The sequence below is a fragment of the Streptomyces sp. NPDC051740 genome (assembly GCF_044453165.1).
Taxonomy (GTDB): Bacteria; Actinomycetota; Actinomycetes; order Streptomycetales; family Streptomycetaceae; genus Streptomyces; species Streptomyces atrovirens.
Map to the genome: position 1 here is coordinate 115344 of NZ_JBITCL010000006.1, position 219249 is coordinate 334592.

The 219249-nt window shown below is 71.7% G+C and carries 184 protein-coding genes, 5 tRNA genes, 1 pseudogene and 1 riboswitch; of the genes and pseudogenes, 128 read left to right on the top strand and 62 right to left on the bottom strand.

All coding sequences use genetic code 11. The annotated features are described in order from the left end of the window. Nucleotides 1-59 precede the first annotated feature (59 nt). The 4 genes from ACIA6T_RS12485 to ACIA6T_RS12500 all read left to right on the top strand — a co-directional run bounded on the left by ACIA6T_RS12485 (nt 60) and on the right by ACIA6T_RS12500 (nt 3927). A complete protein-coding gene (locus ACIA6T_RS12485; RefSeq protein WP_399446498.1) occupies nt 60-395 on the top strand; it encodes a hypothetical protein in 336 nt (111 codons plus the stop codon). A gap of 172 nt (nt 396-567) precedes the next feature. Next, on the top strand, nt 568-2814 hold the full coding sequence (locus ACIA6T_RS12490) for an MMPL family transporter (RefSeq protein WP_399446499.1): 2247 nt from the start codon (nt 568-570) through the stop codon (nt 2812-2814). Continuing rightward, nucleotides 2792-3352, top strand: coding sequence for a GNAT family N-acetyltransferase (locus ACIA6T_RS12495; RefSeq protein ID WP_399446500.1), 561 nt, complete (start codon nt 2792-2794; stop codon nt 3350-3352). Before ACIA6T_RS12490 ends, ACIA6T_RS12495 begins: the two co-directional genes overlap by 23 nt. Before the next feature lie 35 nt (nt 3353-3387). Continuing rightward, the gene (locus tag ACIA6T_RS12500) at nt 3388-3927 is read left to right on the top strand and encodes a hypothetical protein (RefSeq protein ID WP_399446501.1); all 540 of its coding nucleotides are present in this window, start codon (nt 3388-3390) and stop codon (nt 3925-3927) included. 50 nt (nt 3928-3977) lie between these two features. On the opposite strand, the gene ACIA6T_RS12505 is transcribed toward ACIA6T_RS12500, so the two are convergent. The 4 genes from ACIA6T_RS12505 to ACIA6T_RS12520 are packed head-to-tail and all read right to left on the bottom strand — an operon-like array spanning nt 3978 to nt 8235. Beyond that, on the bottom strand, nt 3978-4889 hold the full coding sequence (locus ACIA6T_RS12505) for a 5-dehydro-4-deoxyglucarate dehydratase (protein WP_399446502.1): 912 nt from the start codon (nt 4887-4889) through the stop codon (nt 3978-3980). Nucleotides 4890-4935: 46 nt separating this feature from the next. Next, nucleotides 4936-5919: a 2-hydroxyacid dehydrogenase gene (locus ACIA6T_RS12510; protein WP_399446503.1), complete on the bottom strand. Its 984-nt coding sequence runs from the start codon at nt 5917-5919 to the stop codon at nt 4936-4938. Nucleotides 5920-5926: 7 nt separating this feature from the next. Next, entirely contained in the window at nt 5927-7201 is a 1275-nt protein-coding gene (locus tag ACIA6T_RS12515) for a glucarate dehydratase family protein (protein WP_399446504.1), read from the bottom strand. Between the two features lie 59 nt (nt 7202-7260). Then, on the bottom strand, nt 7261-8235 hold the full coding sequence (locus ACIA6T_RS12520; RefSeq protein ID WP_399446505.1) for a 2-hydroxyacid dehydrogenase: 975 nt from the start codon (nt 8233-8235) through the stop codon (nt 7261-7263). A 389-nt stretch (nt 8236-8624) separates the two neighbouring features. Here ACIA6T_RS12520 and ACIA6T_RS12525 point away from each other — a divergent pair, with 389 nt between their 5' ends. The 9 genes from ACIA6T_RS12525 to ACIA6T_RS12565 all read left to right on the top strand — a co-directional run bounded on the left by ACIA6T_RS12525 (nt 8625) and on the right by ACIA6T_RS12565 (nt 18811). Next, nucleotides 8625-10217: an ABC transporter substrate-binding protein gene (locus tag ACIA6T_RS12525; RefSeq protein ID WP_399446506.1), complete on the top strand. Its 1593-nt coding sequence runs from the start codon at nt 8625-8627 to the stop codon at nt 10215-10217. A 1-nt stretch (nt 10218) separates the two neighbouring features. Beyond that, the gene (locus tag ACIA6T_RS12530) at nt 10219-11148 is read left to right on the top strand and encodes an ABC transporter permease (protein WP_399446507.1); all 930 of its coding nucleotides are present in this window, start codon (nt 10219-10221) and stop codon (nt 11146-11148) included. A gap of 14 nt (nt 11149-11162) precedes the next feature. After that, nucleotides 11163-12122, top strand: coding sequence for an ABC transporter permease (locus ACIA6T_RS12535; RefSeq protein ID WP_399446508.1), 960 nt, complete (start codon nt 11163-11165; stop codon nt 12120-12122). Continuing rightward, on the top strand, nt 12119-13123 hold the full coding sequence (locus tag ACIA6T_RS12540; RefSeq protein ID WP_385052308.1) for an ABC transporter ATP-binding protein: 1005 nt from the start codon (nt 12119-12121) through the stop codon (nt 13121-13123). Before ACIA6T_RS12535 ends, ACIA6T_RS12540 begins: the two co-directional genes overlap by 4 nt. After that, nucleotides 13116-14159 (top strand): ABC transporter ATP-binding protein, encoded by a 1044-nt coding sequence (locus ACIA6T_RS12545; RefSeq protein WP_399446509.1) that lies wholly within the window; start codon nt 13116-13118, stop codon nt 14157-14159. The genes ACIA6T_RS12540 and ACIA6T_RS12545 overlap by 8 nt, the downstream gene beginning before the upstream one ends. Then, on the top strand, nt 14156-14884 hold the full coding sequence (locus tag ACIA6T_RS12550) for a sulfite exporter TauE/SafE family protein (protein ID WP_399446658.1): 729 nt from the start codon (nt 14156-14158) through the stop codon (nt 14882-14884). The genes ACIA6T_RS12545 and ACIA6T_RS12550 overlap by 4 nt, the downstream gene beginning before the upstream one ends. A 96-nt stretch (nt 14885-14980) precedes the next feature. Beyond that, nucleotides 14981-15178, top strand: coding sequence for a hypothetical protein (locus ACIA6T_RS12555; protein WP_399446510.1), 198 nt, complete (start codon nt 14981-14983; stop codon nt 15176-15178). A 362-nt stretch (nt 15179-15540) separates the two neighbouring features. Beyond that, complete coding sequence (locus ACIA6T_RS12560; RefSeq protein ID WP_399446512.1) at nt 15541-18588, top strand: AAA family ATPase; 3048 nt, start codon at nt 15541-15543, stop codon at nt 18586-18588. Between the two features lie 34 nt (nt 18589-18622). Beyond that, nucleotides 18623-18811 carry a DUF6191 domain-containing protein gene (locus ACIA6T_RS12565; protein ID WP_385052299.1) on the top strand — a complete coding sequence of 63 codons (189 nt, stop codon included), beginning with the start codon at nt 18623-18625 and terminating at the stop codon, nt 18809-18811. Nucleotides 18812-18818: 7 nt separating this feature from the next. On the opposite strand, the gene ACIA6T_RS12570 is transcribed toward ACIA6T_RS12565, so the two are convergent. After that, on the bottom strand, nt 18819-19985 hold the full coding sequence (locus ACIA6T_RS12570; protein WP_399446513.1) for a PQQ-dependent sugar dehydrogenase: 1167 nt from the start codon (nt 19983-19985) through the stop codon (nt 18819-18821). 110 nt (nt 19986-20095) lie between these two features. Continuing rightward, nucleotides 20096-21094: an aldo/keto reductase gene (locus tag ACIA6T_RS12575; protein WP_399446514.1), complete on the bottom strand. Its 999-nt coding sequence runs from the start codon at nt 21092-21094 to the stop codon at nt 20096-20098. Nucleotides 21095-21389: 295 nt separating this feature from the next. Between ACIA6T_RS12575 and ACIA6T_RS12580 the strand changes: the two genes are divergently transcribed. The 6 genes from ACIA6T_RS12580 (at nt 21390) to serA (ending at nt 31420) form a co-directional block, all read left to right on the top strand. After that, nucleotides 21390-22343: a 2-hydroxyacid dehydrogenase gene (locus ACIA6T_RS12580; protein WP_399446515.1), complete on the top strand. Its 954-nt coding sequence runs from the start codon at nt 21390-21392 to the stop codon at nt 22341-22343. A gap of 492 nt (nt 22344-22835) precedes the next feature. Continuing rightward, nucleotides 22836-25832 (top strand): putative bifunctional diguanylate cyclase/phosphodiesterase, encoded by a 2997-nt coding sequence (locus ACIA6T_RS12585; protein ID WP_399446516.1) that lies wholly within the window; start codon nt 22836-22838, stop codon nt 25830-25832. Between the two features lie 230 nt (nt 25833-26062). Then, nucleotides 26063-27913 (top strand): acetolactate synthase large subunit, encoded by a 1851-nt coding sequence (locus ACIA6T_RS12590; RefSeq protein WP_399446517.1) that lies wholly within the window; start codon nt 26063-26065, stop codon nt 27911-27913. 35 nt (nt 27914-27948) lie between these two features. Further along, complete coding sequence (gene ilvN, locus ACIA6T_RS12595; protein WP_030866294.1) at nt 27949-28473, top strand: acetolactate synthase small subunit; 525 nt, start codon at nt 27949-27951, stop codon at nt 28471-28473. Nucleotides 28474-28591: 118 nt separating this feature from the next. Next, nucleotides 28592-29590 carry a ketol-acid reductoisomerase gene (gene ilvC, locus ACIA6T_RS12600; RefSeq protein WP_085571218.1) on the top strand — a complete coding sequence of 333 codons (999 nt, stop codon included), beginning with the start codon at nt 28592-28594 and terminating at the stop codon, nt 29588-29590. A gap of 240 nt (nt 29591-29830) precedes the next feature. After that, entirely contained in the window at nt 29831-31420 is a 1590-nt protein-coding gene (gene serA / locus ACIA6T_RS12605; protein ID WP_399446518.1) for a phosphoglycerate dehydrogenase, read from the top strand. Between the two features lie 50 nt (nt 31421-31470). On the opposite strand, the gene ACIA6T_RS12610 is transcribed toward serA, so the two are convergent. Continuing rightward, nucleotides 31471-33015 carry an MFS transporter gene (locus ACIA6T_RS12610; protein ID WP_399446519.1) on the bottom strand — a complete coding sequence of 515 codons (1545 nt, stop codon included), beginning with the start codon at nt 33013-33015 and terminating at the stop codon, nt 31471-31473. Between the two features lie 84 nt (nt 33016-33099). Here ACIA6T_RS12610 and ACIA6T_RS12615 point away from each other — a divergent pair, with 84 nt between their 5' ends. Next, nucleotides 33100-33690: a TetR/AcrR family transcriptional regulator gene (locus ACIA6T_RS12615; protein ID WP_399446520.1), complete on the top strand. Its 591-nt coding sequence runs from the start codon at nt 33100-33102 to the stop codon at nt 33688-33690. Here ACIA6T_RS12615 and ACIA6T_RS12620 read toward each other — a convergent pair. Continuing rightward, on the bottom strand, nt 33671-34921 hold the full coding sequence (locus ACIA6T_RS12620) for a PucR family transcriptional regulator (protein WP_399446521.1): 1251 nt from the start codon (nt 34919-34921) through the stop codon (nt 33671-33673). The genes ACIA6T_RS12615 and ACIA6T_RS12620 overlap by 20 nt on opposite strands. A gap of 138 nt (nt 34922-35059) precedes the next feature. Between ACIA6T_RS12620 and ACIA6T_RS12625 the strand changes: the two genes are divergently transcribed. From ACIA6T_RS12625 to ACIA6T_RS12655, 7 genes are all read left to right on the top strand, one after another. After that, nucleotides 35060-35986, top strand: coding sequence for a proline dehydrogenase family protein (locus tag ACIA6T_RS12625; protein ID WP_399446522.1), 927 nt, complete (start codon nt 35060-35062; stop codon nt 35984-35986). Nucleotides 35987-36154: 168 nt separating this feature from the next. Next, nucleotides 36155-37786 (top strand): L-glutamate gamma-semialdehyde dehydrogenase, encoded by a 1632-nt coding sequence (gene pruA, locus ACIA6T_RS12630; protein WP_399446523.1) that lies wholly within the window; start codon nt 36155-36157, stop codon nt 37784-37786. A gap of 333 nt (nt 37787-38119) precedes the next feature. Beyond that, nucleotides 38120-38251: a hypothetical protein gene (locus tag ACIA6T_RS12635; protein WP_106979167.1), complete on the top strand. Its 132-nt coding sequence runs from the start codon at nt 38120-38122 to the stop codon at nt 38249-38251. 67 nt (nt 38252-38318) lie between these two features. Then, complete coding sequence (locus tag ACIA6T_RS12640) at nt 38319-39362, top strand: 3-isopropylmalate dehydrogenase (protein WP_399446524.1); 1044 nt, start codon at nt 38319-38321, stop codon at nt 39360-39362. Between the two features lie 424 nt (nt 39363-39786). Beyond that, complete coding sequence (locus ACIA6T_RS12645) at nt 39787-40875, top strand: branched-chain amino acid aminotransferase (protein ID WP_399446525.1); 1089 nt, start codon at nt 39787-39789, stop codon at nt 40873-40875. Between the two features lie 320 nt (nt 40876-41195). Continuing rightward, nucleotides 41196-42800, top strand: a complete 1605-nt coding sequence (gene cimA / locus ACIA6T_RS12650; RefSeq protein ID WP_399446526.1) for a citramalate synthase — start codon at nt 41196-41198, stop codon at nt 42798-42800. A 102-nt stretch (nt 42801-42902) separates the two neighbouring features. Beyond that, nucleotides 42903-44264 (top strand): hypothetical protein, encoded by a 1362-nt coding sequence (locus tag ACIA6T_RS12655; RefSeq protein ID WP_399446527.1) that lies wholly within the window; start codon nt 42903-42905, stop codon nt 44262-44264. Between the two features lie 541 nt (nt 44265-44805). On the opposite strand, the gene ACIA6T_RS12660 is transcribed toward ACIA6T_RS12655, so the two are convergent. After that, the gene (locus ACIA6T_RS12660) at nt 44806-45414 is read right to left on the bottom strand and encodes a YceI family protein (RefSeq protein ID WP_399446528.1); all 609 of its coding nucleotides are present in this window, start codon (nt 45412-45414) and stop codon (nt 44806-44808) included. A gap of 138 nt (nt 45415-45552) precedes the next feature. Here ACIA6T_RS12660 and ACIA6T_RS12665 point away from each other — a divergent pair, with 138 nt between their 5' ends. Then, nucleotides 45553-46857: a glycosyltransferase gene (locus tag ACIA6T_RS12665; protein WP_399446529.1), complete on the top strand. Its 1305-nt coding sequence runs from the start codon at nt 45553-45555 to the stop codon at nt 46855-46857. A gap of 52 nt (nt 46858-46909) precedes the next feature. Here ACIA6T_RS12665 and ACIA6T_RS12670 read toward each other — a convergent pair whose 3' ends face one another. Both ACIA6T_RS12670 and hpnR read right to left on the bottom strand, forming a co-directional pair. Beyond that, a complete protein-coding gene (locus tag ACIA6T_RS12670) occupies nt 46910-47788 on the bottom strand; it encodes a DMT family transporter (RefSeq protein ID WP_399446530.1) in 879 nt (292 codons plus the stop codon). Between the two features lie 24 nt (nt 47789-47812). Continuing rightward, nucleotides 47813-49312 (bottom strand): hopanoid C-3 methylase HpnR, encoded by a 1500-nt coding sequence (hpnR, locus tag ACIA6T_RS12675; RefSeq protein WP_399446531.1) that lies wholly within the window; start codon nt 49310-49312, stop codon nt 47813-47815. A 285-nt stretch (nt 49313-49597) separates the two neighbouring features. Here hpnR and ACIA6T_RS12680 point away from each other — a divergent pair, with 285 nt between their 5' ends. The 3 genes from ACIA6T_RS12680 to ACIA6T_RS12690 all read left to right on the top strand — a co-directional run bounded on the left by ACIA6T_RS12680 (nt 49598) and on the right by ACIA6T_RS12690 (nt 52507). After that, complete coding sequence (locus ACIA6T_RS12680; protein WP_399446660.1) at nt 49598-50461, top strand: SDR family NAD(P)-dependent oxidoreductase; 864 nt, start codon at nt 49598-49600, stop codon at nt 50459-50461. A gap of 259 nt (nt 50462-50720) precedes the next feature. Continuing rightward, complete coding sequence (locus ACIA6T_RS12685) at nt 50721-52304, top strand: acyl-CoA carboxylase subunit beta (RefSeq protein WP_399446532.1); 1584 nt, start codon at nt 50721-50723, stop codon at nt 52302-52304. 14 nt (nt 52305-52318) lie between these two features. Next, nucleotides 52319-52507 carry an acyl-CoA carboxylase subunit epsilon gene (locus tag ACIA6T_RS12690; protein WP_399446533.1) on the top strand — a complete coding sequence of 63 codons (189 nt, stop codon included), beginning with the start codon at nt 52319-52321 and terminating at the stop codon, nt 52505-52507. Between the two features lie 384 nt (nt 52508-52891). Here ACIA6T_RS12690 and ACIA6T_RS12695 read toward each other — a convergent pair whose 3' ends face one another. The 8 genes from ACIA6T_RS12695 to ACIA6T_RS12730 all read right to left on the bottom strand — a co-directional run bounded on the left by ACIA6T_RS12695 (nt 52892) and on the right by ACIA6T_RS12730 (nt 63465). Further along, the gene (locus ACIA6T_RS12695) at nt 52892-53473 is read right to left on the bottom strand and encodes an ATP/GTP-binding protein (RefSeq protein ID WP_391793890.1); all 582 of its coding nucleotides are present in this window, start codon (nt 53471-53473) and stop codon (nt 52892-52894) included. Then, the gene (locus ACIA6T_RS12700) at nt 53454-54026 is read right to left on the bottom strand and encodes a DUF742 domain-containing protein (protein ID WP_399446534.1); all 573 of its coding nucleotides are present in this window, start codon (nt 54024-54026) and stop codon (nt 53454-53456) included. The genes ACIA6T_RS12695 and ACIA6T_RS12700 overlap by 20 nt, the downstream gene beginning before the upstream one ends. 94 nt (nt 54027-54120) lie before the next feature. After that, on the bottom strand, nt 54121-54534 hold the full coding sequence (locus ACIA6T_RS12705; RefSeq protein WP_004983065.1) for a roadblock/LC7 domain-containing protein: 414 nt from the start codon (nt 54532-54534) through the stop codon (nt 54121-54123). Nucleotides 54535-54544: 10 nt separating this feature from the next. Further along, complete coding sequence (locus ACIA6T_RS12710; RefSeq protein ID WP_399446535.1) at nt 54545-57757, bottom strand: nitrate- and nitrite sensing domain-containing protein; 3213 nt, start codon at nt 57755-57757, stop codon at nt 54545-54547. A gap of 376 nt (nt 57758-58133) precedes the next feature. Next, nucleotides 58134-58724, bottom strand: coding sequence for a GTP-binding protein (locus tag ACIA6T_RS12715; RefSeq protein WP_399446536.1), 591 nt, complete (start codon nt 58722-58724; stop codon nt 58134-58136). Further along, complete coding sequence (locus tag ACIA6T_RS12720; protein WP_004924977.1) at nt 58705-59100, bottom strand: DUF742 domain-containing protein; 396 nt, start codon at nt 59098-59100, stop codon at nt 58705-58707. The genes ACIA6T_RS12715 and ACIA6T_RS12720 overlap by 20 nt, the downstream gene beginning before the upstream one ends. Before the next feature lie 111 nt (nt 59101-59211). Continuing rightward, a complete protein-coding gene (locus ACIA6T_RS12725) occupies nt 59212-59625 on the bottom strand; it encodes a roadblock/LC7 domain-containing protein (protein ID WP_003973453.1) in 414 nt (137 codons plus the stop codon). Nucleotides 59626-59634: 9 nt separating this feature from the next. Continuing rightward, entirely contained in the window at nt 59635-63465 is a 3831-nt protein-coding gene (locus ACIA6T_RS12730) for a nitrate- and nitrite sensing domain-containing protein (RefSeq protein WP_399446537.1), read from the bottom strand. A 617-nt stretch (nt 63466-64082) separates the two neighbouring features. On the opposite strand from ACIA6T_RS12730, the gene ACIA6T_RS12735 reads away from it, so the two are divergent. The 9 genes from ACIA6T_RS12735 (at nt 64083) to ACIA6T_RS12775 (ending at nt 68199) form a co-directional block, all read left to right on the top strand. After that, nucleotides 64083-64259, top strand: a complete 177-nt coding sequence (locus ACIA6T_RS12735; protein ID WP_399446663.1) for a hypothetical protein — start codon at nt 64083-64085, stop codon at nt 64257-64259. A gap of 154 nt (nt 64260-64413) precedes the next feature. Continuing rightward, a complete protein-coding gene (locus ACIA6T_RS12740; RefSeq protein WP_399446538.1) occupies nt 64414-65199 on the top strand; it encodes a fumarylacetoacetate hydrolase family protein in 786 nt (261 codons plus the stop codon). Then, nucleotides 65192-66676 (top strand): glutamate--tRNA ligase, encoded by a 1485-nt coding sequence (gene gltX / locus ACIA6T_RS12745; protein ID WP_399446539.1) that lies wholly within the window; start codon nt 65192-65194, stop codon nt 66674-66676. The genes ACIA6T_RS12740 and gltX overlap by 8 nt, the downstream gene beginning before the upstream one ends. 185 nt (nt 66677-66861) lie before the next feature. Beyond that, nucleotides 66862-67596 (top strand): HAD family hydrolase, encoded by a 735-nt coding sequence (locus tag ACIA6T_RS12750; RefSeq protein ID WP_399446540.1) that lies wholly within the window; start codon nt 66862-66864, stop codon nt 67594-67596. Nucleotides 67597-67687: 91 nt separating this feature from the next. Further along, a tRNA-Gln gene (locus ACIA6T_RS12755) sits at nt 67688-67759 on the top strand. Between the two features lie 39 nt (nt 67760-67798). Beyond that, nucleotides 67799-67871 (top strand) — tRNA-Glu (locus ACIA6T_RS12760). Between the two features lie 62 nt (nt 67872-67933). Further along, nucleotides 67934-68006, top strand: a tRNA-Glu gene (locus tag ACIA6T_RS12765). Nucleotides 68007-68027: 21 nt separating this feature from the next. Continuing rightward, nucleotides 68028-68099: transfer RNA gene (locus ACIA6T_RS12770), tRNA-Gln, on the top strand. Between the two features lie 27 nt (nt 68100-68126). Further along, nucleotides 68127-68199: transfer RNA gene (locus ACIA6T_RS12775), tRNA-Glu, on the top strand. Nucleotides 68200-68326: 127 nt separating this feature from the next. On the opposite strand, the gene ndgR is transcribed toward ACIA6T_RS12775, so the two are convergent. Continuing rightward, on the bottom strand, nt 68327-69040 hold the full coding sequence (ndgR, locus tag ACIA6T_RS12780; protein ID WP_399446541.1) for an IclR family transcriptional regulator NdgR: 714 nt from the start codon (nt 69038-69040) through the stop codon (nt 68327-68329). A 194-nt stretch (nt 69041-69234) separates the two neighbouring features. On the opposite strand from ndgR, the gene leuC reads away from it, so the two are divergent. The 4 genes from leuC to ACIA6T_RS12800 all read left to right on the top strand — a co-directional run bounded on the left by leuC (nt 69235) and on the right by ACIA6T_RS12800 (nt 72551). After that, nucleotides 69235-70662 (top strand): 3-isopropylmalate dehydratase large subunit, encoded by a 1428-nt coding sequence (gene leuC, locus ACIA6T_RS12785; RefSeq protein WP_399446542.1) that lies wholly within the window; start codon nt 69235-69237, stop codon nt 70660-70662. A 6-nt stretch (nt 70663-70668) separates the two neighbouring features. Then, nucleotides 70669-71262, top strand: coding sequence for a 3-isopropylmalate dehydratase small subunit (leuD, locus tag ACIA6T_RS12790; protein ID WP_399446543.1), 594 nt, complete (start codon nt 70669-70671; stop codon nt 71260-71262). Between the two features lie 277 nt (nt 71263-71539). Beyond that, complete coding sequence (locus ACIA6T_RS12795) at nt 71540-71770, top strand: hypothetical protein (RefSeq protein ID WP_399446544.1); 231 nt, start codon at nt 71540-71542, stop codon at nt 71768-71770. Nucleotides 71771-71906: 136 nt separating this feature from the next. Further along, on the top strand, nt 71907-72551 hold the full coding sequence (locus ACIA6T_RS12800) for an HU family DNA-binding protein (RefSeq protein WP_399446545.1): 645 nt from the start codon (nt 71907-71909) through the stop codon (nt 72549-72551). 102 nt (nt 72552-72653) lie between these two features. Here the strand turns inward: ACIA6T_RS12800 and ACIA6T_RS12805 are convergent, their stop codons facing one another. After that, a complete protein-coding gene (locus ACIA6T_RS12805; protein ID WP_030824720.1) occupies nt 72654-72857 on the bottom strand; it encodes a hypothetical protein in 204 nt (67 codons plus the stop codon). Between the two features lie 9 nt (nt 72858-72866). Further along, a complete protein-coding gene (gene cofC, locus ACIA6T_RS12810) occupies nt 72867-73505 on the bottom strand; it encodes a 2-phospho-L-lactate guanylyltransferase (RefSeq protein WP_399446546.1) in 639 nt (212 codons plus the stop codon). Between the two features lie 174 nt (nt 73506-73679). Here cofC and ACIA6T_RS12815 point away from each other — a divergent pair, with 174 nt between their 5' ends. From ACIA6T_RS12815 to ACIA6T_RS12825, 3 genes are all read left to right on the top strand, one after another. Then, a complete protein-coding gene (locus tag ACIA6T_RS12815; protein WP_399446547.1) occupies nt 73680-74477 on the top strand; it encodes a lysophospholipid acyltransferase family protein in 798 nt (265 codons plus the stop codon). Next, nucleotides 74474-75484: an NAD(P)H-dependent glycerol-3-phosphate dehydrogenase gene (locus tag ACIA6T_RS12820; protein ID WP_399446548.1), complete on the top strand. Its 1011-nt coding sequence runs from the start codon at nt 74474-74476 to the stop codon at nt 75482-75484. The genes ACIA6T_RS12815 and ACIA6T_RS12820 overlap by 4 nt, the downstream gene beginning before the upstream one ends. Nucleotides 75485-75566: 82 nt before the next feature. Further along, entirely contained in the window at nt 75567-76724 is a 1158-nt protein-coding gene (locus ACIA6T_RS12825; protein WP_399446549.1) for a D-alanine--D-alanine ligase family protein, read from the top strand. Nucleotides 76725-76743: 19 nt separating this feature from the next. Here the strand turns inward: ACIA6T_RS12825 and ACIA6T_RS12830 are convergent, their stop codons facing one another. Together ACIA6T_RS12830 and ACIA6T_RS12835 are read right to left on the bottom strand one after the other, a co-directional pair. Then, nucleotides 76744-77247, bottom strand: coding sequence for a DUF3515 domain-containing protein (locus tag ACIA6T_RS12830; RefSeq protein WP_399446550.1), 504 nt, complete (start codon nt 77245-77247; stop codon nt 76744-76746). Between the two features lie 20 nt (nt 77248-77267). Next, nucleotides 77268-77501, bottom strand: a complete 234-nt coding sequence (locus ACIA6T_RS12835) for an Lrp/AsnC family transcriptional regulator (RefSeq protein WP_037933238.1) — start codon at nt 77499-77501, stop codon at nt 77268-77270. A 206-nt stretch (nt 77502-77707) separates the two neighbouring features. On the opposite strand from ACIA6T_RS12835, the gene ACIA6T_RS12840 reads away from it, so the two are divergent. Both ACIA6T_RS12840 and thiD read left to right on the top strand, forming a co-directional pair. Beyond that, nucleotides 77708-78673 carry a thiamine-phosphate kinase gene (locus ACIA6T_RS12840; RefSeq protein ID WP_030866190.1) on the top strand — a complete coding sequence of 322 codons (966 nt, stop codon included), beginning with the start codon at nt 77708-77710 and terminating at the stop codon, nt 78671-78673. Next, on the top strand, nt 78670-79467 hold the full coding sequence (thiD, locus tag ACIA6T_RS12845; RefSeq protein ID WP_399446551.1) for a bifunctional hydroxymethylpyrimidine kinase/phosphomethylpyrimidine kinase: 798 nt from the start codon (nt 78670-78672) through the stop codon (nt 79465-79467). The genes ACIA6T_RS12840 and thiD overlap by 4 nt, the downstream gene beginning before the upstream one ends. Nucleotides 79468-79790: 323 nt before the next feature. Here thiD and rpmB read toward each other — a convergent pair whose 3' ends face one another. Further along, nucleotides 79791-79976: a 50S ribosomal protein L28 gene (gene rpmB / locus ACIA6T_RS12850; RefSeq protein ID WP_004924906.1), complete on the bottom strand. Its 186-nt coding sequence runs from the start codon at nt 79974-79976 to the stop codon at nt 79791-79793. 267 nt (nt 79977-80243) lie between these two features. Here rpmB and ACIA6T_RS12855 point away from each other — a divergent pair, with 267 nt between their 5' ends. The 9 genes and pseudogenes from ACIA6T_RS12855 (at nt 80244) to mutM (ending at nt 90642) form a co-directional block, all read left to right on the top strand. Then, the gene (locus ACIA6T_RS12855; RefSeq protein WP_399446552.1) at nt 80244-82061 is read left to right on the top strand and encodes a DAK2 domain-containing protein; all 1818 of its coding nucleotides are present in this window, start codon (nt 80244-80246) and stop codon (nt 82059-82061) included. A gap of 27 nt (nt 82062-82088) precedes the next feature. Next, complete coding sequence (locus ACIA6T_RS12860) at nt 82089-85310, top strand: helicase-related protein (RefSeq protein ID WP_399446553.1); 3222 nt, start codon at nt 82089-82091, stop codon at nt 85308-85310. 156 nt (nt 85311-85466) lie between these two features. Then, nucleotides 85467-86057, top strand: a pseudogene (rsmD, locus tag ACIA6T_RS12865) (16S rRNA (guanine(966)-N(2))-methyltransferase RsmD); the annotation flags it as partial. Nucleotides 86058-86083: 26 nt separating this feature from the next. Further along, nucleotides 86084-86563, top strand: a complete 480-nt coding sequence (coaD, locus tag ACIA6T_RS12870; RefSeq protein WP_385058211.1) for a pantetheine-phosphate adenylyltransferase — start codon at nt 86084-86086, stop codon at nt 86561-86563. Nucleotides 86564-86660: 97 nt separating this feature from the next. Continuing rightward, nucleotides 86661-87767: a cell division initiation protein gene (locus tag ACIA6T_RS12875; protein ID WP_399446554.1), complete on the top strand. Its 1107-nt coding sequence runs from the start codon at nt 86661-86663 to the stop codon at nt 87765-87767. Between the two features lie 128 nt (nt 87768-87895). Beyond that, a complete protein-coding gene (locus ACIA6T_RS12880; protein WP_385058198.1) occupies nt 87896-88540 on the top strand; it encodes a YceD family protein in 645 nt (214 codons plus the stop codon). Nucleotides 88541-88542: 2 nt separating this feature from the next. Beyond that, nucleotides 88543-88716 (top strand): 50S ribosomal protein L32, encoded by a 174-nt coding sequence (gene rpmF / locus ACIA6T_RS12885; protein WP_003951102.1) that lies wholly within the window; start codon nt 88543-88545, stop codon nt 88714-88716. A gap of 19 nt (nt 88717-88735) precedes the next feature. Then, a complete protein-coding gene (gene rnc, locus ACIA6T_RS12890) occupies nt 88736-89554 on the top strand; it encodes a ribonuclease III (protein ID WP_385058213.1) in 819 nt (272 codons plus the stop codon). A gap of 227 nt (nt 89555-89781) precedes the next feature. Continuing rightward, nucleotides 89782-90642, top strand: coding sequence for a bifunctional DNA-formamidopyrimidine glycosylase/DNA-(apurinic or apyrimidinic site) lyase (gene mutM, locus ACIA6T_RS12895; RefSeq protein ID WP_399446555.1), 861 nt, complete (start codon nt 89782-89784; stop codon nt 90640-90642). Here the strand turns inward: mutM and ACIA6T_RS12900 are convergent. Together ACIA6T_RS12900 and ACIA6T_RS12905 are read right to left on the bottom strand one after the other, a co-directional pair. Beyond that, a complete protein-coding gene (locus ACIA6T_RS12900) occupies nt 90615-91013 on the bottom strand; it encodes a winged helix-turn-helix transcriptional regulator (RefSeq protein ID WP_385058202.1) in 399 nt (132 codons plus the stop codon). The genes mutM and ACIA6T_RS12900 overlap by 28 nt on opposite strands. A gap of 54 nt (nt 91014-91067) precedes the next feature. Next, nucleotides 91068-92288 (bottom strand): CAP domain-containing protein, encoded by a 1221-nt coding sequence (locus tag ACIA6T_RS12905; RefSeq protein ID WP_399446556.1) that lies wholly within the window; start codon nt 92286-92288, stop codon nt 91068-91070. Between the two features lie 176 nt (nt 92289-92464). Here ACIA6T_RS12905 and ACIA6T_RS12910 point away from each other — a divergent pair, with 176 nt between their 5' ends. From ACIA6T_RS12910 to ftsY, 5 genes are all read left to right on the top strand, one after another. Beyond that, the gene (locus ACIA6T_RS12910; protein ID WP_399446557.1) at nt 92465-92746 is read left to right on the top strand and encodes an acylphosphatase; all 282 of its coding nucleotides are present in this window, start codon (nt 92465-92467) and stop codon (nt 92744-92746) included. Nucleotides 92747-93124: 378 nt separating this feature from the next. Continuing rightward, nucleotides 93125-93328, top strand: coding sequence for a hypothetical protein (locus ACIA6T_RS12915; protein WP_399446558.1), 204 nt, complete (start codon nt 93125-93127; stop codon nt 93326-93328). Nucleotides 93329-93616: 288 nt separating this feature from the next. Continuing rightward, nucleotides 93617-97240 (top strand): chromosome segregation protein SMC, encoded by a 3624-nt coding sequence (smc, locus tag ACIA6T_RS12920; protein ID WP_399446559.1) that lies wholly within the window; start codon nt 93617-93619, stop codon nt 97238-97240. Between the two features lie 193 nt (nt 97241-97433). Further along, nucleotides 97434-98852, top strand: a complete 1419-nt coding sequence (locus ACIA6T_RS12925; RefSeq protein WP_385058207.1) for a sugar porter family MFS transporter — start codon at nt 97434-97436, stop codon at nt 98850-98852. Nucleotides 98853-99063: 211 nt separating this feature from the next. Then, entirely contained in the window at nt 99064-100269 is a 1206-nt protein-coding gene (gene ftsY, locus ACIA6T_RS12930) for a signal recognition particle-docking protein FtsY (protein WP_399446560.1), read from the top strand. Between the two features lie 328 nt (nt 100270-100597). Here the strand turns inward: ftsY and ACIA6T_RS12935 are convergent, their stop codons facing one another. Continuing rightward, on the bottom strand, nt 100598-101263 hold the full coding sequence (locus ACIA6T_RS12935) for a bifunctional DNA primase/polymerase (RefSeq protein ID WP_399446561.1): 666 nt from the start codon (nt 101261-101263) through the stop codon (nt 100598-100600). Nucleotides 101264-101709: 446 nt separating this feature from the next. On the opposite strand from ACIA6T_RS12935, the gene ACIA6T_RS12940 reads away from it, so the two are divergent. The 5 genes from ACIA6T_RS12940 (at nt 101710) to ffh (ending at nt 109329) form a co-directional block, all read left to right on the top strand. Then, entirely contained in the window at nt 101710-103206 is a 1497-nt protein-coding gene (locus tag ACIA6T_RS12940; RefSeq protein WP_399446562.1) for a hypothetical protein, read from the top strand. A gap of 348 nt (nt 103207-103554) precedes the next feature. Further along, nucleotides 103555-104895 carry an ammonium transporter gene (locus tag ACIA6T_RS12945; protein ID WP_399446563.1) on the top strand — a complete coding sequence of 447 codons (1341 nt, stop codon included), beginning with the start codon at nt 103555-103557 and terminating at the stop codon, nt 104893-104895. Next, complete coding sequence (locus ACIA6T_RS12950) at nt 104892-105230, top strand: P-II family nitrogen regulator (RefSeq protein WP_030231663.1); 339 nt, start codon at nt 104892-104894, stop codon at nt 105228-105230. The genes ACIA6T_RS12945 and ACIA6T_RS12950 overlap by 4 nt, the downstream gene beginning before the upstream one ends. Before the next feature lie 23 nt (nt 105231-105253). Then, nucleotides 105254-107695, top strand: a complete 2442-nt coding sequence (locus tag ACIA6T_RS12955; RefSeq protein ID WP_399446564.1) for a [protein-PII] uridylyltransferase — start codon at nt 105254-105256, stop codon at nt 107693-107695. Nucleotides 107696-107778: 83 nt separating this feature from the next. Beyond that, a complete protein-coding gene (ffh, locus tag ACIA6T_RS12960; protein WP_385055634.1) occupies nt 107779-109329 on the top strand; it encodes a signal recognition particle protein in 1551 nt (516 codons plus the stop codon). Nucleotides 109330-109389: 60 nt separating this feature from the next. Here the strand turns inward: ffh and ACIA6T_RS12965 are convergent, their stop codons facing one another. After that, nucleotides 109390-110241 (bottom strand): methyltransferase domain-containing protein, encoded by an 852-nt coding sequence (locus tag ACIA6T_RS12965; protein ID WP_399446565.1) that lies wholly within the window; start codon nt 110239-110241, stop codon nt 109390-109392. 584 nt (nt 110242-110825) lie between these two features. Here ACIA6T_RS12965 and ACIA6T_RS12970 point away from each other — a divergent pair. The 17 genes from ACIA6T_RS12970 (at nt 110826) to ACIA6T_RS13050 (ending at nt 123956) form a co-directional block, all read left to right on the top strand. Next, nucleotides 110826-111425: a hypothetical protein gene (locus tag ACIA6T_RS12970; protein ID WP_030866134.1), complete on the top strand. Its 600-nt coding sequence runs from the start codon at nt 110826-110828 to the stop codon at nt 111423-111425. A gap of 397 nt (nt 111426-111822) precedes the next feature. Beyond that, on the top strand, nt 111823-112242 hold the full coding sequence (gene rpsP / locus ACIA6T_RS12975; RefSeq protein WP_030866131.1) for a 30S ribosomal protein S16: 420 nt from the start codon (nt 111823-111825) through the stop codon (nt 112240-112242). Nucleotides 112243-112244: 2 nt separating this feature from the next. Further along, nucleotides 112245-112484 carry an RNA-binding protein gene (locus ACIA6T_RS12980; protein ID WP_003973401.1) on the top strand — a complete coding sequence of 80 codons (240 nt, stop codon included), beginning with the start codon at nt 112245-112247 and terminating at the stop codon, nt 112482-112484. A 109-nt stretch (nt 112485-112593) separates the two neighbouring features. Further along, nucleotides 112594-113169, top strand: a complete 576-nt coding sequence (rimM, locus tag ACIA6T_RS12985) for a ribosome maturation factor RimM (RefSeq protein ID WP_399446566.1) — start codon at nt 112594-112596, stop codon at nt 113167-113169. Further along, entirely contained in the window at nt 113169-114002 is an 834-nt protein-coding gene (gene trmD / locus ACIA6T_RS12990; protein ID WP_399446567.1) for a tRNA (guanosine(37)-N1)-methyltransferase TrmD, read from the top strand. Before rimM ends, trmD begins: the two co-directional genes overlap by 1 nt. A gap of 133 nt (nt 114003-114135) precedes the next feature. Next, complete coding sequence (gene rplS, locus ACIA6T_RS12995; protein WP_004924850.1) at nt 114136-114486, top strand: 50S ribosomal protein L19; 351 nt, start codon at nt 114136-114138, stop codon at nt 114484-114486. Between the two features lie 45 nt (nt 114487-114531). Then, nucleotides 114532-115263: a signal peptidase I gene (lepB, locus tag ACIA6T_RS13000; RefSeq protein ID WP_399446568.1), complete on the top strand. Its 732-nt coding sequence runs from the start codon at nt 114532-114534 to the stop codon at nt 115261-115263. Next, a complete protein-coding gene (gene lepB, locus ACIA6T_RS13005) occupies nt 115256-116323 on the top strand; it encodes a signal peptidase I (RefSeq protein WP_399446569.1) in 1068 nt (355 codons plus the stop codon). The genes lepB (ACIA6T_RS13000) and lepB (ACIA6T_RS13005) overlap by 8 nt, the downstream gene beginning before the upstream one ends. Continuing rightward, nucleotides 116235-117224, top strand: coding sequence for a signal peptidase I (gene lepB, locus ACIA6T_RS13010; protein ID WP_399446570.1), 990 nt, complete (start codon nt 116235-116237; stop codon nt 117222-117224). The genes lepB (ACIA6T_RS13005) and lepB (ACIA6T_RS13010) overlap by 89 nt, the downstream gene beginning before the upstream one ends. Nucleotides 117225-117257: 33 nt before the next feature. Beyond that, nucleotides 117258-118019 (top strand): signal peptidase I, encoded by a 762-nt coding sequence (lepB, locus tag ACIA6T_RS13015; RefSeq protein WP_399446571.1) that lies wholly within the window; start codon nt 117258-117260, stop codon nt 118017-118019. Beyond that, a complete protein-coding gene (locus ACIA6T_RS13020; protein ID WP_399446572.1) occupies nt 118009-118536 on the top strand; it encodes an NUDIX hydrolase in 528 nt (175 codons plus the stop codon). The genes lepB (ACIA6T_RS13015) and ACIA6T_RS13020 overlap by 11 nt, the downstream gene beginning before the upstream one ends. 53 nt (nt 118537-118589) lie before the next feature. Continuing rightward, entirely contained in the window at nt 118590-118898 is a 309-nt protein-coding gene (locus ACIA6T_RS13025) for a DUF2469 domain-containing protein (protein ID WP_003965949.1), read from the top strand. 109 nt (nt 118899-119007) lie between these two features. Then, complete coding sequence (locus ACIA6T_RS13030; RefSeq protein ID WP_399446573.1) at nt 119008-119397, top strand: YraN family protein; 390 nt, start codon at nt 119008-119010, stop codon at nt 119395-119397. Nucleotide 119398: 1 nt separating this feature from the next. Next, complete coding sequence (locus ACIA6T_RS13035; protein ID WP_399446574.1) at nt 119399-121024, top strand: YifB family Mg chelatase-like AAA ATPase; 1626 nt, start codon at nt 119399-119401, stop codon at nt 121022-121024. Continuing rightward, entirely contained in the window at nt 121021-122181 is a 1161-nt protein-coding gene (dprA, locus tag ACIA6T_RS13040) for a DNA-processing protein DprA (RefSeq protein ID WP_399446575.1), read from the top strand. The genes ACIA6T_RS13035 and dprA overlap by 4 nt, the downstream gene beginning before the upstream one ends. 283 nt (nt 122182-122464) lie before the next feature. Beyond that, nucleotides 122465-123307 (top strand): RNA polymerase sigma factor WhiG, encoded by an 843-nt coding sequence (gene whiG, locus ACIA6T_RS13045; protein ID WP_399446576.1) that lies wholly within the window; start codon nt 122465-122467, stop codon nt 123305-123307. 91 nt (nt 123308-123398) lie between these two features. Then, on the top strand, nt 123399-123956 hold the full coding sequence (locus tag ACIA6T_RS13050) for a TetR/AcrR family transcriptional regulator (protein ID WP_385055639.1): 558 nt from the start codon (nt 123399-123401) through the stop codon (nt 123954-123956). Between the two features lie 373 nt (nt 123957-124329). On the opposite strand, the gene ACIA6T_RS13055 is transcribed toward ACIA6T_RS13050, so the two are convergent. Continuing rightward, nucleotides 124330-124935, bottom strand: coding sequence for a M23 family metallopeptidase (locus ACIA6T_RS13055; RefSeq protein WP_399446577.1), 606 nt, complete (start codon nt 124933-124935; stop codon nt 124330-124332). A 282-nt stretch (nt 124936-125217) separates the two neighbouring features. Between ACIA6T_RS13055 and rpsB the strand changes: the two genes are divergently transcribed. The 12 genes from rpsB to ACIA6T_RS13115 all read left to right on the top strand — a co-directional run bounded on the left by rpsB (nt 125218) and on the right by ACIA6T_RS13115 (nt 137844). Continuing rightward, a complete protein-coding gene (gene rpsB / locus ACIA6T_RS13060; RefSeq protein ID WP_399446578.1) occupies nt 125218-126135 on the top strand; it encodes a 30S ribosomal protein S2 in 918 nt (305 codons plus the stop codon). Between the two features lie 155 nt (nt 126136-126290). Beyond that, nucleotides 126291-127127: a translation elongation factor Ts gene (tsf, locus tag ACIA6T_RS13065; protein ID WP_385055594.1), complete on the top strand. Its 837-nt coding sequence runs from the start codon at nt 126291-126293 to the stop codon at nt 127125-127127. A gap of 191 nt (nt 127128-127318) precedes the next feature. Beyond that, entirely contained in the window at nt 127319-128077 is a 759-nt protein-coding gene (gene pyrH, locus ACIA6T_RS13070) for a UMP kinase (protein WP_399446579.1), read from the top strand. A 120-nt stretch (nt 128078-128197) separates the two neighbouring features. Beyond that, complete coding sequence (gene frr, locus ACIA6T_RS13075) at nt 128198-128755, top strand: ribosome recycling factor (RefSeq protein WP_030866079.1); 558 nt, start codon at nt 128198-128200, stop codon at nt 128753-128755. After that, nucleotides 128755-129876, top strand: a complete 1122-nt coding sequence (locus tag ACIA6T_RS13080; RefSeq protein WP_399446580.1) for a phosphatidate cytidylyltransferase — start codon at nt 128755-128757, stop codon at nt 129874-129876. Before frr ends, ACIA6T_RS13080 begins: the two co-directional genes overlap by 1 nt. Before the next feature lie 334 nt (nt 129877-130210). Then, complete coding sequence (locus ACIA6T_RS13085) at nt 130211-130651, top strand: peptidase inhibitor family I36 protein (RefSeq protein ID WP_399446581.1); 441 nt, start codon at nt 130211-130213, stop codon at nt 130649-130651. Between the two features lie 133 nt (nt 130652-130784). Beyond that, complete coding sequence (locus tag ACIA6T_RS13090; RefSeq protein ID WP_399446582.1) at nt 130785-131672, top strand: hypothetical protein; 888 nt, start codon at nt 130785-130787, stop codon at nt 131670-131672. Between the two features lie 281 nt (nt 131673-131953). Then, complete coding sequence (gene rlmN / locus ACIA6T_RS13095; RefSeq protein ID WP_399446584.1) at nt 131954-133060, top strand: 23S rRNA (adenine(2503)-C(2))-methyltransferase RlmN; 1107 nt, start codon at nt 131954-131956, stop codon at nt 133058-133060. A gap of 24 nt (nt 133061-133084) precedes the next feature. Then, a riboswitch (TPP riboswitch) is annotated at nt 133085-133190 on the top strand. A gap of 80 nt (nt 133191-133270) precedes the next feature. Next, the gene (locus tag ACIA6T_RS13100; RefSeq protein WP_399446585.1) at nt 133271-134353 is read left to right on the top strand and encodes a thiamine ABC transporter substrate binding subunit; all 1083 of its coding nucleotides are present in this window, start codon (nt 133271-133273) and stop codon (nt 134351-134353) included. Nucleotides 134354-134400: 47 nt separating this feature from the next. Continuing rightward, a complete protein-coding gene (locus ACIA6T_RS13105; RefSeq protein WP_399446586.1) occupies nt 134401-136002 on the top strand; it encodes an ABC transporter permease in 1602 nt (533 codons plus the stop codon). Further along, entirely contained in the window at nt 136003-137022 is a 1020-nt protein-coding gene (locus ACIA6T_RS13110; protein ID WP_399446587.1) for an ABC transporter ATP-binding protein, read from the top strand. Between the two features lie 24 nt (nt 137023-137046). Then, complete coding sequence (locus ACIA6T_RS13115; protein WP_399446588.1) at nt 137047-137844, top strand: maleylpyruvate isomerase family mycothiol-dependent enzyme; 798 nt, start codon at nt 137047-137049, stop codon at nt 137842-137844. Between the two features lie 66 nt (nt 137845-137910). Here ACIA6T_RS13115 and ACIA6T_RS13120 read toward each other — a convergent pair whose 3' ends face one another. The 7 genes from ACIA6T_RS13120 to ACIA6T_RS13150 all read right to left on the bottom strand — a co-directional run bounded on the left by ACIA6T_RS13120 (nt 137911) and on the right by ACIA6T_RS13150 (nt 145008). After that, nucleotides 137911-138594 (bottom strand): LAETG motif-containing sortase-dependent surface protein, encoded by a 684-nt coding sequence (locus ACIA6T_RS13120; protein ID WP_399446589.1) that lies wholly within the window; start codon nt 138592-138594, stop codon nt 137911-137913. 147 nt (nt 138595-138741) lie between these two features. Further along, nucleotides 138742-139863: an LOG family protein gene (locus tag ACIA6T_RS13125; protein ID WP_399446590.1), complete on the bottom strand. Its 1122-nt coding sequence runs from the start codon at nt 139861-139863 to the stop codon at nt 138742-138744. Between the two features lie 271 nt (nt 139864-140134). Next, nucleotides 140135-140542 (bottom strand): VOC family protein, encoded by a 408-nt coding sequence (locus ACIA6T_RS13130; RefSeq protein WP_399446591.1) that lies wholly within the window; start codon nt 140540-140542, stop codon nt 140135-140137. A 111-nt stretch (nt 140543-140653) separates the two neighbouring features. Beyond that, nucleotides 140654-141979 (bottom strand): hypothetical protein, encoded by a 1326-nt coding sequence (locus ACIA6T_RS13135; RefSeq protein ID WP_399446592.1) that lies wholly within the window; start codon nt 141977-141979, stop codon nt 140654-140656. Then, nucleotides 141961-142710, bottom strand: a complete 750-nt coding sequence (locus ACIA6T_RS13140; RefSeq protein ID WP_399446593.1) for an ABC transporter ATP-binding protein — start codon at nt 142708-142710, stop codon at nt 141961-141963. Before ACIA6T_RS13140 ends, ACIA6T_RS13135 begins: the two co-directional genes overlap by 19 nt. Nucleotides 142711-143113: 403 nt before the next feature. After that, entirely contained in the window at nt 143114-144505 is a 1392-nt protein-coding gene (locus ACIA6T_RS13145; protein WP_399446594.1) for an aspartate aminotransferase family protein, read from the bottom strand. Then, on the bottom strand, nt 144490-145008 hold the full coding sequence (locus ACIA6T_RS13150; protein WP_030866046.1) for an Lrp/AsnC family transcriptional regulator: 519 nt from the start codon (nt 145006-145008) through the stop codon (nt 144490-144492). Before ACIA6T_RS13150 ends, ACIA6T_RS13145 begins: the two co-directional genes overlap by 16 nt. Before the next feature lie 207 nt (nt 145009-145215). On the opposite strand from ACIA6T_RS13150, the gene ACIA6T_RS13155 reads away from it, so the two are divergent. Together ACIA6T_RS13155 and ACIA6T_RS13160 are read left to right on the top strand one after the other, a co-directional pair. Further along, the gene (locus ACIA6T_RS13155) at nt 145216-146655 is read left to right on the top strand and encodes a gamma-aminobutyraldehyde dehydrogenase (RefSeq protein ID WP_399446595.1); all 1440 of its coding nucleotides are present in this window, start codon (nt 145216-145218) and stop codon (nt 146653-146655) included. A gap of 107 nt (nt 146656-146762) precedes the next feature. Continuing rightward, nucleotides 146763-147284, top strand: coding sequence for a hypothetical protein (locus tag ACIA6T_RS13160; protein ID WP_399446596.1), 522 nt, complete (start codon nt 146763-146765; stop codon nt 147282-147284). Here ACIA6T_RS13160 and ACIA6T_RS13165 read toward each other — a convergent pair. From ACIA6T_RS13165 to ACIA6T_RS13175, 3 genes are all read right to left on the bottom strand, one after another. Further along, nucleotides 147277-148431, bottom strand: coding sequence for a serine hydrolase domain-containing protein (locus ACIA6T_RS13165; protein WP_399446597.1), 1155 nt, complete (start codon nt 148429-148431; stop codon nt 147277-147279). The genes ACIA6T_RS13160 and ACIA6T_RS13165 overlap by 8 nt on opposite strands. A 149-nt stretch (nt 148432-148580) precedes the next feature. After that, the gene (locus ACIA6T_RS13170) at nt 148581-149291 is read right to left on the bottom strand and encodes a glycerophosphodiester phosphodiesterase (RefSeq protein WP_399446598.1); all 711 of its coding nucleotides are present in this window, start codon (nt 149289-149291) and stop codon (nt 148581-148583) included. 19 nt (nt 149292-149310) lie between these two features. After that, nucleotides 149311-150372: an adenosine deaminase gene (locus tag ACIA6T_RS13175; protein ID WP_399446599.1), complete on the bottom strand. Its 1062-nt coding sequence runs from the start codon at nt 150370-150372 to the stop codon at nt 149311-149313. Nucleotides 150373-150542: 170 nt separating this feature from the next. On the opposite strand from ACIA6T_RS13175, the gene ACIA6T_RS13180 reads away from it, so the two are divergent. Continuing rightward, nucleotides 150543-151259: a DUF4190 domain-containing protein gene (locus tag ACIA6T_RS13180; RefSeq protein WP_399446661.1), complete on the top strand. Its 717-nt coding sequence runs from the start codon at nt 150543-150545 to the stop codon at nt 151257-151259. A 76-nt stretch (nt 151260-151335) separates the two neighbouring features. Here ACIA6T_RS13180 and ACIA6T_RS13185 read toward each other — a convergent pair whose 3' ends face one another. From ACIA6T_RS13185 to ACIA6T_RS13195, 3 genes are all read right to left on the bottom strand, one after another. Continuing rightward, entirely contained in the window at nt 151336-152781 is a 1446-nt protein-coding gene (locus ACIA6T_RS13185) for an aldehyde dehydrogenase family protein (protein WP_399446600.1), read from the bottom strand. 189 nt (nt 152782-152970) lie between these two features. Then, a complete protein-coding gene (locus ACIA6T_RS13190; RefSeq protein ID WP_399446601.1) occupies nt 152971-154527 on the bottom strand; it encodes a PucR family transcriptional regulator in 1557 nt (518 codons plus the stop codon). Nucleotides 154528-154654: 127 nt separating this feature from the next. Next, on the bottom strand, nt 154655-156778 hold the full coding sequence (locus ACIA6T_RS13195; protein ID WP_399446603.1) for an ATP-binding protein: 2124 nt from the start codon (nt 156776-156778) through the stop codon (nt 154655-154657). Between the two features lie 369 nt (nt 156779-157147). On the opposite strand from ACIA6T_RS13195, the gene gabT reads away from it, so the two are divergent. Beyond that, nucleotides 157148-158482, top strand: coding sequence for a 4-aminobutyrate--2-oxoglutarate transaminase (gabT, locus tag ACIA6T_RS13200; protein WP_399446604.1), 1335 nt, complete (start codon nt 157148-157150; stop codon nt 158480-158482). A gap of 433 nt (nt 158483-158915) precedes the next feature. After that, nucleotides 158916-159560 carry a phosphatase PAP2 family protein gene (locus ACIA6T_RS13205; protein WP_399446605.1) on the top strand — a complete coding sequence of 215 codons (645 nt, stop codon included), beginning with the start codon at nt 158916-158918 and terminating at the stop codon, nt 159558-159560. A gap of 83 nt (nt 159561-159643) precedes the next feature. Here the strand turns inward: ACIA6T_RS13205 and ACIA6T_RS13210 are convergent, their stop codons facing one another. Genes ACIA6T_RS13210 through ACIA6T_RS13235 form a run of 6 tightly spaced genes read right to left on the bottom strand, consistent with a single transcriptional unit; the run spans nt 159644 to nt 166835 of the window. After that, nucleotides 159644-161062, bottom strand: a complete 1419-nt coding sequence (locus ACIA6T_RS13210) for an NAD(P)/FAD-dependent oxidoreductase (RefSeq protein WP_399446606.1) — start codon at nt 161060-161062, stop codon at nt 159644-159646. 24 nt (nt 161063-161086) lie between these two features. Further along, nucleotides 161087-161887 (bottom strand): ABC transporter permease, encoded by an 801-nt coding sequence (locus ACIA6T_RS13215; RefSeq protein WP_399446607.1) that lies wholly within the window; start codon nt 161885-161887, stop codon nt 161087-161089. After that, complete coding sequence (locus tag ACIA6T_RS13220; protein WP_399446608.1) at nt 161888-162820, bottom strand: ABC transporter permease; 933 nt, start codon at nt 162818-162820, stop codon at nt 161888-161890. It lies immediately after the preceding gene. Then, nucleotides 162820-163995, bottom strand: coding sequence for an ABC transporter ATP-binding protein (locus ACIA6T_RS13225; RefSeq protein WP_399446609.1), 1176 nt, complete (start codon nt 163993-163995; stop codon nt 162820-162822). The genes ACIA6T_RS13220 and ACIA6T_RS13225 overlap by 1 nt, the downstream gene beginning before the upstream one ends. 4 nt (nt 163996-163999) lie before the next feature. Beyond that, nucleotides 164000-165247 carry a spermidine/putrescine ABC transporter substrate-binding protein gene (locus tag ACIA6T_RS13230; protein ID WP_399446610.1) on the bottom strand — a complete coding sequence of 416 codons (1248 nt, stop codon included), beginning with the start codon at nt 165245-165247 and terminating at the stop codon, nt 164000-164002. A gap of 52 nt (nt 165248-165299) precedes the next feature. Beyond that, nucleotides 165300-166835: a gamma-aminobutyraldehyde dehydrogenase gene (locus tag ACIA6T_RS13235; protein ID WP_399446611.1), complete on the bottom strand. Its 1536-nt coding sequence runs from the start codon at nt 166833-166835 to the stop codon at nt 165300-165302. 377 nt (nt 166836-167212) lie between these two features. Between ACIA6T_RS13235 and ACIA6T_RS13240 the strand changes: the two genes are divergently transcribed. Next, nucleotides 167213-167761, top strand: a complete 549-nt coding sequence (locus tag ACIA6T_RS13240; RefSeq protein ID WP_399446612.1) for an NADAR family protein — start codon at nt 167213-167215, stop codon at nt 167759-167761. Nucleotides 167762-167951: 190 nt separating this feature from the next. Here ACIA6T_RS13240 and ACIA6T_RS13245 read toward each other — a convergent pair whose 3' ends face one another. Beyond that, nucleotides 167952-168410 (bottom strand): DUF4190 domain-containing protein, encoded by a 459-nt coding sequence (locus tag ACIA6T_RS13245; RefSeq protein WP_399446613.1) that lies wholly within the window; start codon nt 168408-168410, stop codon nt 167952-167954. Nucleotides 168411-168609: 199 nt separating this feature from the next. Further along, complete coding sequence (locus ACIA6T_RS13250) at nt 168610-171450, bottom strand: glycoside hydrolase family 3 C-terminal domain-containing protein (RefSeq protein WP_399446614.1); 2841 nt, start codon at nt 171448-171450, stop codon at nt 168610-168612. A gap of 356 nt (nt 171451-171806) precedes the next feature. Here ACIA6T_RS13250 and ACIA6T_RS13255 point away from each other — a divergent pair, with 356 nt between their 5' ends. The 8 genes from ACIA6T_RS13255 (at nt 171807) to ACIA6T_RS13290 (ending at nt 183846) form a co-directional block, all read left to right on the top strand. Beyond that, nucleotides 171807-173501 (top strand): extracellular solute-binding protein, encoded by a 1695-nt coding sequence (locus ACIA6T_RS13255; RefSeq protein ID WP_399446615.1) that lies wholly within the window; start codon nt 171807-171809, stop codon nt 173499-173501. Between the two features lie 27 nt (nt 173502-173528). Continuing rightward, nucleotides 173529-174563: an ABC transporter permease gene (locus ACIA6T_RS13260; protein ID WP_399446616.1), complete on the top strand. Its 1035-nt coding sequence runs from the start codon at nt 173529-173531 to the stop codon at nt 174561-174563. Then, on the top strand, nt 174560-175495 hold the full coding sequence (locus ACIA6T_RS13265) for a carbohydrate ABC transporter permease (RefSeq protein ID WP_399446617.1): 936 nt from the start codon (nt 174560-174562) through the stop codon (nt 175493-175495). The genes ACIA6T_RS13260 and ACIA6T_RS13265 overlap by 4 nt, the downstream gene beginning before the upstream one ends. Nucleotides 175496-175615: 120 nt before the next feature. Next, nucleotides 175616-177814, top strand: coding sequence for a 1,4-beta-glucanase (locus ACIA6T_RS13270; protein ID WP_399446618.1), 2199 nt, complete (start codon nt 175616-175618; stop codon nt 177812-177814). Then, nucleotides 177814-179784, top strand: a complete 1971-nt coding sequence (locus ACIA6T_RS13275; protein ID WP_399446619.1) for a beta-galactosidase — start codon at nt 177814-177816, stop codon at nt 179782-179784. The genes ACIA6T_RS13270 and ACIA6T_RS13275 overlap by 1 nt, the downstream gene beginning before the upstream one ends. After that, the gene (locus ACIA6T_RS13280) at nt 179781-181994 is read left to right on the top strand and encodes a glycosyl hydrolase family 95 catalytic domain-containing protein (RefSeq protein ID WP_399446620.1); all 2214 of its coding nucleotides are present in this window, start codon (nt 179781-179783) and stop codon (nt 181992-181994) included. The genes ACIA6T_RS13275 and ACIA6T_RS13280 overlap by 4 nt, the downstream gene beginning before the upstream one ends. Nucleotides 181995-182032: 38 nt before the next feature. Next, nucleotides 182033-182746, top strand: coding sequence for a hypothetical protein (locus tag ACIA6T_RS13285; protein WP_399446621.1), 714 nt, complete (start codon nt 182033-182035; stop codon nt 182744-182746). 257 nt (nt 182747-183003) lie between these two features. Beyond that, nucleotides 183004-183846, top strand: a complete 843-nt coding sequence (locus ACIA6T_RS13290) for a carbohydrate-binding protein (RefSeq protein ID WP_399446622.1) — start codon at nt 183004-183006, stop codon at nt 183844-183846. Nucleotides 183847-183861: 15 nt separating this feature from the next. Here ACIA6T_RS13290 and ACIA6T_RS13295 read toward each other — a convergent pair whose 3' ends face one another. Further along, nucleotides 183862-184872: a LacI family DNA-binding transcriptional regulator gene (locus ACIA6T_RS13295; RefSeq protein WP_399446623.1), complete on the bottom strand. Its 1011-nt coding sequence runs from the start codon at nt 184870-184872 to the stop codon at nt 183862-183864. Nucleotides 184873-185192: 320 nt separating this feature from the next. Between ACIA6T_RS13295 and ACIA6T_RS13300 the strand changes: the two genes are divergently transcribed. The 8 genes from ACIA6T_RS13300 to ACIA6T_RS13335 all read left to right on the top strand — a co-directional run bounded on the left by ACIA6T_RS13300 (nt 185193) and on the right by ACIA6T_RS13335 (nt 194824). Beyond that, nucleotides 185193-187142: an acyl-CoA dehydrogenase family protein gene (locus ACIA6T_RS13300; protein WP_399446624.1), complete on the top strand. Its 1950-nt coding sequence runs from the start codon at nt 185193-185195 to the stop codon at nt 187140-187142. A 72-nt stretch (nt 187143-187214) separates the two neighbouring features. After that, nucleotides 187215-187436, top strand: coding sequence for a hypothetical protein (locus tag ACIA6T_RS13305; protein WP_399446625.1), 222 nt, complete (start codon nt 187215-187217; stop codon nt 187434-187436). Between the two features lie 101 nt (nt 187437-187537). Next, a complete protein-coding gene (dxr, locus tag ACIA6T_RS13310) occupies nt 187538-188800 on the top strand; it encodes a 1-deoxy-D-xylulose-5-phosphate reductoisomerase (RefSeq protein WP_399446626.1) in 1263 nt (420 codons plus the stop codon). Nucleotides 188801-188808: 8 nt separating this feature from the next. After that, nucleotides 188809-190101 carry a M50 family metallopeptidase gene (locus tag ACIA6T_RS13315; RefSeq protein WP_399446662.1) on the top strand — a complete coding sequence of 431 codons (1293 nt, stop codon included), beginning with the start codon at nt 188809-188811 and terminating at the stop codon, nt 190099-190101. Between the two features lie 184 nt (nt 190102-190285). Beyond that, complete coding sequence (ispG, locus tag ACIA6T_RS13320; RefSeq protein WP_399446627.1) at nt 190286-191443, top strand: flavodoxin-dependent (E)-4-hydroxy-3-methylbut-2-enyl-diphosphate synthase; 1158 nt, start codon at nt 190286-190288, stop codon at nt 191441-191443. A 159-nt stretch (nt 191444-191602) separates the two neighbouring features. Beyond that, complete coding sequence (locus ACIA6T_RS13325; protein ID WP_399446628.1) at nt 191603-192451, top strand: GNAT family N-acetyltransferase; 849 nt, start codon at nt 191603-191605, stop codon at nt 192449-192451. A 27-nt stretch (nt 192452-192478) separates the two neighbouring features. After that, entirely contained in the window at nt 192479-193048 is a 570-nt protein-coding gene (locus ACIA6T_RS13330; RefSeq protein WP_399446629.1) for a GNAT family N-acetyltransferase, read from the top strand. 75 nt (nt 193049-193123) lie between these two features. Then, nucleotides 193124-194824 (top strand): proline--tRNA ligase, encoded by a 1701-nt coding sequence (locus ACIA6T_RS13335; protein ID WP_399446630.1) that lies wholly within the window; start codon nt 193124-193126, stop codon nt 194822-194824. Between the two features lie 63 nt (nt 194825-194887). On the opposite strand, the gene ACIA6T_RS13340 is transcribed toward ACIA6T_RS13335, so the two are convergent. The 4 genes from ACIA6T_RS13340 to ACIA6T_RS13355 all read right to left on the bottom strand — a co-directional run bounded on the left by ACIA6T_RS13340 (nt 194888) and on the right by ACIA6T_RS13355 (nt 197735). Then, on the bottom strand, nt 194888-195394 hold the full coding sequence (locus ACIA6T_RS13340; RefSeq protein ID WP_399446631.1) for a carboxymuconolactone decarboxylase family protein: 507 nt from the start codon (nt 195392-195394) through the stop codon (nt 194888-194890). 363 nt (nt 195395-195757) lie between these two features. Further along, the gene (locus ACIA6T_RS13345; protein ID WP_399446632.1) at nt 195758-196663 is read right to left on the bottom strand and encodes an aminoglycoside phosphotransferase family protein; all 906 of its coding nucleotides are present in this window, start codon (nt 196661-196663) and stop codon (nt 195758-195760) included. Nucleotides 196664-196707: 44 nt separating this feature from the next. Continuing rightward, entirely contained in the window at nt 196708-197187 is a 480-nt protein-coding gene (locus ACIA6T_RS13350; RefSeq protein ID WP_399446633.1) for a ferritin-like domain-containing protein, read from the bottom strand. Beyond that, nucleotides 197184-197735 (bottom strand): hypothetical protein, encoded by a 552-nt coding sequence (locus ACIA6T_RS13355; protein ID WP_399446634.1) that lies wholly within the window; start codon nt 197733-197735, stop codon nt 197184-197186. The genes ACIA6T_RS13350 and ACIA6T_RS13355 overlap by 4 nt, the downstream gene beginning before the upstream one ends. A gap of 207 nt (nt 197736-197942) precedes the next feature. Here ACIA6T_RS13355 and rimP point away from each other — a divergent pair, with 207 nt between their 5' ends. From rimP to ACIA6T_RS13400, 9 genes are all read left to right on the top strand, one after another. Further along, entirely contained in the window at nt 197943-198443 is a 501-nt protein-coding gene (rimP, locus tag ACIA6T_RS13360) for a ribosome maturation factor RimP (RefSeq protein WP_399446635.1), read from the top strand. Between the two features lie 2 nt (nt 198444-198445). Next, a complete protein-coding gene (gene nusA, locus ACIA6T_RS13365) occupies nt 198446-199444 on the top strand; it encodes a transcription termination factor NusA (protein ID WP_399446636.1) in 999 nt (332 codons plus the stop codon). Nucleotides 199445-199546: 102 nt separating this feature from the next. Beyond that, nucleotides 199547-199828 carry a YlxR family protein gene (locus tag ACIA6T_RS13370; RefSeq protein WP_399446637.1) on the top strand — a complete coding sequence of 94 codons (282 nt, stop codon included), beginning with the start codon at nt 199547-199549 and terminating at the stop codon, nt 199826-199828. Between the two features lie 185 nt (nt 199829-200013). Next, entirely contained in the window at nt 200014-203088 is a 3075-nt protein-coding gene (gene infB, locus ACIA6T_RS13375; protein WP_399446638.1) for a translation initiation factor IF-2, read from the top strand. Between the two features lie 191 nt (nt 203089-203279). Further along, nucleotides 203280-203573 (top strand): DUF503 domain-containing protein, encoded by a 294-nt coding sequence (locus tag ACIA6T_RS13380; RefSeq protein ID WP_344564220.1) that lies wholly within the window; start codon nt 203280-203282, stop codon nt 203571-203573. A gap of 49 nt (nt 203574-203622) precedes the next feature. Beyond that, entirely contained in the window at nt 203623-204072 is a 450-nt protein-coding gene (rbfA, locus tag ACIA6T_RS13385; RefSeq protein ID WP_399446639.1) for a 30S ribosome-binding factor RbfA, read from the top strand. Next, a complete protein-coding gene (gene truB, locus ACIA6T_RS13390; protein WP_399446640.1) occupies nt 204069-204974 on the top strand; it encodes a tRNA pseudouridine(55) synthase TruB in 906 nt (301 codons plus the stop codon). Before rbfA ends, truB begins: the two co-directional genes overlap by 4 nt. 246 nt (nt 204975-205220) lie before the next feature. Continuing rightward, nucleotides 205221-209633 carry a serine protease gene (locus tag ACIA6T_RS13395; protein WP_399446641.1) on the top strand — a complete coding sequence of 1471 codons (4413 nt, stop codon included), beginning with the start codon at nt 205221-205223 and terminating at the stop codon, nt 209631-209633. 145 nt (nt 209634-209778) lie between these two features. Next, on the top strand, nt 209779-210732 hold the full coding sequence (locus tag ACIA6T_RS13400; RefSeq protein WP_399446642.1) for a bifunctional riboflavin kinase/FAD synthetase: 954 nt from the start codon (nt 209779-209781) through the stop codon (nt 210730-210732). 4 nt (nt 210733-210736) lie between these two features. Here ACIA6T_RS13400 and ACIA6T_RS13405 read toward each other — a convergent pair whose 3' ends face one another. The 6 genes from ACIA6T_RS13405 to ACIA6T_RS13430 form a co-directional block, all read right to left on the bottom strand. Continuing rightward, entirely contained in the window at nt 210737-211726 is a 990-nt protein-coding gene (locus ACIA6T_RS13405; protein ID WP_399446643.1) for an oligopeptide/dipeptide ABC transporter ATP-binding protein, read from the bottom strand. Next, nucleotides 211723-213093 (bottom strand): oligopeptide/dipeptide ABC transporter ATP-binding protein, encoded by a 1371-nt coding sequence (locus tag ACIA6T_RS13410; RefSeq protein ID WP_399446644.1) that lies wholly within the window; start codon nt 213091-213093, stop codon nt 211723-211725. The genes ACIA6T_RS13405 and ACIA6T_RS13410 overlap by 4 nt, the downstream gene beginning before the upstream one ends. After that, nucleotides 213090-214004 (bottom strand): ABC transporter permease, encoded by a 915-nt coding sequence (locus tag ACIA6T_RS13415; protein ID WP_399446645.1) that lies wholly within the window; start codon nt 214002-214004, stop codon nt 213090-213092. The genes ACIA6T_RS13410 and ACIA6T_RS13415 overlap by 4 nt, the downstream gene beginning before the upstream one ends. After that, nucleotides 214001-215095, bottom strand: coding sequence for an ABC transporter permease (locus ACIA6T_RS13420; RefSeq protein WP_399446647.1), 1095 nt, complete (start codon nt 215093-215095; stop codon nt 214001-214003). The genes ACIA6T_RS13415 and ACIA6T_RS13420 overlap by 4 nt, the downstream gene beginning before the upstream one ends. A gap of 17 nt (nt 215096-215112) precedes the next feature. Further along, a complete protein-coding gene (locus ACIA6T_RS13425) occupies nt 215113-216975 on the bottom strand; it encodes an ABC transporter substrate-binding protein (RefSeq protein ID WP_399446648.1) in 1863 nt (620 codons plus the stop codon). A 253-nt stretch (nt 216976-217228) separates the two neighbouring features. Continuing rightward, a partial coding sequence (locus ACIA6T_RS13430) for an AAA family ATPase (protein WP_399446649.1) occupies nt 217229-219249 on the bottom strand: 2021 nt, incomplete at its 5' end.

The following is a 219249-nucleotide window of genomic DNA, read 5'->3' on the forward strand; positions in this document are numbered from 1 at the left end:
AGCCGGCCCCGCACCCCCGCATCCGGATTTCCGGGCCGCGGACGCTACGCTCCCGCGCCATGAGTGGACGCGCCGATTCCGATGACCAGACCGCGGACGTCCGGGCCGCGGACGCCGGGCAGGACGCCGGGCAGGGTGACGAAGCCTCGCGGGAGGTGCGGCGCGCCCGGTGGGCCGCGGTCGGTGCCGGGGCCGTACTCGCCCTCGCGGGTGTGGCCGCCGCTCTGCTCCGTCTCGCGGGTTCCGCACCGGCCCTCGTCCCCGTCGCGTACGCCTGCGGGGCCGCCGTCTGCGCCCTCGCCGCGGTGCTGGGCTCCCGGGGGCGGACCCGCAGAGCGCTGGGGCCGCTGGTCGCGGGGCTCATGATCATGGCGCTGGGGGACCAGTTCGACTGAGCGGTGCCGCTGCTCGCGGAGATGTGAACAAGGACACGAAAGCGACAAACGATCAGTTATGCCTGCAAGAGTGGTCAGTGCATTGCTCATGCGTTCTTTGCGGGATGTTCGGTCCACCTTCGGCTGTTCCCGGTCAAAGATCCACACCTCAGTCACTCCGGGAGCACGTTTCGTGGCAGCCCTCGCACGCTGGTGTGTCCAACGCCGTCTGATCACCGTTCTGCTCTGGCTCCTCGCCCTCGGCGGGGTCTCCGCCGGCGCCTTCGTCGCCGGCTCCGCCTACTCGAACGACTACCAGGTGCCCGGCACCGAGTCGGGGCGGGCCACCCAACTGCTGAAGGAGGGCTTCCCGGGACTCGACGGCGACAGCGACAACGTGGTCTGGCACACCACGTCCGGCAGCGTCCGGGACACCGGTGTCGAGCAGGCCATGACCCGCACCCTGGACCGGATCGGGGACCTGCCCGGCGTGGCCGCCGTGAGCGGTCCGTACGGCGACCAGGGCGCCGGCCGGATCAGCGCGGACGGCCGCACCGCCTACGCCACGGTCACCTTCGATGACCGGTCCAAGGACATCGACGCGGGCGAGGCCGCCACCGTGGTGGAGACGGCCGAGGCCGCACGGACCGACGGGCTCCAGGTCGAGCTGAGCGGCAGCGCCGTCGAGACCGGCGAGTCCTCCGGCGGGCACACGGCCGAGATCGTCGGCGTGGCCGTCGCCGCCGTCGTCCTCTTCCTCGCCTTCGGCTCGCTCGCCGCCGCGCTGCTGCCCATAGCCACCGCCCTGGTCGGCGTCGGCACCGCCTACGCCGGGACCGTGCTCCTCGGGCACGTCATGACCGTCGCCGACTTCGCCCCCATGCTCGGCATGCTGATCGGGCTCGGCGTCGGCATCGACTACGCGCTGTTCATCGTGACCCGGCACCGGCGCGGACTGAAGCGCGGCCTCACCGTCACCGAGGCCGCCACCAACGCCGTCGCCACCACCGGACGGGCGGTCGTCTTCGCGGGCGCCACCGTCTGCATAGCCCTGCTGGGCATGCTGATCCTCCGGCTGAACTTCCTCAACGGCGTCGCCATCGCGGCCTCGCTCACCGTCGTCCTGACCGTCGCCGCCTCCGTCACCCTGCTGCCCGCCCTGCTGAAGTACATCGGCATACGCGCGCTCAGCCGCCGGGAGCGGCGCCGGCTGGCGGAGCACGGGCCCGAGCCGGAGCTGCCGACCGGGTTCGCCGCCCGCTGGTCGGCGTTGGTCGAGCGCCACCCCAAGCTGCTCGGCGCGGTCGCCGTCGTCGTCATGGCCGTCCTCGCGCTGCCCACCCTCTCCCTCCACCTGGGCACCTCCGACCAGGGCAACGACCCCAAGACGTCCACCACCCGCCAGGCCTACGACCTCCTCGCCGACGGCTTCGGCCCCGGCGTGAACGGCCCCCTCACCCTCGTCACCCACGTCGACGGCGCCGGGGACCGGCTCGCCCTGGACAACCTCGACACCACCCTGCGCGCCACCGAGGGCGTCGCGTCGGTGTCGCCCGCGACCTACGGCGCGGGCGGCGACACCGCGTACCTCACCGTCGTACCGGAGTCGTCCCCGCAGTCGAAGCAGACCAGTGACCTGGTCGACCGGCTGCGCGACGACGTGCTGCCGCGGGCCGAGTCGGGCACCTCGCTCGACGTGCACGTCGGCGGTGTGACGGCCGGGTACGACGACTTCGCCGACGTCATCGTCGACAAGCTGCCCCTCTTCGTCGGTGTCGTGATCGGCCTGGGCTGTCTGCTCCTCCTGCTCGCCTTCCGGTCCATGGCCATCCCGCTGAAGGCCGCCGTGATGAACGTGGCCGCCGTCGCCGCGGCCTTCGGCGTCGTCGTCGCGATCTTCCAGTGGGGCTGGGGCAGCGAACTGCTCGGCCTCGGCAGCGCGGGTCCCATCGAGCCCTTCCTGCCCGTGATCATGGTGTCGGTCCTCTTCGGGCTCTCCATGGACTACCAGGTCTTCCTGGTCAGCCGGATGTACGAGGAGTGGCTGGAGACCGGCGACAACCGGAGGGCCGTCCGCGTCGGCCTCGCGGAGACCAGCCGGGTGATCAACTCCGCCGCCGTGATCATGATCTCGGTCTTCCTCGCCTTCGTCCTCACCGGCGACCGGGTGATAGCCATGTTCGGCATCGCGCTCGCCGCGGCCGTCGCCCTCGACGCCTTCGTCCTGCGCACCCTGCTGGTCCCCGCCCTCATGCACCTCCTCGGCGGCGCCAACTGGTGGCTGCCGCGCTCGCTGGACCGGATCCTGCCGCGCATCAGCATCGAGCCGCCCGAGGCCCGGGCCGCCCATGAGAGGCTGGCCGCCGCCACGGACGCCGAGGTGGCGGACGTGCTGGCCGAGGAGGAGCAGCAGCGGGATGTACGCGATACGACTGGGTGACGACGGAGCCGAACTGCGCCCCCTGGAGCCCTGGCACGCCGAGGAGTTCCTGGCCCATCTGGACCGGGGCCGGGAGTTCATCAACCAGTACGTCCCCTTCGGCTCCAAGGCCACGGACGTGGCCGGGGCGCGGGAGGTGCTCCGGCGGTACGCCGACTGGCGCGCCGCCGACACCGCCTCGCTGCACGGGCTGTGGCTGGACGGCACGCTCGTGGGCGGGGTGCTCACCCTGAACTTCGACGCCGGGAACGGAAGCTGCGAGGTGGGCTGCTGGCTGGAGCCCGCCGCCACCGGTCGCGGGCTCGTCACCCGCGCGATGCGGGTGCTCATCGACTGGGCCGTCGAGCAGCGCGGCATCCACCGGGTCGAATGGGTCGCGGCGGCCGGCAACGAGCCGAGCGTCAACGTCGCCCGCCGGCTCGGCATGACCCGTGACGGTGTGCGCCGCGAGGCCCATCTCCACCACGGGGTACGCCACGACCTGGAGGTGTGGTCCGTGCTGGCCCCGGAGTGGCGCGCGGCGCACAACGATCATTAAGCGGACTCTCAGAGAGCGTCCGTACGGTGCGGGGCATGGGAACCAGGACAGTGGACGAGACCGGAGCCGACACCGAGCGCGACGAGACGGCGGTGGACGCCCCTGAGCCGGACGACGCCACGGACGAGGTGCGGGACGCACCCGAGGCCGGGACCGGGGCCGGCAAGGAGGACGGTCCGTCCGGTGTCGGACAGGGCGCCGCCGCGGTCGTCTCCGCGGCCCTCGGCCTCGTCTCGCTCACCGGCGGCTGGCTGGGCACGGTGGCCGCCGCGCGGGAGACCCTCATGGGCCAGCTGGAGACGGCCGCGGACGCCTCCGTCGCCACCCAGGTCAAGGAGGTGTACGGCGACGCCTGGCACACCAGCGCGCTGTGGGCCGGCCTGTTCGCGCTGACCGCGCTGATCGTGGGCGTGGTGGTGCTGGCGAGGCCCGCGTTCGGGACGCCGGGACGGACCGCCCAGGCGCCCTGGACCAAGTCGGTCGCCTGGGCGGGCGTGTCGCTCGGCGTCATCGGACTGCTGCTGGCGGTCCTCAAGTACACCGACGTGCTGCTGGGCCTGCCGGCGACCGGCTGAGCCGGGCCGCGTGAGGGGTCTCCGGGTGTCCGGAGACCCCTCACGCGCGTTCAGGAGGCGAGTACGGCGCGTGCCTCGGCGATGATGGCCGCCAGTTCCTCGGTCTCGGGCGCGGTGAGGGGGGTCAGCGGCGGGCGGACCGGTCCGGCCGCGAGGCCCTCCAGGGTGACCCCGGCCTTCACCAGCGCCACCGCGTATCCCGGAACCCGCTTGCGCAGCCGGACCAGGGGGTGGAAGAAGGTCCGCTGCAGCGCGTCGATCCGCTTCTGATCACCCTCCTCCACCGCGCGGTGGAAGGCCAGGGAGATGTCGGGCGCGAAGGCGAAGGCCGCCGACGAGTACAGCTCCACGCCCAGCGCCCGGTACGCGAGCTGGCTGGCCTCGGCCGTGGGCATGCCGTTGAAGAACTGGAACTCCTTGCCGGTCCCGTCGAGTGCCTCCTGTACGGCGGGGACGATCCGTGCGAGCAGATCGAGGTCGCCGGTGCCGTCCTTGAAGCCCGTCACGGTGGGCAACTGGGCGATCGCCGCCGCCGAGCGCTCGTCGAAGCGGGCGTTCGCCCGGTTGTAGACGATCAGCGGCAGGGCGGTCTCGCCGGCCACGTCGCGGGTGTAGGCGACGAGCCCGTCGGCGGGGGCCTCGACCAGGTAGGGCGGCATCAGCAGCAGACCGTCCGCACCGGCCTCCGCGGCCACCCGCGCGAGCCGGCGGGCCTGGCCGACGGCGCCGCCGGCCCCGGCGTACACCGGGACGCGTCCCGCCACCGCCTCGACGGCGGTGCGGACGACCGCGGTGTACTCCTCGTGGTCCAGGGCGTGGAACTCGCCGGTGCCGCAGGCGACGAAGACTCCGCCCGGTCCGGCGTCGACCCTGGCCGCGATGTGCCGGCGCAGGGCGTCGAGGTCGACGTCACCGGTCTCGGTGAACGGGGTGACGGGGAAGAACAGAACGCCTTCGAGCATGGGTGGGTTTCCTACTCTGGGTGAGGGACGGGAGTGCCGGCCGGTGTCAACGGCCGGGGGACGGAGCGCGGACCACGTTGGTGAGCGCGTCCCCCCGCTCCAGCCGGCCGATGTTCTCGGCGATCTCGGTCGCGCGGGCGGCGAAGGTGTCGGCCGTGTGGCCCGAGTGGTGCGGGGTCATCAGTACGTTCGGCAGGTCCTGGAAGGGCAGCCGGCTCGGCGCGTCGGGCGGGCCCGACCACCACACGTCCAGTGCGGCGCCCGCGATGGTGCCGGAGCCGAGCGCCTCGTAGAGCGCCTCCTCCTGGACCACCGGCCCCCGCGCCACGTTGACCAGCAGGGCCTCGGGTCCCATGGCCTTCAGTTCGGCGGGGCCGATCAGTCCACGGGTGGCGGGGCCCAGCGGGACGGTGACCACCACGACGTCGGAGTCGGCGAGGAGTTCCGGCAGCCGGTCGTCGCCACCGACCCAGTCGGGCCGCAGGTCCGCGGGGAACGGCGCCGAGGGGTCACGTCGTACGGCGCGGACCCGCAGGCCGACCGCCTGGCACAGCCGGGCGACCTCGGTGCCGGTCTCGCCGAAGCCGATGATGCCGACCCGGCGGCCGTGCAGCGTGGTCCCGAAGGGCAGTCCGGGGTCGACCGCCACGTTGCGCCACCGCCCGGCGCGCAGCGCGCGGTCGGCGCCCAGCACGTCGCGGGAGAGCATCAGCATCGACATCAGCACGTGCTCGGCGATGGAGCGGCCGTGGTGGTGGGTGGTGGCGACCGTGACCCCCGGGTGGAGCGCGTCCAGCGGGATGCCGTCGTAGCCGGCGCCGACGACGTGGACGAGCCGCAGCCGCCGCGCGCGCCGGGCGTCCTCGGGGCTCAGCTTCGAGCCGACGTAGACGTCGACGCCGGCGACGGCCTCGGAGAGCCGTGCGGGATCCAGGTCGAAGGACTCCAGCCAGTCGTGCTCGCCCTGGGTGGACGCCTTGAGCCGGTCGTGGAAGCGGCTCAGGATGCGGTGGTCGAGCATGATGCGCATGATCGGCTCACCACCTGGGGGTCTTGGTCGGGAAGGACGGTTCGAAGCGGCGCATGTAGCCGGTGTCGTCGCGGTCGCGCAGCCCGCAGTCGAGGTACTGCCGGTGCAGCCGGGCCAGGGCGTCCCGGTCCAGTTCCACGCCGAGTCCGGGAGCCGTCGGCACGGCGAGCCGGCCCTCGACGAACCGCAGCGGCGTGGGGTCGACGACGTCCTCGTCGGGCCGCTTCCAGGGCCAGTGCGTGTCGCAGGCGTAGGTCAGCCGCGGTGTCGCGGCGGCCAGGTGGGTCATCGCGGCGAGGCTGATGCCGAGGTGCGAGTTGGAGTGCATCGACAGGCCGAGGCCGAAGGTCCCGCAGATCGCGGCGAGCTGTCCGCAGCGCCGCGGACCGCCCCAGAAGTGGTGGTCGGACAGGACGATGCCGACGGCTCCCTTCGCCACCGCCGGGGCGAGGTCGTCGAAGGAGACCACGCACATGTTGGTCGCCAGCGGCGTGGGCGTCTCGCGGGCCACGGCGGCCATGCCGTCGATGCCCTCGGTCGGGTCCTCCAGGTACTGCAGGACGCCGTCCAGCTCCCGGGCGACGTGCAGGGACGTTTCCGTACTCCAGGCCGCGTTGGGGTCGAGCCGCAGCGGCAGCTCCGGGAACGCCTTGCGCAGCGCCTTGACCGCGGCGATCTCCTCGTCCGGCGGGAAGACACCGCCCTTGAGCTTGATCGAGGTGAAGCCGTACGTGCCGATCATGCGGCGGGCCTGTTCGACCAGTCCCGCCGGGTCGAGGGCGGGGCCCCAGTCGTCGTCCTCCTGGCCCGGGTGGCCGGCCCACTTGTAGAAGAGGTACGCGCTGTAGGGCACCGAGTCGCGGACCGCTCCGCCCAGCAGGTCGCTGACCGGGCGGCCCACGAGCTTGCCCTGGACGTCCAGGCAGGCGACGTCGAACGGGGACATGACCCGGTCCACGGTGCTGCTGCCCGTGACCATGCCGGACATGCCGTCGCCGCCCGTGGTGTCGGCGCCCAGCGCGCGGGTGGTGCGGGCGATCAGCTCGTTCAGACTCCACACGTCCATGCCGGTCAGTCCGTCGGCGGCCCGGCGCAGCCGCTCCAGGTGCACCGTGCCGCCGTAGGTCTCACCGACGCCGCTGACACCGGACTCGGTGGTGATCTCCACGATGGTGCGCAGGGCGTAGGGCTCGTGCACTCCGACCGTGTTCAGCAAGGGGTGGTCCCGGAAGGCCACGGGGGTCACGGTGACGCCGGCGATCCGCTCTGAGGTCCGAACCATGAATGCCATCCTCATATGTAGTCGGCGTTCTCATTTGTAGACAGCCAGGTGCGGCGGTGTCAATGGGCGGATCCCGGTACCGGGGTGAGCAGGACCCCCTCGGTCATGAACCGCTCCACGTTGCGCAGCACCAGATCGCCCATGGCCTCGCGGGTCTCCCGGGTGGCGCTGGCGATATGGGGGAGCAGGACCACCCGGTCCGAGTCCAGGAGCGCCCGCGGCACGTTCGGCTCGTCGGCGAAGACGTCGAGCGCCGCGCCCGCGATCCGCCCCGCCTCCACCGCCGCGACCAGGGCGGATTCATCGACGACGCTGCCCCGCGCGACGTTCACCAGATGGCCCTCGGGGCCGAGCGCGTCCAGCACCGCCGCCGACACCGGGCCCTCCGTTCCCGCGCCGCCGGCGACGGTGACGACGAGCGCGTCGCACGCCTCGGCCAGCGCCCGCGCGGTGGGCGGACGGCGGTACGGGACACCGGGCACCGGGACGCGCGAGCAGTACGACACCTCCACGCCGAACCCCTCGAGCCGTCGCGCCACGGCCCGGCCGATGCGGCCCAGCCCGAGGACACCGACCCGCTTCCCGCTCACCCGCGCGGCCGGCGGGAAGGGCGCGGTGCTCCAGCCGCCGGCCCGTACGTACCGGTCGGCCGCCGACATCCGGCGCATGACGTCGATCAACGCGCCGACGGCGAGGTCGGCCACGCAGTCGGTGAGCACGTCCGGGGTGTTGCTGACGTCGATGCCGCGCGCCCGGGCGCGGACCACGTCCGTGGTCTCGTGTCCGACGCCGAAGTGGACGATCGCGCCCAGCCTCGGCAGCGCGTCCATCAGGGCGTTCCCGACCCCGAACCGCGCGCTGGTGACGGCGGCGACCACGTCCGCGCCGTGGTCGCGCAGGAAGCGGTCGGGGTCGGGCAGCTCGTGCAGACGCACCGTGTGATGGCGCTCGGCAAGGGTCCGCTCCAGGCCGGGGGGCAGCGGGGAAACCTGGAGCACGGTGGCCGGGGCGGTCGTGGTGCCGGGAATGGGCATGTGATCTCCTGCCTGGATCGATGGGGGCGGGGCGCGCGGGTGGAGCAGGCGCGGCCCTGTGGGTGCCGTGAAAGGCGTCCGGGGCCACGCGGTCGTCGCGGCCGGTCGGCTCGGGCGTCGGCGCCTTGGCGTGGCGCCTCGGCATGGCGCCGGACGGTCCGGCCGGTCGCGCCGCCGTGCCGGGCGGGGCGGCCGGCCGTGCCCGGCACGGACCGGCCGCGCGAGGAGCGCGGCGCGGATCCGTTCCCGCACATGTCTTGACGCTGCCACGGTGCCGGTTTAGCTTCGGCGTTCACAGATGCGGACCGGGTACGCAAGTGTAGACAGCCTCTCGCAGTCACCCGTACGTGGAACGCGACACACCAGCACTCACCGGAGACAGGCCGACGATGAAGTTCTCCGTTTCCCCCCTTCCGCCCACCGGACGAAGGCGCCTCCGCGCGCCGACGGCGACACTCCTGGCGGGCACGGTGCTGCTGTCCAGCGGCTGCGCCGTGGCGGGCAGCGCCGCCGGTGACGCCGGCCGTGCCGACGGCCGCACCCTGCGGGTGGTGCTCACCCAGGAACCACCGACCCTGGAACCCTGCGAGGCCTCGCTGACCGGCACCGGCGTCGTCGTCCGGTCCAACATCACCGAGCCCCTCGTCGAACGCGACCCCGACTCCGGCGAACTCCACCCGCTGCTCGCCACCGGCTGGAAACAGACCGGCGACCGCACCTGGACCTTCGACACACGCGAGGGGGTGACCTTCCAGAACGGCGAGCCGTTCACCGCGCGGGACGCCGCCTTCTCCATCGACCGGGCCGTCAACTCCGACCTCGCCTGCAACGTCGAGGGCTATGTCTTCGGCGACGACGACCTGACGGTCGAGGCGGAGAGCGACACCCGGCTGACCGTCACCACCGAGCAGCCCGACCCGATCCTGCCGCTGCGCCTGAGCTTCGTGGAGATCGTGCCGCGCACGACGGACGCCGAGGCCAAGGTCCGTATCCCCGTCGGCACCGGCCCCTACGCCGTCAGCTCCTGGCAGCCCGGAGCGGCGATCGACCTCAGCCGCTACGACGACTACTGGGGCGACGCCCCCGACTTCCCCCGCGCCCGCTACGTCTGGCGCAGCGACGCCAGTGTCCGCGCCGCCATGATCGACAAGGGCGAGGCGGAGATCGCCGTGGCCCTCGACCCCATCGAGGCCGGGAAGGACACCACGGTCGCCTACCCCAACAACGAGACCACCGCGCTGCGGCTGGACGGCCGCGAGGCGCCGCTCGACGACATACGGGTACGTCGCGCCGTGGACCTGGCCGTGGACCGGGACGGCATCATCGACGCCCTGCTCGGCGGACTCGCCGAACCGGCCGGCCAGCTCGTCCCGCCCGGAGTGGTGGGACACGACGAGGAGATCGAACCCACCCGGCAGAACGTGGCACGGGCCAGGGCCCTGATCGAGGAGGCCGAGGCCGACGGCGTACCCGTCGACCGGCAGATCACCCTGGTCGCCCGCAACGGCATGTTCTCCGGGGTGTCGGAGACGGCGGAGGCGCTCCAGTACCAGATGCGGCGGATCGGGCTGAACGTCAAGGTCCGGATGGCGGACACCGCCACCCAGCTCCAGTACCAGCTCCGGCCGCTGCCCGAGAACGTCGGACCCATCGCCCTGCTGATCATGCACGGCAACCAGGCCGGTGACGCGGCCTTCACCACGAGCCAGTACCTGCTGAGCGACGGACCCCAGTCCACCTTCGGCACCGAGGAGCTCGACCGGCGCATCGCCGACGCGGGCGCGCTCTCCGGCGAGCAGCGGCAGAAGGCCTTCGCCGGCCTGCTCGCGGACCAGAACAGGTCGGTCGTCCAGTACGCCCACCTGGCCCACATGAGCGGACTGCTCGGCCTGTCACCGTCCATCCGGTACGAGCCGAACTCCGCCACCGGCGACGAGATGCGGCTGGCAGAGGTCGGCCCGGCGAAGGCGGGACAGCACTGACATGGTCACCTTTCTGCGCAAACGCGTCCTCTCCAGCGCCGTCCCCCTGGTGTGCGTGGTGCTGGGCGTGTTCTTCCTGGCCCGGATGACCGGCAACCCGGTCGACCTCTACCTCCCGCTGAGCGCCACCGCCGAACAGCGCGCGGAGTTCTCCGCCGCCCAGGGCTTCGACCTCTCCGTCCCGGCCCAGCTCTGGAACTACCTCGTCGACGCCGCCCACCTGGACTTCGGCACCTCGCTGCGGACCGGGCAGTCCGCCACCGAGATGGTCTTCGACGCCTTCCCCGTCACCCTCCAGCTCGCCGGCGTCACCATGCTCCTCGCGATCACCGGGGCGGTGCTGATCGGCAGCCTGGCCGCCTACCGGCCCAACTCCCCGGTCGACCGGATCGCCAGCCTGCTGTCGATGACGGCCGCCAGCATCCCCGACTTCTGGTTCGCCGTCATGGGCGTCCTCGTCTTCGGCGTCAGCCTCGACCTGCTGCCCACCTCCGGCACCCTCGGCGGGCCCGAGATCTGGGTGCTGCCCGTCGCGACCCTGCTGATCCGCCCGTTCGGCGTGCTCGTCCAGGTGGTGCGCGGCAGCATGGTCTCCGCGCTCTCCGCGCCCTACGTCAAGATCGCCCGCGCCAAGGGCGCCACACCCCGCCGGGTGATCTTCGGCCACGCCCTGCGCAACGCGGTGACGCCGGTGCTGACCGTCGCCGGCGACCTGACGGTGGGCCTGGTCAACGGCGCCGTCATCGTGGAGACGATCTTCGGCTGGCCCGGCATCGGCAAGCTCATGATCGACTCCATCCTCCAGCGCGACTTCGCGGTCCTCCAGGCGGCCGTCCTGATGACCGCGGTGACGATCTTCGCGCTGAACATCCTCGTCGACGTCTGCCACGCGCTGACCGACCCCCGAGTACGTCAGGCGGTGCCGGCGTGAGCGAAGGAAGCATCATGACCACAGCGGAGACCGCCACCGCGGACGGTGCCGCCCCCGTCCGGAAGAGCCCGCCGCGCTGGTGGCGGCTGCTCGGCCGGGACCGGGCCGCCGCCGTCGGAGCCGTCGTCCTGAGCCTGGTCGTCCTGGTCGCCCTCTTCGGCCGGCTGTTCATCGGCGACCACGCACAACGCCAGGACCTGGACGCCTCCCTGCGGGCGCCCTCCCTGAGCGACGGCTTCTACGGACTGCTCGGCACCGACGTCCTCGGGCGCAGCGTGCTGGCCCGGCTGATCGACGCGGCGGCCACGACCCTGTCCGTGGCCGTCCCCGCGGTGCTCTGCTCCCTGCTGATCGGATCCGCGATCGGCCTGTGGGCCGGCTACCACGGGGGCCGCCGGGAGAGCGTGGCGATGCGCGTCGCCGACGTCATCCTCAGCTTCCCCTCGCTGCTCATCGCGGTCGTCGTGCTGTACGTCTTCTCGCCCTCCGCGATGAACATCGTGCTGATCCTCGCCGTGGCCCGCATCCCGGTCTACCTGCGCACCTCCCGCGCGGAGGCGGCCGAGCTGCGCAGCCGCCTGTTCGTCGACGCGGCCCGCACCTTCGGCACCCCCAGCCGGAACATCATCTACCGGCACATCCTCCCGATCGCCCTGCCGACCCTGCTGACGGTCGCCACCCTCGACTTCTGCTTCGTGATGCTCACCGAGTCCTCGCTGAGCTTCCTGGGCATCGGCATCCAGCCCCCGGACGTCAGCTGGGGCCTGATGGTCGCCCAGGGCCGGCAGTACCTCCAGACCGCCTGGTGGATCACCGTGCTGCCCGGGCTGGCCATCGTGCTCACCACCGTGTCCGCCACGGTGCTCGCCGCCTGGGCCCGCATCGCCACCGACCCCGCCCAGCGCTGGCGTCTGACGCTGCCCCGCAAGCGCCGCGGAGCCTCCGCCGCCGTACCCCCGGAGATGATCCCGTGACGACCACATCCGCCTCGTCCGACACCGGCCCGGCCCTCGACGTCGAAGGGCTGTGCGTGGACCTGAGCACGGCCTCCGGGACGGTGCGCGCCGTGGACGGCGTCAGCTTCAGCGTCCGCCGCGGCCGCACCCTGGCCCTCCTCGGCGAGTCCGGCTGCGGCAAGTCGATGACCGCGCTGTCGGTCGTGGGACTGCTCGACCCCGCCGCTTCCGTGACCGGAGGCGCCGTACGGGTCAGGGGCGAGGACACCCTGCGCCTCAGCCCGGCCGAGCGCCGCAGACTGGCCGGTCCCGTACTGTCGATCGTCTTCCAGGACGCCCTGACCGCCCTCAACCCGGTGCAGCCGGTGGGCCGGCAGATCGGCGAGCCGTTCCGCATCCACCGCGGACTCTCCCGGCGCGAGGCCCAGGAGAAGGCGATCGAGCTGATGACCCGCGTCGGCATCCCCGAACCGAGGCAGCGGGCCAAGTCCTACCCGCACCAGTTCTCCGGCGGCATGCGCCAGCGGCTGCTGATCGCGATGGCCGTCGCCCTCGACCCCGACGTACTCATCGCCGACGAGCCGACCACCGCCCTCGACGTCACCGTGCAGGCCCAGATCATGCGGCTGCTGCGGGACCTCCAGGACGAGCGGGACATGGCCGTCGTACTGATCACCCACGACCTCGCCGTGGTCGCCCAGCGCGCCGACGACGTCGTCGTGATGTACGCCGGCACGGTCGTGGAGCAGGGCACGGTGCGCGAGGTCTTCTCCGCGCCCCGCCACCCCTACACCCGCGGACTGCTCGACTCCGTCCCCGAGGACGCCGAGCGCGGACAGCCGCTGCCCGCCGTCCCCGGCAGCCCGCCCGAGCTGAGCGCGGTGCCGCCCGGCTGTGTCTTCCAGGACCGCTGCCCGCTGGTGCGGGAGCGCTGCGTACGGGAACGGCCGTCCCTGCGCGCCACCGGCGACGGACGTTCGGCCGCCTGTCACTTCTCCGAGGAGCTCGACCGTGACTGAGTCCCGCACCACCACCGAGACCGCCGGGCCCCGGACCGACGGACACCCGCCACTGCTGGAGGTCCGCGGTGTCACCAAGAGCTTCGGCAGCGGACGCCGCCGGCTGACCGCCCTGGACGGAGTGGACGTACGGCTCGGCCGGGGAGAGACCCTCGGGCTCGTCGGCGAGTCCGGCTGCGGCAAGTCCACCCTCGCGCGGGTGCTGCTCGGGCTGGAACGGCCCGACGCGGGCACGGTCCGCTACGACGGTGTCGACCCGTTCGCCCTGCGCGGCAAGGAGCTGCTGAGCTGGCGGCGCCGCGTCCAGATGGTCTTCCAGGACCCCTTCGCCTCGCTCAACGCCCGTATGTCGGCCGCCGATCTGATCGGCGAGCCCTGGCGCACCCACCGGGACGTCGTCCCCGACGCCAGGGCCCGCGAGAAGCGGATCCGCGAACTGCTGTCCCTGGTCGGACTGCGGGAGAGCGACGCCCACCGCTACCCCAACGAGTTCTCCGGCGGACAGCGCCAGCGCATCGGCATCGCCCGCGCGCTCGCCCTGGACCCCGACCTCATCGTGTGCGACGAACCGGTCTCTGCCCTGGACCTGTCGGTGCAGGCCCAGGTCCTCAACGTGCTCTCCGAACTCCAGTCCCGGCTCGGCGTCGCGTACGTGTTCATCTCCCACGACCTGTCCGTGGTGCGGTACATCTCCGACCGGGTGACGGTGATGTACCTGGGCAAGGTCATCGAACACGGTGGGACCGAGGACGTCTTCGACCGGCCGCAGCACCCCTACACCGCCGCGCTGATGTCGGCCGCACCGGTGCTGGACGCCTCCCGCGCCGCCCACGACCAGGAGATCCAGCTCAAGGGCGAGATCCCCTCGCCCTTCGACATCCCCTCCGGCTGCCGCTTCCGCACCCGGTGTTGGCGCGCCGAGGACAAGTGCGCCACCGAGGTGCCCCCGCTCGTCGTCCGTGAGTCCGGGGGCGACGGTGACGACCACACCGTCCTGTGCCACTTCCCCCTGGAGACGCGGCCCGCGTGGGCATGACCGGCGCGGAGTTCGCCCTGCTCTCCCTCACGGTGGGCGTCGGCGCGGTGCTCCAGGTGTCCGTCGGCTTCGGCCTGGGCATGATCGCCGCGCCGGTGTTCGCCGTGGTCGACCCCGCCTTGGCACCTCCGGTGGTGCTGCTGCTCGCCGCCGGGGTGACGGCGGCGGTGCTGGTGCGGGAGCGGGGCCCGGCGGATCTGCGCGGCTGCGGCTGGGCCCTCGCCGGACGGGTCCCGGGAGCGGCCGCGGGCGCGCTGCTCGTGGTGGCGCTGCCGGCGAGGTACCTCGCGCTGCTCATCGCGGGGGTGGTCCTCACCGGCGTCGCGGTGAGCGCGGCGGGGTACGTGCCCCGGGCGCGGCGCTCCTCGGTGTTCCTGGCCGGGATGGCGTCGGGGCTGATGGGCACGGCGACCTCCATCGGGGGCCCGCCGATGGCGATGGTGTGGCAGCGGCTGAGCGGACCACGGCTGCGGGCCACGATGAGCGCGTTCTTCCTGGCCGGCTCGCTGATGAGCCTGGCCGCGCTGGGGGCGGCGGGGGCGGTGGGCGCGCACACGTTCCAGCACACGGTGCTGCTCGCGCCGGCGGCGGTCGCCGGCGTACTGCTCGCCGGTCCGCTGACCCGGCGGCTGAACGCGCGCCACACACGTACGGCCGCCATGGCACTCGCGGTCGCCGGTGCGGCGGGGCTGGTGGTACGGCAACTGGGGGCTCAGGCGGCCTAAGTACCTTCTAAGGCCCCGCGCCGGCCGGAAGATACGGAACCCTCCCGATGTGGCGGACCCGTCTCGGAGACGAAGGTGGAGGCATCGCGGAAAGCGATGGCCGACACCGACTCCTCCGGGGGACACACCATGTTCGAGTACGCACTCCACCGACTCCACCACGACGACCTCGTCCGCCAGGGGGAGGAGCACCGCCTGGTCCGGGAAGCCACCCGCCTCCGCCGCACCGCCGCCCCCCGGAACACCGAGGCGGAAAGCCATGCCCGCCGCCACTGGTTCACCCGAGCCGCATGACCACGGGGCGGCGACCGCACGGGGGCCGGCCGCCGCCCCGCAGTTCCCACTCCCCGCGGGCAGTCGTGCCGCCACCCTCTCTCACAGCGGGCAGTCGTGCCGCCACCCTGCCGTTTCCGCGGGCAGTCGTGCCTCCCCCAGTGCCTTAAGGGCCTGGGAGGTGCCCCCAGGGCGGCACGGGTGGGCGGTGGGGGCACCTCCCGCTCGAGCGGAGTCGAGAGTGGGGGAGGCACCCCGCAAGCGCCGGGCAGCGCGAACACCCCCCGTCCAACCCCCACACCGGATACCACACAAGCGCCGGTCCGCAGGACCACCCCCGCCCCACAACAAAAACCGGTGACCCGTCGCCGGAAGGGCGTGACATGCTCAGAACCGTGGAGACCAAGTCCGTCAGTCCCGTGTTCGTGGGCCGCAGCACCGAGCTCGACACACTGAACACCGCCCTCACCCGCGCCACCACCGAACCCCAGGCCCTCCTCATCGCAGGCGAGGCCGGTGTGGGAAAGACCCGCCTCGTCGAGGAGTTCGCCACCGCGGCCCGCCGCCGAGGCGCGATCGTCGCCCTCGGCGGCTGCGTGGAGATCGGCGCCGACGGACTCCCCTTCGCCCCCTTCTCCACCGCCCTGCGCCAACTCCGCCGCGAACTGCCCGACCAGCTCGCCGCCGCCGCCTCCGGCCAGGAGGAGGAGCTCGCCCGTCTGCTCCCCGAGATCGGCACCGCCGCCCGCGAGGCCCGCCGCGACGAACAGGGCATGGCCCGTCTCTTCGAGCTCACCGCCCGCCTGCTGGAGCGCGTCGCCGCCGACCACACCGTCGTCCTCGCCCTGGAGGACCTGCACTGGGCCGACGCCTCCACCCGCCACCTGCTCGCCTATCTGCTCCGCACCCTGCGCACCGGCCGCCTCGTCGTCCTCGCCACCTACCGCTCCGACGACATCCACCGCCGCCACCCCCTGCGTCCCCTCCTCGCCGAACTCGACCGGCTCCGCACGGTCCAGCGCGTAGAACTCGGCCGCCTCAACCGCGAGGAGGTCGGCCGGCAGATAGCCGGCATCATCGCCCGCGAACCCGACCCCGACCGCGTCGACGACATCTTCGAACGCTCCGACGGCAACGCCTTCTTCGTCGAGGAACTCGCCGTCGCCTCCGACGAGGGCTGCTGCACCGGCCTCACCGACTCCCTGCGCGACCTGCTCCTCGTCAGGGTCGAGGGCCTGCCGGAGAGCGCCCAGCGGGTCGCCCGGATCGTCGCCGAGGGCGGCTCCACCGTCGAGGACCGGCTGCTGGCCGCCGTCGCCCGGCTCACCGAGGACGACCTCATCGAGGCCCTGCGGGCCGGCGTCAACGCCAGCATCCTCACCCCCGCGCCCGACCGCGACGGCTACCGCTTCCGCCACTCCCTGGTCCGCGAGGCGGTCAGCGACGACCTGCTGCCCGGCGAACGCTCCCGTCTCAACCGCCGCTACGCCGAGGCCCTGGAGGCCGACCCCACCCTGGTCCCCGCCGACGAGCGGGCGACCCGCCTGGCCAGCTACTGGTACCACGCCCACGACGCGGCCAAGGCCCTGCCCGCCGTCCTCGACGCCTCCGTGGAAGCCCGCCGGCGCCACGCCTACTCCGAGCAACTGGACCTGCTGGACCGGGCGATGGAGTTGTGGGACGCCGTCCCCGACACCGTACGGGCCACGCTGCGCCCCCTCGACCACGCCGAGGTCTACCCTCCTTGCGGCGGTGACCCCGAGACGACGCCGCTGCGCTACCTCGACCTGATGGCCGAAGCCGCCGTCGCCGGACGCCTCTGCGGGGAACGCGAACGCTCGATGAAGATCACCAAGCGGGCGCTGCGCCTCCTCGACGAGGACCCGGACCCCCTGCGCGCCGCCTGGTTCTGGGTGCAGCGCTCCCGGCTCACCCAGGCCCTCGCCCGCGGCGACGGCTGGGCCGAACTCGGCACCGCCCAGGACCTGGTGCGCGGGCTGCCCCCGTCCGAGGTGCACGCCGAGGTCCTCGCCTCCGCCGCCGGCTGGTCCATGCTGCACGACCCCGGCCCGGACGCCATGGCCGCCGCCGAACGCGCCGTCGAGTACGCCCGCATGGTCGGTGCCCACGACATCGAGCTGAACGCCCGGCTCACCTTCGGCGGCCTCCTGGTCGACGCCGGTGACATCGACACCGGGCTCGCCGAGATGTACGAGGTCAAGGACCGGGCGACCGAACTGGGCATGGACCTGGTGGTGGCTCGCGCCCATGTGAACCTCCCGTCCGTCCTCGAAGGCGTCGGCCGCTCCGAGGAGGCCGCCGGACTCCTCCGCGAAGGCGTCCACCTCACCCGCAGGCTCGGACTGCTGGACTCCGAGGGGTGGGTGTGGGGCAACCTCGCCGAGTCCCTCCACACCCTCGGCCGCTGGGACGAGGCGGCCCGCGCCGCGGCCAACGCCCAGCGTCTCGAACAGAGCGCCAAGCCCCGCGCCGGGGGCTCGATGCGCCTGGCGTACCTCGCGTACGACCGCGGGGACATCGCCGAGGCCGCCCGCCGGCTCGCCGACGCCCGCACCTTCTTCGGCACCCATGACCCGATGCCGCAGTACGCCCTCCCCATGAAGTGGGTCGCCATCGGCATCGCCGCCGCCGAGGACCGCCTCCCTGACGCCCGCGCCGAGTTGCTGGCCGCCCTCGACACCGGCCTCCCGCCCGGCACCCAGCGCTACGGCTGGCCCCTGCTGCTCGCCGCCACCACCGCGGAGGCCGACGCCCACGGCGCCCCGGCGACCGAGCCCGGCCGCCCGGAGATCCTGGACCGGATCCGCGCGGCGGCCAGGACCCTGGCGACCGGCGTGCCCGTATGGCAGGCGTACGACCTGTGGCTGCGCGCCGAGCTGCTGCGCGCCGAGGGCAGGACCTCGCCGGACGCGTGGTCCGCGGCCGTCGCGGCGGTCGAGCCACTGGAGCGGCCCTACGACCTCGCACGCGTCCGGTTCCGGCTCGCCGAGGCGCTGCTCGCCACCGGCGCGGGCGACGACGAGCGCGCCCGCGCCACGGAACTGCTGCGGCTGGTGACCGCCGTCGCCGACCATCTCGGCGCCGCACCGCTGGCCCGGTCCGCCACGCTGCTGGCGCAGCGCGCCCGCCTCGCACTGCCCTCCGCCACCCGCGAGCCGGCCCCCGCCGCCCCGGCCGTTGCGCTCGGCCTCACCAGCCGCGAGCACGACGTCCTGCGCCTGGTGGCCGTCGGCCACACCAACCGCCGTATCGCCGAGGCACTCTTCATCTCCCCGAAGACGGCCAGCGTCCACGTCTCCAACATCCTCGCCAAGCTGGGCGTCTCCGGACGGGGGGAGGCGGCGGCGGTGGCGCATCGGCTCGGTCTGTTCGCGGCGGAGACGGGTGAACGGTCGGCGGCGGGACAATAGGTGTGCGATCCATTCGTCCCTGGGGAGGGGAGCGATGTTCAACGCCTTCGAGGAACTGTTTGCCCCCGGCCGTAAACACACCCGCGACGAGCAGAACCGTCTGGAGCTGACCCGGGAGGACGTCGGCGACGCCGATCCCGGACGCGGGCCGATAGACCTCGCGTCCGGAAAGGTCACCGTGCGCCCGCCGGCCGTCCCGGAGGAGGAACCCGACGAGACGTGAGCGCCGGCTAGCTCACCTCCAGCTCCAGGATCCGGTCGTCGTCCTCCTTCGGGTTGCCGCGGCCGTCCGTGTTGCTGGTGACCAGCCAGAGCTTGTCGCCGCCCGCCGCCGCCACCGTGCGCAGCCGGCCGTACTCGCCCTCCAGGAAGGCCTCCGGGTCCGCCGACGCCTCCGTTCCCTTCAGGGGTATGCGCCACAGCCGCTCGCCGCCCAGGCCGGCCATCCAGACCGAGCCCTCGGCGTAGGCGATACCGCTGGGGGAGGCCTCGTCCGTGGTCCACTGGTCGACCGGGTTGTGGAAGCCGCCGTCGTCCGACTCGCCCTCCGCCTCCGGCCAGCCGTAGTTGTCACCGGGTTTGATCGCGTTCAGCTCGTCCCAGGTGTCCTGGCCGAACTCCGAGGCGAACAGTCGCTGCTTGGCGTCCCAGGCCAGCCCCTGCACATTGCGGTGGCCGTACGAGTACACCGCGGAGTCGGGGAACGGATTGCCCGGGGCCGGCTCGCCCTCCGGGGTCAGCCGCAGGATCTTGCCGCCCAGGGACTCCTTGTCCTGGGACAGACCCGTGTCACCGCTCTCACCCGTGCCCGCGTACAGCATCCTGTCCGGGCCGAAGGCGATCCGGCCGCCGTTGTGGATCTCGCCCTTGGGGATGCCCCGGAAGACCGTGTCCGGCGCGCCCAGCTGCTCACCGGCCGGCTTCTCCTCGTCGTAGATCATGCGGACGATGCGGTTGTCGGAGGCCGAGGTGAAGTACGCGTAGATCATGCGGTCCGAGGCGTACTCGGGGGAGAGGGCGATGCCGAGCAGGCCGCCCTCGCCGGACGGCGACACCCCGGGCACCTCGCCCAGCTCGGTCTTCTCGCCGGTCCTGCCGTCGACCCGGGTGATCGTCGCCTCGTCCCGGGAGGAGACCAGCAGGTCGCCGTCGGCCAGCTGGGCCAGGCCCCAGGGAGTGCTCAGGCCCGTGGTCACCGTGCGGACCACCTTCACCGAGCCCTTCGCGGGCGGCGTCTCCTCCGCGCTCCCCTCCGACGACGACGACCTCGTCGCCGTATCGCTCGGGGAGGCACTGGCGTCCGAGCCGCCCGGCGGTCCCCCGTCGTCGGAGGAGCAGCCGGCGGTCAGCAGGAGCGCGGCGGCGGCCAGTACGGCCGTCACGGCTCGTCGTTGCACGATCTCGTCCCTTCGACGCGGCGGGTCCTACCTGTCATACACCGCTCGTGCCTCCGAAGTTCCCGATCGCGGAACCCCGAACCGCGAGCTCGACGCCGCCGGCCCGTCGATCAGTCCCACGACCCCTGCGCCGCGGGCAGTCCCGCGATCTCCGCGAGGTCGTGTTCCGTCAGGCGCAGGTCCGCCGCGGCCGCGTTCTCCACGACCCACCGCTCCCGCTTGGTGCCGGGGACCGGGATCACCTGGCGGCCCCGGCCCAGCACCCAGGCCAGCGCCACCTGCGCCGGGGTGACGTGCTCGCCGTGCCGGCGGGCGACGCGGCGCAGGCCGGCCACGATCGGCTGGTTCGCGGCCATCATCTCGGCCGTGAAGCGGGGGTGCCGGGCGCGCAGGTCGTCCGCCTCGAAGCCCACGCCGGGCGTCAGCGTCCCGGTCAGGAAGCCGTTGCCCAGCGGCATCGCCGCCAGGAGGCCGATCCCCCGCGACGCGCACCACGGCAGCAGCGCCCGCAGCGCCTCCGGCGACCACACCGACAGCTCCGCCTCCACCGCGCTCACCGGAAAGACCTGCTGCACCCGCTCCAGTTGCCGGATCGTCGCGTCGTGCAGCCGCGCCCCCGGCCGCCGCGCCGAGCGCGCCCCCACCGCGCACAGCCCCAACGCCCGTACCTTTCCCGCCTGTACGAGCTCCGCCATCGCACCCCAGGTCTCCTCGACCGGGACCTCCGGGTCGGCGCGGTGCAGCTGGTAGAGGTCGATGACATCGGTCCGGAGCCGGCGCAGCGACGCGTCACAGGCCCTTCTCACGTAGCCGGGGCGGCCGTTGGCCACGATGTGCTGATCACCCACCAGTAGCCCGACCTTCGTGGACACGAAGGCGTCGGAGCGCCGCTCCTTCAACACCCGCCCGAGCAGCAGCTCGTTGGTGAACGGACCGTACATGTCGGCGGTGTCGAGGAGCGTCGAGCCCGCGTCCAGTGCCCGGTGCACCGCCCTGAGCGACTCCTCGCCGCGCTGCCGGGACGTGCTGTAGCCCCAGCTCATCGGCATGCACCCGAGTCCGACGGCCCCCACCGCGAGCGCCCCCGCACCGATCGTCCTGCGCTCCACCTGGTCGTGACCCTCCCTCTCCGGCTCCCCAACCTAACCTCTGCGCTCCCGCACCCCTGAGTGAGGGGCTGTCCGGCGGATCGTGCCGGAGACGCGAGGTCCGGCACGCACTCCCCCCACTGCCCGAAGGGCGTGGACGGTGCCCCCGGCGGCGTCGTCGCCGGTCGTCAGGGCTCCGCCCCGACGCCCTCCTCCGCCTTGCGGCCGCACGCACCGGGGCCCGCTCCCCGGGGCCCACAAGGCAACCTTGATCCCCCTCGGTCTGATCCGCCGGACAGGCCCTACCCTCCGAACCATGAACGCTGCTGACGTATGGCTTCCCATTCCGCCGGACGAGATCGAGGGCCTTCCCGAGGGGCCGCACTACCGTTTCTGGGACGGGGGTGAGGAGTTCCCCGCCGACCCGGCCGACTGCGTCTTCTACGTCGTGCCCTACATGAAGCCCGCCGGGGTCGGGGTGCGGCCGATGCCCCTGATGCGCTCCGTCCGCGTCGTGCAGACCCTGTCGGCCGGCACCGATCACGTGGAGCCCGGTCTGAAGCACCTGCCCGCCGGCGTACGGCTGTGCAACGCGCGCGGTGTGCACGAGGCCAGCACCGCCGAGCTCACGCTCGCGCTGATCCTGGCCTCCCTGCGGGGCATCCCCGATTTCGTGCGGGCACAGGACGAGGGGGAGTGGCGCGGCGGGTTCCGGCCCGCGCTCGCCGACAAGAACGTGCTCATCGTGGGGTACGGCTCGATCGGCGCGGCCATCGAGGACCGGCTCGTTCCGTTCGAGCTCGCGCGGGTGGCGCGCGTCGCGCGCTCCGCACGCACCACGGAGCGCGGGCCGGTGCACCCGCTCACCGAACTGCCCGCCCTGCTCCCGGAGGCGGACGTCGTCGTCCTCTCCACGCCGCTGACCGAGACCACCCGGCACCTCGTGGACGCCGGGTTCCTGGCCCGGATGAAGGACGGCGCCCTGCTGGTGAACGTGGCCCGCGGCGGCGTCGTCGACACCAAGGCGCTGCTCACCGAGCTGGAGAGCGGCCGCATCACCGCGGCCCTCGACGTCACCGACCCCGAACCGCTGCCCTCGGAACATCCCCTGTGGCGGGCACCGGGCGTCCTCATCACCCCGCACGTCGGCGGACCCACCTCCGCCTTCCGGCCGCGCGCCGAGCGGCTGCTGGTCAATCAGTTGCGCCGTCACCTGAACCGGGAGGAGCCCGGGAACGTGGTCCTGGTGACGGGAGCGGGAGACCTGTAGTCCACTTCGAGTACCGTCCGCGTTTCTCCGGGCGCGGTGGGTACTCGCATATCAGTTGATCGTTACGGAGCGTAGAGAACCTATGTCCCTGAGTGACGATACTGGTGTATCGTCCCGGCAGGGGCCGCGCTGCTGACCATCGGCGCGGGGGGCAGGACACTGCGGACAGTGAGGGGGGCGACGGGCGATGCACGGCCTATGGACGAGCGATCCGACGCGGCGGAGCCGTCGGCGACGACCGTGGCGCACGGCCGCGCGCTGCCGCGGCCACCACATCCGGTACGGCGGCCCTCATGACGGTCCCGGCCGCCACCCTCGCCGGCACGACAGTCGCGGAAGGCATGCCCACCCGATGCGCCGGGGACGGAGGGGGTGCCGTTCGGGTCTCGCCGGAGGCGCGGGGCCCGGCCACGAGGCACTGTTCACCGGGTTCGGCCCGGTCCGGACGACACCTCCCGGGGAGCCGGGAGCGGAGCGGGCCGGGAGGTACCGGTGAGTGCGCCCACCCCCACCTCCACGCTCGACGGAGCGCTGCGGCAGCCGCCCGCGCCGTCGGCCGGTGTGCCGGCGGTCGGCGCACCGGCCGTCGGCCGCCGACCCGGCCCGGCCGCCCAACTCGTCCTCGCCCTGGTCTGCGCGGCCTACGCCGTCGGCGCCGCTTTCGGCTGGGGCTCGGAACAACTCGCTCTGATCATGGGCGACTTCGGGCTGAGCGCTGCGGCCGGTGCCGCCGCCGTGTCCTGTTTCGTCTACGCCCGCAGCCCCCGCACCCGGTTCCGGCCCGCCTGGCTGATGTTCGGCCTCTCCTCGGCCATGGCCTCCCTGGGCAACCTGGTCTGGGGGTGGTACGAGGTCGTCCTCGGGCTTCCCGTGCCCAGCCCCAGCTACGCCGACCTGTTCTTCCTGTGCTTCGCGCCGCCCGCCATCGTGGGACTGCTGGTGCTCGCCAAACGGCCCGCGAACAAGGCCGGCTGGGTCTGTCTCGCCCTGGACGCCTGGCTGATCGGCGGTTCCCTGCTCACCCTCGCGTGGAGCCTCGCGCTCGCCCAGGCCGCGCGGGCCGAGGGGCCCGGCGTCGCGCACACCGCGTTGTCACTGGCGTACCCGCTGCTCGACATCGCCCTGGTCAGCATGGTGCTCGCGCTGCACTTCCGGCGCTCGGCGGTCAACCGGTCCGCGGTCAACACCGCGATCGGCGCGCTCGCGCTGACCGTGATGTGCGACGCCCTGTTCACCTCCCCGCTGCTGCACGCCGACTACCGCTCCGGACAACTGCTCGACGCGGGCTGGTTCGCCGGCTCGCTGCTCCTGGCGTACGCACCCTGGACCGCGCCCCGCGGCGGACGGCCCGAGCGGGAGGGGCACACGCGCGTGGTCCGCGAGCACCTGCCCGGACGGTACGGCGTACCGGACCACCATCACGGCCCGCCGCCCGACGAGCACACCCGGTACCCGCTCTCCCGGCCCATCACCGGCTCCCTCGCCGCGCTCACGCCGTACCTCGCCGCGGCCGTGTGCACCCTGGGGATCCTCTACAACGTCCTCAACGGCCGCAGCGTCGACCGCGTCGTGCTGCTCACCGGGGGCACGGTGGTGCTCGCGCTCGTCGTGCGCCAGGGCATCATGCTGCTCGACAACATCACCCTCACCCAGGAACTGGCGCAGAAGGAGAACCACTTCCGCTCCCTGGTGCAGGGCTCCAGCGACGTCATCATGATCGCCGCCCCCAGCGGCATCCTCCGCTACGTCTCCCCGGCCGCCGCCGGGGTCTACGGCAGGCCCGCGGAGGAGCTGGAGGGGACCGAGCTGGCCGGTCTCATCCACCCGGAGGACCTGGGCTGTGTCGTGCACGAGGTGCGCCGCTTCCTCGCCGCCAGCCCGGTCGAGGAACCCACCACCCGCATCGAGTGCCGCTTCCGCTCCGGCGACGGGGGCTGGCTGAACGTCGAGTCGACCGTCAACCGGCACCACGGCGGCCTGATCTTCAACAGCCGTGACGTGACCGAACGAGTGCGGCTCCAGGCGCAGCTCCAGCACAACGCGGAGCACGACCCGCTCACCGACCTGCCCAACCGCGCCCTGTTCACCCGGCGCGTCCAGCAGGCCCTGTCCGGCCGCCGCGCCTCGGACCGCGGGGCCGCCCTCAGAGGCACGGCGGTGCTCTTCATCGACCTCGACGGCTTCAAGGGCGTCAACGACACCATCGGGCACCAGGCCGGGGACGAGCTCCTCGTCCAGGCCGCCCGCAGACTCCAGGACGCGGTCCGCAAGGGCGACACCGCCTCCCGGCTGGGCGGCGACGAGTTCGCGGCCCTGATCGTCGGCGACGGCGTCCGCGACCGGGACGCCCGCGAGCAGCACATCGTCGAACTCGCCGACCGGCTGAGAGCGACCCTCTCCCAGCCCTACGCCATCGACGGCAACGATGTCCGGGTCAACGCCTCCATCGGCGTGGCCTTCGCCGAACCCGGCCTCGGCGCGGGCGAACTGCTGCGCAACGCCGACCTCGCCATGTACCGGGCCAAGGCCGCCGGCAAGGGCCGGGTGGAGCTGTACAAGCCGCAGATGCAGCAGGACGTGGTGCGCAGGGCGGAGCTGGCCACCCGGCTGCGCGCGGCGCTGCACCACGGCGAGTTCGCCCTGCTGCACCAGCCGGTGGTGTGCCTGGCGGACGGCCGGATCACCTCGGTCTGCGCCCAGGCGCGCTGGCGCTCCTCCCAGGGGGCGCTGTTCACCCCCGCGGAGTTCCTGCGCGTGGCCGAGGACAGCGAGAAGACCGCCGAGCTGGGCCGCTGGGTGCTGGAGGAGGCCGTCGAACAGGCCGCCGAACGGCACGCGACCGGTCTGCCCGTCCCGGTGGCCGTCCGGCTGAGCGCGCACCGTCTCCTCGACCGGTCACTGCCCCTGGGCTCGATCGAGGCCCTGCTGACCCGGCACGGACTGCCGTCCGGCTCCCTGGTCGTCGAGCTGGCCGACACCGACCCCAGGGTGTCGCTCGACGAGCTGGAGCGCCGGCTGACTGTGCTCAAGCGGCTCGGCGTCCGGATCGCGCTCGACGGCTTCGGCAGCGGGCCCGCGGCGATCACGGCCCTCAGGCGGCTCCCCGTCGACGTACTGAAGCTCGACCGGGGCCTGGTCGACGGCGTGGTGGACTCCGCCCGGCTGCACAAGATCACCAGTGGGCTGCTGCGGATCGCCTCCGACCTCGGGATGCAGTCCGTGGCCGTCGGCGTGGACCTGCCCGAGCAGGTCGCGGCCCTGCGCGCGATGGGCTGCACGCACGGGCAGGGCAAGGCCTTCTCCGGGCCGCTGGACGAGTACCGGCTGCGCAGGGCGCTGGCCGCCGGGCACTACCCGGTGCCGCCCGGACCGGCCGAACCCGTGTTCGTCGGCGGGGGCTCCGGGGTGTACTCCACCGGAGTGACCGCCGTACTCCAGGCCGGGACGGCACTGCGCTCACATAATGAGACTCCCGTCCCACCCACTTGACACTGGGTGCACGCCGGGTGGAGGGTCAGTGCCATGCGCACCCGAATTCTCGTACTTGGAAAGCGCGTCGGCTGACGCTGAGCCTCCACCGCTCAGCGACCACCACCCGGCGCGCTCCCCTCGCTTGCCTTACGGCACGAGGGGTTTTTTGTTGCACAGGCACCCGCCGAGCAGCACGCGTGACCCGTACAAACTTCGCAAAAACCCTCAGCATCGAGAAGAGAATGCCGATGACCGAGCAGGCCACCGGGGCCCATCACCCGCAGCCCCGGCCCCGATCCGGAGGACAGTCCGCCCCCGTCGAGCACGTCACGGGCGCACAGTCCCTCATTCGCTCTCTCGAGGAGGTCGGCGCCGACACGGTATTCGGCATTCCCGGGGGCACCATCCTGCCGGCGTACGACCCCCTGATGGACTCCACGCGGGTGCGCCACGTGCTGGTCCGCCACGAGCAGGGCGCCGGCCACGCGGCCACCGGTTACGCCCAGGCCACCGGCAAGGTCGGGGTCTGCATGGCGACGTCCGGTCCGGGCGCCACCAACCTGGTCACCCCGATCGCGGACGCGCACATGGACTCCGTGCCGCTGGTCGCGATCACCGGGCAGGTGGTGTCCAAGGCGATCGGCACGGACGCCTTCCAGGAGGCGGACATCGTCGGCATCACCATGCCGATCACCAAGCACAGCTTCCTGGTCACCAAGGCGGAGGACATCCCCCGGGCGATCGCGCAGGCGTTCCACATCGCCTCCACCGGCCGTCCGGGACCGGTCCTGGTCGACATCCCCAAGGACATCCTCCAGGCGAAGACCACCTTCTCCTGGCCGCCCACCATGGACCTGCCCGGCTACCGGCCCGTCACCAAGCCGCACGCCAAGCAGATCCGCGAGGCCGCCAAGCTGATCACCGCCGCGAAGCGGCCGGTCCTCTACGTCGGCGGCGGTGTCCTCAAGGCCCGTGCCACCGCCGAGCTGAAGGTCCTCGCCGAACTCACCGGAGCTCCCGTCACCACCACCCTGATGGGACTCGGCGCGTTCCCCGACAGCCACGAGCTGCACGTGGGGATGCCGGGCATGCACGGTTCGGTCACCGCCGTCACCGCGCTGCAGAAGGCCGACCTGATCGTCGCCCTCGGAGCCCGCTTCGACGACCGCGTCACCGGCAAGCTGGACAGCTTCGCCCCGTACGCCAAGATCGTCCACGCCGACATCGACCCGGCCGAGATCGGCAAGAACCGCACCGCCGACGTGCCGATCGTCGGTGACGCCCGCGAGGTCCTCGCCGACCTCGTCCAGGCCGTCCAGAAGGAGCACGCCGAGGGCAACCGCGGCGACTACACCGCCTGGTGGAACGACCTGAACCGCTGGCGCGAGACCTACCCGCTCGGCTACGACCAGCCCGAGGACGGCTCGCTCTCCCCGCAAGCGGTCATCGAGCGCATCGGACAGCTGGCGCCCGAAGGCACGATCTTCACGGCCGGCGTCGGCCAGCACCAGATGTGGGCGGCGCACTTCATCCAGTACGACAAGCCCGCCACCTGGCTGAACTCCGGCGGCGCCGGAACCATGGGCTACTCGGTGCCGGCCGCCATGGGGGCCAAGGCCGGCGCCCCCGACCGCGCCGTCTGGGCGATCGACGGCGACGGCTGCTTCCAGATGACCAACCAGGAACTCACCACCTGCGCCCTGAACAACATCCCGATCAAGGTCGCCATCATCAACAACGGCGCCCTCGGGATGGTCCGCCAGTGGCAGACCCTCTTCTACAACCAGCGGTACTCCAACACGGTGCTGCACTCCGGCCCCGGAGCCGGCACCGCCGAGAAGAGCGCCGGCACCCGGGTCCCCGACTTCGTGAAGCTGTCGGAGGCCATGGGCTGCCACGCGATCCGCTGCGAGGACCCGGCCGACCTCGACAAGGTCATCGAGGAGGCGAACTCGATCAACGACCGTCCGGTCGTCGTGGACTTCATCGTCCACGAGGACGCGATGGTGTGGCCGATGGTCGCCGCCGGCACCTCCAACGACGAGATCATGGCCGCCCGGGACGTCCGCCCCGACTTCGGCGACAACGAAGACGACTGAGAGCCGTCAGGACTTTCAAGCAGAGGAAGCAGATCATGTCCAAGCACACGCTCTCCGTCCTGGTGGAGAACACCCCGGGCATCCTGGCCCGGATCGCCGCCCTGTTCTCCCGCCGAGGCTTCAACATCGACTCGCTCGCCGTCGGCGTCACCGAGCACGCCGACATCTCCCGCATCACCATCGTGGTGAGCGTCGAGGAGTTCCCGCTGGAGCAGGTCACCAAGCAGCTCAACAAGCTCGTCAACGTGCTGAAGATCGTCGAGCTCGAACCCGGGCAGGCCGTTCAGCGCGAACTCGTTCTGGTGAAGGTGCGCGCCGACAACGAGACGCGCTCCCAGATCGTCGAGATCGTCCAGCTGTTCCGCGCCAAGACCGTGGACGTCTCCCCGGAGGCCGTGACCATCGAGGCCACCGGCAGCAGCGACAAGCTGTCCGCCATGCTCAAGATGCTGGAGCCGTTCGGCATCAAGGAGCTCGTCCAGTCCGGCACGATCGCGATCGGACGCGGTGGCCGTTCCATCACGGACCGGTCGCTGCGCGCCCTGGACCGGTCGGCGTAGGACCCGTGAGCGGGCGGCCGGGACACGACCGGCCGCCCGTATACCGAGACCGAGAGACTTCCCTTCCCCTCACCGGCATACGGTGGGACGCAACACCTGCACTCAAGGAGATAACCCAGTGGCCGAGCTGTTCTACGACGCCGACGCCGACCTGTCCATCATCCAGGGCCGCAAGGTCGCGGTCATCGGTTACGGCAGCCAGGGCCACGCCCACGCCCTGTCGCTCCGTGACTCGGGTGTCGACGTCCGCGTCGGTCTGCACGAGGGCTCCAAGTCCAAGGCCAAGGCCGAGGAGCAGGGCCTGCGCGTGGTGAGCCCGTCCGAGGCCGCCGCCGAGGCCGACGTCATCATGATCCTGGTCCCGGACCCGATCCAGGCCCAGGTCTACGAGGAGCACATCAAGGACAACCTGAAGGACGGCGACGCGCTGTTCTTCGGTCACGGCCTGAACATCCGCTACGGCTTCATCAAGCCCCCGGCCGGCGTGGACGTCTGCATGGTCGCCCCCAAGGGCCCGGGCCACCTGGTGCGCCGTCAGTACGAGGAGGGCCGCGGCGTTCCCTGCATCGCCGCCGTCGAGCAGGACGCCACCGGCAGCGCCTTCGCGCTGGCCCTGTCGTACGCGAAGGGCATCGGCGGCACCCGCGCCGGCGTCATCAAGACGACCTTCACCGAGGAGACCGAGACCGACCTGTTCGGCGAGCAGGCCGTTCTGTGCGGAGGCACCGCGGCCCTGGTCAAGGCGGGCTTCGAGACGCTGACCGAGGCCGGTTACCAGCCGGAGATCGCGTACTTCGAGTGCCTGCACGAGCTGAAGCTGATCGTGGACCTCATGTACGAGGGCGGCCTGGAGAAGATGCGCTGGTCGATCTCCGAGACCGCCGAGTGGGGCGACTACGTCACCGGCCCGCGGATCATCACCGACGCCACCAAGGCCGAGATGAAGAAGGTCCTCGCCGAGATCCAGGACGGCACGTTCGCCAAGAACTGGATGGACGAGTACCACGGCGGTCTGAAGAAGTACAACGAGTACAAGCAGCAGGACTCCGAGCACCTCCTTGAGACCACCGGCAAGGAGCTGCGCAAGCTCATGAGCTGGGTCGACGAGGAGGCGTAAGTCTTCTCGCCCCGCGACGGTGCCGCCGGTTCCGGGTGCCGTCGCGGGGCTCCGCCCCGGACCCCGCCACTTCCGGGTGATCATTCCGCAGAGGCGCAAGACGACTCGCCCCGCGCCACTAGACTGCTGTACAACAAACGCGTCAGGCCCACAGTGTCGTGCGTCTTCCACGCGGCTAGCACTTCTTCACCGCCTGCGGCCGTCGGGACGGCCGTCCGCATTGGACTTGTGAGGACTCACGTGAGCTCGAAACCCGTCGTACTCATCGCTGAAGAGCTGTCGCCCGCCACCGTCGACGCACTCGGTCCGGACTTCGAGATCCGCCACTGCAACGGCGCGGACCGTGCCGAGCTGCTCCCGGCCATCGCCGAGGTGGACGCGATCCTGATCCGCTCGGCCACCAAGGTCGACGCCGAGGCGATCGCCGCCGCGAACAAGCTCAAGGTCGTCGCCCGTGCCGGCGTCGGCCTGGACAACGTCGACGTCTCCGCCGCCACCAAGGCCGGCGTGATGGTCGTCAACGCCCCCACCTCGAACATCGTGACCGCCGCCGAGCTCGCCTGCGGTCTGATCGTCGCCACCGCCCGCCACATCCCGCAGGCCAACGCCGCGCTGAAGAACGGCGAGTGGAAGCGGAGCAAGTACACGGGCGTCGAGCTGGCCGAGAAGACCCTCGGTGTCGTGGGTCTGGGCCGCATCGGTGCGCTGGTCGCCCAGCGCATGTCCGGCTTCGGAATGAAGGTCGTCGCCTACGACCCCTACATCCAGCCCGCGCGGGCCGCGCAGATGGGCGTCAAGGTCCTGTCGCTGGACGAGCTGCTCGAGGTCTCCGACTTCATCACCGTCCACCTGCCCAAGACCCCCGAGACCGTCGGCCTCATCGGCGACGAGGCGCTGCGCAAGGTCAAGCCGAGCGTGCGCGTCATCAACGCCGCGCGCGGCGGCATCGTCGACGAGGAGGCGCTGTACTCGGCTCTCAAGGAGGGCCGCGTCGCCGGCGCCGGCCTCGACGTGTACGCCAAGGAGCCGTGCACCGACTCCCCGCTGTTCGAGTTCGACCAGGTCGTCTGCACCCCGCACCTCGGTGCCTCCACCGACGAGGCGCAGGAGAAGGCCGGTATCGCCGTCGCCCGCTCGGTGCGCCTCGCCCTCGCCGGTGAGCTGGTCCCGGACGCGGTGAACGTGCAGGGCGGGGTCATCGCCGAGGACGTCAAGCCGGGTCTGCCGCTCGCCGAGCGCCTCGGCCGGATCTTCACCGCGCTCGCCGGTGAGGTCGCGGTCCGCCTCGACGTCGAGGTCTACGGCGAGATCACCCAGCACGACGTGAAGGTGCTGGAACTGTCCGCGCTCAAGGGCGTCTTCGAGGACGTCGTCGACGAGACGGTGTCCTACGTCAACGCCCCGCTGTTCGCCCAGGAGCGCGGTGTCGAGGTCCGGCTGACCACCAGCTCCGAGTCGGCCGACCACCGCAACGTCGTCACCGTGCGCGGCACCCTCTCCGGCGGCGAGGAGATCTCGGTCTCCGGCACGCTGGCCGGTCCCAAGCACGTCCAGAAGATCGTCGCGGTCGGCGAGTACGACGTCGACCTCGCGCTCGCCGACCACATGCTCGTGCTGCGCTACGAGGACCGCCCGGGTGTCGTCGGCACCGTGGGCCGCGTCCTCGGCGAGGCGGGCATCAACATCGCCGGCATGCAGGTCGCCCGCGCGGCGGTCGGCGGCGAGGCGCTCGCCGTGCTGACCGTCGACGACACGGTGGCCGCCGGGGTGCTCGGTGAGCTGGCCGAGGAGATCGGGGCGACGTCCGCCCGGTCGGTCAACCTGGTCTGAGAGTGCCGGGGGCTCTGCCCCCGGACCCCCGTTCGCCCTGAACGGGCTCGTCATCGAACGCCGGACGGGCTGACTCGGTCAGCCCGTCCGGCGTTCTCCGCTCGCCCACGTACCCGGATCCTGCGCAGCCCCACCGCGGCCAGTCCCGCAGCCCCGAGCAGCAGTACCGCCGCCGCGACCGCCGCTCCCCGCATCCCGCTGGTGAACGCCTCCCGTGCCGCCGACGCCAGGGCGTCCCCCGCGCGCCCCGGCAGTTCGGCGGCGACGGCCAGCGCGCTGCCCAGGGTCTCCTGGGCCATCGCGGGGGCCGTGTCCGGGATCTCGTGGCGGTAGACGGCCGTACCGATGGAGCCGAGGGCGGCCATGCCCAGGGCGCCGCCGAACTCCGTGCCGGTCTCCAGCAGGGAGGACGCCGCCCCCGCCTTCTCGACCGGCGCCGAACTCAGGGCCAGGTCGGTGAGCAGGGACATCACGATGACGATCCCCGCGGCCAGCACACCGCACGCGGCCAGCACCAGCCACAGCGAGTCCGTACCGGCCAGGGCCAGCAGCCCGTAGCCGCCCGCCGCGATGACGAAGCCGGCCGTCACGACGTACGCGCGCTCCACGCCCCGCTGGACGAGCCGGCCGGCGACCGGTGCGGCGGCGCCGATCAGCACCGACGGCAGCAGGCTCCACAGCGCGGCCTCCAGCGCGCTCCTGCCGAGGACCGACTGCAGGTACTGGGTGGTGAAGTACGCCGAGCCCATCATCCCGAAGGCCGACAGGGTGTTGAGGACGAGCGCCGGGGTGAAGCCGTGCCCGCGGAAGAGAGCCGGAGAGATCATCGGCGAGGCCGCGGTGCGCTGCCGGTGCACGAACAGCGCCGCGAACAGCAGGCCGACGGTGATCGAGACGACGTAGCGGACGTTCCAGCCCTCGGAGGGCAGTTCCTTCAGGCCGTAGACCACGGGCAGGACCGCCGCCATCGACAGCGGGACGCTCAGCAGGTCGAAGCGGCCGGGGGAGGGGTTCTTCGACTCGGGGAGCAGCACCGGGCCGAGGACCAGCAGCAGGGCCATCGCGGGCAGGTTGACCAGGAAGACCGAGCCCCACCAGAAGTGCTCCACGAGGACGCCGCTCATCACCGAGCCGAGCGCGATCCCGGCCGTCATCACCCCGGACCACAGCCCGATCGCCTTCGCCCGCTGGGCGGGGTCGGTGAACATCGTGCGGACCAGCGCCATCGTGGACGGCATGAGGGTGGCGCCGCCGATGCCGAGGACCGCGCGGGCCGCGATCAGCGTCTCGGCGGTGTGCGCGTAGGCCGCGAGCAGCGAGGCGGCGCCGAAGGCGGCGGCCCCGAAGAGGAGCAGCCTGCGGCGGCCGACGCGGTCGCCCAGCGCGCCCATCGTCATCAGCAGGCCGGCCAGGACGAAGCCGTAGATGTCGAAGATCCACAGCTGCTGGGTGCCGCTCGGTTCCAGGTCGGCGCTGATCTCGGGGATCGCGAAGTAGAGGACGGAGACGTCCATCGAGACCAGCAGCAGCGGGAGCATCAGCACGGTGAGCGCGGTCCACTCGCGGCGGCCGGCGCGGGGCGGGTTCGGTGTCATGCCGGTGACTGTACGCACGTATTATACGCTTGTATAGGACGGTCGTATAAGACGGTCGTATGGAGGGGTGGGTAAGGTGACGCCATGGGACACCGTGAGGATCTGCTGGAGGGCGCCAAGCGCTGCCTGCTCGCCAAGGGCTTCGTGCGCACGACGGCGCGGGACATCGTCAAGGAGTCGGGGACCAACCTGGCGTCCATCGGTTACCACTACGGGTCGAAGGACGCCCTGCTCGCGCAGGCCTACGTGTCGCTCGTCGAGGGGATGGGCGGCGCCTTCGAGGGCGACGGGACCGTGGACGAGACCGCGCCCGGCTCCCTGGAGCGGTTCGAGCGGGTGTGGTCGAACATCATCGGCACCATGAGGGAGCCCGGCTCGGTGTGGCGGCTCAGCATGGAGGTCCTCGCCCTCGGCGACCGGCTCCCCGAGGTCCGCGACCATCTGGCGGCGGCGCAGCGTGAGGCCGGGCGTGGACTGGTCCCGCTGCTGATGGGCGGCCGTGAGGAGGACGTGTCCGACGAGACCGCGGACACGGTCGGCATGTTCTACGTGACCCTCATGACGGGCCTCATCGCCCAGTGGACCTTCGACCCGAAGTCGGCGCCCGACGGCGGGCAGCTCGCCGCCGGTCTGCGCCGGGTGATCGAGGCCGCCGCTAAAGACGCGCGGCCTTGAGCGCCATGTGCAGCAGCAGCCGGTCCTCGCCGTCGTCCAGGTCCAGGCCCGTGAGCTGCTCGATCCGCGACAGCCGGTAGTACAGGGTCTGGCGGTGGACGCCCAGCTCGGCGGCCGTGCGGCCGGCCTGGCCCGCGCGGTCGAGGTAGACCTCCGCGGTGCGGGCGAGTTCGGCCTGGGCGGGGGAGAGCAGGGGGCCGACGACGGGGTCGCGGGCGGCTCCCGGGGGCAGCGCGGTCAGCAGGCGGAACGGGCCGATCGACGTCCACCGGGCGACCGGTCCGAGCCGGGGTTCGGCCAGCGCCGCCCGGGCCGACGCCGACGCCTCGTCCCAGGCCGCGCCCAGTTCGGCGAGACCCGCGCGGGGCGCGGCGATCCCGGCGGCCACCGGGGGTCCGCCCGAGCCCGCCCGCTCCAGCAGCCGTGAGGCCGCCGTCGTCGCCGGGGCCAGTACGTCCGTCGAGCGCAGCCGCAGCAGCAGGGCCAGCGACAGGCCGTCCCCCACCACGTCGAGGGCGGGGGAGGTACCTCCGGCCCCCCACGGCAGGGTGCACAGCGCCGTCGCCCCCGGCACCGTACGCACCGACGGGGCGTCGTCCGGGCCGGCGGAGGGCCAGGGGGCGACACAGACCACCGTGTGCGGACCGTCGGCGCGGCTGCCGAGGGCGGTGCGCAGCTCGGCGACGGCCATCTCCCGCTGCCAGTCCCGCTCCGCCGTCAGCACCGCCCGCAGTTCCCGCGTGAGGTCGGCACCGTGCTGGGCCTCGTCCGCGAGGAGCGCGCCGATCCGGGCCGTCACCCGCATGGCCGCGTCCAGTTGCTGCTCCGAGGGACCGGGGTCGTAGTCGAGCAGCCAGACATAACCGAGGACGACACCCCGATGCCGTACCGGCAGACAGACGCGTCCCCGGTGCACGCCCGCTTCCGGGGTGCGCGGGATGCGGACCGGGCCGGTCGCGCGGGTGATGCCGAAGCCCTCGAACCAGGCGCGGACGGCGGCCGTCGAACGGCGGGTCAGGATCGAGCGGGTGCGCACCGGGTCCAGCGCGGACGGATCGAGGTCGCCCTCGCTGTCGTACGCCCCGAAGGCGATCAGCTCGAAGTCGCGGTTCTCCAGGGTCGCCGGAGCGCCCAGCAGCTCCGAGATCTCGTCCACCAGCTCCTGGTAGTCGTCCCTGTGTTCCGACGTCACCCGGGCATTCTGCCGCAAAATCCCGGAGCCTTCATACATCTGTCTGAGATCTGCGGCACGGATGCGTGACAGCTGTCGATGGCCCACGATCGGGGGCATCCGTAGGTTTCACGGTGGTTCTCCGTGCCGTGCCCGAATCGTCGGGTGACGGCCTCATGCAGCTTGTGGAGGTGCCCCGTGCTGGGTCCCGTGATTCTCGCCGCGTCGCGCAGCGACCGGATGCGACGCCTGATCTCGGCGGCCCCGGTGACCAAGCAGGTCGTCGACCGCTTCATCCCCGGGGAGACCGTCGACGAGGTCCTGCCGATCATCCGGGAGCTCACCGGCAACGGCCTGGAACTCACCATGGACGTGGTCGGCGAGGACATCACCACCCCCGAGCAGGCCGCCGCCGCCCGCGACGCGTACCTGGAGCTGATCGGCCGGCTGGGGCCGCTGGAGCTCGGTACCCGCGCGGAGATGTCCGTGAAGCTGTCGATGTTCGGCCAGGCGCTGGACGGCGGCCACGAGCTGGCCCTCGCCAACGTCCGCCCGGTCGTCGAGGCCGCCGCCGAGATCGGCACCACGGTCACGCTGGACGCCGAGGACCACACCACCCTCGACTCGATGTTCGCCATCCACGAGGAGCTGCGCAAGGACGTCCCGCAGACGGGCTGCGTCATCCAGGCCTATCTCTTCCGCACCGAGGAGGACGCGCGCCGCCTCGCCGCGGCCGGCAGTCGCGTACGGTTGGTGAAGGGCGCCTACAAGGAGCCCGCCGAGGTCGCCTACCAGCAGAAGCACGAGATCGACAAGGCGTACGTGCGCATCCTGCGGACGCTGATGGAGGGCGAGGGCTACCCGATGATCGGGTCCCACGACCCGCGCCTGATCTCCATCACCCAGGAACTGGCCCGCACCGCCGGACGCAAGCTCGACGAGTACGAGTTCCAGATGCTCTACGGCATCCGCGGTGACGAGCACCTGCGACTGGCCGCCGAGGGCCACCGCATGCGCGTCTACACGGCCTACGGCACCGACTGGTACGGCTACTTCATGCGGCGCCTGGCGGAGAAGCCTGCCAACCTGCGCTTCTTCGCGCGGAGCATGATCAGCCGTGGCTGAGACAACTCGGCTGTGCCCCGGCCCCGGCCGGGGGCCCGGGGGGTGTCCCCCGGGAAAGCACAGCATGCGGCGGCTCGCGGAGCAGCCGGCCAACCTCCGGTTCTTCGCCCGCAGCATGATCACCAAGGGCTGACACCACACCGCTCACGACAAGGAGTTACGCCACCCATGGACGCTGTGACCCAGGTCCCCACCCCCGTCAACGAGCCGGTGCACGGCTACGCCCCCGGTACGCCCGAGCGCGCCCGGCTGGAGGCCAAGCTCAAGGAGCTGGCCGACAACCCGATCGACCTGCCCTGCACCATCGGCGGTGAGCAGCGGATGGGCGGCGGCGAGCGTTTCGACGTCGTCCAGCCGCACAACCACAAGGCCCGCCTGGGCACCTACGCCAACGCCACCCGGCAGGACGCCCAGGACGCCGTCGACGCGGCCCTCGCCGCCGCGCCCGCCTGGCGCGCGATGGCCTTCGACGACCGCGCGGCGATCATCCTGCGCGCCGCCGAGCTGCTGGCCGGCCCCTGGCGCGAGACCATCGCCGCCTCCACCATGCTGGGCCAGTCCAAGACCGCCCAGCAGGCCGAGATCGACAGCCCCTGCGAGCTGGTCGACTTCTGGCGCTTCAACGTCCACTACGCGCGCGGCATCCTCGCCGAGCAGCCCCCGGCCAACTCCCCGGGCGTGTGGAACCGCCTCGACCACCGCCCGCTGGAGGGCTTCGTCTACGCGATCACGCCGTTCAACTTCAGCGCGATCGCCGCCAACCTGCCCACCGCGCCGGCCCTCATGGGCAACGTGGTGGTCTGGAAGCCGTCCCCGACGCAGACCCACGCCGCCGTGCTGCTCATGCGGCTCCTGGAGGAGGCCGGGCTGCCCAAGGGCGTCATCAACCTGGTCACCGGTGACGGCCTGGAGGTCTCCGAGGTCGCCCTGAACCACCGCGACCTGGCCGGCATCCACTTCACCGGCTCGACCAAGACCTTCCAGCACCTGTGGAAGACGGTCGGCCAGAACATCGAGAAGTACCGCACCTACCCGCGCCTGGTCGGCGAGACCGGCGGCAAGGACTTCGTCGTCGCCCACCCGAGCGCCGACCCCGCGATCCTCAAGACCGCGCTGACCCGCGGTGCCTTCGAGTACCAGGGCCAGAAGTGCAGCGCCACCTCGCGCGCGTACATCCCGGCGTCGATCTGGAACTCCGGCTTCAAGGAGGAGTTCGCCGCCGAGGTCGACTACATCACCATGGGTGACGTCACCGACCTGTCGAACTTCATCGGCGCCGTCATCGACGAGCGGTCCTTCGCCAAGAACAAGGCCGCCATCGACCGCGCCAAGGAGGACCCGTCCTGCACGATCGTCGCGGGCGGCTCCTACGACGACTCGGTCGGCTACTTCGTCCGCCCGACCGTCATCGAGTGCGACGACCCGGAGAACGAGGTGTTCCGCACCGAGTACTTCGGCCCGATCCTCGCCGTGCACGTCTACGACGACGAGAAGTACGACGAGATGCTGACACAGATGGAGTCGGTGTCCGACTACGCCCTCACCGGCTCGGTCATCGCGAACGACCGCGCGGCGGCGGCGTACACGATGGAGAAGCTGCGCTACGCGGCCGGCAACTTCTACATCAACGACAAGTCGACCGGCGCCGTCGTCGGCCAGCAGCCCTTCGGCGGCGGCCGTGCCTCCGGCACCAACGACAAGGCCGGCGCCCCGCAGAACCTGATGCGCTGGACCCTGACCCGCGCCATCAAGGAGACGCTGGTCCCGCCGACCGACTACGGCTACCCGCACATGGGCTGACGCCCACCCCGACCCCGGACGGGCCAGGTCACCCCCCGACCTGGCCCGTCCGGTGTTTTCGCAGGTGGGGGCGGTGTGACCCGGTCTGCCGTCTCAGATAGTAGGAAGTCCGAGTAATTGTGCAGACAGTCGCGGTCCGCTCCTCTAGTTTTGTAGGAGCCGAACGACTCGCTCGATCGAGCGAACGGCGGTCGTGAGCCGGACCCCGCGCAGGCAACCCCTGCGGTCCGCCGCTCCCCGCCCTCCCGGGGGTCCCTTCCGCGCCCATCAGGCAGTGGGGGAGTCCCGCGCGCCCTTTCCGCGCTCCACGTATGTCGAAGGAGTCGATGACCCATGGCCGAGACGACCGTCCGCCGCCGCGTCCGTCACACCCCCCGCACCAGCGAATCCGACCGCAAGAACGCCGCCGCCGCGCTCCAGCGCGCCCTCGACCGCAGGGACAACGGCGGTTCCACCGGCCACTGACACGCCGGCGGCGTCCGTATGCCGGACACCGCATGTCATCCCGTGGGACGAGGAGTAGGGTGCCCGCATGTCTCGCAGCCTCAATCTCGCAGTGATCCCCGGTGACGGCATCGGCCAGGAGGTCGTGGCCGAAGGTCTCAAGGTCCTCTCCGCCGTCCTCCCGCAGGATGTGAAGCTGGAGACCAAGGAGTACGACTTCGGCGCCAAGCGGTACCACGCCACCGGTGAGACCCTCACCGACGCCGACCTCGACGAGCTGAAGCGGCACGACGCCATCCTGCTCGGCGCCATCGGTGACCCGTCGGTCCCCTCCGGCGTCCTGGAGCGCGGCTTCCTGCTCAAGCTCCGCTTCGCCTTCGACCACCACGTCAACCTGCGTCCGTCGAAGCTCCTCCCGGGTGTCGCCACCCCGCTCGCCGGCCAGCCCGAGATCGACTTCGTCGTCGTACGTGAGGGCACCGAGGGCCCGTACACGGGCAACGGCGGCACCATCCGCAAGGGCACGCCGCACGAGGTCGCCACCGAGGTGTCCGTCAACACGGCCTTCGGCGTCGAGCGCGTGGTCCGCGACGCCTTCGCCCGCGCCCAGGCCCGCCCCCGCAAGAAGCTCACGCTGGTCCACAAGAACAACGTGCTGACCTTCGCCGGCCACCTGTGGACGAACGTCTTCAACAAGGTGGCCGAGGAGTACCCCGAGGTCACCACCGACTACATCCACGTCGACGCCGCGACGATCTACCTCGTCACCGACCCGGCCCGCTTCGACGTCATCGTCACCGACAACCTCTTCGGCGACATCATCACCGACCTCGCCGCGGCCGTCTCCGGCGGCATCGGCGTCGCGGCCTCCGGCAACATCAACCCGGGCCGCGAGTACCCGTCCATGTTCGAGCCCGTGCACGGCTCGGCCCCGGACATCGCCGGTCAGGGCAAGGCCGACCCCAGCGCCACGGTCCTGTCCGTCGCCCTCCTGCTGCGTCACCTCGGCCACGACGCCGAGGCGGCCCGCATCGAGGACGCCGTCTCCGCCGACCTCGCGGAGCGCGGCACTCTGCCCGCCCGCGGCACCTCGGAGATCGGCGACGCGCTCGCCGCACGAGTAGCCGGCTGACCCGGCGCGCTCCCTCGAAAACCGGGGCCCGCCGCCGGACTCCCGCCGGCCCGGCGACGCCTGGCACGCATGCTCGCCGCGTTGCCGAATCGCCCACGTGGCTCCGCCACGAGGGCGCTCCGGCGCCTTGCGATCGCACGCACCAGACGCCGCCGGGCCCGCCCTTCGGGCGGACGACGGGAGTCCGGCGGCAGGCCCCGAAGCCGCCGGGTCGCATCCGCACCCGGCGGCTTCCCCCTGTCCCCGCCGGGTGCCACCATCGACCACCGGGCCGCGTTCACCCTGTTTCCTCCGCCGTCGCCTCCGGGCGATAATCGAACGCGGAGCCGCGGAATGAGGGAATGCTCGGACGTCCTAGTACTGGCCACCGGCCGTACGGGAGTGTGCGCGGCCCGTCACTACAACCGGTGAAGGACAACCACTCATGACGACGCCCACGATCGAGCTCAAGCCCTCGGCGCACCCGCTCTCGGACGCAGAGCGCGAGGCGATCCTGGCCAGCCCCGGGTTCGGCCGCCACTTCACCGATCACATGGTGACGATCAAGTGGACCGAGGGCCGCGGCTGGCACGACGGCCAGCTCGTCCCGTACGCGCCGATCTCCCTCGACCCCGCGACCACCGTCCTGCACTACGCGCAGGAGATCTTCGAGGGCCTGAAGGCCTACCGGCAGCCCGACGGTTCCGTCGCCACCTTCCGCCCCGAGAAGAACGCCGAGCGCTTCCAGCGCTCCGCCAAGCGCCTCGCGATGCCCGAGCTACCGGTCGAGACCTTCATCGAGGCGTGCGACGCCCTCGTCACCCAGGACAAGGCGTGGGTGCCGGCGCACGGCGGCGAGGAGTCCCTCTACCTGCGCCCGTTCATGATCGCGACCGAGGTCGGGCTGGGTGTGAAGCCCGCCAACGAGTACCTGTTCCTGGTCATCGCCTCCCCGGCCGGCGCCTACTTCCCGGGCGGCGTGAAGCCCGTCTCCATCTGGGTCTCGGAGGACCGCGTCCGCGCCGTCCCCGGCGGCATGGGCGACGCCAAGACCGGCGGCAACTACGCGGCCTCCCTGCTCGCCCAGGCCGAGGCCGCCACCAAGGGCTGCGACCAGGTCTGCTACCTCGACGCGGTCGAGCACCAGTGGGTCGAGGAACTGGGCGGCATGAACCTGTACTTCGTGTACGGAGACAAGATCGTCACCCCCACCCTCAGCGGCTCCATCCTGGAGGGCGTCACCCGTGACTCCCTGCTGGGCGTCGCCCGCGACCTCGGCTACGAGGCCGTCGAGGAGCGCGTCTCCGTCGAGCAGTGGCAGCGCGACTCGGAGAACGGCACCCTCACCGAGGTCTTCGCCTGCGGTACGGCGGCCGTGATCACCCCGGTCGGCACGGTCAAGCGGGCGAGCGCCGAGTGGCAGCAGAGCGGTGGCGAGCCCGGCGAGGTCACCATCCGACTGCGCCAGGCCCTCCTCGACATCCAGCGCGGCACCGCCGAGGACAAGCACGGCTGGATGCACCGGCTGGGCTAGGCAGGACCCGTGGGTGAACACATGTCGCCCGCATCCTGAGACGGATCGTGAGCACGGGGGCGGATTGTGCCAGACTGCCCCCGTGCTCTCGTTCGCCACGATTATTGGCAGCAGGCGCGCCGGTCCGCAGTGACCGCACGTACGACACGGTACGGGTGGACACCGTCGTCCTCGACCCGCGCGCAGACCTCTCGCACCCGCGAGAGGTTTTTCTGTTTCCTGGCCCCACCCGCGGCCGGGAACGGGGCGCGAGGGACCATGGGGGAACGGCGGAACCGGTCATTCCGGTAGACCGAGATCAACTCAGGAGCCTTCAGACCATGACCGCAACCAGCGAGCCCGACGACTCGTTCCACGTCTTCGACACCACTCTGCGCGACGGCGCCCAGCGCGAGGGCATCAACCTCACGGTCGCCGACAAGCTCGCCATCGCACGGCACCTGGACGAGTTCGGTGTGGGCTTCATCGAGGGAGGCTGGCCCGGCGCGAACCCGCGGGACACCGAGTTCTTCGCCCGCGCCCAGCAGGAGATCGAGTTCCGGCACGCGACGCTGGTCGCCTTCGGCGCCACCCGCCGCGCCGGCAGCAGCGCCGCGAAGGACCCCCAGGTCAGGGCGCTCCTCGACTCCGGCGCGCAGGTGATCACGCTGGTCGCGAAGTCCCACGACCGCCATGTCGAGCTCGCCCTGCGCACCACCCTCGACGAGAACCTGGAGATGGTCCGCGACACGGTCTCCTTCCTCAAGGGGGAGGGCCGCCGGGTCTTCGTCGACTGCGAGCACTTCTTCGACGGCTACCGCGCCAACCCCGAGTACGCGAAGTCCGTGGTCCGCGCCGCCTCCGAGGCCGGCGCCGACGTGGTCGTCCTGTGCGACACCAACGGCGGCATGCTCCCGGCGCAGATCCAGGCCGTGGTCTCCACCGTGCTCGCCGACACCGGCGCCCGGCTCGGCATCCACGCCCAGGACGACACCGGCTGCGCGGTCGCCAACACCCTCGCCGCCGTCGACGCGGGCGCCACCCACGTCCAGTGCACCGCCAACGGCTACGGCGAGCGGGTCGGCAACGCCAACCTGTTCCCGGTGGTGGCCGCCCTGGAGCTGAAGTACGGCAAGCAGGTCCTGCCCGAGGGCCGGCTGCGCGAGATGACCCGCATCTCGCACGCCATCGCCGAGGTCGTCAACCTCACCCCGTCCACGCACCAGCCGTACGTCGGTGTCTCCGCCTTCGCGCACAAGGCGGGCCTGCACGCCTCCGCGATCAAGGTCGACCCGGACCTCTACCAGCACATCGACCCCGAGCAGGTCGGCAACACCATGCGGATGCTCGTCTCCGACATGGCCGGACGCGCCTCCATCGAGCTCAAGGGCAAGGAGCTCGGCATCGACCTCGGCGGCGACCGCGAACTGGTCGGCCGGGTCGTCGAGCGGGTCAAGGAGCGCGAGCTCAAGGGCTACACGTACGAGGCGGCCGACGCCTCCTTCGAGCTGCTGCTCCGCGCGGAGGCCGAGGGCGGGCCGCTGAAGTACTTCGACGTCGAGTCCTGGCGCGCGATCGTCGAGGACCGCCCCGACGGCACCCACGCCAACGAGGCCACGGTGAAGCTGTGGGCCAAGAGCGAGCGCATCGTCGCCACCGCGGAGGGCAACGGCCCGGTCAACGCCCTGGACCGCGCCCTGCGGGTCGCCCTGGAGAAGATCTACCCGCAGCTCGCCAAGCTGGAGCTGGTCGACTACAAGGTCCGCATCCTGGAGGGCAAGCACGGCACCCAGTCCACCACCCGCGTCCTGATCTCCACGTCCGACGGGGCGGGGGAGTGGTCGACGGTGGGCGTCGCCGACAACGTCATCGCCGCGTCCTGGCAGGCGCTGGAGGACGCGTACGCGTACGGGCTGCTGCGGGCCGGGGTGGAGCCGGCCGCGTAGGAGGCGCCGAGGGCGACGGGTCCGGCGGGTCCGGCGGGGCGGCACCGGAATCCCCGCCGGGCCCGATGTCTGTTTATCGCCCATTTGGGTACTTTTGAACGTATGAAGGCTGCGCCGACGCGTATCCATGTACGTCTGATACGCCTGCTGATCGTGACGGTGGCCGCCGCACTGGCGGTCCTGACGGCCGGCGCGCCCGGGGCGCAGGCGGCCACGGACCTCTCCGAGATCGCCCGCCAACTGCGCGAGAGTCCCGTCTACGTCGACCCCGGGGCCCAGGACATCCTGGCGGAGTCCGACGCCGAGGCCCTCGCCGACAAGATCGAGGACGCGGACGAACCCGTCTTCGTGACGGTCCTCCCGGCGGACTACCCGACGCAGGACCTCTTCCAGAAGCTGCGCACCGAGACCGGCGTCACCGGCCTGTACGGCATCCGCCTAGGCGACCGGTTCGACGCGCGCGCCGACAGCAGCGTGCTCAGCCGCCAGGGCGTGCGGAACCTGGTCCAGTCCGTCCAGGGCACCGGCGACGCCAAGGCCCAGCTGAACGACTTCGTCGACAACGCGCTGCGCAACATCGGCGGCTCCGCGCCGAACTCCTGGAGCGACGGGTCCGGCGGTGGCGTCCCGGTCGGCGGGCTGATCACCGTCGGAGCGCTGGCGGCGGCCGGCGGCGCGGGCATCTACGCCGTGTCCCGCCGCAACCGGCGGCGCCACGAGGAGGAGCGGCGGGCCGCGCTGGAGAAGCTGCGGGTGGTGGTGGACGAGGACATCACCGCGTTCGGCGAGGAACTCGACCGCCTCGACTTCCACCCCGGCGAACGGGGCGCGGACGACGCGATGCGCGCGGACTACGCGCACGCGCTGGACGCCTACGAGAAGTCCAAGTCGTTCATGGCCGCGGCCCGCAAACCGGAGGACGTCCGGGCCGTCACCCAGGCCGTGGAGGACGGCCGCTTCGCCCTCGCCTCCCTCGCCGCCCGGCGTGCGGGGCGCCCGCTGCCGGAGCGCCGCCCGCCCTGCTTCTTCGACCCGCGCCACGGCCCCGCGGTCGCCGACGCCGTCTGGACGCCGCCGGGCGGTGCCGAGCGCGAGGTCCCGGTGTGCGCGGCCGACCGGGCCCGGCTGGCCGACGGACTCGACCCCGCCGTCCGCGAGGTCGACACCGAGTACGGGCGCCGCCCCTACTGGGACGCCGGTCCCGCCTACGGTCCCTGGGCCGGCGGCTACTTCGGCGGCGGTCTGCTGCCCGGCCTGCTCGTCGGCACCATGCTCGGCGGCATGATGGCCGGCCCCGCCTACGCGGCCGACTACGGAGCCGGCTACGGCGACTTCGGCGGCTACGAGGGCGGCGACGTCTCGGGCGCCGACTTCGACGGCGGGGACTTCGGTGGTGACTTCGGCGGAGGCGGCTTCGGCGGCGGGGACTTCGGGGGCGGCGGGGACTTCGGCGGAGGGCTCTGACGCGGACGGGGCGGGGCCGGCCCCTGTCCGGCGCCTTTGCGCCACACGGGTGACGGGATATCCGTCGTCGGGTTCGGGGAGCGCTTTCCAGGGTGACCCGTGATCGCGATCCGCGAGGGCCGGAGCGCCGGGGAACCGCATGGTGATCCGATCGTCGGCCGAACGTTCCGGTTCCCGGTACGAGGCCGACCGGGGCGACGGTACCGGTGTTCGCCTCCCCGTCGACAGGACCGGGAGGTCCGGCGACGGCACCGGACCGGTTCCCGACGCCGGGCGGCCGTCCGCCGCCGACGGTCGCGGGCGAACCGGGTGACCCACCCGCGCAAGGCTTCCTTCCTCCGGCGGGAGGGCCGTCGGCTGCCGGGCGGGTACCGCCTCGCGGCGTCCGCGCTCGTCCCCCCGTCACCCGGAAGCCGCGAGCGCGCGGCGCCGCCGTCCCGCGCCGAGGGGAACGGCGGCCGGACAGGCGTCGGCCCGGACGCCTTGTCGGGCTCCGGGCCGTCGCCGTGGTGGACTCGGGGCCCCGAGGGGCCGGCGAGGCTCACGCCTGCTTGATCGCCGAGATGTCGAAGTTCAGCTTGATCTTGTCGGAGACCAGGACGCCGCCCGTCTCCAGCGCCGCGTTCCAGGTCAGGCCCCACTCGGAGCGCAGGATCTCCGCCTTGCCCTCGAAGCCGACGCGCTCGTTGCCGAAGGGGTCCTTCGCGGCGCCGTTGAACTCCAGGTCGATGGTGAGCGGCTTGGTGGTGCCCAGGATGGTCAGGTCACCGGTGATGCGGTAGTCGTCGCCGCCGAGGGCCTCCGCCTTGGTGGTGCGGAAGGTCATCGTCGGGAACTCGTCCGTCTTGAAGAAGTCGGCGCTCTTCAGGTGGCCGTCGCGGTCGGCGTTGCCGGTCTCGATGCTGTCCATCACCACGTCGATGGTGGCGGTGGAGGCGGCCGGGTCGGTGCCGTCCAGGTGCAGCGTGCCGGTGAAGTCCTGGAAGCTGCCCTTGACGTTGGTGACCATGGCGTGCCGGGCGACGAAGCCGAACGTGGAGTGCGCGGGGTCGATCGTGTACTCGCCGGTCAGCGCGGTCAGGTCCGGGTTCACCGCGGTGGTGGTGGTCGCGGTGGCGGTCTCGTTGTCCTTGCGGCCGAAGATGCCCATGACGTTCCTCCTGAGGAGATGAGGTTTAATGTTCAACTAACCCGACGAGGTCCACCGTAGACCTATTCTCTTTAACTTTCAACATGTTTGGTGAAAGTGGCGGGATTGGGCCGCCGCGACGGGTGGTACCCACCGGTCGTGTCCTCGGTCGCGGTCCTGGTGGAGCTGGTGCGGCACGATACGTCGGGCGGCCAGGTGAAGTGCTGGGAACACTTCGCGCGGAGCGCCGCCCGCCTCACGGAACGCCTGCCCGACGGCTCCGGCGGCACACCCCTCGACCTGACCGTCTACTTCCTCGGCGAACACGAGCGGGTCGAGCCGCTCTCCCCGCACGTCCGGCTCGTCATGCTCCGGCCGGTGCTCAGCTCGGCGGCGACGCGCTCGGCCGACCGCGCGGAGGACGTCTGCGACCTCGCGCCGTACCACCCGCGGCTCGCCGCCCTGCTGCCCCGCCACGACGTCTGGCACCTGACCCACGGCTTCGCCTTCGCCGCCACCGCCGTACGGCTCCACCGCCACGCGGCCCGGCGGCCCGCCCCACGGCCCCGGCTCATCGGCTCCGTGCACACCGACGTACCGCTGCTGGCCTCCGTCTACGCCCGCTATCTGGCCGAACGGTGGCTGCCCGGGAGCCATCCGAGGGTGGAGGACCTGCTCGCGGACCGGGCCGAGAGCGCGCTGCGCCGGCGCCGGGACCGGCTGCTGGCCCCCTGCGAACGCGTACTCGTCCCGACCCCGGAGGGCCGCGCGGAACTCGCCCGCGTCCTCGGGCCGCACCGGGTCGCCCTGCTGCGCCGGGGCGTCGACCACGAACTCTTCCGGCCCGACCCCACCGCACAGGACTGGCTGACGCGCGCGTACGGCATCCCGGACGACCGCCCGCTGGTGCTGTTCGCCGGCCGGCTGGACGCCAGCAAAGGCGTGCCGCTGCTGACCGAGAGCGTCCGGCTGCTGCGCGTCCGGGGCGGCGCCCCGCACCTGGTCATGGCGGGTTCCGGTGCCGAGGAGGACGCCGTGCGCCGCGCGCTCGGCCGGGACGTCACCCTGCTCGGGCCGCTTCCGCAGGACCGGCTGGCACGGGTGTACGCCGGCTGCGACGTCTTCGCCTTCCCGTCCCGTACGGAGACCAGCGGCAACGTCGTCGCCGAGGCGATGGCGTGCGGGCTGGCGGTGGTCCTGCCCGAGGGCGCGCACACCACCCGCTGGCTGGCCGCGCCGGGCCGCGACGGCATCGTCGTCCCGGCCGACTCCCCGTCGGCCTGGGCGGACGCCCTGCACCCGCTGATCGGGCGGCCCGCCGTACGAGAGGCGGTACGGCGCCGGGCCGCGGAGACGTCCAGGACCACCCACCCCACCTGGGACCGCGTACTCGAGGAGGACCTCCTCCCGGTCTGGACCCGGCCGGCCCGTACGCCCCGCCGGGCCGGCTCCCGTACCGCTTGAGCCACCCGGCCCGGGGACACCCGGGCACACGCCGTGGGCGGCCGGGGCCCGGTCACTCGTCAGCGGCTCGGTGCCGGCCGTGTGCCGCCGCGATGACCGGTGACGTGTCCAAGGCCGTGATGCCCGTCGCCACCAGGGCCAGACCCGTCAGCGTCGCCGCCGAGGCCGGCCAGCCCGTGTGGATCGTCTCGTCGAAGAGGAGCATGCCCATGGTCACCGCGACCACCGGTTCCGTCGCGTCCAGGACCGTCATGCTCGCGGCCAGCGGGCCCTGCTGGAAGGCGCTCTGGATGAGCAGCAGGCCGCCCACGCTGGCCGCGACGAGGGCGTAGGTCTGCCAGGTGGCCAGGGCCGTGAGCAGTCCGTGCCGGAGCCGGTCCACCGTCGCGGCCAGCAGGACGGACTGGGTGCCCATCACCGCTCCCGCGGCGAGCGCCGTCGCCGAGGCCCGCCAGGGGCCGGACAGCATCCGCGCGGTCGCGAGCGCACCGCACACCACGGCCGCGACCGCGCCGACGGCCAGCAGCCAGGACAGCGGGCCGGCCGCCCGGGGGTCGCCGCCGTGCGGGCGGGCGGAGAGCAGCGCCAGCGCCAGTCCCGCCGCCACCGCGAGAGTGCCGGACCACTCCCGCCGGCCCAGTCGCAGCCGGTACAGCCGCGCCGACAGCGGGACCGCGAAGACCAGCTCGGCGACGATCAGCGGCTGCACCAGACTCAGCGGCCCGAACGCCAGCGCCAGCGACTGGAATCCGTACGCCACCACGGCCAGCCCGATCCCGCACAGCCACAGGGGATCCCGCGCCAGCCGCCCCAGCAGCCGCGCGGTGAGCGCCTCCGTGTCCGGCCGGGTGGCCGCCGCCCGCTGCTGCAGGACCCCCGCGACGGCGAAACACACACCGGCGGCGAGCGAGGCGAGGACGGCGATCGCCATGACGGAACAGCCCCCGGCGGCGGACTAGTCCGGGGTCCGGCCGGTCTGCGCGCCCCGCGTCGCCCCCCGCGTGTGGACGTACAGCTTGCGCCGGTCGCCGATGTCGAGGCGCTGGGGGAGCGGCAGCTCGTGGCGCACCGGCCGCGCGTGGTCGGCGAGTTGCCGGCGCGGGTTGTAGACCTGGTTGAACTTCCACAGCATGCGGGCGAAGTTGGTCTGCCCGTGCAGCAGGTTGCGGCCGAGCACGCGCGCCGCGCCGAACGCCGTGCGCACCCCCAGGTGTTTGCGGTTGATGACCGCCTGGGTGCGCACCAGTTCCTCGTAGAAGCGCTCCAGCGGCAGCGTGGTCGGCACCACCGCGTGCTGGATGTCGAAGAGGCGGTAGTCGCGGGTGGTGAGCCGGCGCGACTCGGTGTGCCAGATCTCCGTACCCGGATACGGCGTCATCACCGTGAAGTGCACGATCTCCGGAACCGCCAGCGCGAACTCGCGCACCACGCGGAAGCGTTCCTCGTCCCAGGCCGGATCCACGATCAGGTTGACAGCGACCTTGATGCCGAGCCGCCGGGCCGTCTCCAGCGCCTTCAGGTTCTCGTCCGGGCTGACCCGCTTGCGGTACAGGTCGAGCCCCTCGGCGTCGATCGCCTCCATGCCGAGGAACATGTAGCGCAGCCCCAGCCGCGCCCACCGCTCGAACACCTCGGGATGGCGCAGCAGGACGTCCGCGCGCGTCTCCAGGTAGTACTTCTTGCGGATGCCGCGCCGCTCCACCTCGGCGGCGATGGCGTTCCCGTGCTCGGGCCGGATGAAGGCCACGTCGTCCACGATGAACACGTTCGGCTCGCGGATCCTCGCCAGGTCCTCCGCCGCCGCCTCGGGCGAGGCCTTGCGGTAGCTGCGGCCGTAGAACGTCCACGCCGAGCAGAACGAGCAGTCCCAGGGGCAGCCGCGGGTGAACTCGATGGACGCGCACGGGTCGAGCTCACCGATGAAGTAGCGGCGCCGGTTGCGCATCAGATCGCGGGCCGGGAGCGGTCCGTCGATGCTGTGCAGCATCAGCGGCGCGGGGCCGCGTCCGGCCGCCGTGACGACACCCGGCACGCCCTCCACCCCGCCGTCGCGCACCGCCTCCAGCAGCGGCGCGACCGCCGGTTCCCCCTCCCCGCGGACCACCGCGTCGACCGCGCCCTCCGCCTGTTCGACGACCTCCTCGGCGACGAACGAGACACTGTGCCCGCCGAGGAACACGAAGCAGCCCGGCACCTCCCGCTTCACCCGCGCGGCCAGCGCGATCGCCTCCGGGATGTTCGCCAGGTAGTTGAGCGAGATGCCGAGCGCCTCCGGACGGAAGGACCGCACCTCGTCGCGCAGCCGGTTCACGCCCAGCACCTGGAGGTCGACGACCCGGACCTCGTGACCGGCCTCGCGGGCGGCGCCGGCCACCCGCTCCAGGCCCAGCGGTTCGAGCCGGAGGAAGATCTCGGAGTACATCAGGGCGCTGGGGTGGACGAGCAGCAGACGCATGGGGACCTCGCCACGGGGTGGGACGGACCGGGTACGGAAGGGTGTCCCCTTCGTATCCCGGCACACGAGGCCGCGTACCCGCCATACGCCCGCCTGGCCGCACCCCGCGGCCCGCAGGAGTGGTCCTGCGGCGCGGCGCGCCGGCCCCCGTGAGGCCCGGACGCCGCCCGCAGGCAGAGGCGGGAGCGGGCCGGGCGGACGGGATCCAGCGCTGGCGGGGTGCACCGGAGTGGGGGTGTCCTGGATGCCGAGGACCCGCAGCGACAGCGCATGGGAGACCGACTCGTGACCACCACCGGCTCCGGTTCCACCTACGACCCCCCGGCGGACCCCGCACACGGTGCCGCCCGTGCCGCGGCCTCCGCCCCGGCGGCGGTGCGCGGCCACGGGCCGCCGCCGCGCACCGGCCGGCGCGTCGCCCTCGTCACCGGCGCCTCCTCGGGCATCGGCGCGGCCACCGCGCGGCGCTTCGCCGCCGGGGGCTGGCAGCTGCTGCTCAGCGGCCGGGACCGGCGGCGGCTGGAGGAGACGGCGTCCGGCACCTCGGCGGTCCTGCTGCCCGCCGACCTCGCCGCGCCGGACGGGGCGAAGATGCTGGCACAGGCCGCGCTGCGGGAGACCGGACGCATCGACGTGCTGGTCGCCGGGGCCGGCATCGGCTGGGCCGGGCCCTTCCTGACCATGCCGCACACCGACATCGACCGGGTGCTGTTCCTGGACCTCAACGCGACGCTGCACCTCGTACGGGAGGTGCTGCCCGCGATGGTGGCGGCCGGCGGCGGCCGGGTGGTGCTCGTCGGCTCGGTGGCCGGCTCGGTCGGCGTACGGGAGGAGGCGGTGTACTCCGCCGCCAAGGCCGGGCTCGCCACGTTCGCCGAGGCGCTCCGCCAGGAACTGCGCGGTACGGGTGTGGGGGTGACCCTCATCGTGCCCGGCCCCGTGGAGACGGGCTTCTTCGCCCGCCGCGGCACGCCGTACCACCGCTCCCACCCGCGCCCCACCTCGGCCGGCCGGGTCGCGGCCGCCGTCTGGAACGCCGTCTCCCAAGGCCGCGACGACACCTACGTCCCCGCCTGGCTCGCCCTCCCCTCCCGGGTGCGCGCCCTCACCCCCGGCCTCTACCGCAGGCTCCTCGACCGCTTCGGCTGAGACCCCGGCGGGGAGCGGAAAACCGCCACCGTTACGCTCCGGATGAGCGGACCGACCCGAACGGGTGCATGCGCCTCACATGAATGTGAGGTGACTCTCAGAGGAGTTCTTTGTGCGACCCCTACAAGGGGAACGCCCTCTGAGCAGTCGGAACGGCTGCATGCCGCCGGGGTTCTGTTCAGGGGTACCAGGAAAACACCCCGGAGACTGTGAGGAGTCGACGGCTCGCATTTCCGGGTCGGCTTCGTAAGGTCACTACATGACCGTTTTGGATGAGGCGCCGGGTGAGCCGACCGACGCGCGCGGACGCGTGGCCGAACTGCACGGGATCCGTGCCCAGGCACTGGCCGGCCCGAGCGAGAAGGCGACCGCGGCGCAGCACGCCAAGGGCAAGCTGACCGCGCGGGAGCGCATCGAACTGCTGCTGGACCCGGGGTCCTTCCGCGAGGTCGAGCAGTTGCGCCGGCACCGGGCCACCGGCTTCGGTCTGGAGGAGAAGAAGCCGTACACGGACGGTGTGATCACCGGCTGGGGCACGGTGGAAGGCCGTACGGTCTTCGTCTACGCCCATGACTTCCGGATCTTCGGCGGCGCGCTGGGCGAGGCCCACGCCACCAAGATCCACAAGATCATGGACATGGCCATCGCGGCCGGTGCGCCGCTGGTCTCCCTGAACGACGGCGCCGGCGCCCGCATCCAGGAAGGTGTCTCCGCCCTCGCCGGGTACGGCGGCATCTTCCAGCGCAACACCAAGGCGTCCGGCGTCATCCCGCAGATCAGCGTGATGCTCGGCCCCTGCGCGGGCGGCGCGGCCTACAGCCCCGCCCTCACCGACTTCGTCTTCATGGTCCGCGACACCTCGCAGATGTTCATCACCGGGCCGGACGTCGTCAAGGCGGTCACCGGCGAGGAGATCACCCAGAACGGCCTGGGCGGCGCGGACGTGCACGCCGAGACCTCCGGTGTCTGCCACTTCGCCTACGACGACGAGGAGACGTGCATCCACGAGGTGCGCTACCTCCTCTCCCTGCTCCCGCAGAACAACCGGGAGAACCCGCCGCGCGTGGAGTGCGCCGACGACGCGGACCGCCGCAGCGACGTCCTCCTCGACCTGGTCCCCGCCGACGGCAACCGGCCGTACGACATGGCCAAGGTCATCGAGGAGATCGTCGACGACGGTGAGTACCTGGAGGTCCACGAGCGCTGGGCGCGCAACATCATCTGCGCCCTGGCCCGGATGGACGGTCAGGTCGTCGGCATCGTCGCCAACCAGCCGCAGTCGCTGGCGGGCGTGCTGGACATCGAGGCGTCCGAGAAGGCCGCCCGCTTCGTCCAGATGTGCGACGCCTTCAACATCCCGATCCTCACCTTCCTGGACGTCCCCGGCTTCCTCCCGGGCGTCGACCAGGAACACGGCGGCATCATCCGCCACGGCGCGAAGCTGCTGTACGCGTACTGCAACGCCACCGTGCCGCGGATCTCGCTGATCCTGCGCAAGGCGTACGGCGGTGCGTACATCGTCATGGACAGCCAGTCCATCGGCGCCGACCTCACGTACGCCTGGCCGACGAACGAGATCGCCGTGATGGGCGCGGAGGGGGCGGCCAACGTCATCTTCCGGCGTCAGATCGCCGAGGCCGAGGACCCCGACGCCATGCGGGCGCGCATGGTCAAGGAGTACAAGTCCGAGCTGATGCACCCGTACTACGCCGCCGAGCGCGGTCTGGTCGACGACGTGATCGACCCGGCCGAAACCCGTGAGGTGCTGATCCGTTCGCTGGCGATGCTGCAGACCAAGCACGCCGATCTGCCGTCCCGCAAGCACGGCAACCCGCCGCAGTAAGGGAGACGCACGCCATGAGCACACCTGACATCCGCGTCGAGAAGGGGCATGCCGGGCCGGAGGAGGTCGCCGCGATCACGGCGATCCTGCTCGCCAGGGCTGCCGCCCAGCCGGCGGCTCCGGCCCACCTGGGCCGGGCGAGGGCCGGCTGGCGCCGCCTGGAACGCGAACCGGGCTTCCGAGCCCCCCACAGCTGGCGCTGACACCGAGAAGGGCCCCTCCACAAAAGGAGGGGCCCTTCTCGCACTCCGTTCGGGGCGATGCCCCCAGGGGGTGGGGCTGTACCGATATGCGGCTCCGCCGCGCGGGCGCGACAAGCCACGGGCTACTCGCACTCGGCATACGCCAGCAGCCCCCAGGGGCGCGGGGCTGTACCGACATTCGGCTCCGCCGCGCGGGCGCGACAAGCCCCCACCCACCCGCACCCGGCATGCAACAGCCCCCGGCAGCCCAGTGGCCGCAGGGGGCGTTGCGCTGCTCGGCGCTGACGAGGTGCAGCCTGCGCCCACCCGTGCCGCCCTGGGGGTACCTCCCAGGCCCTTTAGGCACTGGGGGAGGCACGACTGCCCGCAGGCTGCGGCGTTCTTCTAGCGGAGGCGGGCCATCAGGGCGTGTTCCACCAGGGTGATCAGGGCCGACTTCGCGTCGGCGCGGTGGCGGGCGTCGGTGGTGATGATCGGGGTGTCGGGCCCGATCTGGAGCGCCTCCCGCACCTCTTCCGGCTGGTACGGCTGCTGGCCGTCGAAGCCGTTGAGGGCGATCACGAAAGGCAGTCCGCTGTTCTCGAAGTAGTCCACCGCGGGGAAGCAGTCGGCGAGCCTCCTCGTGTCAACGAGGACGATCGCGCCGATGGCGCCGCGCACCAGGTCGTCCCACATGAACCAGAAGCGGTCCTGGCCGGGCGTACCGAAGAGGTACAGGATCAGGTCCTGGTCCAGGGTGATGCGGCCGAAGTCCATGGCGACCGTGGTGGTGGTCTTGTCCCCGGTGTGGGTGAGGTCGTCGATGCCTGCCGAAGCAGACGTCATGACGGCCTCCGTGCGCAGCGGGTTGATCTCCGAAACGGCCCCGACGAACGTGGTCTTGCCCACGCCGAAGCCACCCGCCACCACGATCTTCGCCGAGGTGGTGGAGCGGGAAGGACCGCCGCTAGAGCTTGCGAAGTCCACTGAGCACCCTTTCGAGCAGTGTCACGTCTGGCTGGCCGCCGGCGCTCTCGTCGCCGCCGGGCTGATGGATGGCGACCAGTCCCGCCTCCGCCAAGTCGGCGACGAGGATCCTGGCCACACCGAGAGGGATGGTCAGCAGGGCCGAGATCTCGGCCACCGACTTGATCTCCCGGCAGAGGGTGCAGATCCGCTGATGCTCGGGCAGCTGGCCCTGCATCTGGTGCGGCTGCGCGGTGGTGTGCACCAGCGCCTCGATGGCGAGCTGGTACCGCGGCCTGGTGCGGCCGCCCGTCATCGCGTACGGGCGCACCAGGGGATTGTTCGACGCCCCGGCGGGCGCCGGCTCGGGTGCCCGGCGTTGCGGCTGCACCGGCTGGATGTGCGGGGTGTGCGGCTGGTCGTACGGCGAAGGGCCGGGGCCCTGCGGCGCGTACGGCTGGCCGTGGTGTGGCGCGGAGGGGTATCCGTACCGGTTCTGGGAACCGTCGTTCTGGCCCTGGGCAGGACCGTACGACCAGTTGCCCGCGGATGAACCGTCTGGGGGTGTTGCCACTTTCTCCTCCTCCGACTGTGCCTGGCACCCATCACTGTGGAGCCGCGTCCCGAAACCTTAAGGCCCCGGGACGCCAAAACGCACCGTCTGTCCTCTAGTTGAGAAGGCTCCCCTGGAGCTCCGCTCGAAGATCCGGCGTCAGGACCGTACCGGCTCGGTCGACCAGAAGGGCCATCTCGTACCCAATGAGGCCGATGTCCGCCTCGGGATGTGCGAGAACCGCGAGCGACGAACCATCGGAAATGGACATGATGAACAGGAATCCCCGCTCCATCTCCACAACCGTCTGGTTCACGCTGCCGCCCTCGAAGATCCGGGAGGCGCCTGCCGTCAGAGACGTCAGACCGGAGGCGACGGCCGCGAGCTGGTCGGCGCGGTCGCGCGGAAAGCCTTCGGACATCGCCAGAAGGAGTCCGTCGGCGGAGACCACCACCGTGTGGGACACCCCCGGGGTGTTGTCCACGAAGTTGGTGATCAACCAGTTCAGGTTCTGTGCCGCCTGGCTCATCGGGCTCACACTAACGCTCCTGGTTGTAGGTGCTGTCAGAACCGAAGCCCTGACCGTTCGTTTCACTGCCCGCGCTGCGGCCCTTTTGGACACCGCGACGCAGGTTGCTCAGCCTGCCCCGGACGTCTTCCGGGGCGCGGGAGACCTGGGGGCCTCCCTGGGGGGTGGTTTCGGCGGCTCCCTGGACCAGGTTGGCCTTGGGGACTCGCCGCGGCAGACCGGAGGAGGTCACTCCGCCGGCCTTGGGCTTCCGGAGCGACGATGCCTGCTGCCAGCGCTCGTCGTTCGCCGAACGCCAGCCGTTGTCGCCGTCACTCTCCGGAGTGGAAGCCGGCGGCTCCTGGTCCGCACGCCGCGCGCCGCCCGAGCCGTTCGCGCCGCCCGCGGTGGATCCGCGGCGGGGAAGCCCGGCGTCGGTCAACGGGTGGACGTCGGAGACAGCCGGTCCCGGACGGTCGAAGCCTACGCTGTCCTGCTCACGTGCGTCAGCGGCCTGCGTATTTTCCGGTTCCGGGGCCTGAGCAGGGTACTGGTCCGGGTAGCCGTTGTGGTAACCGCCCTGCTGCGGCCAGTCGTCCTGGGCCGGCTCCGCGTAGGAGGCGTCCGGGTAGCCGCCGTTGGACGAGAAGGCGTCGTTCTGCGCCGGCCCGCCGTTCGGCGCGTAGAACCCCTCGCCGTACGCCTGCTGCTGCGGCTCCTCGTACGCCGTCCGCTGCCCGTTGTCGTACGCCTGCTGGTCGTACCCGGCGGTCTGCTGCTCCTGGTAGCCGCCGTCGAAGCCCTGGCCGTTGTCCTGGTAGCCCTGGCCGTTGTCGTAGCCCTGCGGGGCGGCGAATCCGTCCGGGTGGGCGGGCGCCTCGGGGCCCACCTGGGCGTTCGCGGCGGCCGACTCGGGCTGCGCCTGGGACTCCAGGGCCGCCCGGCGCTCCTCGCGCATCAGGGAACGGCCGACCGGGTCCAGGTCGCGGATGTCGTCCGGGACCTCGTAGCGGCTGTCGTCGAAGCCCAGTTCCGCGGCGGTGCGCAGCGGCTGCCGGCCGAAGTCCTCACCCGGGAAGTTCTGCTCCGGGATGATCTGCGAGACCGTGAACTCGTCGCGGTTCGGCTGCTGATCGCCGCCACCACCGTGGGTGATCGCGTCCGGCAGCATGACCAGCGAGGTGGTGCCGGCCTGCTCGCCCGAGGGGCGCAGCTGGACCCGGATGCCGTGCCGGTCGGACAGCCGGCCGACCACGAACAGGCCCATGCGCTGCGAGATCGCGGCGTCCACGGTCGGCGGGTTGGCCAGCTTGTGGTTGATGTCGGCGAAGTCCTCGGCGGTGAGGCCGATGCCCTTGTCGTGGATCTCGACCATCACGCGGCCGTCGGGGAGACGGGTCGCGGTGACGCGGACCTTGGTCTGGGGTGAGGAGAACGTGGTGGCGTTCTCAAGGAGCTCGGCGAGCAGGTGCACGAGGTCGGTCACCGCGCGGCCGTGGATCTCGGCCTCGGGGACACCGGACAGCTCGATGCGCTCGTACTGCTCCACCTCGGAGGAGGCGGCGCGCAACACGTCGACCAGCGGCACCGGCTGGTCCCAGCGGCGGCCGGGCTCCTCGCCGGCGAGGACCAGGAGGTTCTCGCCGTTGCGGCGCATACGGGTCGCGAGGTGGTCCAGGCGGAAGAGGTTCTCCAGCTGGTCCGGGTCGGCCTCGTTGTTCTCCAGGTCGGTGATCAGGGTCAGCTGGCCCTCGATCAGCGACTGGTTGCGGCGCGACAGGTTGGTGAAGATCGCGTTGATGTTGCCCCGCAGCAGGGCCTGCTCGGCGGCGAGCCGGACGGCCTCGCGGTGGACCTGGTCGAAGGCGCGGGCGACCTCGCCGATCTCGTCGGTGGTGGAGATCGGGATCGGCGCGACCTTGGTGTCGACCCGGCCGGGATCGGTACGGGAGAGCTGGTCGACCAGCATCGGCAGGCGCTGCTCGGCGATGCCGAAGGCGGCGTTGCGCAGCTGGCGCATGGAGCGGCTCATCTGGCGGGCCACCATGCCGGCCAGGATGAACGCGGCGAGCAGGGCGATGACGACGGCGGCACCGGTGATGAGGGCGTCGCGCTGGGCGTCGTCGGCGATCTGGGAGGCCTCGCTCACCGCGCTGTCGGTGAGGTCGGACTCGATCTCGCGGTAACCGTCGAACTTGAGGGTGTTCACGGCCCACCAGTTGGCGGGGGTGATGCCCTGGGCGGCGAGTTCGGCACGGTCGGAGGCGTCCGTGGAGGGGAGCCGGCCCAGCTCGGAGATCATCGTCTCCGTCTTCGCGGGCGGCGCCACGTAGTCCGGGTCGCTCTGCTTGGCCTCCCGGGCCATGGTCGTGCCCTCGGCCTGGATCCGCTGCGCCGTCTGCTCCAGCTTCTCCACATCGGCCTCGGTGCCACCGCCCCGGTACTCCTCGATGGCGATGCGCTCGAGGTAGGCGTACGAGGAGAGGGCCACGCGCTGGCTGGCGAGCTGGCTGTCGGTCGGGCCGGGCTTCACCAGCATGTGCATGCCGATGGAACGCTCCAGCGACAGGGCCGACTTGGTCAGCGAGATCGCGTAGACCGTACGTCCGTAGCTGGTGATGTTGCCGGTGCCGAGACCGAGGTCGTTGGCGAACTCCATCAGGGGGTGGGCGACGGCGACGTAGCCCTCCTCGGTCGCGACACCCTTGAGCTTGGAGGTGTACGCCGCGGCGCGCAGCGCGGTCAGCTGGGGCTCGGCCTCGCGGAACAGTTCCATCCGGCGCTTCAGGCCGGGCTTGTCCGGCATGCTCAGCGCGGCCTCGTCGAAGGCGTCGGCGGCCTTGTCGGTCGCGGCGCGTGCCTTGGTGACGTCCGGGTCGTCCTCGCCCTTGCCCTGCAGCAGGGGGACCGCGGTGACGTCCCGCTCGTTGTAGAGGGCGTTGGCGTAGGTGAGGGAGGCCTGCACCAGACGCGCGGTGTTCTCCGCGTCCTCGGCGTCGTTCCAGGTGTCGATCGAGCCCTTCACCTGGAAGCCGCCCATGACCAGACCGACCAGCACGGGTATGAGCAGGATCGCGTTCAGTCGGGTCGTCACGCGCCAGTTGCGCGGGGAAAGGCGGCCTCCGCTCTTGGCGGGCGCGACCGTCGGTTCGGGACCGGGCACGGGGGCGGGCGCCGCTGTGCGCGGCGGCGGCGTGAAGTTGCCCCGGGCCGACGGCTCGGGACTGTTCTTGCTTCGCCTCACTCGACCAACAACCTCTCGGCGGTCGGCACCATCGTTGTGCCGCTGTGTCTCAGAGCCCGGTGTGCCATCGACTGTGGAGTACGTCTTTGACTATTGGGCAGTTCAGGCATTCCAGCATGCCGACCAGGGCTCTTCCAAACACTGGAAGGCGAGGAATCCGAGTGATGTAAGTCCCAGATAAAACGGTCAAACAGAGCGAGCGCCTGCAAAAGGCGGTTCGTTCGTGCGCGCAGCGGTACCGCGCGACCGCGTCGCGTGTCGGCCTCCCTCGATTCCTCTGCCGAAACGTTATGAACACCGAGGCCGGCCGTGTCAAAGGACACAGCCGGCTCCGGGGCGTCTACGACAACTGCCGTATGTCGCTTCTTTTCTGGCTCTACCTGAGACGCGCCATGAGAGCGTGCTCGACCAATGTGATCAGCGCACTCTTCGCATCCGCGCGGTGGCGGGCGTCGGTGGTGATGATCGGGGTGTCGGGCCCGATCTGGAGCGCCTCGCGCACCTCTTCCGGCTGGTAGGGCTGCTGTCCGTCGAACCCGTTGAGGGCGACCACGAAGGGCAGTCCGCTGTTCTCGAAGTAGTCCACCGCGGGGAAGCAGTCCGCCAGCCGGCGGGTGTCCACCAGGACCACCGCGCCGATGGCGCCGCGCACCAGGTCGTCCCACATGAACCAGAAGCGGTCCTGACCGGGCGTACCGAAGAGGTACAGGATCAGGTCCTGGTCCAGGGTGATGCGGCCGAAGTCCATGGCCACCGTGGTGGTGGTCTTGCCCCCGGTGTGGGTGAGGTCGTCGATGCCCGCCGAGGCGGACGTCATGACGGCCTCCGTACGCAGCGGGTTGATCTCCGAGACGGCGCCGACGAACGTGGTCTTGCCCACGCCGAAGCCGCCCGCCACCACGATCTTCGCGGACGTGGTGGCACGGTTGTCGGAGACCGCCCCGCCGTTAGAGCTTGCGAAGTCCACTGAGCACCCTTTCGAGCAGTGTCACATCGGGGGCGCCGGTCGTCTCGTCGCCGCCCGGCTGGTGCACGGCGACGAGACCCGCCTCCGCCAAGTCGGCCACCAGGATCCGGGCAACACCCAGTGGCATGTTGAGCAGCGCCGAGACCTCGGCGACCGACTTCACCTCACGGCACAGATGGCAGATGCGCTGGTGCTCCGGAAGGAGTCCCATGAGCGCTGCCGGATCGGCCGTCGTACTGATCAGTGCCTCGATGGCCAGCTGATAACGCGGCCTGGTCCGGCCGCCTGTCATCGCATACGGACGCACCAGCGGCTGGTCGCCCTCGTCCTCGTACGGCTCCGCGTACGGATCATGAGAGGCGGTGGGCGGGGTCATGGGTCCTCCGGGCGGGACAGCAAGTCGGTCAGTCAAGCCGTCTGACGGGGCCGGTGGGGGGAATGTGGCGGCCGGACGGTGATTTGGTGAGACGGGTGGTGCCGGGGCCGATCAGTGGAGCAGACTTCCTTGTAGCTCGGCGCGGAGGTCCGGGGTGAGGACCGCTCCCGCACGGTCGACCAGGAGCGCCATCTCGTAGCCGACGAGGCCGATGTCGCACTCGGGGTGCGCGAGAACGGCCAGGGACGAGCCGTCCGAGACAGACATGAGGAAGAGGAATCCCCGCTCCATCTCGACGACCGTCTGGGCCACGTTGCCGCCTTCGAAGATCCGGGAGGCGCCGGCCGTCAGGGAGGTCAGTCCCGAAGCGACGGCCGCGAGCTGGTCCGCGCGGTCGCGCGGGAACCCCTCGGACATCGCCAGCAGAAGACCGTCGGCGGACACGACGACGGTGTGGGACACCCCGGGGGTGTTGTCCACGAAGTTGGTGATCAACCAGTTGAGGTTCTGTGCCGCCTGGCTCATCGGGCTCAACTAACGCTCCTGCTGGTGAGTGGGGTTCGGGAAGCTGCCGGTCTGGGTGGTACCGGCCTGACGACCCTGTGCGATACCCCGACGGAGATTGGTCAGCCGGCCGCGCACGTCATCGGGGGCGCGCGAGACCTGAGGACCGCTCTGGTGCTGTTGCTGCTGAGCCGTACCCGGGACGAGGTTCGCCTTGGGTACCCGGCGCGGCAGGCCGGAGGTGGTGACGCCGCCCGCGGCCGGCTGCCGGACGCGTTCGGCCTGCCGGACCAGCTCGTCGTTGGGCGAGCTGCGCCAGGCGGTGGAAGCGGACCGCTGCGGACCGGTGGGGGCCTGCGGCTGCTGGGACTGCTGGTGCTGTTGCGGCTGCTGGGGTGCCGGAGCCGAGCCGTTGCCCTGCTCCTGCCCGCCGCCACCGTGGAACCAGTTGGTCTCCAGCGTGTCGTACAGCGGCGTACGGCCGTCGCCAGGACCGGACGCGGGCGGCAGCGCCCACGCGTCGGACACCGCGCGCCCGTCGGGCCGCTGCGCGGCACCGCCGTTGCCCTGCTGCTCCGGACGCTGCTGCGGGGCCGGCGGACGCGGGGCGACCGGGCCGGCTCCGTGCGCGCCGTTCGGCTGCGGACGCTCGTACTGGCCGGTGACGGCCGGGTCGGCGGCGTTCGGACGCTCCGGGAGGGAGTGACGGCCCGTGGCACCGTTGTCCTGGCCCGGCATCTGGAACTGGCCGGTGGAGCCGTTGTCGTAGCCCTGCGGGACGGGGAACTGGCCCGTCGCGGCCGGGTTCTGCCCGCCCGGACCGCCCTGCGGGGCGCCGAAGATGTCACCGCGGAGGAACGGACCCGTGTTCTGGGCACCGTTCGCGTCGGGCTGGGCGTACTGGCCGGTGCTCTGGCCACCGTTCGCGTCGGGCTGGGCGTACTGGCCGCCGTTCGCGCCGGGCTGGGCGTACTGGCCCGTGTTCTGCGGGGCGTCGGCACCGGGGGTGCCGTAGGCGGGCGCGCCGGGGTTCTGACGCTCGTCGAACCGGGGCATCTCCGCCGTCGCACCCGGGCCCTGCCGGTCGTCGAACCGGGGCATGGCCGAGGTCCGGGCGGCGTCCGGCTCCTCGTGACCGCGCGGGGCGTCCAGCGAGGCGCGCGGCACCGGCGGCTGGGCGTTCTCGTCGCTCCAGCTGGGCACGCGCGGCTGCTGGTCACCGCCGGGCAGCTCCGGGCGCGCACCGCCGCGCGGCGGCAGCTGCGGACGACGGGAGCGCTCGGGCTTTCCGTTGCCGCGCTGCGGCGGCACCTGGCCGCGGCCGCCACCGAAGGCGTCCTGGTCCTGCTGTCCGTTCGGGCCCGCGGCCTGCATGCCCTGCGGGGCACCGGGCGCCTGGCCGCCGAAACCGGCCGGAGCCGGACGGCTCTGCGGAGCCGCACCGGGGGCGCCCCGGTCGAACAGCGACGGCGTGGAGTTGGCCGGCTGGCCCTGCGGCCCCCGCGCTCCGTCGGGCCGGCCCGCGCCGTCCCGTCCGGGCAGCGCGGCCCGCGGGCCCTGACCGGCACCGAGCCGGCCACCGCCGGACGCGCCGGCACCGAGAGCACCGCCCGCGGACTGACCGGCACCGGCGGCACGCCGTGCGGCCGCGGCACCCGCGGCGGCCTGCGCGGCGGCGGGGCCACCGCCGCCCGCGCCCGGCTGACCCGGCTTGCCCTGCGGCTTCTTGCCGCCCTGGGCGACGTCCACGGGCAGCATGACCAGCGCGGTCGTACCACCGGAGTCGGACGGACGGAGCTGGATGCGGATGCCGTGGCGCTGCGACAGCCGGCCGACCACGAACAGACCCATGCGGCGGGAGACGGAGACGTCCACGGTGGGCGGCGCGGCGAGCCGCTCGTTGATCGCCGCCAGGTCCTCCGGCGACAGACCGATACCGGTGTCGTGGATCTCGATCAGCACCCGGCCGTCGGGCAGCGCGTGACCGGTGACCTTGACCTTGGTCTGCGGCGAGGAGAACGAGGTCGCGTTCTCCAGCAGCTCGGCGAGCAGGTGCACGAGGTCGTTGACCACGCGGCCGGCCACTTCGGTGCTCGGCACGGAGGCCAGCTCGATGCGCTCGTACTGCTCCACCTCGGACGCGGCGGCACGGAGCACGTCGACCAGCGGGACCGGACGGGTCCACCGGCGGCCGGGCTCCTCACCCGCGAGGACGAGGAGGTTCTCACCGTTACGGCGCATACGCGTGGCGAGGTGGTCCAGCTTGAACAGCGAGGAGAGCTGGTCCGGGTCGGCCTCGCGGGACTCCAGCTCGGAGATCAGCGACAGCTGGCGCTGGATCAGACCCTGGGAACGGCGCGAGAGGTTGGTGAACATCGCGTTGACGTTGCCCCGCAGCAGGGCCTGCTCGGCGGCGAGGCGGACCGCCTCGCGGTGCACGTCGTCGAAGGCCGCGGCCACCTTGCCGATCTCGTCCCGGGAGTGCACACCGACCGACTCCACGGAGGTGTCGACGTCCTGCGGGTCGGACTCGGAGAGCTGCTTGACCAGCTCGGGCAGGCGTTCCTGGGCGACCTTGGTGGCGGTGTCCTCCAGCCGGCGCAGCGAGCGGATCATGGAGCGGGCCACGACGAAGGCGCCGACCAGCGACACACCGAGCACGAGCAGGATCAGCACACCGGAGACGATCGCGTCGCGCTCGGTGGCGCTGCGCAGCTCACGGGCCTGCTGTTCCATGTCCTCGAGCAGCGTGAGCTCGATGTTCTTCATCTGCTGGATCTTGGTGGAGCTGTCGTCCAGCCAGTCGCGGTAGGACCGCTCGCCCACCGACGTGAGGCCGAACTCCGAGGCCAGGGCACGCCCGGCGTACTCGTCGGTGGCCTTGATCGTGCTGTTGCCCTCCTCGATCGGCAGCAGCAGCTCGGTGGCGGCGACATCGCCGTAGATGCTCTTGAAGCTGCGGAGCTCGGACTTCTGGCTCGCCAGCGCGGACTCGGCGTAGAGCCGGTCGTTGTCGGAGAGCTCGCCCTTGGTGGTGTTGCTGGCGGGCAGCGCCGCGGCGAGGACCGCGCGCTGGATCGACGCGTACTCCTTGGCGGAGGAGAAGGACGCCAGGGCACGGGTGCGCTGGATCATCTCGGGGTTGCTGGTCGCCTCCGCCATGTCCTGCGAGAGCTCGACCAGCTTCTCGATCAGACGGTGGTAACCCTCGACGGTCTGCGTGGAGTTCCGCTCCGACTGGTACGCCGTGTTGCGGATCTTCTCGAGTTCGCCCAGTTCACCGGCGAGCTGCACCAGGTTGTCGCGGACGCCCTTGAGGTTGCCGTCCTTGCTGGCGTCGTCGATCTCCTCGGAGCTGTCGATGAAGAGGTTGCGCGCCCGGTCGGTCTTCTCGCGGTAACCCTTGACCGAGAAGTCGGTGGCCTTGCCGCCGTGCGCCAGCGGGCCGGCCGACTGGTCGCGCTCCTCCTGGAGCGCGTGGGCCAGTTCGGTGGCCTGCTTGGTCATGTCCGTCAGCAGCTTCATGTTGTCGAGCTGCTGGATGTCGTCCAACGACTGGTTGATACGCAGCGCGCCCAGCGAGGTGGCCGCGACCACCGGGAGGGCGAGCAGCGACACCAGACGGGTCGAGATCCGCCAGTTCCGCAGGGCTATTCGCGGCCCCGGGCCGGTCGGACCCTTCGGGGTGGCCGGCGCCGGGCTCGACGCGGCGGCGCCGGTGCCTTCGCCGCCGTTCCCGGCCGCGTCCGGGCCCTGGTTCCGGGCGTGCTGGGGCGTGGAGCCGACGGCCTTGGGGCCGGTCCCGCCCTGCGGCTCCGGCTCTGCCGAAGCGCTGCCATCCCTCTTGAAACGTCCCTGCACTAGCGTCGCAACCTCTGAACCAGGCACCCCTCCGCGTGAACGGCGAGGCACGGTGTCGGCGTCATAGGGGCGCCCTGAATACGCCCCGTGGTGGTCGTGAGTGACCGGCGCTGGTTCCCCCTTCTCGCCCGCCACTCGGCGCGTCTGTGCGCCCCCTGTGCACCGGCTCGATCCTGCGGCGGTTCCGTGGAATTCCAGCACAGTGCAGGATCTCCAACAAGGCCCATCGCCTTACAGGTGAGATACGTGACACCACGTGAGTGACGGGTCACCGGGGGTAGAAAGTGATCTCGTCCATAAGGGGCGTATGCCCACGAGTCGACAGGTCGCTCCGGGTGTCCCAGTCGCCATGATCAGGAGCGGAATGGTGGCTTCAGGTGGTGAATGTCCGATTCCACCTCGTCGGGAGACGGGTCGGAATGGGTGGTTTGTCCAGCGATCCGTGAGCAAACTCACACCCTGATCAAGGGCTCCGGCCGAGGTCGGCGGGGAATCGCATGTTTAGCCTGACGCTTTACAGGGATGGCAAAACCGACAACCCGCGCCCTCACCGGGGTCTCCTACCCCCTCCGGGCGCCCGTGAACAGGACAGGGCCAAATAAACAGTGAAGACGACGATGATGTTCCACAAGATCGCCAACCCGCGGCGCACCACGCTGGCGCACCTCGACGGCGCCGATGAACTGCAGACGCCGGTCCAGCAGGAGCACACCGTCGACCTCCCGGCCCAGACCGCCAACCCCAAGCGCACCGTCCTCATGGAGATCCCGGTCGCGGCCACCGCCGCGAAGTGACACCGGTCCATACGCGCACCGGCCGCGAAACACTCAAGGGGCGTCCCCACGGCGACGGGGACGCCCCTCGTTGTTATTGCGCGGGGCGCGGACCCCTGCCGCGTTAGCCTGGGACGTCAGACTTCAGCCGATCGGTCAAGGGGACAAGCATCCCGTGCGCATCGCCAGATTCTCCATCGACGGGAACGTCGCCTTCGGCGCGGTCGAGGGCGAGAAGCAGGACGAACTCGTCCTGGACATCATCAAGGGCATCCCGTTCGCGGACTTCGAGCTCTCCGGCACCAAGGTCCCGGTGAGCAAGGTCAGGCTGCTGCCCCCGGTGCTCCCCAACAAGGTGGTGGCCTTCGGCCGCAACTACGCCGAACACGCCAGGGAACTCGGCAACGAGGTGCCCGACGCCCCGTTCGCCTTCTTCAAGCCCTCCACCTCGGTGATCGGCCCCGGCGACGAGATCCAGTACCCCTCCTTCTCCCAGGACGTGCACCACGAGGCCGAGCTGGCCGTGGTCATCGGCCGGATGTGCCGCGAGGTCCCGCGCGAGCGCGTCAAGGACGTGATCCTCGGCTACACCTGCGCCAACGACATCACCGCGCGCGACGTCCAGAAGCGCGAGAAGCAGTGGGCCCGGGCCAAGGGCTTCGACACCTCCTGCCCGCTCGGCCCCTGGGTGGAGACGGACATCGACATCGCCGCCGCGGGCGACCTGACCGTCCAGCTCACGGTCAACGGCGCCCAGCGTCAGCTCGGCCGCACCAGCGAGATGATCCACTCCATCGAGGACCTGATCGTCAACATCTCCGAGGCCATGACGCTGCTCCCGGGCGACGTCGTCCTCACGGGCACCCCGGCCGGGGTCGGCCCCCTCAACGTCGGCGACGAGGTCGCCGTCACCATCGAAGGCATCGGCACTCTCACCAACAAGGTTGTCAAGCGTGGCTAGCGCATCCGGCACTCCAGTTCGCGTCCGTTTCTGCCCCTCGCCCACCGGTAACCCCCATGTGGGCCTGGTCCGCACCGCCCTGTTCAACTGGGCGTTCGCCAAGCACCACCAGGGCACCCTGGTCTTCCGCATCGAGGACACCGACGCGGCCCGCGACTCCGAGGAGTCCTACGACCAGCTGCTCGACTCCATGCGCTGGCTGGGCTTCGACTGGGACGAGGGGCCCGAGGTCGGCGGCCCGCACGCGCCGTACCGCCAGTCGCAGCGCATGGACCTCTACAAGGACGTCGCTCAGAAGCTCCTCGACGCCGGCCACGCCTACCGCTGCTACTGCTCCCAGGAGGAGCTGGACAGCCGCCGCGAGGCCGCCCGCGCCGCCGGCAGGCCCTCCGGCTACGACGGCCACTGCCGCGAGCTCACCGACGCCCAGGTCGAGGAGTACAAGTCCCAGGGCCGCGAGCCGATCGTCCGCTTCCGGATGCCCGACGAGACGATCACCTTCACCGACCTGGTCCGCGGCGAACTGACCTTCACCCCGGAGAACGTCCCGGACTACGGCATCGTCCGCGCCAACGGGGCCCCGCTCTACACGCTGGTCAACCCGGTCGACGACGCTCTGATGGAGATCACCCACGTCCTGCGCGGCGAGGACCTGCTCTCCTCCACCCCCCGCCAGATCGCCCTCTACAAGGCGCTGACCGAGCTGGGCATCGCCAAGCGGACCCCCGCCTTCGGCCACCTGCCGTACGTGATGGGCGAGGGCAACAAGAAGCTCTCCAAGCGCGACCCGCAGTCGTCGCTCAACCTCTACCGCGAGCGCGGCTTCCTCCCCGAGGGCCTGCTCAACTACCTCTCCCTGCTCGGCTGGTCGCTCTCCGCCGACCAGGACGTCTTCTCGATCGACGAGATGGTCGCGGCCTTCGACGTCGCGGACGTGCAGCCGAACCCGGCCCGCTTCGACCTCAAGAAGTGCGAGGCGATCAACGGCGACCACATCCGCATGCTCGACGTGAAGGACTTCACCGAGCGCTGCGCGCCCTGGCTCAGGGCCCCCTTCGCCCCCTGGGCCCCGGAGGCCTTCGACGAGGCCAAGTGGGCGGCCGTCGCCCCGCACGCGCAGACCCGCCTGAAGGTGCTGTCGGAGATCACGGACAACGTCGACTTCCTGTTCCTGCCGGAGCCGGTCTTCGACGAGGCGTCCTGGAACAAGGCGATGAAGGAGGGCTCCGACGCCCTGCTCCGCACGGCCAGGGAGAAGCTGGAGTCCGCCGACTGGACGTCCCCGGACTCCCTCAAGGAGGCCGTCCTGGCCGCCGGCGAGGCCCACGGCCTCAAGCTCGGCAAGGCCCAGGCCCCGGTCCGCGTCGCCGTCACCGGCCGCACGGTCGGCCTGCCGCTCTTCGAGTCCCTGGAGGTCCTGGGCAAGGAGAAGACCCTGGCCAGGATCGACGCGGCCCTGACGAAGCTCGCCGCGTAGCCCACAGGCCGTGCAGGGGCGGCGCCCGGAACCATCCGGGCGCCGCCCCTGCACGTTGCCGGGTGCCGCCGGCGGCATGGTGGTCCGAGCGGTCGTCCGGGACGTGGACCACACGCTTCCCGACGCCGCGTCCGTCGGGGGATGTCCCCCGGGGCCCCAGCCGGTCCGGCTGTACCGTCGGTGGCATGGCGATCCGAGCAGTTGTCTGGGACGTGGACGACACCCTCTTCGACTACACCACCGCCGACCGCGAGGGCATGCGGGCGCACCTGCTGGCCGAAGGGCTGATGGACGGGTACGCCTCCGCGGGGGAGGCGCTGGAGCGGTGGCGGGAGGTGACACGGCAGCAGTGGGCGCGGTTCGCCGCGCGGGAGGTGGACTTCGAGACGCAGCGGCGCGACCGCACCCGGATCTTCCTGGGACGGCCGGAGCTGACGGACGCCGAGGCCGACGACTGGTTCCGGCGGTACGTCACGCACTACGAGTCCGCCTGGAGCCTCTTCCCGGACGTGCTGCCCGTCCTCGACGCCCTCGCCGCCAGTCACCGGCACGCGGTGCTCTCCAACTCCAGCCTCCACGTCCAGGACCGCAAGCTGCGCGTCCTCGGCGTCCACGACCGCTTCGAGGTCATCCTGTGCGCCGCCGAACTGGGCGTCTCCAAGCCCGAGGCCGGCGCGTTCCTCGCCGCCTGCGACGCGCTGGCGCTGCCCCCGGACCAGGTGGCGTACGTCGGTGACCACCCGGAGATCGACGGCCGGGGCGCCGCGGAGGCGGGACTGCTGTCGGTGTGGATCGACCGCGGGAAGGCGTGGGTGGCCGTCGAGCCGCCCGTGGGGCCGCGCCGTATCGCCTCCCTCTCCGAACTCCCGGCGATACTCGCCGCCGATACCCGTTTTGGAGCCCCGTCCACCTTCGGGTAATGTTCTTCCTGCGCCGAGGGGAGCGGGCCGGAAGGCCGGAACCTCGAAGCGTCGAACTAGAACAAGAACCCCTCCGGGGCTTGCGTTCCAGTGGCCTATGGTGTAATTGGCAGCACGACTGATTCTGGTTCAGTTAGTCTTGGTTCGAGTCCAGGTAGGCCAGCTCGCAGAGCTCATCTGCACCGCGGATCTCATCCGCAAAGCCCCCGTTGTGTAGCGGCCTAGCACGCTGCCCTCTCAAGGCAGTAGCGCCGGTTCGAATCCGGTCGGGGGTACAGATCCTTCCCGCGAGGATGGTCAGGGTAGCTCCCGCCGTCATCGACGCAGGATCGCTAGGGCCCCCGTTGTGTAGCGGCCTAGCACGCCGCCCTCTCAAGGCGGTAGCGCCGGTTCGAATCCGGTCGGGGGTACTGACTGGTCTAAACCATCATTGGTCTATGGTGTAATTGGCAGCACGACTGATTCTGGTTCAGTTAGTCTTGGTTCGAGTCCAGGTAGACCAGCAGGATCTGCGGCAACGTATGATCCACGCCCCCGTTGTGTAGCGGCCTAGCACGCCGCCCTCTCAAGGCGGTAGCGCCGGTTCGAATCCGGTCGGGGGTACACGAAGAAAGCCCTCCACCTCGGTGGAGGGCTTTCGGCGTTCCGGGACGCGCGCCCGGGAACCGGGGAACGGGCCCGCCGCGGCGTTGGGGCGGGCCCGTTCCCACGGGACGGTACGGACAGGGGTTCAGGAGCGGCGCAGCGCCTCGGAGAGGCGGCCGGCGGCGTCGATGACGGCCTGGGCGTGCATCCGGCCCGGGTGGCGGGACAGGCGCTCGATGGGGCCGGAGACCGAGACGGCGGCCACCACCCGGTTCGACGGCCCGCGCACCGGCGCGGAGACGGACGCCACGCCCGGCTCGCGCTCGCCGATCGACTGGGCCCAGCCCCGGCGTCGTACGCCCGAGAGGGCCGTCGCCGTGAACCGGGCGCCCTGCAGGCCCCGGTGCAGCCGTTCCGGCTCCTCCCAGGCCATCAGGATCTGCGCCGAGGAACCGGCCTTCATCGTGAGCGTGGAGCCCACCGGCACCGTGTCCCGCAGGCCCGAGAGGCGCTCCGCCGCGGCGACGCAGATGCGCATGTCGCCCTGGCGGCGGTAGAGCTGGGCGCTCTCGCCGGTCATGTCGCGCAGATGCGTGAGCACCGGGCCCGCCGTGGCGAGCAGCCGGTCCTCGCCCGCCGCCGCGGCCAGTTCGGCCAGGCGCGGACCGAGGATGAAACGGCCCTGCATGTCACGTGCCACCATGCGGTGGTGCTCCAGCGCCACGGCCAGGCGGTGGGCCGTGGGTCGTGCCAGTCCGGTGGCCCCGACCAACCCCGCGAGGGTGGCCGGACCGGACTCCAGAGCGCTCAGGACGAGGGCCGCCTTGTCCAGAACGCCGACGCCGCTACTGTTGTCCATGCAACGATACTTGCGTCTCACTCTGTGAAACGCAAGTTCAATTTTCCGTGGAACCCGCCACTCTGGAAGCACGGAAGCAACGCGGCCCGTGGACCACCGGGCCTGGCGGCGGACGCCCGGAAGCAGGGGTGCGGGCGCCGTCTCCCCACAGATCTAGTTGGACCGGCGCACCACGGCCGGCCGGAGGGACAGCGATGGGTAGGACACTCGCGGAGAAGGTCTGGGACGACCACGTCGTCCGGCGCGCCGAGGGCGAGCCCGACCTCCTCTTCATCGATCTGCACCTGCTGCACGAGGTGACCAGCCCGCAGGCCTTCGACGGCCTGCGCAAGAACGGCCGCCCGGTGCGCCGTCTCGACCTCACCATCGCCACCGAGGACCACAACACCCCGACCCTGGACATCGACAAGCCGATCGCCGACCCGGTCTCCCGGGTCCAGCTGGAGACGCTGCGCAAGAACTGCGCCGAGTTCGGCGTCCGGCTGCACTCGCTGGGCGACGTCGAGCAGGGCGTCGTGCACGTCGTCGGCCCGCAGCTCGGTCTGACCCAGCCCGGAATGACCGTCGTCTGCGGCGACTCGCACACGTCCACGCACGGCGCCTTCGGCGGACTCGCGTTCGGCATCGGCACCTCCCAGGTCGAGCACGTGCTGGCCACCCAGACGCTGCCGATGGCCCGCCCGAAGACCATGGCGATCACCGTCAACGGCGAACTGCCCGACGGTGTCACGGCCAAGGACCTGATCCTGGCGATCATCGCGAGGATCGGCACCGGCGGCGGCCAGGGCTACGTCCTGGAGTACCGCGGCGAGGCCATCGAGAAGCTCTCGATGGAGGCCCGGATGACCATCTGCAACATGTCGATCGAGGCCGGCGCCCGCGCGGGCATGATCGCCCCCGACGAGACGACGTTCGCCTACCTGGAGGGCCGTCCGCACGCCCCGAAGGGCGAGGACTGGGACGCGGCCGTCGCCTACTGGAAGACGCTGAAGTCCGACGAGGACGCCGAGTTCGACGCCGAGGTGGTGATCGAGGCCGCCGAGCTGTCGCCGTTCGTCACCTGGGGCACCAACCCGGGCCAGGGCGCCCCGCTTTCGACGTCCGTCCCCGACCCGGCTTCGTACGAAGACGCCTCGGAGCGGCTCGCCGCCGAAAAGGCCCTGGAGTACATGGGGTTGGAGGCCGGCCAGACGCTGCGCTCCATCAACGTGGACACCGTCTTCGTAGGTTCCTGCACCAACGGCCGCATCGAGGACCTGCGCGCCGCCGCGGACATCATCAAGGGCCGCAAGGTCGCCGACGGCGTGCGGATGCTGGTCGTCCCGGGCTCCGCGCGGGTGGGCCTGCAGGCCGTCTCCGAGGGCCTGGACGTGGTCTTCAAGGAGGCCGGCGCCGAATGGCGGCACGCGGGCTGTTCCATGTGCCTGGGCATGAACCCCGACCAGCTCGCCCCCGGTGAGCGCTCCGCCTCCACCTCCAACCGCAACTTCGAGGGCCGGCAGGGCAAGGGCGGTCGCACCCACCTGGTGTCCCCGCAGGTCGCCGCCGCCACCGCGGTCCTCGGTCACCTGGCCTCCCCGGCCGACCTCGCCGCCGACGCCCGTACGCCCGCTGGAGTCTGATCAGTCATGGAAGCATTCACCACGCACACCGGCCGGGCCGTCCCGCTGCGCCGCAGCAACGTCGACACCGACCAGATCATCCCCGCCCACTGGCTCAAGAAGGTGACCCGGGACGGGTTCGAGGACGGGCTGTTCGAGGCCTGGCGCAAGGACGCGTCCTTCATCCTCAACCAGCCCGAGCGCGAGGGCGCGACCGTGCTGGTCGCCGGCCCCGACTTCGGCACCGGCTCCTCCCGTGAGCACGCCGTCTGGGCGCTGCAGAACTACGGCTTCAAGGCCGTGATCTCCTCCCGCTTCGCCGACATCTTCCGCGGCAACTCGCTGAAGAACGGCCTGCTGACGGTGGTCCTCGACCAGAAGATCGTCGACGCGCTGTGGGAGCTCACCGAAGCCGACCCCACCATCGAGATCACCGTGGACCTCCAGGCCCGCGAGGTGCGCGCCGAGGGCATCACCGCCTCCTTCGAGCTGGACGAGAACTCCCGCTGGCGGCTGCTGAACGGGCTCGACGACATCTCCATCACGCTGAAGAACGAGGCGGACATCGCCGCGTACGAGGCGAAGCGCCCGTCGTTCAAGCCGAGGACGCTCACGGCCTGACCCGCGCCACGGCCGAAGTCCTCGCCAGAGGTCGACTTTCGGCCACCGGACCACCCCTCCCGTACCCCTGATCGCCCCGATCGGGGGTACGGGCATGTCTGCACCCGTTCGGCCCCGCGTGCCACCTCGACGGTCCTCAACTTGCCACGTTACGAAGGTGGTTGCCGGGGTACACGTGTCATGTGCCCGTGATCTTCGCGTGTGTCCGGACCGCCGTCCGAGGCGGCAGTTACCCCCTGCGCAGGCGACAACTCGCCCCAGATGGCACAATCTGTGCATGGAACACGACGGCCAACTCCAGCTCTATGCGGCGGTCGCGGTCCGGCTCAAGGAAGCGCACGCAAAGGTGCGCGCACTGCAAGTCCCGGAGGGCGTACGGATGGCGCTGACCCGGAAGCTGCTGGTCATTACGGCCGCGGCCAAACATGATCTCGCCGGTGCGGCAAGGCGTCTGGAGCGGTTCACCGAAGACCTCGACGAGGGTCGATTCCCCGAAGGGGAACGCTGAACCGGTCGGGACAACCGAGTTCGTTGCGGCACAAGGGTGATTAGCCCGTTTCGTGTTTGATTTGCGGTATATATCTGCCTAACGTGCGAAAAAGCTTGAACACTTTCGTTCTGGCGATGTCTCCGAAGGGGAAGACGTGAACAAGGCGCAGCTCGTAGAAGCGATTGCCGACAAGGTGGGCGGCCGCCAGCAGGCCGCCGACGCCGTCGACCACGTACTGGACGCCATCGTCCGCGCGGTCGTCTCGGGTGAGCGGGTCTCGGTCACCGGCTTCGGTTCGTTCGAGAAGGTCGACCGTCCGGCCCGCTACGCCCGTAACCCCCAGACGGGCGAGCGGGTTCGGGTCAAGAAGACCTCCGTTCCGCGCTTCCGCGCGGGCCAGGGCTTCAAGGACCTGGTGAGCGGCTCGAAGAAGCTGCCGCGCGGTGGTGAGGTCTCGGTCAAGAAGGCGCCCAAGGGCAGCCTGACCGGGGGTGCTTCGGCCACGGTCAAGAAGGCCGCCGCGAAGAAGACGACGGCGAAGAAGGCCGCCACCGCGAAGAAGACGGCGGCCAAGAAGGCCGCCACCGCGAAGAAGGCCACCACCAAGACGGCGGCGGCCAAGAAGACCACGGCCACGAAGGCGCCCGCCAAGACCGCGGCGACGGCGAAGACCACCGCCGCGAAGAAGACGACCGCCAAGAAGGCCCCGGCGAAGAAGGCGACGGCCACGAAGGCGCCCGCCAAGAAGTCCACCGCGCGCAAGACCACCGCCAAGAAGACCACCACCCGCAAGAAGTAGCGGGCCGGGTCCCGTCCCTTCGGGCAAGCGGCACTCACGCGCCGGGCCGGACTCCCTCGGGAGCCCGGCCCGCGGTGTGTTCCGGGACCGGTGACCGGGTGATCAGAACGTCTGGAGCGTCACCAGTGTGATCCGCCGGGCCCCGCCCTCGCCCTCGGTCTCGATGCGTACCCGCTGCCCGGGACGCAGCAGCAGCAGACCCCCCGCGTCGAACGCCGGGGCGTCGAAGGGCACCGGCGTGCCGTCGTCCAGGAGCACCTGGCCGCTGCGGCTGTCCGGGTCGTAGGTGTACGCGGTGGCCTGCATGCCGGCAGCCTACTGCTCGGTGATGAGCGACCGCGCGGCGACCGCGGCCGTGCGGGGGCCCACGCCCAGCGCCAGCGCCGCCCGCAGATCGTCGCCGGTGTCCACGTCCTGCCGTACCGAGTCCACACCGTCGAGCCCCAGCTCCACGGCTCCGGACTCCCGGTGCCGGGCCCGGGAACCCGGGCCGAAGAACGGACGCAATTCCCGGCCCCGGCTCGCGGCCAGCAATGTCGTGCCGACCCCGGCGGAATCGGCGAGGAACGCGCGCGGGAATTCGGCGGCCGTATCGAGAACACGGGCCAGTTCCGGCGGGCGGAGCGCCGGTAGATCGGCGTTGAGGGCCGCGACACAAGCCGCGCGGCGAGCGGCGCCCGCCACCGCCGCGCCGTGGGCGAGAGCCGCGTTCAGGCCGTCGCGCGGCTCGTCCGGGACGATTCCGGCACCCAGTGCGGCCAGCTCCCGGGAGGCGAGGACGTCGTCCGTGACGACCACCACATCCCGTACCGCCGGGCATTCCAGCGCGGCGGCCACCGTGTCCTGGGCGAAGGCGAGCGCGAGACCCGGGCGCAGGGCGTCGTCCGCGGTGTCCGAGAGCCTGCTCTTGGCCCGGTCCAGCGGCTTCAGGGGTACCACCAGGGTCCACTGCACGAGTGTTGTGTCCCTCTCTTGTCGCGGTCATTGTCACCCGGCACACCGGGCGGCCGGGGGGTCGGGGCGTACGGTGTTCTCGACAGACCGGCGGCCCGGGGCGACACTTGTGCGGCCCGCCTGGCCTCCGGGTCCGGGCCCCGGGCCTGACATTCGGAAGAGGAAGGTGTACTCGTGCCGCGCCGCAGAATCGGCTTCTGGTACCGCTTCGCCGCGGTTCTCTGCAAACCGCCGCTGGTGGTTCTGCTCAAGCGGGACTGGCGCGGAATGGAGAACATTCCGGTTGAGGGTGGATTTATCACCGCGGTGAACCACAATTCGCACATCGATCCCTTCGCCTACGCGCACTTTCAGTACAACACCGGACGCGTTCCGCGATTCCTGGCGAAGAGCGGGCTTTTCAACAAGGGATTCATCGGTGCCGCGATGCGCGGCACCGGGCAGATCCCCGTCTACCGCGAGAGCACGGACGCGCTCAGCGCCTTCCGCGCGGCGATCGACGCCGTGGAGCGCGGTGAATGCGTCGCCTTCTACCCCGAGGGCACCCTCACCCGCGACCCCGACGGCTGGCCCATGACCGGCAAGACCGGTGCCGCGCGCGTCGCCCTGCAGACCAAGTGCCCCGTGATCCCGGTCGCCCAGTGGGGCGCCAACGAACTGCTGCCGCCGTACGCCAAGAAGCTCAGCCTGCTGCCGCGCAAGACGCACCGTGTGCTGGCCGGGCCGCCGGTGGACCTCGACCGCTTCTACGAGCGGGAGATGACCCCGGAGCTGCTCAAGGAGGCGACGGAGGCCATCATGGCGGCCGTGACGCGTCAGCTGGAGCAGATCCGCGGGGAGCGGGCCCCCGAGACGCCGTACGACCCGCGCCGTGAGCGGATCGAGCAGCGCCGCAGGACGCACACGCAGAAGCGGGAGGAGCGGGCGCGGGGCAGCAGGCCCACCGCGCGGGAAGAGGGGCTGGGCACGTGAGCGAGCCGGTCAAGGCGGCCGTCTTCGGTACCGGATCGTGGGGGACGGCCTTCGGCATGGTCCTCGCCGACGCGGGCTGCGACGTCGTGCTGTGGGGGCGGCGCCCCGAACTCGCCGAGGCGGTCAACTCCACCCGCACCAATCCCGACTACCTGCCCGGGATCGAACTCCCGGAGAACCTGCGGGCCACCGCGGACGCCGCCGAGGCCGCGCGCGGAGCCGACTTCACCGTCCTCGCCGTCCCCTCCCAGACCCTGCGCGGCAACCTCGCCGAGTGGGCGCCGCTGCTCGCGCCCGGCACGGTCCTGGTGTCGCTGATGAAGGGCGTCGAACTCGGCTCCGCGATGCGGATGAGCGAGGTGGTCGACGACGTCGCCAAGGTCGGCGCCGACCGCATCGCCGTGGTCACCGGGCCCAACCTGGCCCGGGAGATCGCCGCCCGGATGCCGGCCGCCGCCGTGGTCGCCTGCACCGACGAAGGCGTCGCCCGGCGGCTCCAGACCGCCTGCCACACGCCGTACTTCCGGCCGTACACCAACACCGACGTCATCGGCTGCGAGCTGGGCGGCGCCGTGAAGAACGTCATCGGTCTCGCCGTCGGCATCGCGGACGGCATGGGGCTCGGCGACAACGCCAAGGGCTCGCTCATCACCCGCGGCCTCGCCGAGACCACCCGGCTCGGCGTCGCCCTCGGCGCCGACCCGCTGACCTTCTCCGGACTGGCGGGCCTGGGCGACCTGGTGGCCACCTGCTCCTCGCCGCTGTCGCGCAACCACACCTTCGGCACCAACCTCGGCAAGGGCCTGACCCTCGAGGAGACCATCGCGGTCACCAAGCAGACCGCGGAGGGCGTGAAGTCCTGCGAGTCGGTGCTGGACCTGGCCCGTCGGCACGGCGTCGACATGCCGCTCACCGAGACGGTCGTCTCCATCGTGCACGAGGGCAAGCCCCCGGTGGTCGCCGTCAAGGAGCTGATGTCGCGCAGCGCGAAGCCCGAACGACGCTGAGCGACGGCCCCCTCCGTTCGGCTCACGCACGGCGTTGCGGGCGCTGTGTCCCGGCCCTACGGGCGGGTACGCTCATCGCGATATGAGCACCGAGAACCTCCCCCAGAGCCCCGAGCAGCCGTCCCGCAAACCGCGTGTGGCCGTCGTGTTCGGCGGGCGCAGCTCCGAACACGGGATCTCCGTGGTCACCGCCGGCGCCGTCCTCAAGGCCATCGACCGGACCACGTACGACGTCCTGCCGATCGGCATCACCACGGACGGCCGCTGGGCGCTCACCGCCGACGAGCCGGAACGCATGGCGATCACCGACCGCCGCACGCCCAGCGTCGACCAGCTCGCCGAGTCGACGGAGGGTGGCGTGGTGCTCCCCGTCGACCCCGCCAACCGCGAAGTCGTCTACAGCGAGCCGGGTTCGGTGCCCAAGGCGCTCGGCGAGGTCGACGTGGTCTTCCCGGTGCTGCACGGCCCCTACGGCGAGGACGGCACCCTCCAGGGCCTGCTGGAGCTCTCCGGCGTCCCCTACGTCGGCTCGGGCGTGCTCGCCTCGGCCGTCGGCCAGGACAAGGAGTACATGAAGCGGGTGTTCACCTCCTTCGGGCTGAAGGTCGGCCCGTACGTGGTGATCCGGCCGCGCGAGTGGCGGCGGGACGAGTCCGCCGCCCGGAAGAAGATCGTCGACTTCGCCGGCGAGCACGGCTGGCCGCTGTTCGTGAAGCCCGCCCGCGCGGGCTCGTCGATCGGCATCACCAAGGTCGACGACATCTCCGGCCTGGACGAGGCGATCGCCGAGGCCCAGCGCCACGACCCGAAGATCCTCGTCGAGGCGGCGCTGCGCGGCCGTGAGATCGAGTGCGGTGTGCTGGAGTTCGAGGACGGCCCGCGCGCCTCGCTGCCGGCCGAGATCCCGCCGCCCGACGCGCACGCGTACTACGACTTCGAGGCCAAGTACATCGACTCCACGCCCGGCATCGTGCCCGCGCCGCTGACCGACGAGGAGACGGCCGAGGTACGGCGGCTCGCGGTGGAGGCGTTCGACGCGGCCTCCTGCGAGGGGCTGGTCCGCGCGGACTTCTTCCTCACCGAGGACGGCGAGTTCGTGATCAATGAGATCAACACCATGCCCGGCTTCACGCCCATCTCGATGTACCCGCAGATGTGGCAGGCCACCGGGGTGAGCTACCCGGAGCTGGTCGACCTGCTGGTGCGGGCGGCGCTGCGCCGGTCGACCGGTCTGCGCTGAGCCACCGCGCACGCGCGCTTCAGAAGGCGATCCCCTCGGGGATCGCCTTCTTCAGGGCCGGGGCGAGATCGATCAGTACGCCCGTGCTGTCCCGTCCGTCGACCACCTTCACCTCGACATACGCCTCGCGGTTGGCGGTGGTGAAGCGCCGCACGCCGTCGTCCTGCGTCTCCATGAGCCAGTCGACGCCGTTCACTCCGCCCGGCACCGCGTCGGCGTCGTTCCCGTTGGCCACCTTGGGGTCGGCCATCTTCGGCGGTCGCTCGACACCGCACCGCAGTATGATCGCCACGCCGCCCCAGCCCGCGGTCAGTTCGGACGCGGGTTCGGGATCGTCGCGACTCTCACCGTCCACCTTCGCCGGCAGGGCCTCGTCCAGGTTCTGGCACAGCTTGGTGACCTTCGCGTCCGGGCTGGGAACCGCCGCGGACGCGCTGTCGTCTGCCGAGGAGCAGCCCGCGGCGGCGGTGATCAGCACCGCGAGCGCGGACAGGACGGTGTGCCGGTGACGGAAGGAGTTCACCGGCACAGGGTAGACGGGGGCTACAGATGGACGACCGGGCAGGTCAGGGTACGGGTGATGCCGTCCACTTGCTGGACTTTGGCGACCACCATGCGGCCCAGGTCGTCGACGGTGTCGGCTTGGGCGCGCACGATCACGTCGTACGGTCCGGTCACGTCCTCGGCCTGGATGACTCCAGGGATCTTGCCGATCAGCTCGGCGACGGTCGACGCCTTGCCGACCTCCGTCTGGATCAGGATGTACGCCTGTACCACGGAACCTCCAGGGCGGCCACGAGGATCATGTGGGGAAAAGGAACGCCACGGTATCGCGTCGCCGCTCCTCGCGGGGAGACCTGCGGGAACCGGGCCTTGCGCGCCGGGGTACAGACACGAGAGAAGTTGACGGTCACTTCGACCGTAGCGAGGACTCGAACGCCTCGCGACCGGGCACGGACAGGGATAGAAGGGTCGAAAGGGAAATGAAGGGCACTGTTGGTGAGCTCGGCGAGTTCGGGCTCATCAGGGAGCTCACCTCCCGTCTCACCACCACCCCGGCGGTCCGGGTCGGCCCCGGCGACGACGCCGCGGTGGTCTCCGCGCCCGACCGCAGGGTCGTGGCCAGCACCGACATCCTGCTGGAGGGCCGGCACTTCCGCCGCGACTGGTCCACGGCCTACGACGTCGGCCGTAAGGCCGCCGCGCAGAACCTCGCCGACATCGCCGCCATGGGCGCCGTGCCGACCGCGCTGCTGCTCGGCCTCGTCGTCCCCGCGGAACTGCCGGTGACCTGGCCCAGCGAGCTGATGGACGGCCTGCGCGACGAGTGCCAGGTGGCCGGCGCCGCGGTCGTCGGCGGCGATGTCGTACGCGGCGACACGATCATGGTGTCGATCACCGCGCTCGGCGATCTGCGCAACCAGGAGCCCGTCACCCGGGGCGGAGCGCAGCCCGGCGACCTCGTCGCGGTGACCGGCTGGCTGGGCTGGTCCGCGGCCGGGCACGCGGTGCTCTCCCGCGGGTTCCGCTCGCCGCGCGCCTTCGTCGAGGCCCACCGGCGTCCCGAACCGCCGTACCACGCGGGACCGGCCGCCGCCGGTCTCGGCGCGACCGCGATGTGCGACGTGAGCGACGGGCTGATCGCCGACCTCGGGCACATCGCCGAGGCCAGTAAGGTCCGCATCGACATCCGCTCCGGCGCGATCGACATCCCCTCGCAGATGAACGACATCGGCCAGGCCGTCGGCGTCGACCCCATGCAGTGGGTGCTGACCGGGGGAGAGGACCACGCGATCGTGGCGACCTTCCCGCCGGACGTGAAGCTGCCCGCCCGCTGGAAGGTGATCGGCGAGGTGCTCAACCCGTCGGCGCTGCCCCAGGTGACGGTCGACGGGGCGCCCTGGACGACCCAGGGCGGCTGGGACCACTTCGGGGACATCGAGTCATGAGCGCGCCGCCCAGGGTCCTCACCGTGGCCGGCTCCGACTCGGGCGGCGGCGCCGGCATCCAGGCGGACCTGAAGACGATGCTCGCGCTCGGCGTGCACGGCATGAGCGTGCTCACCGCGGTGACCGCGCAGAACTCCCTGGGCGTGCAGGGCGCCTGGGAGCTGCCCGTGGAGGCGGTGCGGGCCCAGTACCGCAGCGTCGTCGACGACATCGGGGTGCAGGCGGTCAAGACCGGCATGCTGTCCTCCGCCGAACTCGTCGAGGCGGTGGCCGACTTGATCGCCGGCACGGACGCGCCGGCGGTCGTCGACCCGGTGGGGGTCTCCAAGCACGGGGACCCGCTGCTCGCGGCCTCCGCGCTGGACTCCGTACGGACGAGACTGCTGCCGGTGGCGACGGTCGCCACCCCGAACCTGGACGAGGTGGCGCAGCTCACCGGCGTACGGGTCGAGACGGAGGGCGATCTGCGCCGGGCGGCTCGGGCGGTGCTGGAGTTCGGGCCGCGCTGGGTGGTGATCAAGGGCGGCCACCTGTCCGGCGACGCCGTGGACCTGCTCACCGACGGGTCCGGGGAACACTGGCTGCGCGCCCCGAGACACGACAACCGCCACACCCACGGCACGGGCTGCACCCTCGCCTCGGCGATCGCATCGGAACTGGCGAAGGGCCACCCGGTGCCGGAGGCGGTGAAGACAGCCAAGTCCTACGTCACCGGAGCGATATCCTCCGGCTTCGCCCTGGGCGCAGGCATAGGCCCGGTGAACCACGCCTGGAACCTGGCCCCACCCCACTGACGCGACCAGCCACCCCTGCCGTTCCCGCGGGCAGTCGCCCCTGCCGTTTCCGCGGGCAGTCGCCCCTGCCGTTCCCGCGGGCAGTCACCCCCGCCGTTCCCGCAGGCGGCAGCCCCGCCGTTTCCGCGGGCAGTCGTGCCGCAGGGCGGCACGGGTGGGCGCGACGGCACCCCGCAAGCGCCGGGCCGCGCAACCTCACCCCCGGCCCACACCCACACCGGGGCCCCCGCAAACGCGTCGGCCCACAGCAAGAAGCCGGCCCACCCCAAGGTGGACCGGCTGTTGCGGCGAAACCGACTACGGCCGCGCGCTCAGCGAAAGCGTCAGCGCGAGACCTTGCCGGCCTTGATGCACGAGGTGCAGGCATTCACGCGCTTCGGCGTCCCGCCGACCACGGTACGCACACGCTGGATGTTCGGGTTCCAGCGACGAGGCGTACGGCGGTGCGAGTGCGAGATGTTGTTGCCGAAGCCCGGCCCCTTGCCGCAGACGTCGCAGTTGGCAGCCACCGGTCACTCCAAAGACTTCAGATGCACTTACGGTTGATCCCGGCATGCCGGGATCGAGATTCCGAGCTCCAGGAGCCCTGTGGAATCTGAGTGGCGTTGCCAGGTGAGAGGCCCGATCGGATCGGGCAACCGGAGCAGCATACAACGGCTGCTCCCGTAGAACGAAACTACCACGGCAGCTCAGAGGCCCGCCTCCGGCCCTCTTCCGGCGGGCGTCGTCCCACGGTCTACGCTGCCTGCCACGGTCGGCAGCTCAAGGAGGCGCAGGTGGCGCAGGTGCCGCAGACATTCTTCGATGCTCTCGCGGTGCGCTCCTGGTGCGGTCTCGCGCTCGAGGCGCTGGGACGGGCCCGTGAGGAGATCGACGCGATCAACGTCTACCCGGTGGCGGACGGGGACACCGGGACGAATCTCTACCTGACCGTCGAGTCGGCGACCGCGGCGGTGGAAGCGGTGTTCGAGGGGCACGAGGCCGGCGGGGACCGGCGGCCGGCACTGGCCGACGCCGTACGGGCGATGGCGCACGGGGCGCTGATCGGCGCCCGCGGCAACTCCGGGACGATCCTGGCGCAGCTGCTGCGCGGCATGGCCCAGGTGCTGGCCGGTGACGAGGCCCCGGCCCACGCCGACGGGCAGGGGCTGCGGACCGCGCTGCGGCACGCGGCCGACTCCGCGCGCCGGGCGGTCGCGCATCCCGTCGAGGGCACGGTCCTCACCGTCGCCTCGGCCGCCGCCGACGCGGCCGGCCGGGCGGAGGGCGACTGCGGGGCGGTGGCGCGGGCGGCCCACGAGGGAGCCCGCGCGGCACTCGCCGAGACCCCGGCCCGGCTGGCCGTCCTCCAGCGCGCCGGAGTGGTCGACGCGGGCGGCAGGGGTCTGGTGGCGGTGCTCGCGGCACTGGTGGAGACGTTCACGGGGGAGGCACCGCGAGCGATGCCCGCGGTGGGGGGACCGTGGAGCGGCTCCGTACGCACCACCGGTACCGGGCTGCACGCGCGCGTGGAGCATGTGGCCGAGCCGCCCGCCGGAGGCGCGGCGGACCCGGGGGACGGGGAGCGGTGCCACGCGCGCGTGGCGGCACGTGGAGATCTCCCCGAGGGCGCCGCCGAACCCGGTGAGTGCGCCGACGCCGGAGCAGCGCCGGGGGCCGGCGGTCCGGCCTTCGAGGTGATCTACCTCCTGGAGGCCGGGGACGCGGCCGTCGCGCGGCTGCGCGACCGGCTCGACGCGCTGGGCGACTCGCTCGTGGTGGTCGGCGGGGACGGACTGTGGAACGTCCATGTGCACGTCGACGACGCGGGCGCCGCCGTGGAGGCCGGGGTCGAGGCCGGACGGCCGTACCGGATCCGGATCACCCACTTCGGCGCGGGGGACGTCCACACGACCGGGGCCGAGCCGACGGCGACGGCGCCCGGGGAACGCGTTCAGCGGGCCGTCGTGGCCGTGGTGTCCGGCGAGGGCCTGGCGGATCTGTACGCCGGGGCGGGCGCGACCACCGTGCTCGCCTGCCCCGGGGAGCCGCCCGCGAGCGGCGAACTCGTCCAGGCCGTACGGCGCGCGCACGCACGGGAGGTGGTGCTGCTGCCCAACGACGCCGACCTGCGCCACACCGCCGCCGCGGCGGCCGAGCAGGTCCGGGCGGAGGGCGTCCGGGTGGCCCTCATCCCGACCCGCTCCGCGGTCCAGGGCATCGCGGCGCTCGCGGTGCACGAGCCGGAGCGCCGCTTCGACGAGGACGTGGTGTCGATGACGTCGGCGGCGGGTGCGACCCGCTACGCCGAGGTCACCGTCGCCGAGCGCCAGTCCTGGACCATGGCGGGCATCTGCCAGGCCGGGGACGTCCTCGGTCTGGTCGACGGGGACGTGGCCGTGATCGGGCAGGACCTCACGGCCACCGCCGAGGCCGTCCTCGACCGCATGCTCGCGGCCGGCGGCGAACTGGTCACCCTGGTCCTCGGCGACGACGCACCCGGATCCGTCGCCGCCCACCTGGAGACCCGCGTCCGCGAGGGCTACCTCGCCGTCGACACGGTGGTGTACCACGGCGGCAGACAGGGCGCCCTGCTGCTCATCGGGGTGGAGTGACACCCGTTGTCAGTGAGGTGGTGTCCAATGGATGCCGTGCCCGCACTGGAAGAACCACTGAAGAAGGTGCTCGGCCCCGCCACCGCGAAGGTGATGGCCGAGCACCTCGGCCTGCACACCGTAGGCGACCTCCTGCACCACTACCCGCGCAGATACGAGGAGCGCGGCCAGCTCACCCACCTCGCCGACCTCCCCATGGACGAGCACGTCACGGTGGTCGCCCAGGTCGCCGACGCCCGCCTGCACACCTTCGCCTCCGCCAAGGCCCCGCGCGGCAAGGGCCAGCGCCTGGAGGTGACCGTCACGGACGGCAGCGGCCGGCTGCAACTGGTCTTCTTCGGCGCCGGAGTCCACAAACCGCACAAGGAACTCCTGCCGGGCACCCGCGCGATGTTCGCCGGCAAGGTCTCCGTCTTCAACCGCCGCCTCCAACTCGCCCATCCCGCGTACGAGTTGCTGCGCGGTGACGCCGAGGAGACGGTCGATACCTGGGCCGGCGCCCTCATCCCGATCTACCCCGCCACCGCCAAACTGGAGTCCTGGAAGATCGGCAAGGCGCTCCAGACGGTCCTGCCCAGCGCCCAGGAGGCCGTCGACCCGCTCCCGGAGTCCCTCCGCGCGGGCCGCGGACTGGCCGCGCTCCCCGAGGCCCTGCTGAAGATCCACCGCCCGCACACCAAGGCGGACATCGAGGACGCCCGCGCCCGCCTCAAATGGGACGAGGCCTTCGTCCTCCAGGTCGCCCTCGCCCGCCGCCGCCACGCCGACGCGCAACTCCCCGCCGTGGCCCGCCGCCCCAGGCCGGACGGCCTCCTCACCGCCTTCGACGACCGTCTCCCCTTCACCCTCACCGAGGGCCAGCAGAAGGTCTCCGCCGAGATCTTCACCGACCTCGCCACCGAACACCCCATGCACCGCCTGCTCCAGGGCGAAGTGGGGTCGGGCAAGGCACAGCCCCTCGACTCACTGGTTCTCACACCTGACGGCTTCCGCCGCATGGGAGACATGAGGACGGGGGACGAGATCGTCGTCCCGACCGGGGAGCGGGCGCTGATCGACGGTGTCTTTCCGCAAGGGGAGCGGGATGTCTGGCGCCTGGTCCTTTCGGACGGTAGTGCGGTCGAGTGCGACGACGAGCACCTGTGGATCGTCGGGACGAGTTGTGCATGGCACCGAGGCCAGGCTCCCAAGGTCATGACCACCAGGGAGATCCGTCTCGATACCTACAAGGCCAATGGGTCCTCGAAGTGGTATCTCCCGGCTGCTGTGCCTGTTGACCTGGGAGGCGACTCCGGATTGCCGCTCGATCCGTACCTGTTCGGCCTCCTTTTGGGAGATGGGTCATTCCGGCACAACCTGCGTCTGTCCACCGTTGACGACGAGATCCGTGATGCCGTGGCGACCGCAGTGGCGCCCGACTGCCGACTCGTCCCGGTGACAGGTTCTCGCTGTGACTACACGATTCAGCTGACACGTCGTGCGGGCGGCGTGCGTAATCCTGTCATCCAAGCTCTGCGCGACCTGAACCTCTGGGGCCTGACGTCGCACGGGAAATTCGTCCCCGACGCCTTCAAGAACACCTCGATCAAGAACCGTCTTGCCTTGCTGCAGGGCCTTCTGGACACTGACGGAACGGTTCACAAGGACGGCTTGAGCGTCTCGCTCTGTTCGGCCTCATACCGACTGGCGGATGACGTCGCCTGGCTTGTCCGCTCCCTGGGAGGTCGTGCGCGGGTTCTCCCGAAAGGGGCGGCCTTCAACGTGTCGGTGGCCCTGCCTGACGAATACGCCCCATTCAGGCTTTCCCGCAAGGCGGACCGGGTGCGGTCCAGGCCGGAATACAACACCTTTCGGCGTGGCATCCGGGCGGTCGAATACGTCGGTCGCAAGCCGGCCCAGTGCATCAGCGTCGCTCATCCGAGCCGTGCCTATGTCACCGACAACTTCACAGTGACCCACAACACGATGGTCGCCCTGCGCGCGATGCTCGCCGTCGTCGACGCGGGCGGGCAGGCGGCGATGCTCGCGCCCACCGAAGTGCTCGCCCAGCAGCACCACCGGTCGGTCACCGAGATGATGGGGGAGCTCGCCGAGGGAGGGATGCTCGGGGGAGCGGAGGCCGCCACCAAGGTGGTGCTGCTCACCGGGTCCATGGGAGCGGCGGCGCGGCGCCACGCGCTGCTCGACCTGGCCACCGGCGAGGCCGGCGTCGTCATCGGCACGCACGCGCTGATCGAGGACAAGGTGAAGTTCCACGACCTGGGCCTGGTCGTGGTCGACGAACAGCACCGCTTCGGCGTGGAGCAGCGCGACGCCCTGCGCGGCAAGGGCAAACAGCCCCCGCACCTGCTCGTCATGACCGCCACCCCCATCCCGCGCACGGTCGCGATGACGGTCTTCGGCGACCTGGAGACCTCCGTCCTGGACCAGCTCCCGGCCGGCCGCTCGCCCATCGCCAGCCATGTCGTGCCGGCCGCCGACAAGCCGCACTTCCTCGCCCGCGCCTGGGAACGGGTCCGCGAGGAGGTCGCGAACGGCCACCAGGCGTACGTGGTCTGCCCGCGCATCGGTGACGAGGAGGACGACCCGAAGAAGGCCGGCAGGAAGAAGTCCCCCGAGGACGAGGCGGAGAAGCGGCCCCCGCTCGCCGTCCTCGACATCGCGGAGCAGCTCGCGGGAGGGCCGCTGCGGGGGCTCAGGGTCGAGGTCCTGCACGGGCGTATGCAGCCCGACGACAAGGACGCCGTCATGCGCCGCTTCGCCGCGGGCGAGGCCGACGTCCTGGTCGCCACCACCGTCATCGAGGTCGGGGTCAACGTCCCCAACGCCACCGCGATGGTGATCATGGACGCCGACCGCTTCGGCGTCTCCCAGCTCCACCAGCTGCGCGGCCGGGTCGGCCGCGGCTCGGCCCCGGGCCTGTGTCTGCTGGTCACCGAGATGCCCGAGGCGAGCGCGGCCCGGCAGCGGCTGAACGCCGTCGCCGCCACCCTCGACGGCTTCGAACTCTCCCGCATCGACCTGGAGCAGCGCCGCGAGGGCGACGTCCTGGGCCAGGCCCAGTCCGGCACCCGCTCCAGCCTGCGCATGCTCGCCGTCATCGACGACGAGGAGATCATCGCCGAGGCGAGGGAGGAAGCGGCAGCGGTGGTCGCCGCCGACCCGGAACTGGCCGGGCTCCCCGCCCTGCGAACGGCCCTGGACGCCCTCTTGGACGAGGAGAGGGAACAGTACTTGGAGAAAGGCTGAGCGGCAGCGCCCTCCAGGGGCGCGGGGCCGTATCGACATGCGGCTCCGCCGCGTGGGCGCGAGTGACCACGACGAACCCGCAGCCGCTCACAACGCGAGGCGTCCCCCACCCCCGCCTGCCAGACTGGACAAGACACACCCCACGACCAAGGACCCCAGATGACCCGCGTGATCGCCGGCAAGGCCGGCGGACGCCTCCTAGCCGTCCCGCAGGGAAACCGAACCCGCCCCACCTCCGACCGCGCACGCGAAGGCCTCTTCTCCACCTGGCAGTCCCTGCTCGGCGGCCCGTTGGACGGCGAACGCGTCCTCGACCTGTACGCCGGCTCCGGCGCCGTCGGCCTGGAGGCCCTGTCCCGCGGCGCCGGACACGTCCTGCTCGTGGAGGCCGACGCCCGCGCCGTCCGCACGGTCCGGGAGAACGTGAAGTCGCTCGGGCTCCCCGGCGCCGAGGTCGCATCCGGCAAAGCGGAACAGATCATCCGCACCGCGCCCCCGAAAGAGCCGTACGACATCGTCTTCCTCGACCCGCCCTACGCCGTCTCGGACGACGATCTCCGCGAGATCCTGCTCACACTCCGCTCGGGGGGCTGGCTCGCCGAAGAAGCCCTCGTCACCGTGGAGCGCAGCACCCGAGGCGGGGAATTCGCCTGGCCGCCCGGCTTCGAGGCGATCCGGGCCCGTCGCTACGGCGAGGGAACGTTTTGGTACGGTCGCGCCGCCTCTACGTGCGAAGACGCACGATGACCGGACCGGAGAGCGAGGGATCACAAGTGCGCCGCGCCGTATGCCCCGGGTCGTTCGACCCGATCACCAACGGACACCTCGACATCATCGCCCGGGCCTCCCGGCTGTACGACGAGGTCTACGTCGCGGTGATGATCAACCAGTCCAAGAAGGGCCTGTTCGAGATCGAGGAGCGGATCGACCTGATCCGCCGGGTCACCGCCGAGTACGGCAACGTCCGCGTCGAGGCCTTCCACGGCCTGCTCGTCGACTTCTGCAAGCAGCGCGACATCCCCGCCATCGTCAAGGGCCTGCGCGCGGTCAGCGACTTCGACTACGAGCTGCAGATGGCCCAGATGAACAACGGCCTCTCGGGCGTGGAGACCCTCTTCGTCCCCACCAACCCCACCTACAGCTTCCTGTCCTCCTCGCTCGTCAAGGAGGTCGCGGCCTGGGGCGGCGACGTCGCCCACCTGGTGCCGCCGGAGGTCCTGACGGCCCTCACCGAACGCCTGGGCCAGGACTGACCGTCCGCACCGGCCGCCCGGTGTCCACCGGGCGCCCCATGGCCGTACAGTCGTCCCGTCCGTCTCCAACACAGCTGTAGAGAGTGGCGAGCACACGGTGGACGTGCAGAAGAAGCTCGATGAGATCGTCGCCGCGGTCTCCAGTGCCCGGTCGATGCCCATGTCGGCCTCGTGCGTGGTCAACCGCGCCGAACTGCTCTCGATGCTCGAAGAGGTGCGCGCGGCGCTGCCCGACTCCCTCGCGCAGGCCGAGGAACTGATCGGCGGCCGGGAGCAGATGGTCGAGCAGGCCCGCCAGGAGGCCGAGCGGATCATCGAGGGCGCGCACGCCCAGCGCGGTTCCCTGATCTCCGACACGGAGATCGCCCGCCGCTCCCAGTCCGAGGCCGACCGGATCCTCGAGGAGGCCCGCAAGGAGGCCGAGGAGGTCCGCGCGGAGGCCGACGACTACGTCGACTCCAAGCTGGCCAACTTCGAGGTCGTCCTCACCAAGACGCTCGGCTCGGTCGGCCGCGGCCGCGAGAAGCTGCTCGGCACCGGTCCCGGCCTCGACGAGCAGGGCTACGAGGACGAGGACGCCCCCGAGCGCAGCCACGACCCGGAGACCCTGCGCCGCAGCGCCGACGAGTACGTCGACGTCAAGCTCGGCGCCTTCGAGGCGGTCCTCGCCAAGACCCTGGAGGCGGTCGGGAAGGGCCGGCAGAAGCTGCACGGCCGGATCGCCAGCGACGACCTCGGCGCCCTCGCCGACGACCCGACGACCGTCCAGCACTCCAGCGACGCCGACTACCTCGCCGGCCTCGCGTCCCTCGCCGAGCAGGACGCCGCCACGGCCAAGCAGCCCGAGCCGCAGCAGCAGACCTACGCCCAGCCGGAGCCCGCGTACGGCTATCAGCAGCAGCCGGACCCGTACGCCGGCTACCAGCAGCAGTACGGCGGACAGCAGGACGCCTACTCCCCCACCTCCGGCTACGCTCCGGCGGGAGGTGCCCCCATCCAGCAGGCCGACCCGTACGCCGCCGCGTACCAGGGCTACGACGCGCAGGGGCAGGCGTACGACCCGAACCAGGGACAGCAGGCCGGGCACGACCAGCAGGCCCAGCAGGCCCAGCAGGGCTACGCCCTGGACGAGACCAGCCTCTTCGACACCAGCATGATCACGCCCGAGCAGTTGCGCGCCTACGAGCGCGAGCGGGGTCTGTAGGGGCGGATTGGGCCGAGAGCGAAAGGTCCAGTATCCTGGCTCTTCGGTCGCGCTTACGTCCGCGATCCACGCTGCCCGGGAACATCGCACGGCAGTGATATCTCTGAGCTCGAAGACCGAAAGCAGGAATGGCTCTGAACGCCCGCCTCGACCACCGCAACCCCCTCGTGTTCGACACGCACGAGCTGGGGCGGCGGCCCGGTGCGCTGCAGCGCCTGACCCGCACGGTCGACGCTCCCCAGGACTTCGGGATCAAGGACGTCATCGGAGTGCCGGAAGGCGCCCCGGTGGAGCTGGAACTCCGGCTCGAGTCGGTCATGGAAGGTGTGCTCGTCACAGGCACCGCCCGTGCCAAGGCCGAGGGGGAGTGCGTAAGGTGTCTGGAGCCGCTGGAGCAGGAGCTCGAAGCGGACTTCCAGGAGATGTTCTCGTACCCTGACGCCGACGACCGGGGCCGCGTGATCGCGGAGCCGGGCGACGACGCCGAGGATGACGAGGACAGGCTCTTTCTCGAGGACGGCCTGTTCGACCTCGAGCCTGTGCTGCGCGATGCGGTGGTGCTCGCACTGCCGATGCAGCCGGTGTGCCGGGAAGACTGCCCGGGTCTGTGCTCCGAGTGCGGAGCACGGCTCGCTGACGACCCGGACCACCACCACGATGCCGTCGACATCCGTTGGGCGGCTTTGCAGGGACTCGCCGGTTCACTCGGAGACGGCGAGAAGGACGAGATGAGCGGCGCCGAACCTGGCGTCGACGAGAAGCAGGAGAAGTAGCCGTGGCTGTTCCGAAGCGGAAGATGTCGCGCAGCAACACGCGCCACCGCCGGTCGCAGTGGAAGGCTGCGGTCCCCACCCTGGTTGCGTGCGAGCGCTGCCACGAGCCCAAGCAGCAGCACATCGCGTGCCCGTCTTGCGGCACTTACAACAAGCGCCAGGTCCTCGAGGTCTGAGCGGCTGGTGAGAGGCACTGTGTCGACGCCGAAGAAGAACTCAGCGGACCACCAGGCCTCGTCCCACACGCTTCTGGAAGGGCGGCTCGGCTACCGGCTCGAGTCCGCCCTTCTGGTGCGTGCGCTGACCCACCGTTCCTACGCGTACGAGAACGGCGGTCTGCCGACGAACGAGCGGCTGGAGTTCCTCGGGGACTCCGTGCTCGGCCTCGTCGTCACGGACACGCTGTACAACACCCACCCCGACCTGCCCGAAGGCCAGCTGGCCAAGCTGCGGGCCGCGGTGGTCAACTCGCGTGCGCTGGCGGAGGTGGGCCGTGGGCTCGAACTGGGCTCCTTCATCCGGCTCGGCCGCGGTGAAGAGGGCACGGGCGGCCGGGACAAGGCGTCCATCCTCGCCGACACCCTGGAAGCGGTGATCGGCGCCGTCTATCTCGACCAGGGCCTCGACGCGGCCTCCGAACTGGTGCACCGCCTGTTCGACCCGCTGATCGAGAAGTCCTCGAACCTCGGAGCCGGCCTGGACTGGAAGACCAGTCTCCAGGAGCTCACCGCGACCGAAGGACTCGGCGTGCCCGAGTACCTGGTCACGGAGACCGGCCCCGACCACGAGAAGACCTTCACTGCTGCCGCCCGCGTCGGAGGCGTCTCGTACGGCACCGGCACCGGCCGCAGCAAGAAGGAGGCGGAGCAGCAGGCCGCCGAGTCCGCGTGGCGGTCCATCCGGGCCGCGGCGGACGAGCGCGCCAAGGCGGCGGCGGAGGCCGAGGAGGCCGTCCGGACCGCCGAAGCCGATGCCTCCGGGAAGAGCGCCGACGCCCCGTCGGCCTCCGCCTGAAAGAACAGCGCGACCCGAGCGCCCGCCCCCGGACCGGGGGTGGGCGCTCGCGGCGCCAGAGCCTGTCCGGCCGTCCGGGCCGGAGCCGGACGGACGGCCTCGACGCGACGGGGCCCCTCGCGCACGGCGGATCTCCCACGCACGGGGGAGAGGCCGAGCGCGGCGGACCACCGACCGCCGACGCCCTCCGGACAGCTCTCAGTACACCGGTCCTTGGAGGGGACACCATGCCCGAGCTGCCCGAGGTCGAGGTCGTACGGCGCGGACTCGAGCGGTGGGTCGCCCACCGGACCGTCGCCGACGCCGAAGTGCTGCACCCGCGCGCGGTACGCCGTCACCTCGCCGGCGCCGACGACTTCGCGCACCGGCTCAAGGGACACCGCGTCGGCGTCCCCAGCCGCCGCGGCAAGTACCTGTGGCTGCCCCTGGAGGACACCGGCCAGTCGGTCCTGGCCCACCTCGGCATGAGCGGCCAGCTGCTGGTGCAGCCGCACACGGCGCCGGACGAGAAGCACCTGCGCATCCGTGTCCGCTTCACCGACGCCCTGGACACCGAACTCCGCTTCGTCGACCAGCGCACCTTCGGCGGCCTGTCGCTGCACGACACCACCCCCGACGGACTGCCCGACGTCATCGCGCACATCGCCCGGGACCCCCTCGACCCGCTCTTCGACGAGGAGGCGTTCCACCAGGCGCTGCGCCGCAAGCGGACCACCATCAAGCGGGCCCTGCTCGACCAGTCACTGATCAGCGGCGTCGGCAACATCTACGCCGACGAGGCGCTGTGGCGGGCCCGCATCCACTACGAGCGCCCCACGGCAGGCTTCACCCGCCCGCGCACCCTGCTCCTGCTGGGCCACGTCCGGGACGTCATGAACGCGGCGCTCGCGGTGGGCGGCACCAGCTTCGACAGCCTCTACGTCAACGTCAACGGGGAGTCCGGCTACTTCGACCGGTCCCTGGACGCGTACGGCCGTGAGGGCCTGCCCTGCCGCCGCTGCGGTACGCCGATGCGCCGACGGGCGTGGATGAACCGCTCCAGCTACTTCTGCCCGAGGTGTCAGCGGGCGCCGCGCGTTCCGTCGTAGCGCTCACGCGCCCGGAGCACCGCGTCCATGCTGCCCTCGACGCACTGGATGAGGGAGAGCAGACGCCGGGCGACCTCGTGGCCGAGCGGGGTCAGTTCGTAGTCCACACGGGGCGGGTTGGTGGGCTGGGCCTCGCGGTGCACCAGCCCGTCGCGCTCCAGCGCGTGCAGCGTCTGGGAGAGCATCTTCTCGCTCACCCCGTCGACCCGGCGGCGCAGCTCGTTGAACCGCAGCGAGCCCTCGTGGAGCGCGCCGAGGGTCAGCGCGCCCCAGCGCCCGGTCACATGCTCCAGCGTGCCGCGGGACGGACACGCCTTGGCGAACACGTTGAAGGGGAGCTCCTGCTCCTCCGGGCGCCGCACGGTCGTCATGCATGCAAGCCTACGTCAGAGCAGCGCTGACCATCAGATAGCGCTAACCAGGAGTCAGTATCCGAAGTTCTGGGTCCACCACGGGCCGCCCGACCCCATGTGGACGCCCACGCCCAGCGTCTTGAAGTCGCAGTTCAGTATGTTCGCCTTGTGGCCGGGGCTGTCCATCCAGGCCTGCATCACGGCCTCGGCGTCGGCCTGGCCCCGGGCGATGTTCTCGCCGCCCAGGTTGCTTATGCCGGCCGTCTTGGCCCTGTCCCACGGGGTGCCGCCGTCGGGGTCGGTGTGGTCGAAGAAGCCGCGCTCGGCCATGTCGTCGCTGAACGCCGTGGCCAGATCGGTCAGCGCGCTGCTCGCGGTGACCGGGCTGCAACCCACCTTGGCCCGCTCCACGTTGACCAGTCGGAGCACCTCGGCACCGGCGACGGCCTCCGCGGACGAGGGCGCCGGGTCGCTCGTCTTCTTCTCCGGCTCCGGCGTCGCCTCGCGGGACGGCGTCTTCTCCGCGGTCTTCTCGGGGGCCGCCGCGGACTCCTTCTTCTCCGGAGTCTTCTTCTCCGGGGTCTTCGTCGGCGCCGCCGACGTCGAGGCCGACGCGGACGGCTCGGGCGAGGCGGAGCGCTCGGCGTCACGGCTCGCCGGGGTGCCGGCGTCGCGGCTCCGGTTCTCCAGGCTCCCGGACGTGCCGCCCTGCTCGCTGGGCGAGTTGGTCGGCGCGTTCCCGGCCTGCACGCTGTCACCGGAGGTGCTGTCGCCGCCGAGCCTGTAGTTCTCCAGACCGGGCACCGCGCCCGTGGCCACCGCCACCGTGCCGAGGGCCACCGCGGCGGAGACACCGAGCAGGCCGGTACGGACCGGGGTCGCGGCCTTCTTCTTCCGGCGCCGGTGTCCGTCGGGGCGGGGCGCGTCGTCGTCGGGCGCGAGGCCGTCACCGGCGAAGACGTGGCCGATCCGGTCCTGGGTGGAGCCGGTCCGGTCCGGGCCCGTCGAGAAGTCGGTGCCCGGGAAGCCGCCGCGGGTGAAATCGCCGCGGGTGAAGTCGCCGCCCCCGGCGGGGGTTCCGGCGCCGTCCGTCGCGTAGAGATAGGCCTCGCTCCTGGCGTACGTCTCGGCGTACGCCTGCGGGTTCAGATACGGCGCGGTGCCCATCGTGGGCGGGCCGTCCCCCCGGTCATCCCTCGGAAGCGGGCCGCCGTCGTAGGGGCCGTCGTGAGTGACCCCGGTGGCGCGGCCCGTGGCGGCGCGGCCGGCGGCGGAGCGTCGGTGGCGTCCCATGTCCTGGCCTTCCTCGTCCTTGCGGTCGACTCATGCTGGCGACCAACCCGAAACCCGATGATCACGAAACTCACACGAACGAGTGAGTTTCATATGAGATTCATGGCTGGGGACGCTACCGCATGGCGCAAGGGCCAGGTGTGCCCCAAGTGGCTTTGTCCGGTTAGGTTGCAGCCATGAGCGAGGATGTGCGAATGGTCGCCTGGGTGCGCGGGCGTGTCCAAGGTGTGGGTTTCCGCTGGTTCACCCGGGCCAAGGCGCTGGAGATCGGCGGCCTGAGTGGTTTTGCTCTCAATCTGGGCGACGGCAGGGTCCAAGTGGTCGCCGAGGGCGCCCGCGAACACTGCGAGGGACTGCTCGACTGGCTCCAGGCCGGCGACACGCCCGGACAGGTGGACGGAGTCACCGAGATCTGGGACACACCGCGCGGCGGCTACGAGGGCTTCGCCATCCGCTGACCCCGCCCGCTCCGGCAGCCCCCTGGTACCACGGGCGGTCCGCGCGACGAGCACTGTCCGACGAAAAAGTCCTGGTGATTGCCGAGAAGGGCTTGCCGTGGGCGGCGCCGGCCGTCAAGATGATCGCCACGCCCCGAGGACCTGTGAGACTCGCGCCGCCGCCGTCCGTCGGCCGTGCGCGCCCGGTTGTCCGCCGATACGGGGCGTGATCGTGTTGACCCTCAAACTTTTTGGTGAGACGCTGAAAGCCCCGCGCACCTTAGCTGTTTGGCATGGCTGAACGGCAGCACAACTCCAGGCATGTCAAGCATCGCGGGTGCGAATCCCTCACGACCCACACCGCATCGGTCGGTCACTCATTGTGGAGGACCATCCATCATGGCAAAGGCGCTTCTCGGTTACGTCGGCGGCTCCGACCCTCGACTCCTCGCCGAGATGCGACGGCTCCAGCAGCGTGTCCAGGACCTGGAATCCGAGCTCGTACGGATCCAGGCGGAGAAGGACGCGCTTTCGGCTGCCGCTTCTCACGACAGGATCATGGAGAGCGTTGACGCACACCAGGCGGAGCCTGCGCTCACCTGATCACTGCACCGCTGCTCACTTCACCGCTGTACGAACAGCACAGCAGTGGTCGGGCCTGCCCGTCACCACCGCCAAGCAGTCAGAACTGCAAGGGACGCCCCGGCGTCCCTTCTTTCTTTCCCGCCTCCGTGGCCCCGCCCCGGCGCCCGCGCCCCCGCGCACGGCGCTCCGTGCTCGTTGTCCCGCGCATCCTTTCACCCTCTTCAACGTCTGGTCTGCCCTGCGCGTTCACCCGCGAAACCGCGCGTTCATGGAGTGAGATCTGCCCGGCGGGTAAAGTCCGGCGGCGTGCACCTCAAGGCCCTGACCCTCCGCGGCTTCAAGTCGTTCGCTTCCGCGACCACGCTCCGGTTCGAACCGGGGATCACGTGCGTCGTGGGTCCGAACGGCTCGGGCAAGTCCAATGTCGTGGACGCGCTCAGCTGGGTCATGGGCGAGCAGGGCGCCAAGTCGCTGCGCGGCGGCAAGATGGAGGACGTCATCTTCGCCGGCACCACCGGCCGTCCCCCGCTGGGCCGTGCCGAGGTGTCCCTGACCATCGACAACTCCGACGGCGCCCTCCCCATCGAGTACGCCGAGGTCACCATCACGCGGATCATGTTCCGCAACGGCGGCAGCGAGTACCAGATCAACGGCGACACCTGCCGTCTCCTCGACATCCAGGAACTGCTCTCCGACTCCGGCATCGGCCGGGAGATGCACGTCATCGTCGGCCAGGGCCGGCTCGACTCCGTACTGCACGCCGATCCCATGGGCCGCCGCGCCTTCATCGAGGAGGCCGCCGGCGTCCTCAAGCACCGCAAGCGCAAGGAGAAGGCGCTGCGGAAGCTGGACGCGATGCAGGCCAACCTCGCACGGGTCCAGGACCTCACCGACGAGCTGCGGCGCCAGCTCAAGCCGCTCGGCCGCCAGGCCGCCGTCGCGCGGCGGGCCGCCGTCATCCAGGCCGACCTGCGCGACGCGCGGCTCCGCCTCCTCGCCGACGACCTCGTACGGCTGCGGGAGGCGCTGCGGGCCGAGATCGCCGACGAGGCCGCCCTCAAGGAGCGCAAGGAGGCGGCCGAGGCCGAGCTGAGGAAGGCCCTCCAGCACGAGGCCAACCTGGAGGACGAGGTACGCCGGCTCGCCCCGCGGCTGCACAGCGCCCAGCAGACCTGGTACGAGCTCTCCCAGCTCGCCGAACGGGTGCGCGGCACGATCTCGCTGGCCGACGCGCGCGTGCAGAGCGCGACCTCCGCGCCCCCCGAGGAGCGGCGCGGCCGGGACCCGGAGGACATGGAGCGCGAGGCCGCCCGCATCCGTGAGCAGGAGGCCGAACTGGAGGCCGCCCTGGAGGCGGCCGAACGCGCGCTGGAGGACACGGTCGCCCACCGCGCGGAGCTGGAACGCGAACTCGCCCAGGAGGAACGGCGGCTGAAGGACGCCGCGCGGGCCATCGCCGACCGGCGCGAGGGGCTCGCCCGGCTCAAGGGACAGGTGGGCGCGGCCCGTTCGCGCGCCGCCGCCGCCCAGGCGGAGATCGAGCGGCTGGCCGTCGCCCGTGACGAGGCCCAGGAGCGGGCCGTCGCCGCGCAGGAGGAGTACGAGACGCTCAGGGCGGAGGTCGACGGCCTCGACGCCGGCGACGCGGAACTCGCCGAGCTGCACGATGCCGCCAAGCGGCGGCTCGCGGATGCGGAAGCCGCCCTCACCGCCGCCCGCGAGGCGGCCACCGCCGCCGAACGCAGCCGCGCGGCGACCCGGGCCCGCCACGAGGCCCTCGCCCTCGGCCTGCGCCGCAAGGACGGCACCGGCGCCCTGCTGGGGGCGAAGGACCGCCTCACCGGGTTGCTGGGCCCGGCCGCGGAACTGCTGACGGTGACACCCGGCTACGAGGTACCGCTCGCAGCCGCGTTCGGCACGGCGGCAGACGCCCTCGCGATGACCTCACCGTCCGCCGCGGCCGAAGCGATCCGTCTCCTGCGCAAACAGGACGCGGGCCGAGCAACCCTCCTCCTGACAGAAGCAGCCGAAACACCGCCCCAAAGGGGCGCGGGGAACCGCGCGGCCGGCCACAGCACACCCGTAGCCGTCGACGCACCCGCAGTCACCCTCCCCGCAGAGCGCCTCGTCAGCGGCCCCCGCGAGCTCATGCCGGCCGTCCGACGGCTACTGCACCGCATCGTCGTCGTCGGCACCCTGGAGGACGCCGAGGAACTCGTCGGCGCCCACCCCGACCTCACCGCCGTCACCGCCGAAGGCGACCTGCTCGGCGCCCACTTCGCGCAGGGCGGTTCCGCAGGCGCCCCCAGCCTGCTGGAAGTACAGGCATCCGTGGACGAGGCCGCCGCCGAGCTGGCGGAGCTGGCCGTGCGCTGCGCGGAGCTGGCCGAGGCGCAGGAGGCGGCCACCGGCCGGCGCCGGGAGTGCGCGGCCCTCGTCGAGGAACTCGGGGAGCGGCGCCGGGCCGCGGACCGGGAGAAGTCCTCCGTCGCCCAGCAGCTCGGCCGGCTCGCCGGCCAGGCACGCGGCGCCGCCGGGGAGGCCGAGCGGGCCGGCGCCGCCGCGGCCCGGGCACAGGAAGCCCTCGACAAGGCGCTCATCGACGTCGAGGAACTCGCCGAGCGGCTCGCCGTCGCCGAGGAGACGCCGTTCGAGGAGGAGCCCGACACCGCCGTACGCGACCGGCTCGCCGCCGACGGGGCCAACGCCCGCCAGACCGAGATGGAGGCCCGCCTCCAGGCCCGTACGCACGAGGAACGGGTCAAGGGACTCGCCGGACGGGCCGACTCCCTCGACCGGGCCGCCCGCGCGGAACGCGAGGCACGCGCGCGTGCCGAACAGCGCCGGGCCCGGCTGCGCCACGAGGCGGAAGTCGCCCGGGCCGTCGCCGCCGGTGCCCGGACGCTCCTCGCGCACGTCGAGGTCTCCCTCGCCCGCGCCGACCAGGAGCGCACCGCCGCCGACACCGCCAAGGCCCGCCGCGAGCAGGAACTCGCCCGCGCCCGCGCCGAGGGGCGCGACCTCAAGGCGGAACTCGACAAGTTGACGGATTCAGTTCACCGGGGCGAGGTACTCGGCGCCGAGAAACGGCTGCGGATGGAGCAGCTGGAGACCAGGGCGCTGGAGGAACTGGGTGTGGAACCGGCCGGGCTGGTGTCGGAGTACGGCCCGCACCAGCCGGTGCCGCCCTCGCCCCCCGCCGAGGGCGAACGGCTGCCGGAAACTGATTCCCACAGCGGCTCCGCCGCGGGGGAGCACCCGCGCAACAGGCCCCGCCCCTTCGTGCGGGCCGAGCAGGAGAAGCGCCTGAAGGCCGCCGAGCGTGCCTACCAGCAGCTCGGCAAGGTGAATCCGCTCGCCCTGGAGGAGTTCGCGGCGCTCGAGGAACGCCACCAGTTCCTCGGCGAGCAGCTGGAGGACCTGAAGAAGACCCGCGCGGATCTGCTCCAGGTTGTCAAGGAGGTCGACGAACGCGTCGAGCAGGTCTTCACCGAGGCCTACCGGGACACCGCACGCGAGTTCGAGGGCGTCTTCTCCCGGCTGTTCCCGGGCGGTGAGGGGCGGCTGGTGCTGACCGACCCCGACAACATGCTCACCACGGGCGTGGAGGTCGAGGCGCGTCCGCCCGGCAAGAAGGTCAAGCGGCTCTCCCTGCTCTCGGGCGGCGAGCGGTCGCTGACCGCCGTGGCGATGCTCGTGTCGATCTTCAAGGCGCGGCCCAGCCCGTTCTACGTCATGGACGAGGTCGAGGCCGCCCTCGACGACACCAACCTCCAGCGGCTGATCCGGATCATGCAGGAGCTGCAGGAGGCCTCGCAGCTGATCGTGATCACGCACCAGAAGCGCACCATGGAGGTCGCCGACGCGCTCTACGGCGTCTCCATGCAGGGCGACGGCGTGTCCAAGGTCATCAGCCAGCGTCTGCGCTAGACCGGCACACAATATTCAAGTTCTGAACGATCTCCACTCTGTCGCGTCTTAAAACTCACAGCACACGACCTATTGACTTCAAAAGTTGAAGGCATAGTCTCTGCAATGTTGTTTTTACCTTCAGGTACCTTCAGCTGGACCTCGAAGGGCTGACCCCCATCCGGCGATGTTGCCGGTGGCCCGAGGAGTACACGTGACCAGCACCACGCAGGCACAGAAATCAGGAGCCGGGACGGCTCACCCCGAACATCTCGGGCACGTCATCTTCATCGCGGCGGCGGCCGCCATGGGCGGTTTCCTCTTCGGCTACGACAGCTCCGTGATCAACGGCGCCGTCGAGGCCATCCGCGACCGCTACGACATCGGCTCCGCCGCGCTCGCGCAGGTCATCGCCATCGCCCTGATCGGCTGTGCCATCGGCGCCGCGACCGCCGGCCGTATAGCCGACCGCATCGGCCGCATCCGGTGCATGCAGATCGCCGCGGTCCTGTTCACCATCAGCGCCGTCGGCTCCGCGCTGCCCTTCGCGCTGTGGGACCTCGCCTTCTGGCGGGTCGTCGGCGGCTTCGCCATCGGCATGGCCTCCGTCATCGGCCCGGCCTACATCGCCGAGGTCGCCCCGCCCGCCTACCGCGGCCGGCTCGGCTCCTTCCAGCAGGCCGCGATCGTCGTCGGCATCGCCGTCTCGCAGCTGGTCAACTGGGGCATCCTCAACGCCTCCGACGGCGACCAGCGCGGTGAGCTGATGGGCCTGGAGGCCTGGCAGGTCATGCTCGGCGTCATGGTGGTCCCGGCCGTCCTCTACGGCCTGCTCTCCTTCGCCATCCCCGAGTCCCCGCGCTACCTGATCTCCGTCGGCAAGCACGAGCGCGCCCGGCAGATCCTCGAAGAGGTCGAGGGCAAGGACGTCGACCTGACCGCCCGCGTCACCGAGATCGAGTCGGCGATGCACCGTGAGGAGAAGTCCAGCTTCAAGGACCTGCTCGGCGGCAGCTTCTTCTTCAAGCCGATCGTCTGGATCGGTATCGGCCTGTCGGTGTTCCAGCAGTTCGTCGGCATCAACGTCGCGTTCTACTACTCCTCGACGCTGTGGCAGTCGGTCGGCGTCGACCCGACGGACTCGTTCTTCTACTCGTTCACCACGTCGATCATCAACATCGTCGGCACCGTCATCGCGATGATCTTCGTCGACCGCATCGGCCGCAAGCCGCTCGCGATCATCGGCTCCGTCGGCATGGTGATCGGCCTCGCCCTCGAGGCCTGGGCCTTCTCCGCCGACCTCGTCGACGGATCGCTGCCCGCCACCCAGGGCTGGGTCGCCCTGATCGCCGCGCACGTCTTCGTCCTCTTCTTCGCCCTGTCGTGGGGCGTGGTCGTCTGGGTCATGCTCGGCGAGATGTTCCCCAACCGGATCCGCGCCGCCGCCCTCGGTGTCGCCGCCGCCGCGCAGTGGATCGCCAACTGGGCCATCACCGCGAGCTTCCCCTCGCTGGCCGACTGGAACCTGTCGGTCACCTACGTGATCTACACGGTCTTCGCCGCGCTCTCCATCCCGTTCGTCCTGAAGTTCGTGAAGGAGACGAAGGGCAAGGCGCTGGAGGAGATGGGCTGAGCGGCAGCCCCCAAGACCGGGGAGAAGGGTTCAAGTCCCCGCTGCCCCTCTCCTCGTACCTTCACCGCCGCCCCGGCCCGGGTCACCCCCGGGCCGGGGCGGCGGTGTGTCCACCGCGGGAGAAGGGCATCCCGCGACGCGCGGCACGTACCGTCCGGCACGGGTCCGTATCGGCCCCACCGGGGTACCCATGGCCGATACTGGAGCCGTTATGGACATCGTCATCCTTGCTGTAGTCATCGCCGTGGTCGTGCTCGGCGCGCTCAGTGGGCTCATCGTCGGCAGCCGGCGCAAGAAGTCGCTGCCCCCGCCGCCGCCCGCCGCGCCCGACATCACCGCCCCTCCGGCCGAGCCGCACGTCGGCGAAGAGGCCGAGACGCCGCGGGAGGAACCGCGGCGCACCATAGAGGAGGTTGATCTTCCGGCGGGCGCCGGTCCCGTCGTCATCGAGGAACCGCCCGCCGCCGTCGAGGCTCCCGAGATCGAGATCCCGGAGCCCACCGCCGGCCGTCTGGTCCGGCTGCGCGCCCGTCTCTCCCGGTCGCAGAACGCCCTGGGCAAGGGCCTGCTCGTCCTGCTGTCCCGCGAGCACCTCGACGAGGACACCTGGGAGGAGATCGAGGACACCCTGCTCACCGCCGACGTCGGTGTGCAGCCCACCCAGGAGCTGGTCGAGCGGCTGCGCGAGCGTGTGAAGGTGCTCGGCACCCGCACCCCCGAGGAGCTGCGCGGACTGCTCCGCGAGGAGCTGATCACGCTGGTCGGTCCCGAGATGGACCGCACCGTGCACACCGAGAACGCGGCCGGCGGTCCCGGCATCGTGATGGTCGTCGGCGTCAACGGCACCGGCAAGACCACCACCACCGGCAAGCTCGCCCGCGTCCTGGTCGCCGACGGCAACACCGTCGTGCTCGGCGCCGCCGACACCTTCCGTGCCGCCGCCGCCGACCAGCTGCAGACCTGGGGCGAGCGGGTCGGCGCCCACACCGTGCGCGGTCCGGAGGGCGGTGATCCGGCCTCCGTCGCGTTCGACGCGGTCAAGGAGGGCAAGGAGATGACCGCCGACGCCGTACTCATCGACACCGCGGGGCGGCTGCACACCAAGACCGGTCTCATGGACGAGCTCGGCAAGGTCAAGCGGGTCGTGGAGAAGCAGGCTCCGCTGGACGAGGTACTGCTCGTGCTCGACGCCACCACCGGGCAGAACGGTCTGGTCCAGGCGCGGGTGTTCGCCGAGGTCGTCGACATCACCGGCATCGTGCTGACCAAGCTGGACGGTACGGCCAAGGGCGGCATCGTGATCGCCGTGCAGCGTGAGCTGGGTGTGCCGGTCAAGTTGATCGGGCTCGGTGAGGGGGCGGATGATCTGGCGCCGTTCGAGCCGGATGCGTTCGTGGACGCCCTTATCGGGGAGTGAGGCCCTGACTCCGACTCCGTCGGACGGATTCGGCAGACGCGAAGAAGCGCCCGCCCTCGCGGGGGACGGGCGCTTCGCCATGTCCGGGGTGCCCCGGCGTGGGTGTGGGCCGGGGGTGGTTCGCGCGGCCCGGCGCTTGCGGGGTGCCTCCCCCACTCTCGGCTCCGCTCGAGCGGGAGGTGCCCCCACCGCCCACCCGTGCCGCCCTGGGGGTACCTCCCAGGCCCTTAAGGCACTGGGGGAGGCACGACTGCCCGCGGGAGCGGTGGGAGCGGTGGGAGCGGTGGGGGTGGCGGCACGACTGCCCGCGGGGACGGCGGGGCGGCGGTTATGTTCCTGATCGGTGTGCCACGTATGCCAGTGTGCCCAGGAGCAGGCGGGCCTCCGGTGGAGGGGACGCCGAGTCCGGGGCGGGGGAGCGGAGCCAGCGGACCGGGCCCAGGTCGCCCCGGTCGGACGGTGGCGCCGTGATGTGCGTACCGGGTCCGAGGCCGCGCAGGTCCAGGGCGGCCGGGGCGTCCCAGCCCATGCGGTAGAGCAGGTCGGGGAGCGCGGCGGCGGCGCCGGGGGCGACGAAGAAGTGGGCGCGGCCGTCCGGGGTGACGGCGACCGGGCCGACCGGCAGGCCCATGCGCTCCAGCCGGGCCAGGGCGTGGCGTCCGGCGGCCTCCGCGACCTCGATCACGTCGAACGCCCGCCCGACCGGCAGCATCAGCGAGGCCCCCGGGAACTCCGACCAGACCGCGGTCACCTCTTCCAGCGGGGCCCCGGCGCGGATCACCGGCGCGTGGTCCAGCGGATGCGCGCCCGGTGCCCGGCAGCCGACGCGGCCGCAGGAGCAGGCGCCCGCGGCGGCCCGGACGCCCGGCACCACGTCCCAGCCCCACAGTCCGGTGTACTCCGCCACGACGGTGCCGTCCGAGGGGCGGCTCCGGCGACGCGAACCGGACCGGATGTCGCGGATGCCCCGACTGATACCGATCGTGAAGCCCATGCCCCCTCCAACGGGTCCGACGTACCGGTGGTCACGTAGCGAACGCGGAAAGTGACTCTCTGTTTCCGACTTCCCGACGTCGTTCCGCTCAACCAGCGCTTCGAAGCGCCAGGGGTGGTGCGTCCGGTGATGCGCGCCCCTCACTGCATCGCTGCATCCACTCTTGGCTGTCCGGTGTCAAGTGAATCGCGGTATGGCAACGGTGAGTTCATTCGAAGGGGTGGCGAATGGTGGCGATTGCGGTTCCGCCATGGTGAGACGGGTGATCGTAGAGTTACTTTGTGTGCACGGCTTCTTGGGGCACATGCACTCGTGGGTATGCCGGAGGCAACTCGGCTCTCCGTTCGAAGGGTGACAACCGTCGGACGGGCGGCCCCGACAACCGGCATTCTGATAGGGCTTGGCGCAATCGGCGACAAGTGGTCTTCAGGGATGGGGGCGTTCCAGTGAGCGGCAACGGCGGTGGCGGGACGGACGCTACGAGTGCGGAGAAACGCCCGAACGAGCTGCTCGCCTCGTGGTTCGTCCGCAGCGGCTGGTCCAAGGGCGAGCTCGCCCGCCAGGTCAACCGCAGGGCACGCCAGTTGGGCGCCAACCACATCTCCACCGACACCTCGCGCGTACGCCGCTGGCTGGACGGCGAGAACCCGCGCGAGCCGATCCCCAGAATCCTGTCCGAACTGTTCTCCGAACGCTTCGGCGTCGTCGTCTCCGTCGAGGACCTGGGCCTGCGCACCACCCGTCCGGCACCCTCCGCGACCGGCGTCGACCTCCCCTGGACGGGCCCGCAGACCGTGGCCCTGCTCAGCGAGTTCTCGCGCAGCGACCTGATGCTGGCGCGGCGCGGCTTCCTCGGGAGCTCGCTGGCCCTCTCCGCGGGCCCGTCCCTCATCGAGCCCATGCAGCGCTGGCTCGTCCCCTCCCCGTCCGCCACGCCGGCCCGGCCCGAGACCGACCCGGTGTCCTCCGCCGCACGCGCCCGCGGCCGGCTGTCCAAGCCGGAGCTGGACCTGCTGGAGACCACCACCGTGATGTTCCGGCAGTGGGACGCCCAGTGCGGCGGCGGCCTGCGCCGCAAGGCGGTCGTCGGACAGCTGCACGAGGTGACCGACCTCCTCCAGGAACCCCAGCCCGAGTCCACCACCCGGCGCCTGTTCAAGGTCGCCGCCGAACTCGCCGAACTGGCCGGCTGGATGTCGTACGACGTGGGGCTCCAGCCCACCGCGCAGAAGTACTTCGTGCTCGCCCTGCACTCCGCCAAGGAGGCCGGCGACCGGCCGCTCGGCTCGTACGTGCTGTCCAGCATGAGCCGGCAGATGATCCACCTCGGCCGGCCCGAGGACGCCCTGGAGCTGATCCACCTCGCGCAGTACGGCAGCCGGGACTGCGCCAGCCCGCGCACCCAGTCCATGCTGTATGCGATGGAGGCCCGCGCCTACGCCAACATGGGCCAGCCCGGCCGCTGCAAGCGGGCGGTGCGGATGGCCGAGGACACCTTCGCCGAGGCCGACGAGTGGGACGAGCCCGACCCCGACTGGATCCGCTTCTTCTCCGAGGCCGAGCTGTACGCGGAGAACTCCCACTCCTACCGCGACCTCGCCTACGTCGCCGGCCGCAGCCCCACCTACGCCTCGCTCGCCGAGCCGCTGATGCGGCGGGCCGTGGAGCTGTTCGGCCAGGAGGGCGGCGAGCACCAGCGCTCCTACGCCCTCAACCTGATCGGCATGGCCACCGTCCACCTGCTGCAGAGCGAGCCCGAGCAGAGCGCGGTTCTCGCCACCGAAGCCATCAAGGCGGCCAAGAAGGTCCGTTCCGAGCGCGTCAACACTCGTATCCGAAAGACGGTCGACACCGCCGTACGCGACTTCGGGGACCTCGCCGAAGTCGTCGAACTCGGCGAGCGGCTCGCGATCGAGCTGCCCGAGTCCGCGGAGGCGGTCTGACACCTCCGAGGTACCGCTGGGCCCCGGCCGCGGCCGGTCCTCCCGAACTGCCCGACTCGGCTCCCCCACGCCAGGTCATTCGGAGGCCGGCCGCGGCCGGTCGTGTGTCTCCCCGGCCACGGCTCACCGCCGTACACCCAAGGTTGCGCCACGATAACGATCGGCGCGCCCCGGATCCGGCAGTTCATCGACCCGTAACACGCCAGGTGCCTTCGTCACGGCGGCGAAACAACGAGGGGCTTCCACCGAAACGGCGCTGCGCCAATCTCATGGCGCATAACCGGCCCACCCCTCAATCCGCTCAAGGCTTCGCCCGCACGGGGCCGTACCAACGACGAGGAGACGCCGATGGCACCAGCCATCACCCTGGCCGCAGACGCGCCCACGCTGTCCGCCGCCAACACAGGGTTCATGCTCATCTGTTCCGCCCTGGTGATGCTCATGACCCCGGGTCTCGCCTTCTTCTACGGAGGCATGGTCCGCGTCAAGAGCACGCTGAACATGCTGATGATGAGCTTCATCAGCCTGGGGATCGTCACCGTCCTGTGGGTGCTGTACGGCTTCTCCATGGCGTTCGGCACCGACTCCGGAAGCGTCATCGGCTGGAACTCCGACTGGGTCGGCCTGAGCGACATCGGCCTGACGGAACTCTGGGACGGCTACACCATCCCCGTCTTCGTCTTCCTGGTCTTCCAGCTGATGTTCGCCGTCCTCACGCCCGCGCTGATCAGCGGCGCCCTCGCGGACCGCGTGAAGTTCACCGCGTGGGCGCTGTTCATCGCCCTGTGGGCCACCGTCGTCTACTTCCCGGTCGCGCACTGGGTCTGGGGCGCCGGCGGCTGGGCCTTCGAACTGGGCGTCATCGACTTCGCCGGCGGTACGGCGGTCCACATCAACGCCGGTGCCGCCGCGCTCGGTGTGATCCTGGTGATCGGCAAGCGCGTCGGCTTCAAGAAGGACCCGATGCGCCCGCACAGCCTCCCGCTGGTCATGCTCGGCGCCGGTCTGCTGTGGTTCGGCTGGTTCGGCTTCAACGCCGGCTCCTGGCTCGGCAACGACGACGGCGTCGGCGCGCTGATGTTCGTCAACACCCAGGTCGCCACCGGCGCCGCCGTCCTCGGCTGGCTCGCCTACGAGAAGATCCGCCACGGCGCGTTCACCACGCTCGGCGCCGCCTCCGGCGCGGTCGCCGGTCTGGTCGCCATCACCCCGGCCGGCGGCGCGGTCTCCCCGCTCGGCGCGATCGCCGTCGGCGTCATCGCCGGTGTGCTGTGCGCCATGGCCGTCGGTCTGAAGTACAAGTTCGGCTACGACGACTCCCTCGACGTCGTCGGCGTCCACCTCGTCGGCGGCATCCTCGGCTCCCTGCTCATCGGCTTCTTCGCCACCGGCAAGGGCCAGTCCGACGTCGCGGGCCTCTTCTACGGCGGTGGCCTGGACCAGTTCTGGAAGCAGTGCGCCGGTGTCTTCGGCGTCCTCGCCTACTCCCTGGTCGTCTCCGCGGTCCTCGCCTTCCTCCTCGACAAGACCATCGGTATGCGAGTCTCCGAGGACGACGAGGTGGCCGGCATCGACCAGGCCGAGCACGCCGAGACCGCATACGACTTCAGCGGCGCCGGCGGCGGCGCGGCCCGCACCGCGGCCACCGCCCCCGTCGCCCCGGCCGAGAGCAAGAAGGTGGACGCATGAAGCTCATCACCGCCGTCGTGAAGCCGCACCGGCTCGACGAGATCAAGGAGGCCCTGCAGGCCTTCGGAGTACACGGACTGACCGTCACCGAGGCCAGCGGCTACGGCCGCCAGCGCGGCCACACCGAGGTCTACCGCGGTGCCGAGTACACCGTCGACCTGGTGCCCAAGATCCGCATCGAGGTGCTGGTCGAGGACGACGACGCCGAGCAGCTCATCGACGTCGTGGTCAAGGCGGCCCGCACCGGGAAGATCGGTGACGGCAAGGTCTGGTCGATCCCGGTCGAGACGGCCGTACGGGTACGGACCGGCGAACGCGGTCCGGACGCGCTCTGACACACGAGAACGGGAGCCGCCGGGTGACGGGTACGGACGTGACGAAAGAAGCAGAGGACTCGGGACCCGGCGGTTACGCGGCGGCCCGGCTGCGCCTCCTCACCGAGGAGGCGCGGTCCGGGCCGCCGCGCCGTACCGCCCTCGCGGACCTCACCGACGACTGGCTCGGCGGACTGTTCGCGGCGGGTGCGCAGGGGGCGCGCGGGGTGTCCCTGATCGCCGTGGGCGGCTACGGGCGCGCGGAGCTCTCCCCGCGCAGCGACCTCGATCTGCTCCTGCTGCACGACGGCGCCGACCCCGAGGCGGTCGCCGCCCTCGCGGACCGCCTCTGGTACCCCGTCTGGGACCTGGGCCTCGCCCTCGACCACTCCGTCCGCACCCCGGCCGAGGCCCGCAGAACGGCAGGCGAGGACCTCAAGGTGCAGCTCGGCCTGCTGGACGCCCGGCACATCGCCGGTGACCTCGGCCTCACCACCGCGCTGCGCACGGCGGTGCTCGCCGACTGGCGCAACCAGGCGCCGAAACGTCTCCCCGCCCTGCGGGAGCTGTGCGAGGAACGCGCCGAACGCCAGGGCGAACTGCAGTACCTCCTGGAACCCGACCTCAAGGAGGCCCGCGGCGGACTGCGCGACGCCACCGCCCTGCGCGCGGTGGCCGCCTCCTGGCTCGCCGACGCCCCGCGCGAGGGCCTCGCCGACGCCCGCCGCCGGCTCCTCGACGTACGGGACGCCCTGCACCTGACGACCGGGCGTGCCACCGACCGGCTCGCGCTCCAGGAGCAGGACCAGGTCGCGGCCGAACTGGGCGTGCTCGACGCGGACGCGCTGCTGCGGCAGGTCTACGAGGCCGCGCGGGTCATCGCCTACGCCGGTGACGTCACCTGGCGCGAAGTGGGACGCGTCCTGCGTTCCCGCGCGGTGCGGCCCCGGCTGCGCGCCATCCTCGGCGGCGGGAAACCGGCGCCCGAGCGCTCTCCGCTGGCCGAAGGGGTCGTGGAGCAGGACGGCGAGGTGGTACTCGCCCGCGCCGCGCGCCCCGAACGCGACCCCGTGCTTCCACTGCGTGCCGCGGCCGCCGCCGCGCAGGCCGGACTCCCGCTCTCCCTGCACGCCGTACGGCGCATGGCGGCCGGCGCGCGCCCGCTGCCCGCGCCCTGGCCCGCCGAGGCCCGCGAACAGCTCGTCACCCTGCTGGGTTCGGGGCGTCCCACCGTCGAGGTCTGGGAGGCGCTGGAGGCGGAGGGCCTGGTCAGCCTGCTGCTGCCGGACTGGGACCGGGTGCGCTGCCGCCCGCAGCGCAACGCCGTGCACCTGTGGACCGTCGACCGGCACCTCATCGAGACCGCCGTACGCGCCTCCGCGTTCACCCGCCGGGTCAGCCGCCCCGACCTGCTGCTGGTCGCCGCGCTGCTGCACGACATCGGCAAGGGCTGGCCCGGTGACCACTCGGTGGCCGGCGAGGTCATCGCCCGGGACGTGGCCGCCCGCATCGGCTTCGACCAGCACGACGTCACCGTGATCGCCACCCTCGTGCGCCACCATCTGCTGCTCGTCGAGACCGCCACCCGGCGCGACCTGGAGGACCCCGCCACCGTCCGCGCGGTCGCCGACGCCGTCGGCGCCCAGGGCACCCTCGAACTGCTGCACGCCCTCACCGAGGCGGACGCCCTCGCCACCGGTCCTGCCGCCTGGTCGTCCTGGCGCGCCTCGCTCGTCGCCGACCTGGTCAAACGGGTCTCCGCCGTGCTCTCCGGAGACGCCCCGGACGGGCCCGAGGAGGCCGCGCCCACCGCGGAACAGGAGCGCCTCGCGATCGAGGCCGTCGCCACGGGCGCGCCCGTGCTGTCCCTGCGGGCACAGACCGAACCGCCCGCCGAGCCCTCCGGCGACCCCGAACCGCTGGGCGTGGAACTGCGCATCGCCGTACCCGACCAGGCGGGCGTGCTGCCCGCCGTGGCCGGGGTGCTCGCCATGCACCGGCTGACCGTACGGACCGCGGAGCTGCGGGCGGTGGACCTCCCGGACGGCGTGGACGGCTCCGTGCTGCTGCTGGACTGGCGGGTCGCCGCCGAGTACGGCTCCCTGCCCCAGGCCGCCCGGCTCCGCGCGGACCTCGTACGCGCCCTCGACGGCAGCCTGGACATCGCCGCCCGCCTCGCCGAACGGGACGCCGCCTACCCGCGCCGCCGGGGCGTGATCGCCCCGCCGCCGCGCGTGACGGTCGCCCCGGCCGCCTCCCGGCACGCCACCGTGATAGAGGTCCGCGCGCAGGACGCACCGGGCCTGCTGTTCCGGATCGGACGGGCACTGGAGGACGCGGCGGTACGGGTACGCAGCGCCCACGTCTCCACGCTCGGCGCGAACGCCGTGGACGCCTTCTACGTCACCGGCCCCGACGGCACGCCCCTCCCCGCCGAGGAGGCGGTGGCGGTGGCGCGGAAACTGGAGGAGACGTTGCGTGGGTGAGGACACTCCAGGGTTCTGCCGCGCCGGGATACCCTGGAGGGCGATTCCCCAGCCTGTCTCCGACTCCGAGGACCGACGCCGCCGTGTTCGATACTCTTTCCGATCGCCTTTCAGCGACCTTCAAGAACTTGCGCGGCAAGGGGCGCTTGAGCGAAGCGGACATCGACGCCACGGCGCGTGAGATCCGCATCGCACTCCTTGAAGCGGACGTGGCCCTGCCGGTCGTCCGCACGTTCATCAAGAACGTCAAGGAGCGCGCGCTCGGCGCCGAGGTCTCCAAGGCGCTGAACCCGGCGCAGCAGGTGCTCAAGATCGTCAACGACGAGCTGATCACCATCCTCGGCGGCGAGACCCGCCGCCTGCGCTTCGCCAAGCAGCCGCCGACCGTGATCATGCTGGCCGGTCTGCAGGGTGCCGGTAAGACCACCCTCGCCGGCAAGCTCGGCCGCTGGCTGAAGGAGCAGGGCCACTCGCCGGTACTGGTCGCCGCCGACCTCCAGCGCCCCAACGCCGTCAACCAGCTCAGCGTCGTCGCCGAGCGCGCGGGCGTCGCCGTCTACGCGCCCGAGCCGGGCAACGGCGTGGGCGACCCGGTGAAGGTCGCCAAGGACTCCATCGACTTCGCGAAGACCAAGGTCCACGACATCGTGATCGTGGACACCGCCGGCCGCCTGGGCATCGACCAGGAGATGATGCGGCAGGCCGCGGACATCCGGGACGCGGTCTCCCCGGACGAGATCCTGTTCGTCGTCGACGCGATGATCGGTCAGGACGCCGTCAACACCGCCGAGGCGTTCCGCGACGGCGTCGGCTTCGACGGCGTGGTGCTCTCCAAGCTCGACGGTGACGCGCGCGGTGGTGCGGCGCTGTCGATCCGGCAGGTCACCGGCAAGCCGATCATGTTCGCGTCCAACGGTGAGAAGCTCGACGAGTTCGACGCCTTCCACCCGGACCGGATGGCCTCCCGCATCCTCGACATGGGTGACCTGCTCACCCTGATCGAGCAGGCGGAGAAGACGTTCAGTCAGGAAGAGGCCGAGAAGATGGCCTCCAAGCTGGCGTCGAAGAAGGGCCAGGACTTCACCCTGGACGACTTCCTGGCCCAGATGGAGCAGGTCCGGAAGATGGGCAGCATCTCGAAGCTGCTCGGCATGCTCCCCGGCATGGGCCAGATCAAGGACCAGATCAACAACCTGGACGAGCGGGACGTCGACCGCACCGCCGCGATCATCAAGTCGATGACCCCGGCCGAGCGCCAGGAGCCGACGATCATCAACGGCTCGCGCCGTGCCCGTATCGCCAAGGGCTCCGGTGTCGAGGTCAGCGCCGTGAAGGGCCTGGTCGAGCGGTTCTTCGAGGCCCGCAAGATGATGTCCCGCATGGCCCAGGGCGGCGGCATGCCGGGGATGCCCGGGATGCCGGGCATGGGCGGCGGGCCCGGCCGGACGAAGAAGAAGCAGAAGCAGGCCAAGGGCAAGCAGCGCTCCGGCAACCCGATGAAGCGCAAGCAGCAGGAGCAGGAGGAGGCCGCGCGCCGCGCCGCCGCCGCGGAGGGCGCGGGCGCCTTCGGGCTGCCGCAGCAGGGCGGCAAGGACTTCGAGCTGCCCGACGAGTTCAAGAAGTTCATGGGCTGAGACCCACGCCGGTACGCCACTGGGGCGCCCCTCACGCGAAGGGCGCCCCAGTGGCGTGTCTCAGGGCGTGCGCGCGACGAGGTACCGGAACACGTTCGGCATCCACACGGTCCCGTCCTGCCGCTGGTACGGATGCAGGGCCTCCGCCAGCTCCTTGTCGACCTGCGCCTGGTCCGTGGCCGTGACCGCCGGGTCGAACAGCCCGGTCGACTTCAGGCCCCGTACCGCGCTGTCCGCGTCGGCGTAACCGAACGGGCAGGCCACCCGCCCGGAGCCGTCCGGCCTCAGCCCCGCCCGCGCGGCGACCCGCTCCAGGTCGTCGCGGTCCGTGGGGCGCCAGGCGCCCGCGCCGCACAGCGGCTCCGCCAGCTTGGTGGCCACCCGGAGCACGGACGCCGTGGCGCACCGCTCCGGCGGACCCCAGCCGGCCAGCACCACGGCCGCTCCGCGCCCGGCGAGCGGCACCGCCTCGGCGAGCAGATCGGCCAGCCCCTCCGCGTCGCCCGCGAGGCAGCCGATCGGTTCGAAGGCGGTCACGACGGTGTACGCGTCCGTACGAGCGGCCCGGGCGGGTGAGCCGTGCACGATCCGGTTGTCGGCACGCGCGCGTGGCTCCCGCTGCCCGTCGGGCAGCAGCCGCTCCCGCGCGAGGGCCAGCCGGTCGGCACAGGTGTCGACGCCGGTGACCGCGGCACCGCGCGAGGCCGCCATCAGCAGGGCCAGCCCGGAGCCGCAGCCGAGGCCGAGCAGCCGTGTCGCGGACCCCACGTCCAGTCGCTCGTAGACGGCCTCGTAGAGCGGTACGAGCATCCGCTCCTGGATCTCGGACCAGTCACGCGCGCGTGCACGTAGGTCCACACGGGGGACGGCCCCCGTGTGAGGCGGGTGCTGCCGCACGAGCGTAGGTGTCATAGGTAAGCGCCCCAATCAGCCGAGAGTTGCCGCGGTGCCCCATTCCCTGGCCCCCGTGCGGTGCGCCCCGCACACCCCCCGTATGCCAGGAAACTCCGCCCTCGTCGTGTCGTCCAGTGGAATGCGGCGGCGGTTGGCAGTCGGCTTGTGCCAGTGGCAAGAATTCACATTCCGGTAATCCCGGGCCGTCGGGTCCGTCATGACGAAGGCACCCGTACGCCGGTTCCGGCCAAGGTCGACGGAACCGGGAGCGGCTTGTGGCGGGGCGGTGCGCGGTCGCGGGGGCGGACCCGGTAACGTCACGCCCGCGGCGCGCCCGTCGAACCGGGCGCCAGGTCCCCGCGAGAGCGACCGAAACGCCTCTTGCGCACCCGCGGGCCTCACGCGCACCGCTTGCGGAGACCGCTTGCACGTGGGGGCGTACGTCAGCCTACGCACCACCTTGAGGCGAGCTGTGAGGCTTCTCCGCAGATCAGCGCACCCGTACTCGTCAGGACGCATCAGCGGCAACTGACGGGTACGTGCAAATTATTTGGGATGCCCCGGAATCGGAACACAGAGGCACCCAGGCTCGTTGTCATTACGTGAGCACGACACAGACACCACCTGTTCTCGCCGCAGAGCTGGCGCAGGCGTGGGCCGATATTCAGCGGTACCACCCCGAGCTGCCCGATCTTGCCGCGCCCGAGTCCCTGATCGGGGAGTCGTCGTCCGCGTGCGGTCACGAACTCTCCTTCGAACGACTGCTGCACGAGGCAGTCCACGGCGTCGCCGCCGCGCGCGGTGTACGCGACACATCCCGCGCCGGCCGCTACCACAACCGCAGGTTCCTCGCGATCGCCGAGGAACTGGGCCTGGACCACCCCGAGGAACCGCATCCCAGCAGCGGCTTCTCCCTGGTCACGCTCACTCCCGAGGCGAAGCGCCGCTACCGCCCGACGACGGAGCGCCTCCAGCGGGCCCTGAAGGCCCACTCCGCGGCGACCGCGGGCGACACGGCCCGCAGCTTCCGCGGACCGGCCGCGCGGCACGGCTCCTCCGGGGGCGGCGTCCGCGTCAAGGCCGTCTGCGACTGCGGCCGCAACGTCCGCGTCGTCCCCTCGGTCCTCGCCCAGGCCCCCATCGTCTGCGGCGGCTGCGGCAAACCCTTCCGAATCCCGGAAGTGGTAGCGGCAGCAAGCTGACGGCCCCGGCATCTCGTGGATGCCGGGACCACCCCGCCACCCCGCCGCCCCGCGGGCAGTCGTGCCGCTGGGGCGGCACGGGTGGTCGGTGGGGGTACCTCCCGCTCGAGCGAAGCCGAGAGTGGGGGAGGCGCCCTGCAAGCGCCGGGTAGCGCGAACACCCCCCGGCCCGGACCGACGCGGGGGACCCCGTACCGCGCCGGGCGCCCGTCAACCGAGCCCACCCCTCGGTCACCCCCGCCCCACAGGGTGTGGCAGAATGGCTAGCTGTACTCGACAGCCGCACAGGACCCCTCTCTCCTCCGGCTGACGCGTCCATCGGGCACTCGGGTACCGCAACCCCACGCGGCACATCCCGCCGTGCCCAACCACGTCAAAATCAGGAGAGTCCACTCCCGTGGCAGTCAAGATCAAGCTGAAGCGTCTGGGCAAGATCCGTTCGCCTCACTACCGCATCGTCGTCGCCGACTCCCGTACCCGCCGTGACGGCCGGGCCATCGAGGAGATCGGCAAGTACCACCCGACGTACAACCCGTCGGTGATGGAGGTCGACGCCGAGCGCGTGGCGTACTGGCTCGGTGTCGGCGCCCAGCCGACCGAGCCCGTGCTCGCCATCCTGAAGAAGACCGGCGACTGGCAGAAGTTCAAGGGCGAGCCCGCCCCGGCTCCGCTGCTGCAGGCGGCCGAGAAGCCCGCCCGCCCGTCCTTCGAGGCGCTCGGTGGCGAGGACGAGGGCAAGGGTGAGGCGATCACCCAGAAGAAGAAGGCTGAGAAGAAGGACGAGGCCGCCGCCGAGTCCGCGTCGACCGAGGCCTGAGCATGCTCGAGGAGGCTCTCGAGCACCTCGTGAAGGGCATCGTCGACAACCCTGACGATGTGCAGGTCGCCTCGCGCAACCTGCGCCGCGGGCGCGTGCTCGAGGTCCGGGTCCACCCGGACGACCTCGGCAAGGTGATCGGCCGCAACGGCCGCACCGCACGCGCTCTGCGTACCGTCGTGGGCGCCATCGGCGGCCGCGGTGTCCGTGTCGACCTCGTCGACGTGGACCACGTCCGCTGACGCCGAACGCAGTACCGGCTCGGGCCGGGGAGGGCCACTGGGCCGTCCCCGGCCCGCAGTCGTATGAGCCGTGAACGGCTCGTCGCAGTTCGACAGGAGATCAAGCACAGTGCAGCTGGTAGTCGCTCGCATCGGCCGCGCCCATGGCATCAAGGGCGAGGTCACCGTGGAGGTCCGTACCGACGAACCGGAGCTGAGGCTCGGGCCCGGTGCCGTCCTGACCACCGACCCCGCCTCCGTCGGGCCGCTCACCATCGAGACCGGCCGCGTCCACAGCGGCCGGCTCCTGCTGCGCTTCGAGGGCGTCCGCGACCGCAACGGCGCCGAGGCCCTGCGCAACACCCTCCTCATCGCCGAGGTCGACCCGGACGAGCGGCCCGAGGACGAGGACGAGTACTACGACCACCAGCTGATCGACCTCGACGTCGTCACGAAGGACGGCGAGCAGGTCGGCCGGATCACCGAGATCTCGCACCTGCCCACCCAGGACCTCTTCGTGGTCGAGCGCCCCGACGGCACCGAGGTGTACGTGCCGTTCGTCGAGGAGATCGTCACCGAGATCGACCTGGAGGAGCAGCGCGCGGTCATCGACCCGCCGCCGGGTCTGATCGACGACCGCGCGGCCCGCGACGAAGCCGCTGGTGGACACAGTGCCTCGTCCCGGGATTCCGGAGAAGAGGCGTAATGCGGCTCGACGTCGTCACGATCTTCCCCGAGTACCTCGAACCGCTGAACGTCTCCCTCGTGGGCAAGGCACGCGCGCGCGGTCAGCTCGACGTCCACGTGCACGACCTGCGCGACTGGACGTACGACCGGCACAACACCGTCGACGACACCCCGTACGGCGGTGGCCCCGGCATGGTCATGAAGACCGAGCCGTGGGGAGACGCGCTGGACTCGGTCCTGGCGGACGGTTACGAGACCGGCTCCAGCGAGCCGGCCCTGATCGTCCCCACCCCCAGCGGCCGTCCCTTCACCCAGGAACTCGCCGTCCAGCTCTCCGAGCGCCCCTGGCTGGTCTTCACCCCGGCCCGCTACGAGGGCATCGACCGCCGTGTCATCGACGAGTACGCCACCCGGATGCCCGTGTACGAGGTGTCCATCGGCGACTATGTGCTGGCCGGCGGCGAGGCGGCGGTCCTCGTCGTCACGGAGGCCGTCGCACGGCTGCTCCCCGGCGTCCTCGGCAACGCCGAGTCGCACCGCGACGACTCCTTCGCGCCCGGGGCCATGGCGAGCCTTCTGGAGGGCCCCGTCCACACCAAGCCGCCGCAGTGGCGCGGGCGCGGCATCCCGGACGTGCTGCTCAGCGGCCACCACGGGAAGATCGCCCGCTGGCGGCGCGACGAGGCGCTGCGCCGGACCACCGCCAACCGGCCCGACCTCATCGAGCGCTGCGATCCCGGGGCGTTCGACAAGAAGGACCGCGAGATGCTCTCCATCCTGGGCTGGGAACCGGACCCCGCCGGAGAGCCGTACGGCCGATTTTGGCGCAGGACCGACGGCGTGGAAGAATAGGCCGCTGCTGTGCGTCGTCCGGCGTGCGCCCCTGCCGCAGGGGGACACGACGCCCGTCCCGAACCGCACGGCATCGATCCCAGCCTCTAGTTGCCGTTGATGACCTGCGGCATCAGCGAAGAAAGCAGACGAAATGTCTCACCTGCTCGACTCCGTCGACTCCGCGTCGCTGCGCAGCGACGTCCCCGCCTTCCGCCCCGGCGACACCGTGAACGTCCACGTGCGCGTCATCGAGGGCAACCGCTCCCGTGTGCAGCAGTTCAAGGGCGTGGTCATCCGCCGTCAGGGTGCCGGCGTGCGCGAGACCTTCACGGTCCGCAAGGTCTCCTTCTCCGTCGGCGTCGAGCGCACCTTCCCGGTGCACACCCCGATCGTGGAGAAGATCGAGCTCGTCACCCGCGGTGACGTCCGCCGCGCCAAGCTGTACTACCTGCGCGAGCTGCGCGGCAAGGCGGCGAAGATCAAGGAGAAGCGCGAGAACTGAGCGCTTTACCGGCGTCATATCGCGGCCGGATAGCATCTGGCCCCGATGGACACCGAAGCACAGCCGACGGAGCGCGACCGCTCCCTCCCCCCGGCCGGACCCGAGAGCACCTCGGGGACGGCGGGACCGGAGGGGCGGTCGCGTTCCGCGTTGGTGTCGCGCCTCGCGCCATGGCTGCCCGGCGGACGGATTACCCTGACCCTGCTGCTCTGCCTGCTGTTCCTGCTGGCGGTGAACACGTTCGTGGCGCGGCCGTTCCAGATTCCCAGCGGATCGATGGAACACGGATTGAGGGTCGGGGACCGCGTGCTCGTAAACAAGTTGGCATACCGCTTCGGCGCCGGGCCGCAGCGCGGTGACGTGATCGTGTTCGACGGCACCGGGTATTTCGGTGACGCCGACTACGTCAAACGGGTCGTCGGGGTGGGCGGGGACCACGTGGTCTGCTGTGACGCGGAGGGGAGGGTCCGGGTGAACGGCCGGTCGGTCGACGAGTCGGGCTTCCTGTTCCCCGGCGACAGCCCCTCCACGGTGCCCTTCGACGTCGTCGTGCCCGACGGGCGCCTGTTCGTCCTCGGTGACCACCGCAGCGACTCCAGCGACTCCCGCGACCACCTCGGCTCGCCCGGCGGCGGCATGATCCCGGTCGACATGGTGATCGGCCGCGCCGACGGGATCGTATGGCCCTTCGACCACGCCACCCGGCTGCACCGGCCCGACGCCTACGCGCGCGTGCCCGCCCCCGAGACGGACCCGGCGGGGGGCACCCATGGGTAACCGCGGCAAGCCCCGCGGCGTCCCGGACAGCGCCGCGGAGAACCTGCTGCCCACCGGCTCCCGCCGTGCGGCCGGTCCGGGACCCGGACGCAGCCGGGCCGAGCGGCGCAAGCTCCAGCGCAAGGTCAAGCGGCGCCGCAGGCGCAGCGCGGTCAAGGAGATCCCCCTCCTCGTGGGTGTCGCCGTCGTGATAGCGCTGGTGCTGAAGACGTTCCTCGTCCAGGCCTTCGTCATCCCGTCCGGCTCCATGGAGCAGACGATCCGGATCGGCGACCGGGTGCTGGTCGACAAGCTCACCCCGTGGTTCGGCTCCAGGCCGCAGCGCGGGGACGTCGTCGTGTTCAAGGACCCCGGCGGCTGGCTCCAGGACGAGCAGACCACGCCGAAGAAGGACGACCCCGTCGGGATCAAGCAGATCAAGGACGGGCTCACCTTCATCGGACTGCTGCCGTCCGAGAACGAGAAGGACCTCATCAAGCGGGTCGTCGGCGTCGGCGGCGACCGCGTCCAGTGCTGCGACAAGCAGGGCCGGGTCACCGTCAACGGCGTCCCCCTGGACGAGGACTACCTGTACCCCGGCAACGCCCCGTCCACGACTCCGTTCGACGTCACCGTCCCCGAGGGGCGGCTGTGGGTGATGGGCGACCACCGGGCGAACTCCGCCGACTCCCGTTCCCACCAGGACACCGACTACGGCGGCACCGTCTCCGAGGACGAGGTGGTGGGCCGGGCCGTGGTCATCGCCTGGCCGCTCGGCCACTGGAGCACACTGGAGGAACCGACGGCCTACGCGTCCGTGTCGGACTCGGTGCCGGGGTCGACCGCTGCCGCCCCGCTGTCGCATAGGGTTGCCCCGGACGGTCCCGATGGGATGGTCCGGCTCCCGAGCCCTGCGGAACTCCCGCTCGTTATGGGAGTGGTGGGCCTGCGCCGGGCATGGCGCGGGCGGCGGCAGAGAGTGAGGAGTTGGCGTGGGGGATGCGGCGGTTGGCGCACGGTCCGGGCGTGGGGGCGAGGAGCACCGCGGACGTCCCGTGGAAGCGGCGGGTCCGGCGGCTGACGACTTCGTGACCTCCGGGAACGACTCCCCGGCGGGTGACGGCGACGGACCCGGGGACGAGCAGCCACCCACGGCGCAGGGCGGTTCGGGCGACGACACCCCCCAGGCGAAGCAGCCCCGCTCCTTCTGGAAGGAGTTGCCGATCCTGATCGGTATCGCGCTGGTGCTGGCGCTGCTGATCAAGACGTTCCTGGTGCAGGCGTTCTCCATCCCCTCCGACTCGATGCAGAACACCCTCCAGCAGGGTGACCGGGTGCTCGTCGACAAGCTCACCCCCTGGTTCGGCTCCGAGCCCGAGCGCGGTGAGGTCGTCGTCTTCCACGACCCCGACAACTGGCTGGCCGGCGAGCCGACGCCCGACCCGAACCCCCTGCAGAAGGTCCTCAGCTGGATCGGTCTGATGCCGTCCGCGGAGGAGAAGGACCTGATCAAGCGGGTCATCGGGGTCGGCGGTGACACGATCGAGTGCAAGGGCACCGGCCCGCTGGAGGTCAACGGCATGGCGCTGAACGAGCCGTACGTGTACCCCGGCAACACCCCGTGCAGCCAGGACGACCAGGGCGGCCAGTTCAAGGTGAAGGTCCCCGAGGGCCACATCTGGGTCATGGGCGACCACCGGCAGAACTCCCGTGACTCGCGCTACAACCAGGCCGACAAGAACAACGGCATGGTGCCCGTGGACAAGGTCGTCGGCCGCGCCGTCGTCATCGCCTGGCCGGTCAACCGCTGGACCAACCTGCCCGTCCCGGACACCTTCGACCAGCCCGGTCTGGCCGCCGGACCGTCGTCCGCCGCGGTCCTGACGGCCGCGCCCCAGGGACTCGCGCTCGCGGGCGCGGTGCCGCTGGTGCTCTGGCGGCGCCGGCGGTACGGCGTCGGAGAGGGCCGCCGGGAGGGCTGACCCTGTCCGGTACCGCCGGGTAGGGTGCCGCCCATGAGTGGTCAGAGCACGACGCGTACGGTCCCCGGCGACAGGAGCCCGGGCGGCAGGACCGGGCAGCGTCTGTCCGGGCTGGCCGTGGCCCTGGGCCTGGTGCTGTTCCTCGGCGGATTCGTCTGGGGAGCGGTGCTGTACCGGCCGTACACCGTGCCCACCCCGTCGATGGCGCCGACGATCGGTGCCGGTGACCGGGTGCTGGCCGAGCGCATCGACGGTGGTGACGTCCGCCGTGGTGACGTGGTCGTCTTCACGGACACGACGTGGTCGGACCTCCCCATGGTGAAGCGGGTGGTCGCCGTCGGCGGTGACACGGTCTCCTGCTGCCAGGACGGCAAGCTGGAGGTCAACGGCGAGGAGATCGACGAGCCGTATCTCGCCGAGGGCACGGCGGCCGAGTTCGGCGCCATCCCCGAGGTGACCGTGCCGAAGGGGCGCCTGTTCCTGCTCGGTGACGAGCGCTCCGGGTCGCTGGACTCCACGGCCCATCTGACCGACGCCGCCGGCGGCACCGTCTCCCGCGACGCGGTCCAGGCCAGGGTCGACGCCGTGGTCTGGCCGATGAACGGCATGCTCGAGGCGCCCACCGGCTTCGAACAGCTCGGCGCGCTCTCCTCGCCGGGGCCGCTCAGGACCGTCGCCGCGCTGGTGATCGCCGGTGCCGTGCTCATTCTCGGCGGGGCCGCGTACGGTCCCTTCGCCAAGCGGGCGGGCGCGACCGGGGCCCGGGCCGACGCGGGGACCGCCGGTGCCCGCTGAGCCCGTCCCGGCGGCCGAGGACTCCTGCACGGGCGGACTGCGCAGGGTCGCCCGGGTCGTCCTGCTCGACCCGCGGGACCGCATCCTGCTGCTGCACGGCCACGAACCGGACGACCCCGCCGACGACTGGTGGTTCACGCCCGGCGGCGGCGTGGAGGGCGACGAGACCCGTGAGCAGGCCGCCTTGCGGGAACTCGCCGAGGAGACCGGCATCACCGAGGTCGACCTCGGGCCCGTACTGTGGCGGCGGCGGTGCTCCTTCCCGTTCGCCGGCCGCCGCTGGGACCAGGACGAGTGGTACTACCTCGCCCGCACCACCCAGACCGTGACCGCGGCCACGGCGCTGACCGAGCTGGAGCGGCGCAGTGTCGCCGGAGCACGCTGGTGGACGTGCCCGGAACTCGCCCGGGCGCATGAGACGGTGTATCCGACCAGACTTGCCGGGCTGCTGCGCACACTGCTCGACGAAGGTCCCCCGGCCGGACCCGTGACCCTGGACACCGAAATCGTCCAGTGACGCCCGGGACTGGCGCACAATGGTGGGATCGCACGGCTGAAGGGGAACATGCCATGAGCGCCGAGGACCTCGAGAAGTACGAGACCGAGATGGAGCTGAAGCTCTACCGGGAGTACCGCGATGTCGTCGGTCTGTTCAAATACGTGATCGAGACCGAACGGCGCTTCTATCTCACCAACGACTACGAGATGCAGGTGCACTCGGTCCAGGGCGAGGTGTTCTTCGAGGTGTCGATGGCGGATGCCTGGGTCTGGGACATGTACCGGCCGGCCCGGTTCGTGAAGCAGGTGCGCGTGTTGACGTTCAAGGACGTGAACATCGAGGAGCTCAACAAGAGCGACCTGGAGCTGCCGGGCGGGTGACCGGCGTACTCGTGCGGGTGGCGGAGTTGTCCACAGTCGCCGAGTTCCGCACCAAGATCCACTCCGTTGGGCGGGACGCGTGACCGTTGGCGCCGGAGGTGGTGCCGACATGAACGCACAGAACACGCAGAACGCACATCGGGCCCGCAGCGCACTCGGCAGGTACGGCGAGACACTGGCCGCACGGCGGCTGGTCCAGTCCGGGATGACGGTCCTGCAGCGCAACTGGCGCTGCGGCAGGACCGGCGAGATCGACATCGTGGCCCGCGACGGGGACGCCCTGGTCGTCTGCGAGGTGAAGACCCGAAGGGCAGGACCCTTCCAGCACCCCATGGAGGCGGTCACGGCGGCCAAGGCCGACCGCCTGCGGGGCCTCGCCGAACGCTGGCTCCAGGAACACGGGGGAGCGCCGCCCGGCGGGGTCCGCATCGACCTGGTCGGCGTGCTGCTGCCGGCCCGCGGCGCACCCGTCGTCGAGCACGTGCGGGGGGTGGCCTGACATGGGGTTCGCGCGTACGTGCTCGGTGACGCTGGTGGGCGTCGAGGGCGTGGTCGTGGAGGTCCAGGCCGACCTGGAGCCCGGGGTCGCGGCCTTCACCCTGGTGGGGCTGCCGGACAAGAGCCTGACGGAGAGCAGGGACCGGGTCAGGGCGGCCGTGGTGAACTCCGGCGGCGAGTGGCCGCAGAAGAAACTCACCGTGGGGCTCAGCCCCGCGTCGGTCCCGAAGGCCGGCAGCGGTTTCGACCTGGCCGTCGCCTGCGCCGTGCTCGGCGCCGCCGAACGGATCGATCCGCGGGTGCTCGGAGACATCGTCATGATCGGCGAGCTGGGCCTCGACGGCCGGGTGCGGCCGGTGCGCGGCATCCTGCCGGCGGTACTGGCCGCGGCCGACGCGGGATACGAGCAGGTGGTGGTGCCCGAGTGCGCCGCCGCCGAGGCCTCGCTGGTGCCGGGCGTGTCCGTCCTGGGCGTCCGCAGCCTGCGCCAGCTGATCGCGGTGCTCACCGACGAGCCCGTACCGGAGGAGGACGCCGAGGACCGGACGCGGCCCGACCCGCTGCTGGCGGGGCTGCGCGCCCCGGGCACCGGAGCGGACACCGGGATGCACAGCGTCGGCGCGGCATCGCACGACCAGGGCCATGACCTCGCGGACGTCGTGGGCCAGCTCGCGGCGCGGACGGCCGTGGAGGTGGCCGCGGCGGGCGGACACCACCTCTTCCTGGAGGGACCGCCGGGCGCCGGCAAGACCATGCTCGCGGAGCGGCTGCCGTCGATCCTGCCGCCGCTGGACCGGCAGGCCTCACTCGAGGTGACGGCCGTGCACTCGGTGGCGGGGCTGCTCCCCGTGGGCAAACCCCTGATCGGCACGGCCCCCTACTGCGCCCCGCACCACTCGGCCACCATGCAGGCACTCGTCGGCGGCGGCGCCGGTACGGTCCGGCCGGGAGCGGTGTCCCTCTCGCACCGGGGCGTCCTCTTCCTGGACGAGACACCGGAGTTCAGCAGCAAGGCCCTGGACGCCCTGCGGCAGCCGCTGGAGTCCGGACACGTGATCATCGCGCGCAGTGCCGGTGTCGTGCGCTTCCCGGCGCGCTTCCTGATGGTGCTCGCCGCCAACCCGTGCCCCTGCGGGCGCTTCTCCCGGACGAACGAGCAGTGCGAGTGCCCGCCCTCGGCGATCCGCCGCTACCAGGCCAGGCTGTCCGGGCCGCTGCTCGACCGGGTCGACCTGCGGGTCGAGGTCGACCACGTCACGCGTGACGAACTGACGGCGGGCGGCGCCCGGGGCGACACCACCGCCACGGTCGCCGACCGGGTGCGGACGGCCCGGGACCGTGCCGCGGCGCGGCTCGCCGGCACCCCGTGGCGCACCAACAGCGAGGTTCCCGGACGAGAGCTGCGCAGCCGCTGGCACGCCGCGCCCGGCGCCATGGACGACGCCGAACGGAGCCTGGAACGGGGCGTGCTCACCGCCCGGGGACTCGACCGGGTCCTGCGGGTCGCCTGGACCGTCGCCGACCTGGCCGGCCACGAGCGGCCCGGCGCCGCGGACGTCGCCCTCGCCCTGCAACTGCGCACCGGCGTCCCGCGCGGGGTGCCCATGGCCATCGGGGCGGGGGTGTGAGCGCCGTGGACGGACCCGACGGCGAACTGCTCGGCCGGGTCTTCCTCACCCGGGTCGTCGAACCCGGTGACGAGACCGGCGGGCGCTGGGTGCGGGAGCTCGGCGTGGACGCCGTGGTGCGACGGCTGCGGGAGCGGGGGGATCCGCTGCCGGGGGTGAGCGGCAAGCGGTGGGCCGGGTTACTGGCCCGGGCCGAGCGGGCCGAGCCGCGCAGGGACCTCGCCGTCGCGCGGGACGCCGGGGTGCGCTTCGTGGCTCCCGGCACCCCGCGATGGCCCGGGCAGCTCGACGACCTGGGCGACGCCCGGCCGCTCGGGCTGTGGGTGCGCGGGGGAGCGGACCTGCGGATGTGGGCGCTGCGCTCGGTCGCCGTCGTCGGCGCCCGCGCCTGCACCGAGTACGGCGCGCACATGGCCGCCACCCTCTCCGCCGGCCTCGCCGAACGCGGCTGGATCGTGGTCTCCGGCGGCGCCTACGGGGTCGACGGCGCCGCCCACCGCGGCGCCCTCGGCTCGGGCGGCGCCACCATCGCCGTACTCGCCTGCGGAGTCGACCGGCCCTACCCGCGCGGCCACACCGGGCTGATCGGCAGGATCGCCGAACAGGGACTGGTCGTCGGCGAGTTGCCGCCCGGTGATCACCCGACACCGAGCAGGTTCATCCTCCGCAACAGGGTGATCGCCGCGCTCACCCGGGGCACCGTCGTCGTCGAGGCCGCCCACCGCAGCGGCTCCCTGGTGACCGCCCGGGCGGCCCGCCGTCTGGGACGCCACACGATGGGAGTACCGGGGCCGGCCACCAGCGGGCTCTCCGCCGGGGTGCACGAACTGCTGCGGCAGGACGCGGTGCTGGTCACCGACGCCGCCGAGGTCGTCGAACTGGTCGGCGACATGGGTGAACTCGCGCCGGAACGCCGAGGGCCGGTGCTGCCCCGGGACCTGCTCGACCCGGCCGGACGGCAGGTCCTCGCCGCGCTGCCAGGACGCGGAACGGCCCGGCCGGAGGAGATCGCGCTCGCCGCGCAGACCACCCCGGACGACGCGATCGCCAGACTGTACGAACTACGAGCACTTGGTTACGTCGAACGACACGGCGACGGCTGGAAGTTGACGCGCCAGGCGATGATCCCGGTCCCGGACGGCCCCGAGCCTCGCTGACACAGCGTGTTCGGCCGTCCGGGGGAACCCCGACACCCCTTGGAATTTACGTCAGTTGGGCTACCCCGTCGATCACTCAGAGCGACGGGTGTGCCCCGGTGGAACGGCACCCGGAACGAATCTGCGCACGGTTCCACCTCGCTTCTTCGCACACCGCGACGCCGTAGTCACGCTACGCTCACGAGGATCCCGACACGGACAGGCAAGGAACAGGCACCCAGACATCGGACAGACAGCCCACCCAGGCAGCACCAGTCCACGGCAGAACGGCACAAGGCGACGAATGCCCCAGCACACCTCCGGGTCCGACCGGGCGGCGATCCCCCCAGCCGCCCGCGACGGTGGCAGCGTGCGGCCGCCCGCTCCCTCGACGCTCGACGAGCTGTGGCGGTCGTACAAGGCGACGGGGGACGAAGGACTGCGGGAGCAGCTGATCCTGCACTACTCGCCGCTGGTGAAGTACGTCGCCGGCCGGGTCAGCGTGGGGCTGCCGCCCAATGTCGAGCAGGCGGACTTCGTCTCCTCCGGGGTCTTCGGGCTGATCGACGCGATCGAGAAGTTCGACGTCGACCGCGAGATCAAGTTCGAGACCTACGCGATCACCCGCATCCGGGGCGCGATGATCGACGAGCTGCGGGCGCTGGACTGGATCCCGCGTTCGGTGCGGCAGAAGGCGCGGAACGTGGAACGCGCCTACGCCACGCTGGAGGCGCAGCTGCGGCGCACACCCTCCGAGAGCGAGGTCGCGGGCGAGCTGGGTATCGCCGTGGACGAGCTGCGCGCGGTTTTCAGCCAGTTGTGGCTTGCGAACGTCGTCGCCCTGGAGGAGCTGCTGCACGCCGGGGGCGACGGCGGCGATCAGCTCAGCTTCATGGACACCCTGGAGGACACTGCTGCCGACAACCCGGTGGAGGTGGCCGAGGACCGGGAGCTGCGACGGTTCCTCGCGCGGGCCATCAACACGCTGCCGGAGCGGGAGAAGACCGTGGTCACGCTGTACTACTACGAGGGGCTCACCCTCGCCGAGATCGGCAATGTGCTGGGCGTGACCGAGAGCCGGGTCAGCCAGATCCACACCAAGTCCGTGCTGCAGCTGCGCGCGAAACTGGCGGGCTTCGGCCGCTGAGCCCTTCCGGCTCGGAGCAGGCCGGTCCTCTGGCCGCCGGGGACGGGGCGTCCGTAAAGTGGTCGACGTGCCAAGGATTCGAGCGGCCTCCGTGGCCGAGCACCGGTCGATGCAGCGAGCCGCCCTGCTGGACGCGGCACGCTCCCTGCTGTCCGAGGGCGGTACGGAGGCGCTGACCTTCCCGGCCCTCGCCGAGCGCACCGGCCTCGCGCGTTCGTCCGTGTACGAGTACTTCCGCTCGCGGGCCGCCGTGGTCGAGGAGCTGTGCGAGGTCGACTTCCCGGTCTGGGCGGCGGAGGTCGAGGCGGCCATGGCGGTCGCCGGCGGCGCCGAGGCCAAGATCGAGGCGTACGTCCGCAAGCAGCTGGAACTGGTCGGGGACCGGCGGCACCGCGCCGTGGTCGCGATCTCCGCGAGCGAGCTCGACGCCGGCGCCCGGGAGAAGATCCGCGCGGCCCACGGCGGCCTCATCGCGATGATCGTCGAGGCCCTGGCCGACCTGGACCACGCCGAGCCCCGCCTCGCGGCGATGCTCCTCCAGGGCGTCGTCGACGCGGCCGTACGCCGCATCGAGCTGGGCGCGGCGGAACACCCCGAAGCGATCACCGAAGCGGCCGTCTCGATGGCCCTCAGAGGCGTACGCGGCTGACGGCCGCGCCACGGCGGCGTCTTCCCCGACCGCTCCTTCGAAGCCCGCCGGGCAGCCTCCCCCGGCTCCCGCCACCCCGGACCGCCATGGACCACGCCCGGTCCGGCCACACGGTGCTCCGGCATGGGCGCACCCGTCGGCGGTCACCCCTTCGGGACTGCTCGGCGGCGTTGCCCGGCTCCCGTGGCACTGTGCCCGGCTCCCATGGCCCTGTACTGGTGTGGGGCATGTTCAGTTCGACCGTACGGGTCCGGTGTGGCCGTGCCTGTCGGTGGCCGCTTCTTCGGGGCCGTTCGGCGGTGTCGCCCGGCTCCTGCGGTTCTGTACCGGTGTGGGTCGCGCTCGGTCCGGTCTTGGGCCGGGCGTGTGCTTCTCAGGCCGGCATCGGTACCCCGAGCACCGGCAGCAGTCTTGACGGGCCTCGCCGCAGGAGCCACGGGGGGAGCAGGGTGAGCGGATCCAGGTAGGTGTCGTTCCTCAGCAGGCCCCAGTGGACGCACGGGGCGGTGCAGTGGGAGCCCGTGGGCTCCACCGTGCCGATCACCTCGCCCGCCGTCACCTCGTCGTCCTCGGTCACCGACGCGCGGACCGGTTCGTAGGTGGTGCGCAACGGGGGGTCGCCCGTACCGGTCAGTTCCACCGAGACGACGCCCCTTCCGGCCACCCGGCCCGCGAAGGAGACCCGTCCCGCCGCCACCGCCCGTACCGGCGTCCCCGGCGGAGCCGCCAGGTCCACGCCCCGGTGCCCGCGCCCGTACACCGTCGCCGGCGGCTCCCAGCCGCGCAGCACCCGCGGCCGTACCCCCACCGGCCACACCCGCCCGACGGCCGGCGTCCCGGCGTCCTCACCCGCCGGCGCCACCGCTCCCGCCCCCGCCGCCGACAGGCCCGGCGGAGGCGGGGCCAGCAGCGCCGCCAGGGTCAGGACCACCAGAAGGACCAGTCGCGTACACGCCCTCGTGAATGCACTCTTTCGCATGCCGCAGAGCCTTCCGGACATCCGTGACCACCGCCCGGACCCGTGGACCACCGGCCGTTTGTGGACAACGGCGTCACCCGGCGCCTCGCGGGTCCCGTACACTTCTGGTGGCGACCCGGGCCACCGGGTCGACTTCGCACGCCCCGACATCAGGACCGGTCACGGCCGGAACCCGGATGTCAGCGCCCCTCGGTCCTTCGTGGCAACGGCGCGTCGCGGGCGTCAGGCGCGGAAGCCGTCCGGCATCCGCGGCACAACCGAGAAATTCAAGGAGATACGGCCATGGCCGTCGTCACGATGCGGGAGCTGCTGGAGAGCGGCGTCCACTTCGGTCACCAGACCCGTCGTTGGAACCCGAAGATGAAGCGCTTCATCTTCACGGAGCGCAACGGCATCTACATCATCGACCTGCTCCAGTCGCTGTCGTACATCGACCGCGCCTACGAGTTCGTCAAGGAGACCGTCGCCCACGGCGGCACGGTCATGTTCGTCGGCACGAAGAAGCAGGCGCAGGAGGCCATCGCCGAGCAGGCCTCCCGCGTCGGCATGCCCTACGTCAACCAGCGCTGGCTGGGCGGCATGCTCACCAACTTCTCGACCGTCTACAAGCGTCTGCAGCGCCTCAAGGAGCTCGAGCAGATCGACTTCGAGGACGTGGCCGCCTCCGGCCTCACCAAGAAGGAGCTGCTGGTCCTCTCCCGCGAGAAGGCCAAGCTGGAGAAGACCCTCGGCGGTATCCGCGAGATGCAGAAGGTGCCCAGCGCCGTCTGGATCGTGGACACCAAGAAGGAGCACATCGCGGTCGGCGAGGCCCGGAAGCTCAACATCCCGGTCGTCGCCATCCTCGACACCAACTGCGACCCCGACGAGGTCGACTACAAGATCCCGGGCAACGACGACGCGATCCGCTCCGTCACCCTGCTCACCCGCGTGATCGCCGACGCCGTCGCCGAGGGCCTGATGTCCCGCTCCGGTGTCGCCGAGGCCGGCAAGGGCGAGAAGGCTGCCGGTGAGCCGCTGGCCGAGTGGGAGCGCGACCTGCTCGCCGGCGAGAAGAAGGCCGACGAGAAGGCCGACGAGAAGGCTGACGAGGAGGCCGCCCCGGCCGCCGCCGAGGCCGAGCAGCCGGCTGAGGCCCCCGCCGCCGAGGCCGCCCCCGCCGCCGAGGCCGAGCAGGCCGCCGAGGCCGAGCAGGCCTGACCGCCCCGTCAGAGCCGATGACGGCGGGAGTGGTGACAAGTGATCCGCTCCCGCCGTTCACCCGTAGGTCAGCGGCGAGTCGGAGACCTGCCCTCAGGTAGGTCCTGACCCGCAGATCTCCGAACCTCCAGACTTCGAGAAAGATTCACAGACTCATGGCGAACTACACCGCCGCCGACGTCAAGAAGCTCCGGGAGCTCACCGGCGCCGGCATGATGGACTGCAAGAAGGCGCTGGACGAGGCCGAGGGCAACGTCGAGAAGGCCGTCGAGGCGCTCCGCATCAAGGGCCAGAAGGGCGTCGCCAAGCGCGAGGGCCGCTCCGCCGAGAACGGCGCCGTGGTCTCGATCATCGCCGACGACAACTCCTCCGGCGTCCTCGTCGAGCTGAAGTGCGAGACGGACTTCGTCGCCAAGGGCGACAAGTTCCAGGCCGTGGCCACCACCATCGCCGAGCACGTCGTCAAGACCTCCCCGGCCGACCTCGAGGCCCTGCTCGCCTCCGAGATCGAGGCCGGCAAGACCGTCCAGGCGTTCGTGGACGAGGCCAACGCCAACCTGGGCGAGAAGATCGTCCTGGACCGCTTCGCCCAGTTCGCCGACGGCTACGTGACGGCGTACATGCACCGCACGATGCCCGACCTGCCCCCGCAGATCGGTGTGCTCGTCGAGTTCGACAAGCCGAACGCCGAGGTCGCCAAGGGCGTCGCCCAGCACATCGCCGCCTTCGCGCCGAAGTACCTCTCCAAGGAGGACGTGCCGGCCGAGGTCGTCGAGTCCGAGCGCCGTGTCGCCGAGGAGACCACCCGCGCCGAGGGCAAGCCCGAGGCCGCCCTGCCGAAGATCGTCGAGGGTCGCCTCAACGGCTTCTTCAAGGACGCCACGCTGCTCGGCCAGCCCTACGCGCTGGACAACAAGAAGTCCGTCCAGAAGATCCTGGACGAGGCCGGTGTCACCCTGAAGCGCTTCACGCGCATCAAGGTCGGCATCTGAGTCCGTACCGCGACGGGCGCGCGACCCCGATAGGGTCGACAGCAGTCGTTCGGACACGCGTCCACGCACGCGCGCGTGCCGGACGACAGCAGATCTGACGAGGAGGCCATTGCCGCACGGGATGCGAAGCACACCCCACCGGCAATGGCCTTCTTCGTATGTGCAACACGTGAAAGAGGCGGGATCCGACGATGACCACCAAGGCTGAGAAGAGCGACGACGGCAAAGTAAGCGGCCGGTTTCTGCTGAAGCTGTCCGGAGAGGCCTTCTCCGGTGGCGGGGGCCTGGGCGTCGACCCCGACGTGGTGCACGCCATCGCGCGTGAGATCGCGGCCGTCGTACGGGACGGCGCGCAGATCGCGATCGTCATCGGCGGCGGCAACTTCTTCCGCGGCGCCGAACTCCAGGTGCGCGGCATGGACCGCGCCCGCTCCGACTACATGGGCATGCTCGGCACGGTGATGAACTGCCTCGCCCTCCAGGACTTCCTGGAGAAGGAGGGCGTCGACTGCCGCGTGCAGACCGCCATCACCATGGGGCAGGTCGCCGAGCCCTACATTCCGCTGCGCGCCGTACGGCACCTGGAGAAGGGCCGCGTGGTCATCTTCGGCGCCGGAATGGGCATGCCGTACTTCTCCACCGACACCACCGCCGCCCAGCGCGCCCTGGAGATCGACGCCGAGGCGCTGCTCATGGGCAAGAACGGTGTGGACGGCGTCTACGACTCCGACCCGAAGACCAACCCGGACGCCGTGAAGTTCGACGCGCTCGGCTACGGCGAGGTCATCACCCGGGACCTGAAGGTCGCCGACGCCACGGCCGTCACGCTCTGCCGTGACAACAGCCTCCCGATCGTCGTCTTCGAACTCCTGAAGGAGGGCAATATCGCCCGCGCCGTCAAGGGTGAGAAGATCGGCACGCTGGTGGGCGACCAAGCCGGCCGCAGCTGACCGGGGGATGGACAATGTCCTGCCGGTCGGGAACCGTGCAGGAAGAAGACGCGACGCAGCCGGCCGCCGCCCCGACGGGGAACCGCGGCCGGGCCTACTCAAGACACGCAGGAGCAAGTGGTGATCGAAGAGACCCTCCTCGAGGCCGAGGAGAAGATGGAGAAGGCCGTCGTGGTCGCCAAGGAGGACTTCGCCGCGATCCGCACCGGCCGTGCGCACCCGGCGATGTTCAACAAGATCGTGGCCGACTACTACGGCGCGCTGACGCCGATCAACCAGCTGGCCTCGTTCTCCGTGCCCGAGCCGCGCATGGCCGTGGTGACCCCGTTCGACAAGAGCGCCCTGCGCAACATCGAGCAGGCGATCCGCGACTCCGACCTGGGCGTCAACCCGAGCAACGACGGCAACATCATCCGGGTGACGTTCCCCGAGCTCACCGAGGAACGTCGCCGTGACTACATCAAGGTCGCCAAGACCAAGGGCGAGGACGCGAAGGTCTCCATCCGTTCCGTCCGCCGCAAGGCCAAGGACGCCATCGACAAGATGGTCAAGGACGGCGAGGTCGGCGAGGACGAGGGCCGCCGTGCGGAGAAGGAGCTCGACGACACCACCGCGAAGTACGTCGCCCAGGTGGACGAGCTCCTGAAGCACAAGGAAGCGGAGCTGCTCGAGGTCTGATGAACGACTCTTCCTGGGGGACGCCGCAGACCGGGTACTGGGGGCCGTCCGACCACGGGCCCGGCCAGGGAGCTGCCCCGGCGGGTCCCGCGTACGATGCGCACTACGCGCAGCACACCCGCCCCATGCCCGTCGTGCCCGACGTACCCGAACACGGCGGAGACCAGGATGTGGACCGGGGGGCCGCTCGGCTGAGCGGCCCCTTGTTCCGAGACGAACCGACGCGGGCCCGACCCCTTCCGGGGGAGGTGCCGCAGAATCCGGAGCCCATGCCCGACGCCCCGCAGCCGGCACCCGCACCGCAGAAGAAGAGCGCGGGGCGCGATCTCGGTGCCGCGATAGGCGTCGGCGTCGGACTCGGCGTGGTGATCGTCGCGTCGCTGTTCGTCGTCAAGGCCGTCTTCGTCGGCGTGGTCGCCGTCGCCGTGGTGGTGGGCCTGTGGGAGCTGACGTCGCGGCTGCGGGAGCGCAAGGGCATCAAGGCGCCCTTGGTGCCGCTCGCGCTGGGCGGTGCGGCCATGGTCGTCGCCGGGTACGCCCGGGGCGCCGAGGGCGCGTGGGTGGCCACGGCGCTCACCGCGCTGGCGGTGCTGGTCTGGCGCATGGCGGCGCGGCCCGAGGGCTACCTCAAGGACGTCACGGCGGGCGTCTTCGCGGTGTTCTACGTACCCTTCCTGGCGACCTTCGTCGCGATGATGCTCGCCGCCGACGACGGTCCGTGGCGCGTCCTGACCTTCCTGCTGCTGACGGTCGTCAGCGACACCGGCGCGTACGCGGTCGGCTGGCGCTTCGGCAGGACCAAGCTCGCCCCGCGCATCAGCCCCGGCAAGACCCGCGAGGGCCTGCTGGGCGCGGTGGCCTTCGCGATGGTCGTCGGCGCGCTGTGCATGCAGTACCTGATCGACGGCGGCAGCTGGTGGCAGGGCCTGCTGCTCGGCCTCGCGGTCGCGGCCAGCGCCACGCTGGGCGACTTGGGCGAGTCCATGATCAAGCGCGACCTGGGCATCAAGGACATGGGCACCCTGCTCCCGGGTCACGGGGGCATCATGGACCGCCTGGACTCCCTGCTGCCGACGGCGCCGGTGGTGTGGCTGCTGCTCGTCCTCTTCGTCGGCGGCTGACACCTTCGGTTCGAGCGCCTCCGAGCCCCCGTCCCCTGCGGACGGGGGCTCGCTGCTTGTGGCCCGTACACGCTCCATGGCGCTCGGGCGTCCCTCGGCGGCCCCGCCCGGCGTACGGGGAGGTGTGCGCCGGTCCGCGGAACCTCTCCGTCGGTGTCCACCGTCGGGACCGGCATTCATGGTCTCAATGGACGAACGGGATACCAGCCGGCATCCTTTCGAAAAGATCAAGCCAACGCATTGGATCTTGTCTGAAAAATGATTGTTGCCGGCATTGTGCCGCCCTTAGGGTTGGCGGGCCAAGTCGTGGTGAATTGACAAGAGAAGAGGGCACGTGAAGATCGCTCGGAAGTTCATTCCTCTGGCCTTCGTTCTGCCCATCGCGGCCGGATCGATGCTGGGAACCGCTTCGACGGCCCAGGCCTACACGGGCAAGGGTTGTGACCTGACCACCGAATGGTGCGGAGTCTTCTTCTACAACAGCGACTTCGAGGGTTCGCGCACGGCCTTCATGAAGGACAGCGTGCCCAACCTTGCCGGTTACACCTTCCTGGACTACGGTGCGGGCCAGGGCCAGGCCGTGAAGAACAACGCGGCCTCGTTCATCAACGGCGGCGAAGCCAACATGACGGTCTTCTACAACAGCAACTACAGCGGTCCGTGCGACTCCTTCAAGCCGCTGTCCGCCGCGCCCCGACTGCGCAACACCTACAACGAGAACGCCTCGCTGCGATTCGGCTACACGTCGACCGGTTGCTACACCTGGACCGCCTGAGGTATCAGGAAAACCCCTGCACCGGTCCATACGGCCCGTGCAGGGTTTTCTTTTGCATCGAGTACGTTCCGCTTTCGCAGCCATTCGAGAGACGTTCCCCATGGTGAAATCTTCACGGCCCTCGCTCGTCCTGGTGTCACTGCTGTCGGGGGTGGCGCTGGTCGGCTGCACGCAGCAGGACGCGGCGTCTCCGGATCGCGCCCGGGCCTCGACGGCCCCGGCCGCCTCCCCGCCGGCCGGAAGCGAGACGTACACGTATCGGCTGCCCATCGCCGAGTACAGCCTGCCCCAGGACGAGCAGCGCGTGATCCGGTCGGCGCAGGAACTCCTGGCCCGCGAGTGCATGGAGGGCTTCGGTATCGACTACACCCCGGCGGTGATTCCGCCGACCCGGCAGGTGGCGGACCGCCGGTACGGGATATCCGACATGCGGACGGCAATGCAGTACGGATACCGATTTCCGCCGGAGCAGTCGGCCGGGACGGAAAGGAGCAGCCTCTCCCCGGAGGAACGGAAGGTTCTGGTGGGGAACAGCGCCGAAGGTGGAGCGAAAACCGAAACGGCCGCGAAGTACAACGGGAAGAGGATTCCCGACGAGGGATGTCTCGGAGAAGCGATCAAGAGTTTCCGGAAGACCTACAGCTACGAGCCGGGCGTCGCGGCCGCCAGTCGTATATCCGTCGACAGTTACAAGAAATCCTTGCAGGATCCGAAGGTCAAGACGGCCACATCGAAATGGTCGCAGTGCATGGCAGGGAAGGGGTACACGTACGCCACGCCCATGCAGGCACTTGAATCGCAGTCCTTCGAAGGCGATGAGCCCTCCGCGGAGGAGAAGAAGACGGCGGTCGCCGACTTCTCCTGCAAAGAGGAAACCGGCCTGCTGGACACATGGTTCAGCTCCGAAAAAACGATTCAGAAGGAGCTGATAGATGACAGTGCCAAGGTTCTGCGCACGCTGAAGGAGAAGCAGGAACAGCAGGTCGAAGCGGCCCGGAAGATGGTCGCCGAAGCGGAATGACTCGGACCGGGTAAGGCCGGCCGGCAGCTCCCGGGCCACGGAACACCTGCGCGCGGAGCGTCACGTCGTCGACCGGCGCCTCCCCGCGGGATCGCTGCGACCAAGGGGGCGCGGCGGAAGCCCGGTATCCGAAGAAGAGGCGGGACGCGAAGCACCTGGAGGCCGAAGCGGTGGAGCCCTGCTCCTCCGGGGAGGGCCCACGGCGACCGGCGACGACCGTTGTCATCCCCAGAGCTCACGGCTGCAGGCCACACGAATTGATCTGCGACACTGGTAACGCCATGCCTAAACCCGGAGAACTTACTTTCGTCGCCCCCCGCGGAGCCAAGAAGCCGCCGCGGCACCTTGCCGATCTCACGCCCGCCGAGCGGAAGGAGGCGGTCGTCGCGGTCGGTGAGAAGGCGTTTCGTGCCAAGCAGCTCTCGCAGCACTACTTCGCGCGGTACGCGCACGACCCGGAGCAGTGGACCGACGTCCCCGCCGGTTCCCGCGGCAAGCTGCGGGAGGCGCTGCTTCCGGAGCTGATGACGGTCGTACGGCATCTGTCGACCGACCAGGGGACGACCCGCAAGACGCTGTGGAAGCTGTTCGACGGCACGCTCGTCGAGTCGGTGCTGATGCGGTACCCGGACCGGGTGACCATGTGCATCAGCTCCCAGGCCGGGTGCGGCATGAACTGTCCGTTCTGTGCCACCGGGCAGGCCGGGCTGGACCGGAACCTGTCCACCGCCGAGATCGTGCACCAGATCGTGGACGGGATGCGGGCGCTCAGGGACGGCGAGGTGCCCGGCGGCCCGGCGCGGCTGAGCAACATCGTGTTCATGGGCATGGGTGAGCCGCTCGCCAACTACAACCGGGTCGTGGGGGCGATTCGCCGCCTCACCGATCCCGAGCCGGACGGGCTCGGGCTGTCGCAGCGCGGGATCACCGTGTCCACCGTCGGTCTCGTCCCGGCCGTCCACCGGTTCTCCGACGAGGGCTTCAAGTGCCGGCTCGCCATCTCGCTGCACGCCCCCGACGACGAACTGCGCGACACCCTCGTCCCCGTGAACACGCGGTGGAAGGTGCGCGAGGTGCTCGACGCCGGGTTCGAGTACGCGGCCAGGTCGGGCCGGCGGCTGTCCATCGAGTACGCGCTCATCCGGGACATCAACGACCAGGCCTGGCGCGGTGACCGCCTCGGGCGGATGCTCAAGGGTCGCCCCGTACACGTCAACCTCATCCCGCTCAACCCCACCCCCGGCTCCAAGTGGACCGCCTCCCGTCCCGAGGACGAGAAGGCGTTCGTGGAGGCGATCGCCGCGCACGGTGTACCGGTGACGATCCGGGACACCCGTGGTCAGGAGATCGACGGGGCGTGTGGTCAGCTCGCCGCGAGCGAACGGTAATGTGACCCGGGCAATCACATCTACATATTCCGACAGGGGAGCGCCACAGCGCTGAGAGTGCGGCACCGGCCGCAGACCCTCCGAACCTGGCCCAGGTCATTCTGGGTAGGGAGATCGGTCATCACTCGAGCTGTTGCGCCCTGCCCGGGACCCCGCAGCGGGGTCCCGGGCAGGGCCGCGTCTCTTCCTGGTCACCCCAGGAGGAATCAAGTGGACATCACCAAGAAGGTCACGGTCCTGGCCGTCGGGCTGGGGCTGGTCGCGCTGTCCGCGTGCGGGGCGTCCGACGGCGACGACTCGAGCGGCGGCGGGTCCAGGACCGTGACCCTCGTCAGCCACAACTCGTGGGCCGTGTCGAAGGACGTCGTCGCCGCCTTCGAGGAGCAGTCCGGATACAAGCTCAAGGTCCTCGAGGACGGCGACGCCGGGCAGGCCGTGAACAAGGCCATCCTGACCAAGGACAATCCCCAGGGCGACGTCTTCTTCGGTGTCGACAACACCCTGCTGTCCCGCGCCCTCGACAACGGGCTGTTCCAGCCGTACGAGGCCAAGGGCTCCGACCTGATCCTCGACGAGTACCGCGTGGACCAGGACAAGCACCGGGTCACCCCCGTCGACAGCGGTGACGTCTGCGTCAACTACGACAAGGCGTGGTTCGACGAGCACGACCTGACCCCGCCGAAGAGCCTCGACGACCTGGTCAAGCCCGCCTACAAGGACCTCCTCGTCGTCGAGAACGCCTCCACCTCCTCACCCGGCCTCGGCTTCCTGCTCGGGACCGCGGCCAAGTACGGGGACGAGGGCTGGCAGGACTACTGGAAGAAGCTCAAGGCCAACGGCGTCAAGGTGGTCGACGGCTGGGAGCAGGCCTACAACGAGGAGTTCTCCGGCTCGGCCGGCGGCAAGCAGGCCAAGGCCGACCGGCCGCTGGTGGTGTCGTACGCCTCCTCGCCGCCCGCCGAGGTCGTCTACGCCGACCCGAAGCCGGAGACCGCGCCCACCGGTGTCGCCGAGGGCACCTGCTTCCGCCAGGTCGAGTACGCGGGGCTGCTGAGCAACGCGAAGAACCCCGAGGGCGGCAAGGCCCTGCTCGACTTCCTGATCGGCAAGACGTTCCAGGACGACATGCCGCTCAACATGTTCGTCTACCCGGTGCGGGAGGCCGCCCGGGTGCCCCAGGAGTTCGTGAAGTTCGGGCCGCAGGCGAAGGACCCGCAGACCATGGACCCGGAGAAGATCGCCGCCAACCGTGACCAGTGGGTCAAGTCGTGGACCTCGCTCGTACTGAAGTGACGCGGACCGCGGCGAGGCGGCGCGGGAGCGCGGCGCGGCTCGGTCTGATGGCCGTGCCCGTCGCGTTCTTCGCCGTCTTCTTCGCCTACCCCGTCACCGCGATCGTCGCGCGCGGACTGAAGACCGACGGGACCTGGCACCTCGGGCGGATCGGGGACGTACTGGCGCAGTCCGACGTCCGTCAGGTCCTGTGGTTCACCACCTGGCAGGCCCTCGTCTCCACCGCCCTCACCCTGCTGGTCGCCCTGCCCGGCGCGTACGTCCTCGCCCGCTTCGACTTCCCCGGCAAGCAGGTGCTGCGGGCCGTGGTCACCGTGCCGTTCGTGCTGCCGACGGTCGTCGTCGGTACGGCGTTCATGGCGCTCGTCGGCCGCGGCGGACTCCTCGACGAACTGTGGGGCGTACGGCTGGACACCACCGTGTGGGCGATCCTGCTCGCGCACGTCTTCTTCAACTACGCCGTCGTCGTACGCACCGTGGGCGGGCTCTGGTCGCAGCTCGACCCGCGGCAGGAGGAGGCCGCGCGGATGCTCGGCGCCTCGCGGTTCGCGGCCTGGCGGACCGTCACCCTGCCCGCGCTCGCGCCCGCCGTGGCGGCGGCGGCGCTGATGGTCTTCCTGTTCACCTTCACCTCCTTCGGCGTGGTGCAGATCCTGGGCGGGCCGGCCTTCTCCACCCTCGAAGTGGAGATCTACCGGCAGACCTCCGAGATCTTCGACCTGTCCACGGCAGCCGTCCTGACGATGATCCAGTTCGTCGCCGTGGGCACGATCCTCGCCCTGCACGCCTGGACCGTACGGCGCCGGGAGACCGCGCTGCGGCTGGTGGACGCCTCGGTGACCGCGCGCCGTCCGCGCGGCGCCGGACAGTGGGCGCTCCTCGGCGGAGTCGTCGCCACCGTCGCCGTACTGCTCCTGCTGCCGCTCGCCGTACTGGTGGAACGCTCCTTCGGCGCCGCCGGTCTCGGCTACTACCGGGAGCTGACCCAGGACGACGGGGGAGTGTTCCTGGTCGCGCCGATCGAGGCGGTCGGCAACTCGCTCCAGTACGCCGTCGCCGCCACCGTCATCGCCATGGTGATCGGCGGTCTCGCCGCCGTGGCGCTGACCCGGCGGGACGCGGGACGGCTGGTGCGCGGCTTCGACGCGCTGCTGATGCTGCCGCTCGGGGTGTCCGCGGTGACCGTCGGTTTCGGTTTCCTGATCGCCCTCGACGAGCCGCCGCTGGACCTCCGCGCCTCCTGGATCCTGGTCCCGCTCGCGCAGGCGCTGGTCGGCGTCCCCTTCGTCGTACGGACCATGCTGCCGGTGCTGCGGGCCGTGGACGTACGGCTGCGGGAGGCGGCGGCGGTGCTCGGGGCGTCGCCGTGGCGGGCGTGGCGGGAGGTGGACCTGCCGCTGGTGCGGCGGGCGCTGCTGATCGCCGCCGGGTTCGCGTTCGCGGTGTCGCTGGGCGAGTTCGGGGCGACGGTGTTCATCGCGCGGCCGGAGAACCCGACGCTGCCGGTGGCCGTGGCGCGGCTGCTGGGGCGGCCCGGGGACCTCAACTACGGCCAGGCGATGGCCCTGTCGACGATTCTGATGATCGTGTGCGCGGTGGCGCTGCTCGTCCTTGAGCGGCTGCGGACCGACCGGACCGGGGAGTTCTAGATGCTGCTGAGCCTTCAGGACGCGACCGTCCGCTTCGGTGGGCGGCCGGTGCTGGACGCCGTCGACCTGGGGGTCGCGGAGCACGAGATCGTGTGTGTGCTCGGCCCCAGCGGCAGCGGCAAGTCCACGCTGCTGCGGGCGGTGGCCGGACTGCAGCCTCTCGACTCCGGGCGGGTGTCGCTCGACGGACACGACCAGTCGGGCGTGCCCGCGCACAAGCGCGGCGTCGGGCTGATGTTCCAGGACCACCAGCTCTTCCCGCAGCGGGACGTGGGCGGCAATGTCGCCTTCGGCCTGCGCATGCACGGCGCGTCGCGGAGCGAACAGGCGGAACGAGTAAGGGAGTTGCTGGACCTGGTGGGACTGCCGGACGCGGCCGGGCGCGCCGTCGCCGCGTTGTCCGGCGGCGAGCAGCAGCGCGTGGCGCTCGCCCGCGCCCTCGCGCCCAGCCCCCGGCTGCTGATGCTCGACGAGCCGCTCGGACAGCTCGACCGGTCGCTCAGGGAACGGCTGGTCGTCGAACTGCGCGAGCTGTTCGGCCGGTTGGGCACCACGGTGCTCGCCGTGACGCACGACCAGGGTGAGGCGTTCGCGCTGGCCGACCGGGTGGTGGTGATGCGGGACGGGCGGATCGCCCAGTCCGGTACGCCGCTTGAGGTGTGGCAGCGTCCGGCCGACGCGTTCGTGGCCCGCTTCCTCGGCTTCGAGAACGTCGTCGAGGCGACGGTGGGCGACGATGCCGCGGTGACCCCCTGGGGCAAGCTCCCCGTCCCGGAAGGCGCCCCGCAGGGCACGCGGACCCTTCTCGTCCGCCCCGCCGGTGTCCGCCTGGTCCCGGTCGGCGAGGGCCTGCGCTGCACGGTGGCCGCACGCACCTTCCGCGGCACCCATGTCACCGTCCACCTCCAGCCCGAGGACGCGCCCCGCCTGGAGGCGGCCTGCGCGCTCAGGGCCGCGCCGGAGGTCGGGGGTGAGGTCGGCGTGGAGTTCGACGCGGCGGAAATCGCCGTGCTGGGATGAGCGCGACTGCCTAGGGTGTGCGGCATGACACCACTCGCGCATGACCGCTACTGCGAGGAAATCGCACACCAGGTAGGGCAGTTGCGGACGGTCGTGACGTCCGGCGCCGATCTGTCCGGCACCGTGCCCACCACGCCCGACTGGTCCCTGGAGCAGCTCGTACGGCACACCGGCGGTGCCCTGCGCTGGGTGGACGTCATGGTGCGGACCGGGGCCGAGGACGACGTCCCCGAGGACCAGGTGCCGGGGTTCGCCGGGCCCGGGGCGTGGGGCGACCCCGGCGCGCTGGACGCCTGGCTGGCGGAGTCCGGCGAACTGGTCGTCGGCGCGCTGCGCGAGGCCGGTCCGGACGCGAAGGTGTGGAGCTGGGCCGGGATTCACAGCGCCGGGTTCTGGGCCCGCCGTATGACGCACGAGGTGACCGTCCACCGCGCGGACGCCACCCTGGCCGCCGGGCTGCCCTACGAGGTCGCGCCCGAGGTCGCCGCGGACGCGGTCGACGAGTGGCTGGAGATCGTGGAGTGGGCGCAGCGGACGCTGCCGGACGACACGGTGCACGACCTGCGGGGGCCTCGGCGCACCATCCATCTGCACGCCACCGGGACCCGGCCGGAGATCCACTCGGAGTGGCTGATCGAGCTCGGCGAGGAGGGTGTCTCCTGGCGGCGCGGCCACGAGAAGGCCACCGTCGCCCTGCGCGGCCCGCTCACCTCCGTGCTCCTCGCCTTCTACCGCCGGCTGCCGCTGGACGCCCCCGGCCTCGACGTGCTCGGCGACCGGAAGCTGCTGGAGTTGTGGCTGGAGCGGGCGACGTTCGGCTGAGCGGCCGGTAACGGAAGCGGCCCGCCCCCGGGAAAGGGGACGGGCCGCCGATGTGTGCGTGAGGCGTCAGCGCTGGTTGCTCGCCCCGCGGCGGCGCATGCCGAAGAAGACCGCACCACCGCCGACCACGACCAGGGCGGCCGCGATGCCGGCGATCAGACCGGTGTTGGAGTTGGCGCCGGTCTCGGCGAGGTTCGACTCACCGGCCGGGGAGGGCGCGTTGCTCGAGGTGTCCGCCGGAGCGGTGCTCTCGCTCTCCGGCTCCGACGGGGTCGGCTCGGGCTCCTCGGCCGGGGTGGAGGAGGACTTCGACGGGGTCGGCTCCGGCTCCTCCTCGGCCGGGGGCTCCTCCTCCGTCTTGCAGGCCGTCGCCGGGGTGACCAGGTTCGGCTTGATGTCCTCGTCGACGTAGGGCTTCGCGTCGACGTGGATGCGGTACTCGGCGTTCGGCTTCCAGTCCTCCTCGAAGGTGATGACGGTGCCCTCGGCGGTGCCCTTGACCACCTGCTCGCCGACCTGCTTGTCCTGCAGGAACACGGTGATGGTGGCGGGGACGCCGGCCGGGTCCTTGTCGGTGACGGTGATGACGCCCTTGTCGCCGACGCACTTGGCCTCGGCCGAGAACTCGGTGATGTTGCAGGCCGCCGCGCTGCCGGCGACGCCGATCGCGAGGGCGGCGGACGCGGAGACGACACCGAGGGCGCGCACGGAGCGCGCGACGGTACGGCGGGATACGGACAGAACTGCCACGTTTGTCCTTACGGGAGAGCGTAAATGCGGGGGGTGGAGGGAGTGTTGACGGAGCATCAGCACTCCCGTACGGCTCTCAGGTCTATAAGCGCCGCATAAGTAGTGTCAACGCATATGCCTACAGTGGGACGGGGCTTTGCCTTCTTATTAACCGCCCAGACGTTTCAAGGCCTCCGGGGCTTCCTCGATCCGGTCGACCAGGGCGATCCGGGCCTCCATCGAGCGCTCCCGGGCGAGCGACCGCAGCAGCGGCCAGGCCGGCAGCTTCTCCGTCCAGTGCGCCCGGTTCACCAGCACCATGGGCGTGGGCTCACCGCGCGACCCGTAGTAGTTCGGCGTCGCGTTGTCGAAGATCTCCTGTACGGTCCCGGCGGCGCCCGGCAGGAACACCACGCCCGCGTCGCAGCGGGCCAGCAGCCCGTCCTCGCGGGTGGCGTTGGCGAAGTACTTCGCGATGTGCGAGGCGAAGGCGTTCGGCGGCTCGTGGCCGTAGAACCAGGTGGGGATGCCGATCGAGTGGTTGCCCTTCGGCCAGCGGGTGCGCACCTCGAAGGCGGCACGCGCCCAGTCGGTGATCGACGGCGTGAACGAGGGCGCGGAGGCGAGGAGTTCGCAGGCATCGTCCAGCATGGCGTCGTCGTACGGGGCCGCGTAGGCGCCGAGGTTCGCCGCCTCCATCGCGCCCGGACCGCCGCCCGTCGCCACCGTGAACCCGGCGTGGGTCAGCGCCCGCCCGAGCCGGGCGGCACCCCGGAACTCCTCGGTGCCGCGCGCCATCGCGTGACCGCCCATCACGCCCACGACCCGTGCCCCGCGCAGGAGTTCGTCGAGGGTGTCGGACATGGAGTCGTCGTGGACCGCGCGCAGCATGGAGGCGAAGATGTCGCCGTCCGCCTTGGTCCGCTGGAACCAGGTGTAGGCCAGCGCGTCCGGGGTCGCCTCGTAGCCCTTGTCGAGCGAGGCGAACAGGTCGCCGGGCGTGTAGAGACGCCCCCGGTACGGGTCGAAGGGCAGGCCGGGGACGGGCGGGAGCACCAGGGCGCCGTCGGCGCGGAGCTTCTCCGCCGCGTCGGGACGCATCGGGCAGCCGAGGAAGACGGCCCCGGCGGTGTCGTTGGTGAGCAACTCCCGTGTCCGGTCGGTCAGATCGACGGACTGGACACGGAATCCGGAGAGCGTGCCGCGCGACGAGACGATCGCGTCGAACTCCTCGAGCGTCTCTATCTCGCGGTCCCCGTGATGGACGGCATGGGCGGGACTCGTCTGCACCCGCCCATGCTAGGGGGTGCCGTTCGGCTCAGGTCGGCCACCGGCGACGACGCCGCCCGGAGGGGCCCCAGCCGCGTTCTCGTCGGGCGCCAGGGCTCTGCCCTGACGCCCTCCTCCGCCTCGCAACTGCGCGCTCCTCCCGCTCGGCTTCGCTCGAGCGGGGATCTCCACGCGCGGGAGGGGCCCTCATCGTCCCCGCTCGGGGCGGCCACAAGGCGCCGTCACCCGAAGCCGGCCCGAGCCGAACGGCGCCCCCGGACCCGCGTGTGCGTCAGCCCTGCATCGCGGCCGGGTCCATCCAGATGACCTCCCAGGTGTGGCCGTCGAGGTCGTCGAAGGCGCGGCCGTACATGAAGCCGTAGTCCTGGGTCTCGCCGGTGACCGAGCCGCCCGCCGCGACGGCCTTCTCCACCAGCTCGTCGACCTTCTCGCGGCTCTCCGCGCTCAGCCCCAGCAGCACCTCGCTGCTCTTCGTGGCGTCCACGATCTCCTTCTTGGTGAACCCCGCGTACTTCTCCCTGGTCAGCAGCATCGCGACGATCGTGTCGCTGATCACGACCGACGCGGCCGTCTCGTCGCTGAACTGCGGGTTGATCGAGTAGCCGAGCTCCGTGAAGAACTTCTTCGAGGCGTCGAGGTCGTTGACGGCCAGGTTCACGAAGATCATCTGCTGGTACATGGCGGGGCCTTTCCCGTTCGCTTCCATGGTGTTCGTGGGGGTAGACCGGGGGTCCGCGCGGAACTCATCGGCCCGCGGAGATTTTTTTCGAACCGGTTTCCGGACGGCTTCTCAGCGGGCCAGCGGCCACGCCGACAGCTCGGCCACGACCAGGGTCAACGGCCCGAACAGGGCCAGCAGCGCACCCGCGCGGAGCACGGCGGCCCGGCGCAGCGTCCCCGTGGCCGCCCCGAGGCGCCGCAGCGCGGCGGTGGTGCCGGCGCGGGCCTGCTTGGCCTCGACGGCGGCCGTCAGCAGCGTCGCCGTCGTGCAGCCGGCCACCAGCAGCACCCCGAGCACGACGAGCGGGCCGGCTGAGGCGTCCTCGCGGTCGTGCAGCGAGGCCATGGCGTACGCGGCCGACAGCACCGCGCAGACCACGCCCAGCGGGCGCCCGATGCGCGTGGCCTCCGTCATCAGGACCCGCCCGGCCAGCAGCCGCAGCGCGCCGGGCCGCACCGTCTGCAGCAGCCTGCCGCACAGATGGGCGAGGCCGGGACCGGCCAGGGCGAGACCGACGGCGGTCAGGGCCAGACCGAGCAGCGCGGAGGGCCGGTCACCCGGCGCGCCCCCGCCGCCCGCACGGCTCGCGAAGGCCTCCACGGCCAGGCCGACCGCCAGCACCGCGATGCCCCACGGCAGCCCGGACGGTGGCGTGAGCGGCACGGCGGGTCCGCTGCCGGCGGGCTCGGTGCCGACGGCCGTCCCGGGGGCCTCCTCCGCCGTGCCCTCCCGCTCCGGTGCCGCCTCGGCCGTACGCCGGCCGCGGGCCGCCGCCCCCAGGTGCTTGCCGAACCGTCCGTACGCCCCGAACGACTCGCGTACCGCCGTACGCCGGTACGCGCCGAACCTGCCGTACGTCCGCCCCGCGCTGGCCGCGCCCGCCGCCGGCTCACGCGGCCGCAGCGCCACCGCCACGGCCGCCGACGCGCTCAGCGGCACGAGCGCCAGCAGGGTCAGGGCGGCCGGCAGCGGAAGCGGCCGGCCGGTGGCGAGGAAGTCCGTCGCGGTGCCGTCGGAGGGCATGCCGGTGAGGTCGCCGCGCAGCTGGAGGAAGACCAGCAGGGCCAGCAGCGAGCCCAGCGCGCAGGACAGCGCCGTGGTGGCCGCGGAGACCGCCATCAGCCGGGCGGGACCGAGACCGATCGCCGACAGACCGGGCCTGGGCCGGGTGCCCGGATCGGTGCGGGCGACCGCGATCGCGAAGTACACCGTGGCCGCCAGCGGGACCGCGCACCAGGCCAGCCGGAGCGCCGAGGAGGCCGGGTCGGGGTGGCCCAGCGCGTGGCCGAGGGTGCTGAGCAGCAGGAAGCCCGTGCCCGCGGACGCGGCCGTGACCAGGAGCCGGCGCAGCTGGACGGCGGTGCGGGCGCTTCGGGTCAGACGGAGAGCGAGCACGCCGCCCGGCCTTCCGTCTCGGCCGCCCCGGCGACCGGCGGCAGATGTACGGTGCGCACCCGCCGTCCGTCGAGCAGCGACACGGTGCGGTCGGCGAGGGCCGCGGTCTGTGCGTCGTGGGTCGCGAGGACCACGGTGATGCCGTGCGAGCGGGCCGCCGTGGTGAGCGTGCGCAGCACGTGGCCGCGGTCGACGCGGTACAGCGGGGCGGTCGGCTCGTCGGCGAACAGCACCGAGGGCGCCGGGGCGAGGGCGCGGGCGACGCACACCCGCTGCCGCTCCGCCTGTGTCAGCTCCCCGGGGTGCCTGCGGGCCCTGTCGCCGATGTCGAGGCGCTCCAGCCACTCCAGGGCCGCCGTCCTGGCGCGGCGCCGGTCGGTGCCGCGCAGCATCAGCGGCAGGGCGGCGTTCTCCCAGACGTTCAGCTCGGGCACCAGCACCGGTTCCGGGTCGATCCAGCCGAAGCGGTCCCGGCGCAGCCGCTCGCGGACGACGGGGCTCATGGTGTGCACGGGCACGCTGTTGAACCAGACCTCGCCGCTCTTCACGGGCAGCAGGCCGGACAGACAGCGCAGCAGGGTCGTCTTGCCGCTGCCGCGCGGGCCGCCGACGGCGAGGATCTCGCCTTCCCGGACGCCGAGCGAGACCCCGCTCAGTCCGGGCGAGCCGTCGTCGTACCGGTGGTGCAGGGCTCGCGCCCAGAGCACGTCGTTGTCCGGTGGGGCCACCATGGCGTACACCTCGGTTCGGATCGGAAATGCCGTGCTGTGTCCCCCGTATGGGGGAACGAGAGCGCAGGCTGCCGGTCACGCTCTCGGTTCCACGTACCGTCGTGCGCAGTGGACAGCGCGTGGCGAGAACCAAGCACGTGCTGCCTCCTTGGCGCTGTTGCCGCCCGGGCTGGGCTCAACCCGGCTGGTGTCGATCGCGTGAGACTCCGCTCTTCGCTGAGCAGCGGAGCAGCGTGAGCCAGGAAGTCCCGTCGTCCAACGAGGGGCGGAGTCAATGGAACGCTAGGCAGGCCGTGGCAGGTGGCCGGACAGCAACACGGCCCCGTGCCGTCCCTTCTCACTCGAATGGACGGCACGGGGCCGGTGTTGATCATCCAGAAGGAAGATCGGAACCTCGTTTGGCCTACAGCTTGGTCCAGGCCTCGGAGAGGGTCGCGCGCAGGATCTGCTCGATCTCGTCGAAGGTCTCCTGATCGGAGATCAGCGGCGGGGCGAGCTGGACGACCGGGTCGCCGCGGTCGTCGGCCCGGCAGTACAGGCCGTTCTCGAAGAGCTTCTTCGACAGGAAGCCGTACAGCACGCGCTCGGTCTCGTCCGCGTCGAAGGACTCCTTGGTGTTCTTGTCCTTGACCAGCTCGATGCCGTAGAAGAAGCCGTTGCCGCGGACGTCGCCGACGATCGGCAGGTCGTGCAGCTTCTCCAGGGTCGCGCGGAAGGCGCCCTCGTTGTCGAGGACGTGCTGGTTGAGGCCCTCGCGCTCGAACAGGTCGAGGTTGGCGATGCCGACCGCGGCGGAGACCGGGTGGCCGCCGAAGGTGTAGCCGTGCAGGAAGGTGTTGTCACCCTTGTAGAACGGCTCGGCCAGCCGGTCGGAGACGATGCACGCGCCGATGGGGGAGTAGCCCGAGGTCATGCCCTTGGCGCAGGTGATCATGTCGGGGACGTAGCCGAACTTGTCGCAGGCGAAGGTGGTGCCCAGCCGGCCGAAGGCGCAGATGACCTCGTCGGAGACGAGCAGCACGTCGTACTGGTCGCAGATCTCGCGCACCCGCCGGAAGTAGCCGGGCGGGGGCGGGAAGCAGCCGCCGGCGTTCTGCACCGGCTCCAGGAAGACCGCCGCCACCGTGTCCGGGCCCTCGAAGAGGATCTGCTGCTCGATCTGGTCGGCGGCCCAGCGGCCGAACGCCTCCGGGTCGTCACCGTGGATCGGCGCCCGGTAGATGTTGGTGTTGGGCACCTTGTGCGCGCCCGGCACCAGCGGCTCGAACGGGGCCTTCAGGGCCGGCAGTCCGGTGATGGACAGGGCGCCCTGCGGGGTGCCGTGGTAGGCCACCGCGCGGGATATGACCTTGTACTTGGTCGGCTTGCCGGTGAGCTTGAAGTACTGCTTGGCGAGCTTCCAGGCGGTCTCCACCGCCTCGCCGCCGCCGGTGGTGAAGAAGACCTTGTTGAGGTCGCCCGGCGCCTCGTGCGCGAGCCGCTCCGCCAGCTCCACGGCCTTGGGGTGGGCGTAGGACCACACGGGGAAGAAGGCCAGCTCCTGGGCCTGCTTGGAGGCGGTCTCCGCGAGCTCCTGACGGCCGTGGCCCGCCTGTACGACGAACAGGCCGGCGAGGCCGTCGAGGTAGCGCCTGCCCTTGTCGTCGTAGATGTGGGTGCCCTCGCCCCGGACGATGGTGGGGACGGGGGAGTTCTCGTACGAGGACATGCGGGTGAAGTGCATCCACAGGTGGTCGTACGCGGACTTGCTGAGGTCCTCGGTGCTGCCGGTGCTCACGATTATCGGGTTCCCCACATGTAGGTCTGCTTCTTGAGCTTGAGGTAGACGAAACTCTCGGTGGAGCGCACGCCGGGAACGGCCCGGATGCGCCGGTTGATGACCTCCAGGAGGTGGTCGTCGTCCTCGCAGACGATCTCGACCATGAGGTCGAAGGAGCCCGCGGTCATCACCACGTACTCGCACTCGTCCATGGCGGTCAGCGCGTCGGCCACGGACTCCACGTCGCCCTCGACGTTGACCCCGACCATCGCCTGGCGGCGGAAGCCCACGGTGAGCGGGTCCGTGACGGCGACGATCTGCATCACGCCCTGATCGAGCAGCTTCTGCACCCGCTGGCGCACGGCCGCCTCCGACAGGCCCACGGCCTTGCCGATGGCGGCGTACGGCCGGCGGCCGTCCTCCTGGAGCTGCTCGATGATGGCGAGGGAGACGGCGTCCAACTGGGGACCGCCGCCGTTCTTGGACTCGCGGGAGTCCCTCGGGTCTGCGCTTCGACTGGCCACGGTGCCACTGTGCACGACGTATCGACAGTTTCGCAAGGCTCAATCGATGAAATTCGTTGTCTGTGGCGTCTCGACTTGCGGATTTCGCAGGAGTGGAGCGGGTGGGGGTGTCGAAAACGTCGGCCGTCGGTTTAGGGTGGGTGTCTCAGAGGTTGGACACCAGGCATTTCCTGACACCTCAGACACCTCGGACACCCACAAGGAACACCAGGAGGCCCTGCAGTGAGCACCGAGCTGCGTCGTCTGCGCAACTACATCGGCGGTGAGTTCCGGGACGCCGCCGACGGACGGACCACCGAGGTGGTCAACCCCGCGACGGGCGAGGCGTACGCGACCGCTCCGCTGTCCGGGCAGGCGGATGTGGACGCCGCGATGGCGGCCGCCGCCGAGGCGTTCCCCGGCTGGCGCGACACCACCCCGGCCGAGCGCCAGAAGGCCCTGCTGAGGATCGCCGACGCCTTCGAGGAGCGCGCCGAGGAACTCATCGCCGCCGAGGTGGAGAACACGGGCAAGCCCGTCGGGCTGACCCGCACCGAGGAGATCCCGCCGATGGTGGACCAGATCCGCTTCTTCGCGGGCGCGGCGCGGATGCTGGAGGGCAAGGGAGCCGGCGAGTACATGGAGGGGCTGACCTCCTTCGTGCGCCGTGAGCCGATCGGCGTCTGCGCGCAGGTCGCCCCCTGGAACTACCCCATGATGATGGCCGTGTGGAAGTTCGCCCCGGCGATCGCCGCGGGCAACACCGTCGTCCTGAAGCCCTCGGACACCACCCCGGCCTCCACGGTCCTGCTCGCCGGGATCCTCGGCTCGATCCTCCCCAAGGGCGTCTTCAACGTCGTCTGCGGCGACCGCGACACCGGCCGCCTCATGGTCGAGCACCCCACCCCGGCGATGGCGTCCATCACCGGTTCGGTGCGCGCGGGCATGTCCGTCGCCGAGTCCGCGTCCAAGGACCTCAAGCGGGTCCACCTGGAGCTGGGCGGCAAGGCCCCGGTCGTCGTCTTCGAGGACACCGACATCGCCAAGGCCGTCGAGGACATCTCCGTCGCGGGCTTCTTCAACGCCGGCCAGGACTGCACGGCCGCCACGCGCGTGCTCGTCCACGAGTCCATCCACGACGAGTTCGTCTCCGCGCTCGCCAAGGCCGCCGCCGACACGAAGACCGGCATGCCGGACGACGAGGACGTGCTCTACGGCCCGCTCAACAACCCCCACCAGCTCAAGCAGGTCGAGGGCTTCATCGAGCGGCTGCCGGCGCACGCGCGCGTGGTCGCCGGCGGCAAGCGCGTCGGCGACAAGGGCTTCTTCTACGCCCCGACCGTCGTCTCCGGCCTCGACCAGGGCGACGAGATCGTCCAGAAGGAGGTCTTCGGCCCGGTCATCACCGTCCAGCGCTTCACCGACGAGGACCAGGCCGTCGAGTACGCCAACGGCGTCGAGTACGCGCTGGCCTCCTCGGTGTGGACCAAGGACCACTCCCGCGCGATGCGCATGTCCAAGAAGCTGGACTTCGGCTGCGTGTGGATCAACACGCACATCCCGCTGGTCGCGGAGATGCCGCACGGCGGCTTCAAGAAGTCCGGCTACGGCAAGGACCTCTCGGCGTACGGCTTCGACGACTACACGCGCGTCAAGCACGTGATGACGTCGCTCGACGGATAGGCGCCGAAGCCTCGGCCCCGGACGGTGAACCACCGTCCGGGGCCGAGGTGTATCCAGAGGTGAAACCTGTTTTTGAACATGTTCAACTCTCGGCGTACGCTGCTGCCATGAGCGACAGAGCCGCCCTGCTCAAGGGCATCCGCGCCTGGCTGGTCTTCTTCGTCGTCTGCCTGGTGCTCAGCGGCGCCACGGCCTTCCCGCTGGTGCACGAACTGCGCTGGACCGAGGAACTGCTCCGGTCCCTGTCGGCGCCGGAGCACCTCCCCGCCCTCATGGACTGGATCGAGCGCGTACGCCAGGGGCTCGACACCGCCGACGCCGAGTACCCCTTCCTCCTCTACGGCACCGACTGGCTCGCCTTCGCGCACCTCGTGATCGCGGTCGCCTTCTACGGCCCCTACCGCGACCCCGTCCGCAACATATGGGTCATCGAGTTCGGCATGATCGCCTGCGCCGGCGTCATCCCGCTCGCCCTCGTCTGCGGCCCGGTCCGGGGCATCCCCTTCTGGTGGAGCGTCATCGACATGGCGTTCGGGGTGTTCGGCGTGATCCCGCTGTACGCCGTACACCGGAGGATCAAGCGGCTGGAGGCGCTCACGCCGGACACGGTCCCGGCGCTCGCTACATGAGAGCGGCCACGCGGATGCGGTCGGCGACCGGGTTCGACGACGTGTCCTTCGCGTCGGTGTCGGAGAGCGAGTACACGAGGGTGCGGCTCAGGTCCTCGGTCGCGGCGATCGCCGTGCTGTAGCCGGGGCGGGCGCCGGTCTTGAGCCAGTAGACCGTGCCCTCGTGCTCCCAGCGGGTCAGGCCCGCGCTGTAGGCGGCGCCCTCGATGCCCGCCGGGACCGTGAACATCTCCCGCAACTGCGGTTCGGGCACGATCCGCCCGCTGAAGAGGGCGGTGACGAGCCGTTCCAGGTCGGCGGTGGTCGAGATCATGTCCCCGGCCGCCCAGCGGTCGGCCACGTTCCACTCGGTGACGTCGACGAGCCGGGTCGTCCCGTCCGGCTGGGACACCACCTGGTAACCGTGGTGGTGCGGTCCGCGGATGCGGGGGTCGGTGCCGGGGAAGTACGTGTGCCGCATCCCGGCGGGGCGCAGCACGAGCCTGGTCGCCTCGGAGGCGTACGAGTGCCCGGTCACCTTCTCGATCAGCAGGCCGAGGATCGTGTAGTTGATGTTGAGGTACCGCTGCTGCTCACCGGCGTCGAACGCCGGTCCCTTCGCGACCGCCGACTCCACGACCCGCCGCGGGGTGAGCGTGTCGTAGCGGTGCGCGTACTGCTCCTCGAAGGTGTTCCCCCAACTGACGCCCGGCTGGATGCCGCTGGTGTGGTTCAGCAGGTTCCGTACGGTGACGGGCTTCTCGAAGCCGGAGCCGAGCAGGCCGGGCAAGTAGCGCTCGATCGACGCGTCGAGATCGACCTCGCCCTGGGAGGCGAGCCGGAGGACGGCGGCGGCCGTCACCACCTTGGTCGTCGAACCGGCCCTGAACCGCGCGTCCGGGTCGGCCGCCCGGCCGCTCGCCAGGTCCCGCACCCCCGAACCGCCCTGCCAGGAACCCTCGGTGCCGCCCAGCCGGACGAGCGCGGCGGTCGCGTCCCCGTCGGGCAGCCCCTCGATAGCCTCGCACAACGCCTGGTGGGACGGGGTGGTACCGCACACGGGCGCCGCCGGGGCGGGCGAGGCGAACGCGGGCGCGGCGAGCGGGCCCGCGCCCAGGGCGAGGACGAGGGAGGCGGCGAGAAGAGGGGTACGGCGGCGGGTGCGCATCGGTTGCTCCTCGGGGGAGTTCGGCGGAAGGACGTGATCATCCTCCGGCCGTGCGGGCCGCCTCCGGATCGTCGTCAGGGAGGGCGCCCGCCCTGGCACGCCCCCGACCAACTCGCCTGAGGACGCAGGGGAGTTGTCAGGGGTCGCCCCTAGGGTGCCTGCCGCCCCGGCCGGCTCCCGGCCGCACGCAGCGCGCACAGCACGTCGATGCGGTTGGTGGTGATCGAGTCGACGCCCAGGGCCAGCAGGCGGCGCATGGAGCGGCGGGTGTCCGGGGTCCAGACGGACAGCAGATGACCGGCGTGGTGGACACGGTCCGCGAGCGCGCGGTCGACCAGGCCGAAGCGGTAGTTCAGCCAGCGCGGACGGACCGCCTCCAGCAGACCGGCGCGGGCCGGTGCCAGCGTCGTACGCGTGAGCGCGATCTCGGCGGACGGGTCCGCCGCGCGCACGGCGAGCATGGCGGGGGCGCCCGCGCAGTAGTACACGCGGTCCTGGGCGCCCCGCTCGCGTACGGCGTCCACGATCCGGCGCACCGCGCGGACGTCCGGCGCGCCGGGCAGGTCGATCATCACCCGGCCGCCGTCCGTCGCCGCCAGCGCGTCGGAGAGCGTGGGCACCCCGTCGTCCGTGACCTCGCGCACCTCCTCCCACGACAGCGACGGCAGCGGACGGTCGTGTCCCCAGAGCCGCTTCAGCGTGCCGTCGTGCAGCAGCACCGGGACGCCGTCCCGGGTGAGGCGTACGTCGATCTCCACCGCGTCCGCGCCCCGGTGGAGCGCGGACCGCAGCGAGGCGAGGGTGTTCTCGCGGACGCGGTAGGGGTCGCCGCGGTGGGCCACGGCGGTCACGTTCTGCATGGCGGCCCTTCGCGGGTGGTCAGGAGGCGAGCCAGGACGCGGTGTAGGTGTCGATCTCGGTGGCCAGCCGCGCCTTGCCGGCCGGGTCCATGAACGACGCCTCGACCGCGTTCTTCGCCAGGCCGGCCAGTCCCCGCTCGTCGAGCTCCAGCAGCCGCGCGGCGACCGCGTACTCGTTGTCGAGGTCGGTGCCGAACATCGGCGGGTCGTCGGAGTTGACGGTGACGATGACGCCGGCCCGGGTGAACTCCTTGATGGGGTGCTTGTCGAGGTCGGTCACCGCGCGGGTGGCGATGTTGGAGGTGGGGCACACCTCCAGCGGGATGCGCCGCTCGGCCAGGTGCTGGAGCAGCTCGGGGTCGCGGGCGGAACTGGTGCCGTGCCCGATGCGCTCCGCGCCCAGTTCGTTGAGCGCGTCCCACACCGTCTCCGGTCCCGTGGTCTCGCCGGCGTGCGGTACGGAGTGCAGCCCGGCGGCGATCGCGCGGTCGAAGTACGGCTTGAACTGCGGCCGGGGCACGCCGATCTCGGGCCCGCCGAGACCGAAGGAGACCAGGCCCTCCGGGCGCAGCCGGTCGTCGGTGGCGAGCCGCAGGGTCTCCTCGGCGGACTCAAGACCCGCCTCGCCGGGGATGTCGAAGCACCAGCGCAGCACGGTCCCGAACTCGGTCTCGGCCGCCTTGCGGGCGTCCTCGATCGCGTCCATGAAGGCACGTTCGTCGATGCCGCGCCGGGTGGAGGAGAACGGCGTGATGGTCAGCTCGGCGTACCGCACCTGCTGCCGGGCCAGTTCACGGGCCACCTCGTAGGTCAGCAGCCGTACGTCCTCGGGGGTGCGGATCAGGTCGACGACGGACAGGTACACCTCGATGAAGTGGGCGAAGTCCGTGAAGGTGAAGTAGTCGGCCAGGGCCTCGGGGTCGGTGGGGACCTTGGAGTCGGGGTGGCGGGCGGCCAGCTCCGAGACGATGCGGGGGGAGGCGGACCCGACGTGGTGCACATGCAGTTCGGCCTTGGGCAGCCCGGCGATGAAGGCGTGCAGATCGCGTGGGACGCGCGGCTCGACGAGACGGTCGGTCAAGGTTCCTCCCCGGAACGGCGCCCCTTCGACCGCACGAGCGGCGGGACGCGGATGATCGGCTGATCGGTGACTCGGGGTCATCGTAGGCGGTCGTGAAGGGGGCGCGGGGCGGTGCGGGGCGGCGGAGCCGTAGCATGGCCGGACGATCGAGGGCCGAGGGGGAACTCCAGATGACGGACGCGACGCAGCCGGGCGGGGACACGGGCGCCGACGACCCCTGGGCGGCCCCGGAGGACAGGCCCTCACTGGACAAGGACCGCACGTCCGGCACCGGCCGGCCGCCGCAGGCACCGGTCACGCCGACCGTCGCCGACGGGCTGTCCGTGCCGCAGCCGCCGTCCGTGCACAACCAGCCCACCATCGCCGGGATGCCGGGTGCCGGCTTCGTCCCGCCCGCGGGGGGCATGCCCCCGGGCGGCGCCGCGCCCTTCGACACCCAGGGCTCCGCGCTGCCCCCGCCGCCCGTCGCGCCCACCGGCCCCGGCGCACCCGGCGGCTACGGATACCCCGGCTACCCGCCGGGCTACGGCTGGCCCGGCATGCCGGTGCAGCGGCAGAACGGCATGGGCGTCGCGGCCATGGTGCTCGGCATCCTGGCCTGCTGCCTGTTCTGCCTGTACGGCGTGGTCTCCGTCGTCCTCGGCGTCCTCGCCATCGTCTTCGGCATCAAGGGCCGGCAGAAGGCCGAGCAGGGCCTGGCCGACAACCACGGGCAGGCCCAGGCCGGCCTGATCACGGGCATCATCGGTCTCGTCCTCGGCATCGCCGTGATCGTCCTGATAGCCATCGGCGTCGTGGCCGCCATCAACAGCGAGGAGGACAGCTGGGAGGACGAGGACTACTACGGCGCCCACCGCCCGGCCGTCACCGCTCCCGCCTTCCGCTGACCACACCGGTCGTTCAAGGGCCGACGGCCCGAGCCCCCGCACAGCGGGCTCGGGCCGTCGGCCCTTCGCGGGTGGGTCAGAGCGCGAGGCCCGTCAGGACCATCACCCGCTCGTAGGTGTAGTCGTCCATCGCGAACCTCACGCCCTCACGGCCCACACCGGACTGCTTGGCGCCGCCGTACGGCATCTGGTCGGCGCGGTAGGACGGCACGTCACCGATGACCACACCGCCGACCTCCAGGGCCCGGTGGGCCCGGAAGGCGGTCTGCAGGTCGTGCGTGAACACGCCCGCCTGGAGGCCGTACTTGGAGTCGTTGACGGCCGCGAAGGCCGCCTCCTCGCCGTCCACCTTCTGTACGGTCAGCACCGGTCCGAAGACCTCCTCGCAGGAGATCGTCGCGTCGGCCGGTACGTCGGTGAGCACGGTCGGCGCGTAGGAGGCGCCGTCGCGCTTGCCGCCGGTGTGCAGCGTGGCGCCCGCGGCGGTGGCCTCGTCGACCCAGGACTCCACGCGCTGCGCGGCGGCCTCGCTGACCAGCGGGCCGACGTCCGTGGCGTCGTCGTTCGGGTCGCCGGTGACCTGCGCCTCGACGGCGGCGACGATGCGCGGCAGCAGCCGGTCGTACACCGACGCGTCGGCGATCACGCGCTGCACGGAGATGCAGGACTGGCCGCCCTGGTAGTTGGAGAAGGTCGCGATGCGCTGCGCGGCCCGGTCCAGGTCCTCGTCGCTCGCGAAGTCGGCGAGGACGACGGCCGCGCCGTTGCCGCCCAGCTCCAGGGTGCAGTGCTTGCGCGGCACCGAATCCATGATCGCGTAACCGACCGTCTCGGAGCCGGTGAACGAGATGACCGGGAGGCGCTCGTCCTGGACCAGGGCGGGCATACGGTCGTTGGGGACCGGGAGGATGCTCCAGGAACCGGCGGGCAGCTCGGTCTCGGCGAGCAGCTCACCGAGGACCAGGCCGGAGAGGGGCGTGGCGGGGGCCGGCTTGAGGATGATCGGCGCGCCCGCGGCGATCGCGGGAGCGATCTTGTGGGCGCACAGGTTCAGCGGGAAGTTGAACGGCGCGATGCCGAGGACGACGCCCTTGGGGAAGCGGCGGGTGAGGGCGAGCCGGCCCTGGCCGCCGGCGTCGGTGTCCAGGCGCTGGGCCTCGCCGCCGTTGAAGCGGCGGGCCTCCTCGGCGGCGAAGCGGAAGACGGAGACGGCGCGGCCGACCTCTCCGCGGGCCCACTTGACCGGCTTGCCGTTCTCGGCGGAGATCAGGCGGGCGATCTCCTCGGTGCGCTCGACGAGGCGGCGGCTGACGTGGTCGAGGGCGGCGGCGCGGGTGTGGGCGGGGGTGGCGGCGAAGTCCTCGCGGACGGCGTGGGCGGCGGAGACGGCGTCTTCGACCTGGGCGTCGGTGGGGACGCTCACGGTTCCGACGGTGTGGCCGTCCCAGGGGGAGGTGACGTCGAAGGTGGTCTCGCCGGTGGCCTGGCGGCCGGCGAGCCAGAAGGCGGTGGTGGAAGTCATGTGCGGGTTCCGGCCCTTCCGTGGTGGGGGTGTGCGGGTGGGTTGCTGCGTCCACGGTAGGGCGGGGGGTGGGGGGTGGAGTTTGGCCGAGTCGTAGTGGTGGGGGTGTGGGGGTTCTACGGTTTGGCGGGGTGGAGTGGGGGTGGGCTGGGGTGGGTGGGCTGACGGTGTTGGGCGGGCTGGGAGGTGTTACTCCGTCGTCGTCGCCTTCAGGGAGAGCCACAGCTCCATGCGGGTGTCCGGGTCGTCCAGGGAGCGGCCGAGGATCTCCTCGACCCGGCGCATGCGGTAGCGGAGGGTGTGGCGGTGGACGCCCAGGTCGGCTGCCGCCGCGTCCCACTGGCCGTGGCGGGAGAGCCAGGCGCGGAGGGAGGCGACGAGGTCGCCGCGGCCCGTCGCGTCGTGTTCGCGCAGGGCGCGCAGCAGCCCGTCGGCGAACGCCCTGACCGCGTCGTCGGCGAGCAGCGGCAGCACCGAGCCCGCGGCCATGCGCTCGTGTTCCACCAGCACCCGCCCCCGCCGCCGTGCCACCGAGAGCGCCTGCTCGGCCTGCTTGTAGGCGGTGGACGCGGCGATCGGGCCGGCCGGTGCGGACAGTCCGACGACCAGTTCGTCGTCGTCGGCCTTGCGGGCCGCCTCCCGCGCGGCGGCGTGGTCGCAGCAGGCGGCCACGGCGGCGCCGCCGTCGCAGGCCACTATCACCAGCCGGTTTCCCTCCGGCACCGCCAGGACCACCTCCCCGGAGCGGGCGGCGGCGGACTCCGCGACCTCGGCGAGGGCTCCGAGGGCGTCCCCGTTCGCCTCGCCCCCGGCGGCCATGATGATTCGGAAGGGCGCGTCGAGCAGGCCGCCGTACAGGTCCCCGGCCACCGCGCGGGCGTGGTCCGGCTCCCCGGCGAGCAGCATCCGCAGGACGGCGGCGCCGATGCGCTGCTCGGCGGCCTGCAGGGAGCGGGAGCGTTCCGTGGTCAGGGTGAGCAGGGCGATGGCGGAGTGGACGGCGTACCGCTCGGCGGTGCCGAGGGCGGCGGCCGTGCCGACGGCGAGCGCCGCGCGGGGGCGCCGGCCGGTGCCGAGGGAGTGCAGTTCGACCCGGTCCTCGTCCTCCGGGCCGGCCACCACCGAGGAGGCGGGCGCGGGCCGGTCCCGGAGCCGGGTCACGTCCGGGGTGAGCCGCGCGGCCCGCCGCCCCGCCCACTCCGGTGCCGTGGCCACGACGGCGCCCGAGGCGTCGTACAGCGCGGCCCACCCGTCGACCTGCGCGGCGAGCGCGGCCAGCAGCCCCTCCGGGCCTTCCGTCAGGGCCTGCCTGGTCAGTTCCCGCTGGGCCGCGAAGCCCGCGGTCACCGCGCGGTACTGGTCGGCGGCGATGGCGGCGGACACGGCCTTGCTGATCGCGAGGAAGGGGGTGCGGCGCGGCACCTCCAGGAGCGGCAGGCCCTCCTCCCGCGCGGCGTCGACGAGGGCGTCGGGGATGTCCTCGTAGTGCACGCCGACGGCGAAACCGAGGCCCACGACTCCCGCCCCGGCCAGCCGCCTCACATAGCGGCGCATCGCCTCCCGGTCCTCCGCGTCGAGTTTCAGCGCGGTGATCAGCAGGAGTTCCCCGCCCTCCATGTAGGGCACGGGGTCGGCGAGTTCACTGGCGTGCGCCCAGCGGACCGGCACGTCGAGGCGGTCCTCGCCCGCGCGCACGGTCAGCTTGAGCGCGGAGTGGTGGACGAGCGAGGCGAGCGTCGGGGGCATGGGTGCCTTGAGCCTTCGGGTCTGCGTCGGGTGTGTGAGAAGCCGGTGATCTTTTGGCCGTCGCGTATGAACGGCCTGTGTCGATTCTGCCTCACTGTACGGTCCCCGGCCGCCCCGATCGGCCGGCTCACTCCCGGAGGTCCACCAGCAGCGGCGGCGCGTGCTCCCCCTTGACGTCGGTCAGCGACAGCACCGCGTGGCCCGCCGGTACGCCATGTGCCAGCTCCGACGCCGACCACCGCTCCCGCTCGACCTGCCGCACGGTGACCGCCCGCGCGGTCGGTGCCTTGCCCGTGATCGCCCGCCGCAGGGCGTGCACCGCCTTGCCCGCCGGGCTCTCCGCGATGATCTGCCGGTCGGTGACGTCCCGGGCCTCGGTCCACTCCTTGCCCCACACCTCGGCGAAGTCCTGGCCGTCCCACGGGGTGACACCGGACAGCGCCATCCTGCACCCGGTGGCCCCGAGCAGCGGCCCGCGCAGCGGCCTCGGCACGTCGTCCAGGGTGCGCAGCGTCAGCACCGCGCCCGCGTTGGCGGACCGCAGCCGCTGGATGCCCCGCACGGCCTCGGGGGTGACCACGCCGGTCGCGTCGTCCAGCACCAGACAGGCGAACAGGGAGCGGTCCTCGCGCACCGTCACGCTCGCCGTGAACTGGGCGAGGACCAGCCGCGCCAGCATCCGCGAGGCGTCCGCGTGCCCGCGCCGGGGCAGGTCGACGCGCACCCGCACCGGGTGGTCCAGCGCCTTGAGCGAGAACGGCCGGGACTGCCCGGAGGTGTCGAAGAACCCCGCGAAGGCGGGCCGGTCCAGCAGCGCCACCCGGTCGGCGAGGGTGCCGCCGACATCGCCCGGGTGGGCCATCTGCCGCTCGCGCGCGTCGAGTTCGCGCAGCAGCGACTCCTGGCCGGCGGCCAGGAGCCCGCTGCGCAGCTCGGCCAGCGGGCCGGGGGCGCCGTCGAGGAGCTGCCGCAGCTCGGGGACGGACGGGAAGCGGCCGTGCACCGCGCGGAACGGGCCCAGGAGCTGGGCGAGGACGGTGGTGGAGCGGCGGCTGTCGCTGCCCGGGTGCGGATCCGCCAGGTCTCCCACCAGTGCCTCGGCGAGTACGGCCGCGGCCTCGTCGGGGTCCGTGGTGCCGCCGTACAGGTCGAGGTCGTAGACCGACTCGGGATTGCCGATCCGTACGACGACGTCGTACGCGTCGCTCTCGCCGAGTCCCGCGCCCGCCGCGCCGACCACGACCACGGCGGCCTTCCCGGCGAGCGCGTGCAGGCACAGCGACTCGGCGAGCGGCCGGACGACACCGCCGGTCTTGCCGGAACCGGCCGGTCCGACGGCGAGGAGCGAGGTGCCGAGGAGCTCCGGGCCGAGGGCCAGACCGGTGCCGCGGTAGGCGTAGGGGTTGCGGGGGTCGTCGGCGGTGGTGCCGAGCCGCACCTGCCCGGTGAGCAGGTCGTGGCGGGCCTGCCGGGCGGGCAGGTCGCGCGCGCCGGAGGGGTGGGCGCAGGCGGCCGCACCTTCCTGGAGTACGGCCCCGGTGAAGGTGGCGAGGCTGTGCCGGCCGTTGCGTACGCCCTGCCAGGCGCGGGCGATACGGGCCTGGTCGACGTCCCGCATCAGCCCGGCGCGGGCGTCGGCGGCCAGCCGCTCGGCGGCGTCCGTGGCGCCGGCGGCGCGGAGGGCGGGCCAGGTGGCGGGGTCGGCCTCGGGGGCGGGCGGGCGCTGTTCCCGCGCGGGGCCACGGCGCCAGGCGGGCGGGCCGTAGCGGCGCCAGATCTCGCTCCAGCGGCCGAGGCGGCCCACGCCGACCATGATGATCCCGGCGATCAGCACGTAGTAGGCGTAGACGACCACGACGGCGCCGAAGCTGTGGGGCTCCGCCCAGGAGTCGGGGATCATCGCGTAGAGCGGCAGCAGCCACCAGCCGCCGAGGTAGCCGTTCCACAGCAGCGACCAGATGAGCCAGCCGACGAGGAACGCGATCAGGGCTCCGCTGAGCAGCTGGCGTCCCGGGACGCGCTCCGGCTCCTCCTCCGGGCGCGGCCGGTGGCCGAACCGCCATACGCCGGGGAGGGCCTCGGGGCGGGGGGTGCGGAGCCAGGTGAGGAACGCGGAGCCGTCGGGCGGCGGGGGCATGCCCGGGGCCCTCGTGGGGCGTGGGGGCGCCGTCGGTACGTCCGGTGGGCCCGCCGGGCGCGGGACGGGGTCGGCATGCGTGCCCCGTGCGTCCTGGGTACCGTCGCTGTTCATCGCCCTTGCCCCCTGAGCTGCCGCTCCATCCGCCATCAGCGGTCAATCTAACGCCCTGACAGGCGGAGTCCACCGCATACGTGGCCCGTGGCTGTGGGCAGTCGTGCCGTTGGGCGGGGGTGGGGTTTCACTCGCCCGCGTTCGCGGGGTGCCTCCCCCACTCTCGACTCCGCTCGAGCGGGAGGTACCCCCACCGCCCACCCGTGCCGCCCCAGCGGCACGACTGCCCGCAGCTCCCCCCGGCTATGTCCACCACGGACAACCCCGCCCCCCGGACAACGCCCACATGGAGCATGCCCACCCCCCTCTCCCCGTCCTAGCCTGCGAGAAAAGAACGCAAGCGTCCGAAACACCCCCCAGGAGCCCCGCATGACCGCACTTCCGCAGGAGCGCCGCGTCGTCACCGCCATCCCCGGCCCGAAGTCGCAGGAGCTGCAGGCCCGCCGCACCGCCGCGGTCGCGCAGGGCGTGGGCTCCGTGCTGCCCGTGTTCACCACCCGCGCGGGCGGCGGCATCATCGAGGACGTCGACGGCAACCGGCTGATCGACTTCGGTTCCGGCATCGCCGTGACCTCCGTCGGCGCCTCCGCCGAGGCCGTCGTCCGCCGCGCCTCCGCCCAGCTCGCCGACTTCACCCACACCTGCTTCATGGTCACGCCGTACGAGGGCTACGTGGCCGTCGCCGAGGCGCTCGCCGAGCTGACGCCGGGCGACCACGCCAAGAAGTCCGCGCTGTTCAACAGCGGCGCCGAGGCCGTCGAGAACGCCGTCAAGATCGCGCGTGCGTACACCAGGCGCCAGGCGGTCGTCGTCTTCGACCACGGCTACCACGGCCGCACCAACCTCACCATGGCACTGACCGCGAAGAACATGCCGTACAAGCACGGCTTCGGCCCGTTCGCGCCCGAGGTGTACCGCGTCCCGGTCGCCTACGGCTACCGCTGGCCGACGGGTGCGGAGAACGCGGGCCCGGAGGCCGCCGCGCAGGCCATCGACCAGATCTCCAAGCAGGTCGGCGCCGAGAACGTGGCCGCGATCATCATCGAGCCGGTGCTCGGCGAGGGCGGCTTCATCGAGCCGGCCAAGGGCTTCCTGCCCGCGATCAGCCAGTTCGCCGAGGACAACGGCATCGTCTTCGTCGCCGACGAGATCCAGTCCGGCTTCTGCCGCACCGGCCAGTGGTTCGCCTGCGAGGACGAGGGCATCGTCCCCGACCTGATCACCACCGCCAAGGGCATCGCGGGCGGTCTGCCGCTCGCCGCCGTCACCGGCCGCGCCGAGATCATGGACGCCGCCCACGCCGGCGGCCTGGGCGGCACCTACGGCGGCAACCCGGTCGCCTGCGCGGGCGCGCTCGGCGCGATCGAGACGATGAAGGAGCTCGACCTCAACGCCAGGGCGAAGAACATCGAGGCCGTCATGAAGACCCGCCTCACCGCCATGGCCGAGAAGTTCGACGTCATCGGCGACGTCCGCGGCCGGGGCGCGATGATCGCCATCGAGCTGGTCAAGGACCGCGGCACCAAGGAGCCGAACCCCGAGGCGACGGCCGCGCTGGCCAAGGCCTGCCACCAGGAGGGCCTGCTGGTCCTGACCTGTGGCACCTACGGCAACGTGCTGCGCTTCCTGCCCCCGCTGGTCATCGGCGAGGACCTCCTCAACGAGGGCCTCGACATCATCGAGCAGGCGTTCGCGCGCATCTGAGCCGGCATCGGGGCAGGTGAGCCGCCTGCCCCGGGCCGCCGGGGCCGACGAGCGGCAGAGCGTGTGAAGAACGTGTGCGAGGTGGATGACAGGAGCCCGTCGGCCCTGTCGCGGGGCCACCCCCTGCCGTAGGTTTCTCCGCGGATGAGAGATACACCCCGCCCACAGGAGACTGTGGGTGGTTTCAGGCCGGGGCCTCCCCAGCTTCGACCTGGTCGTGCCCTCGCGCACACAACCGGGGCCCGAGGGCTCCGGGTCTCCTCATGATCGGACGGTCGCCCGCCCCAAACCCCCCGGGGCGCGCGACGTTCCGTTCAGGACGGCCATCCGGGCACCTCATACGGCGAGCCGTTCCCAGAAGGGCCGGCGCATACCCCCCCTTTGCGCCGGCCCTTCGTCGTACGCCCGGCCCTCACCTGCGAAGCTGTGCACCATGCTGCTGCTGGGACCGCCCGTTCTCCTCTTCGCGCTGATCACCTGGCAGGTCGTCGCCGACGGCCCGCTGGTGGGCCTCGACGAGCGGCTGAGCCGGGAGCTGGTCCATCCGGACCGGGCCTCCGAACTGCTCGCCGACCTCGGCAACGTCCAGGTCGCCCTCCCCGTCCTGGCGATCGCACTGGCGTACGTCGCCCGGCACGGACGTGCCACGGGTATGGACCGCTGGTGGCTGCCGCCCGCCGCCGGGGCCCTGGCGATGGTGCTGGTGCCGGCGCTGGTCGCGCCCCTGAAGGAGTGGACCGACCGCCCCGGCACCCCGGCCGTGCCCCCGGCGGTCGGCTACTACCCCTCCGGGCACACGGCCACCGCCGTGGTGGCGTACGGCGCGGCGACACTGCTGCTCCTGCCGCTGCTGCGGTCGGCGGCGGTCCGTCGCCTGCTCGTCGCGGCCTGCGCCGTCCTGGTCGCCGGCGCCTCGTTCGGGCTGGTGCGCCGGGGCTACCACTGGCCGCTGGACGTTGCGGCCAGCTGGTGCCTGGGCGCGGTGCTGCTGATCGGCCTGTGGCTGCTGGCCGGCCGGGGCGGCCGCCGCGGACCCGCCGGGACCCCCGGCCCCCGGGCCGGGGGCAGTACCGGCTGACTGGTCCGGCGGTTCCGGTCCGGCGGTCCCGGTCCGGTGGCCCCGGTCCGGTGGCCCCGGTCCGGTGGCCCCGGTCCGTCGGCTCAGCTGTCGAAGCCCAGGCCCAGTCGGTCCATCGTCCGCAGCCACAGATTGCGCCGCCCGGCCTGCGCGTCCGCCCTGGCCAGCGACCACTTGGTGAGGGCGATGCCGGTCCAGGCGAACGGCTCCGGCGGGAACGGCAGCGGCTTCCTGCGCACCATCTCCAGCTCCGTGCGCTCCGTCCGTTCCCCCGCCAGCAGGTCCAGCATCACCTCGGCCCCGAAGCGGGTGGCGCCCACCCCGAGACCGGTGTAGCCCGCCGCGTACGCCGCCTTCCCCGCGTACGCCGTGCCGAAGAACGCCGAGAAGCGGGAGCAGGTGTCGATCGCGCCGCCCCAGGCGTGGGTGAAGCGGACGCCCTCCAGCTGCGGGAAACAGGTGAAGAAGTGCCCGGCGAGCTTGGCGTACGTCTCCGGCCGGTCGTCGTACTCGGCGCGCACCCGGCCGCCGTACGGATAGACCGCGTCGTAGCCGCCCCACAGGATCCGGTTGTCGGCGGAGAGCCGGAAGTAGTGGAACTGGTTGGCGCTGTCCCCGAGGCCCTGCCGGTTCTTCCAGCCGATGGACGCCAGCCGGTCGGCGGTGAGCGGCTCGGTCATCAGGGCGTAGTCGTAGACCGGGACGGTGTAGGAGCGGACCCGTCTGACCAGGCTGGGGAAGACGTTGGTGCCGAGCGCCACCGCGCGGGCGCGGATCCGTCCGTACGGGGTGCGTACGGCCATGCCGGTGCCGTACGGCTTCAGGGTGAGGGCGGGGGTGTGCTCGTACACGCGGACGCCGAGGTCGAGACAGGCCCGCTTCAGTCCCCAGGCGAGTCTGGCCGGGTGGAGCATGGCCACGCCCCGGCGGTCGTACAGGCCGGCCTGGAAGGTCGGGGAGTTCACCTGTTCCCGTACGGCGTCGGCGTCCAGGTACTCGATGCCGTCGGCGAGGCCCTTGGCGCGCACCTCCTCGTACCAGTCCTTGAGCTCCCACGCCTGGTAGGGCTCGGTGGCGACGTCGATCTCGCCGGAGCGTTCGAAGTCGCAGTCGATGGAGTGGCGGGCGACCGTCTCCTCGATGGCGTCGAGGTTGCGGGCGCCCAGCCGCTGAAGGGTGTGGATCTCGTCCGGCCAGCGGGTCAGCCCGTTGGGCAGGCCGTGGGTGAGGGAGGCGGCGCAGAAGCCGCCGTTGCGGCCGGAGGCGGCCCAGCCCACCTCGCGGCCCTCCACCAGCACGACGTCCCGTGCGGGGTCGCGCTCCTTGGCGATCAGCGCGGTCCACAGTCCGCTGTAGCCGCCGCCGACGACCAGCAGGTCGCAGGTCTCGGCGCCGGTGAGGGCGGGTTCGGGGTCGGGCCTGCCGGGGTCGTCCAGCCAGTAGGAAACCGGCCGGGCTTCGGAAAGGGATTTCGTCCAACGGCTCATGGCGCCAGGGGCCATGATTTCAACTCCCTACAGTGCTTTTTACGCCTTCTGCCGGTTGCGGCGACTGCCGATGACCATGGAGACCAGCACCAGCAGAACGGCGATGACGAACATGGCCGTACCGATCACATTGATCTGCACGGGAGTCCCGCGCTGCGCGGAGCCCCACACGAACATCGGGAAGGTGACGGTCGAGCCGGCGTTGAAATTGGTGATGATGAAGTCGTCGAAGGAGAGCGCGAAGGCGAGCAGCGCGCCCGCCGCGATGCCGGGGGCGGCGATCGGCAGTGTGATCCGGAGGAAGGTCTGGAACGGGCCGGCGTACAGGTCCTGCGCGGCCTGCTCCAGCCTCGGGTCCATCGACATCACGCGCGCCTTCACGGCGACCACGACGAAGCTGAGGCAGAACATGATGTGGGCGATCAGGATCGTCCAGAAGCCCAGCCGGGCACCCATGTTGAGGAACAGGGTGAGCAGCGAGGCCGCCATGACCACCTCGGGCATCGCCATCGGCAGGAAGATCAGCGAGTTCACGGCGGGGCGGGCGCGGAAGCGGTAGCGGACCAGCGCGAAGGCGATCATCGTGCCGAGCAGGGTGGCGCCGAGCGTCGCCCACAGGGCGAGCTGGAGGCTGAGCGACAGCGAGGCGCACAGTCCGGAGACGCCGCAGGGGTCCTTCCACGCCTCCGTGGAGAACTCCTGCCACGTGTAATTGAAACGCCCCTTCGGATTGTTGAAGGAGAACGCGGTGACGATGACGTTCGGCAGGAGGAGATACGCGAGAGTCAGCAGTCCCGCGATGACGACGAGGCGGCGCTTGAACCAATTGACGAAGGTCATTTAAACCAGATCCTCCGTGCCGGACTTGCGGATGTAGAGCGTGACGACGACGAGGATCGCGGCCATCAGGATGAACGAGAGTGCCGCGGCCGTCGGATAGTCGAGAATCCGCAGGAACTGCGACTGGATGACGTTGCCGACCATGCGGGTGTCGGTCGAGCCGAGCAGATCCGAGTTGATGTAGTCGCCGGACGCCGGGATGAAGGTCAGCAGCGTGCCGGAGACCACGCCCGGCATCGACAGCGGGAAGGTGACCCTGCGGAAGGTGGTCGACGGCCTGGCGTACAGGTCGTTCGCCGCCTCGTGCAGCCGGGGATCGATGCGCTCCAGGGAGGTGTAGAGCGGCAGGATCATGAACGGCAGGAAGTTGTACGTCAGACCGCAGACCACCGCGAGCGGGGTGGCGAGCACCCGGTCGCCGGCGGTCCAGCCGAGCCAGGCCGTGACGTCCAGGACGTGCAGGGTGTTCAGGGCGTCGACCACCGGGCCGCCGTCGGCGAGGATCGTCTTCCAGGCGAGCGTGCGGATCAGGAAGCTGGTGAAGAACGGCGCGATCACCAGGATCATGATCAGGTTCCGCCAGCGGCCCGCGCGGAAGGCGATCAGATACGCCAGCGGGTAGCCGAGCAGCAGGCACAGCACGGTCGCGGAGGCCGCGTAGAGCACCGAGCGGACGAACTGCGGCCAGTAGTCGGACAGCGCGTCCCAGTAGGTGGCGAAGTGCCAGGTGACCTTGTACCCCTCCTCCAGGGAGCCCGTCTGCACGGACGTGGAGGCCTGGTAGATCACCGGCAGCGCGAAGAACACGAACAGCCAGAGCAGACCGGGCAGCAGGAGCAGATACGGCGTCCAGCGGCCTCTTTTGCGTGGTGTGCGCGGTGGTTTCGTCTCCGGGGCGGGCGCCAGGGGTGGCGCCTCGGTGACCGTGGCCATCAGGCGACCTCCTCCTCGCCGGTCTCGACGCCCGCGTCGATGTCCTGCGCCGCGTCCAGGCCGAAGGTGTGCGCCGGGTTCCAGTGCAGGACCACCTCGGCGCCGGGCACCAGCCGGGCGTCGCGGTCGATGTTCTGGACGTAGACCTCGAAGTCGGAGCAGACCGGGCTGTCGACGACGAACTGCGTGGAGACGCCGATGAAACTGGAGTCGGCGATCCGGCCGGTGATCCGGTTGCGGCCCGCGGGTATCTCGCCGGCGTCGTCGGCGTGGGTGAGGGAGATCTTCTCCGGGCGCACCCCGACCAGCACCTTTCCGCCGGCCGTCGTGGGCGCGCTGTTGCGGGCCCCGGGCAGGACCAGCTTGCCGCCGCCCGCCTTGAGGACGATCTCGTCGCCGGACCCGGTGTCGATCTCGGCCTCGATGAAGTTGGAGGTGCCGAGGAAGTTGGCGACGAACGTGGTGCGCGGGTTCTCGTACAGGTCGGTGGGCGAGCCGAGCTGCTCGACCCGGCCGGCGTTCATCACGGCGACCGTGTCGGCCATGGTCATGGCCTCCTCCTGGTCGTGCGTGACGTGCACGAAGGTGATGCCGACCTCGGTCTGGATGCGCTTGAGCTCCAGCTGCATCTGGCGGCGCAGCTTCAGGTCGAGGGCGCCGAGCGGCTCGTCGAGGAGCAGCACCTTGGGGTGGTTGATCAGGGCGCGGGCCACCGCGACGCGCTGCTGCTGGCCGCCGGAGAGCTGGTGCGGCTTCTTGCGGGCCTGCTCGCCGAGCTGGACCAGCTCCAGCATCTCCTCGACCTGCTTCTTCACGCTCTTGATGCCGCGCCGGCGCAGACCGAAGGCGACGTTCTCGAAGATGTCGAGGTGCGGGAAGAGGGCGTAGGACTGGAAGACCGTGTTCACCGGCCGCTTGTAGGGCGGCAGCGCGGTGACGTCCTGGTCGCCGAGGTGGACGGTGCCGCTCGTGGGCTCCTCCAGGCCGGCGATCATCCGCAGGGTGGTGGTCTTGCCGCAGCCGGACGCGCCGAGCAGGGCGAAGAAGGAGCCCTGCGGCACGGTCAGGTCCAGGGGGTGTACGGCGGTGAAGGAGCCGTACGTCTTGCCGATGCCGGTGAGGCGGACGTCCCCGCCCGCGTTGCCGGCCGTGGTGGTGTCTTTGGTCGTCTTCATCTCGTCACGCCCCAGTGAGCTTCGCGAACTTCTCTTCGAATTCCGTTTCTTCCTTGGAGCTCAGGGAGCGGAAGGCACGGGACTTGGCCTGCATGGCCTGGTCGGGGAGGATCAGCGGGTTGTTCGCCGCGTCCTCGTCGATCCTCGCGAGCTCGTCCTTCACTCCCTCGACCGGGCAGACGAAGTTGATGTAGGCGGCGAGTTCCGCGGCCGCCCTCGGCTCGAAGTAGTAGTCGATCAGCCGCTCGGCGTTGGCCTTGTGGCGGGCCTTGTTGGGGACCAGCAGGTTGTCGCTGGACATCATGTAGCCGCTGTCGGGGATCAGGAAGTCGATGTCCGGGTTGTCCGCCTTGAGCTGGACGACGTCCCCGGCCCAGGCCACACAGGCGGCGAAATCGCCCTTGCTGATGTCCGCGGTGTAGTCGTTGCCGGTGAAGCGGCGGATCTGGCCCTTGTCGACGGCCTTCTGGAGCCGGGCGAGCGCCGCGTCGTAGTCGTCCGCGGTGAACTTCTCCGGCTCCTTGCCCATGTCGAGCAGGGTCAGGCCCATGGTGTCGCGCATCTCGGTGAGGAGCCCGACCCGGCCCTTGAGCTTCGGGTTGTCCAGCAGGTCGGAGAGGGTCCTCACCTCGACGCCGTCGAGCGCCTTCTTGTTGTAGGCGATGACGGTCGCGATGCCCTGCCAGGGGTAGGAGTAGGCGCGGCCCGGGTCCCAGTCGGGGCTGCGGAACTGGGGCGACAGGTTGGCGAAGGCGTTCGGGAGGTTGGCCGGGTCCAGCTTCTGCACCCAGCCGAGGCGGATCAGTCGGGCGGCCAGCCAGTCGGTGAGGACGACGATGTCGCGGCCGGTGTCCTGGCCCGCGGCGAGCTGCGGCTTGATCTTGCCGAAGAACTCGGTGTTGTCGTTGATGTCCTCGGTGTACTTGACCTTGATGCCGGTACGTTCCGTGAACGCGTCCAGCGTGGGGTGCGCGCGCCCGCTGTCGTCGACGTCCATGTACTCGGTCCAGTTGGAGAAGTTGACGGACTTCTCCTCCTTCGAGTGGTCCTCCGCCGGGACACCGCCCTGGGTGTTGCCGGCCGCGGGGATGCCGCAGCCGCTCAGCGCGCCGAGTCCGCCGGCCGTGAGCGCGCCGCCCGCGGAGGCGCGCAGCAGGGAACGGCGGGACAGGGCCGTCCTGCCGGTGCGGAGGCTGCGCCGCATGGCGGCCACCTGGGCCGGTGAGAGGCGGTCGGGCTCGTACTGCTCCATACGCGTGGTGCCCTTTCGGGAGAGTGTGGCCGCGGGTCGGGCGGCCTGGCTGCTATCGGTCCCCGAAGACGGTGCGGTGCCAGTCCTTGCGGACCACCGCGGTGTTGTCGAACATGACGTGCTTGAGCTGCGTGTACTCCTCGAACGAGTAGGCGGACATGTCCTTGCCGAAGCCGGACGCCCTGTGTCCGCCGTGCGGCATCTCGCTGATGATCGGGATGTGGTCGTTGATCCACACGCACCCGGCCTTGATCTCGCGGGTGGCGCGGCCCGTGCGGTACACGTCCCGGCTCCAGGCGGAGGCGGCGAGTCCGTACGGGGTGTCGTTGGCCAGTGCGATGCCCTCGTCGTCGGTGTCGAAGGGCAGGACGACCAGCACCGGACCGAAGATCTCGGACTGCACGACCTCGCTGTCCTGCGGTGCGCCGGCGATGAGGGTGGGGCGATAGTACGCACCGTCCCTCAGCTCGCCCAGGGGTGCCTCGCCGCCGGTCACCACGCGCGCGTAGGCACGCGCCCGGTCGACGAAACCGGCCACCCGGTCGCGCTGGACGTGCGAGACCATCGGGCCGAGGTCGGTGCCGGGGGCGAAGGGGTCGCCGAGCCGGACGGTCTCCATCAGGGCGGCGGTGCGCTCGACGAACGCCTCGTAGAGCGGGCGCTGCACGTACGCGCGCGTGGCGGCCGTGCAGTCCTGGCCGGTGTTGATCAGCGCGCCCGCGACCGCGCCGTTGACGGCGGCGTCGAGGTCGGCGTCGTCGAAGACGACGAAGGGGGCCTTGCCGCCCAGCTCCAGGTGGAGGCGCTTGACGGTGGCGGTGGCGATCTCGGCGACCCGCTTGCCGACGGCGGTGGAGCCGGTGAAGGAGGTCATGGCCACGTCGGGGTGGCCGACCAGGTGCTCGCCCGCCTCCTTGCCGGTGCCGGTGACGATGTTGACCACACCGTCCGGGATGCCGGCGTCGGTGGCGGCCCGGGCGAAGAGGAGCGAGGTCAGCGGGGTGAGCTCGGCGGGCTTGAGGACGACGGTGTTGCCCGCGGCGATCGCCGGGAGGATCTTCCAGGCGGCCATCTGGAGCGGGTAGTTCCAGGGGGCGACGGAGCCCACGACGCCGATGGGCTCGCGGCGGACGTAGGAGGTGTGGTCGCCGGAGTACTCGCCGGCCGACTGGCCCTGGAGATGACGGGCGGCGCCGGCGAAGAAGGCGATGTTGTCGATCGTGCCCGGTACGTCGAACTCGCGGCTCAGCTTCAGGGGCTTGCCGCACTGCAGCGACTCCGCGCGGGCGAAGTCCTCCGCGCGGTCGGCGACGACGGCGGCGAACCGGTGCAGGGCGTCGGAGCGCTCACCGGGAGTGGCACCGGCCCAGGCCGGAAACGCCTCCCGCGCGGCGGCGACGGCCGCGTCGACGTCGTCGGGGCCGGCGAGTTCGTACGTGTACACCTCCGCGCCGGTGGCCGGGTCGACGACCGTGTGGGTACGGCCCGAGGTGCCCTTCGCCGGGCGGCCCGCGATGAACTGCGCGCCGTCCGCGAACCGGTCCTGGGCGGGAAACCGTTCCGGGGTGGTGCTGCCCGGGTTGTGCATGTCGCTCTCCTCCGTGTCCCCGAGGGGGGCGGCGTGGCTCCAGCTCGATTTGAGTGCCGATCCTGACAGAACGAGTGGGCTCCAACAAGTGATTCCGTTGTTGCCTTTTGGTTACGCGACGGAATCTGTCGACCAGGTGTCGAGTGGCCACGGAAAAGGCAGGACGGAGTGTCGGTGGTCGCTGCGAGACTCCTGCCGGACAGACCGGAAGCCGCCCCCGCCGCTCCTCGGCTGAAGTTCAGCCCCTCCGGCGTTTGAGGAGCGGGGGTCCGGGGGCAGCGCCCCCCGGGGGACGAGGGGGGTCCCCCGCTCGAGCGAAGCCGAGAGTGGGGGAGGGAAGGGGCGGCGGGGGCGAATCACACTGCACGGAGGCGGCGATGGACTCACGGGAGAAACTGATCGAGGCGGCCCGCGCCGGGGCGAGGATCAAGTACCTGCACTTCTGGGGGCACCGGCCGTTGCCGGACGGCCGGATCGGGACGAGCTGCCTCAGCCAGTGGTGGCCGTCGCCGTTCACGGCGGACGGAGTGGAGTACGCGACCGCCGAGCACTGGATGATGGCGGCCAAGGCCCGGCTGTTCGGTGACCCCGAGGGGGAGCGGCGGGTGCTGGCCGCGGGGCATCCCTCGGAGGCGAAGGAGGCCGGACGGCTGGTGCGGGGCTTCGACGAGGAGACATGGCGCCGGGAGCGGTTCGGCATCGTCGTCGAGGGCAGCGTGCACAAGTTCGCGGCCCACGACGACCTGCGGACGTTCCTGCTGGGCACGGGCGAGCGGGTCCTGGTCGAGGCGAGCCCGGTGGACCGGGTGTGGGGCATCGGCCTCGCGGCCGGCGACGAGGGAGCGAGCGACCCGGGGCGCTGGCGGGGCCCGAACCTGCTGGGGTTCGCGCTGATGGAGGCCCGGCGACGGTTGCGTACGGGCTGAGCGGGGGTCTTCGCGCGGTGGATCGGCTTTGCGGCCGGCGACGAGGGGGCCGGGGCGCTGACGGGGCCCGAACCTGCTGGGGTTCGCGCTGATGGAGGCCCGGCGACGGTTGCGTACCGGCTGAGCGGGGGCCTTCGCGGACGGCGGAGGGCCGGTCCGATGTGGACCGGCCCTCCGTCAGGGCGGGCGTTCAGGACGCGGCGCCGATGCCTCCCATGACACTGGCGAACAGCAGGATGCCGAGCAGCGGCAGGATCACCGTGGCCACGATGCCGCAGATGAGCCCGGCGGTCGCCGAGCCCTTGTTGGTGGCCTCGCCGCGGTTCGCCTTCCCCCGGCCGACGGCGCCGAAGATGATCGCCAGGATGCCCAGGATCACGCCGAAGAACCACAGGAAGAAGGTGAGGCTGCAGACCAGGCCGATGATGCCCAGCACCAGCCCGGTGGTCCCCATGCCGTTGCTCGGCTGCACGGGCATCATGTAGCCGGGCGCCTGCGGATAGGGCGCGGGTGGCATGCCCTGCGGAGCGGGACCCGAGGGGTAGCCGTAGGACGGGCCGGACTGCGGATAGCCGTAACCGGGGCCCGGCTGCTGCGGGGGCTGTGACGGCGGCCCGAACCCACCGGGTGCGGGGTTGCTGCCGGACATGAAAAAGGTCTCCCCTCCGTTAAAACTGACCCCGGCATCATATTGACTTCCCCCCTCCCCGAAGGGGGGATTCCCGGCTCGGGACCGCGCTCCCCGGGCGGCACTCCCGGAGCGGCCCCCCCCGGAAGCGAAGCACCGGGGCCCGGCACCGATGCCTTCGGTGCCGGGCCCCTTCTTGGTGTCGGCCGCGTCCGGACCCTCAACCGGAGAAGCCGACCCGCGCGACCCGCAGCGGACCTCGCAGCCGGAGCCGCACGTCGTGCACGCCGTCGACGACGGCGAAGGACGCGCGGAGCGTGGTGTAGTCGTACGGGCCGGACGTGGCCGCTTCCGGCGACAGCTCGGCGAGCACCGGCCCGCCGTCGAGCGAGACCTCGGCCGTGCCCTCGCCGGACACCTCCACGGTCACCTCCGTCACCCCGCCGCCGAAGTCGCAGCGCCGGAAGAGGAGTTCGCCGTCCTTCCCGGCCACGGCGGTGACCGAGTCGCCCGCCGCCTTCGCGCGGTCGACGATCTCGACGCCGCTCTGCTCGTCGAAGTCGGCGGCGTCCAGGCCGCGTTCGAGGACGGGACGCGGGACGGCCGGCTCGCCGTCCAGGGTGACCGTGGCCCGTGCCCGCACGTCCTCGCTGGACGCACCGGCCAGCAGCTCGTACGCCCCCGGCTCCACCCGCCACCGGCCCACCGCCACGTCCCAGAACGCGAAGGCGGACAGCGGCAGCACGAAGGACAGCTCGGCCGTCTCCCCGGGCGCCAGCGTCACCCTCCGGTGCGCCAGCAGCTCACGGCGCGGACGCGGCACCGAGGGGTCCACGGCCCGCGTGTAGAGCTGGGGCACCTCGTCGGCGGTGACCTCACCGGTGTTGGTGACGGTGAAGGAGACCCGCACCGCCGACCCGTCGACGTCCGCCGTCGGCTCCCCGTAGGAGAAGCCCGCGTACGACAGGCCGTGCCCGAAGGGGAACAGCGGCTTGCCCTCGAAGTACAGGTAGGTCTGCCGGCCGCCGATCACGTCGTAGTCGAGGAGGTCCGGCAGGTCGGCGTCGTCGGCGTACCAGGTCTGCGGCAGCCGGCCGGCGGGGGAGACGTCACCGGCGAGCACCCGGGCCAGCGCGGTGCCCGCGGCCTGACCGCCGTGCGCGGTCCACAGCAGCGCCGGGAGGTCCGCCGCGTCCACCGCGTACGGGTAGGCGGAGGTCAGCACCAGCACCGTGTTCGGGTTGGCGGCGCGGGCCGCGCGCAGCAGCCGCTCCTGCTGGGCGGGCAGCCGCAGCGTCGTACGGTCCTCGGTCTCGCGCCCGTTGATGTGCGGGTCGTTGCCGGCGACCACCACGACCACGTCGGCGCCGGCCGCGGCGCGCGTGACCGCGTCCTGCCCGTGCTCGACGACGACCAGCTCGAAGACCTCGGGATCCTCCTCGGCAACCTTCACGCCGTCGGCGGCGACCTGCACATGGCGTCCTGTCCCCACATGCCTGAGGAGGTGACCGTCCCCGTGCGGTTCCAGCCGGAACGTCTCCTGCACGACCCAGCCGCCCGGCTGGTCGGCGGAGGCGCGCACGTACCCGTCCTCGGCGACCGAGAGGTAGCGGCCGTCGGGTGCCCGCAGGGTGAGCACGCCCTCGCCCCAGTCGGCCAGGGCGAGCTCGGTGCCGTCCGCCTGGGCGACGAGCGGCGGCAGGTCGGTGCGGCCGGCGAGCAGCGCCGGGTCGAGGGCGCCCTCGGCGCCGCGCGCCGTCTCGGGCGCCTCGGGGGCCGGCGGGACGTGCAGGAACGTACCGGCGGAGGTCTTCAGCAGCACCCGGTCCACGCCCTCGGCGAACTCCACGCGCTCGGCACCGAAGCGCTCGTGGAGGCCCTCCAGCGGGGTGGAGCGGTGGATGAGGCTGCCGCTGTACCAGTCGAGCTTGCACTCGTCGGCGAGCAGCCCGACGACCGCGATCCGGGTGTCCGGGGCGAGCGGCAGCGGGCCGTCGTTCTTCAGCAGGACGATCGCCTGCTCGGCGGCCTCCCGGGCGAGCGCCCGGTGCTCCGGGGTGTCGAAGGGCTGCTCCCCGGCGTACGGGTCCGCGCCCGGGTCGAACTCGCCGAGCCGGAACCGCACCGAGAGCTGGCGGCGTACGGCCGTGTCGATGTCGGCCTCCGTCAGCAGGCCGCGCTCCAGCGCGCCCCGGACACGTCCGATGATCTTCGAGCCGTCGGTGCCGTGGTCGGTGAAGCTGTCGACCCCGGCCCGCAGGGCCGCCGCGGTGGCCTCCTCGTGGGTGTCGAAGTAGTGCTCGGAGTCGACCAGGTTGGACGGCGCGCCGGCGTCCGAGCAGACCAGCAGGTCCTCCTCGGTCCAGGCGCGCAGCTGCTCGCGCAGGTACGGGGAGACGTGGTTCGGGCGGCCGTTGACCAGGTTGTACGCCGGCATCACGCCGGCCACCGCGCCCGCCTCGACGGCGTCGCGGAAGGCGCGCAGGTCGTACTCGTGCAGCACGCGCGGGCGGACGGAGCTGGACGTGGTGTCGCGCTCCGTCTCGTTGTTGTGCGCCAGCCAGTGCTTGAGGACGGGGGCCGTGCGCCAGTACACCGGGTGGTCACCGCGCAGGCCGTGGGTGTAGGCGGTGGCGATCGCCGAGGTGAGCCTCGGGTCCTCCGAGTAGCCCTCCTCGTTGCGGCCCCACAGGGGGTGGCGCAGCAGGTTGACGGTCGGCGCCCAGACGTTGAGGCCGATGCGCTCGTCGCGGGTGCGCATCGCGCGGGTCTCGCGGGACACCGCCTCGCCCACCCGGCGCACCAGTTCCTGGTTCCAGGTGGCGCCGAGGCCGACGGCCTGGGGGAACACGGTCGCCGGGCCCATCCAGGCGACACCGTGCAGGGCCTCCTGGCCGGTGCGGAAGGCGGCGACGTCCAGGCGCTCGACGGCCGGCGCGAACTGGTGCAGAAATCCGATCTTCTCGTCGAGGGTGAGCCGCGACAGAAGGTCGTCGATGCGCTTCGCGAACGGCAGAGCCGTATCGCGGAAAGACGGCGTAGGCGGCGTTTGTGCGGTCACGTGGGTTCCCCTCGGGATGGAGCGACGAGGCGCTTTCGAAGCGCTTCGATGCTCATTCGGGGTGGGGGTGGGTGTCAAGTGATCCGAGGATACGGATCGAACGCCTCGTGCATGATCCATGGGCAGGGTGCCTGCATCGCAATCGTGCATACATCCGAGGAATCTTCGATACGACTCTTGTGTGCCCCTGGGTGTTCACTTAACCTCGCAGCAACATCGAAGCGCTTCGACTGCGAGGCCCGCCTTTCCGGCGCACCTTCCGCCGAACGACCGCTTCGGCTCAGCCAGTTCCACTGAAGACACCGCAGCCGACGGCCACCGCCGGGTGTCCTGGTGCGCCATGAAGGGTTGACGCAATGACGCCGAACGCCGCCCCCAGCTCCTCCGGACCGAGCCGGAGAAGCTTCCTCGCCTCCACGGCGGTCGCCACCGCAGCGGTGGCGGGAGGAATGCCGCTGCTCGCCGCGTGCGGCGGGTCCGACGGAGGTTCGCGGGACGGCACCACGTCGGGCAAGGACGCCAAGAAGATCCTCCCGGCGTACGTGGCGAGCAACGTGGTCACGCCCGACATCCCCAGCAAGAACGGTTCCGCGGTCGGCTTCACCAGCAAACTCGACCTGGCGGGCCTGAAGACGTCGGTGCCGAAGAAGCTCGGCAAGGGCGGCAAGGTCACCATCATGTCGCCGTTCTGGGGCTCCCCGCCCAAGGACGGCAACGCCTACTACACGTCGATGAACGACCTCATCGGCGTCGACGTGGTCTGGCAGAACCAGGACGGCAACACCTACGACCAGAAGCTCGGCGCCGTCCTCGCCTCCAGCGAGGTGCCCGACGTGGTGGTCGTGCCCGGCTGGAACATGACGGGCAAGATCCCCAGCGCCATCATCGGCAAGTTCGCCGACCTCGGCCCGTACCTGTCCGGCGACGCCGTCAAGGACTACCCGAACCTCGCGGCGATCCCCACCGACGCCTGGCAGCGGTCCATCTTCGGCGGCAAGCTGCGCGGCCTGCCCATGCCGTCCTCGTACGTGTCCGGCATCGTGCCGCTCTACCGTCAGGACATCTTCGAGAAGGAGGGCTACGAGGTCCCCCGCTCGTGCGACGAGTTCATGGCGCTGGCCAAGGACGCCACCAACGCCAAGGCCAAGCGCTGGGCCTGCCTGGACATGAAGTGGACCGCCTTCAACGCCTTCGGCGTGCTCTCCGGCAACGAGAAGTCGCTCGGCTGGAACGAGGTCGACGGCAAGCTGGTCTACCGCATCGAGACCGAGGAGTACCTCGAGGCCCTGGAGTGGACGCGCAAGCTGTTCGCCGCCGGCGTCGTGCACCCCGACGCCGAGCTGGGCAAGAGCAACGCCAGCGACCCCGGCCCCAAGTTCGCCGCCGGCGAGTTCCTCATCTACAACCAGGACATGTCGCAGTGGTGGAGCCGCACCGCCGAGCAGGCCACCCAGAACCCCGAGTTCAAGATCTGGGGCATGGACTTCTTCGGCCACGACGGCGGTGACCCCACGCTGTGGGCGCAGAACCCGGCGAGCATCTTCGCCTTCGTCAACAAGAAGGCGTCCGAGTCCGTGATCCGTGACGTGCTGGCCGTCGCCAACGTCACCGCCGCGCCGTACGGCACCAAGGAGTACATGGCCACCAACTACGGCGTGGAGGGCACCCACTACACCGTCAAGGACGGTGTGCCCACCAAGACCGACCAGGGCAACATCGACGTGATGAACGCCTACGTGATGGTCGCGAGCCCCGCCGCCACCATCGCCCACCCCGACTTCCCCGAGGTCGCCAAGGGGCAGGTGGAGTGGCAGCAGCGGATGGGCGCCTTCACCAGGAAGCCGTCCTTCTACGGCATGCAGATCACCGAGCCCGCCCGCTGGACCAACCTCTCCAACGACTTCGAGCAGCTGGAGGACGACGTCGTCCGCGGCCGCAAGAAGGTCAGCGACGTGCAGCAGGCCGTCTCCGACTGGAAGAGCAAGGGCGGCGACGAACTCCGCGACTGGTACAAGAAGATCCTCGACGAGAACGGCTCGGCGGCCGGCTGACCAGGTACCGAGGCAAGGAGAACCGCCGTGTCCCACAGCACGGTGCCTCGGACCGACACCGAGGCCGAAGCGAAGGAGAACCCCCCGGCGGCGCACGGCGGCGCCACCGGGGGCACCGGGAAGCCACCCGCCGGGAAGCTCAGCCTCCGGCTGAGGTTCAGACGCGACCGCGTCCTGGTGCTGATGACACTGCCGGCCATCCTGCTGGTACTGCTCTTCAACTACGTGCCGATCCTCGGCAACGTCGTCGCGTTCCAGGAGTACGACCCCTACATCAGTGACAACGGGGTCGTCTCCATCCTGCACAGCCCCTGGGTGGGCCTGGAGAACTTCCAGCGCATCTTCGAGGACTCCGCCTTCTGGAACTCGGTCCAGAACACACTGGTGCTGTTCTTCCTCCAGCTGGTGCTGTACTTCCCGATCCCCATCCTGCTCGCGCTGCTCATCAACAGCGTGGTCAGGCCGAGGGTGCGGGCGATCTCGCAGGCGATCCTCTACCTGCCGCACTTCTTCTCGTGGGTGCTGGTCGTCGCCGTCTTCCAGCAGTTGTTCGGCGGCGCCGGGCTGCTCTCCCAGATACTGCGCGACCACGGGTACGACGGGCTCAGCCTGATGACCGACCCGGAGACCTTCAAGTTCCTGGTCACCGCGCAGAGCGTGTGGAAGGACGCCGGCTGGGGGATCATCGTCTTCCTCGCCGCGCTGGCCTCGGTCAGCCCCGACCTGTACGAGGCGGCGGCGATGGACGGCGCCAACCGCTGGCGCCGCATGTGGCACGTCACCCTGCCCGCGCTGCGGCCGGTGATCGCCCTGCTGCTGGTGCTCCGCGTCGGTGACGCCCTGACCGTCGGGTTCGAACAGATCCTCCTGCAACGAGGCGCCGTGGGACCGGGCGCCGCGGAGGTCCTGGACACCTTCGTGTGGTGGAACGGTGTGCGCAACCAGGACTTCGGCTACGCGGCCGCCGCCGGTCTCGTCAAGGGCGTCATCAGTCTCGGCCTGGTCCTGATAGCGAACAAGGTGGCCCACCTCATGGGCGAGCAGGGGGTGTACAAGAAGTGACCGCCGTCATCGACAAGCCCGCGCGGACTCCCGGCCGGTGGGCGGCTCCGCCCCGGCCGGTGTGGGAGGAGGCGCCCAGCCGGGCCGGCCTCGCCGGCAAGGGGCTGGTCCTGCTCCTCGCCTGCCTGGCCATCCTGTTCCCGCTGTGGATCGTCCTCGTCACCAGCCTGTCCTCACGGAAGACCATCGACGAGGCGGGCGGGCTGGTGATGATCCCGAAGGACGTCACCTTCATCGCCTACCAGGAACTGCTCAGCGGCGGCCAGGTCACCCGCGCCACGCTCGTCAGCCTCGGCGTCACCCTCGTCGGCACCCTCTTCTCGATGGCGGTGTCCGTGCTGTGCGCCTACGGACTGTCCCGCAGCGGCTCCGTCGGCCACCGCTGGATCCTCATGGTGCTGCTGGCCACCATGTTCTTCAGCGCCGGCCTCATCCCCACCTATCTGCTGGTGCAGTCCCTGGGCCTGACGGACAGCTACCTCGCGCTGATCCTGCCCAGCGCGATCAGCGTGTTCAACATCCTGGTGCTGCGCGGCTTCTTCATGGGCATCTCGCAGGAGCTGATCGACAGCGCCCGCATCGACGGGGCCGGGGACCTGCGCATCCTGTGGCAGATCGTGCTGCCGCTCTCCCGCGCGGTCGTCGCGGTGATCACGCTGTTCTACGCCGTCGGGTACTGGAGTGCCTGGTTCAACGCCTCCCTGTATCTCAACGACCAGGACATGCTGCCGCTGCAGAACGTCATGATCCAGCTCGTGCAGAAGCAGGAGGCGCCGGTCGGACTCGGCCAGGCGATCAAGACCGGTGAGCTGTCCGGTCTCGCCGTGCAGATGGCCGTCATGGTGATGGCGTTGCTGCCGGTGGCCGTGTTGTCGCCGTTCGTCCAGAAGCACTTCAAGAAGGGGATGCTCACCGGTGCGGTGAAGGGCTGACGCCCATGTCCTTTCGGGGAGCTGCGCGGTCATTCGGCTGCGGGTCCGTTGTGGCCGGTCGCGCAGTTCCCCGCGCCCCTGAAGTATCTCCGCTCACCCCTGATGCGAGGTCACCCTGTCATGTTCGCGTCCCCTCTGAGTCGGCGTGCCGTTCTTGCCGGAGCGGCGGCCGTCGCCGCTGTCGCCGGTGTTCCCGTTCTCGCCGGCCGGGCGAAGGCCGCCGGGGCCTCCTCCTACCGCTGGCGCAACGTCGTCATCGGCGGGACCGGGTTCATCACCGGTGTGCTGTTCCACCCCCGTGTGCGCGGGCTCGCCTATGCCCGGACCGACATCGGGGGCGCCTACCGCTGGGACGACCGGCGTGACCGCTGGGTCCCGCTCCTCGACCACATCGGGTGGGACGACTGGAACCTGCTCGGTGTCGAGGCGATGGCGGTCGACCCCGCCCACCCGGACCGGCTGTACCTCGCCTGCGGCACCTACGCCCAGTCGTGGGGGAGCAACGGCGCCGTCCTGCGCTCGGACGACCGCGGCGTCACCTGGCGGCGCACCGACCTCACCGTGAAGCTCGGCGCCAACGAGGACGGCCGGGGCGCGGGGGAGCGGCTCCTCGTGGACCCGCGCGACAGCGACACCCTGTGGCTCGGCACCCGGCACGACGGACTGCTCAGGTCCACCGACCGGGGCGCCACCTGGGCGCCGGTGAGCGGCTTCCCGGCCGCCCCGTCCGCCACCGGTCAGGGCGTCACGCTTCTCGTCGCCGCCGGGCGCACCGTCTACGCCGGCTGGGGCGACGGCGGTGACGCGAACCTGTTCCGCACGGCCGACGGCACCACCTGGGAGGCGGTTCCCGGGCAGCCGTCCGCCACCGCCGCCCGCGTGCCGATCCGGGCCGCGTACGACCGGCACACCCGTGAGCTGTACGTGACGTACGCCGACGCGCCCGGCCCCAACGGCCAGTCCGACGGCAGCGTGCACAAGCTGCGCACCACGAGCGGCAAGTGGACCGAGGTCACGCCGGTGAAGCCGGGCGGGACCACCGACGAGGGGGCCGCCGACACCTTCGGCTACGGCGGTGTCGCGGTCGACGCCCGCCGCCCCGGCACCGTCGTCGTCTCCACCAACAACCGCTGGGCGGCGGTCGACACCCTGTACCGGTCCACCGACGGCGGTCGCAGCTGGCGCTCGCTGAAGGACACCGCCGTCCTCGACGTGTCCGAGACGCCGTACCTGAACTGGGGCGAGGACAAGCCCAAGTTCGGCTGGTGGATCCAGGCGCTCGCCCTCGACCCGTACGACTCGGAGCACCTCGTGTACGGCACCGGCGCCACCCTCTACGGCACCCGCGACCTGCGCCACTGGGCCCCGCGGATCCGCGGCCTGGAGGAGGCGTCCGTGACCCAGCTGGTCTCGCCCCCGGTCGGGAGGGCGCACCTGATCAGCGGGTCGCGGGACATCGGTGTGATGTACCACGAGCGGCTCACCTCGTCCCCGGCGCACGGCATGGCGACGAACCCCGTGTCCGGGTCGGCGACGGGACTCGCGCAGGCCGCGCGCAGACCGGCGTACGTCGTCCGGGCGGGCTGGGGCGAGAACGGCAACGGTGCCTTCTCCCACGACGGCGGGCGGACCTGGGCGCCCTTCGCGGCCCAGCCCTCCCTCGCCAAGGACGCACCGGGGCCGATCGCCGTCAACGCCGACGGCAGCGCGCTCCTGTGGTCCTTCGTGCACTGGGACGGCACCAGGTACCCGGCCCACCGCTCGGCGGACAACGGCACCACCTGGTCCGAGATCGCCTCCTTCCCGAAGGGCGCCACGCCGGTCGCCGACCCGGCCGACCCGACGCTCTTCTACGCGTACGACACCGACACGGGAACGCTGCTCGCCAGCACCGACAGTGGCCGTTCCTTCACCGCCCGTGCGACCGGGCTTCCTGCCGGCGACAGCCAGTTCAAGCTGGTCGCGGCGCCCGGCCGCACCGGCGACCTGTGGCTGAGCACCAAGTGGAACGGGCTGTACCGCTCCACCGACGGCGGTGTCACCTTCGCCAAGGTCGACAGCTGCTGGGCCTCCTACACCCTCGGCTTCGGCAGGGCCGCCGACGGCGCCGACTACCCGGCGATCTACCAGGTCGGCTCCACCGGGACCAGCACCGCCGTGTACCGCTCCGACGACGGGGCGAAGACCTGGGTGCGGATCAACGACGACGACCACCAGTGGGGCTGGACCGGCGAGACCATCACCGGCGACCCGCGCGTCCACGGCCGGGTCTACCTCGCCACCAACGGGCGCGGAATCCAGTACGGGGAGCCCGTCTGATGCCTAACCTGAACGACGCCACCCGCGGCCGCCTCCTCTACGGCGGCGACTACAACCCCGAGCAGTGGCCCGAGGAGATCTGGCACGAGGACGTCCGCCTCATGAAGGAGGCCGGCGTCAACTCCGTCACCCTCGGCGTCTTCTCCTGGTCGAAACTCGAACCCCGCCCCGGGGAGCGGGACTTCGGCTGGCTGGACCGACTGATGGACCTGATGCACGAGAACGGCGTCGGTGTCGTCCTCGCCACCCCGACCGCCTCCCCGCCGCCCTGGATGGGGCACCTCCACCCGGACACCCTGCCCCGTGACGCGGAGGGCCGGACCGAGTGGTGGGGCGGACGCCAGCACTTCTCGCACTCCAGCGCCACCTACCGCCGCTACGCCGCCGCCCTCACCGAGGACCTGGCCGCCCGTTACGCCACCCACCCGGCCCTCACCCTGTGGCACATCAACAACGAGTACTGCACCTACGACTGGGGCGACGAGGCCGCCGCCCGTTTCCGCGACTGGCTGCGCCACCGCTACGGCTCCCTCGACGCCCTCAACACCGCCTGGGGCACCGCCTTCTGGAGCCAGGGCTACGGCGACTGGGCCGAGGTGCTGCCGCCCCGCCACGCGCACTACCTGAAGAACCCCACCCAGGTGCTGGACTTCAAGCGCTTCACGTCCGACATGCTCCTGGAGTGTTACACCGCCGAACGCGACATCGTCCGCCGGCACACCCCGCACCTGCCGGTCACCACCAACTTCATGCCGCTGTGGGCCGGCCAGGACGCCTGGCGCTGGGCCGAGGAGGAGGACGTCGTCTCCGTCGACCTCTACCCCGACCCGCGCGACCCCCTCGGCGCGCAGAGCGGCGCCCTGGTCCAGGACATGACCCGCTCCCAGGCCTGCGGGCCCTGGATGCTCATGGAGCAGGCGGCCGGAGCGGTCAACTGGCGCCGGGTGAACCACCCCAGGCCGCGCGGCCTCAACCGGCTGTGGTCCCTCCAGGCCGTCGCCCGCGGCGCCGACGCCGTCTGCTACTTCCAGTGGCGCCAGTCCCGGCAGGGCGCCGAGAAGTTCCACTCCGGGATGGTCGGCCACGCCGGCGAGCGGGGACGTACGTACCAGGAGGTCAAGCAGCTCGGCGCCGACCTCGCCCGGATCGCCCCGCACACCAGCGGCGGCCGGATCACCGCCGACGTCGCCGTGCTGCACGACTGGCACTCCTGGTGGGCCGGCGACCAGGAGGCCCGCCCCTCCCACGAGGTCGACTACCCGCAGGTCCTGAGCGCCTGGCACCGCGCCCTCTGGCAGGCCCACCTGACCACCGACTTCGCCCACCCCGAACACGACCTGACCGGCTACCGGCTCGTCGTCGTCCCGCAGCTCTACCTCCTCACGGACGCGGCCGTCGACAACCTGCTCGCCTACGTACGCGGCGGAGGCACCCTCGTCTGCGGCTTCCTGACCGGCGTCGCCGACCAGGACGACCGGGTCCGGCCCGGCGCCATGGACGCCCGGCTGCGCGAGCTGTTCGGCATCCGCACCCTGCACGAGTGGTGGCCGCTGGACGCGGGGGAGACCGCCGACTGCGAGGGCGGTCTGCGCGGCACCCTGTGGTCCGAGGAACTGGAGCCCGACGGCACCGCCGACGAGACCGTCCCGTACAAGGGCGGGGAACTCGACGGACTGCCCGCCGTGCTGCGCAAGGGCCGCGCCTGGTACGTCTCGACGCTCCCCGAACCGGAGGCGCTGCGCGCCCTGCTGACCCGCGTCGCCACCGGCGCGGGCGCCCGGCCGGTGCTCGACGGGCTCCCGGACGGAGTCGAGGCGGTCCGCCGCGGTGAGCTGCTGTTCCTGCTCAACCACGACCGCGAACCGGTCACCGTGGACGTCCCGGGAACCCACCACGACCTGCTGACGGAGGCCACCGTGACCGACCGGATCACCCTCGGCCGCTACGGCGTGGCGGTGCTGAAGCCATGAGCGCCACGCCCGTCCACGGAACCTGGGAGCCGCGGCCGGCCGCCCGCTGGGAGGACGCCTTCCTGAGCGGCAACGGCCACCACGGCGCCCTCGTGTTCGGCGATCCGGACGACGACCGGACCGTCGTCACCCACCACACCCTCGTCCGTCCGGGCGAGGGCGCCGACCGGAACCGGCTGCCGCCCCGGCTCGCCGACGGACTGTCCGACCTCCAGGACCGGCTGCTCGCCGGCGACCCGACCGCCGCCGAGGGCTTCACCGACGGCCGGTCGCTGCAGTGGGTGCAGCCCTTCCACCCGGCCTTCCAGGTCCGCGTGCGCCGCCCGGACGGCGACCCGGACCCTGGCGGATACCGCCGTACGGTCGACTTCGCCACCGGCGTCGCCGAGGCGACCCGCGCCGACCGGACCAGCCGGGTCTTCGTCTCCCGCGCCGACGACGTGATCGTCCAGCACGTCACCGGCCCCGGACTCACCCTCGACGTCTCCCTGGACCACCGGCTCCCGGGCGCCCCCACCGGCCTGGGCGTCGGCCACGGCGCCGTCCTCACCACCGAGGGCGCCCTGCTCAGCCTGCGCGCCCGCTACCCGGGCAGCGACCTCGCCTGCACCGGCGTCACCCTGGTCGCCGTCACCGGCGGCCGGACGGCGCTCGCCCCGCCGGGCCTGCGCATCGAGGGCGCGCGGTCGGTGCTGCTGCTCACCCGGGTGCGGCGGCACACCGGAGAACTCGACGTGGTCGCCGAGGGCCGCGCCCTGCGCGATCTGCTCGACGACGTCCCCGGGACCCCGTACGACGGTCTCCTCGCCCGCCACCTCCCCCTGCACCGCACCGCCTACGAACGCGTCACCCTGGACCTCGCCGCCGACCCGGACGAACGCGCCCTGCCGGGCTCCGAGTTGCTCGCCCGGCCGCGCAGCGCCGCCCTGCTCGAACGGCTCTTCGCGGCCGGCCGCTACCACCTGCTGTCCTCCAGCGGCCTGTTCCCGCCCCGGCTCACCGGACTGTGGACCGGCGACTGGGACACCGCCTGGTCCGGCGCCTTCACCAACGACGCCAACCTCAACCTCCAGACCGCCTCCGCCGCCGCGGCGGCCCTCCCCGAGGTCACCGGGGCACTGGCCGCCCTGATCCGGCGGCAGTTGCCCGACTGGCGGGACAACGCCCGCGCGGTCTTCGGCGCCCGGGGCGTCGTCGCGCCCGCCCACAGCGACGGCGAGTCGGGGCACTCGTACCACTTCAGCCGCGAGTACCCGCTGCACCTGTGGACCGCCGGTGCCGACTGGCTGCTCAAGCCCCTCGTCGACCACGACGACACCCGCGGCGAACACGACCCGCACACCGCCGCCGCGCTCGCCGAAGTCGCCCTGTTCTACGAGGACTTCCTCACCCGCACCGACAGCGAGGGACGGCTGGTCGTCGTCCCCTCCTACTCGCCCGAGAACCGGCCCGCCAACGCGAGCTGGGGCACCGTCGACGCGGCCATGGACCTCTCCGCCGCCCGCCACGCCCTCCTGACCGCCGCCGCGTACCACCCGGAGCACGCCGACCGCTGGCGCGCGCTCGCCGACCGGCTGCCCCCGCACCGGATCAACGCCGACGGCGCGCTCGCCGAATGGGCGTGGCCCGGACTGGAGGACTCCTACGACCACCGCCACCTCAGCCACCTCTACGGCGTCTGGCCACTGGACGAGATCACCCCCTACGACACCCCGGACCTGGCCGCCGCCGCCCACCGCGCCCTGGAACTGCGCGGCGCCGAGAACGACTCCGCGCACGGCCACCTGCACCACGCGCTGATCGCGGCCCGCCTCCGGGACGGCGAGCGGGTCACCCACGCGCTCGGCCAGGTCCTCGACGGCGACTTCTTCCACGCCTCCCTGATGAGCGCCCACTACCCGAACCGCCACGTCTACAACGCCGACGCCGCCCACACCCTCCCCGCCGTGCTGATCGAGGCGCTCGTCCAGTCCACCCCCGACCGGCTGGTCCTGCTGCCGGCGCCCCTCCCGGCGTACCCGAGCGGCGAACTGCGCGGGATCCGCACCCGCTTCGGTGCCGAACTCGACCTCACCTGGTCCCCGGACGCCGTCACCGCCGTCGTCCGGCCGACCCGTAGCCACCGCATCGACCTGTGGACTTCCGCCGGCGTCGAACCGCTCGACCTCGTCGCCGGAGAAGACCGCGTCCTCACCCCGAAGGCGCGGTGACCCTCCCCGCAATTCCCCCCACCCATGGAAGGAAAGCCATGGCACCAAGCACCTTGAGCAGGATCACCAAGGTCCTGCTGGCGCCCGCCCTCGCGCTCGGCGCGACGGTCGGCCTCGCCTCCGCCCCCGCGCACGCCGCCGTCTGGAGCTCCTGCGACCAGTGGGGCAACACCGGCCTCAACGGCTACACGCTGTACAACAACATCTGGGGCTCCGGCGCCGGCGCCCAGTGCGTCTGGGCCAACTCCGGCACCAACTGGGGCGTGTGGGCGAACCACCCCGACACCGGCGGCATCAAGTCCTACCCGAACGCCAAGAAGGTGATCAACAAGTCGATCACCTCCCTCGCCTCGCTCACCAGCAGCTACAACGTCACCGTCCCGTCCTCGGGCGCGTACAACACCTCGTACGACATCTGGGACACGGACTACGACTACGAGATCATGCTCTGGGTCAACCACAACGGGGCCGTCGGCCCACTCGGCTCCTCGCAGGGCACCGTGAGCCTCGGCGGCCACACCTGGAACGTCTACAAGGGGAACAACGGCGCCAACGAGGTCTTCTCGTTCCTGCGCACCTCGGACTCGAACTCCGGCACCGTCGACATCCTCCCGATCCTCAGGTGGATCAAGGACACCAAGGGCTGGATGGGCAACGAGACCATCGGTGACGTGCAGTTCGGCTACGAGATCACCTCGTCCTCCGGCGGGCTGGACTTCCGCACCAACAACCTGACGGTGTCGGGCGGTTAGTCACCGCACCTCCGTGCCGCCCGCACCGGTTGCCCGGTGCGGGCGGCCTCGTGCTTCCCGGTGACGCCCGGCCGCCATAACGCCGTGCAGGGGCCGGGGCGGGAGTTCCGGCGCGGTGACCGGCGCGACTACGTTTCCGGCGAACACAGTGGACCGCGTCCGCGAGACACGGTTCGTCCGCCCCGCGTTCGCGGGCGCGCTCCAGGTCAGGCACGCCCCGTCCTTCCGCCCCCACCGAGGAGACCGAGGAATCCGCCATGACACCATCCGCTCCCGATGAACCCGGTACCGGCGCCGACCGCCGGATCAGCCGCAAGAACCTGCTCAGGGCGGCCGTCGCCGCCGGTGCCGCCGTCCCGTTGCTCGCGACGGGCACGGTGGCGCTCGCCAGGGACGCCGGCACCCGGGGACGGGACCTCGCACCGACACCGTTCTGCGACGACGGCGACGATCCCACGATCCCCCAGACGGAGGGTCCCTACTTCAAGCCGAACTCCCCGCTGCGCGGCGACCTCGTGACACCGGGCACCCCCGGCACCCCGCTCACCGTCAGCGGTCACGTCTTCGGCCGCGGCTGTGTCCCGCTGAGCGGGGTCCTGCTCGACTTCTGGCAGGCCGACCACGCGGGCGCTTACGACAACGTCGGACACACCTTCCGCGGGCACCAGTTCACCGACGCCTCCGGCGCCTTCGGCCTGCGGACGATCGTGCCCGGTCTCTATCCGGGCCGCACCCGGCACATCCACGTCAAGGCGCAGGCACCGGGCGAGCCCGTCCTGACCACCCAGCTGTACTTCCCCGGCGAGCCCCGCAACAGCACGGACACGATCTACGACCCGGCGCTGCTGATGAACGTCCGCGCCGTCGGCGGCGGCAAGGAGGCCACCTTCGACTTCGTGCTCGACGTCGAGGGCGGCCCGACGGACCCGCCGACGGACCCGCCCACCGGCCCGCCGAGCGGAAGCTGGGCTCCCGGCCACCCGTACGCGGCGGGCGACCGGGTCACCCACGGGGGCGCCGGGTACCGCTGTCTGCAGGCCCACACCTCGATGACCGGCTGGGAGCCGCCCGGCGTTCCGGCGCTGTGGCGCCGCGAGTGACAGCGGGCGGGTGGGCTACTGGGCGGGTGCCGGGCCCGAGCTGGCGCGGACGGTCAGTTCGGGCGCGATCAGCACGACCTCGTCGCCGCCCCGCCCGTCGAGCTTGGCGACCAGCTGTTCCACGGCGAGCCGGCCCATCTCCTGCGCGGGGACGGCGACCGACGTCAGCCGCACCGAGGCCTGCACGGCGACCTGCTCCGGGCAGATCGCGACCACCGAGACGTCCTCGGGCACGGCCCGGCCCTGCTGCCGCAGCAGGGCGAGCAGCGGTTCCACCGCCGCCTCGTTCTGCACGACGAAACCCGTGGTGCCGGGGCGTTCGTCGAGGATCCGGGCGAGCGTCACGGCCATCGCGTCGTACCCGCCCTCGCAGGGCCGGTGCAGCAGCCGCAGTCCCAGCTCCCGCGCCCGGCCGCGCAGTCCGTCCAGGGTGCGCTCGGCGAAGCCGGTGTGCCGTTCGTAGACCGCCGGTGCCTCGCCGATGACGGCGATGTCGTGGTGCCCCCGCTTGGCGAGGTGCTCCACGCACAGCGCACCGGTGGCCTTGAAGTCGAGGTCGACGCAGGTCAGGCCGGCGGTGTCGGCGGGGAGACCGATCAGCACCGCCGGCCGGTCGGTCTCCCGCAGCAGCGGGAGGCGCTCGTCGTCGAGTTCGACGTCCATCAGGATCATGCCGTCGGCGAGTCCGCTGCCCGCGACCCGGCGCACCGCGTCCGGGCCCTCCTCACCGGTGAGCAGCAGCACGTCGTACCCGTGGGTGCGGGCCGTGGTGGCCACCGCGATGGCGATCTCCATCATCACCGGCACGTACATGTCCGTACGCAGCGGGATCATCAGCGCGATGATGTTGGACCTGCTGCTGGCCAGGGCGCGGGCCCCGGCGTTCGGGTGGTACCCGAGTTCGCGGATGCTCCGCTCGACCCGCTGCCGGGTGTTCACGGAGATGGACCGCTTGCCGCTGAGGACATAGCTCACCGTGCTCGCGGAGACTCCGGCGTGCTGGGCGACCTCGGCGAGGGTGACCATCCAGTCTCCAAGCTTGTGAAGCGCTTCGACAATGCGCGCGATGTACAGGGGGTGGGTGAGGGTGATCCGACAGTAGCCTCACAGGATGACGGGTGTCCATAGGCTGTCGAAGCGCTTCGACAGCTTTCTCCGGAACCGGGTCGGACTGGAGGGGGTGCCAGAGGAATTGTCCCTCAGTTCCGTCCGCCCTCCGAGAGCGGGCGTGTCGGCCGTACGGCCGCACGAAGGGTGGCGGGGCGGCTACGGATCGGGTACATACGATCGGGTAGCACCAGTCGGTAATGCAATGACACCGTCCCTTTCGCGGCGAGGTGAGCCTCATGTCCGCAACACCCGAGTCACCCCCGTCCCCGTCCCGGCCCACCGTCACCGAACGTGAGGCCCGCCAGGTGGCGGAGGCCGCCAGGGAACAGGACTGGCGCAAGCCCAGCTTCGCCAAGGAACTGTTCCTCGGCCGCTTCCGGCTCGACCTGATCCACCCCCACCCCCTGCCCGCCGACGAGCACGTCCAGCGCGGCGAGGAGTTCCTCGCCAAGCTCCGCGACTTCTGCGAGACGAAGATCGACGGCGCCCGGATCGAGCGCGACGCCCTGATCCCCGACGACGTGATCACCGGGCTCAAGGAGCTCGGCGCCTTCGGCATGAAGATCGACACCAAGTACGGCGGCCTCGGCCTCACCCAGGTCTACTACAACAAGGCCCTCGCCCTGGTCGGCTCCGCCAACCCGGCGGTCGGCGCGCTGCTCTCCGCGCACCAGTCGATCGGAGTACCGCAGCCGCTGAAGATCTTCGGCACGCGGGAGCAGAAGGAGACGTTCCTGCCGCGCTGCGCCCGCACCGACATCTCGGCCTTCCTGCTCACCGAGCCCGACGTCGGCTCGGACCCGGCACGGCTGGCCACCACCGCCGTCCCCGAGGGCGACGAGTACGTCCTCGACGGAGTGAAGCTGTGGACCACCAACGGCGTGGTCGCCGACCTCCTCGTGGTCATGGCGCGGGTACCGAAGTCCGAGGGCCACCGGGGCGGCATCACCGCGTTCGTGGTCGAGGCGGCCTCCGAGGGCGTCACCGTGGAGAACCGCAACGCCTTCATGGGCCTGCGCGGACTGGAGAACGGCGTCACCCGCTTCCACCGGGTCCGCGTCCCCGCCGCCCACCGCATCGGTGAGGAGGGTCAGGGCCTGAAGATCGCCCTGACCACGCTCAACACCGGCCGGCTGTCCCTGCCCGCGATGTGCGTCGGCTCCGGGAAGTGGTGCCTGAAGATCGCCCGCGAGTGGTCGGCGGCCCGGGAGCAGTGGGGCAAGCCGGTGGCGCTGCACGAGGCCGTCGGCTCCAAGATCGCGTTCATCGCGGCGACCACCTTCGCCCTGGAGGCCGTGGTCGACCTCTCCTCGCAGATGGCCGACGAGGACCGCAACGACATCCGCATCGAGGCCGCCCTCGCCAAGCTGTACGGCTCGGAGATGGCCTGGCTGATGGCCGACGAACTGGTCCAGATCCGCGGCGGACGCGGCTTCGAGACCGCCGAGTCCCTGCGGGCGCGCGGCGAGCGGGCGGTCCCGGCCGAGCAGATGCTGCGCGACCTGCGCATCAACCGCATCTTCGAGGGCTCCACGGAGATCATGCACCTGCTGATCGCCCGCGAGGCCGTCGACGCCCACCTCTCGGTCGCCGGCGACCTGATCGATCCCGAGAAGTCCCTCGGCGACAAGGCGAAGGCGGGCGCGGGCGCGGGCGTCTTCTACGCCAAGTGGCTGCCGAAACTCGTCGCGGGCCCCGGACAGCTCCCCGGCTCCTACGGCGGGTTCAAGCACGGCGTCGACCTGTCCGGGCACCTGCGCTACGTCGAGCGGACCTCCCGCAAGCTGGCCCGCTCCACCTTCTACGCCATGTCCCGCTGGCAGGGGAGGATGGAGACCAAGCAGGGCTTCCTGGGCCGGATCGTCGACATCGGCGCCGAACTGTTCGCCATGAGCGCCGCCTGCGTCCGCGCGGAACTCCTGCGCGGCCGCGGCGAGAACGGCCGCGAGGCCTACCAGCTCGCCGACGCCTTCTGCCGCCAGGCCCGCGTCCGTGTCGAGGAACTCTTCGACCGCCTGTGGACCAACACCGACGACGTCGACCGCAAGGTCGTCAAGGGCGTTCTCTCCGGCACGTACGAGTGGCTGGAACAGGGCATCATCGACCCCTCGGACGACGGCCCCTGGATCGCGGACGCCTCCCCGGGCCCCTCCGAGCGGGAGAACGCGCACCGGCCGATCCGCTGACACGGGAGCGGCCCACGGTTCCTCTCGTCCGCGGTCCGCACGACACCCTGGAGGTATCCACCGGGCAGGACGGTGCCCACGCGATCCGACCCCCCGCCCGGCCAGGTGGCCGGCCGTATCCGCGTGGTGCGGGAGTCCCGGGAACCCAGCCGGGAGGAACCGGGCGGGGTGACCGGGCACAGTGCCCGGAGGACCGAGCGGATCGAGCGCGGAGACCCGGACGCGAATCCCGACGACCCGCTGCTCACCGCACACGCCCTCGACGTCCTGCCCGCGGATCCGGTGGCCGACTGAGCGGCGGCTCGCCCGCAGGCCGGACAACAGGGCGTCACCCGATCCGCCGACCCTCCGGGGCGGGGCCCCGGCCGTGCGCGCGACCCGACACAATGGGGTCCATGACCGACGCTCCAGCCCCCCTCGCCGACCCGCACCTCGTCTACGACCCCGTGGCGGGAGACGGACCGAAGGACGTGGTGATCCTCGGCTCCACCGGGTCGATCGGCACCCAGGCCATCGACCTCGTGCTGCGCAACCCCGACCGCTTCCGGGTCACCGGCCTGTCCGCCAACGGCGGCCGGGTCGCCCTCCTCGCCGAGCAGGCCCACCGGCTTCGGGTGCGTACCGTCGGCGTCGCCCGCGAGGACGTCGTACCGGCGCTGCGCGAGGCGCTGTCCGAGCGGTACGGGGCGGGGGAGCCGCTGCCCGAGATCCTGGCCGGGAAGGACGCGGCCACTCGGCTCGCCGCCTCCGACTGCCACACCGTCCTCAACGGCATCACCGGCTCCATCGGTCTCGCCCCGACCCTCGCCGCCCTGGAGGCGGGCCGCACCCTCGCGCTCGCCAACAAGGAGTCGCTCATCGTCGGCGGCCCGCTGGTCAAGGCCCTCGCCAAGCCCGGTCAGATCATCCCGGTCGACTCCGAGCACGCCGCCCTCTTCCAGGCGCTGGCCGCCGGCACCCGCGCGGACGTCCGCAGGCTCGTCGTCACCGCCTCCGGCGGCCCCTTCCGCGGCCGCACCAGGGAGCAGCTGGCCGACGTCACCGTCGAGGACGCCCTCGCGCACCCCACCTGGGCCATGGGCCCGGTCATCACGATCAACTCCGCGACCCTCGTCAACAAGGGCCTGGAGGTCATCGAGGCGCACCTGCTGTACGACATTCCCTTCGACCGCATTGAGGTCGTCGTGCACCCGCAGTCGTATGTCCACTCGATGGTTGAGTTCACGGACGGATCGACACTGGCCCAGGCGACGCCCCCCGACATGGGCGGGCCGATCGCCATCGGCCTCGGCTGGCCCGAACGGGTCCCCGACGCCGCCCCGGTCTTCGACTGGAGCAAGGCGTCCACCTGGGAGTTCTTCCCCCTCGACAACGAGGCGTTCCCCTCGGTGAACCTCGCCCGGCACGTCGGCGAGCTCGCGGGAACCGCCCCGGCGGTGTTCAATGCCGCGAACGAGGAGTGCGTGGAGGCGTTCCGCGCCGGCACGCTGCCCTTCAACGGGATCATGGAGACCGTCACCCGGGTCGTCGAGGAACACGGCACCCCCACGACGGGAACTTCACTGACCGTGTCGGACGTCCTCGAAGCGGAGACCTGGGCACGGACGAGGGCCCGGGAACTGACCGACCGGACGGCGAGCGCGGAGGCGCGTGCATGACGACCCTGATGTTCATCCTCGGCATAGTCGTCTTCGCGGCCGGCCTGCTGTTCTCGATCGCGTGGCACGAGCTGGGCCATCTGTCCACGGCCAAGATGTTCGGCATCCGCGTGCCCCAGTACATGGTCGGCTTCGGCCCCACCGTCTGGTCGCGCAACAAGGGCGAGACCGAGTACGGCGTCAAGGCGATCCCGTTCGGCGGCTACATCCGCATGATCGGCATGTTCCCGCCCGGCCCCGACGGCAGACTGGAGGCCCGCTCCACCTCACCGTGGCGCGGCATGATCGAGGACGCCCGCTCCGCCGCCTTCGAGGAGCTCGGGCCCGGCGACGACAAGCGCCTGTTCTACACGCGCAAACCGTGGAAACGGGTCATCGTGATGTTCGCGGGCCCGTTCATGAACCTGGTCCTCGCGGTGGCGCTGTTCCTCACCGTGCTGATGGGCTTCGGCATCCAGCAGCAGACCACCACCGTCAGCTCGGTCTCGCAGTGCGTGATCTCGCAGACCGAGAACCGGGACGACTGCAAGAAGTCCGACCCCCAGTCCCCGGCCGCCGCCGCCGGGATGAAGGCCGACGACAGGATCGTCGCCTTCGCCGGGGTCAGGACCGACGACTGGGGCACCCTCTCCGACCTCATCCGCGACAGCGCCGGCAAGAGCGTGCCGATCGTCGTCGAACGCGACGGCCGGGAGGTCACCCTCCAGGCGAAGATCGCGACCAACATGGTCGCCAAGAAGGACGACAACGGCGCCTACGTCGAGGGCGAGTACGTCAAGGCCGGCTTCCTCGGCTTCAGCGCGGCCACCGGAGTCGTCAAACAGGACTTCGGCGACTCCGTGACCTGGATGACCGACCGGGTCGGCGACGCCGTCGACTCCCTCGCCGCCCTGCCGTCCAAGATCCCCGCCCTGTGGGACGCGGCCTTCGGCGACGGCCCCCGCGAACCCGACTCCCCGATGGGCGTCGTCGGCGCGGCCCGGGTCGGCGGCGAGATCGCCACCCTCGACATCCCCGCCTCGCAGCAGCTCGCCATGTTCGTGATGCTGCTCGCCGGCTTCAACCTCTCCCTGTTCCTGTTCAACATGCTCCCGCTGCTCCCGCTCGACGGCGGGCACATCGCGGGTGCCCTGTGGGAGTCGCTGCGCCGCAACCTCGCCAAGGTGCTGCGCCGCCCCGACCCCGGCCCGTTCGACGTGGCGAAACTGATGCCGGTGGCCTATGTGGTGGCAGGGGTCTTCGTCTGCTTCACCCTCCTCGTCCTGATCGCGGACGTGGTGAATCCGGTACGGATCTCATAGCCCCCCGGAGGCGACACCCGCCGTTCACGACGGCCTGGGACCCTTTGGTTCCGGGCCGTCGCCCTTTGAGCGGGTTTAGGGGCGGGATGTGCTCGGGCGTCGGCCATTGCCGTAATCTCGGAGCCCGGAGCCCGCTGCTCACGGGGAGCCGGACCTAGATCCACGACTTGGGGTTGCACAGCAGATGACTGCGATTTCTCTCGGCATGCCGTCCGTTCCGACCAAGCTCGCCGAGCGCCGGAAGAGCCGGCAGATCCAGGTCGGATCCGTGGCGGTGGGCGGGGACGCCCCCGTGTCCGTGCAGTCGATGACGACCACGCGCACGTCCGACATCGGCGCCACCCTCCAGCAGATCGCCGAGCTCACCGCCTCCGGCTGCCAGATCGTCAGGGTGGCCTGTCCCACGCAGGACGACGCCGACGCGCTGCCCGTGATCGCGAAGAAGTCGCAGATCCCGGTGATCGCCGACATCCACTTCCAGCCCAAGTACGTCTTCGCCGCGATCGAGGCCGGCTGCGCGGCGGTCCGGGTGAACCCCGGCAACATCAAGCAGTTCGACGACAAGGTCAAGGAGATCGCCAAGGCGGCCAAGGATCACGGCACCCCGATCCGCATCGGCGTCAACGCCGGCTCGCTGGACCGGCGCCTGCTCCAGAAGTACGGCAAGGCGACCCCCGAGGCGCTGGCCGAGTCCGCCCTGTGGGAGGCGTCCCTCTTCGAGGAGCACGACTTCCGCGACATCAAGATCTCCGTCAAGCACAACGACCCGGTCGTCATGGTCGAGGCCTACCGCCAGCTCGCCGCCCAGTGCGACTACCCCCTCCACCTCGGCGTCACCGAGGCCGGGCCCGCCTTCCAGGGCACCATCAAGTCGGCCGTCGCCTTCGGCGCGCTGCTCTCCCAGGGCATCGGCGACACCATCCGCGTCTCCCTGTCGGCCCCGCCGGTCGAGGAGATCAAGGTCGGCATCCAGATCCTGGAGTCGCTGAACCTGCGCCGGCGCGGACTGGAGATCGTCTCCTGCCCGTCCTGCGGACGCGCCCAGGTCGACGTCTACAAGCTCGCCGAGGAGGTCACGGCCGGGCTGGAGGGCATGGAGGTGCCGCTGCGCGTCGCCGTCATGGGCTGCGTCGTCAACGGCCCCGGCGAGGCCCGCGAGGCCGACCTCGGCGTCGCCTCCGGCAACGGCAAGGGGCAGATCTTCGTGAAGGGCGAGGTCATCAAGACCGTCCCCGAGTCGAAGATCGTGGAGACGCTGATCGAGGAGGCGATGAAGATCGCCGAGCAGATGGAGAAGGACGGCGTGACGTCGGGCGAACCGCAGATCTCGGTGGCGGGCTGACGGGTCCTCACATGTGCCGGGCGGCGCGATCCGGCCCGTCCGGCACATGAGGACGAGGCGTTCTCCGGGCCGAAGCGGGGCTCTGGGGGGCGGCGGTCCCCAGCTCGCGAAGGTACAGTGCGGAGAAATCAGCAGACCCCAGTGTGTGAGGCCCCGCACGTGTTGACGCAGACCACATCCCGGGTCCTCGAACCGAGTGACCTGGACGCCGCACTCGCCGTACTCGACCGCGAGCCGGTCGCGAACGCCTTCGTGACGGCCCGCGTCCGGATCGCGGGCCTGGACCCGTGGCGGCTCGGCGGCGAGATGTGGGGCTGGTACGAGGGGGGCGTCCTGACGTCCCTGTGCTACGCCGGCGCCAATCTGGTGCCCATCTGCGCCACCCCCCGGGCCGTCCGCGCCTTCGCCGACCGTGCCCGCCGGGCCGGCCGCCGCTGCTCCTCGATCGTCGGCCCGGCCGAGCCCACCGCCGCGCTCTGGCGGCTGCTCGAACCCCAATGGGGCCCGGCCCGCGAGGTCCGCGCCCACCAGCCCCTCATGGTCACCGACCGCCCGTCCGAGCACATAGCCCCCGACCCCTACGTCCGCCGCGTCCGCAAGGACGAGCTGGAGACGGTCATGCCGGCGTGCGTGGCGATGTTCACCGAGGAGGTCGGCGTCTCCCCGCTGGCCGGTGACGGCGGCCTGCTCTACCAGGCCCGGGTCGCCGAACTCGTCGGCGCCGGCCGCGCCTTCGCCCGCTTCGGCATCGACGGCAAGGTCGTCTTCAAGGCCGAGATCGGCGCCGTGACCGACCGCGCCTGTCAGATACAGGGCGTCTGGGTGGCCCCCGAGCACCGGGGCAGGGGCGTCGCCGCACCCGGCATGGCGGCCGTCCTGCGCTACGCCCTGACGGAGATAGCGCCCGTGGCGAGCCTCTACGTCAACGACTTCAACACCCCCGCCCGCAGGACGTACGAGAGGGTGGGCTTCCAGGAGGTCGGTGCCTTCATGAGCGTGCTGTTCTGACGGGGCACGCCCTGTAGTCTCCCCGGCATGGTGCGCTTTCCCGGTCACGGCAGCCCCCGCCCCGACGACATCGTGATCGGCCCCCTCGACCTCCCCGGCCACGTCGACGAGGCGCTGGCGGTGCAGGCGGTGGCGTTCGGGCTCGGCCCCGACGAGGTGGCCGTACGCCGGCAGATCGTGCTGCGGCACATGACCCTCCCGGGCGCCCGGGCCTTCGGGGCCACCGTCAAGGGCCGCCTGGCCGGCTTCGTCTACGGCATGCCCAACGACCGCGCCCACTGGTGGTCCACCGTCGTCGAGCCCTATCTGCGGGCCCGCGGCCATGACGACTGGCTCGACGACTCCTTCGTCATCACCGAGCTGCACGTCCACCCCCGGCACCAGAAGCACGGCATCGGCCGCGCCCTGATCACCACGATCACCGACGGCGCCGAGCAGCCCCGCTCGATCCTCTCCGCGATCGACATCGAGAGCCCCGCCCGCCGTCTGTACCGCTCGCTCGGCTACCAGGACCTCGCCCGCCAGGTCCTCTTCCCCAGCGCCCCCAAGCCGTACGCCGTCATGGGCGCCCCGCTGCCCCTCCTCCGCCGAGAGTGACAATGGATTTCCGCCGTCCCGTCCCGCCCGGCTAACCTCCTGTCATCACCCAGACGCAGCAGGAGTACGGAAACCATGGCGAACGCACCGGTCCAGCGCATGTCCCAGTTGATGGCGAAGACGCTGCGCGACGACCCGGCGGACGCCGAGGTCCTCAGCCACAAGCTTCTCGTCCGGGCCGGCTATGTGCGCCGCACCGCCGCCGGCATCTGGACCTGGCTGCCCCTCGGCAAGAAGGTCCTCGCCAACGTCGAGCGGATCGTCCGCGAGGAGATGGACGCCATCGGCGCCCAGGAGGTGCTGCTCCCCGCGCTGCTGCCGCGTGAGCCCTACGAGGCGACCGGCCGCTGGGACGAGTACGGCCCCGAGCTGTTCCGCCTCCAGGACCGCAAGGGCGGCGACTACCTCCTCGGCCCCACCCACGAGGAGATCTTCACGCTGATGGTGAAGGACCAGGCGTCCTCCTACAAGGACCTGCCGGTGATCCTCTACCAGATCCAGTCCAAGTTCCGCGACGAGGCCCGCCCCCGCGCCGGCATCCTGCGCGGCCGCGAGTTCCTGATGAAGGACTCCTACTCCTTCGACCTGGAGGACGAGGGCCTGGCCAAGTCGTACGCCCTGCACCGCCAGGCGTACCAGAAGGTCTACGAACGCCTGGGCCTGGACTACCGCATCTGCGCGGCCACCGCCGGCGCCATGGGCGGCTCCAAGTCCGAGGAGTTCCTCGCCCCCGCCGAGGCCGGCGAGGACACCTTCGCGGACTGCCCGAACTGCGACTTCGCCGCCAACACCGAGGCGATCGCCTACGAGCTGAAGCCGGTCGACGCCGCCGGTGTCCCGGCCGCCGAGGACATCCCCACGCCCGACACCCCGACCATCGAGACCCTCGCCGCCTCGCTCGGCGTCGAGGCCTCGGCCACGCTGAAGAACCTGCTGGTCAAGGTCGACGGCGAGATCGTCGCCGTGGGCGTCCCCGGTGACCGCGAGGTCGACATGGACAAGGTCGAGGCGCACTTCGCCCCGGCCACGGTGGAGATGGTCACCGAGACCGACTTCGTCGCCCGCCCCGACCTGGTGCGCGGCTACGTCGGTCCGCAGGGCCTGGACAAGGTGACGTACATCGCCGACCCGCGCGTCGCGCCCGGCACCGCCTGGATCACGGGCGCCAACAAGGCCGACACGCACGCGAAGAACGTGGTCGCGGGCCGTGACTTCGAGGTCGACGCGTACGTGGACGTCGTGGTGGTGCAGGAGGGCGACCCCTGCCCCAAGTGCGGCACGGGCCTGCGGCTGGACCGCGCCATCGAGATCGGCCACATCTTCCAGCTGGGCCGCAAGTACGCCGACGCCCTCAAGCTCGACGTCCTCGGCCAGAACGGCAAGCCGGTCCGCGTCACCATGGGCTCCTACGGCATCGGCGTCTCCCGCGCGGTGGCCGCCCTCGCCGAGCAGACCGCCGACGACAAGGGCCTGTGCTGGCCCGCCGAGGTCGCCCCGGCCGACGTCCACGTGGTCGCCGCCGGCAAGGCCCTCCAGACCGAGCTGGCCCTCGACGTCTCCGAGAGGCTGTCCGCCGCGGGCGTCCGCGTCCTGGTCGACGACCGTCCCGGCGTCTCCCCGGGCGTGAAGTTCACCGACTCGGAGCTGATCGGCGTCCCGCGGATCCTGGTCGCGGGCCGCCGCGCCGCCGAGGGCGTCGTCGAGCTCAAGGACCGCCGCACCGGCGAACGCGAGGAACTCACGGTCGACGAGGCGGTGGCCCGCCTCACGGCGTAACGGCGTCACGGGGCCCGTGCCGGTCGTCCACCGGCACGGGCCCCGGGGCTCACCCGGCCCGTCTCACTTCCACGGGTCGGTGAACGACCGGCCGGGCACCGGCTTGGCGACGAGCGCGACGGCGGTGAAGAAGTTGACCTGGCCGATCGCGAACACCAGGGTGGCGAGCGCCTTCGGCTCGTAGTGCCCGGCCACCTCGGCGTACAGCGCGTCGGAGACCCGCTCGCCGTCCGCGGACGGCTGGAGCACGGCCTCCACGAGGGCCAGCGCGGCGCGCTCGGCGCCGGTGAAGTACGGCGAGTCCCACCAGGACGCCACCGAGGCGATCCGCTCCTCCGACTGCCCGGCCCTGCGCAGGAAGCCCGTGTGCAGGACGGTCAGGTAGGTGCTGCCGGCGATCTGGCCGGCGCGCAGCTGGACCAGGCTGATCGTGGAGCGCGGCACCGACCCGTTGCCGGTGACCTTGAACAGCGCCGCCGACACCTCCGCCAGCTCGGGAACGAGCTCCGCGGGGTCCTCGGCCATCCGCGGAACCATCGGGATCTCCGCCGTGATCGAACGCGTTTCCATTTCCGTCTCCTTCGGACTGCCTCACCTGCTGACACCGACCTGACGGACCGCGGCGGAAAAGTGTGACGGAGCCTCCGGCCCGGGAACCGGCCCAGGGGGTGCCGTCCGGGTCGGGCCGGCTCCAGCGAGCGGTGGCCTGCCGCCGAGCCGGGCGGGGTCCGGCGGTGGGGGCACCTCCCACGCCCTTCAGGCAGTGGGGGAGCATCGCAAGGCGGAGGAGGGCGCCAGGGCGGAGCCCCGGCAACCGACGACAACGCGGCGGTGGGGGGCCCTCCCGCGCGTGGTGGTCTCCCGCTCGAGCGGAGCCGAGCGGGAGGAGCGGTGTCGGGGTCCGCGACCTCGACGAGGTCCGAACGGCACCCCTCAGAGCCAGCTCGCGAACTCCAGGAGCAGTTCCGCGTCCTGTTCGCGGCCCACACGGCGGGCCCGTACGCCCGATTCCACCGCGCGGAACAGGGTCCAGCCGCTCAGGCGTTCGCGGTCGACCTCCAGGGACTCCGCGAGCCGCTTCACCCGCCGCCGGGTCGTCGTCGCCCCCGACGCCTGCGCGATGAGGTCCTCCACGCGGTCGCGGACCAGCCGGGCCAGGTCGAACGCGTGCTCGCCGACCACCGGGTCCGGCCCCACCGCCAGCCACGGCGTCCGCTCCCCGGACAGCACCTTGCTCTGCCGGAACGTCCCGTGCAGCAGCCGGTGCTCGGGCGGCGCCGCCAGCAGCTCCTCGCGGGCCGCCAGCGCCGCCTCCACCAGCGGAGCCACCTCCGGGTCGGCCGCCGCGCTCGCCCGCATCGCCCGAGCCTGCCGCTCCGTGCGCTCGGCCACCGTCTCGAAGCCGTGCCCCTCCGGCGGGTCCACCCAGAGCCGGCGCAGCGTCCCCGCCGCCTCCAGCAACGCCTTCGCCTCCGGCAACGACCGCACCGACACGTCCGGATGCAGCCGCTCCAGCAGCAGCACCCCCTCGGTCGCGCCCGGGGCCGGCTCCAGCAGCCGGACCGCCCCCAGACCGCCCCAGTGGGCCAGCGCGGCCCGCTCGCTCTCCGGGCGGGCCCGGCGCGGCGCCAGCTTCAGCACGGCGGGCGTCCCGTCGGCCGTCCGCACCAGCACGACCAGACTGCTGCGCCCGCCCGGCACCTGCACCCGCTCCACGGTCAACTCACGCTGTGCGACGGCCTCGCGCGCCGCCTCCGGCAGCCTCTCCAGCCAGTCGTCGCCCTCGGGCGCCGTCTCACCGAGCGCCCTCACCAGACGCTTCGGCGGTTCGAAAACCATGCGCGAGTCGTTCCCTTCCTGCTGTACGCGGTGCCCGCCGCCCGTCACGCCGTCGGCGCCGGGGTCCCCGAAGCCGTACCGTCCCGCTCGGCGAGCCCAGGGAAGGCTACGCTCTCGCCGTTCCAGCGCACCGACCGCACCGCCGCCTCCCGCATCGCCTCGGCGGCCCCCCGCCGCCGCTCGCCGCCGCTCGCGCGCACCAGATCGGCGTACACCCCGGCCACCCTGTCCTCCAGCTCCGCCGCCAGCCGGACCGCCGCCGCCGCGTCCGGCACCGGGAACGGCAGCGCGTACCCCGCGGCGGCGGCGACGGGCGCGCCCCCCGCGTCCTTCACCGTGCGCACCAGCGCGTCCCTGCGCGCCCGGTGCGCGTCGTACGCCGTCCGTGCCTCGGTGCGCCGGTCCTTGCCGATCCGTCCGCCGACGACCCCGTAGCCGTACACCGCAGCGTGCTCCGCCGCCAGCGCGGCCTGGAGAGCCCGCAGTTCCCGGTCCTTCGCCTCGCGCGACTCGCTCACCCTCATGCCTCCGTCAGCAGATACACATGCGCCGCGCCGGCCGCCGCGACCGAGGCCAGCAGCCGGGCCAGCTCGCCCGGCGCGTCGAGCAGCGCCTTCGCGCGCCGGTCGGCGAGCTCCCGCTCGGCGGCGGCGAGTCCGGCGAGGGCGTCCTTCTCCTTCGCGGGCACGGCGGGCACGGCGGGCACGGCGGCCGACGCGGAGGCCGAGGGCGAGCCCGTCCCGGACGACGGCGACGACGGTGACGGCGAGGGCTCCGCCGTCTCCCCGAACGCCTCCGCGTGCCGTACGACCTCCGCGCGCAGCGGACGCAGCCGACCGGCCAGCTTCGGATGCGCGGCCACGACCGCGTCGTACCGCTCGGCCAGCTCCCTGCTGTCCCGGGCCGCACGCGCGCGTGCCCGGTCGGCGGCCGAGGGACGGCTGCCGCCGGAGGCACCGGGGTCCTCGGACCCGGCGGAGCAGCCCGCCACCAGCAGGGCCGCCGGGGCGACGGCGAGCAGACTCCTTCTGCGCGGCCCCGAACGGGCGCGCGGAGACAGGGGGAACGACACGGCAGACGTCCTCGGAAGCTCGTACGAACGTGGCGACGGAAAAGGGCGGGCCGGGGCCCGTGATCACCGTACCCGTGCGCCCGCGCGGGAGCGCCCAGCGGCACCCTCCGTGACCGGGTGGACAGCAACACCCTCCGCGACCGGATACCCTTTGACCAGACACGCGCACCGTCCCACAACAGCACACGCGGCCGAGGAGTCACCCGGATGAGCACCACCCAGAGCGAGAGGCTTCGAGAACTTCTGGAACCGCTCGTCAGCTCCCAGGGCCTGGATCTCGAAGAGATCGCCGTGGACGCGGTCGGCCGCAAGCGTGTGCTGCGCGTCGTCGTCGACTCCGACACCGGAGCGGACCTCGACCGGATCGCCGATGTGAGCCGCGCGCTCTCGGCGAAGCTCGACGAGACGGACGCGATGGGCAGCGCGGAGTACACCCTCGAGGTCGGCACCCCGGGCGCGGAGCGCCTCCTCACCGAGCACCGGCACTACGCGCGCGCCACCGGCCGCCTGGTCCGGTTCCAGCTCGCCGAGGGCGGCGAACTGGTCGCCAGGATCATCGAGGCCGACGACGAGGGTCTCGACCTCGAGGTGCCCGGAGTGAAGGGCCGCAAGGCCACCGCACGCAGACTCGCCTTCGACGACATCACCAGGGCGCGCGTCCAGGTCGAGTTCAACCGCAAGGACAACGAGAAGGAAGAGGAGGCGTAATCGTGGACATCGACATGAGTGCACTTCGGCTCTTGGTGAGGGAGAAGGAGATCTCCCTCGGCCTGCTGGTCGAAGCGATCGAATCGGCCCTCCTCATCGCCTACCACCGCACCGAGGGAAGCCGCCGGCACGCGCGCGTGGAGCTCAACCGGGAGACCGGACATGTGACCGTGTGGGCGAAGGAGGACCCCCAGGACCTCGAGGAGGGCCAGGAGGCCCGCGAGTTCGACGACACCCCGTCCGGCTTCGGCCGTATCGCCGCCACCACGGCCAAGCAGGTCATCCTGCAGCGCCTGCGCGACGCCGAGGACGACGCGACGCTCGGCGAGTACGCCGGCCGTGAGGGCGACATCGTCACCGGAGTGGTCCAGCAGGGCCGCGACCCGAAGAACGTGCTGGTCGACATCGGCAAGCTGGAGGCCATCCTGCCGGTGCAGGAGCAGGTGCCCGGCGAGACCTACCCGCACGGCATGCGGCTGCGCAGCTACGTCGTCCGGGTGGCCAAGGGGGTGCGCGGCCCGTCCGTCACCCTGTCGCGCACGCACCCCAACCTGGTGAAGAAGCTCTTCGCCCTGGAGGTGCCGGAGATCGCCGACGGGTCCGTCGAGATCTCCGCCATCGCCCGCGAGGCCGGCCACCGCACCAAGATCGCCGTACGTTCCACCCGCTCGGGCCTGAACGCCAAGGGCGCCTGCATCGGCCCCATGGGCGGCCGGGTGCGCAACGTCATGGGCGAGCTGAACGGCGAGAAGATCGACATCGTCGACTGGTCCGACGACCCGGCCGACATGGTGGCGAACGCGCTGTCGCCGGCCCGGGTCTCCAAGGTGGAGATCGTCGACATGGCCGCCCGGTCCGCCCGGGTCATCGTGCCGGACTACCAGCTGTCCCTGGCGATCGGCAAGGAGGGGCAGAACGCCCGTCTCGCCGCCCGGCTGACCGGCTGGCGGATCGACATCCGGCCGGACACGGAACAGACCGCGGAACAGACCGGGGAATAGATCCAAGCCGCAGGTCGCTGAGATCACGACAGCTTTGCGCGCGGCAAGTGTTCGATTCTTGCCCCAAAGGGGTGAGGTCGGCGCGGGGAGGTAGACTAGGGAGTGTCTGGCCGGACACGTGCTGGCGTATGCCCCGAGCGCACCTGCGTGGGGTGCCGGGAGCGAGCGGTCAAGAACGAGCTGCTGCGCATCGTGGTGATCGAGGACGCGTGCGTCCCCGATCCTCGCGGTACGCTGCCCGGCCGGGGCGCGTATGTGCACCCCGTCCCGGTCTGTCTCGACCAGGCGGTGCGCCGCAGGGCGTTCCCACGGGCGCTCCGCGTCCCGGGACCGCTCGACGTAAAGGCGTTGCGCCTCTACGTCGAGCAGGCACAAGGTTGCTGAGCAGCGGCTCTCCGCCGGCTGGCCAGGCAACACGCAAGAACATGCCGCACGGAAGTCCCCGTGCGGTCTGGTACCTCGCGAGTCGAAAGCAGGTCGAGATTGCGATGAGCACTCGATGAGTACGCGATGAGTACGCCCATGAACTAGCGACGGTCCGGACGCAACCCGGACCTCAGAGGAGCGAAGTGGCTAAGGTCCGGGTCTACGAACTCGCCAAGGAGTTCGGTGTGGAGAGCAAGGTCGTCATGGCCAAGCTCCAGGAACTCGGTGAATTCGTCCGTTCGGCGTCTTCGACCATCGAAGCGCCCGTAGTACGCAAGCTGACCGACGCCTTCCAGCAGGGCGGGGGCAACGGCAAGTCCGCCGCGAAGCCCGGCGCGCCCCGCAAGGCGGCCCCCAGGCCCGCCGCGCCGTCCCCGGCGCAGGCGGCCCGTCCGGGTCCGGCTGCCCCGAAGCCGCCGGCAGCCCCCAAGCCCGCCGCGGCCCAGCCGCCGGCGGCTCCGTCGACCCCGTCGGCGCCCGCGCCGGCGGCCTCCGGTCCGCGTCCGGGCCCGCGCCCCGCGCCGCGTCCGGCTCCGGCGGCCCCGGAGTTCCAGGCCCCGCCCGCGGCGGCGGCCCCGGCTCCGGCTCCGTCCGGCCCGAAGCCCGGCGGCGCGCGTCCCGGTGCACCCAAGCCCGGTGGTCGTCCCGCCGGTCAGGGTGGTCAGGGTCAGGGCGGCCAGGGCCGTCCGGCCGGTCAGGGTCAGCGTCCCGGTGGCGGCGCACCGCGTCCGGGCGGTCGCCCGGCCGGTCCGCGTCCCGGTAACAACCCCTTCACCTCCGGTGGCTCCACCGGCATGGCCCGTCCGCAGGCTCCGCGCCCGCAGGGCGCGCGTCCCGGCCCGGGTGGTCCCGGCGGTCCCGGCGGTGCCGGTCCCCGTCCGCAGGCCCCCGGTGCCCAGGGCGGCGGTCCGCGTCCGCAGGCTCCGGGCGGGCAGCGTCCGACCCCGGGCTCGATGCCGCGTCCGCAGGGCGGTCCCCGTCCCGGCGGCGGCGGCCCCGGCGGTCCGCGTCCGAACCCCGGCATGATGCCGCAGCGTCCCGCTGCCGGCCCGCGTCCCGGCGGTGGCCCCGGTGGCCGCGGTCCGGGCGGTGCGGGTCGTCCCGGCGGCGGTGCCGGTCGTCCCGGTGGCGGCGGCGGTTTCGCCGGTCGTCCGGGTGGCGGCGGCGGTGCCGGTCGTCCCGGTGGCGGCGGCGGTTTCGCCGGTCGTCCCGGTGGCGGCGGTGGCTTCGCCGGCGGCGGTGGCCGTCCCGGCTTCGGTGGCCGTCCCGGCGGTCCCGGTGGCCGCGGTGGCACGCAGGGCGCCTTCGGCCGTCCCGGTGGTCCCGCGCGTCGTGGCCGCAAGTCGAAGCGGCAGAGGCGCCAGGAGTACGAGGCCATGCAGGCCCCGTCGGTCGGCGGCGTGATGCTGCCTCGCGGCAACGGCGAAGCCATTCGCCTGTCGCGCGGTGCGTCGCTCACCGACTTCGCGGAGAAGATCAACGCCAACCCGGCGTCGCTCGTCGCGGTCATGATGAACCTCGGCGAGATGGTCACCGCGACCCAGTCCGTCTCCGACGAGACGCTCCAGCTCCTCGCGGGCGAGATGAACTACACGGTTCAGATCGTCAGCCCGGAGGAGGAGGACCGCGAGCTGCTCGAGTCCTTCGACCTGGAGTTCGGCGAGGACGAGGGCGACGAGGAGGACCTGGTGGTCCGTCCGCCGGTCGTCACCGTCATGGGTCACGTCGACCACGGTAAGACCCGACTGCTCGACGCCATCCGCAAGACGAACGTCATCGCGGGCGAGGCCGGCGGCATCACCCAGCACATCGGTGCCTACCAGGTCGCGACCGAGGTCAACGAGGAAGAGCGCAGGATCACCTTCATCGACACCCCGGGTCACGAGGCGTTCACCGCCATGCGTGCCCGTGGTGCGCGGTCGACGGACATCGCGATCCTGGTCGTCGCGGCCAACGACGGCGTCATGCCGCAGACGGTCGAGGCGCTCAACCACGCCAAGGCGGCCGAGGTCCCGATCGTCGTCGCGGTCAACAAGATCGACGTCGAGGGTGCCGACCCGACCAAGGTGCGCGGTCAGCTGACCGAGTACGGCCTGGTGGCCGAGGAGTACGGCGGCGACACCATGTTCGTCGACATCTCCGCCAAGCAGGGTCTGCACATCGACAGCCTCCTCGAGGCCGTCATCCTCACCGCGGACGCCTCGCTCGACCTGCGGGCCAACCCGGAGCAGGACGCGCAGGGCATCTCGATCGAGTCCCGGCTCGACCGCGGCCGCGGTGCCGTGGCGACCGTCCTCGTCCAGCGAGGCACGCTGCGGGTCGGCGACACGATGGTGGTGGGCGACGCCTACGGCCGCGTGCGCGCCATGCTCGACGACAACGGCAACAACGTCGCCGAGGCGGGCCCGTCGACGCCGGTCCAGGTCCTGGGCCTGACCAACGTCCCGGGTGCGGGCGACAACTTCATCGTCGTGGACGAGGACCGTACGGCCCGTCAGATCGCCGAGAAGCGCGCCGCCCGTGAGCGCAACGCCGCGTTCGCCAAGCGCACGCGTCGCGTGTCGCTGGAGGACCTGGACAAGGTGCTCAAGGCCGGCGAGATCCAGCAGCTGAACCTGATCATCAAGGGTGACGCCTCCGGTTCGGTCGAGGCACTCGAGTCCTCGCTGCTCCAGCTGGACGTCGGTGAAGAGGTCGACATCCGCGTCCTGCACCGCGGCGTCGGTGCGGTCACGGAGTCCGACATCGACCTGGCGATGGGCTCCGACGCCATCGTGATCGGCTTCAACGTGCGCGCCGCAGGGCGTGCCGCGCAGATGGCCGAGCGCGAGGGTGTGGACGTCCGGTACTACTCGGTCATCTACCAGGCGATCGAGGAGATCGAGGCGGCCCTCAAGGGCATGCTCAAGCCGGAGTACGAAGAGGTCGAGCTGGGTACGGCGGAGATCCGCGAGGTCTTCCGCTCGTCCAAGCTGGGCAACATCGCGGGTGTTCTCATCCGCTCCGGCGAGGTCAAGCGCAACACCAAGGCGCGCCTGCTGCGCGATGGCAAGGTCATCGCGGAGAACCTCAACATCGTGGGCCTGCGTCGCTTCAAGGACGACGTCACCGAGATCCGCGAAGGCTTCGAGGGCGGTATCAACCTCGGAAACTTCAACGACATCAAGGTCGACGACGTCATCGCGACGTACGAGATGCGCGAGAAGCCGCGGGTGTAACACCCCACGGTGTGTACCGGCCGGCGGGACCCACCCGGGTCCCGCCGGCCGGCGCGTGTGTGCGGGCGCACGGCCGGCGGAGCACAATATCCGTCGATCGCCGCGCCCCCTTCGATGTACGGTTCTGATGTCCCTGCCCACCACGGATGGCGGGGCCATCGATCCCGTACCGGCGGGTGAACCGGTTGCACATGTATGTGGGGACGCTGTCCTTCGACCTCCTCCTCGGCGACGTACATTCGCTGAAGGAGAAGCGCTCCGTCGTCCGCCCGATCGTCGCCGAACTCCAGCGCAAGTACGCGGTGAGCGCGGCCGAGGTGGATCACACGAACCTCCATCGCCGGGCGGTCATCGGCCTGGCCATGGTGTCCGGCGACGCGGGGCACCTGACCGACGTACTGGACCGCTGCGAGCGGCTGGTCGCCGGGCGCCCGGAGGTGGAACTGCTGTCCGTCAGGCGGCGCTTCCACGGTGAAGACGACTGACGACCACAGCCCAGAGATACGCAGACAGGAAAGAACGGGAGACGGACCAGTGGCCGACAACGCGCGGGCGAAAAGGCTGGCGGACCTCATCCGAGAGGTGGTGGCCCAGAAGCTGCAGCGCGGGATCAAGGACCCGCGGCTCGGCTCGCACGTCACCATCACGGACACCCGGGTCACGGGTGACCTCAGGGAGGCGACCGTCTTCTACACGGTGTACGGGGACGACGAGGAGCGCAAGGCCGCCGCGGCGGGCCTGGAGAGCGCCAAGGGCGTCCTGCGCTCCGAGGTGGGCCGGGCGGCGGGCGTGAAGTTCACGCCGACCCTGGCCTTCGTCATGGACGCGCTCCCGGACACGGCACGCAACATCGAGGACCTCCTCGACCGGGCGCGCCAGTCCGACGCGAAGGTGCGCGAGGCGTCCGCGGGCGCCGCGTACGCCGGCGGGGCCGACCCGTACCGCAAGCCGGAAGACGACGAGACGGACGACACCGCCGAATGAACCGGAAGCCCACCACGCCCGACGGCCTTGTCATCGTCGACAAGCCGTCGGGCTTCACTTCGCACGACGTGGTCGCCAAGATGCGCGGCATCGCGCGCACCCGGCGCGTCGGCCACGCCGGCACCCTCGACCCGATGGCGACGGGCGTCCTCGTCCTCGGCGTCGAGAGGGCGACCAAGCTCCTCGGCCACCTCGCGCTGACCGAGAAGGAGTACCTCGGCACGATCCGGCTCGGGCAGGACACGCTCACCGACGACGCCGAGGGGGAGATCACCTCCTCCACCGACGCCTCCGCGGTCACCCGCGAGGGCATCGACGCCGGCGTCGCCGGGCTGACCGGCGACATCATGCAGGTGCCGTCCAAGGTCAGCGCCATCAAGATCAACGGGGTGCGCTCCTACAAGCGGGCCCGGGAGGGCGAGGAGTTCGACATCCCCGCCCGGCCGGTCACCGTCTCCTCGTTCTCCGTGTACGACGTCCGGGAGGCGGTCGCCGAGGACGGCACCCCGGTGCTGGACCTGGTGGTGTCGGTCGTCTGCTCCTCCGGCACCTACATCCGCGCCCTCGCCCGCGACCTGGGCGCGGGACTGGGCGTCGGCGGGCACCTCACCGCGCTGCGCCGCACCCGCGTCGGCCCGTACAGGCTGGACTCCGCGAAGACGCTGGACCAGCTCCAGCAGGAGCTGACGGTGATGCCGATCGCCGAGGCCGCCACGGCCGCGTTCCCGCGCTGGGACGTCGACGACCGGCGGGCCAGGCTGCTCGCCAACGGGGTACGCCTCGAGATGCCCGAGGAGTACGCCGGCTCCGGAGCCGTGGCCGTGTTCGGCCCCGAGCGCCGCTTCCTGGCCCTCGTCGAGGAGCAGCGCGGCAAGGCCAAGAGCCTGGCCGTCTTCGGCTGACACGCGGGCGGGTCCGCCCGTGGAGCGGCGGCACGGGGATGGACATGCCGCCGCTCCACGGTCCCCCTCGGTTCCCCCACCTCCAGGGTGTATCCATCCACCCCCGCCTGTTCACCCGTAAGTGCGGGCGCTCGGAGTGAACCGGGGGAGCGGAAGGGGGCGCGTTCACCGGGCGATCTGTCCCGCTGATCGTCCCGGCCCTACTGTCGCAGCCAAGGGCACGGATGCGCGACGGGAGGCTCGACGATGCCGTCCCCCTACGAATACGAACCCCGTCACGAACGGGAGACCCCGGACGACGCTCCGGGCCTGTGCGACGTCCTGGTCCGGCTGCACGACCTCGCCGGCCGGCCGCGCGGCACCGGCTTCGTGGCCGATCACCACGGCACGGTGATCACCAGTCACGAGGCGGTCGACGGTCTGCCCCGGATCGTGCTGCACGCGGCGGCCGGCCGCCAGTGCGTGGTGACCGCGGACGCGGTGACCCCGCTGCCCGCGCTCGGCCTGGCCCTCGTCCGCAGCGAGGGGCTCGGCGTCGCACCGCTGCCGGTCACCACGCGGCGCACCGTCCGGCCCGGCACCTATGTGCGGATCCCCGCCGGAGGCTGGCGCGAGGCGCGCGTGCTGGGAACGGGCCCCGTGACCTACACCGCCACCGACCGCGCGTACGCACTGGGTGACGCCCTGGAACTGGCGGTCGGCACCGCGGGCCGGGACGCGTTGCGGCTCGGCGGCGGCGCCGCCGGCGGCCCGGTGCTCGACGCCACCACCGGCACCGTCCTCGGCGTCCTCGGCACCGCGCTCCACTCGGACGACCGCGCCGAGGGCTTCGCCGTACGACTGCCTCCCCGGGCCCCCGCCGAGGGCCCGCTCGCCGAACTGCTCACCGAGAACACGGCCACGGTCCCGGCCCACGGAGCCGACCTCAACCTCGCCGGGGTGGTGCAGCTCACGGCCGGCTCGGGCGGGTGGGGTGGGCCGGGCGGTGGCGTGGGGCTTGTCGGCTGGTCTGTGGTGCGTGCGGGGGGCTCCTCGGCCGGGTGGGGCGGGGCGGTTGGTGGCGTGGGGCTTGTCGGCCGGTCTGTGGTGCGTGCGGGGGGCTCCTCGGCCGGAGGGGATGGGTCGGCTGGTGGTGTGGGGTCTGCTGTGGGTGCGGGGGGCTCCTCGGCCGGGCGGGACGGGCCGACCGGTGATGTGGGGCCCGTCGACCGGTCCGCCGTGCTCGCGGAGTTCGCCGCGTTCGAGCGGGGCGAGGCCGCCGTGCTGGGCCTGGTCGGGCCGCCCGGCAGTGGTCGTACGACGCAGCTCGCGGCGCTCGCCGCCCGCCGGCACCGCGCGGGCCGGCCCACGCTCCGGCTGCGCGGTGCCGACCTGGACGAGGGCGACGGCTCGGTCGCGGACGCCGCCCGCCGGGCACTGGACCGGGCCGCCGCCCTCGTCGCGGCCTCCCGCGCCCCGTTCCCGGCCGGCCCGGACACCCTCGGTGACGTGAGCCCGGAGCACCTGGCCGGACTCGCCCGCACGGCCGGCCACCCCCTGCTGCTCCTCCTCGACGGACCCGAGGAGATCCTGCTCGACAGGCCGGCCGAGTGGACCGCCGGGACCGTGCGGTGGCTGCGGGCGACGGGGGCCCGGATGGTGGTCGCGTGCCGCGCGGAGTACTGGGAGGAGGCGGGGTTCCCGGAAGAGCTGCTGCACGCCGGTGCGCCCCGCCCCGACGGGCTCCCCGCCTGTGTGGCCCTCGGCGACCTCACCGCCGAGGAGGCCCGCCGGGCGCGCGCCCGCCACGGCGTCCCCGAGGGCGCGCTGGCCGACGCCGACGCCCGCCACCCCCTGACCCTGCGGATGCTCGCGGACATCCGGTCCGCCCAGGCCGACACCGCCCCCGACGCCCCCGTCGACCGCGACGACGTCTTCTCCGCCCACCTGGACCTGATGTGCCTGCGGATCGCCGTCCGCCTCGCCGACGGGAACGGGATCCGCGGCACCGCCGTACGCCGGCTCGCCGCCAAGGTCGCCGGACAGGTGCACGAGGCCGCCCGGCGCAGCCTCGGGGCGGGCGGGCTGGACCGGGAGACGTTCGACGCGGTGTTCCCCCGGGGGGCCGCCCCCGCCCGGCTCGGCGGCGGCACCGGCTGGGCCTCGGCCGTGCTCGCCGAGGGGCTCCTCGTCCCGGCCGGGACGACCGGCTACCGGTTCGCCGACGAGGAGCTGGCCGACTGGCTCCACGGCACCCACCTCGACGTGGACGACGCCCTGCGCGCCCTGGTCCACACCGCCCCCGCCACCCCGGTCGCTCCTGGCGGGCGCGCCCCGCGGCCGGCCGCCGCCGAGGACGGCTTCCCGCTGCCCGGCGGCCGGCCCCGGTCCGCCGCCGTTTCCGGTGGCCGGGATGTTGCTGAGGGGGCTCTTCCGTCGTCCGGCCGTAGGACCGGTGCGGCGGACGGACGTCGTGCTGTTCCGGTCGCTCCCGGCGGGCGCGCCCCGCGGCCGGCCGCCGAGGACGGCTTCCCGCTGCCCGGGGACAGGCCCCGGTCCGCCGCCGTTTCCGGTGGCCGGGATGTTGCTGAGGGGGCTCTTCCGTCGTCCGGCCGTAGGACCGGTGCGGCGGACGGACGTCGTGCTGTTCCGGTCGCTCCTGGCGGGCGCGCCCCGCGGCCGGCCGCCGCCGAGGACGGCTTCCCGCTGCCCGGGGACAGGCCCCGGTCCGCCGCTGCTTCCGGCGGCCGGGACGCCGCTGACTGTCTGCTTCCGCTGCCCGGCCGCAGGGCCGACGGACGCCGTACCCCGGGGCCCACCTCTGCTTCCGGCGGCCGGGGTGCCGTTGAGGGGGCTCTTCCGCTGTCCGGTCGCTGGGCCGGTTCGGCTGGTGACCGTCGTGGTCTGCCTGCTGTCGCTTTCGACCCTTGGACCGTTGCCGGTCCCGATCCCTGGGCCGTCGCCGACACCGATTACCGGCCTGCTGACGATCGCCTCTTCCACCACAGCGGTGTGACGGCCGATGACGGTGGGGGCGGCGTGGCTGCCGGACGCCCGGCGCTGCCCGCCGTCGGCCTCCTCCCGGCCGCCCCCGGCGCCGAAACCGTCCTTCCGGCCGGCACCCCCGTCCCGCACCACCGCATCGGTGTCGTCGTCGAGGCCCTGCTGTTCCTCGCGCGGCGGCACGGCAGCCGGCGGCTCTCCACACGGCTCACGGATCTGGTGCACGCCCTCGATGCCGATCCGGGTTCCTGGTGGGCCGCCCGTCTGCTCGGCGGGACCCTCGCGCGCGTGGCCGACGCGACGCCGTACACGGACGTGCTGCGGCTGCTGGCCGACCGTCTCGTGGCCTGGCGGGAGCAACGACGGGGCGCGCCGCCGGAGCTGGGGCCCGCCTTCTGGACCGCTCTCCGGCTGCCGCCGGAGACGCGGTGCGCACTGCTGCGCCGGCTCGTCCACGCCGACGGCCCCCCGTGCGAGAACGGGCCCCGCTTCCTCGACGCCACCGCGCGGCTGCTCGCCGCCGACCCCGTCGCCGTACTGCCGTACCTCATCCGCTGGTTCGAGGACGAGCGGCCGCTGCCCGCCACCCCGCACGCGACCGTGGCGACCGCCGCGCAGGCGCTGCTGCACACCCACAGGCACGCGGCCCCGGACGCGCTGACGGAGGCGCTCGCCGACAGCGCGCACCGGCGGGCCGACCAACTGCTCACCGTGCTGACGGAGGAGGAGCCCGCCGCGATGTGCAGGGCCGTCGACCGGTGGGCGAAGGACGGACGACCCGCACGCCGGGCCACGGCCGTCGCCTACGGCCTGCTCGTCGCGCCGTACGCGCGCGACGACACCGACCGCACCCTGCTGAGGTACGCGGCGCTCGCCGTCCTCGTCCGCACCACCGACCGCGAGCTGCACGGCGGCGCCCTCACCCTCCTGATCCGCGACCCGAACAGCAGGGACCGCCACCTCCCGCGGGCCCTGGAGCGCTTCGCGGCCGGCGACCCCCACCTCCCGCCGAGCGCGCTCACCCCCGCCCTCGCCACCCACCCGGAGCCCGTCCTCGACGCCTTCCGGGCCAGGCTCGGCGGGGCCAGCGCGGGCGAGACGCTCCGCGCCCTCGCCGACGCCACCCCGCCCGCCCCGGCCCGCCAGGTCGCCGCACTCGTAAGGGAGACGGTGGAGCGGCGGCCGGAGCTGACGGGACAGGTGGCCGCGTACGCCGACGGACGGCTGGAGCGGGGCCCGGCCGCCCGTGCCGTACTGAGGACCCTGCTCACCGGCCTGCTCGACGGCGGCCCGCAACCGCTCCGGGTGGCCCTCGCCGGCATCCTCGCCGGCCCCGGCACACCGGCCTCCCGCCCGCTGCGCCGCGAACTGCTGGACACCCTGCTCGCCCGCGAGTCCGACCCCGCCGTCCTGGAGGCGGTACTGCGCGCCGCGGCCCGCAACACCGGCCCCGAGCCGCGCGTCCTCGTCCACCGCACCGGGCTGCTCCTCGCACGCACCACGGAGGGCGCCACCCGCTTCGACCGCTGTCTGGCCGACCTGGGCAGCCATGTGCCGGGCTTCGCCGCCGCCGTGGCCGGCTGGCTGACGGACGCCCCACGCGAGTGGTCCGCGCTGATCGGGCCCGCCACCCGCCGGACCGTCGAGGACCTGGCCGGAGCGGTCGTCCCCGCCTGACCCCGCCCGGCCGGCACGTGCACCCCGTCACACAGCCCCCATGCCGATGCGGGTCCCCGTCACACGGCATGGCACCCTTAGAGCTGCGCAGAGAAGTCCACGGACTCGGGTTCGTTCGACAAGGTTTCGACAAGGAGCAGGCACAGTGCAGCGCTGGCGTGGCTTGGAGGACATCCCCCAGGACTGGGGGCGCAGCGTCGTCACCATCGGCTCCTACGACGGAGTCCACCGCGGACACCAGCTGATCATCCGGCATGCCGTGGACCGCGCCCGGGAGCTCGGCGTCCCCGCCGTCGTCGTCACCTTCGACCCGCACCCCAGCGAGGTCGTCCGCCCCGGCAGCCACCCCCCGCTGCTCGCCCCGCACCACCGGCGTGCCGAACTCATGGCCGGCCTCGGCGTCGACGCGGTTCTGATCCTCCCCTTCACCACCGAGTTCTCGAAGCTGTCCGCCGCCGACTTCGTCGTCAAGGTGCTGGTCGACAAGCTGCACGCCAAGGCGGTCGTCGAGGGCCCCAACTTCCGCTTCGGCCACAGGGCCGCGGGCAACGTGGAGTTCCTCGCCGAGCAGGGCCGGGTCTACGACTTCGACGTCGAGGTCGTCGACCTGTACGTCAGCGGTGAGGCGGGCGGCGGCGAGCCGTTCTCCTCCACGCTCACCCGCCGCCTGGTCGCCGAGGGCGAGGTCGAGGGCGCCGCCGAGATCCTGGGCCGCCCGCACCGGGTGGAGGGCGTCGTCGTCCGGGGCGCCCAGCGCGGCCGCGACCTGGGTTTCCCCACGGCCAACGTCGAGACCCTCCCGCACACCGCGATCCCCGCCGACGGTGTCTACGCCGGCTGGCTGCACGCCCAGGGCGAGGCCATGCCGGCCGCGATCTCCGTCGGCACCAACCCCCAGTTCGACGGCACCGAGCGCACGGTCGAGGCGTACGCCATCGACCGCGTCGGCCTCGACCTGTACGGCCTCCATGTCGCCGTCGACTTCCTGGCCTTCGTGCGCGGCCAGGCGAAGTTCGACACGCTGGAGGCGCTGCTGGAGCAGATGGCCGAGGACGTCGAGCGCTGCAAGGACCTCGTGGCCACGGCCGGGAAGCCGTAACCGGTCAGCTCTTCCGGGCGTGCGCCCAGTGGCACGCCACCTGGGCCGCGCCGCCCCCGTCGAGGATCTCCGGGTCCCGGCCCCGGCACGCCTCCGCCACCCCCGCCCGGTCCGCCTCGCCGCCCGCCAGGATCTGGCAGCGGGCATGGAACCGGCAGCCGGACGGGACACGGGACGGGTCCGGGGGCTCACCCGTGAGGACCACCGGCTCGCCCGGCGCCTCGGGGAGGACCGACAGCAGGGCCCGGGTGTACGGATGCCGAGGGGCCGTCAGGACCTGCTCCACCGCCCCGGTCTCCACGATCCGGCCCAGGTACATCACCGCGACCCGGTCGGCGATGTTCCAGGCCAGTCCGAGGTCGTGCGTGACGACCAGCGCGGACAGGCCCAGCTCGGCGCGCAGCCGTAGCAGCAGGGCCAGGATCTCCCCGCGTACGGACGCGTCCAGCGAGGCCACCGGCTCGTCGGCGACGAGGAGTTCGGGCTCCAGCACCAGCGCGCCCGCGATCACCACGCGCTGCCGCTGACCGCCGGACAACTCGTGCGGATAGCGCAGGAAGAAGCGCTCCGGCGGGCGCAGCCCGGCCCGGGACAGGGCGTCGGCGACCGCGGCCCGCTCGTCACCGCCGTGGCCGTGGATACGCAGCCCCTCGGCCACCGCGTCGTACACCGTGTGCCGTGGGTTGAGCGAGCCGCTCGGGTCCTGCAGCACCAGCTGCACGCGCCTGCGGTACGCCTTCAGGGAGCGGCCGGAGTACTCCAGCGGCCGTCCGTCGAAGGTGACCCGGCCCGCGGTCGGCTCGACCAGACCCAGCAGGGCGCGGGCCAGCGTCGTCTTGCCGCACCCCGACTCGCCGACCAGGGCGACGATCTCACCGGGACGGATGTCCAGGTCGACACCGTCCACGGCCCGGGCGGCCGGGGCACCGTGCCGCCCCGGGAAGGCGACGCGCAGACCCTGAGCGCTGAGGAGGGGAGTGGTGGAGGTGCTCATGGGGTACTGGGCCTCGCTTCCTCCAGGGACCCCGGGTCACCGGCTGCCGCGCTCCGCTGGGGGTCCGGTGCGCCGGCTGTCGCGTTCGGTTGGGGGGCGGGTCCGTCGGTTGCTGTGCCGTGTCGGGTGTCGGAGTCGTCGGTTGCCTTGCTCGGCTGGGGGTCCGGGCTGTCGTTCGCTGTGTTTCGACGGGGGTCCGGGCTGTCGTTCGCTGTGTTTCGACGGGGGTCCGGGCTGTCGTTCGCTGTGTTTCGACGGGGGTCCGGGCTGTCGTCCGCTGTGTCTCGACGGGGGTCCGGGCTGTCGTTCGCTGTGTTTCGACGGGGATCCGGACCACCGTCCGCCGTGTCCTGCCGCGCGGCCGAGCCATCGGTCGGGGTCTCCCGTGGGGAATCCGGTTCGTCGGCCGGCTCGGCCGCCGTGGTGACCCGTACGCACGCCGCCCGCCGGCTCGGGCCCGCGTTCCGGAGCGGCTGGTCCTCCGTGGCGCAGGAGTCCAGCGCCACCGGGCACCGTGGATGGAACGTGCAGCCCGACGGCAGCGTCGCCGGGTCCGGCGGATCGCCCGGCAGGCCACGCGGCGCGAAGCGCGACGCCGGGTCGCCGATGCGTGGGAACGCGGCCGACAGCGCCTGGGCGTAGGGGTGGCGGGCGGCCTCGTACACCTCTCCCGCCGGGCCCTCCTCGACCACCCGGCCCGCGTACATCACCGCGAGCCGGTCACAGGTGCCGGCGAGCACCGCGAGGTCATGGCTGATCATGATCAGTCCCACGTCCTGGTCCGCGACCAGCCGCTCGATCAGCCGCAGGATCTGCGCCTGGATCATCACATCCAGCGCGGTCGTCGGCTCGTCGGCGATGATCAGCCGCGGATCGCAGGCCAGCGCCATGGCGATCATGACGCGCTGCCGCTGACCGCCGGACAACTCGTGCGGGTAGGCCGCCGCACGGGCGGCCGGAAGACCGACGTGCTCCAGCAGCTCCCCGGTCCTCTTCCGCGCCCCGGCCGGGGTGGCCTTCCGGTGCAGCAGGATCGGCTCGGCGATCTGGTCGCCGATGCGCCGTACGGGGTTGAGGGAGTGCATCGCACCCTGGAACACGATGGATGCCCCGGCCCAGCGGACCGCCCGAACCCGGCCCCACTTCATGGCCAGTACGTCCTCGCCGTCCAGCAGGATCTCCCCGCCGACCCGGGTCCCGGCCGGGAGCAGCCGCAACAGCGCCAGCGCCAGGGTGGACTTGCCGCAGCCCGACTCCCCGGCGAGCCCCAGCTTGCGGCCCGCGTCCAGCCGTAGGTCCACCCCGCGCACGGCGGCCGCCCCGCCCGCGTACGTGACCGTCAGCCCTCTGACGTCGAGCAGACTCAACGGGACACCCCCAGCCTGGGGTTGAGGACGGACTCCACGGCCCGTCCGCACAGTGTGAACGCCAACGCCACCACGGCGATGGCGATGCCCGGCGGCACCAGGTACCACCAGTGCCCGGCGCTGACCGCACCCGCCTCCCGGGCGTCCTGCAGCAGCCCGCCCCACGACACCACCGTCGGATCGCCGAGCCCCAGGAAGGCCAGTGTCGCCTCCGCCAGGATCGCCGAGGAGATGATCAGCGTCGTCTGCGCCAGCACCAGCGGCATCACATTGGGCAGCACATGCCGGGACATGATGTGCCAGTGCCCGCCGCCGAGCGCCCGCGCCCGCTCGATGTACGGCCGGGTCTCCACCGCCAGCGTCTGCGCCCGCACCAGCCGGGCCGTCGTCGGCCAGGTCGTCACCCCGATCGCCACGACGATCGTCAGCAGCGAGCGGGACATCACCGTGGCCAGCGCGATCGCCAACACCAGCGTCGGCATCACCAGGAACCAGTCGGTGATCCGCATCACCACCGTCGCGTACCAGCCCCGGAAGTGCCCCGCCGTCACCCCGATCACCGTGCCGATCGCCACCGACAGCACGGCCGCCAGCAGCCCCACCAGCAGCGACACCCGCGCGCCCCAGATCACCAGGCCGAGCAGGTTCCGCCCGAACCGGTCGGCCCCGAAGGGGAGTTCCGCGCTCGGGCGCTCCAGCGGGCTGCCCGGCGCGCCGGTCACGTCGGCCACGTCGGAGCCGACGACCAGCGGAGCGGCCAGCGCGAGCAGCGCGAACAGCGCCAGCGTGGCGAGGCCGAAGAGGCCGGCCCGGTGCGTGCGGTACTGCCGCCAGAACCGTCCGGCCGAGGCCCGGCGCCGCTGCCACGCCAGGGCGCGGGGGCGCGCGCCCGGAGTCTTCTCGGTCGTCATCGGCCCACCCGGGGATCGAACAGCGGATAGATCAGATCGGCAAGCGTGTTCATCACGACCACCGCGGCGGCGAACACGAAGAACAGCCCCTGCACCAGCGGCAGATCGGGCACGCTCAGCGCCTGGTAGAACAGCCCTCCCAGACCCGGCCAGGAGAAGACCGTCTCCACCAGGATCACACCGGCCACCGTCCGCCCGAGGTTGATGAAGATCAGCGTCACGGTCGGCAGCAGCGCGTTGGGCACCGCGTGCCGACGCCGTACGAGGTCGTCGCGCAGCCCCTTGGCCCGCGCGGTCGTCAGATAGTCGCTGCCCATCTCGTCCAGCAGCGCCGACCGCGTCACCAGCAGCGTCTGCCCGTAATCCACGGCCACCAGCGTCAGCACCGGCAGCACCAGGTGGTGCGCCACGTCCACGACGTACGCGAAGCCCTCCTCCCCGCCCGACTCCATGCCACCGGTCGGGAACAGCCCCGGCAGCGGCCCGATCCCCACCGACAGCGTGGTGATCAGCAGCAGGCCCAGCCAGAAGGAGGGGAGGGAGTACAGCGTCAGCGCCAGCCCGGTGTTGAGCCTGTCACCGAGCCGCCCGTGCCGCCACGCCGACCGGGTGCCCAGGACGATCCCGAGCGCCGTGCAGAGGACGAAGGCGGTGCCGGTGAGCAGCAGCGTGTTCGGCAGCGCCTCCGTGATCTTGTCGACCACCGGCGCGTTGAACTGGTACGACGTCCCCAGATCACCGGTGAGCGCCTTGCCGCAGTAGTCGGTGAACTGCTGCCACAGTGGCAGGTCCAGCCCGAACTGCTCCCGGTACGTGGCCAGTTGCTCGGCCGACACCTGGCGGCCGCCGGTCATGAACTTCACCGGGTCGCCGGGGATCAGCCGGAAGAGGAAGAAGCTGGTGACGAGGACGGCGAGCAGGGACACGGCCGCACCGGCGAGCTTGCCCGCCACATAGCGCGGATACGCGGTGGTGACACGGCCGTCGCGTGGCCCGCGTGGCCCGTGGGCAGCCTCCGGTCCGGGTCCGTCCTTCGCCGGACCGGAGGCCCCCGTGCCCCCCACCGATGCGGATGTCGCGTCAGCGGTCATGGGTGTCCGTCCGCCGCCTACTCGCGGTCCTCGGCCGTGGCCCGTCGCCGCATCGCCGCGAAGCCCCCCAGCCCCGCGAGGACGACGACACCCGCGACGATCCCGATGACCACACCCGTCGACGACGAATCACCGCCCCCGTCACCGGAGTCCGCCGGCACCGCCGACCACCAGCTCCAGTAGCCGTCCTGGCCGTAGATGTTGCCCGCCCTCACCGGCATGGTGGTGATCGACTCGATCTGGTCCGTGCGGTACGCCTCGACCGCGTTCGGATACGCCATGACGTTCATGTACCCGAGGTCGTACAGCCGCGACTCCATCTGCTTGACGATGTCCGCCCGCTTGCCGGCGTCGTACTCGGCGAGCTGCCGCGCGTACAGCTCGTCGTACGTCTTGTCGCAGATGAAGTTGTCGGTCGCGCCGGTCTCCTCCGGGGTCGCCGGGAGTGCCGCACAGGTGTGGATGGACAGCACGAAGTCGGGGTCCGGGTTGACCGACCAGCCGTCGAAGGCGAGGTCGTACTCACCGGCGAGCCAGGGATCGGTCACGTTGTCCAGGCAGTTGAGCGTCACCCCGATACCGAGGTCGCCCCACCACTCCTCGAGGTACTGGCCGACCGCCTTGTCGTTCGGGTCGGTGGCGTGGCACAGCACGCGGTAGTCGATCGGCTCGCCGTCCTTGCCGACCCGTTTGCCGTCACCGTTCTTCCGGTAGCCGGCCCGGTCGAGGAGCCGGGCCGCCTCCGCCGGGTCGTACGCCAGCTCCTGGTCGGCCGACGGCTCCCAGAAGTACTGCGAGAAGCGTGGCGGGATGTAGCCGGCGCCCTCCACGGCGTGCCCCTGGAACACCTTGTCGATGATGGTCTTCCGGTCCACCGCCATGAACAGCGCGTTGCGCACCCGCTGGTCGAGCAGCGAGGGGTGTCCGTCACCCATCTCCTCGCCGTTCTTCGCCCTGGCGCCCGGGTTGGTGGCCAGCGCGTAGAAGCGGCGTCCCGGCGCGTCGTTGACCCGGATGTCCTTCTCGCTCTTCAGCGCGTCCGTCTGGGCGGGCGTCAGGGACGGCGACCCGGCGACGAACGACACCTCACCCTTGCGCAGCGCCGACACCGCGGCGTCCTGGTCCTTGTAGTAGCGGAAGACCAGTTCGTCGAACTTGGGTGACCCGCGCCAGAAGTCCTGGTTGGCCTTCAGCCGCACATAGCTGTCCGCCTTGTAGTCGGTGAGGACGAACGGCCCGTTGCCGACGACGGGGAAGTCCTTGTCGTTGTTGAACTTCGAGTAGTCGCCGACCTTCTCCCACACGTGCTTGGGCACGATCGGCACGTCCAGCGCCACCATCGTGGCCTGCGGCTTCTTCAGCTCGATGACCAGCTCGGTGGGGCTCGGCGCGGTCACCTTCTCGAAGTTGGCGACGTAGCTGCCGTTCGCGGTGGCCGCGCCGGGGTCCGTCATCATCGTGTTGAACGTCCAGGCCGCGTCCTCGGCGGTGGCCTGCTCGCCGTCCGACCACGCGGAGTCCGAGCGGATGGTGTACGTCCAGGTCAGCTTGTCCGGCGACGACTCCCACTTGGTGGCCAGGCCGGGGATGACGTGGTTGTCCTCGGGGTCGTAGTTCGTCAGGTACTCGTAGGTGAGCCGGTGGATGCTCGTACTGAGCAGCCGTACCGCCAGGAACGGGCTGAGCGAGTCGACGCTCTGCGCCACCGCGACGGTCAGCACCTTGGCGCCGTCGTCGGCCGCCCGCGCCTGCTGCGGTGCCGGGTCGAGCGGGGTGGCGAGCCCGGCGCTGAGGGTGAGCGCGGCGGCGCCGGCCGCCATGACGAGCCGGGCGCGGCCCGGGGCGCGGTGCTGACCGCCGTACTGATCGTTCGTTTCCATGGTCGCTGACCTCACGTCATCGCTCGCACGGGAAGGACGGGTTGATCAGATGAGTGATGAGTGTGTCTATCAGCGACCACTGCGGGCGTCAACGGCGCGAACACCCCATGTGGCCTGCGGAAACAACGAGTTGACGCACATGGTGCGTTCATTGGTCCAGATCACTGACGCATTGCTGGCCAGGGCCTGACGGCGGATTCCGGCCCCGCACGCGAAAGCGGCCCCTCGAAAGGGGCCGCTCGGCTGTGGTGCCTTACTGCCGGCCGGGGTGAGGGGGATAGTGCTGGCCCGGGACCTGCGGGTACGGGTGGCCGGGCTGGGCCGGGGGCTGTCCGGGCTGCGGCTGCTGGGGGTACGGGCCCGGCTGACCGGGGACGGCCTGACCTGGCATGGGCTGTCCGGGCATGGGCTGTCCGGGCATGGGCTGACCCGGAACGGGCTGGCCGGGGAAGGGCTGGCCCGGCAGCGGCGGGGCGGCGACCGGCGGCGGGTTGCCGTCGGAGGTCCACAGACCGTGCGACTGCTGATGCCGTACGAAGTCCTCGGCGACCAGCGCCGCGAGGTTGAAGTAAGCCTCCCGCACCTTCGGCCGCATCATGTCGAGGTCGACCTCCGCACCGGCGGCCAGGTGCTCGTCGAACGGCACGACGAGCACGCCCCGGCACCGGGTCTGGAAGTGCGCCACGATGTCGTCGACCTTGATCATCTTGCCGGTCTCGCGCACTCCGGAGATCACGGTGAGGGACCGCGAGACGAGGTCCGCGTACCCGTGCGCGGACAGCCAGTCCAGCGTCGTACTGGCACTGCTCGCACCGTCCACGGACGGCGTGGAGATGATGATCAGCTGGTCGGCGAGGTCCAGCACGCCGCGCATGGCGCTGTAGAGCAGACCCGTACCGGAGTCGGTGAGGATGACCGGGTACTGCTTGCCGAGCACGTCGATCGCGCGCCGGTAGTCCTCGTCGTTGAACGTCGTGGACACGGCCGGGTCGACGTCGTTGGCGATGATCTCCAGACCGGACGGCGCCTGGGAGGTGAACCGCCGGATGTCCATGTACGAGTTGAGGTACGGGATCGCCTGGACGAGGTCACGGATGGTGGCCCCGGTCTCGCGCCGCACACGGCGGCCGAGCGTACCGGCGTCCGGGTTGGCGTCGATCGCGAGGATCTTGTCCTGCCGCTCGGTGGCGAGGGTGGCGCCGAGGGCGGTGGTCGTGGTCGTCTTGCCGACGCCGCCCTTGAGGCTGATGACGGCGATGCGGTAGCAGGACAGCACCGGCGTACGGATCAGCTCCAGCTTCCGCTGCCGCTCGGCCTCCTCCTTCTTCCCGCCCAGCTTGAAACGCGAACCACCGCCCGCCGGGCGGCTGCTCTTCGCCTTCTGCTTCTTGCTGTTGAGCAGCCGGTCCGAGGACAGCTCCACGGCAGCGGTGTAACCGAGGGGCGCCGCACCGGGGTTGGTCGGCTGCCGCTGGTCGTGCTGGATGGGCTGCGGCCAGGCAGCCCCGGTACGCGGATCGACGGGCTGCTGCGGCGGCACACCGGGCTGCTGCTGAGGGAAGCCGTAACCGGCCTGCGGGCCGGGCACGGGCGGGGTGCCGGGCTGAGCCTGCCCGAAGGGCTGCTGCGGAACCGCCGCGCCGGGCTGGGGGAGCCCGTACCCGGCGTGCGCGTCGGGAGCGGGAGCACTCTCGGGCTGCTGGGCCGGGGGCTGGGGGGCTGCCGCGCCGTGGCCCCCGGGCTGCGGGAAGCCGTAACCGGCGGGCTGGGCCGGGGCGGCACCCGGCTGGGGGAAGCCGTAGCCGACGGGGGCGCTGGGCGCCGGGGCGGGCGGAGTGTCGGGCTGGGGCTGCGCAGAGGGCTGCGGAGCCGACGTCGGGGCTGCCGCGCCGGGCTGTGGGAAGCCGTATCCGGCCTGCGGGCCGGGTGCGGGGGCAGCCTCGGGCTGCGGGTTCGCCGCGCCGGGGGCGCCGGCGGGCGGGAAGCCGTAACCGGCAGGTTGGGCCGGGGGCGTCGGGGCGGCGCCGGGCTGCGGGAAGCCGTAGCCGGCCGGGGCGTCGGGCGCCGGGGCGGCCGGAGTCTCGGGCTGTTGTGCGGGGGGTTGTGGGGCTGCCGCGCCGGGCTGTGGGAAGCCGTATCCGGCCTGCGGATTCATCGCGCCAGGGGTCTCGGGCTGCTGGGCTGCCGCGCCGGGCTGTGGGAAGCCGTATCCGGCCTGCGGGCCGGGTGCGGGGGCAGCCTCGGGCTGCGGGTTCGCCGCGCCGGGGGCGCCGG

Coding starts and splice junctions, on each gene's coding strand:
- ACIA6T_RS12485 (WP_399446498.1), top strand. CDS start 60: ATGAGTGGACGCGCCGATTCCGATGACCAGACCGCGGACGTCCGGGCC.
- ACIA6T_RS12495 (WP_399446500.1), top strand. CDS start 2,792: ATGTACGCGATACGACTGGGTGACGACGGAGCCGAACTGCGCCCCCTG.
- ACIA6T_RS12500 (WP_399446501.1), top strand. CDS start 3,388: ATGGGAACCAGGACAGTGGACGAGACCGGAGCCGACACCGAGCGCGAC.
- ACIA6T_RS12505 (WP_399446502.1), bottom strand. CDS start 4,889: ATGCTCGAAGGCGTTCTGTTCTTCCCCGTCACCCCGTTCACCGAGACC.
- ACIA6T_RS12510 (WP_399446503.1), bottom strand. CDS start 5,919: ATGCGCATCATGCTCGACCACCGCATCCTGAGCCGCTTCCACGACCGG.
- ACIA6T_RS12515 (WP_399446504.1), bottom strand. CDS start 7,201: ATGGTTCGGACCTCAGAGCGGATCGCCGGCGTCACCGTGACCCCCGTG.
- ACIA6T_RS12520 (WP_399446505.1), bottom strand. CDS start 8,235: ATGCCCATTCCCGGCACCACGACCGCCCCGGCCACCGTGCTCCAGGTT.
- ACIA6T_RS12525 (WP_399446506.1), top strand. CDS start 8,625: ATGAAGTTCTCCGTTTCCCCCCTTCCGCCCACCGGACGAAGGCGCCTC.
- ACIA6T_RS12530 (WP_399446507.1), top strand. CDS start 10,219: ATGGTCACCTTTCTGCGCAAACGCGTCCTCTCCAGCGCCGTCCCCCTG.
- ACIA6T_RS12535 (WP_399446508.1), top strand. CDS start 11,163: ATGACCACAGCGGAGACCGCCACCGCGGACGGTGCCGCCCCCGTCCGG.
- ACIA6T_RS12550 (WP_399446658.1), top strand. CDS start 14,156: ATGACCGGCGCGGAGTTCGCCCTGCTCTCCCTCACGGTGGGCGTCGGC.
- ACIA6T_RS12555 (WP_399446510.1), top strand. CDS start 14,981: ATGGCCGACACCGACTCCTCCGGGGGACACACCATGTTCGAGTACGCA.
- ACIA6T_RS12560 (WP_399446512.1), top strand. CDS start 15,541: ATGCTCAGAACCGTGGAGACCAAGTCCGTCAGTCCCGTGTTCGTGGGC.
- ACIA6T_RS12565 (WP_385052299.1), top strand. CDS start 18,623: ATGTTCAACGCCTTCGAGGAACTGTTTGCCCCCGGCCGTAAACACACC.
- ACIA6T_RS12580 (WP_399446515.1), top strand. CDS start 21,390: ATGAACGCTGCTGACGTATGGCTTCCCATTCCGCCGGACGAGATCGAG.
- ACIA6T_RS12590 (WP_399446517.1), top strand. CDS start 26,063: ATGACCGAGCAGGCCACCGGGGCCCATCACCCGCAGCCCCGGCCCCGA.
- ilvN (WP_030866294.1), top strand. CDS start 27,949: ATGTCCAAGCACACGCTCTCCGTCCTGGTGGAGAACACCCCGGGCATC.
- ACIA6T_RS12610 (WP_399446519.1), bottom strand. CDS start 33,015: ATGACACCGAACCCGCCCCGCGCCGGCCGCCGCGAGTGGACCGCGCTC.
- ACIA6T_RS12615 (WP_399446520.1), top strand. CDS start 33,100: ATGGGACACCGTGAGGATCTGCTGGAGGGCGCCAAGCGCTGCCTGCTC.
- ACIA6T_RS12620 (WP_399446521.1), bottom strand. CDS start 34,921: ATGTATGAAGGCTCCGGGATTTTGCGGCAGAATGCCCGGGTGACGTCG.
- pruA (WP_399446523.1), top strand. CDS start 36,155: ATGGACGCTGTGACCCAGGTCCCCACCCCCGTCAACGAGCCGGTGCAC.
- ACIA6T_RS12635 (WP_106979167.1), top strand. CDS start 38,120: ATGGCCGAGACGACCGTCCGCCGCCGCGTCCGTCACACCCCCCGCACC.
- ACIA6T_RS12640 (WP_399446524.1), top strand. CDS start 38,319: ATGTCTCGCAGCCTCAATCTCGCAGTGATCCCCGGTGACGGCATCGGC.
- ACIA6T_RS12645 (WP_399446525.1), top strand. CDS start 39,787: ATGACGACGCCCACGATCGAGCTCAAGCCCTCGGCGCACCCGCTCTCG.
- cimA (WP_399446526.1), top strand. CDS start 41,196: ATGACCGCAACCAGCGAGCCCGACGACTCGTTCCACGTCTTCGACACC.
- ACIA6T_RS12655 (WP_399446527.1), top strand. CDS start 42,903: ATGAAGGCTGCGCCGACGCGTATCCATGTACGTCTGATACGCCTGCTG.
- ACIA6T_RS12660 (WP_399446528.1), bottom strand. CDS start 45,414: ATGGGCATCTTCGGCCGCAAGGACAACGAGACCGCCACCGCGACCACC.
- ACIA6T_RS12670 (WP_399446530.1), bottom strand. CDS start 47,788: ATGGCGATCGCCGTCCTCGCCTCGCTCGCCGCCGGTGTGTGTTTCGCC.
- hpnR (WP_399446531.1), bottom strand. CDS start 49,312: ATGCGTCTGCTGCTCGTCCACCCCAGCGCCCTGATGTACTCCGAGATC.
- ACIA6T_RS12685 (WP_399446532.1), top strand. CDS start 50,721: ATGACCGTTTTGGATGAGGCGCCGGGTGAGCCGACCGACGCGCGCGGA.
- ACIA6T_RS12690 (WP_399446533.1), top strand. CDS start 52,319: ATGAGCACACCTGACATCCGCGTCGAGAAGGGGCATGCCGGGCCGGAG.
- ACIA6T_RS12705 (WP_004983065.1), bottom strand. CDS start 54,534: ATGAGCCAGGCGGCACAGAACCTGAACTGGTTGATCACCAACTTCGTG.
- ACIA6T_RS12720 (WP_004924977.1), bottom strand. CDS start 59,100: ATGACCCCGCCCACCGCCTCTCATGATCCGTACGCGGAGCCGTACGAG.
- ACIA6T_RS12725 (WP_003973453.1), bottom strand. CDS start 59,625: ATGAGCCAGGCGGCACAGAACCTCAACTGGTTGATCACCAACTTCGTG.
- ACIA6T_RS12735 (WP_399446663.1), top strand. CDS start 64,083: ATGATGTTCCACAAGATCGCCAACCCGCGGCGCACCACGCTGGCGCAC.
- ACIA6T_RS12750 (WP_399446540.1), top strand. CDS start 66,862: ATGGCGATCCGAGCAGTTGTCTGGGACGTGGACGACACCCTCTTCGAC.
- ndgR (WP_399446541.1), bottom strand. CDS start 69,040: ATGGACAACAGTAGCGGCGTCGGCGTTCTGGACAAGGCGGCCCTCGTC.
- leuC (WP_399446542.1), top strand. CDS start 69,235: ATGGGTAGGACACTCGCGGAGAAGGTCTGGGACGACCACGTCGTCCGG.
- leuD (WP_399446543.1), top strand. CDS start 70,669: ATGGAAGCATTCACCACGCACACCGGCCGGGCCGTCCCGCTGCGCCGC.
- ACIA6T_RS12795 (WP_399446544.1), top strand. CDS start 71,540: ATGGAACACGACGGCCAACTCCAGCTCTATGCGGCGGTCGCGGTCCGG.
- ACIA6T_RS12805 (WP_030824720.1), bottom strand. CDS start 72,857: ATGCAGGCCACCGCGTACACCTACGACCCGGACAGCCGCAGCGGCCAG.
- ACIA6T_RS12825 (WP_399446549.1), top strand. CDS start 75,567: ATGAGCACCGAGAACCTCCCCCAGAGCCCCGAGCAGCCGTCCCGCAAA.
- ACIA6T_RS12840 (WP_030866190.1), top strand. CDS start 77,708: ATGAAGGGCACTGTTGGTGAGCTCGGCGAGTTCGGGCTCATCAGGGAG.
- thiD (WP_399446551.1), top strand. CDS start 78,670: ATGAGCGCGCCGCCCAGGGTCCTCACCGTGGCCGGCTCCGACTCGGGC.
- ACIA6T_RS12860 (WP_399446553.1), top strand. CDS start 82,089: ATGGATGCCGTGCCCGCACTGGAAGAACCACTGAAGAAGGTGCTCGGC.
- ACIA6T_RS12880 (WP_385058198.1), top strand. CDS start 87,896: ATGGCTCTGAACGCCCGCCTCGACCACCGCAACCCCCTCGTGTTCGAC.
- mutM (WP_399446555.1), top strand. CDS start 89,782: ATGCCCGAGCTGCCCGAGGTCGAGGTCGTACGGCGCGGACTCGAGCGG.
- ACIA6T_RS12900 (WP_385058202.1), bottom strand. CDS start 91,013: ATGACGACCGTGCGGCGCCCGGAGGAGCAGGAGCTCCCCTTCAACGTG.
- ACIA6T_RS12905 (WP_399446556.1), bottom strand. CDS start 92,288: ATGGGACGCCACCGACGCTCCGCCGCCGGCCGCGCCGCCACGGGCCGC.
- ACIA6T_RS12910 (WP_399446557.1), top strand. CDS start 92,465: ATGAGCGAGGATGTGCGAATGGTCGCCTGGGTGCGCGGGCGTGTCCAA.
- ACIA6T_RS12915 (WP_399446558.1), top strand. CDS start 93,125: ATGGCAAAGGCGCTTCTCGGTTACGTCGGCGGCTCCGACCCTCGACTC.
- ftsY (WP_399446560.1), top strand. CDS start 99,064: ATGGACATCGTCATCCTTGCTGTAGTCATCGCCGTGGTCGTGCTCGGC.
- ACIA6T_RS12935 (WP_399446561.1), bottom strand. CDS start 101,263: ATGGGCTTCACGATCGGTATCAGTCGGGGCATCCGCGACATCCGGTCC.
- ACIA6T_RS12945 (WP_399446563.1), top strand. CDS start 103,555: ATGGCACCAGCCATCACCCTGGCCGCAGACGCGCCCACGCTGTCCGCC.
- ACIA6T_RS12950 (WP_030231663.1), top strand. CDS start 104,892: ATGAAGCTCATCACCGCCGTCGTGAAGCCGCACCGGCTCGACGAGATC.
- ACIA6T_RS12965 (WP_399446565.1), bottom strand. CDS start 110,241: ATGACACCTACGCTCGTGCGGCAGCACCCGCCTCACACGGGGGCCGTC.
- ACIA6T_RS12980 (WP_003973401.1), top strand. CDS start 112,245: ATGCTCGAGGAGGCTCTCGAGCACCTCGTGAAGGGCATCGTCGACAAC.
- trmD (WP_399446567.1), top strand. CDS start 113,169: ATGCGGCTCGACGTCGTCACGATCTTCCCCGAGTACCTCGAACCGCTG.
- rplS (WP_004924850.1), top strand. CDS start 114,136: ATGTCTCACCTGCTCGACTCCGTCGACTCCGCGTCGCTGCGCAGCGAC.
- lepB (WP_399446568.1), top strand. CDS start 114,532: ATGGACACCGAAGCACAGCCGACGGAGCGCGACCGCTCCCTCCCCCCG.
- lepB (WP_399446569.1), top strand. CDS start 115,256: ATGGGTAACCGCGGCAAGCCCCGCGGCGTCCCGGACAGCGCCGCGGAG.
- lepB (WP_399446571.1), top strand. CDS start 117,258: ATGAGTGGTCAGAGCACGACGCGTACGGTCCCCGGCGACAGGAGCCCG.
- ACIA6T_RS13025 (WP_003965949.1), top strand. CDS start 118,590: ATGAGCGCCGAGGACCTCGAGAAGTACGAGACCGAGATGGAGCTGAAG.
- ACIA6T_RS13030 (WP_399446573.1), top strand. CDS start 119,008: ATGAACGCACAGAACACGCAGAACGCACATCGGGCCCGCAGCGCACTC.
- ACIA6T_RS13035 (WP_399446574.1), top strand. CDS start 119,399: ATGGGGTTCGCGCGTACGTGCTCGGTGACGCTGGTGGGCGTCGAGGGC.
- whiG (WP_399446576.1), top strand. CDS start 122,465: ATGCCCCAGCACACCTCCGGGTCCGACCGGGCGGCGATCCCCCCAGCC.
- ACIA6T_RS13055 (WP_399446577.1), bottom strand. CDS start 124,935: ATGCGAAAGAGTGCATTCACGAGGGCGTGTACGCGACTGGTCCTTCTG.
- rpsB (WP_399446578.1), top strand. CDS start 125,218: ATGGCCGTCGTCACGATGCGGGAGCTGCTGGAGAGCGGCGTCCACTTC.
- tsf (WP_385055594.1), top strand. CDS start 126,291: ATGGCGAACTACACCGCCGCCGACGTCAAGAAGCTCCGGGAGCTCACC.
- pyrH (WP_399446579.1), top strand. CDS start 127,319: ATGACCACCAAGGCTGAGAAGAGCGACGACGGCAAAGTAAGCGGCCGG.
- ACIA6T_RS13080 (WP_399446580.1), top strand. CDS start 128,755: ATGAACGACTCTTCCTGGGGGACGCCGCAGACCGGGTACTGGGGGCCG.
- rlmN (WP_399446584.1), top strand. CDS start 131,954: ATGCCTAAACCCGGAGAACTTACTTTCGTCGCCCCCCGCGGAGCCAAG.
- ACIA6T_RS13105 (WP_399446586.1), top strand. CDS start 134,401: ATGGCCGTGCCCGTCGCGTTCTTCGCCGTCTTCTTCGCCTACCCCGTC.
- ACIA6T_RS13110 (WP_399446587.1), top strand. CDS start 136,003: ATGCTGCTGAGCCTTCAGGACGCGACCGTCCGCTTCGGTGGGCGGCCG.
- ACIA6T_RS13115 (WP_399446588.1), top strand. CDS start 137,047: ATGACACCACTCGCGCATGACCGCTACTGCGAGGAAATCGCACACCAG.
- ACIA6T_RS13130 (WP_399446591.1), bottom strand. CDS start 140,542: ATGTACCAGCAGATGATCTTCGTGAACCTGGCCGTCAACGACCTCGAC.
- ACIA6T_RS13140 (WP_399446593.1), bottom strand. CDS start 142,710: ATGGTGGCCCCACCGGACAACGACGTGCTCTGGGCGCGAGCCCTGCAC.
- ACIA6T_RS13160 (WP_399446596.1), top strand. CDS start 146,763: ATGAGCGACAGAGCCGCCCTGCTCAAGGGCATCCGCGCCTGGCTGGTC.
- ACIA6T_RS13165 (WP_399446597.1), bottom strand. CDS start 148,431: ATGCGCACCCGCCGCCGTACCCCTCTTCTCGCCGCCTCCCTCGTCCTC.
- ACIA6T_RS13170 (WP_399446598.1), bottom strand. CDS start 149,291: ATGCAGAACGTGACCGCCGTGGCCCACCGCGGCGACCCCTACCGCGTC.
- ACIA6T_RS13180 (WP_399446661.1), top strand. CDS start 150,543: ATGACGGACGCGACGCAGCCGGGCGGGGACACGGGCGCCGACGACCCC.
- ACIA6T_RS13185 (WP_399446600.1), bottom strand. CDS start 152,781: ATGACTTCCACCACCGCCTTCTGGCTCGCCGGCCGCCAGGCCACCGGC.
- ACIA6T_RS13190 (WP_399446601.1), bottom strand. CDS start 154,527: ATGCCCCCGACGCTCGCCTCGCTCGTCCACCACTCCGCGCTCAAGCTG.
- ACIA6T_RS13195 (WP_399446603.1), bottom strand. CDS start 156,778: ATGAACAGCGACGGTACCCAGGACGCACGGGGCACGCATGCCGACCCC.
- gabT (WP_399446604.1), top strand. CDS start 157,148: ATGACCGCACTTCCGCAGGAGCGCCGCGTCGTCACCGCCATCCCCGGC.
- ACIA6T_RS13205 (WP_399446605.1), top strand. CDS start 158,916: ATGCTGCTGCTGGGACCGCCCGTTCTCCTCTTCGCGCTGATCACCTGG.
- ACIA6T_RS13210 (WP_399446606.1), bottom strand. CDS start 161,062: ATGGCCCCTGGCGCCATGAGCCGTTGGACGAAATCCCTTTCCGAAGCC.
- ACIA6T_RS13215 (WP_399446607.1), bottom strand. CDS start 161,887: ATGACCTTCGTCAATTGGTTCAAGCGCCGCCTCGTCGTCATCGCGGGA.
- ACIA6T_RS13220 (WP_399446608.1), bottom strand. CDS start 162,820: ATGGCCACGGTCACCGAGGCGCCACCCCTGGCGCCCGCCCCGGAGACG.
- ACIA6T_RS13225 (WP_399446609.1), bottom strand. CDS start 163,995: ATGAAGACGACCAAAGACACCACCACGGCCGGCAACGCGGGCGGGGAC.
- ACIA6T_RS13230 (WP_399446610.1), bottom strand. CDS start 165,247: ATGGAGCAGTACGAGCCCGACCGCCTCTCACCGGCCCAGGTGGCCGCC.
- ACIA6T_RS13235 (WP_399446611.1), bottom strand. CDS start 166,835: ATGCACAACCCGGGCAGCACCACCCCGGAACGGTTTCCCGCCCAGGAC.
- ACIA6T_RS13240 (WP_399446612.1), top strand. CDS start 167,213: ATGGACTCACGGGAGAAACTGATCGAGGCGGCCCGCGCCGGGGCGAGG.
- ACIA6T_RS13245 (WP_399446613.1), bottom strand. CDS start 168,410: ATGTCCGGCAGCAACCCCGCACCCGGTGGGTTCGGGCCGCCGTCACAG.
- ACIA6T_RS13255 (WP_399446615.1), top strand. CDS start 171,807: ATGACGCCGAACGCCGCCCCCAGCTCCTCCGGACCGAGCCGGAGAAGC.
- ACIA6T_RS13270 (WP_399446618.1), top strand. CDS start 175,616: ATGTTCGCGTCCCCTCTGAGTCGGCGTGCCGTTCTTGCCGGAGCGGCG.
- ACIA6T_RS13275 (WP_399446619.1), top strand. CDS start 177,814: ATGCCTAACCTGAACGACGCCACCCGCGGCCGCCTCCTCTACGGCGGC.
- ACIA6T_RS13280 (WP_399446620.1), top strand. CDS start 179,781: ATGAGCGCCACGCCCGTCCACGGAACCTGGGAGCCGCGGCCGGCCGCC.
- ACIA6T_RS13285 (WP_399446621.1), top strand. CDS start 182,033: ATGGCACCAAGCACCTTGAGCAGGATCACCAAGGTCCTGCTGGCGCCC.
- ACIA6T_RS13290 (WP_399446622.1), top strand. CDS start 183,004: ATGACACCATCCGCTCCCGATGAACCCGGTACCGGCGCCGACCGCCGG.
- ACIA6T_RS13295 (WP_399446623.1), bottom strand. CDS start 184,872: ATGGTCACCCTCGCCGAGGTCGCCCAGCACGCCGGAGTCTCCGCGAGC.
- ACIA6T_RS13300 (WP_399446624.1), top strand. CDS start 185,193: ATGTCCGCAACACCCGAGTCACCCCCGTCCCCGTCCCGGCCCACCGTC.
- dxr (WP_399446626.1), top strand. CDS start 187,538: ATGACCGACGCTCCAGCCCCCCTCGCCGACCCGCACCTCGTCTACGAC.
- ACIA6T_RS13315 (WP_399446662.1), top strand. CDS start 188,809: ATGTTCATCCTCGGCATAGTCGTCTTCGCGGCCGGCCTGCTGTTCTCG.
- ispG (WP_399446627.1), top strand. CDS start 190,286: ATGACTGCGATTTCTCTCGGCATGCCGTCCGTTCCGACCAAGCTCGCC.
- ACIA6T_RS13330 (WP_399446629.1), top strand. CDS start 192,479: ATGGTGCGCTTTCCCGGTCACGGCAGCCCCCGCCCCGACGACATCGTG.
- ACIA6T_RS13335 (WP_399446630.1), top strand. CDS start 193,124: ATGGCGAACGCACCGGTCCAGCGCATGTCCCAGTTGATGGCGAAGACG.
- ACIA6T_RS13340 (WP_399446631.1), bottom strand. CDS start 195,394: ATGGAAACGCGTTCGATCACGGCGGAGATCCCGATGGTTCCGCGGATG.
- ACIA6T_RS13345 (WP_399446632.1), bottom strand. CDS start 196,663: ATGGTTTTCGAACCGCCGAAGCGTCTGGTGAGGGCGCTCGGTGAGACG.
- ACIA6T_RS13350 (WP_399446633.1), bottom strand. CDS start 197,187: ATGAGGGTGAGCGAGTCGCGCGAGGCGAAGGACCGGGAACTGCGGGCT.
- rimP (WP_399446635.1), top strand. CDS start 197,943: ATGAGCACCACCCAGAGCGAGAGGCTTCGAGAACTTCTGGAACCGCTC.
- ACIA6T_RS13380 (WP_344564220.1), top strand. CDS start 203,280: ATGTATGTGGGGACGCTGTCCTTCGACCTCCTCCTCGGCGACGTACAT.
- truB (WP_399446640.1), top strand. CDS start 204,069: ATGAACCGGAAGCCCACCACGCCCGACGGCCTTGTCATCGTCGACAAG.
- ACIA6T_RS13395 (WP_399446641.1), top strand. CDS start 205,221: ATGCCGTCCCCCTACGAATACGAACCCCGTCACGAACGGGAGACCCCG.
- ACIA6T_RS13405 (WP_399446643.1), bottom strand. CDS start 211,726: ATGAGCACCTCCACCACTCCCCTCCTCAGCGCTCAGGGTCTGCGCGTC.
- ACIA6T_RS13415 (WP_399446645.1), bottom strand. CDS start 214,004: ATGACGACCGAGAAGACTCCGGGCGCGCGCCCCCGCGCCCTGGCGTGG.
- ACIA6T_RS13420 (WP_399446647.1), bottom strand. CDS start 215,095: ATGACCGCTGACGCGACATCCGCATCGGTGGGGGGCACGGGGGCCTCC.
- ACIA6T_RS13425 (WP_399446648.1), bottom strand. CDS start 216,975: ATGGAAACGAACGATCAGTACGGCGGTCAGCACCGCGCCCCGGGCCGC.